202 protein-coding genes and 3 pseudogenes (2 of these 205 only partly in view) are annotated in these 228,226 nt (G+C 60.9%); 108 read left to right on the forward strand and 97 right to left on the reverse strand.

What is annotated here, in order from left to right; all coding sequences use genetic code 11:
- Positions 1-382, forward strand: the 3' portion of a protein-coding gene (locus AC07R0_RS06735) for a winged helix DNA-binding protein (RefSeq protein WP_495098743.1). It extends 146 nt beyond the left edge of the window; 382 of the gene's 528 nt are visible here — the last part of the coding sequence; the start codon falls outside the window, past its left edge; its stop codon occupies positions 380-382.
- 168 nt (positions 383-550) lie between these two features.
- On the opposite strand, the gene AC07R0_RS06740 is transcribed toward AC07R0_RS06735, so the two are convergent.
- The 6 genes from AC07R0_RS06740 to AC07R0_RS06765 all read right to left on the reverse strand — a co-directional run bounded on the left by AC07R0_RS06740 (position 551) and on the right by AC07R0_RS06765 (position 6,201).
- On the reverse strand, positions 551-1,387 hold the full coding sequence (locus AC07R0_RS06740) for an IS3 family transposase (protein ID WP_495098744.1): 837 nt from the start codon (positions 1,385-1,387) through the stop codon (positions 551-553).
- Between the two features lie 78 nt (positions 1,388-1,465).
- Positions 1,466-1,831, reverse strand: a complete 366-nt coding sequence (locus AC07R0_RS06745) for an H-NS histone family protein (protein ID WP_495098745.1) — start codon at positions 1,829-1,831, stop codon at positions 1,466-1,468.
- A 388-nt stretch (positions 1,832-2,219) separates the two neighbouring features.
- Positions 2,220-3,734 (reverse strand): SAVED domain-containing protein, encoded by a 1,515-nt coding sequence (locus AC07R0_RS06750; protein ID WP_495098746.1) that lies wholly within the window; start codon positions 3,732-3,734, stop codon positions 2,220-2,222.
- Positions 3,735-3,783: 49 nt separating this feature from the next.
- Positions 3,784-4,716, reverse strand: a complete 933-nt coding sequence (locus AC07R0_RS06755; protein WP_495098747.1) for an AAA family ATPase — start codon at positions 4,714-4,716, stop codon at positions 3,784-3,786.
- 1 nt (position 4,717) lies between these two features.
- Positions 4,718-5,230 carry an HORMA-1 domain-containing protein gene (locus AC07R0_RS06760; RefSeq protein ID WP_495098748.1) on the reverse strand — a complete coding sequence of 171 codons (513 nt, stop codon included), beginning with the start codon at positions 5,228-5,230 and terminating at the stop codon, positions 4,718-4,720.
- Positions 5,231-5,235: 5 nt separating this feature from the next.
- On the reverse strand, positions 5,236-6,201 hold the full coding sequence (locus AC07R0_RS06765) for a CBASS oligonucleotide cyclase (RefSeq protein WP_495098749.1): 966 nt from the start codon (positions 6,199-6,201) through the stop codon (positions 5,236-5,238).
- Between the two features lie 110 nt (positions 6,202-6,311).
- Between AC07R0_RS06765 and AC07R0_RS06770 the strand changes: the two genes are divergently transcribed.
- On the forward strand, positions 6,312-7,226 hold the full coding sequence (locus AC07R0_RS06770; RefSeq protein ID WP_495098750.1) for a helix-turn-helix transcriptional regulator: 915 nt from the start codon (positions 6,312-6,314) through the stop codon (positions 7,224-7,226).
- A 41-nt stretch (positions 7,227-7,267) separates the two neighbouring features.
- On the opposite strand, the gene AC07R0_RS06775 is transcribed toward AC07R0_RS06770, so the two are convergent.
- The 10 genes from AC07R0_RS06775 to AC07R0_RS06820 form a co-directional block, all read right to left on the reverse strand.
- Positions 7,268-8,281: a hypothetical protein gene (locus AC07R0_RS06775; protein WP_495104290.1), complete on the reverse strand. Its 1,014-nt coding sequence runs from the start codon at positions 8,279-8,281 to the stop codon at positions 7,268-7,270.
- 80 nt (positions 8,282-8,361) lie between these two features.
- Positions 8,362-13,830, reverse strand: coding sequence for a hypothetical protein (locus tag AC07R0_RS06780; RefSeq protein WP_495098752.1), 5,469 nt, complete (start codon positions 13,828-13,830; stop codon positions 8,362-8,364).
- Between the two features lie 1,262 nt (positions 13,831-15,092).
- The gene (locus AC07R0_RS06785) at positions 15,093-15,941 is read right to left on the reverse strand and encodes a hypothetical protein (RefSeq protein ID WP_495098753.1); all 849 of its coding nucleotides are present in this window, start codon (positions 15,939-15,941) and stop codon (positions 15,093-15,095) included.
- 56 nt (positions 15,942-15,997) lie between these two features.
- Positions 15,998-16,723: a putative type VI secretion system effector gene (locus AC07R0_RS06790; protein WP_495098754.1), complete on the reverse strand. Its 726-nt coding sequence runs from the start codon at positions 16,721-16,723 to the stop codon at positions 15,998-16,000.
- Entirely contained in the window at positions 16,720-19,542 is a 2,823-nt protein-coding gene (locus AC07R0_RS06795; protein WP_495098755.1) for a T6SS effector BTH_I2691 family protein, read from the reverse strand. Before AC07R0_RS06795 ends, AC07R0_RS06790 begins: the two co-directional genes overlap by 4 nt.
- Positions 19,543-19,598: 56 nt before the next feature.
- Positions 19,599-20,603, reverse strand: a complete 1,005-nt coding sequence (locus tag AC07R0_RS06800; protein WP_495098756.1) for a hypothetical protein — start codon at positions 20,601-20,603, stop codon at positions 19,599-19,601.
- Between the two features lie 14 nt (positions 20,604-20,617).
- Positions 20,618-21,229 carry a DUF2345 domain-containing protein gene (locus AC07R0_RS06805; protein WP_495098757.1) on the reverse strand — a complete coding sequence of 204 codons (612 nt, stop codon included), beginning with the start codon at positions 21,227-21,229 and terminating at the stop codon, positions 20,618-20,620.
- A 164-nt stretch (positions 21,230-21,393) separates the two neighbouring features.
- Positions 21,394-21,696 carry a hypothetical protein gene (locus AC07R0_RS06810; RefSeq protein WP_495104291.1) on the reverse strand — a complete coding sequence of 101 codons (303 nt, stop codon included), beginning with the start codon at positions 21,694-21,696 and terminating at the stop codon, positions 21,394-21,396.
- A gap of 144 nt (positions 21,697-21,840) precedes the next feature.
- A complete protein-coding gene (locus AC07R0_RS06815) occupies positions 21,841-23,139 on the reverse strand; it encodes a hypothetical protein (RefSeq protein WP_495098758.1) in 1,299 nt (432 codons plus the stop codon).
- Between the two features lie 203 nt (positions 23,140-23,342).
- The gene (locus AC07R0_RS06820; protein ID WP_495098759.1) at positions 23,343-23,879 is read right to left on the reverse strand and encodes a HEPN domain-containing protein; all 537 of its coding nucleotides are present in this window, start codon (positions 23,877-23,879) and stop codon (positions 23,343-23,345) included.
- A gap of 88 nt (positions 23,880-23,967) precedes the next feature.
- On the opposite strand from AC07R0_RS06820, the gene AC07R0_RS06825 reads away from it, so the two are divergent.
- From AC07R0_RS06825 to AC07R0_RS06845, 5 genes and pseudogenes are all read left to right on the forward strand, one after another.
- Complete coding sequence (locus AC07R0_RS06825; protein WP_495098760.1) at positions 23,968-25,500, forward strand: TIGR02677 family protein; 1,533 nt, start codon at positions 23,968-23,970, stop codon at positions 25,498-25,500.
- A complete protein-coding gene (locus AC07R0_RS06830; RefSeq protein WP_495098761.1) occupies positions 25,497-26,777 on the forward strand; it encodes a TIGR02678 family protein in 1,281 nt (426 codons plus the stop codon). Before AC07R0_RS06825 ends, AC07R0_RS06830 begins: the two co-directional genes overlap by 4 nt.
- The gene (locus tag AC07R0_RS06835) at positions 26,774-30,964 is read left to right on the forward strand and encodes a TIGR02680 family protein (protein ID WP_495098762.1); all 4,191 of its coding nucleotides are present in this window, start codon (positions 26,774-26,776) and stop codon (positions 30,962-30,964) included. Before AC07R0_RS06830 ends, AC07R0_RS06835 begins: the two co-directional genes overlap by 4 nt.
- The gene (locus AC07R0_RS06840) at positions 30,961-32,328 is read left to right on the forward strand and encodes a TIGR02679 family protein (protein ID WP_495098763.1); all 1,368 of its coding nucleotides are present in this window, start codon (positions 30,961-30,963) and stop codon (positions 32,326-32,328) included. Before AC07R0_RS06835 ends, AC07R0_RS06840 begins: the two co-directional genes overlap by 4 nt.
- A gap of 194 nt (positions 32,329-32,522) precedes the next feature.
- Positions 32,523-33,706 (forward strand): annotated as a pseudogene (locus AC07R0_RS06845) (IS3 family transposase).
- Positions 33,707-34,027: 321 nt separating this feature from the next.
- Here AC07R0_RS06845 and AC07R0_RS06850 read toward each other — a convergent pair.
- Together AC07R0_RS06850 and AC07R0_RS06855 are read right to left on the reverse strand one after the other, a co-directional pair.
- Complete coding sequence (locus tag AC07R0_RS06850; protein WP_495098764.1) at positions 34,028-34,612, reverse strand: scabin-related ADP-ribosyltransferase; 585 nt, start codon at positions 34,610-34,612, stop codon at positions 34,028-34,030.
- A gap of 242 nt (positions 34,613-34,854) precedes the next feature.
- Complete coding sequence (locus AC07R0_RS06855; protein WP_495098765.1) at positions 34,855-35,145, reverse strand: helix-turn-helix domain-containing protein; 291 nt, start codon at positions 35,143-35,145, stop codon at positions 34,855-34,857.
- An 87-nt stretch (positions 35,146-35,232) separates the two neighbouring features.
- Here AC07R0_RS06855 and AC07R0_RS06860 point away from each other — a divergent pair, with 87 nt between their 5' ends.
- The 4 genes from AC07R0_RS06860 to AC07R0_RS06875 all read left to right on the forward strand — a co-directional run bounded on the left by AC07R0_RS06860 (position 35,233) and on the right by AC07R0_RS06875 (position 37,594).
- A complete protein-coding gene (locus AC07R0_RS06860; RefSeq protein WP_495098766.1) occupies positions 35,233-35,535 on the forward strand; it encodes a hypothetical protein in 303 nt (100 codons plus the stop codon).
- A 54-nt stretch (positions 35,536-35,589) separates the two neighbouring features.
- A complete protein-coding gene (locus AC07R0_RS06865; RefSeq protein ID WP_495098767.1) occupies positions 35,590-35,949 on the forward strand; it encodes a hypothetical protein in 360 nt (119 codons plus the stop codon).
- 8 nt (positions 35,950-35,957) lie between these two features.
- Positions 35,958-36,518 (forward strand): hypothetical protein, encoded by a 561-nt coding sequence (locus AC07R0_RS06870; RefSeq protein WP_495098768.1) that lies wholly within the window; start codon positions 35,958-35,960, stop codon positions 36,516-36,518.
- A gap of 197 nt (positions 36,519-36,715) precedes the next feature.
- Complete coding sequence (locus AC07R0_RS06875) at positions 36,716-37,594, forward strand: hypothetical protein (RefSeq protein WP_495098769.1); 879 nt, start codon at positions 36,716-36,718, stop codon at positions 37,592-37,594.
- A gap of 70 nt (positions 37,595-37,664) precedes the next feature.
- Here the strand turns inward: AC07R0_RS06875 and AC07R0_RS06880 are convergent, their stop codons facing one another.
- From AC07R0_RS06880 to AC07R0_RS06925, 10 genes are all read right to left on the reverse strand, one after another.
- The gene (locus tag AC07R0_RS06880; RefSeq protein ID WP_495098770.1) at positions 37,665-38,228 is read right to left on the reverse strand and encodes an antitoxin Xre/MbcA/ParS toxin-binding domain-containing protein; all 564 of its coding nucleotides are present in this window, start codon (positions 38,226-38,228) and stop codon (positions 37,665-37,667) included.
- 226 nt (positions 38,229-38,454) lie between these two features.
- Complete coding sequence (locus AC07R0_RS06885; protein WP_495098771.1) at positions 38,455-38,703, reverse strand: hypothetical protein; 249 nt, start codon at positions 38,701-38,703, stop codon at positions 38,455-38,457.
- Positions 38,704-39,239: 536 nt separating this feature from the next.
- Positions 39,240-40,079, reverse strand: a complete 840-nt coding sequence (locus AC07R0_RS06890; RefSeq protein WP_495098772.1) for an SDR family NAD(P)-dependent oxidoreductase — start codon at positions 40,077-40,079, stop codon at positions 39,240-39,242.
- Between the two features lie 88 nt (positions 40,080-40,167).
- On the reverse strand, positions 40,168-40,791 hold the full coding sequence (locus AC07R0_RS06895) for a hypothetical protein (RefSeq protein WP_495098773.1): 624 nt from the start codon (positions 40,789-40,791) through the stop codon (positions 40,168-40,170).
- Positions 40,792-40,872: 81 nt separating this feature from the next.
- Complete coding sequence (locus tag AC07R0_RS06900) at positions 40,873-42,354, reverse strand: TolC family protein (RefSeq protein ID WP_495098774.1); 1,482 nt, start codon at positions 42,352-42,354, stop codon at positions 40,873-40,875.
- 109 nt (positions 42,355-42,463) lie between these two features.
- A complete protein-coding gene (locus AC07R0_RS06905) occupies positions 42,464-43,831 on the reverse strand; it encodes an HlyD family type I secretion periplasmic adaptor subunit (protein ID WP_495098775.1) in 1,368 nt (455 codons plus the stop codon).
- The gene (locus AC07R0_RS06910; protein WP_495098777.1) at positions 43,828-46,086 is read right to left on the reverse strand and encodes a type I secretion system permease/ATPase; all 2,259 of its coding nucleotides are present in this window, start codon (positions 46,084-46,086) and stop codon (positions 43,828-43,830) included. Before AC07R0_RS06910 ends, AC07R0_RS06905 begins: the two co-directional genes overlap by 4 nt.
- 135 nt (positions 46,087-46,221) lie before the next feature.
- On the reverse strand, positions 46,222-52,782 hold the full coding sequence (locus tag AC07R0_RS06915) for a calcium-binding protein (protein WP_495104292.1): 6,561 nt from the start codon (positions 52,780-52,782) through the stop codon (positions 46,222-46,224).
- Positions 52,783-52,791: 9 nt separating this feature from the next.
- Positions 52,792-53,034, reverse strand: coding sequence for a hypothetical protein (locus AC07R0_RS06920; RefSeq protein WP_495097718.1), 243 nt, complete (start codon positions 53,032-53,034; stop codon positions 52,792-52,794).
- Between the two features lie 1,105 nt (positions 53,035-54,139).
- Complete coding sequence (locus AC07R0_RS06925) at positions 54,140-54,388, reverse strand: hypothetical protein (protein WP_495097717.1); 249 nt, start codon at positions 54,386-54,388, stop codon at positions 54,140-54,142.
- 85 nt (positions 54,389-54,473) lie between these two features.
- Here AC07R0_RS06925 and AC07R0_RS06930 point away from each other — a divergent pair, with 85 nt between their 5' ends.
- A complete protein-coding gene (locus AC07R0_RS06930) occupies positions 54,474-55,070 on the forward strand; it encodes a metallophosphoesterase (protein ID WP_495097716.1) in 597 nt (198 codons plus the stop codon).
- A 258-nt stretch (positions 55,071-55,328) separates the two neighbouring features.
- Here AC07R0_RS06930 and AC07R0_RS06935 read toward each other — a convergent pair.
- The 7 genes and pseudogenes from AC07R0_RS06935 to AC07R0_RS06965 form a co-directional block, all read right to left on the reverse strand.
- Positions 55,329-55,454 (reverse strand): annotated as a pseudogene (locus AC07R0_RS06935) (integrase); the annotation flags it as partial.
- A gap of 208 nt (positions 55,455-55,662) precedes the next feature.
- Positions 55,663-57,672 (reverse strand): RICIN domain-containing protein, encoded by a 2,010-nt coding sequence (locus tag AC07R0_RS06940; RefSeq protein WP_495097715.1) that lies wholly within the window; start codon positions 57,670-57,672, stop codon positions 55,663-55,665.
- 106 nt (positions 57,673-57,778) lie between these two features.
- On the reverse strand, positions 57,779-59,773 hold the full coding sequence (locus AC07R0_RS06945; protein WP_495097714.1) for a beta-galactosidase: 1,995 nt from the start codon (positions 59,771-59,773) through the stop codon (positions 57,779-57,781).
- Positions 59,774-59,844: 71 nt separating this feature from the next.
- Positions 59,845-60,696, reverse strand: coding sequence for a carbohydrate ABC transporter permease (locus tag AC07R0_RS06950; protein ID WP_495097713.1), 852 nt, complete (start codon positions 60,694-60,696; stop codon positions 59,845-59,847).
- Between the two features lie 12 nt (positions 60,697-60,708).
- The gene (locus tag AC07R0_RS06955; RefSeq protein WP_495097712.1) at positions 60,709-61,584 is read right to left on the reverse strand and encodes a carbohydrate ABC transporter permease; all 876 of its coding nucleotides are present in this window, start codon (positions 61,582-61,584) and stop codon (positions 60,709-60,711) included.
- A 61-nt stretch (positions 61,585-61,645) separates the two neighbouring features.
- Positions 61,646-62,881 (reverse strand): ABC transporter substrate-binding protein, encoded by a 1,236-nt coding sequence (locus AC07R0_RS06960; protein WP_495097711.1) that lies wholly within the window; start codon positions 62,879-62,881, stop codon positions 61,646-61,648.
- 19 nt (positions 62,882-62,900) lie between these two features.
- Complete coding sequence (locus AC07R0_RS06965) at positions 62,901-64,037, reverse strand: ABC transporter ATP-binding protein (RefSeq protein ID WP_495097710.1); 1,137 nt, start codon at positions 64,035-64,037, stop codon at positions 62,901-62,903.
- 253 nt (positions 64,038-64,290) lie between these two features.
- On the opposite strand from AC07R0_RS06965, the gene AC07R0_RS06970 reads away from it, so the two are divergent.
- Positions 64,291-65,310, forward strand: coding sequence for a LacI family DNA-binding transcriptional regulator (locus tag AC07R0_RS06970; protein WP_495097709.1), 1,020 nt, complete (start codon positions 64,291-64,293; stop codon positions 65,308-65,310).
- 219 nt (positions 65,311-65,529) lie between these two features.
- Here AC07R0_RS06970 and AC07R0_RS06975 read toward each other — a convergent pair whose 3' ends face one another.
- The 11 genes from AC07R0_RS06975 to AC07R0_RS07025 all read right to left on the reverse strand — a co-directional run bounded on the left by AC07R0_RS06975 (position 65,530) and on the right by AC07R0_RS07025 (position 77,625).
- Positions 65,530-67,095: a Na+/H+ antiporter gene (locus AC07R0_RS06975; RefSeq protein ID WP_495097708.1), complete on the reverse strand. Its 1,566-nt coding sequence runs from the start codon at positions 67,093-67,095 to the stop codon at positions 65,530-65,532.
- 279 nt (positions 67,096-67,374) lie between these two features.
- Positions 67,375-68,367 (reverse strand): aldo/keto reductase, encoded by a 993-nt coding sequence (locus AC07R0_RS06980; RefSeq protein WP_495097707.1) that lies wholly within the window; start codon positions 68,365-68,367, stop codon positions 67,375-67,377.
- A gap of 106 nt (positions 68,368-68,473) precedes the next feature.
- Positions 68,474-69,922, reverse strand: a complete 1,449-nt coding sequence (locus tag AC07R0_RS06985; RefSeq protein WP_495097706.1) for an MFS transporter — start codon at positions 69,920-69,922, stop codon at positions 68,474-68,476.
- On the reverse strand, positions 69,912-70,520 hold the full coding sequence (locus tag AC07R0_RS06990; protein WP_495097705.1) for an NAD(P)H-binding protein: 609 nt from the start codon (positions 70,518-70,520) through the stop codon (positions 69,912-69,914). Before AC07R0_RS06990 ends, AC07R0_RS06985 begins: the two co-directional genes overlap by 11 nt.
- 239 nt (positions 70,521-70,759) lie before the next feature.
- Entirely contained in the window at positions 70,760-71,737 is a 978-nt protein-coding gene (locus AC07R0_RS06995) for an AraC family transcriptional regulator (protein ID WP_495097704.1), read from the reverse strand.
- A 96-nt stretch (positions 71,738-71,833) separates the two neighbouring features.
- A complete protein-coding gene (locus AC07R0_RS07000; RefSeq protein WP_495097703.1) occupies positions 71,834-73,222 on the reverse strand; it encodes an SUMF1/EgtB/PvdO family nonheme iron enzyme in 1,389 nt (462 codons plus the stop codon).
- A 32-nt stretch (positions 73,223-73,254) separates the two neighbouring features.
- Complete coding sequence (locus AC07R0_RS07005; protein WP_495097702.1) at positions 73,255-73,851, reverse strand: flavodoxin; 597 nt, start codon at positions 73,849-73,851, stop codon at positions 73,255-73,257.
- A 6-nt stretch (positions 73,852-73,857) separates the two neighbouring features.
- Complete coding sequence (locus AC07R0_RS07010; RefSeq protein ID WP_495097701.1) at positions 73,858-74,694, reverse strand: SDR family oxidoreductase; 837 nt, start codon at positions 74,692-74,694, stop codon at positions 73,858-73,860.
- A gap of 57 nt (positions 74,695-74,751) precedes the next feature.
- A complete protein-coding gene (locus tag AC07R0_RS07015) occupies positions 74,752-75,537 on the reverse strand; it encodes an SDR family oxidoreductase (protein WP_495097700.1) in 786 nt (261 codons plus the stop codon).
- Complete coding sequence (locus AC07R0_RS07020; protein ID WP_495097699.1) at positions 75,534-76,601, reverse strand: NAD(P)-dependent alcohol dehydrogenase; 1,068 nt, start codon at positions 76,599-76,601, stop codon at positions 75,534-75,536. Before AC07R0_RS07020 ends, AC07R0_RS07015 begins: the two co-directional genes overlap by 4 nt.
- Before the next feature lie 43 nt (positions 76,602-76,644).
- Positions 76,645-77,625 (reverse strand): aldo/keto reductase, encoded by a 981-nt coding sequence (locus AC07R0_RS07025; RefSeq protein ID WP_495097698.1) that lies wholly within the window; start codon positions 77,623-77,625, stop codon positions 76,645-76,647.
- A gap of 213 nt (positions 77,626-77,838) precedes the next feature.
- Between AC07R0_RS07025 and AC07R0_RS07030 the strand changes: the two genes are divergently transcribed.
- The 4 genes from AC07R0_RS07030 to AC07R0_RS07045 all read left to right on the forward strand — a co-directional run bounded on the left by AC07R0_RS07030 (position 77,839) and on the right by AC07R0_RS07045 (position 80,602).
- The gene (locus AC07R0_RS07030; protein WP_495097697.1) at positions 77,839-78,804 is read left to right on the forward strand and encodes a LysR family transcriptional regulator; all 966 of its coding nucleotides are present in this window, start codon (positions 77,839-77,841) and stop codon (positions 78,802-78,804) included.
- 412 nt (positions 78,805-79,216) lie between these two features.
- A complete protein-coding gene (locus AC07R0_RS07035; RefSeq protein WP_495097696.1) occupies positions 79,217-79,681 on the forward strand; it encodes a nuclear transport factor 2 family protein in 465 nt (154 codons plus the stop codon).
- Between the two features lie 261 nt (positions 79,682-79,942).
- A complete protein-coding gene (locus tag AC07R0_RS07040; RefSeq protein ID WP_495097695.1) occupies positions 79,943-80,440 on the forward strand; it encodes a (R)-mandelonitrile lyase in 498 nt (165 codons plus the stop codon).
- A gap of 18 nt (positions 80,441-80,458) precedes the next feature.
- A complete protein-coding gene (locus tag AC07R0_RS07045) occupies positions 80,459-80,602 on the forward strand; it encodes a hypothetical protein (RefSeq protein ID WP_495097694.1) in 144 nt (47 codons plus the stop codon).
- A 68-nt stretch (positions 80,603-80,670) separates the two neighbouring features.
- On the opposite strand, the gene AC07R0_RS07050 is transcribed toward AC07R0_RS07045, so the two are convergent.
- Positions 80,671-81,663 (reverse strand): LysR family transcriptional regulator, encoded by a 993-nt coding sequence (locus AC07R0_RS07050; protein WP_495097693.1) that lies wholly within the window; start codon positions 81,661-81,663, stop codon positions 80,671-80,673.
- A 123-nt stretch (positions 81,664-81,786) separates the two neighbouring features.
- On the opposite strand from AC07R0_RS07050, the gene AC07R0_RS07055 reads away from it, so the two are divergent.
- The 7 genes from AC07R0_RS07055 (at position 81,787) to AC07R0_RS07085 (ending at position 89,306) form a co-directional block, all read left to right on the forward strand.
- A complete protein-coding gene (locus AC07R0_RS07055; protein ID WP_495097692.1) occupies positions 81,787-82,638 on the forward strand; it encodes an aldo/keto reductase in 852 nt (283 codons plus the stop codon).
- Positions 82,639-82,647: 9 nt separating this feature from the next.
- On the forward strand, positions 82,648-84,057 hold the full coding sequence (locus AC07R0_RS07060) for an MFS transporter (protein ID WP_495097691.1): 1,410 nt from the start codon (positions 82,648-82,650) through the stop codon (positions 84,055-84,057).
- On the forward strand, positions 84,054-85,238 hold the full coding sequence (locus tag AC07R0_RS07065) for a (R)-mandelonitrile lyase (protein ID WP_495097690.1): 1,185 nt from the start codon (positions 84,054-84,056) through the stop codon (positions 85,236-85,238). The genes AC07R0_RS07060 and AC07R0_RS07065 overlap by 4 nt, the downstream gene beginning before the upstream one ends.
- Before the next feature lie 2 nt (positions 85,239-85,240).
- Positions 85,241-86,326, forward strand: coding sequence for an alpha/beta hydrolase (locus AC07R0_RS07070; RefSeq protein WP_495097689.1), 1,086 nt, complete (start codon positions 85,241-85,243; stop codon positions 86,324-86,326).
- A gap of 119 nt (positions 86,327-86,445) precedes the next feature.
- Positions 86,446-87,456 carry an alpha/beta hydrolase gene (locus tag AC07R0_RS07075; RefSeq protein ID WP_495097688.1) on the forward strand — a complete coding sequence of 337 codons (1,011 nt, stop codon included), beginning with the start codon at positions 86,446-86,448 and terminating at the stop codon, positions 87,454-87,456.
- A gap of 579 nt (positions 87,457-88,035) precedes the next feature.
- Positions 88,036-88,635, forward strand: a complete 600-nt coding sequence (locus AC07R0_RS07080) for a phosphoheptose isomerase (RefSeq protein WP_495097687.1) — start codon at positions 88,036-88,038, stop codon at positions 88,633-88,635.
- Between the two features lie 32 nt (positions 88,636-88,667).
- Positions 88,668-89,306, forward strand: coding sequence for a BON domain-containing protein (locus AC07R0_RS07085; RefSeq protein WP_495104293.1), 639 nt, complete (start codon positions 88,668-88,670; stop codon positions 89,304-89,306).
- 74 nt (positions 89,307-89,380) lie between these two features.
- Here AC07R0_RS07085 and AC07R0_RS07090 read toward each other — a convergent pair whose 3' ends face one another.
- The 4 genes from AC07R0_RS07090 to AC07R0_RS07105 all read right to left on the reverse strand — a co-directional run bounded on the left by AC07R0_RS07090 (position 89,381) and on the right by AC07R0_RS07105 (position 93,306).
- Positions 89,381-90,295 carry an NAD(P)-dependent oxidoreductase gene (locus AC07R0_RS07090; protein ID WP_495097685.1) on the reverse strand — a complete coding sequence of 305 codons (915 nt, stop codon included), beginning with the start codon at positions 90,293-90,295 and terminating at the stop codon, positions 89,381-89,383.
- Positions 90,296-90,458: 163 nt separating this feature from the next.
- Entirely contained in the window at positions 90,459-91,595 is a 1,137-nt protein-coding gene (locus AC07R0_RS07095) for a PilT/PilU family type 4a pilus ATPase (protein WP_495104294.1), read from the reverse strand.
- A 12-nt stretch (positions 91,596-91,607) separates the two neighbouring features.
- Positions 91,608-92,240: a cyclic nucleotide-binding domain-containing protein gene (locus AC07R0_RS07100; protein ID WP_495097683.1), complete on the reverse strand. Its 633-nt coding sequence runs from the start codon at positions 92,238-92,240 to the stop codon at positions 91,608-91,610.
- Between the two features lie 22 nt (positions 92,241-92,262).
- Entirely contained in the window at positions 92,263-93,306 is a 1,044-nt protein-coding gene (locus AC07R0_RS07105) for a type IV pilus twitching motility protein PilT (protein WP_495097682.1), read from the reverse strand.
- Between the two features lie 38 nt (positions 93,307-93,344).
- Here AC07R0_RS07105 and AC07R0_RS07110 point away from each other — a divergent pair, with 38 nt between their 5' ends.
- On the forward strand, positions 93,345-94,040 hold the full coding sequence (locus tag AC07R0_RS07110) for a YggS family pyridoxal phosphate-dependent enzyme (protein ID WP_495104295.1): 696 nt from the start codon (positions 93,345-93,347) through the stop codon (positions 94,038-94,040).
- A gap of 185 nt (positions 94,041-94,225) precedes the next feature.
- Here the strand turns inward: AC07R0_RS07110 and AC07R0_RS07115 are convergent, their stop codons facing one another.
- Complete coding sequence (locus AC07R0_RS07115; RefSeq protein WP_495097680.1) at positions 94,226-94,702, reverse strand: Lrp/AsnC ligand binding domain-containing protein; 477 nt, start codon at positions 94,700-94,702, stop codon at positions 94,226-94,228.
- Positions 94,699-95,124, reverse strand: a complete 426-nt coding sequence (locus tag AC07R0_RS07120; protein ID WP_495104296.1) for an Lrp/AsnC family transcriptional regulator — start codon at positions 95,122-95,124, stop codon at positions 94,699-94,701. The genes AC07R0_RS07115 and AC07R0_RS07120 overlap by 4 nt, the downstream gene beginning before the upstream one ends.
- Before the next feature lie 260 nt (positions 95,125-95,384).
- Between AC07R0_RS07120 and AC07R0_RS07125 the strand changes: the two genes are divergently transcribed.
- The 6 genes from AC07R0_RS07125 to AC07R0_RS07150 all read left to right on the forward strand — a co-directional run bounded on the left by AC07R0_RS07125 (position 95,385) and on the right by AC07R0_RS07150 (position 103,706).
- The gene (locus AC07R0_RS07125) at positions 95,385-96,395 is read left to right on the forward strand and encodes a porin (RefSeq protein ID WP_495104297.1); all 1,011 of its coding nucleotides are present in this window, start codon (positions 95,385-95,387) and stop codon (positions 96,393-96,395) included.
- Between the two features lie 333 nt (positions 96,396-96,728).
- Positions 96,729-97,757 (forward strand): porin, encoded by a 1,029-nt coding sequence (locus AC07R0_RS07130; RefSeq protein ID WP_495104298.1) that lies wholly within the window; start codon positions 96,729-96,731, stop codon positions 97,755-97,757.
- 205 nt (positions 97,758-97,962) lie between these two features.
- On the forward strand, positions 97,963-99,057 hold the full coding sequence (ocd, locus tag AC07R0_RS07135) for an ornithine cyclodeaminase (protein WP_495104299.1): 1,095 nt from the start codon (positions 97,963-97,965) through the stop codon (positions 99,055-99,057).
- Complete coding sequence (rocF, locus tag AC07R0_RS07140; RefSeq protein ID WP_495097675.1) at positions 99,054-99,995, forward strand: arginase; 942 nt, start codon at positions 99,054-99,056, stop codon at positions 99,993-99,995. The genes ocd and rocF overlap by 4 nt, the downstream gene beginning before the upstream one ends.
- Before the next feature lie 5 nt (positions 99,996-100,000).
- The gene (locus AC07R0_RS07145; protein ID WP_495097674.1) at positions 100,001-100,606 is read left to right on the forward strand and encodes a MarC family protein; all 606 of its coding nucleotides are present in this window, start codon (positions 100,001-100,003) and stop codon (positions 100,604-100,606) included.
- Between the two features lie 118 nt (positions 100,607-100,724).
- Positions 100,725-103,706 carry an L-glutamate gamma-semialdehyde dehydrogenase gene (locus AC07R0_RS07150; protein ID WP_495104300.1) on the forward strand — a complete coding sequence of 994 codons (2,982 nt, stop codon included), beginning with the start codon at positions 100,725-100,727 and terminating at the stop codon, positions 103,704-103,706.
- 69 nt (positions 103,707-103,775) lie between these two features.
- Here AC07R0_RS07150 and AC07R0_RS07155 read toward each other — a convergent pair whose 3' ends face one another.
- The 3 genes from AC07R0_RS07155 to AC07R0_RS07165 are packed head-to-tail and all read right to left on the reverse strand — an operon-like array spanning position 103,776 to position 106,023.
- The gene (locus tag AC07R0_RS07155) at positions 103,776-104,675 is read right to left on the reverse strand and encodes a J domain-containing protein (protein ID WP_495104301.1); all 900 of its coding nucleotides are present in this window, start codon (positions 104,673-104,675) and stop codon (positions 103,776-103,778) included.
- Between the two features lie 24 nt (positions 104,676-104,699).
- On the reverse strand, positions 104,700-105,077 hold the full coding sequence (locus tag AC07R0_RS07160) for a hypothetical protein (RefSeq protein WP_495104302.1): 378 nt from the start codon (positions 105,075-105,077) through the stop codon (positions 104,700-104,702).
- The gene (locus AC07R0_RS07165) at positions 105,061-106,023 is read right to left on the reverse strand and encodes a DnaJ domain-containing protein (protein WP_495104303.1); all 963 of its coding nucleotides are present in this window, start codon (positions 106,021-106,023) and stop codon (positions 105,061-105,063) included. The genes AC07R0_RS07160 and AC07R0_RS07165 overlap by 17 nt, the downstream gene beginning before the upstream one ends.
- Before the next feature lie 196 nt (positions 106,024-106,219).
- Here AC07R0_RS07165 and AC07R0_RS07170 point away from each other — a divergent pair, with 196 nt between their 5' ends.
- Positions 106,220-106,549: a hypothetical protein gene (locus AC07R0_RS07170; protein WP_495104304.1), complete on the forward strand. Its 330-nt coding sequence runs from the start codon at positions 106,220-106,222 to the stop codon at positions 106,547-106,549.
- 69 nt (positions 106,550-106,618) lie between these two features.
- Here AC07R0_RS07170 and AC07R0_RS07175 read toward each other — a convergent pair whose 3' ends face one another.
- Entirely contained in the window at positions 106,619-107,410 is a 792-nt protein-coding gene (locus AC07R0_RS07175) for a GntR family transcriptional regulator (RefSeq protein WP_495104305.1), read from the reverse strand.
- 280 nt (positions 107,411-107,690) lie between these two features.
- Between AC07R0_RS07175 and AC07R0_RS07180 the strand changes: the two genes are divergently transcribed.
- From AC07R0_RS07180 to AC07R0_RS07230, 11 genes are all read left to right on the forward strand, one after another.
- The gene (locus tag AC07R0_RS07180) at positions 107,691-108,935 is read left to right on the forward strand and encodes an ABC transporter substrate-binding protein (RefSeq protein WP_310376609.1); all 1,245 of its coding nucleotides are present in this window, start codon (positions 107,691-107,693) and stop codon (positions 108,933-108,935) included.
- 24 nt (positions 108,936-108,959) lie between these two features.
- The gene (locus AC07R0_RS07185) at positions 108,960-109,886 is read left to right on the forward strand and encodes a carbohydrate ABC transporter permease (RefSeq protein WP_310376607.1); all 927 of its coding nucleotides are present in this window, start codon (positions 108,960-108,962) and stop codon (positions 109,884-109,886) included.
- An 8-nt stretch (positions 109,887-109,894) separates the two neighbouring features.
- The gene (locus tag AC07R0_RS07190; protein WP_495104306.1) at positions 109,895-110,716 is read left to right on the forward strand and encodes a carbohydrate ABC transporter permease; all 822 of its coding nucleotides are present in this window, start codon (positions 109,895-109,897) and stop codon (positions 110,714-110,716) included.
- Between the two features lie 19 nt (positions 110,717-110,735).
- Positions 110,736-111,908, forward strand: a complete 1,173-nt coding sequence (locus AC07R0_RS07195) for an ABC transporter ATP-binding protein (protein ID WP_495104307.1) — start codon at positions 110,736-110,738, stop codon at positions 111,906-111,908.
- 31 nt (positions 111,909-111,939) lie between these two features.
- Complete coding sequence (locus AC07R0_RS07200) at positions 111,940-112,923, forward strand: 2-hydroxyacid dehydrogenase (RefSeq protein ID WP_495104308.1); 984 nt, start codon at positions 111,940-111,942, stop codon at positions 112,921-112,923.
- On the forward strand, positions 112,920-113,747 hold the full coding sequence (locus AC07R0_RS07205; RefSeq protein WP_495104309.1) for a 2-keto-4-pentenoate hydratase: 828 nt from the start codon (positions 112,920-112,922) through the stop codon (positions 113,745-113,747). Before AC07R0_RS07200 ends, AC07R0_RS07205 begins: the two co-directional genes overlap by 4 nt.
- A gap of 21 nt (positions 113,748-113,768) precedes the next feature.
- The gene (locus AC07R0_RS07210) at positions 113,769-114,536 is read left to right on the forward strand and encodes an SDR family oxidoreductase (protein ID WP_495104310.1); all 768 of its coding nucleotides are present in this window, start codon (positions 113,769-113,771) and stop codon (positions 114,534-114,536) included.
- 117 nt (positions 114,537-114,653) lie between these two features.
- Entirely contained in the window at positions 114,654-115,688 is a 1,035-nt protein-coding gene (locus AC07R0_RS07215; RefSeq protein WP_495104311.1) for an L-idonate 5-dehydrogenase, read from the forward strand.
- A 12-nt stretch (positions 115,689-115,700) separates the two neighbouring features.
- Positions 115,701-116,948: an enolase C-terminal domain-like protein gene (locus tag AC07R0_RS07220; RefSeq protein WP_495104312.1), complete on the forward strand. Its 1,248-nt coding sequence runs from the start codon at positions 115,701-115,703 to the stop codon at positions 116,946-116,948.
- A 97-nt stretch (positions 116,949-117,045) separates the two neighbouring features.
- Positions 117,046-117,585, forward strand: a complete 540-nt coding sequence (locus AC07R0_RS07225; RefSeq protein ID WP_495104313.1) for a pseudouridine synthase — start codon at positions 117,046-117,048, stop codon at positions 117,583-117,585.
- A gap of 131 nt (positions 117,586-117,716) precedes the next feature.
- Positions 117,717-118,871, forward strand: coding sequence for a patatin-like phospholipase family protein (locus AC07R0_RS07230; RefSeq protein WP_495097658.1), 1,155 nt, complete (start codon positions 117,717-117,719; stop codon positions 118,869-118,871).
- Here the strand turns inward: AC07R0_RS07230 and AC07R0_RS07235 are convergent.
- The gene (locus AC07R0_RS07235; protein ID WP_495097657.1) at positions 118,868-119,911 is read right to left on the reverse strand and encodes an NAD(P)H-dependent flavin oxidoreductase; all 1,044 of its coding nucleotides are present in this window, start codon (positions 119,909-119,911) and stop codon (positions 118,868-118,870) included. The genes AC07R0_RS07230 and AC07R0_RS07235 overlap by 4 nt on opposite strands.
- A gap of 149 nt (positions 119,912-120,060) precedes the next feature.
- Between AC07R0_RS07235 and AC07R0_RS07240 the strand changes: the two genes are divergently transcribed.
- The 5 genes from AC07R0_RS07240 (at position 120,061) to AC07R0_RS07260 (ending at position 124,845) form a co-directional block, all read left to right on the forward strand.
- Entirely contained in the window at positions 120,061-120,366 is a 306-nt protein-coding gene (locus AC07R0_RS07240) for a BufA1 family periplasmic bufferin-type metallophore (protein WP_495074206.1), read from the forward strand.
- A gap of 29 nt (positions 120,367-120,395) precedes the next feature.
- Entirely contained in the window at positions 120,396-121,283 is an 888-nt protein-coding gene (gene bufB, locus AC07R0_RS07245; protein ID WP_495104314.1) for an MNIO family bufferin maturase, read from the forward strand.
- Positions 121,280-122,032 carry an HvfC/BufC N-terminal domain-containing protein gene (locus tag AC07R0_RS07250; protein WP_495104315.1) on the forward strand — a complete coding sequence of 251 codons (753 nt, stop codon included), beginning with the start codon at positions 121,280-121,282 and terminating at the stop codon, positions 122,030-122,032. The genes bufB and AC07R0_RS07250 overlap by 4 nt, the downstream gene beginning before the upstream one ends.
- Before the next feature lie 3 nt (positions 122,033-122,035).
- Complete coding sequence (locus AC07R0_RS07255) at positions 122,036-122,545, forward strand: DoxX family protein (RefSeq protein WP_495104316.1); 510 nt, start codon at positions 122,036-122,038, stop codon at positions 122,543-122,545.
- A gap of 248 nt (positions 122,546-122,793) precedes the next feature.
- Positions 122,794-124,845: a methyl-accepting chemotaxis protein gene (locus AC07R0_RS07260; RefSeq protein WP_495104317.1), complete on the forward strand. Its 2,052-nt coding sequence runs from the start codon at positions 122,794-122,796 to the stop codon at positions 124,843-124,845.
- Between the two features lie 187 nt (positions 124,846-125,032).
- Here AC07R0_RS07260 and trpD read toward each other — a convergent pair whose 3' ends face one another.
- The 5 genes from trpD to trpE all read right to left on the reverse strand — a co-directional run bounded on the left by trpD (position 125,033) and on the right by trpE (position 129,277).
- A complete protein-coding gene (gene trpD / locus AC07R0_RS07265) occupies positions 125,033-126,052 on the reverse strand; it encodes an anthranilate phosphoribosyltransferase (protein ID WP_495104318.1) in 1,020 nt (339 codons plus the stop codon).
- A gap of 13 nt (positions 126,053-126,065) precedes the next feature.
- The gene (locus tag AC07R0_RS07270; protein ID WP_495104319.1) at positions 126,066-126,743 is read right to left on the reverse strand and encodes a LysE family translocator; all 678 of its coding nucleotides are present in this window, start codon (positions 126,741-126,743) and stop codon (positions 126,066-126,068) included.
- Positions 126,740-127,315 (reverse strand): anthranilate synthase component II, encoded by a 576-nt coding sequence (locus AC07R0_RS07275; protein WP_495104320.1) that lies wholly within the window; start codon positions 127,313-127,315, stop codon positions 126,740-126,742. Before AC07R0_RS07275 ends, AC07R0_RS07270 begins: the two co-directional genes overlap by 4 nt.
- The gene (locus AC07R0_RS07280; protein WP_495104321.1) at positions 127,312-127,635 is read right to left on the reverse strand and encodes a chorismate mutase; all 324 of its coding nucleotides are present in this window, start codon (positions 127,633-127,635) and stop codon (positions 127,312-127,314) included. Before AC07R0_RS07280 ends, AC07R0_RS07275 begins: the two co-directional genes overlap by 4 nt.
- A 139-nt stretch (positions 127,636-127,774) precedes the next feature.
- Positions 127,775-129,277, reverse strand: a complete 1,503-nt coding sequence (trpE, locus tag AC07R0_RS07285; RefSeq protein ID WP_495104322.1) for an anthranilate synthase component I — start codon at positions 129,275-129,277, stop codon at positions 127,775-127,777.
- A 347-nt stretch (positions 129,278-129,624) separates the two neighbouring features.
- Here trpE and AC07R0_RS07290 point away from each other — a divergent pair, with 347 nt between their 5' ends.
- Positions 129,625-130,206 carry a chalcone isomerase family protein gene (locus AC07R0_RS07290; protein WP_495097646.1) on the forward strand — a complete coding sequence of 194 codons (582 nt, stop codon included), beginning with the start codon at positions 129,625-129,627 and terminating at the stop codon, positions 130,204-130,206.
- A gap of 175 nt (positions 130,207-130,381) precedes the next feature.
- Complete coding sequence (locus tag AC07R0_RS07295; RefSeq protein ID WP_495074195.1) at positions 130,382-131,344, forward strand: chemotaxis protein; 963 nt, start codon at positions 130,382-130,384, stop codon at positions 131,342-131,344.
- A 31-nt stretch (positions 131,345-131,375) separates the two neighbouring features.
- Here the strand turns inward: AC07R0_RS07295 and AC07R0_RS07300 are convergent, their stop codons facing one another.
- Together AC07R0_RS07300 and AC07R0_RS07305 are read right to left on the reverse strand one after the other, a co-directional pair.
- Positions 131,376-131,795: a hypothetical protein gene (locus AC07R0_RS07300; protein WP_495074194.1), complete on the reverse strand. Its 420-nt coding sequence runs from the start codon at positions 131,793-131,795 to the stop codon at positions 131,376-131,378.
- A gap of 23 nt (positions 131,796-131,818) precedes the next feature.
- On the reverse strand, positions 131,819-132,229 hold the full coding sequence (locus AC07R0_RS07305) for an acyl-CoA thioesterase (protein ID WP_495097645.1): 411 nt from the start codon (positions 132,227-132,229) through the stop codon (positions 131,819-131,821).
- A gap of 41 nt (positions 132,230-132,270) precedes the next feature.
- On the opposite strand from AC07R0_RS07305, the gene AC07R0_RS07310 reads away from it, so the two are divergent.
- The 11 genes from AC07R0_RS07310 (at position 132,271) to pyrC (ending at position 144,792) form a co-directional block, all read left to right on the forward strand.
- Positions 132,271-134,130 carry an ABCB family ABC transporter ATP-binding protein/permease gene (locus AC07R0_RS07310; protein ID WP_495104323.1) on the forward strand — a complete coding sequence of 620 codons (1,860 nt, stop codon included), beginning with the start codon at positions 132,271-132,273 and terminating at the stop codon, positions 134,128-134,130.
- Between the two features lie 103 nt (positions 134,131-134,233).
- Positions 134,234-135,175 (forward strand): 2-hydroxyacid dehydrogenase, encoded by a 942-nt coding sequence (locus tag AC07R0_RS07315; protein WP_495104324.1) that lies wholly within the window; start codon positions 134,234-134,236, stop codon positions 135,173-135,175.
- 41 nt (positions 135,176-135,216) lie between these two features.
- Positions 135,217-136,149, forward strand: coding sequence for a LysR substrate-binding domain-containing protein (locus AC07R0_RS07320; protein WP_495074191.1), 933 nt, complete (start codon positions 135,217-135,219; stop codon positions 136,147-136,149).
- A 344-nt stretch (positions 136,150-136,493) separates the two neighbouring features.
- Positions 136,494-137,789, forward strand: coding sequence for a dicarboxylate/amino acid:cation symporter (locus tag AC07R0_RS07325; RefSeq protein WP_495104325.1), 1,296 nt, complete (start codon positions 136,494-136,496; stop codon positions 137,787-137,789).
- A gap of 11 nt (positions 137,790-137,800) precedes the next feature.
- Positions 137,801-138,694, forward strand: coding sequence for an amino acid ABC transporter substrate-binding protein (locus AC07R0_RS07330; protein WP_495097643.1), 894 nt, complete (start codon positions 137,801-137,803; stop codon positions 138,692-138,694).
- A gap of 163 nt (positions 138,695-138,857) precedes the next feature.
- Positions 138,858-139,757: an amino acid ABC transporter substrate-binding protein gene (locus AC07R0_RS07335; protein WP_495074188.1), complete on the forward strand. Its 900-nt coding sequence runs from the start codon at positions 138,858-138,860 to the stop codon at positions 139,755-139,757.
- 117 nt (positions 139,758-139,874) lie between these two features.
- Positions 139,875-140,597: an amino acid ABC transporter permease gene (locus AC07R0_RS07340; protein WP_495074187.1), complete on the forward strand. Its 723-nt coding sequence runs from the start codon at positions 139,875-139,877 to the stop codon at positions 140,595-140,597.
- A 1-nt stretch (position 140,598) separates the two neighbouring features.
- Entirely contained in the window at positions 140,599-141,285 is a 687-nt protein-coding gene (locus AC07R0_RS07345) for an amino acid ABC transporter permease (RefSeq protein ID WP_495074186.1), read from the forward strand.
- A gap of 21 nt (positions 141,286-141,306) precedes the next feature.
- Positions 141,307-142,044, forward strand: a complete 738-nt coding sequence (locus AC07R0_RS07350; protein ID WP_495074185.1) for an amino acid ABC transporter ATP-binding protein — start codon at positions 141,307-141,309, stop codon at positions 142,042-142,044.
- Between the two features lie 29 nt (positions 142,045-142,073).
- On the forward strand, positions 142,074-143,720 hold the full coding sequence (locus AC07R0_RS07355; protein ID WP_495104326.1) for a methyl-accepting chemotaxis protein: 1,647 nt from the start codon (positions 142,074-142,076) through the stop codon (positions 143,718-143,720).
- 34 nt (positions 143,721-143,754) lie between these two features.
- Positions 143,755-144,792, forward strand: a complete 1,038-nt coding sequence (pyrC, locus tag AC07R0_RS07360) for a dihydroorotase (protein ID WP_495104327.1) — start codon at positions 143,755-143,757, stop codon at positions 144,790-144,792.
- Between the two features lie 7 nt (positions 144,793-144,799).
- Here the strand turns inward: pyrC and AC07R0_RS07365 are convergent, their stop codons facing one another.
- Positions 144,800-146,206, reverse strand: coding sequence for an FAD-binding oxidoreductase (locus tag AC07R0_RS07365; RefSeq protein WP_495104328.1), 1,407 nt, complete (start codon positions 146,204-146,206; stop codon positions 144,800-144,802).
- Positions 146,207-146,338: 132 nt separating this feature from the next.
- Here AC07R0_RS07365 and AC07R0_RS07370 point away from each other — a divergent pair, with 132 nt between their 5' ends.
- Positions 146,339-147,493 carry an ABC transporter substrate-binding protein gene (locus tag AC07R0_RS07370; RefSeq protein WP_495097640.1) on the forward strand — a complete coding sequence of 385 codons (1,155 nt, stop codon included), beginning with the start codon at positions 146,339-146,341 and terminating at the stop codon, positions 147,491-147,493.
- Between the two features lie 21 nt (positions 147,494-147,514).
- Here the strand turns inward: AC07R0_RS07370 and AC07R0_RS07375 are convergent, their stop codons facing one another.
- The 3 genes from AC07R0_RS07375 to AC07R0_RS07385 are packed head-to-tail and all read right to left on the reverse strand — an operon-like array spanning position 147,515 to position 149,548.
- Positions 147,515-147,943: an HIT family protein gene (locus AC07R0_RS07375; protein ID WP_495097639.1), complete on the reverse strand. Its 429-nt coding sequence runs from the start codon at positions 147,941-147,943 to the stop codon at positions 147,515-147,517.
- Between the two features lies 1 nt (position 147,944).
- Positions 147,945-148,808, reverse strand: a complete 864-nt coding sequence (locus tag AC07R0_RS07380; protein ID WP_495104329.1) for an isocitrate lyase/PEP mutase family protein — start codon at positions 148,806-148,808, stop codon at positions 147,945-147,947.
- A gap of 26 nt (positions 148,809-148,834) precedes the next feature.
- The gene (locus tag AC07R0_RS07385) at positions 148,835-149,548 is read right to left on the reverse strand and encodes a GntR family transcriptional regulator (protein ID WP_495074178.1); all 714 of its coding nucleotides are present in this window, start codon (positions 149,546-149,548) and stop codon (positions 148,835-148,837) included.
- Positions 149,549-149,620: 72 nt separating this feature from the next.
- On the opposite strand from AC07R0_RS07385, the gene AC07R0_RS07390 reads away from it, so the two are divergent.
- Genes AC07R0_RS07390 through AC07R0_RS07400 form a run of 3 tightly spaced genes read left to right on the forward strand, consistent with a single transcriptional unit; the run spans position 149,621 to position 151,764 of the window.
- Positions 149,621-150,376: a DUF3025 domain-containing protein gene (locus AC07R0_RS07390; protein WP_495104330.1), complete on the forward strand. Its 756-nt coding sequence runs from the start codon at positions 149,621-149,623 to the stop codon at positions 150,374-150,376.
- Between the two features lie 51 nt (positions 150,377-150,427).
- Positions 150,428-151,303: a protease HtpX gene (gene htpX, locus AC07R0_RS07395; protein ID WP_495074176.1), complete on the forward strand. Its 876-nt coding sequence runs from the start codon at positions 150,428-150,430 to the stop codon at positions 151,301-151,303.
- Positions 151,300-151,764 (forward strand): GNAT family N-acetyltransferase, encoded by a 465-nt coding sequence (locus AC07R0_RS07400; RefSeq protein WP_495104331.1) that lies wholly within the window; start codon positions 151,300-151,302, stop codon positions 151,762-151,764. The genes htpX and AC07R0_RS07400 overlap by 4 nt, the downstream gene beginning before the upstream one ends.
- 42 nt (positions 151,765-151,806) lie before the next feature.
- On the opposite strand, the gene dbpA is transcribed toward AC07R0_RS07400, so the two are convergent.
- Positions 151,807-153,237 (reverse strand): ATP-dependent RNA helicase DbpA, encoded by a 1,431-nt coding sequence (dbpA, locus tag AC07R0_RS07405; RefSeq protein WP_495104332.1) that lies wholly within the window; start codon positions 153,235-153,237, stop codon positions 151,807-151,809.
- A gap of 127 nt (positions 153,238-153,364) precedes the next feature.
- Here dbpA and AC07R0_RS07410 point away from each other — a divergent pair, with 127 nt between their 5' ends.
- A complete protein-coding gene (locus tag AC07R0_RS07410) occupies positions 153,365-153,763 on the forward strand; it encodes a hypothetical protein (RefSeq protein ID WP_495104333.1) in 399 nt (132 codons plus the stop codon).
- 102 nt (positions 153,764-153,865) lie between these two features.
- On the opposite strand, the gene AC07R0_RS07415 is transcribed toward AC07R0_RS07410, so the two are convergent.
- Genes AC07R0_RS07415 through AC07R0_RS07425 form a run of 3 tightly spaced genes read right to left on the reverse strand, consistent with a single transcriptional unit; the run spans position 153,866 to position 157,610 of the window.
- Positions 153,866-155,077, reverse strand: coding sequence for a phospholipase A (locus tag AC07R0_RS07415; protein WP_495104334.1), 1,212 nt, complete (start codon positions 155,075-155,077; stop codon positions 153,866-153,868).
- Positions 155,074-155,520 (reverse strand): hypothetical protein, encoded by a 447-nt coding sequence (locus AC07R0_RS07420; RefSeq protein WP_495104335.1) that lies wholly within the window; start codon positions 155,518-155,520, stop codon positions 155,074-155,076. The genes AC07R0_RS07415 and AC07R0_RS07420 overlap by 4 nt, the downstream gene beginning before the upstream one ends.
- Positions 155,517-157,610 carry an ATP-dependent helicase gene (locus tag AC07R0_RS07425; protein ID WP_495104336.1) on the reverse strand — a complete coding sequence of 698 codons (2,094 nt, stop codon included), beginning with the start codon at positions 157,608-157,610 and terminating at the stop codon, positions 155,517-155,519. Before AC07R0_RS07425 ends, AC07R0_RS07420 begins: the two co-directional genes overlap by 4 nt.
- A gap of 230 nt (positions 157,611-157,840) precedes the next feature.
- Between AC07R0_RS07425 and AC07R0_RS07430 the strand changes: the two genes are divergently transcribed.
- The 8 genes from AC07R0_RS07430 (at position 157,841) to AC07R0_RS07465 (ending at position 166,621) form a co-directional block, all read left to right on the forward strand.
- Positions 157,841-158,293 carry a type IV pilin protein gene (locus tag AC07R0_RS07430; protein WP_495104337.1) on the forward strand — a complete coding sequence of 151 codons (453 nt, stop codon included), beginning with the start codon at positions 157,841-157,843 and terminating at the stop codon, positions 158,291-158,293.
- The gene (locus tag AC07R0_RS07435; RefSeq protein WP_495097629.1) at positions 158,287-158,895 is read left to right on the forward strand and encodes a pilus assembly FimT family protein; all 609 of its coding nucleotides are present in this window, start codon (positions 158,287-158,289) and stop codon (positions 158,893-158,895) included. Before AC07R0_RS07430 ends, AC07R0_RS07435 begins: the two co-directional genes overlap by 7 nt.
- The gene (gene pilV / locus AC07R0_RS07440) at positions 158,892-159,326 is read left to right on the forward strand and encodes a type IV pilus modification protein PilV (RefSeq protein WP_495074167.1); all 435 of its coding nucleotides are present in this window, start codon (positions 158,892-158,894) and stop codon (positions 159,324-159,326) included. The genes AC07R0_RS07435 and pilV overlap by 4 nt, the downstream gene beginning before the upstream one ends.
- Positions 159,326-160,642, forward strand: a complete 1,317-nt coding sequence (locus tag AC07R0_RS07445) for a PilW family protein (protein WP_495104338.1) — start codon at positions 159,326-159,328, stop codon at positions 160,640-160,642. The genes pilV and AC07R0_RS07445 overlap by 1 nt, the downstream gene beginning before the upstream one ends.
- 8 nt (positions 160,643-160,650) lie before the next feature.
- Positions 160,651-161,259 (forward strand): pilus assembly PilX family protein, encoded by a 609-nt coding sequence (locus AC07R0_RS07450; RefSeq protein WP_495104339.1) that lies wholly within the window; start codon positions 160,651-160,653, stop codon positions 161,257-161,259.
- A 41-nt stretch (positions 161,260-161,300) separates the two neighbouring features.
- Positions 161,301-165,470, forward strand: a complete 4,170-nt coding sequence (locus AC07R0_RS07455) for a pilus assembly protein (protein ID WP_495104340.1) — start codon at positions 161,301-161,303, stop codon at positions 165,468-165,470.
- A gap of 10 nt (positions 165,471-165,480) precedes the next feature.
- Positions 165,481-166,059, forward strand: coding sequence for an energy transducer TonB (locus tag AC07R0_RS07460; RefSeq protein ID WP_495104341.1), 579 nt, complete (start codon positions 165,481-165,483; stop codon positions 166,057-166,059).
- 226 nt (positions 166,060-166,285) lie between these two features.
- A complete protein-coding gene (locus tag AC07R0_RS07465; protein WP_495104342.1) occupies positions 166,286-166,621 on the forward strand; it encodes a four-helix bundle copper-binding protein in 336 nt (111 codons plus the stop codon).
- Positions 166,622-166,770: 149 nt separating this feature from the next.
- On the opposite strand, the gene AC07R0_RS07470 is transcribed toward AC07R0_RS07465, so the two are convergent.
- The 3 genes from AC07R0_RS07470 to AC07R0_RS07480 are packed head-to-tail and all read right to left on the reverse strand — an operon-like array spanning position 166,771 to position 170,733.
- Positions 166,771-167,259 (reverse strand): hypothetical protein, encoded by a 489-nt coding sequence (locus AC07R0_RS07470; RefSeq protein ID WP_495104343.1) that lies wholly within the window; start codon positions 167,257-167,259, stop codon positions 166,771-166,773.
- Positions 167,260-167,267: 8 nt separating this feature from the next.
- Complete coding sequence (locus AC07R0_RS07475) at positions 167,268-168,470, reverse strand: MFS transporter (protein WP_495104344.1); 1,203 nt, start codon at positions 168,468-168,470, stop codon at positions 167,268-167,270.
- Positions 168,471-168,474: 4 nt separating this feature from the next.
- Positions 168,475-170,733 (reverse strand): FUSC family protein, encoded by a 2,259-nt coding sequence (locus AC07R0_RS07480; protein WP_495104345.1) that lies wholly within the window; start codon positions 170,731-170,733, stop codon positions 168,475-168,477.
- A 186-nt stretch (positions 170,734-170,919) separates the two neighbouring features.
- Here AC07R0_RS07480 and AC07R0_RS07485 point away from each other — a divergent pair, with 186 nt between their 5' ends.
- The 4 genes from AC07R0_RS07485 (at position 170,920) to AC07R0_RS07500 (ending at position 175,195) form a co-directional block, all read left to right on the forward strand.
- Positions 170,920-171,342 (forward strand): nuclease-related domain-containing protein, encoded by a 423-nt coding sequence (locus AC07R0_RS07485; protein ID WP_495104346.1) that lies wholly within the window; start codon positions 170,920-170,922, stop codon positions 171,340-171,342.
- 169 nt (positions 171,343-171,511) lie between these two features.
- The gene (drt3a, locus tag AC07R0_RS07490) at positions 171,512-172,741 is read left to right on the forward strand and encodes an antiviral reverse transcriptase Drt3a (protein ID WP_495104347.1); all 1,230 of its coding nucleotides are present in this window, start codon (positions 171,512-171,514) and stop codon (positions 172,739-172,741) included.
- A complete protein-coding gene (gene drt3b, locus AC07R0_RS07495; RefSeq protein ID WP_495104348.1) occupies positions 172,734-174,719 on the forward strand; it encodes an antiviral reverse transcriptase Drt3b in 1,986 nt (661 codons plus the stop codon). The genes drt3a and drt3b overlap by 8 nt, the downstream gene beginning before the upstream one ends.
- A gap of 251 nt (positions 174,720-174,970) precedes the next feature.
- Positions 174,971-175,195, forward strand: a complete 225-nt coding sequence (locus AC07R0_RS07500) for a hypothetical protein (protein WP_495104349.1) — start codon at positions 174,971-174,973, stop codon at positions 175,193-175,195.
- Between the two features lie 198 nt (positions 175,196-175,393).
- Here AC07R0_RS07500 and AC07R0_RS07505 read toward each other — a convergent pair whose 3' ends face one another.
- From AC07R0_RS07505 to ypfH, 5 genes are all read right to left on the reverse strand, one after another.
- The gene (locus AC07R0_RS07505) at positions 175,394-175,870 is read right to left on the reverse strand and encodes a YdeI/OmpD-associated family protein (protein ID WP_495104443.1); all 477 of its coding nucleotides are present in this window, start codon (positions 175,868-175,870) and stop codon (positions 175,394-175,396) included.
- Positions 175,871-175,926: 56 nt separating this feature from the next.
- The gene (locus AC07R0_RS07510) at positions 175,927-176,868 is read right to left on the reverse strand and encodes a GSU2403 family nucleotidyltransferase fold protein (protein ID WP_495104350.1); all 942 of its coding nucleotides are present in this window, start codon (positions 176,866-176,868) and stop codon (positions 175,927-175,929) included.
- Between the two features lie 510 nt (positions 176,869-177,378).
- Entirely contained in the window at positions 177,379-177,684 is a 306-nt protein-coding gene (locus AC07R0_RS07515; protein WP_495104351.1) for a type II toxin-antitoxin system RelE/ParE family toxin, read from the reverse strand.
- Positions 177,685-177,692: 8 nt separating this feature from the next.
- Positions 177,693-177,977, reverse strand: coding sequence for a type II toxin -antitoxin system TacA 1-like antitoxin (locus AC07R0_RS07520; RefSeq protein WP_315427213.1), 285 nt, complete (start codon positions 177,975-177,977; stop codon positions 177,693-177,695).
- A gap of 149 nt (positions 177,978-178,126) precedes the next feature.
- Complete coding sequence (gene ypfH / locus AC07R0_RS07525; protein ID WP_495104352.1) at positions 178,127-178,831, reverse strand: esterase; 705 nt, start codon at positions 178,829-178,831, stop codon at positions 178,127-178,129.
- 241 nt (positions 178,832-179,072) lie between these two features.
- On the opposite strand from ypfH, the gene AC07R0_RS07530 reads away from it, so the two are divergent.
- Both AC07R0_RS07530 and AC07R0_RS07535 read left to right on the forward strand, forming a co-directional pair.
- Positions 179,073-179,687, forward strand: a complete 615-nt coding sequence (locus tag AC07R0_RS07530) for a type IV toxin-antitoxin system AbiEi family antitoxin domain-containing protein (RefSeq protein WP_495104353.1) — start codon at positions 179,073-179,075, stop codon at positions 179,685-179,687.
- Positions 179,688-180,542: pseudogene (locus AC07R0_RS07535) on the forward strand (nucleotidyl transferase AbiEii/AbiGii toxin family protein).
- A gap of 87 nt (positions 180,543-180,629) precedes the next feature.
- On the opposite strand, the gene AC07R0_RS07540 reads toward AC07R0_RS07535, so the two are convergent.
- Complete coding sequence (locus tag AC07R0_RS07540; RefSeq protein ID WP_495104354.1) at positions 180,630-181,316, reverse strand: dienelactone hydrolase family protein; 687 nt, start codon at positions 181,314-181,316, stop codon at positions 180,630-180,632.
- A gap of 327 nt (positions 181,317-181,643) precedes the next feature.
- Between AC07R0_RS07540 and AC07R0_RS07545 the strand changes: the two genes are divergently transcribed.
- Entirely contained in the window at positions 181,644-183,776 is a 2,133-nt protein-coding gene (locus AC07R0_RS07545) for a TPR end-of-group domain-containing protein (protein ID WP_495104355.1), read from the forward strand.
- A gap of 174 nt (positions 183,777-183,950) precedes the next feature.
- Positions 183,951-184,331 (forward strand): VOC family protein, encoded by a 381-nt coding sequence (locus AC07R0_RS07550; protein WP_495104356.1) that lies wholly within the window; start codon positions 183,951-183,953, stop codon positions 184,329-184,331.
- A 56-nt stretch (positions 184,332-184,387) separates the two neighbouring features.
- On the opposite strand, the gene yjjJ is transcribed toward AC07R0_RS07550, so the two are convergent.
- Together yjjJ and AC07R0_RS07560 are read right to left on the reverse strand one after the other, a co-directional pair.
- The gene (yjjJ, locus tag AC07R0_RS07555) at positions 184,388-185,740 is read right to left on the reverse strand and encodes a type II toxin-antitoxin system HipA family toxin YjjJ (RefSeq protein ID WP_495104357.1); all 1,353 of its coding nucleotides are present in this window, start codon (positions 185,738-185,740) and stop codon (positions 184,388-184,390) included.
- A gap of 196 nt (positions 185,741-185,936) precedes the next feature.
- On the reverse strand, positions 185,937-188,516 hold the full coding sequence (locus AC07R0_RS07560; RefSeq protein ID WP_495104358.1) for a chemotaxis protein CheW: 2,580 nt from the start codon (positions 188,514-188,516) through the stop codon (positions 185,937-185,939).
- Positions 188,517-188,728: 212 nt separating this feature from the next.
- On the opposite strand from AC07R0_RS07560, the gene AC07R0_RS07565 reads away from it, so the two are divergent.
- The 5 genes from AC07R0_RS07565 (at position 188,729) to AC07R0_RS07585 (ending at position 192,735) form a co-directional block, all read left to right on the forward strand.
- Entirely contained in the window at positions 188,729-189,490 is a 762-nt protein-coding gene (locus AC07R0_RS07565; protein WP_495104359.1) for a tRNA-uridine aminocarboxypropyltransferase, read from the forward strand.
- Positions 189,491-189,661: 171 nt separating this feature from the next.
- Complete coding sequence (locus AC07R0_RS07570; RefSeq protein ID WP_495104360.1) at positions 189,662-190,273, forward strand: hypothetical protein; 612 nt, start codon at positions 189,662-189,664, stop codon at positions 190,271-190,273.
- A gap of 79 nt (positions 190,274-190,352) precedes the next feature.
- Positions 190,353-191,057, forward strand: a complete 705-nt coding sequence (locus AC07R0_RS07575) for a glutathione S-transferase N-terminal domain-containing protein (RefSeq protein WP_495097609.1) — start codon at positions 190,353-190,355, stop codon at positions 191,055-191,057.
- Positions 191,058-191,267: 210 nt separating this feature from the next.
- The gene (locus AC07R0_RS07580; RefSeq protein ID WP_495104361.1) at positions 191,268-192,113 is read left to right on the forward strand and encodes a transglutaminase-like domain-containing protein; all 846 of its coding nucleotides are present in this window, start codon (positions 191,268-191,270) and stop codon (positions 192,111-192,113) included.
- 121 nt (positions 192,114-192,234) lie between these two features.
- Complete coding sequence (locus AC07R0_RS07585) at positions 192,235-192,735, forward strand: DUF1439 domain-containing protein (protein ID WP_495074139.1); 501 nt, start codon at positions 192,235-192,237, stop codon at positions 192,733-192,735.
- Positions 192,736-192,738: 3 nt separating this feature from the next.
- Here AC07R0_RS07585 and AC07R0_RS07590 read toward each other — a convergent pair whose 3' ends face one another.
- Positions 192,739-193,407, reverse strand: a complete 669-nt coding sequence (locus tag AC07R0_RS07590; RefSeq protein ID WP_495104362.1) for a glutathione S-transferase family protein — start codon at positions 193,405-193,407, stop codon at positions 192,739-192,741.
- A gap of 77 nt (positions 193,408-193,484) precedes the next feature.
- Here AC07R0_RS07590 and AC07R0_RS07595 point away from each other — a divergent pair, with 77 nt between their 5' ends.
- Positions 193,485-194,369 carry a LysR family transcriptional regulator gene (locus tag AC07R0_RS07595; protein ID WP_495104363.1) on the forward strand — a complete coding sequence of 295 codons (885 nt, stop codon included), beginning with the start codon at positions 193,485-193,487 and terminating at the stop codon, positions 194,367-194,369.
- A 24-nt stretch (positions 194,370-194,393) separates the two neighbouring features.
- On the opposite strand, the gene AC07R0_RS07600 is transcribed toward AC07R0_RS07595, so the two are convergent.
- Entirely contained in the window at positions 194,394-194,660 is a 267-nt protein-coding gene (locus AC07R0_RS07600) for a hypothetical protein (protein WP_495104364.1), read from the reverse strand.
- Between the two features lie 215 nt (positions 194,661-194,875).
- On the opposite strand from AC07R0_RS07600, the gene msrA reads away from it, so the two are divergent.
- Positions 194,876-195,613 (forward strand): peptide-methionine (S)-S-oxide reductase MsrA, encoded by a 738-nt coding sequence (gene msrA, locus AC07R0_RS07605; protein ID WP_495104365.1) that lies wholly within the window; start codon positions 194,876-194,878, stop codon positions 195,611-195,613.
- Positions 195,614-195,628: 15 nt separating this feature from the next.
- On the opposite strand, the gene AC07R0_RS07610 is transcribed toward msrA, so the two are convergent.
- A complete protein-coding gene (locus AC07R0_RS07610; RefSeq protein ID WP_495104366.1) occupies positions 195,629-196,588 on the reverse strand; it encodes a LysR family transcriptional regulator in 960 nt (319 codons plus the stop codon).
- Between the two features lie 114 nt (positions 196,589-196,702).
- Between AC07R0_RS07610 and AC07R0_RS07615 the strand changes: the two genes are divergently transcribed.
- On the forward strand, positions 196,703-197,575 hold the full coding sequence (locus AC07R0_RS07615) for an oxidoreductase (RefSeq protein WP_495104367.1): 873 nt from the start codon (positions 196,703-196,705) through the stop codon (positions 197,573-197,575).
- Between the two features lie 43 nt (positions 197,576-197,618).
- Here the strand turns inward: AC07R0_RS07615 and AC07R0_RS07620 are convergent, their stop codons facing one another.
- Entirely contained in the window at positions 197,619-198,140 is a 522-nt protein-coding gene (locus AC07R0_RS07620; protein WP_495104368.1) for a GFA family protein, read from the reverse strand.
- Positions 198,141-198,420: 280 nt separating this feature from the next.
- Between AC07R0_RS07620 and AC07R0_RS07625 the strand changes: the two genes are divergently transcribed.
- The 3 genes from AC07R0_RS07625 (at position 198,421) to AC07R0_RS07635 (ending at position 201,418) form a co-directional block, all read left to right on the forward strand.
- A complete protein-coding gene (locus AC07R0_RS07625) occupies positions 198,421-199,452 on the forward strand; it encodes a pirin family protein (RefSeq protein ID WP_495104369.1) in 1,032 nt (343 codons plus the stop codon).
- Between the two features lie 66 nt (positions 199,453-199,518).
- Positions 199,519-200,814, forward strand: a complete 1,296-nt coding sequence (locus AC07R0_RS07630; RefSeq protein ID WP_495104370.1) for an MFS transporter — start codon at positions 199,519-199,521, stop codon at positions 200,812-200,814.
- Positions 200,815-200,941: 127 nt separating this feature from the next.
- Positions 200,942-201,418 carry an FKBP-type peptidyl-prolyl cis-trans isomerase gene (locus AC07R0_RS07635; protein ID WP_495104371.1) on the forward strand — a complete coding sequence of 159 codons (477 nt, stop codon included), beginning with the start codon at positions 200,942-200,944 and terminating at the stop codon, positions 201,416-201,418.
- Positions 201,419-201,554: 136 nt separating this feature from the next.
- On the opposite strand, the gene ctlX is transcribed toward AC07R0_RS07635, so the two are convergent.
- Complete coding sequence (ctlX, locus tag AC07R0_RS07640) at positions 201,555-202,511, reverse strand: citrulline utilization hydrolase CtlX (RefSeq protein ID WP_495104372.1); 957 nt, start codon at positions 202,509-202,511, stop codon at positions 201,555-201,557.
- Positions 202,512-202,619: 108 nt separating this feature from the next.
- Here ctlX and AC07R0_RS07645 point away from each other — a divergent pair, with 108 nt between their 5' ends.
- From AC07R0_RS07645 to slmA, 3 genes are read left to right on the forward strand one after another with little or no spacing between them, the layout of a single operon-like run.
- Positions 202,620-203,042 carry an Lrp/AsnC family transcriptional regulator gene (locus tag AC07R0_RS07645; protein WP_495074127.1) on the forward strand — a complete coding sequence of 141 codons (423 nt, stop codon included), beginning with the start codon at positions 202,620-202,622 and terminating at the stop codon, positions 203,040-203,042.
- 58 nt (positions 203,043-203,100) lie between these two features.
- On the forward strand, positions 203,101-203,985 hold the full coding sequence (gene argB, locus AC07R0_RS07650; RefSeq protein WP_495074126.1) for an acetylglutamate kinase: 885 nt from the start codon (positions 203,101-203,103) through the stop codon (positions 203,983-203,985).
- Positions 203,986-203,994: 9 nt separating this feature from the next.
- Complete coding sequence (gene slmA / locus AC07R0_RS07655; RefSeq protein WP_495104373.1) at positions 203,995-204,621, forward strand: nucleoid occlusion factor SlmA; 627 nt, start codon at positions 203,995-203,997, stop codon at positions 204,619-204,621.
- A 14-nt stretch (positions 204,622-204,635) separates the two neighbouring features.
- On the opposite strand, the gene AC07R0_RS07660 is transcribed toward slmA, so the two are convergent.
- Positions 204,636-205,307: a substrate-binding periplasmic protein gene (locus AC07R0_RS07660; protein WP_495104374.1), complete on the reverse strand. Its 672-nt coding sequence runs from the start codon at positions 205,305-205,307 to the stop codon at positions 204,636-204,638.
- 22 nt (positions 205,308-205,329) lie between these two features.
- Entirely contained in the window at positions 205,330-205,497 is a 168-nt protein-coding gene (locus AC07R0_RS07665; protein WP_495097587.1) for a hypothetical protein, read from the reverse strand.
- A gap of 445 nt (positions 205,498-205,942) precedes the next feature.
- Between AC07R0_RS07665 and AC07R0_RS07670 the strand changes: the two genes are divergently transcribed.
- The 3 genes from AC07R0_RS07670 (at position 205,943) to AC07R0_RS07680 (ending at position 209,889) form a co-directional block, all read left to right on the forward strand.
- Positions 205,943-208,354, forward strand: a complete 2,412-nt coding sequence (locus AC07R0_RS07670; RefSeq protein ID WP_495097586.1) for a bifunctional diguanylate cyclase/phosphodiesterase — start codon at positions 205,943-205,945, stop codon at positions 208,352-208,354.
- Positions 208,355-208,541: 187 nt separating this feature from the next.
- The gene (locus tag AC07R0_RS07675; protein WP_495104375.1) at positions 208,542-209,261 is read left to right on the forward strand and encodes a hypothetical protein; all 720 of its coding nucleotides are present in this window, start codon (positions 208,542-208,544) and stop codon (positions 209,259-209,261) included.
- A 202-nt stretch (positions 209,262-209,463) separates the two neighbouring features.
- Complete coding sequence (locus AC07R0_RS07680; protein WP_495104376.1) at positions 209,464-209,889, forward strand: SRPBCC family protein; 426 nt, start codon at positions 209,464-209,466, stop codon at positions 209,887-209,889.
- A gap of 84 nt (positions 209,890-209,973) precedes the next feature.
- Here AC07R0_RS07680 and AC07R0_RS07685 read toward each other — a convergent pair whose 3' ends face one another.
- Positions 209,974-211,512 (reverse strand): UxaA family hydrolase, encoded by a 1,539-nt coding sequence (locus AC07R0_RS07685; RefSeq protein ID WP_495104377.1) that lies wholly within the window; start codon positions 211,510-211,512, stop codon positions 209,974-209,976.
- Between the two features lie 14 nt (positions 211,513-211,526).
- A complete protein-coding gene (locus tag AC07R0_RS07690; RefSeq protein ID WP_495097582.1) occupies positions 211,527-212,237 on the reverse strand; it encodes a FadR/GntR family transcriptional regulator in 711 nt (236 codons plus the stop codon).
- Between the two features lie 200 nt (positions 212,238-212,437).
- On the opposite strand from AC07R0_RS07690, the gene AC07R0_RS07695 reads away from it, so the two are divergent.
- Positions 212,438-213,286, forward strand: coding sequence for a fumarylacetoacetate hydrolase family protein (locus AC07R0_RS07695; protein ID WP_310376454.1), 849 nt, complete (start codon positions 212,438-212,440; stop codon positions 213,284-213,286).
- A 114-nt stretch (positions 213,287-213,400) separates the two neighbouring features.
- Here AC07R0_RS07695 and AC07R0_RS07700 read toward each other — a convergent pair whose 3' ends face one another.
- From AC07R0_RS07700 to AC07R0_RS07715, 4 genes are read right to left on the reverse strand one after another with little or no spacing between them, the layout of a single operon-like run.
- Positions 213,401-214,222, reverse strand: a complete 822-nt coding sequence (locus AC07R0_RS07700) for an ABC transporter permease (protein ID WP_495104378.1) — start codon at positions 214,220-214,222, stop codon at positions 213,401-213,403.
- Position 214,223: 1 nt separating this feature from the next.
- Positions 214,224-215,489: an ABC transporter permease gene (locus AC07R0_RS07705; RefSeq protein WP_495104379.1), complete on the reverse strand. Its 1,266-nt coding sequence runs from the start codon at positions 215,487-215,489 to the stop codon at positions 214,224-214,226.
- 22 nt (positions 215,490-215,511) lie between these two features.
- Entirely contained in the window at positions 215,512-216,540 is a 1,029-nt protein-coding gene (locus AC07R0_RS07710; protein ID WP_495104444.1) for an ABC transporter substrate-binding protein, read from the reverse strand.
- 49 nt (positions 216,541-216,589) lie between these two features.
- On the reverse strand, positions 216,590-217,696 hold the full coding sequence (locus AC07R0_RS07715; protein ID WP_495097580.1) for an ABC transporter ATP-binding protein: 1,107 nt from the start codon (positions 217,694-217,696) through the stop codon (positions 216,590-216,592).
- A 164-nt stretch (positions 217,697-217,860) separates the two neighbouring features.
- Here AC07R0_RS07715 and AC07R0_RS07720 point away from each other — a divergent pair, with 164 nt between their 5' ends.
- The 8 genes from AC07R0_RS07720 to AC07R0_RS07755 form a co-directional block, all read left to right on the forward strand.
- Entirely contained in the window at positions 217,861-219,276 is a 1,416-nt protein-coding gene (locus AC07R0_RS07720) for an aminotransferase-like domain-containing protein (RefSeq protein ID WP_495104380.1), read from the forward strand.
- A 229-nt stretch (positions 219,277-219,505) separates the two neighbouring features.
- The gene (locus AC07R0_RS07725; protein ID WP_495104381.1) at positions 219,506-220,210 is read left to right on the forward strand and encodes a TetR/AcrR family transcriptional regulator; all 705 of its coding nucleotides are present in this window, start codon (positions 219,506-219,508) and stop codon (positions 220,208-220,210) included.
- Between the two features lie 2 nt (positions 220,211-220,212).
- A complete protein-coding gene (locus AC07R0_RS07730) occupies positions 220,213-222,021 on the forward strand; it encodes an acyl-CoA dehydrogenase C-terminal domain-containing protein (RefSeq protein ID WP_495074113.1) in 1,809 nt (602 codons plus the stop codon).
- Positions 222,022-222,041: 20 nt separating this feature from the next.
- A complete protein-coding gene (locus tag AC07R0_RS07735; protein ID WP_495104382.1) occupies positions 222,042-222,470 on the forward strand; it encodes a DUF2147 domain-containing protein in 429 nt (142 codons plus the stop codon).
- 14 nt (positions 222,471-222,484) lie between these two features.
- Positions 222,485-224,899, forward strand: coding sequence for a 3-hydroxyacyl-CoA dehydrogenase/enoyl-CoA hydratase family protein (locus AC07R0_RS07740; protein WP_495104383.1), 2,415 nt, complete (start codon positions 222,485-222,487; stop codon positions 224,897-224,899).
- A gap of 9 nt (positions 224,900-224,908) precedes the next feature.
- The gene (locus tag AC07R0_RS07745) at positions 224,909-226,117 is read left to right on the forward strand and encodes an acetyl-CoA C-acyltransferase (RefSeq protein WP_315236621.1); all 1,209 of its coding nucleotides are present in this window, start codon (positions 224,909-224,911) and stop codon (positions 226,115-226,117) included.
- 256 nt (positions 226,118-226,373) lie between these two features.
- On the forward strand, positions 226,374-227,138 hold the full coding sequence (locus AC07R0_RS07750; RefSeq protein WP_495104384.1) for an enoyl-CoA hydratase: 765 nt from the start codon (positions 226,374-226,376) through the stop codon (positions 227,136-227,138).
- A gap of 172 nt (positions 227,139-227,310) precedes the next feature.
- Positions 227,311-228,226, forward strand: the 5' portion of a protein-coding gene (locus tag AC07R0_RS07755) for a Bug family tripartite tricarboxylate transporter substrate binding protein (protein ID WP_495104385.1). Its footprint extends 92 nt past the window's final position; 916 of the gene's 1,008 nt are visible here — the first part of the coding sequence; it begins with the start codon at positions 227,311-227,313; its stop codon lies beyond the right edge, outside the window.

The following is a 228,226-nucleotide window of genomic DNA, read 5'->3' on the forward strand; positions in this document are numbered from 1 at the left end:
CGCGCGCGTATCTCCAGCGCTTATCGGAGACAGTCTTGGTATTCGTAAAACTGTTCTCGCCAATCACTTAAAGGGGCTTTGTTCCAAGAGGCTGATTTCACTTACGGAATGTAAGCCGGAGGAGGACAAGCGTCGACGCTTCTATGCGCTGACGGCGGCTGGTAAAAAATCGATTGAATGCTTTACAGAGCAGGCGCAGGCGGCCGATGAAGTTGTTTGCCACATGTACTCAAGAAAGGATGAGATACATCTGCTTGGTTTATCCCGCCGGTTTAAGCTTGCTGCAGCGAGCGGAAATTTATATAGCTTGGAGCATTTACGAGATGCGTTTAATCGAGGAGATGTTCCGATTACACGAAACGCAAGCGGGTGGAGAGCATAACTTGGACCGGGGGATGGAGTTCTTGGACTACCAGGAGATCTAATAGTCACCTTCCTGCCTACGGGCAGTACAAACGCCGCAAGATTACAGAGATGAACAGCGTGACCGTTGTAGGAGTGTGGCTTGTCCACTAGACAAGCGGGGGTGCGGCGTAAAACTTGGACTGGTTTATGCCGTTATTCCGAGGCTCGCCCGGTATTCGATGGGACTGAGTGAGCCGAGGGAGATCTTGATGCGCTTTTCGTTATACCAGCGGATGTAAGAGTCAACGATCTGGATGAATTGGTCAATCGTGATGTCCTGCAAGTTTCGAGGATAGAACATCTCTGTTTTCAACCGCCCGAAGAAGTCCTCACAGGCTGCGTTATCCGGTGAACATCCTTTACGCGACATCGAACGAATCAGCTTTGCGTTGCGCACCCGTGAGAGCCACCCAGGCCAACGATAGTGAGCTTCACGATCAGAGTGAATGACAGGTCTGCTTTTGCTGCTGGCTACCGTCTCAATGGCAGCATCCAACATCGTATGCCCTCGGACATAACCTGATCCCTTGTAATCACTGAGTTCAGCGTGTTCGGCCTGGGGCAGGCGCGCATCCGCAAAGAATCGGTTGGTACGCTCTTGCTCGCGGGCCTGCAGCGGAAGTTGACGGTTCAAGCGCTCTGCAACAAAGGCGGGCGTTCGCGCGCTGCCGTTGTGCAGCACCGTGAACCCCTCGTAGCACAGCTCGCGCTGCTGGGGAATGCCTGGGGCCATGGGCGCGATCCCATTTGCGAAGAACTGCGGGCAGGCGGTAAACCGAGAAGATGTTGTTGCGCCACGGCTCTGCTCGGTACGTGGTCCGGACGCTGTCGGCTGCAAACCGCAGCTGGTGGTCTGAAACGCAACGATCGCTGCAGTGACCAGCGCGACACCAAAGCGACGTACCGTCGCAGAGGGGAGATTCTGGTTGTGGCGAGAACTGGAATGGGCGCTACGACGCTTACGAGACTTCTTCTGGATCATGCGGCGCCGAGTTTACCGGGCAGTGGCCACATCTAGGTGTGGCCAGTTCAGTCTCACAGCGTGGGTAATTCAGAACGGTTATGGTTTGACCGACAGGTCTTCCGCCGTCTTGCCAGCTTCCAGGGCGGCCTTGAACCAGCCAGGTCGCTTGCCGTGGCCGGTCCAGCTGTTGCCTGCTTCATCTTTGTATTTGATGACGGACTCGGTCTTCTGCTTGGTCTTGTTGGCGGCCACCTTTGCGACCGAACCCGCAGCACCCGCGCGCTTGCCTTTTGCTTGCGCCCGTGTTTTGGTTTCAAACAGATCGGCCGGTGTCAGTCCATAGAAGTCAATCGCACCGCGGATACGTTCGATAACACCACCGACTTCTTTCACCTTGATGGCTGCTGCTTCTTTTTGTAGTTTGTCAATTTGACGCTGGATGCTGCTGAAGGTTTTGGCCATGGAGGTTTCTGAAGTAGTGAGAGAAGGAATGCAGAATTGGTTTTTGCCCAATTTGGAGGATATCCGCATTTGATTTTAGTGACATACGATCCGTGATGGTTTAAGCACTGCGGCAGTCGAGCACGAGAGAGGATCGCATTGCGACGCCAATATTGACAGCGTGCCTAATCAGGCAGACATTGTTCATCCCGAATTCAGACAACGGATGCGCCACGCCCAATATTGTGGCCAAGATCGTTGCTTCCGGCCTTCAAACTGGCCCTGTCTCTAAACCCTAAAGTCGGGGTCCAGAAACGGGCTACGGCACTTTGTAAGAAACTTGGGACTGGTTGACCAGCTTATTGTGCAATAAGGTGACCGAAACAGATGCATTCGGCCGCTCATACCATCAGACAGGCAGCGTCAAAGATGGCCGATAGCCGCCACCATTTGCGCCTTCGAAGTCGTACTCGTACAGCGTGGTCTTGCCGAGGCCGGGCTGCCGTTGCCCCAGGAAGAACGTGAAGGCATTGGGTGCCGCAACGAAGAGATGCAGCGGTGGCCTGTTGACCTGCCGCTGTTGGTTGATCTGCAGTGCCAATGCCTCTGCCAGATCGAATGCGTGTTGACCGCAAACGACGGACTTGGCGCCAGCGCCGCACGTTGGGCGGGCTATCAATAACGAACTCACCTGGGACATTGAAGCAGCGATGTGCGCCTTCACAGCAGGGACCACGTCGTGGGTCAGGCACACGGCGACAGCCATGTCTCCGTCGAGTTTGGTCAGCGGTTCCAGATCGAACCGCCACCCCGGCCAGGATGGATCGCGCGGCATGTCGCTTGAGTGCCAGACATTTCGATGAATGGTTCTTTGCTCTATCTCGACGTTGCGTCCGGACTTGATGTTCAGCACAGATCCGGCGGCGAATGCCAACGTGATATGTGTATCAAGAATCAGTCGCAGATGTTGATTTCCGGTGGCGGCGGTTTGCAGAAAGCTCTTGAGCTTGGGGTAAAGCGTGGTTGCCCAGTCAGCCTGATCGCGGATGGCGCGTTCGTCGAAGTGCGGGATCAGATCAAGCACCACGGTGCAACGGTCTTCAAGTCGATCAAACGGATGCTCGAACGATTTCACGCCGAACACCACATGTGCTCGACCATCGCCGTCCAGCAGGCCCTCACGTTTGCAGGCCTCCCGAAACGTTTGCCGGTTGAAGTCCAGCCGGCCCTGAGCAAGCCACTGAAACGCAACGTCGTCGTATACGAAGCTGCTCTCACTGACGGGCACGCGGCGTAGGCCGCGGTTCTCGAACAACAGGTCCAGGTTGTCCCGATGGTCCTCCAGTGAGGTGGAGTCCGTGTCCAGCGACAACGTCCGCGCCAGCAGCATGAGTTCCTGATCGTCGATGTCCAGATGCTCGCGCCAGAGCTTTCTGACCTTGCCGGCTGCGGACCTGTCGGTCGATCCGTCAAACAAGTCCTTCAAGCGCAGCGTCTTCGACTTCTGGTTGATGTAGCCGCGCAGGGGGTCGGCCTGCGCGATTCGCCAGTTGGTTAGCAGCTTGAACCGAGCACCGATCCCGTCGCGCGCATGCGCCACTTGTGCAGCACGGGCGCGCTGCAGCAGCGAGAACTTGTTGGCGTTGATCCACTCCGGCTCGACCAAGTCAGCGTGACCGAAGTCGTTCACCGAGACGTGCCACTTGCACTGAATGTGCTCCCGCATGATCGGCCGGCCCTCATGATCGTGAGGTGCGCGGTCGGAAGCGTAGGCCACCCAGACATCGTCAAAGCCTTTCGGCCCTGACTCGAATCCCACCTGCATCACTGGACTCTTTGGGTCCAGCAGGCATGCGGCTTTGCGCCAGAAGATTCTGGCCTGGAACGAATCCCCGTCTCTGCGGACGGCAACGGCTTGGGTCATGGTAATCCTTCGTCAGTTCAGCTGGTCAGCCCGTGCCTTAGCCATGAGTTCACGTGTCGCGAAACGGCGGCGTTGGCAGAATCGATCGTGCCAATTCAATGGCGCGTGATGGCTTGATCGGGCCATCCGGGTAGGCGTCCAGCACGATGGCCGGTAGCAGCCGTTGAGTGATGTCCGAATACGTGAACCCGTAAGGGCGCTTGGGTTGCTCACCCGTTGCCGTCACGAGCGCCTGCAGATCGGCCTTGCCGAATCCGGCACTTCCCAGTCGGTGCAAGAGCACTTCGTGTCGTTGCTCGGAGCTGGGGCGCTCGAACACCAAAATGTCCGCGGCCCGGCGACGTACCGCTGGATCCAGGGCGTTCAATCGATTGGTGCACATCAGCACCACTGCAGGAAGGCCTCCATTCGCAAATCGATCGATGCCTCGGATGAAGGCGTTGACGCCCGCTCTGTCCTCATGGTGCATCTGGTCCGACTCGCGGGACTGCGCCAGCGCATCGGCTTCGTCGACCAGCAGGATTACACCGCCGCGCGCGACGCCCTTGGCCGACTTGAACTTGCTGGCTTCATTGAACGCATGTTCGAACGCGGCAGAGACTAGCTGTGTCATCTCGCCCACGCGACCCTGCCCGCGCGAAGACAGGCTCAACGGCAACAGCGTGATGTCGATGTTCTCCTGCCGCGCGACCTTGTCGCCGATTGTCTCCGCCAGTTCCGTTTTGCCCGAGCCCACATCGCCGGAGAGAACCACCAGCGGCGGGCGTCGAATCACGGCATCGAGCAATCCTCCGGCATCCGCATGGTGTCTGTCTTTCCATTTCCGAAGCCCAGCCGGGTTGATCAGGACACCCAGAACGTTCGCCAGCCGCTTGATCTTGTCGTCCATACCCACCAGCCGCGCGAGGCGGCCTTGGGCATCGGGGTCAGGCAACGTCGTCGGGCGCTCGAACAGGCCTTGGAGATTGGATTGTTGACTCATATCAATAGCTCCTCACGCTGGAGCGGCCCAGCGAGCGGCCGCCAGAAGAATAGGTTTTGTCGTCGGCAAAGTAGCCGTTAACTTGCGGTTCCGCCTGGCCCGTTCGCTGCAAAGGCAGTTGTCCTTCAACGGCGGCGCGCTGATTGGACGTCAACGCCCACCAGGCACTGCTGTAGGTCAAGTAGCTGTGAAAAGTCGCACCGCTGATATCGATGCCTGGGCGGACGCGCCCCGGGTCGTCGTCCGTGTCGCCATTCGCCAGTTCGTTCGCCGTGTAACGCAGCGTGGGTTCGATCCAACTGCCATCACGTTTGAAGCCATACGTGACGGTCCCGAGATAGCCCTGACGGAGTAGTTCGGTGGCCTCGCCCTCAAACTGAACGATGCGTTCGTCGGAGACATTCCCGTACAAGCGCTGCAAACGCTTGAGGTCTGCGGCCACTTTGGCTGCGAGGTGCCGTGCGTGCGTCAACGTGAAGGTCTTGGTTTCGGTCGCGGTGAAGCTGTAGCTCATGATGTTCAACCTTGGAAAGAGGGGCCGAAGACTTTTTTCCAGTAGTACACCGTCAACTCCTTGTTCGGTGCTGCCAAGGCGGAATCGATGGCATCGCCTGCATCTAAGGCCGCTTCCACGATGTCATCGGCGTTTTCGGCTGTGTACAGTCGCGCCACGTTGTTGCTCGCATTGATCGGGTCTATGATCTGGACAGGGTCGTCGAGCTTGGCAACGCTCGATGCCTTGTAGTGGTCCTCGAAAACGATGCGCTCGCGGAGGTTGGATTTCGCCACGTAGGTGAAGAACGATTGCAGTGCTTCGGGGTAGTCCGAGAAGTCCACGCCGTCGTCGCACAACTTGGCCAGGATCATCTCGATCATGAAGGACTTGAAACGGAAGCCGTCGCGCTCTTGCTTCATGCGCCGAGCCCAGAACTTCACAAGGCGTATGACTTGTGCGAAGTGATTCGGCTGGACCTGTTTGCGCTTCTTGGCGAATTCAAGATGCAGCGGGATGCTCGTCTCCAGGAAGGAGCCGTCATCCTGGCTGATCAGGTCGCCGCGCCAGTCAGGCAAGCCGGCGTACAGGATGGGCACCACGTCGACATCAAGTCCCGAGCCACGAAAGGAGACCGTCACCGAGTAGGTCTGGGGTTTCACTTGGTCAGGCGAGAAGTTTGGGAAGGCCTTGCGCAGTCGCTCCGTCAGGTACTGCAATAGCGCCTGGAGGTCTTGAGGCGCATCGGAGCCGCTGATGTATACGGCCATATCGATGTCGTTGAGGCTGCGCAGGGCGGTACCCTTTGCCAGGCTGCCGGAGAGCTGTATCCGTTTGAGAGAGAAGTCGGGGCTCTCCTTCAGGTAGACCTCGAGCTTCTCCCGAAGGCGTCTGGCTTGCGCCCGGTATTCGTCGGCGTCGGTTTTGGGAAGATTAACCTTTTCGTCGGCGAAGAGCGCGAGCTCGCGGTGGCCAACATGCATACGGGACATTGGTACTCCTTTACTTTGGGGCTCAGCACTGAACTGGTGATATTTAATTCAGATGAGTAAACAAAGTATACGCATATAAACTATACGCGTCAAGTTACTATACTGATGCCATGAAAATTTCACTTCCCAGTCAGATGCCCACGTTATTGCCCGAGTTGGCAGAGTCTGAAAAGACGCCGCGATGGAGCCAGGAACGGCGGCTTCGGTTTATTGACTTCAGACTGCAGTGGCAGGGGCGGATAAACCGTACAGACATCAAGACGTTTTTTGGCATATCGGTTCCGCAAGCGTCTGCTGACATCGCGCTGTATAGCGAACAGGCGCCTGACAACCTTGAATATGACCGCAGCTCAAAGACGTACCTAGCTAGCAAGTCGTTTCAGGCTGTGTTCAAAAGCTCAGGGGCCGAGCAGTACCTCGCACAGCTCCTAGCGGTGAACAGGGGCATCCTGGATTCGGACCAGGCATTGATGGGAACGCGTCCTCCCATAGAGTCCGTGCAAGTACCCGGCCGCACTATTGACCGCAAGATCTTGGCGGGACTGTTGCATGCAATCGAACAATCCCAGATGGTTCGGGTGCGCTTTCAGTCAATCTCTCGCGATGAACCTCAGTGGCGCGATATCAGTCCGCACGCGCTGGGGACTGATGGACTGCGATGGCATGTCAGAGCCTATTGCCACCTACGAAACGGCTTTCGTGACCTGGTCTTGGGGCGGATTCTGGAGCTTGGCGACCCCAGGCCGTCGAAGGTGCAAGTGGATGAGGACAAGGAATGGCACCACATGGTCGACATCGTGCTGGTGCCCAACCAAGACCTGACGCCAGAACAACGTCGGGGTGTCGAGGCAGATTATGGAATGACAGGGGGGAGGGTTATCTTAACGTGCCGTAGAGCGATGTTGTTCTACACTCTTCGGACGCTCAACTTTGATTACGACGGGAGCCCGCGAAAAGGGGCACGCCAGCTGGTCATCGAGAACCTTGAGCAGCTCAAGCCGCTGCCTAAGCCAGGACAGGTCTGAACAGGCCGCAAGCTGATGGCGGCGACTAATGTGACGAGCAACTAGCTGTTCGATCCGAACAAGTCGGTGTCGAGTAGCCAAGCCGGGTCTACTACCTCGACATGAGCAAGCTTGTTCCTCACCCGTCTCAGGTGGTTCACCCTACGCATCAGATCACCGTCTCTGCATCTGGCTTGAAGCAGTTGATGCGTGAGCTGACCGATTTCAAGGCCCTCGACTTTATCGACCCGCTCACCATCAACTGTAATGGGGAAGTGCAAATGCCTTGCCGCTCGAGCTGCCAACTCGCGGCGGCGTTGCTCGACCAGCGGCAGGCCAACGGATGCCTGTGCGTTCCAAATCCTGAGGTCGACCTCACGGCTGCCCTCGTTCATCGAAAGCCAGAGCGAGTGGGGCATCCGTTGCCCCTCAAAGGTGTCTTCTGTACCGTGACACCAGGAACACTCGCCACCCTTGGCCCAATTGCGCCCACTGGCAATGTCCATCAGAAGGTCATAGGGCCTGCAGAGCGTTTTGATGGGTAGGGAGATGAGCATTACAGCGAGCTCAACATCCCAAAGGCTCAGCCTTGCGACTATGCGCCTTGAAATGTCGCGTTCGGCGTCAGGGCGATCAATATTTGCCAGTTGAGCGCGAATGAATATCTGCGTGTCAAGCTCGCTCACTATTCCAGACCAAGCGTACAGAGTTATAGCCGGTGCGTGCAACCTGGCCTTTTCTTTGTCTACACCCATAAGTACGCAAAGTAGCAGGGGGGGCTGCTCGTTCGTTCCGGCGCGTAGTTCTCGTTCGTATTCTTGCAAGAAGCGCTGCCACTGCGGCCAGTCAGAGGCGCAGATGTTCTCGACCACTACCACGGTCGATTTCAACTGCTTTACGAAGTTGGCGGCTGACTGCCGCTCACTTACCTCTAGCTTGATGCCTAGCTCTCGGAACAAAAAGTCAAGTGGGTGCTCGCCCTCGTTCCAAGCCAGAGGAACTCGGTACCAAGCTTGACTGGCTAATCGAGCGCAAATCGTTTCGCCAAAGCCCTTTGGATGGTGAGATGGAAACATCACCACCCCAGCTCGGTATGCGCGTAGTCCCTCCTCTATCTCCGAGAGGAAGCTCGAAGGTCCATAAAGGTCCCAAAAGTTCATTTGGGCGCAGCGATTTGACGTTCGACTTGCTTGGCTACGAATGCATCGAGTTTGCAGAGCCCTTCAGCATCGCACGTCACGAGACCAAGCAACTTGGCCCACGCTAAGGATTGACGCACAAGTTCGGGGTCAAGAGAGGTGAGGATGCTCAGATCTTCTGCGCTCTCAGGAGCCTCCAGAGCGACCATCTCTCTGAGCAGCGCCATCGGCTCTTCGATGTCAAGACCAAAGTCTCGAGCAATAGCCTGAATTTTCCCCGACGACTGACGGTCTTTGAGCGCGTCTAGCCGAGTTTTTAGGGTTGCGCCCCTTACCGCTCCTAGCTCCTGCAGCAACATGGGCCAGTAGCCGATTTGCTGTTCGATCAATTTTCGGTCTTCGGGCTTGGAGGAGAGTTCTAGATCGGTTAGCCACTGTCGAACAAAACCGTCACGCCATTGACGCAGTTCAGTGCGGTCGAGTTGTTCAAACAACTCGCCTGACTTCACCAGTTGCCAACTCTTGCTAGGGTCGGCAATGAACAATACGTGCAGGGTTCTGTCCTTAGACACCAGCCTGGCCGTTGACTTCTGGGCGAGGAGAACCATCTCGGTGTCCCATTGGCTGTCATGTGGAACAATCAACAACGTTCTGCCCGATTGCCGATTCCCACTGACTTCCTCGAACTTAAGCTGAAACTCCTTGCGAGAGTCGAAATGGGTGGCTATGTAGACTTGCTCACAGTCCTTGTCATCTTTGAGAAATGTAACGATGTGGTCGATCCCCAGCGCGCGACTACCAAAGATGACACTCACGCCGCTGTGTTGCTGTGCATACGAGCGCCGTTGTCGGAACGTCAGCGGATGGCGTGAGGGGCCAGCGTCATCGGCCAAACGAGCCCTGAATGTGTCATGCTCGAACTCAACGGGCATTTCCCGTTCTCGAATCAGAACGTCAGACACGTCCTCAGAGTTTCCTAGAAGAAGCAGGATGTTGGGGTTGCGAAGTGAGTAGTTTCCAGCGTCACTTCTCCGAAGCACACCTAGTCCGACCATCTCTTCAAGAAGGACGCGGAACGCCACATCGCTGGTGTCGTTGAATCCCACATGCCACCATTCGCGGGCCTTGTGAGAAATGCTCCAAACTGGCAGGCCTTCCGCAACAGAAGTCTGACCGGCCAAGGCTTCATACGCTAACGTGTAGGTGATGACCTCATAACGTGTGTCCAGTTGAAGCGTCAGCTGAAACTTCGCCCGAATCTCTTCACGAAGGCTCGGTTTGCGATAGACCGTATCCACGTCGCTTGCTCGGATCTCGTAGCGTGGCCCCAGCATCTGGAACTCTACCCGTACGGCTTCGAGCATGTGCCTGAGCAGATGGTGGCAGTAGAGCTGAATTAGGCTGGGGTAGTAGTTCGTCTGAGCAAGGATTCTTGTGATTAGGCTGCGATTGGTAAAGTGGAAGCCAGCTGCCTCAAACGGTCCGCGAATCAAGTCTTCAGCATCACGCCACTCCTGCGCGGCGAGCAGCGGTCCAACTTTGATTGGCTGACCAAGGTGGGCCAGTGGGTGGTTTGCTTGCTCGGTTGTACGCAGCACGTTATGCAACCCGGCGAAGACGACCTTGAATCTCCACTGCGATGCAGTCATCAACTCCTTGAGTCGACGCGTCTCCATGAAGTCGTGCTTTCCGTCATCTTCAAAGAAGCTGTCGGCTTCGTCCAGTAGCAAAAGGATTCGCGTATCCGGATTCGTTTCGAGCATGCCTTTCATGGTCTCCTGGAAGCGCTCAACTCGCCCTTTTAGGCCGTTTGGCTCTGGGACGTCTGAAGGCAAGAGCTTCAGCTTGATAAAGGTGCGCCAAAGCACTGGCCAGATTTCTGCACTCTTTCGGTTGCTGCCGATGCCCTCAGCACGCAAGTCGATCCACTTGGCATGGCGTCCTCGCGCTGGAGCGTGAAAGTCCCTCTCCGCTTTTCTGAGTAGCGCAGTCTTGCCAAGCTGTCGGCCGCCGTAAATGAAGCACCTGCCATTCTGATCTTGAACCGCTTGCAACTCCTCCAATCGGCCGAAGAACATTTCAGTCGGGACAACACCCGAAGTCGGTTCGTAAGGTTGTGAAAACGCGAACGGGAGTGATGCGGAGAAAAGCGTAGCGGCAGGGGGCGTGGTCATGCTCAGAAGGAACAGGAACATCGTTTCATCGACAATGATGAAGGAGCGTTGCTGTGCTTTGGCCTGCCGGCTGGCTTCCTGCCGCTTCTTGTTCGTCAGTCGACCGAAGTAGAGCATGATGGTCGCTTCCGAGAGGCTGGTATCACCTACGAGCTTCACGACATCCTCTTCAACAGCTCGCTGCCACACGCACAGAATTCGATAAGTACCTTTGGCCTTCGACCCGAAATGAGGGATGGGGCAGATGGAACGGTCTTCTACTGCGACGGTCTTGACTTTGTGCTCATGACGACCGTTGACTATCCTATTCTCAATCTCCGTCACAGAGAAGCCGAGTGCGGCAATAACCATTCGCAGTCGATCACGATCAACCTTTTGATGTCTGCGGGTCAAATACCAAGCACCAAGCGCCGCAGATACCTCCTTCAGTCGCTCAGGATGAAGGCGCGAGAAGTCCAAGGACGCGATAGCCCCTCCTTTCTCGACTGCATTGAGAACATTTGGGGCTTCCACTCCTTCAAGTGCCAGGTCGACTTGAGCAGCCACACTCGGGAAGAATTGAGTGAAGATGTCCTGAGTGGATTGCGGTGAGGCGTAGATGGTCTCGCCGGCTTCAAGTCGTTGCAGATACTCGTTTGCGGTCAGCATGTCTCCAGACGCGATGGCCGCTCGAATCTCCGCGACGACTTGCTCACTCATTCCAACTTCACGCAACTTCTCAAACCGTAGCGTCGCCTCTTGGACCTTGCCTGCTCTTCTGACCCGCATGTCATCAAAGATGCAGTGCAGTCGGCCAAACGCCGGTCGAAAGTCTCGGATGGCGTCAGCTTCCAGTTGGGCCTGAACCTCCACAATAACACCCTCATGGACCGCTCGATCGGCTTCCGAGATCAGGCCCAAAGCCAAACCGGTGTCGATTTGTTCGCCCGCCGATTCCAGGTTTCGTTGAAGCTGCTCTCGATGAGTTCGAATCTCCTCGTTGAGCATCTGCCGAAGATCATCTCCTCCGATGAAACTCTCACCAGAATCCTCCATGGTGTCCAGGATTCTCTGAGCGCTCAAGAGGTCATTCATCTCCACGCGCCGGTGGAATGCTGTGCTCGCATCTACGGATTCAGTAATCGCATCGCTAAGCGATTGTTCAAGGTGCGCAAGGTCTGTAGCAAGATTCCATTGATCATCGATGTCAACCTGCGGTGTCATTGCCAACGGTTGACCTAGCACTTTGGAGGGATTGGGCTCCTCGTTTGGAAGTGGGACTTCCGCATCAAGCAATTCGTTGACAGACTTGAGAGTTCTGATGATCTGTTGGCGGGCCGCTGCCACCAATCCAAAGCTGTCTTCAATTGCCTCAATCGTAAGGGAGTCGAGCGATGCGGCAATCAAGGGAGCCGTCTTCGAACGAAGGTCGTCTATCAGCTGATGCAGAACACCTGACTTGCGGGGACGCTGCTCTTCGAGTGTTACCCAGCGGCGTGCAAGTTGAAGCGCTTCACCGACTCTACCTGCGATTTTCGAGAGCGCTCGCGAGTGGATCTCCTCACCGCGCCTACCGATAGTTCTTCGGTCCGTTTCATGAATTAGGCGCTCCAGCTCGTTGGTCGTGGAGACTGATGCAATCACATGAGAGACGTCAGTCAGTCGGTCAGATAGACCTTGCGAAACAGGCGTCAAGAGGTTGGAGATGAGCCCTCCCGACTTCATCCAATGCAGCCAAACGTTCGAAGCGGCTTGAAACGCCATCTTCATGGAGGGCGCGCGCTCCAGCCAAACACGGGTCTCCTCGCGTACGGCATCCATCTGACGCTGCCATTCAGCGTCCTCACGCGGTGTCTTGAAGGTGGCCGCGTCAACATGGAAACCCTGTGCGCGTTGAGCGAACTCGTCGCACTCCTGACGTATGCAGTGTAGGTTGGGGTCGTTCTGGTGCAAAAGACCCGCGACACCGGAGGCACCTGTATTGGGGCATAACAAAATTGGGCGGAGCACGCTTGCAAACAGCAGCAAGTTCATCGCTTTTGTCCAAGCAACTGGCGTGTCAGGCCTCTCGTTAAACCAAGATTCTTCGAATCCCTGGAACAGGGTCTCAAGCCGCTGCGCAATGTCTCCGTCGGGCAACATGACGTGCTCGGAGAGCGCCAGAGCCGCCAAGAGAGCAGGTGGGACCACCGGGACGGCATTTTCTGACTTTTCGATGGCGTAAGCCATCCAGTAGGCCAGCCCTGGCTGCTCGCGGCGCAGCGCAATCCATACGGGTCGGCACCGCTCTCCCGCGTGGACCGAATAGTCGGGCTCGCTCGGGGTCACAAAGTCAGATGGCTGACCAGGTGTGGGCCTGTCTTTGGGAGGAGCCTCCACAGAAATCGAGAGTGAAATCTCCTTGCTGTTGACTTCAGCGGTCTGTCGAGGTGATTCGTGGCCCGGTACCTGAGTGAGTTCGGTAGAAACTACAGCCGCCTTTTCAGTCTTGGTCGGTATAGCTATAGCAGTTGCTACGTGAGGGGATTCCTGGCCTTGTTGCGTTGCCGAGGGGGAGGGCTGTGTCTGCACCATCTTGGCCACGACATCATCGGTCTCTGGGTCTCGGGTTGGCGACTCGGTGGCACATGCGGTTGTACCTTCTTGCGTACTGTCCTCCAGAGTGTCGGCATCACGGCGTGGGCAGAGTGACTGGATCAGTTCATTCTCTGCGGAGAATGAAGCGCTTCGCGCCTCAGTAAGCGCGCCCGCACACTGACTCCTCTTCGCACCCAGAGAGAGTCTTGCGGTGGTTCCTGTCGCCTTTCGAAGTTCCTCTGTGGCGTGCTCAAGGGAATGTTCCAGTCGAGCCACCTCGGAGAAGCTTCGTCCGCACTGCGTAAGTGCCACCTGGCTTTGCACCGAAGCTCTCTCTATGTCTGATTGAACCGCGTCTCTATCAGACTTAGTCGAACAAGCTTCAAGTGTTGTTCGCCACGCTCTTTGCACGGCGTCAAAGACGCCATGGTTGAGTATTTCAAACTTCGACTTCCCGTCCGACTCGGGTCCTTGCTCCACCGCCTTTCGAGCAATTTCCAAGAGATCTTTCAACAAAGACTCAAGGTGCGAGCTTGACGCAATCTGCGGGGCCAACTCATTTAGCTGAGCCGCAATCTTGACGAGTTGTGCAGAGCCCTCCGTGTTCGGCTCTGCTTCCAAGGCCCGAACCACCGCCGATGCCTCCAGAAGCAACTGCTCCCATTGCTGCGACTCACTCACATCATCCTCAAGTTGCCGACCAACATTGCTTACCACCACTGCCGGATCCGCTTCTATCGTTTGGACTTCTTTCATCTTTCTAGAAGACGCGAGGCCAGGTGAGTGGGGGACTGATTTTTCGGATTTGGTTTCAGGCATGACTTCTGTGAGACTAAGTGGTACCAAATATTGACCAAGGGCAGGACAAAGCTCAAGCGCGTGCCTCATCAGGTGGTCCCCACCGCAAGCAGAACTGATCGCGAAAACCACCTCGGACAAATGTTCTTGGTCTGAGGGGGAAAGGCTGTCCCAGTTACTAAGTTGCTCTTTTATCTTGAACCAGAGTCCAAGTATCGATGTGTTTGGATTGGGAATGGAAGCCTTGAGCTTGGTCCGTATACCGCTCTCTAGTTGGTCCCAATTCGGAATGGCTGCAAGTTGTTCAGCACTGAACCCCTGAGTGAACGATGATTTTCCGTACAACATTAATACGGCAAGATCTGGAGCCATTAGCAGATAGTTGTAGCCTGGCTTGCGAGTAGCCTCGCTGAGACATCTCAGTGCCCGCCAAAATCCCCAGAACCGCTGATTGGGATCTGCCCACACTGCAAATACCCCTGCGTCACTCTCTGAGAATGAGCCCTCTGTTGGAAGCGATTTGGGTTTGTGTGTGGAAACGATTCGCTTCTTTTCCACTCTATTCAGACCTATTGGCTTCATTAAGGAAAAGATTCGGTGAGCACCTTTTTCCTTTTTCAGGAGCGAGGCAGGAAGTCCCCACACTGGCCTATTTACAAACTGCTTCGGTGCACCGTCCTGTGCTCTCGTCATCGGCCGCCTCTACATTTATTGCTGTTAGTCCGTCGCACATTGTGACATGTGGACTATGGCCTTTGGCTCACATGGAGGCCCACCGAAAGTACTAGCCGGCCCATCTGCGATGGTTGCGCACTTGGCCAAGAGTTTGTTGGGCGGCAGAGTGCTGGGGACGTGCCTTGCGAGGAGGAAACATAAACTCTCATTTGCCTTATCTTCGTCCAAAAAATGTTCTGAGATCTCAAGGCGCCTCCTCAATATGGGGGATAACGATAGAGGTCGATGCAGAGAGCTCTGGGCCGTTTTACTTTGAGTGGGGGAAATATGCGATTAATCGGTTCTCTATCATGACGGCACTCGGGGTGCCGTCTGGTTGTACTAGCCGGTTGTCTTTAAAGTATTGATGGGACGCGGCGCGCAAATTCCCCAAGGGTACCTGCCTACTCAAGTTGATGGCTTCAATCCGCATGGTTCCTCCCGTCTATTGTTCTTACCCCGCGTGGTGGCTATCCACGCCCCCGCTTTGCAATATTTTTAAGTCGCTACTGTTGTCGATACCGGCAGGCGTGGATAACGAGCTGCACCGCTGTTTGCAAACGCATGACCCCTTGCGCATGTACCCAGCATTCGCCTGTTTGCGAAAGCTGCGCGGTAACTCTCTCCGCCTCCAGCCAGGCGGTTGATAAGCGACGATCCTGCAGTCTCTGCCCGAGGTCGGGGCGTACATCTTGCAGGCTGCAGCCTAGGCCTGCCAGGCTGCCCAAGGCGTAGGCAAACCTCACTACCGTCTCCTCCATGGCGACAGGGAAATCCAGCTGTGGAAAGTTTTCCAGCAGTCGCTCCAGGCCTCTCCAATCGTCGTAGAGATTTGCGCCATCAAAGTAGCTGTAGCGGTTGGCGAAATATTCGGTCCACAGCGAGAAGCACGACTTATAAATATGATTTGGGACGCCATCCATACGGCAGTGCTGTCTGACCCATGATCGCTGCAAGCCGACGTCATGCAAATGGCAGAGCTCGTGCATGAAGATGCGAAAACCTTGGTTTTTTGCCTCTGGCGCCTGGCTCAACATCTGTTGCAAAACCCAGGGGTGGATGATCAAGGCAACCCCGACCTGTGTGGGCACGACGACCCCCACCGTCGTTTCGGCAAGCTCCATGTAGCGATCATCGTAGACGCACCCATCGTCTTCATAAAGGCCCATGGCTTGCCTATAGTCATGGGCGATGACCAAGCAGTCCAAGGCGTCGAAAGACAGGAAGGGGTGGCGATCCAGCAGCATCGCCGCACACTGCTGCACCACCGCAGCCTTGAGGTCCGCCTCTTCTTTCGAAGCAGCAAAAATCTTGATTGCGCTCAGTGGCGAGTCTAATGCGTCAGGCAAGGCCAAACCTTCTCTCCCTGCGTCGGGTTCCAGTGCCAAAGGCTTGCGCGGAAACCTGCTTTTTAGTAATAGAAGTAGAACCGCCCATATTCCACTGCATCCTCCGTAGAGCGCCGGGTTTTGGTCCGCATTTTCAGGTCGATGCTGGATGGGTTTGGCCAATCCAAGGTGCGGAAGACTTTCTCTGCGACCCGCACGAATGGAAGCCATTTACGGGAAAGGCTGAAGACCATTGCGCCGAAAAATGCATAAAAGCCAAAAGCACCCCATTGCAAAATACCTTCGGCGATGACCTTTTGAATTACGTCACGCATCATGAACGCTACAAAGACCGTACCGGAACTTCCCAGAATCAACCACCACTTAATGGCTTTGAGGTAATGCTTTAGCCGACCTCTTGCGCAATGGGGATACAGCGCAACCGTTCTGTCCTCTGGACGAGCAATGCCGAAGGCTTCGTAATGGTTGCCGACCCATTCAGCCGCTACTTCAACCTCATCCCCCTCCTTAAATGGGCTGCGCCACACCCAACCCTCAACCTGCCGGCCGTTCAGCGTGAACTCTACAAAATCAGCTTCCTCCTCCAAGTTGCTGGCGTTCCCAGCCGTCGCTATGGCCTGGCCACCCAGACCCGCCATACCGGCGGCAATGGCCGCCACGCCCATCTTGGTTCTGTCCGTTTCTGTGAACACAAAGCTGGCCCTGGCGCGCGTGCACTTGTAATTTTCAATTCGTCCGCTGAGCTTTATCAGCCCGTGTGCGTTTGGTTGTTCGACAAAGTTAGTCATGCTGCAAGTCCCACATCAATCAACGCTTCTTGTAGCTTTTCTTGCTGCTGTTTAACCGTCTTAAACGCAGCTGGTGCCTTGTGATTGCTGCCCAAAGCGCTCAGCGAGCACCATTCCTGCAGCTTGTCGTCAGAGATGATCCAGATAAAGACCTGGATACCAAATACGCCCACAGTGATCCAGGTACCAGCTGCCATGAACAAAATGCGGGTTGCAATGACTTCGGCAGCAGCGCCGCTGATGGCACGGACGGCGACACCAGCGGCAACACGGCCTGTAAGGCGTTCTATGAGCGGTGCGGCATACGTGAATGTGGTTGCAACGGTTAAAGCAACACCGGCCCCGCCAATAAAAGCCTTCCCATAGAACATAAAGGCCAATCCATATTGCCCCTTATCTACAGACTTTCCTCCATCCACCACGTCCAATCCCACGCCAATCGCGGAAGCACCGGCCGATAACACCCCACCCCATAGCTTCAGCCGCTGGTAGCTCCAACTTTCCGCGCCCAACAGGTTCTTGGCGGGTACGCTGGCCACGTCAAACAGGGCCGCGCTGATGGTAATACTGGATGCCGCCAGGCTCCACCAGGTCTTGAGGTCGTTCTTGGTGCGGCATTCAATCAGCAGTTTTTGAAAGTTAAGACCTTCAATCAACATGACCACCACGGCCAGCCGTGCGTCTCGGATGGCGTTGCCCCCATCCTTGTGGGTGGTTTTGAAGTTCTCCCATGCATGGCCCAGCTCTGCCGTTTGCGCTGTCTTCATGGCAGGACTGTCGCTGGCAAGAAATGTGCGGGCAGTGCGCAAACGCTCCAGCAACGTACGCCGCTCAATGGCCTGCGTTTTGGCCTGCTGCACGATGAGGTTGATGGAGTCCGCCGGGGCCACGAAAGCGCGAAGGGCAAACATGTGCTGGATGATCTTTTCGCTCAAGAAGTCGCCCAGGCCATCGACCCGGAAACGCCGAAACACCCGGTCGCCCACCGTAACGGCAATTTTGTCGGCGCCGCGCATGTTTACCGGGGCAATCGTCACTCCAAACGCTTTGCTGCCTTTCTCACTGCTGGCGTTGACGTTGGCGTTGTAGGCGCTTACAGCCTTCTTGTAGGTATCGGCAAAGGCTTTGAGGGTTTTGGCCAGGTAGCCTTCTATCGTCAAGGCACTGGCTACCGTACGCTTGGCCTGGTGTTGTTCGGCCTCCTGCAGTGCCGCATCCACCTCCGCGATACCCTCCTGCTGGTTCAGCGCAATCGCCCGCCACAGCAAATTTCCTTTCACGCTGGCTTTGGCTTCCTTCACCCAGGCGTCGATCTTGGCGGCTCCGGCCTTGCTGGAGCCCATACCGAATACCGCATCGCCAATGGCGTCTTCAAACAGCACACCGTCACCCACGCTGGTACCGTGGAAATCCTCCAGCGTGTCGATCAACAGCGATGCTTCCAGCCAGTGGATAAGTGTTTCTGTGCGTTTGTCGACGATGGCGTCGGCTTGGGTCAACAGTTTGTCCCACTGCCCTTTGAATTTGTCGAATGCGGCCTTGTCCAGCTTGCCTTCGTACTTGCTCCAACTGCGGGCGATGTCGTCTTTCTTGTTGTTGGCCAGGTTGGTGGAGCGGGTTTTGGCTTTGTTCTCACGGTAGGCGTCGATCTTGGCGTACTCGGCCTCCATGGCTGCTGGGTTGTTGCTGTTTTGGGCGATAGTCTGGCTACGTTGGGCCTTGTAGGTGGCCGCATCTATCTGGCCTGCTTTGTACTTTTCGTCCAACTGGTACAAGGGGCGGCCGAGTTGGGCCGGGTCGTCCTTGGCGTAGCGCTGCACGGCTTGCATGCGCATGCCGCTTTCTTGCGGGTCTGGCATGTGCGAGGTATTTGTGGCAATACTGTCCCAGCCGTCGTTGATCCTGTGCTCCAGGGCCTTTTTGACACCATCGAGCGCGTTCAGCGCGGTGATCTGCAGCTCGCGTTCGTCGCCGTACAGTTTGAGCCAACCCGCCGCGTCGTTCCGGTAGCCGTTGAGTTCGTGGGTGATGCCGATGGCATCCCACAGGGCCAGCACATGTGGGGTGTTGTAGGTGCCGTCGGTCTTTTTGCCGCGCTCTTTCATGTAGCGCACCGTTTCGTCGGCGCCATGTTGCCGCAGACACCAAGGGGTGCGTGTACTCACCTTCGCCAAGCGGTCGGCTTTGAAGCTGCCGTCCTCGGTGCTGAAGGCCCCTGCGTCGATGTTGTAAGGCAACTGTGTGGTTTGGAATCCCGGAGCGTACTCCAGTACTTGCTCCAAGGTCTCCTTGGTCGCCACCGCGCCATGGCTGTGTTTGGCACCCTCGGCCATTTGTGCCGGGTGGATGGTTTGCATGCGGGCGTTGCGCAGCTTGGTATTGCTGGTGTATTCCTTGACGGTCTGTTCGCTCCAGCAGTGCTCGCTGAAGGCGATCCAGGTGGGGCCACACTTTTCTGGTTTATCGATGATTAGGTGGTGCAGCCGGGCATTGCTGTGCCCTTGGGTTGCGCAGGCCAGCGTAGCAACCGGTTTGGCCATGGCGGGGTTGGGCTGCTTCACCAGGACGCCATCCTGGGTGACGGCATAGCACTCCCACAGATTCGCCCCCCGCGCATGGCTGGCATAGAACAAGTAGACAAAGCCGGCGCGCAGGGTGCGCAAAGCGTAAGCAAAGTCTGCGGCGAGCGGCACCGTTTTGACCCGGTCACCACTGGTCCAGCCGGGCAGCGTGGGCTGGACGGCGGCTGGCACCACGGCATAGCGGACCGGCATGATGGGCAGACCACTGGCCTTGCAGTCACCACAAAGATTCGGCATGGGCATCTACATTATTCTTTCGTCAATCTAAGGGCGGACTGCCATTTTCTTGGGGGTCAACGGCCCACCGAGGCCAGCGGAGCGCTACGGACACGTTGCCAATCCTCCTCGGTCAACGTCGATACCAATCCGCTGAAGTAGTCATCACTATGGCGTTCAGCCAGCACGGCATGTACCAAGGGGTGCGCATCAAAGTGCGGGTGGACGCACAAAGCATATTCTGCAAAGCTCGCCAAATCCCCCGCGTCCTCGAAACCCCAGACCTTGGCACGCCGCAAGGCGGCCATACCGACCTTGCGCAGTACCTCCAAGTCCTGTGGTGGATGCCCATGGTCGGAGAGGCGCTTGCGCAAACCATGGTTAAAAGCGGCAATGTGGTCGATGTCGCTCCATTGTTGCGCGCTGAAGAACGGCGGCCGTGGCGCCAACCCGCAGTGCGCCGTCGCTGGCGTAGCTTGCGGTTGCTCCTCAACGGCCTGCAACACAACCAGCTTGCCTAGCGGGTCGAGCAGCCACCAACGCTGTATGGAGCCCAACCACGCGCGCTGCTGTTCGGCAGTCAATAAAGGCCACAGCGCCCACAGGACAGCCGGGTCATGCCACCTTAACAGGCTCATATGACCACGTGCGTGGGGCAACACCATCGCCTGGCCCAGGGAGGCAGCGGCTAGACGGGCATGCCCATCCACCGTCGGGTCGATCTCCAGCCAACCGGCAATGCGCCGTCCTCCGCCGGAATTGAGTGCGTCCGTTTGCAGCTCCGCTAGGGCCAACATGACGCTGTCCCGCAAAAATCCACTATCTCCAGCGTGTTCGAGATTCAACGCACACCAACGTGGTTGCCATTGCGGCGCAATATTCGGATGGCGTAGAGGGACGGGTAGCGCCTCGTCATCCAATTTGATTTGTAGCGGCGCAAATGCCTCTGGCAGGTCTTGTTCTGCGCCGTCTACCGCCAGCCATAAAGCGGCCCCAGATTGCTTGGCCATCTGAGCATGCAAGGCTTCGCAAATAGCGTCGACTTCTTGTGCATTGGCTATGTCGTTTGGCGACTCCGCCATCAGGGTTCCACCCATCACAGCGCGACTGTCCCAGCTTGTTCCGCTGCAGCTGCCGACATAGCCTTGGCGCAGCCTTTGACGTCCAGGGCTTTGGGCATATCTGGCGCAGTCGCTGACGCACTCCCGGGGCCGGTCAGCTCCACCGCACTGGCTTTGAACGCCATGGTGCCGGAGCCCTGGATGGTGATGTTGCCGCCTTCCAAGCGCAGGCCGGCTCCACCCGCCGTGAGCAAGATGTGCTTGGATGCGGTCACCGAGACATCTGCGGCCACGCTGGCGACCGTGACATCCTGGTCGGCAGTCAGGCGGGTCTGGCCGCTCTGGCTTTGGCTGCTGACTTTGCCGCTGGCGGCATGGAGGGAGATACCGGTTTCCTGGTTGGGTTGGCTGGTGTTGCTGACCTTGCCGTAGGTGAACAGGCTGACGCCGGCCTTGACGATGTTGTAGAAGCCACCCTGGACGGCGAAGTTGATGGCGTTTCCAGCAGTGATGTTGCTGGTATAGCCTGCGCTGAAGATGGCGCTTTCAGCCGTCACCGCGTAAATGCCCCCACGGCCACTGAGCTGAAGCAGGGGTTCGCTATAGGCAGTAACGCCTTCGCCTTCGGCGGGATTATCTTGGCTCATAAGGGGTTTGCACTCGAATGAATGTTGACCGTAGGGAAAGTTTTAAGGTGCGGTGGACCTCATCACTGGGAACTTACCAATCCTAGTCGCGGTATTTGCACGATCCATCCACAAAATGGATGAGGCTTTGGCTCAGACAAAGATCGAGCTGGACAGCGGAGCCATCACCGATGGCTGGAGAAATGACCTCTAAACTTGTCGATGGACAGAAACTGCCTCGGCAGAATCGTCGTCGGGATATGTAGTAAAACATCGGTGTGCTGAGGTGCTATAGACAAGGGATATGGTGCATGCTGTATGAGCAACACGATCGGCCCATCGAATTCGAGGACCAATGGCTCCTGCAACCAGCGTCGGTCCAGTAGGTGCTCTTGTAGCAGATCCAGAGGCGTCACCAGACGCGAGCCCTTGGCATCCTGGACCGAGATGCAGAAATGGACGGCAATGCTCTTGGTACAGTCCATCATGCCCTGCCCCCAGGGGCCACCACAAGAGTCCTAATGACTGCCATGCGACGAGCATCGGATGAAGCATCGCTAGCAGCTGAACTGAGCGAGCCAATACCCGGAGCGCCGCGCCGCATGACGCGGTTTGGTTCGCTGGTCACTGGACTATTGCTGCTTAGATATGGCCTTTTTTCGTTGCTCAAGGCAGGCCGCCTTGGTTTCTTGGTAGCGGACAAGTAACACGCCAACGTGTTGGGTGAAGTCGCGGTACGCGTGGGTGCTCAACGTTGTCAAACGTTTGAGCGAGGCCATTGTTTTTCTGCTGGCATACTTAATGGCGTTGAGTATCCAAGAGGGTGGACGGACCACGTCGTCTTTGACCATCGCCCTTGAAGCGTTGGCCAATTTCCCTCCAGCCAGAATCGCTACGAGGAGGAAACCGAAATAACGTAAATTGTGTCCCCGTTCAATATCGTGGATACGTCGGTCGGATTTTCCCATGGAGGCGTGGAACTGTTGAATTGCCCTCGCATAGTCGGGTGGTGGAAAAGCCAGCGGCGTGTCAGCGTCCTGGATTGACAAGGCCGCGTCCATGGGAACTTTTTGGCATTGTTCCGGCTGTTGGCCTTGAGCGCAGGCCCAGTTGTTCAGCGCCCCAATCTGCAGCTCCAACACGGGATCGCTTGCGAGCGTAGTAGTCCAGCCGGGCGGCTCGATCTTGGCGCGCACATTGCTTTTCATGTCGAGGTAGCTGAGCACGCCCCACTTCAACTCCGGGGCCAGTGCGCACAAGGCAGGAGAAAGCTCCGCGGTCTCTGGCAGAGCGCACAAGACCTCGAGACGTTTTTCCGCCGTGCGAAACAGTTGCAGTGTATGGACCATGCGGTCGTCGGCGTTCGCCAAGTCAGTCTTATAGGAAGAAAGGCCAGAGTCCACCACGAAGTACAGGGCGGTGATCAGTCCAAGGGTGTACCAGATGTGGTCATAGGCGTTCTTAAAGGTTGTTTTTCCCCAGAGCGAACTAAGCAGCAGGATGGCGGACCAGCCGCCGACCAGGCATATGAGCAGATTGGCCGCCGCCGATTCCATGCTGCCGGGGAAACCTTCGTCGAAACGAAATACGTCCGGCCCCATTCCGAGAATATCCGGCATACAGCCGAGCATGCTCAGCAGGCCGGGGAGCGACCACAAGATCAAACCAGCATAGCCGACCCATTTGTTCAGGTAGAAGCAGGCGCGTATGTTCAGCAGGAACACGACGACGAGGACACCGGTGAGGATGAGGGCCAAGTTGGCAACACCCATCCGCGGATTAAGGTTCATAGGATAGAAGATGGTGTCACCGACCTGCATCGGCGGAGTGTTCAGGTATTTGAACAGGCTCAGGCCCTCGAGGTTTTGCGCCACCCCCCATGAGGCCAGATGACAAAGCGTTAGATATGGTTGGAAGAACTGGAGAAGCATCAGCGGTCGGTGGTGTTCATCAAGCGAAATACTCTTACGAGCAACTAGCCGTGCCTAAAATGTAAGTAAGAAAAATGGTGGTTGCTGCCATTAGGTGTTAGGCGAATAGGTACTCTCGCCGCCAAGAGCAGACATTCCCGCGCCTTGTCCACACGTTTCCTTCATCGCTGTGACTGCAAGCCAGGACCCCTGCATCCAACCGGTCAAGCCTTCGTTGCCTTCTCCGTAGCTTCCACCAAGCTTTTCAAGAACCTGATGGCCTTCTCCAGTTCGTCCTTGCGTATGAGGTGGGCCGCAGGTACACCGGCGTTCGGAGCTTTTGAGCGATGCACCGCCTCGCCACGCTTCTTGATCAGCGCATCGAGCTCCAGGCGGGCGCGGGTGCTGTCGTAGTTGTTCCACTGCCAGCCGGCCACAACATCGATGCCCAGAAAGTCGTAGAACAACCTGCAGGTCTTCTCGGCGTTAGGATTGTTGAACTGCTTGAGCGTCATCTGTAGATGCCGCAGCACGAATTTATTTTGGAAGCTGTCGTTACCCTCGCCAAGCCGTTGCTGCACGGCTTCCTGCACACGGTCTTCAACATAGGTCTCCCATGCAGTGCAAGCCATGATGAGCCCTGCCCGCTTCAACACTTCTGCATTCGCAGGAGGGGGAAGAACGTTGATGGCGTTGAAGTGATCAAGCAGTTCCACCGCATCCTTGATGGAACTGTCAAATGTCTCTCTGGCTGTTGGCATGTGGAACTCTCTTAGATGGCCCGCTTTAAATCGCGGTTACTATTTATAACAATAGTCCCAAGACGTATTTATAGGGAGGAGCAGTTCCATGCAGAAGACGACTACGGCAGCGGAGCTTTTCCAGCACCTAAATGTAGAAAAGGCTGCGTTCTACCGCTCCATCATGGACGTCTTCGCGGCAGCTAAACGGCAGTACCGGCTCCAATTGCGTCCTGATGAGGTGCTGGCGGAGGCTGATTGGCCCACCCCTTCTCCTCGCATCGAGGAAGTCAACGGTGCGTTGGCTCAGTTGGCCGCCTGGGGCAATCTGGAATCGCAACCCGACACCGCGCGCGTGTCGTCGCTAAGTGACTTCTATCGTGCGCGGTTTCTCTATCGCCTGTCCCATGGCGGTGAAGCCGCGGAAGCCGGTTTGTCCGTCTTTTTTCAAACCTTGCGGCGCCGAGCCCAACTGCAAACCGTCGCATTGGAGGATATCGCTAGCGGTCTTCTGTCACTGCGGCACCTCGTCGACGAATCGGCCTCGGCTGACGGAGCGGATGTCGCCAAGATGCACGAGATCTTGCGAGACCTGGTTCGCGTGTTTGAGGACTTGGCCGAAAACGCCCAAGCATTTATGGCAGGTGTGGCGCGCAGCCTAGAGCTCCAGCAGGCCGAGGCCAATATGGTCATCGCCTACAAACGGCGACTGATCGACTACCTGGAGCGCTTCATGAGCGACCTGGTGCGCCGCTCGGACGGCATCGCCCAACTCATTGAATACCTTTCGCCGCGTATGGACGCCGTCTTTCTTCAGATCGCCGCGCGCGAGGCGCGAGACACGGCGCCTGGCGATGCGCAAAACCGAACAGACGAAGAGATGCGTCGCTGGCGCGCATGGCGAGAACGGTGGAAAGGACTTCGAGGTTGGTTCCTGGCGACAGGCGCCGAACCGCCCCAGGCTGAACTGCTGCGTGCGCGAGCCCGTGCTGCCATTCCACAGTTGCTGGGCGCGATCGCCGCCATGAATGAACGGCGCAGCGGGCGCAGCGATCGCTCGGCGGATTTCCGAACATTGGCCCAATGGTTTGCCGCCTGCGAGACCGAAGGACAGGCGCACCGTCTGGCGCGTGCTGCCTTTGCGCTCCAGCCAGCACGGCATTTCTCGCTCAACCCGCAAGCGGAAGAGGATCTACCACCCAGCACCTCCTGGGCGGAGGCGCCACCGTTGCAGATCAGCCCGCGCCTGCGCGAGTATGGCGAAGCGGCACCGCGCGGTGCGCTGTCACGCGTGCGTGATCGTAGCGTCGAACGTGCACTGATGGCGCAGCAGCTAGCCGAGGAATCACGCCAGGTCGATGCGGCGCGCCAACGGCTGGCCATCGGTCGCGCCACTCGGCTGTCTGAACTGGGCGATTTGGATACGCACGCATTCGGACTGTTCCTGAGCTTGCTCGGCGAGGCTTTGGCGGAACAGTCAAGTCCTGAGCAGAGTGTCGAGCGTCAAACCGGGGATGGACTGCTGCAGATCCGCATGGAACCGTTGGAGGGCGATAGCCAAGCCCAGATTCGCACGCCAGCGGGCATCTTCTCGGGCAGAGACCACCTACTCACGATCGCCTTTACGCAGGCGCCGATATGAGTACGCGCCCCCTACCCCGCCAAGACAACCAGCGCCTGGGAGAACTCCAAAAGGCGCAGCAGCAAGACGAGTTCAGTCGCAGCGTTCGAGCGCTTCTGATGCGCCCATTGATGGCGCCTGGTAACGAGGACTTCCCAGCCGTCCGGCGCCAAGCTGAACGACTACGCGACTGGTTTGCGCGGGAAGCCGGCTGGCCCCTGCATGTCGAGCGCGAGGGTGCCCGACTGTTCAAACGTCCGGCGAACCTGGCCGACGACACCCGAGGTCTGCCGGCCTACGACAAGCGCCGTTATGTCCTGCTCTGCCTGGCCTGCGCTGTGCTCGAACGGGCCGATCCGCAGATCACGTTGCAGTTGCTGGGCGAGCGCGTGGTGCAGTGGGCAGCGGAGGCCACCTTAACTTCACGCGGGTTCGAGTTCGCATTGCGCAGTTCTGCGGATCGCCGGGATCTCGTCGCCGTCTGCAGGACTCTGCTGGAACACGGTGTGCTGCAACGCGTGGCGGGGGATGAGGAAAGCTTCATTCACGACCACCGCGCGGCCCAGCACGATGCGCTCTACGACGTGCAACGCCGCATGTTGGCCGGCATGCTCGCGGCCGTGCGTGGACCGTCCACGTGGCGGCAGGAAGACATGCCCGTCGATTTCGAAGACAGGCTGCGGTCATTGGCGGTTGAGCATGCGGTCGATGGCGAACAAGGACGCCGAGATACCCTGCGCCACCACCTCGCACGCCGGCTGTTGGATGACCCGGTGATCTACACGGCCTCCCTGGGCGCTGACACACAGGCCTATTTCGTCAACCAGCGTGGTGCCATGGCGGGACGGCTTTGCGACGCTACTGGCTTGGTCGCCGAGCAACGCGCCGAAGGGCTGGCACTGACCGACGAATCCGGGCAACTGACCGACATCTCGATGCCTGCGGAAGGTACCGAGGCCCATGCCACGTTGCTGGTCGCGGAACACCTCGCTCAGCGTTTACGCGATGCGCAAGCTTCTCCAGTCACCACGGACGATGCGATCGCCGCGTTCTTGCGGGGCGCGATGGACCGGTATGGCCGCTATTGGCGCAAATCGGCGCGCGAGCCCGGCGCCGAGAAGGAACTGGCCAGCATCGCGCTGGGCAGGCTGAACAAACTTCAACTCATCGCACATCAGAACGGCCAGATCCGCCCACTGGCGGCGATAGCTCGATTCGCCATCGGTGAAACTCAGATCCACCCGCCTGCCACACAGTCCGTGCGCAAGGGCTCAGCAGATACGCTCTTCGACGCATGACAGACGCACTCTTTGATTCGCCCTCATCGTTGCGCCCAGCGCTGCCAGAACCGTTGCGTGAGCGCTGGCAACCTCTTAGGCTCGGCCTGGTTGAGCTATTCCACTACGACAGCGAAGAGTTCTGGTTCAGAGATGGCCATTTGCTTCTGCGTGGCAACAACGGCACAGGCAAATCAAAGGTGCTCTCGCTGACCTTGCCGTTTCTTTTCGATGCGAATCTGAGGCCCTCGCGGATCGAACCAGATGGCGATAACGGCAAGAAGATGGCTTGGAACCTGCTGATGAGCGGCTATCAACGCCGCATCGGCTATACCTGGATCGAGTTCGGTCGCCGAATGGCGGACGGCACGCACCGCTACCTCACGCTGGGGGCAGGTCTGTCCGCAGCCACGGGCAAGACGCAGGTGGAGAGCTGGTTCTTCATCCTCGAAGGGGCTGCGGCAGGCGAAGACCCCCGCATCGGCCAAGACATCTGGTTGACCAGCGAACAGCGCGTGGTTCTCACCCGAGAACGTCTGCGCGATACGGTTGAAGCACAGGGGCGGGGCAAGATCTTCGAAAACGCCCACAGCTATCGGCGAGGGGTCGACGAACGCTTGTTCCAACTGGGTACAAAGCGCTATGAAGCGCTAATGGATACCTTGATTCAGTTGCGCCAGCCCCAGTTGTCGAAGAAGCCCGACGAAGCGGGCTTGTCCCATGCGCTCACCGAGGCGCTCCCGCCGTTGCCGACGGAGTTGCTCGGCGACGTCGCCGAAGCACTGAACCAGTTGGAAGAAGATCGCATCCAGCTGGACGAAACACGCCAACTGGAACGCGCCGTTCAGCATTTCGAGCAGCGGTACCGGACATACGCGGGCACGCTGACGCGCCGACAAGCGAGAGAGCTGCGACAGGCTCAGACCGGTTTTGACAACGCCAGTGAGGACCGCAGCAAGGCGAGTGCGGCACTGATGACCGCTCAAGCCGACGAGGCCCAAGCCATCACCGATCACGAGGATGCGAAGCGGCGTCTGATTGCTGCCCGGGAACGACTGGAAACGCTCCAAAGCGATCCTGCCAATCAGGACGCCAACCGCCTGAGCCAGGCCGAGAAGGATGCGTCGGAGCGGCAAGAGGAAGCGAAGACAACCCTCCGGCAACGTGACAGTGCGCGGCAAGCCCTGAGTCGTGAAGAAGAACGCAGTCGTCGCTCGAACCAGCGCTTTGAGGCGGCAAAGCAGGAACTACTGGCCGCCCGGGCACGGTGCGCTTCGGAAGCTGCGCTGGCCGGCACGGACGCTGCGCTCGTGGACAACCCGCTCGCTGCGCTGGCGCTGGAGGATCTGGCACAGTTTCCGATCGCGCAGATCGCAGTTGCGGCAGCTCTGCTGCGGGACGCTGCGAGCAAACGGCGCGAGAGCATCCGCCATCTCGAACAACGTCACGTCGCCGCAGCGAACAAGCAAACGGCGCTACAGACAGCGCAATCCACGCAACGCGATCTGCAGGCAGAACTGGAAGAACTGGCTGAATCTCGTGCCATTGCCGATCAGGAAGCAGAGAGTGCAGGCAACGAATTGGCAAACGCATGGTCCGCCCATTGCGCCCGCCTCGTGCAGCTTCGCTTCGACGTCGTGGAGCCACTGGAACAGCTCGCCACATGGGTTGCCTTGCCCGAAGGTCCCAACCCGATCTATGCGGTTTTGACGGAGGCCTATCGGCAGGCCGCCCTGCGGCACGCGGGTAAGCAGCTCACATTGGAAAACCGAGGGGGCGATCTGAAGCAGGAACGCGCGGAGCTCGCCGAGGAGAGAGATCGGCTGGCGGCCGGCCACGATGCGGCACCGCCGCCGCCGGCCACGCGCATGCCGGGTGTCCGGGATGAGCGAGCTGGCGCACCACTCTGGCAACTGGTCGACTTTCTGCCCCATGTGGAGACGGAAGAACGCGCCGGGCTGGAAGCGGCGCTCGAAGCCTCGGGCCTGCTCGATGCATGGCTCTCGCCCGATGGAGTCTTGACGCACGCTGACGGCACGCCGCTGCTGGACAACGTATGGGTGCAACGGTCTTTTGTGACTACCGACAGCCTGGCCAAAGTGCTTCAGGCGGTCGTGCCCGACGACAGCAGTGTTACATCGGATCTCGTGGCTGATATCCTCGTGACGGTCGCATGCGGCTCGAACGATTCCGGCGAGGCCGAATCGTGGATTGGAACCGACGGTCGATACCGCCTCGGCGCATTGGCGGGAGCTTGGAGAAAACCCGAGGCCGTCTACATCGGCCACACCGCCCGGGCGCGCGCGCGGCAGCGCCGCCTTGAAGAGATCGCCACGCGGCTCCTGGCAATCGACGAGGAAGATGCACGGCTGGTGCAAGAGATCGAAGACTTGGCGGCAGCCCGCCGCAGCGCGGAACGTGAATGGAGCGAAGCGCCTTCGGATAGTCCGCTTCACAAGGCAATCCAGGCGGCTGCCAGCGCAGCACGCGACGTCCTGCAGGCCGGCAAGCGCCTTGATGTCGCCGATAGCCAATGCAGAACCGCAGAGTCAGAACTACAGGCAGCACGCGACGCCGTGGAACGCGACGCCGCTGACCTTCAATTGCCGAGCGCACTCGACGACTTGTCGCCCGTGTCGGATGCACTGGACCGGTTCGCCGATGCCCATCAGCAAGTAACGCAGGCCGCGCGTGAATGGTGCAGCGCCGGACCTGATCATCTCCAACAGCAAGAACGGGAGGAAGAAGCGCGCGGCGCTGTGATGGAACGGGAAGAAGAGTTGGCCAGTGCCGACGAGCGGGCAGAGAAGGCCAAGACGCGCTACGACGTCCTCCAAAGCTCCGTCGGCGCGAAAGTCGAATCCCTCCGCCTGCAGCTCACTGCCGCGGCGAACGAAGTGAGAGGCGCTGACAGCGCTGAAGACATCAGTCAGACCAAGCTCACGAAAGCCAGCGAAACACGCGCCGTCGCCGGCACACAGGCGGAGGGCGCAGAAAGGCTGTTGGACGATCGCGCCGTCGTTCGCGCCCAAGCCATTCAGCGGCTCCAGCACTTCGCTGACAGCAGTCTGCTGGCTTCCGCGCTACCGGATTTTCCGATCCCAGATCAAGCTGCTCCCTGGACCATCGACCCCGCGCTGAATCTGGCAAGACGGGCAGAGCAAGCACTTGCCCAGGTACCGGACGATGACACCGCCTGGGGACGCATCCAGCGTCAAGTGGCTGAAGACCTGACCGAGTTGCAGCGTGCGCTGAGCGCATTGGGCCACCAGGCCACCTCCGAGCCCAACGACTGGGGCTTCTCGGTACACGTCATGTATCAGAACCGGCCTGAGCGCCCCGACTCCCTGGCCGCCCGACTGGCCGATGACATCGCCCAGCGCACCGAGTTGCTTTCCGCCAAGGAGCGAGAAGTCCTGGAGAACCACTTGCAAGCCGAGATCGCTGCTGAAATCCAGCGCCTCATGCGAACTGCGGATAAGCAGGTAAACGCTATCAATGAGGAACTTCACAAGCGCCCGACTTCCACGGGTGTGCGCTATCGGCTTCAATGGCAACCGCTGACCGCCGAAGAAGGGGCGCCGGCTGGATTGAACATTGCGCGCGAGCGTTTGCTCAACAGCAGTTCCGATATGTGGTCGACGGAAGACCGGCGAGTCGTGGGCGTCATGCTCCAGGAACAGATCGCCATGGAGCGCGCACGGTCGGATGCCGATACTGCTGGCCCCGGCGGGAGCCTTATGGACCAATTGACCCGCGCACTGGACTACCGTCGTTGGCATCGCTTCCGTGTGGAGCGTCAGCACCAACAGGGTGATCCGTGGCGCAAACTGTCCGGACCTGCCTCCAGTGGCGAACGGGCACTTGGTCTGACGGTCCCTCTTTTCGCGGCGATTTCCAGCTTCTACGGACGGGGTGGCAGTCCGTATGCGCCCCGCTTGATGTTGCTCGACGAAGCCTTCGCGGGCATCGATGACGCAGCGCGTGCTCACTGCATGGGGCTGATCCACGAGTTCGATCTCGATTTCGTCATTACCAGCGAGCGAGAATGGGCATGCTACGCGGAGCTGCCCGGCGTTTCCATCTGTCAACTGCAGCGGCGCGAAGGGATGGATGCGGTGTTCGTGTCCCGCTGGCTCTGGGACGGTCGAGCGAAACGACGCGAAGAAGACCCGGACCGGCGCTTTCCCACGCCCTTGCAGCCATGACGATGACCTCTGACATCGATCCAAAGTTGAAACGCCGGCTCGGTGGATCCGAGCTCAGTGCCTTGCGCCGTCGCTTGAGGCGGCACTTCGAGCGCCATGGTGACAATCCTGACAAAAGGGTTCTTCAGCTCACGGGCCTCAGCCCCACCGAGCATGAAGCCCTGGCGTTGATCGTCGGTCTCCCGTCTCGCTTTACCCCATCCGTTCGCATCGATATCGCTCAGTTCGATGCCGCTTTGCGCAATGCGCAGATTTCAGGGTCGCTGCGCGAGGCACTGGAGCGCATCGACGGACCTCTGATCCATCGGACCGCAGCCAAAGAAGAACTGCGCGCACGCTGGGCCGTGGCCCTCAACACCTCGACGTCGCATTTGGCACTCAGCGCCTGGCTGCAGACAACCTCCGCGCCCAGCCTGATCAAGCGCATGGCCCGACAAGATCCCGACACAGCGATCAAACTGCTGAAGCAGGTCGATGCGGTTTTGCAGCATCTGCCGGCGGCGGGTTTGACACGCGCTCAGCTGGCGGCCGACGTGCTCGGCAACGCGCATGCTCTCGACGGCGGTCAGCCGACGGCCACCTTGGTATTGGCTGTCTTGCGGCACAGCGTCAACGATGCCGCGCGGGAGCATGACCCACCAGACGCCGCCACGGACGCGGAGAACATCAACCGTCCCGCAGAGCGTGCGCGGGAGACGTGGGCACAGGCGGGTATCCTGGTCAATGAACTAGCCCGCCCTGTCCTGTTTCTGAACTTACCGGTCGATCGCGGATCCTTTCCACCTGCGGCGCTGGGGGAGCCAGGATACCTGTCGCTGCGCCAGTTGCTGCGAACGCAAATCGCGTGGTCTGTGGCTGACCAGGCCGTCTATGTCTGCGAAAACCCCAACATCGTGTCCATCGCGGCAGACAACTTGGGCTGCGCCTGCGCGCCACTTGTCTGCACGGATGGAATGCCTGCAGCCGCCCAGAGGGTGTTGCTGACGCAACTCGCCAACGCCGGTGCAAAGCTGCTTTATCACGGTGATTTCGACTGGGCTGGCATTCATATCGCCAACTACGTCATGCGGTTGTGCACAGCTACACCGTGGCGGTTTCAGTCAGACGACTACCGTCAAGCCTTCGGGTCATGCCCACAGAAAGAGCGGGATATCTCGGACATCACCGTGACGGCTTCTTGGGATCCAAGCCTGGGTGCCATCATGCAGTTGCATGGACTGGCGATCCCGGAGGAAGCTGTTGCATCCCTTCTGATTGACGATCTAAAGTCTTCGGGGAAGCCATTGCCTGAGGGCCATGCAACTAGCGAGAACGGCAGCTGTGTTGACGTCAACTGCAGAATGACCAAACCGCCAGTAATTTAATGACAACCCCGAGCACACGTAGAACGAAGCTGGGTGTGCCTTTCCCGATAGATAAGATCTATCAGTTCGGCATTGGCACAAGCGCGCTGAACTGGTCAATCCAAGGTCGGCTGTAACAGGCCAGTGTCTGGAAGGGTGTGCTGGTCTAATTCCCCCGGACACCTCGATAGGTGGAATCCACCTGGACGAGGAATATGACCAAGAAACAAAGACGGACATTCAATGCGGAGTTCAAGCTGCAAGTCGTGCAGATGATTCGCGAACAAGGCTTGAGCGTGATTGAGGTCTGCCGCGACCTGAAGCTGGGAGAGACAGCCGTAAGGCGCTGGCTGACGCAAGCCGATGAAGAGGCTGCAGGCCGCCCCGGCATCGGCAAACCGCTCACCGCCGAGCAGCAACGCATCCGCCAGTTGGAGGCCGAGAACAAGCAGCTGCGCGGCGACGTAGATATCCTAAAAAAAGCGTCGGCCTTCTTTGCCCGCGAGCTTCGATGAGCTACCAGCTCGTCGACCAGTTGCACAAGAAGGCCATCACCGTTGAGCGGCTATGCCATGTGCTGGGCGTCAGCCGTTCAGGCTACTACGGTGCCCGTCAGCGCGCCAAGCTCGCGCCCAAGGCCTGCCTGGTCAGCACGCAGCTGAAGGCCGAGTTCGCCGCCAGCGGCAAGGTCTATGGCAGCCGTCGCCTGGGTGCGGTGCTGCGTGCCCAGGGGCTGCATATCGGGCGTTACCGAGTGCGGCGTTTGATGCGTGAGCACAGACTGCGGGCCGTGTGGCGGCGCAAGTTCGTCCACACCACCGACAGCGGTCATGCGCTGCCAGTCTCAGGCAACGTGCTGGCGCGGCGCTTCAACCCGAGCGGCCCCAACCAGGCCTGGGTGAGCGACATCACCTACATCCGCACGCGCAGCGGCTGGCTGTATCTGGCGGTGGTGCTGGACCTGTATGCGCGCAAAGTCGTGGGCTGGGCGATGGCGCCGACCATGCATGCGGAGTTGGTGTGCTCGGCACTGCAGTTGGCCATCGCGCAGCGCCAACCTGCACCTGGGTTGATTGTTCATTCCGACCGGGGCAGCCAGTACGCCAGTGCGCTGCATCAGGCACTACTGGCGCGTCACGGCCTCGTCGGCAGCATGAGCCGCAAGGGCAACTGCTGGGACAACGCGGTGATGGAACGTTTCTTCCTCAGCCTCAAGACGGAGCGGGTCTAGCAGCGCGACTACGCCAACCACACCGAGGCAATGACAGACATCGCTGACTACATCGTGGGCTTCTACAACAGCGTACGGCTGCATTCCAAACTGGGTAACTTGCCACCCAATGCCTTCGAGCAGCAATCGGCAATCAAACTACCTATCGTTGTGTCCGAAAAAACTTGACCAGCACAGGGTTCCACCCTTGTCGTTAGGGCCTCAATATGGTTAAGGGCGTCGGTAAGCTCGCTGCGCGCATGCTCCCCCATCCTGACAACCCAGTCTTTGCGCTCCTTGTCGGTCAGTAGAGAGACAGGGATGTTCTTGAAGAAAGGGCCCCGCGCGCTGCCGGAGCTGGCTCGCTGGCTTGGCTTGCATCGTCTCATCTCTGTGTAAGCCACCACTGACCTAAAGCTTTTCGGAGCCATTCGCCAGTGCCAACCAGATACTCTCCCGCATCCTCATGGTGAATACAAAATTCTTGAAATGCATTCAAGATTTTAAGCTCTACAACGGCATGAAATTGGTAGGAGCCGTATCAATGGCATACGCTACTACAGCACTGCTTGGAATGTGCCTATGAAAGACCACCTCAGCCTCAGCCTCGTGAAACTCACGAAGTGGGAAGAACCATTTCACACAGTCAATTCCGCCTCGAGGCTCAATTTTGTAAACAAAGCCCTGCGGAACGTTCCTCTTTAATTTCTGACTCTGCGCAAATTCAACAGCGATGTCCAGCAGTTTGCTGCAGCTCACGTAACAGCTTGCACCTGTGGTGCGCTTGTGCTCCAAGATGGCGGTTGAACTCATCGATGCAGTAAAACCCTCAGCTTTAACGACGTTCGGGGGAAGCACACATCCTCGATACACGTACTGGACGTCTGCTGGGTAGCTATTTGGCGCAGGCACATTCTGATTTAGCGCAAGTACTGCCCCGATAATGGCGGTCTTTTCTGGAGGATTGGCCGCCACTACCGCATTGATAAGAGTACGAGCTTCGGCATCGGTGCATGGTGGAACCGTTGGAAAGACCGTCTTAAATTGGGCAAAGTCTCCAGCCTGCGCAAGTTGCGTTAGCAATTGAATGCTCATGCGATTTCACTCCCTTGTCATTGTTTGGTACGGATAGGCTCTCGTAGAGTCAGCGCAGAACTTGAATGTTCGAAGCCTTTTCAGGCGGCGCAGGACTTTATTATCGGGCACCACCTTGTCCGTCGCGGAAGGTCATAGCCTGGGTCGCCCAAATATGGTGGAGATGTTCCATCCGATGTATGCGCGTCAACGCCGCTTGAGTCTTGAAAAATCGCACCATCATGTATGGTTTCAGCGCGACTCTAGGACTTACGCACGACCTTCCCATGGAGATACGGCCGCGTTGTATGGGCATCCCAGCGCTTCAGAAGCGTGGCCATGAACTCCGTCAAATCCACATTCAATGCACGTAGCCAAGCGTGGAGCTCGACGATATCCACACGCCGGATTCCAGTTTCTGATTTGCTAACGGTGGTCTGCGGCATCCCCAGCGCAAGAGCCAATTCCTCCTGGCTTACACCGAGCTCTTTTCTGGTCTCCCGCAGCAATGCGATGAAGATCTTGTACTGCTCTGAGTGAAACGAATCGGGCATTCTGCGGGTCTCTGAAACCAGCAGAATCAATGCGAAAATCGAATATGCGAAAATCGGTTAAAACCAATTCATTCTCAGTACACGACTATGAAATCACAACTTCGTGGACGCACATTGCGCGTAGGACTTGCTAATGGATGCGAGCAAGCAGCCAAGAAACTCAAAGACCTCGGCTTTACCTCCGAGCGGGCTACGGATGTAGCCGAGGCCGCTATCAAATATGCCGGCGAGGAAACTGCTCAGCTCGTTCGTCAACTGACTCCTAAAAGTGCCTGGCCGGGAGCGGTGGTTATCCGCCGGCACTTGGACGTCCAGCGGGAAGAAACCTGGTTGATGCTGAAGCACGAAGGCGATATGGGTTGGACGCTGGACTCGGCACCGTTTGCTTAGGTAGCAAGCTTCCTCCCCGATTTTCTATTTCTCATCTCGTCTGCAAGGCTATCCATGGGCAATCCAAACGCGGTCATAGGCTCACGTCAGTTCTGGGGTGGCTACCTGGTATTGCTAGTGCCCCTGCTCAACTGGCTGGTGGGCTGTGTCTTCTTCCTTCTGGCTTGCTACCACTGCCTGTCGGGTAAACCGAGACTGGGACGTCTACTGGCATTTGCCATCGGATCCGCGGTGTGGGCGTTTTTCAGCCTGTACATAGGGCTGCTGGAGAAGGGGCAGATGGCTTTGGGCCTGGCCGGTCTTGCGGCCTTTCTGGTTTGGACCTGGATCATGCTGGCCTGGACGTACCGCTGGCCCGAGGATGCGGAAACACGCACCGCTACGGTGGAAGTCAACGGACGGATTGAGAGCTAGGAGCAGCGATGGCGCAAGGGTTTGAAACCAAGATCAAAATCTTGAAGTGGGGCATCTGGAATAACCAGGGCGGCAGGAACGTTGAATCCGTGTGGGGCGACACCGCCCTCAACAATGCAGCGATGTTCCAGCGCATGGCGGAAGCCGTGACGGAAATCAATGCCGAAGGCTGGCAGGTGGTGTCCACCATCCCCTTGGACCAAGGCGCCTACTTCGGTACCGGACTCATGAACCAGCAAGGTGCTGGTGCCGGCACCTGGGGCGGTGGCTATGGCTACGGCAGCAGTGCCACCGCCGGCACGGCCATGGTGCTGCAGCGGCAGATTGAGGATGCTGGGACGCCGGCAGCCGCGGAACGGGCCAAGGAGTACGCGGCCGAGCTGGAGAACAGTGCCAAGGCCTGGAGCATCCGCTACCAGCCTATCGAGAAGAAGATTGCCAAGAGCACTTTCTCCAGTAAGGAGGAGTTCTTCTTTGATGGGAAGGGGTACAGCAGCATGGTGCAGGCAGAGAAAGCACGCTCGGATGCGGCCACAGCGGCAGAGCTTGGAAGTCGGGCACCCGGGTAGCGTGTGTGTTGCCCTCAAACAATATTCACCATGGATTGAATCATGGCTGTTTTGCTTTGAACTATCTAAGTCGTTGATTGTTATGACATTTCAATGTGAATTGGAGAAATCACAATTTACTTTGAAAAGTAGCCAACTGTCTTGAAAACGGTGACAGTCAGAACCGGGAGGTCTTCAATCAAAAATGGAGGTCTGATATGGATACACCAACCCCGCCGACACCGCCGACCAATTTCCTGTCTTGGCTTGACTACGCCGTCGCCACCATGGACGTGCGCGGAGCACGCCTGGAGCGCATCTTTGATGAGGACGAGTCGCCATCACCGTCCCCGGACGATATCCGGGCTGCAGCCCAGGAGGAACTGGACCACCTCAGAAGCAAAGCAGCCATGCCGTGGATCGGTATGCTGGAGAACTGGCAGATGGCACTTTCCAAGCGACTGGGCCGCTCCGTCGAAGACATTCTTGAATACAACCTGCTGGCGGCAGATTTCTCAGATGACGGTGTTCACGTCCAATTCAAGGATGGCACCGATCTGACGTTCCGGCGGGCGTTTTACGTGGGTACAACACCCGCTGAGGGGGCCATTTATCGCGTCGCTGTGTTTACCGAGCATTGCGGGTCCCACGAGTTCTGGATCGGCCCAGGGGACCGGATTTCGGCAACGTCCACATCTGGCGCGCACTACACGCCCTCGGACGAAGATGTGGCATGGGACTCCATGGTGCCAGTCGGTCGTGAATTGGGAAGCCCTGATTTCGACAGACTGATGGACGAAGACGCGAAGAAGTTTGCGTCAGATTTAGCTCGCTGGATCCAGCGTAGCAGCGCCTCCCATGGGGCGCTACAACTGGATGAGGACCAGACATCAGACGCGCGCAATGTTCAGCAGGCCTTGCATGCGCTCGGACAAGACGTCACGGTCGACATCGCCGCTGCGGTGTGGAAGCAATATTCACAATCATTGGCAGCCAGCTGGATGTCAGGTGCGGATACGGTTCAGTCTGCTGCCAGAACCCTGTTTCTACATTGCCCCAGAGATCCGTCGGACCATGAACCCTTGAGTGACGGCTAACCGACCGCCAGAATCGTGAAGCACGTCGAGGGTGTTTATCTTGCGCAGATTCTTGAGAAGGAAGGTAGCGTCACACGAACACGCCCGCCTGCTTACGTTGGATGCCCTGCTCAAGGACGCGCAGTCCTTCGGGATTGCGCAGCATCTGGGCCGGCGTTCTGCCGCCCAGTTGCGGCTGGGTTTGCTGCATCCAATTCCCGAGCCACCCTCCCAGGTCGAAGCTCGGTAGAGCTTCCGGATCGCCGCTTTCGTCGAGCACACCCTGGACGGTTGCTGCTAAGCGCAAAAAACCCATCACCCTATGGCCCGCCACATCGGGCAGTGGCTCGTTCGCCTGTTCCCTGCGCCGGAACGTCCTGGGTGAGATGCCGATCATGTCCATGACAAACGATGCGGGCAGCTGGGTTGCTGCGGCAATCAGGTCAACCACATAGGTTGGAACACCCTCCTCAAGCGCTTCGAACAGGTCAGAGGCTGGCGCGTTCAGCACCTGACCGACGAGGTCGGCAAATATACGGCGCGACGCTGTGATGCTGGGGCGGCCACTGCGTCCACGGGCAATCCTCCAGAAGTTGGAAGGGCGCGCCGTAGCGCCAGTTGTGGTGCCGGCGGCAGAACGAGGGAGGCTGGGCATGGAAATCCAAATGGATGGTGGAGCCAAGTGGCAAGAATAAGCAGGTTGAAATCTCAACGCAACAACATGTATTTTTGGGAGTCCGTTGATCGGCTACAAACTGACGGATACCGAGCGGCCGGGTTCATGAAGACTGCAGGCATGTAGCCTCCGTCTATTCTCGGGCCAGCGCTGCGAACATAGGGTGTCGGCCAACCGGTGTGTCGACCATGCCAGATGATGGGGTTTATGTTTGCTGGCCCTCCAAGCCTGTTGGCACGTTGTGCCCACCGTGCCAATTGCCACTTACCCAGCTCTGCCAATCCGACGCATAGGCCGCCCTCTCGACGCCCTGTACGACCGGGCACTGGGCGCCGTACAAAGTGTCAGAAAACTGGTCCCGCCAGGGCTGCGGGATCTCGTTCAAGTCCACATAGAAGGGGCGTCCTTCTTGGTCGTGCACCGGCACGACTGCAATCAATTCATCGCGGGTCATAGAACATTTCCAGCTCCAGTGGTATCCACTGCCGAATCAGCAATTACCGTGTACGCGTCCATTCTCACTGCAGAGTCCAGCCACCATGCGCCTCCACATATTGTCAGACCTGCATCTGGATCACGCCACGTTTTCCATGCCAGAGGTTGAGAGCGATGTCCTGGTGCTTGCTGGAGACATTCTGTCCCCGGGCCACAGGGCGTCCATCTGGGTGGCCCAGCCTAGCGTATCCACATCGTTCCACAGCAGATCATCAAGGTGGCTAAACCAACAAGGGTTCTGCCGATACGTTCAAGAAGATCCGGCTTAATATCCAAATCCAGTTTCAACCTCACTCTCATTTTCATCCGAGCTCCCATTGTTAATCGAAGCCCCAGCCTAAGGGAAGCTCAGCTGAGGTTTACGTTCCAATACCTCAGAAAAGGATGTTTACATTGGTTTTGGATACGTAAAGGGGGCATATAAAAACTTGGACTACCAAGAGGCAGTTCAAGTATTTGTATGAAGCCCTCCCTCTAAACCATTCGCAGTTCTGTTCAAGACGCGGTAAAACCACCATCCGCAGCCAAGACATGGCCCACGACATACGAAGCCTCATCCGAAGCCAGCCAGACTACCGCTTCGGCGACTTCCTCTGGCTGACCCATGCGACGCAGAGGTAGAGAAGCAGCCACAACCGACATGTCCGCGATACCTGACGCTAACATCATGTCGGTCACTACGCGCCCAGGTGCCACCGCGTTGATGCGGATGCCGCGCGGAGCACACTCCATGGCAGCCGATCGCATCAAGGAAATCACGGCAGCCTTGGAGGCGGAGTACAGCGATAGACCCGGATTGGGATTGCGCAGACCACTGACAGAGGCGTTGATGACGATGCTGCCGGTTCCTTGTGCCGCCATGACTGGTACTTGGTATTTCAAGCATAAGAATACCGAACGTACATTGGCATCGAATACGTTGTCGTAGACGCTACTGTCTTGCGCCTCTATCGGAGCACGTCGCTCCTGAAAACCAGCGTTGTTAAACGCCACATCCAGCGATCCGAACTGATCCACCGTCGTTTGAACAAGCCGCGCCACCTCGTCCTCGCGTGTGACATCCGTTTGCACAAACAGCGATTGCACGCCTAGAGCTTGGCATTCGGCAACCACGGCCTGTCCCTCCTGTTCGCGTCGATTGGCGATCACGACCGCCACCGCTCCCTCGTGCGCCATCCGGATCGCTGTCGCACGTCCAATACCGCTGCCGCCCCCGGTGACCAATCCAACGCGCCCTGCCATGCGGCCACGCCATGCAGGCAAGTCGTATTGCTGCTTGAATGTTGCCATATTAAGGTACTCCATTTTCAATGGCTGCCGACCAATCGGTTGCATGATACAACCATATGGCGACACCAAATAAAATGAAGGATGCGGACGAAAACTTCAACTATGAGGAAGTACGTTCCCCGCCAATCTATAGCTACTCCACAATTTCATCGTTGACTGCATACACGTGGCAATTCGTAAATCCGCGCTTGCGACATTCCTCAACCGCTTCCGCCGCTACCGCCTCATTGGTCCGAGACTTGCGACCTGAAACACTCCCCCAATGTCCCCCGTCGGCAATCGCGAAAGCTTTGGGCGAGGGCTTCTGCTGGTATTCGGCAAATCCTGCAATGGAATTGCCGTGTAGGGGAAGCGATGTGTTGCCGGTTGCTCGCTGTAACTTGCGTGCGATCTGCTGCAAGATGTCTTGTGTCCAGTCGGTGGCCGTAACGTTCAAAAGCATAGCGCGTTTAGACACCACCTCAACCTTGGTTTGATTCTCCCCCTCGGCGGTGATGCGCAGCGCCACTTTCTCTCCCCAGCTGAATGCGGACACACCTTTGGATCCGGCAATGGTGTTCGTTGCTTTGTCTGCACTGCTGACCACGATGTTGAGTGCCGGTAGTGCTTTGAGCGCAGCATCCCATACAGCGTCATACGTGTTGGGATACGTCCGGGCAAGCCCAGAGCCCAGATCAGCCTTGGCCGTTTCCACGGACGCACAGCCTGAGACAAGTACCGCAACTACACATACTGCCCAACTCAAAAAAGACTTCATGCTGATTTACTCCACAACTGCGTAATATTTCGAACGCCCAAACATTTCATTTTTGTTGTCTGCAGCTTCGCTGCTATAGCCTCACTCCGCCACCCCCAGCCGCCCCAATCCCCCCGCACTGGCCACCAAACGCAGCCGCGCCCCGCGCCAATCCGCCAGACACCGTATCCGCTCCTGCTGCGCATCCGACAACGCCGCCTGCGTGCTCAGAATCTCCAGAATATCCGCAGCCCCCTTGTCAAACTTGCGCTGCACTGAAGCCAATGCTGCCTGCGCCGCCTCCAGCAATTGGCGCGAAGCCTCCAGCTCGTCCAGTGCCGACATCGCATCCGCATGAGCTTTGACCAGTTCCATCAGGACCTGGTGCTCCGTATCCAACAGATCGGCCTGCTTCTGCTCCGCCTGCGCCAGGGCACCGCGCACCTTGTAGGTCCGTGCAAACCCTTCGAACAAGGGAATGGTCAAGGTCACTCCCAGCATGCTTTCGCGGGTCCTGGTACTGGGCAGACCTTGGTTGGGCCGGCCGTTCTGGTAGAAGTTGCTGCTCACGTCCAGGGTGGGCCGCCCTTCGGCCCGGGTTGCCAGAACGCGTGCATCTGCCGCCGCCAACTGGGCACGGGCCGCCACAATCGACGGGTGCTGGGCCTGGGCTTGTTCCAGCCAACTGTCCAGGTCCTGGCGCAGACTGTTGTGCATGCCAGGTCCTGACTCCAGCTTTGACTCCAGTTCCTCCGCCAACTCCAGGCGGGTATTGGCTGGCATGGCCTCCACCCCCAGCACATACACCAGCACCGACTGGGCCTTGGCATAGGCGCCCTGGGCCCGGCTTCTGTCCAGAGAGGCCTTGGCCAGTGCCGTACTGGCCTGCAAAGTATCGGACTGGGCCCCGGCCCCCTTGCTCTCGCGGCGCTGGGCGGCTTCCAGTGTCTGGCGGGCCAGGGCTTCATTGGTTTGCCGGGCTATCCAAGTGGCCTGGGCGGTCTGCACATCGAAGTAAGCCTGGATGACACCCGCCAGTGTCTTCTGCAGTACGGCGTCATGGCTGGCTAGCGCCGCATCCAGCAGTGCCCGCGCTGCCAGGGTATTGGCTTGGCGGGTTCCAAAGTCGAACAAGCGCCAGCTAAGGCTGGCATACACCGAATCACCCAGGAGTTTGGCGCCCGGCAGATCCGAATGGGGAATCCAGGTCTTGTCTCGGGTGCGGCTGACACTCATGCTGGCGGTCGGCAAGTAGGCGGCCCGGGCCTCCCCGAGTGCCGCCGACTGCTGTTTGATCGCCGCCCAGGCACTCTGTACCTGCGGGTTGTGGCACAGGGCGGTATCCACCGCCTGGGCCAGACTCAGTGTGGTGGTGGTTGCGATGGTTTTGGTGCTGCTGGTGTTGGTTGCCGCGCTGTTGGCAATGTCCAGCTCTGCACAGGGTATGGGACGGCTGTCTCCGGGCAAGACCGCGCCCGCATCCAGCACGGGTGGGCGCGTGAGCAGCGGGTCGTCCCAGCGTTTACCCAACCGGTCCCATAGCTCTCCAGCCTGCAGCGGTGCGGCCAGCAAACAAAGGAGCACGCCCAGCACCATGGGAGCAGTGGTCCATGTGTCTGTTTGGCCTGTTTTTCCCCTTGTGCCAAGGAATTCATGTGGATTACCGGTTCTATGCCCCATTGGAATACCGTACTTAACGCTCATGCAAGGCCTCACGCTGGTGCTGCACCAGGGGCGACAGGATGTACTCGATCACCCGGCGCGTGCCAGTCTTGATCTCCACGTTCACCGACATACCAGCACCCAAGGCCAGGGCCTTGCCATCCACGTCCATGGACGACTGGTCCAATGCGACCTTGACGGAATAGATCAGGCCTTTTTTCTCATCCTGGATGGCGTCGCGTGAGACGTGGGTCACCCGGCCCGGGATGGTGCCGTACTTGGTGTAGTCGAAGGCATCGATCTTGACCTCGGCGGTTTGGCCTTCCTGTACGAAGCCTACATCCTTGTTTTCCATAAAGGCTTCGACCTCGACCTGGGTGGCACGCGGCACGATCAGCATCAAGGGCTGGGCCGCGGGTACCACACCACCGACGGTGTGCACATTCAGCTGTTGTACCGTGCCGTCTACAGGGGCGGTCAGTCGCAGCAGTTTGCTGTGTTCGCCGGCGCGGCGGGCATCCTGCTTGCTGGAGGCCGCCGTGCGGCTGCCTTCGGTGAGTGCGTCGTGGGCTTCCTTGCGGGTCTGGGCGATCAAGGCGGCACGCTGGTGCTGGGCATCTTGCAGCTGACCTTCCAGGTCGATGCGGGCTTGCTCTTTCTCCAGCCAGGCGTGCTCGGAAACATCGTGGTTCTGGGCCAGGGCCTTGTAGTCATTCGCACGCTGGGTCGCCAAGGGCAGGCCTTGAGCAAAGTGGCTGATATCACCGTCCAGCCGGTTGAGCTTGGCCAGGAAGTCCTGGTACTGGCCGTCGAGTTGGCGCTGGGCGGCTTGCACCTGGTCGGCGGGGAGGTTGGCTAGTGACGGTAGCTGTGGCAGCTGGGGCAGCTGTGGAGCTTGGCGCAGATGGGCGTCCACGGCCTGGACCATGGCTTGTGACCGTGCCACTTGCAGGGTAGACGCCACCGCATCGCCCGAAGCCTTGTCGTGCTCGGCATCGGTAGCAGAGGTATCCAGCTCCACCAGGACGTCACCGGCCTTCACCAACTGGCCTTCCTTGACGTGCACAGCGCGTACGGAGGCCACGTCCACGGAAGCAATGGTCTTGGTATATCCAGAAGGAATGACCTTGCCCGTGGCATTCACGACGATGTCGATGTGGCCCAGGATGGACCACAGCAAGGCCACCACCACGATGGCCATCAGGATGCGTCCTGTCAGGCGTGCCGTAGACGACACCGGCTTCTCTTGCAGGGACAGGGCTGCGGGCAGGAATTCCGCCTCCTGCTCGTTGAGCAAACCGCCGCCCAAGGACTCCCGGATCTTCCAGAAGTGCCGGAAGGTCAGGACGTAGCGTTGGATGAGCTCTTGGTAGGCTCCTATGCGGTGGCCTAGGCTCATACCGTCACCTCGGGAGGGGTGTGGGTGGTCTGGCTGGTAACAGCGTTAGCCACCGCACCCTGCATCGCTGTTGCTGGTGTGGATACTGGCGCTGGGGCAGGATGGGATTCTGGGCTCTGGTTCCCCTGCTGCAAGCGGTACAGGTGGCTGTAGATGCCTTGCGGGTTCTGCAGCAGCTGGGCATGGCTGCCCATCTCGGCGATCTGGCCGCGCTCCATCACGATGATGCGGTTCGCCTCGCGCACGGCCGACAGGCGGTGGGCGATGATGAGCACGGTGCGACCAGCGCAGATGCGGCGCATATTGTCTTGGATGATCTTCTCGGACTCGTAGTCCAGTGCGCTGGTGGCTTCGTCGAAGATCAGGATGCGCGGGTTGCTCAGCAAGGCCCGGGCGATGGCGATACGCTGCCGTTGGCCGCCCGAGAGCCCGGTGCCGTGTTCACCGACCAGGGTGTCGTAACCCTCGGGCAGTTCACAGATGAATTCGTGGGCACCGGCCAGTTTGGCGACCTCGATGATGGCCTCGATCGGCAGGGCCGGGTTGACCAGGGCGATGTTGTCGCGCACCGAGCGGGTGAACAAGGTGTTTTCTTGGAGCACTACGCCGATTTGCTGGCGCAGCGAGGTGGTATCGATGATGGCGATGTCCTGGCCATCCACCAGTACCCGGCCGCGGTCCGGGATATATAGGCGCTGCGCCAGCTTGGTCAAGGTGCTCTTGCCGGAGCCGGAGCGGCCGACAATGCCGATGACCTCACCGGGATGGATTTTGAGCTGTACGCTGCGCAGTACGTCGGGAGCATCGGGGCGGTAACGGAACGATACCTGGTCGAACTCGATGGCCCCAGCAATACGCGGGATGCGGGTCTTTTGCCCTACGACCTCGGTGCGGGCATTGAGGATGTCGCCCAGGCGGCCCATGGAGATGCCAACCTGCTGAAAGTCGTTCCACAGCTGGGCCAGGCGCAGGATGGGGGATGCCACCTGGCCGGACAACATGTTGAAGGCGATCAGCTGGCCCACCGTGAGCTGGTTGTCGATGACCAGGCTGGCACCTAGCCACATGATGGCCGCGGTAACCAGTTTGCTGACCAGGGTGACACCACCACTGGCAACGGTAGCGATGTTGGTGGTGGACAGGCCTGCAGCGACGTAAGAGGCAAGTTGTTTTTCCCACTTCTGTTGCCAGCGGGGTTCGACAGCCATGGCCTTGACGGTGTCGATGCCACTGAGGGTTTCGACCAGGAAGGACTGGTTTTCTGCACTCTTGTTGAACTTGTCGTTCAAGCGCGCCCGCAGGACCGGGGTGAAGACCATGGACAGGCCGACATACAGCGGGATGGAGGCAACGACTACCAGGGTGAGCCAGACGCTGTACCAGAGCATGACGGCCAGGAAGATGAAGGAGAACAGCAGGTCCAGCACCAGGGTGATGGCGTTGCCGGTCAGGAACGAGCGGATGTTCTCCAGCTCACGGATACGGGCTACCGAGTCGCCGACCCGGCGCGCCTGGAAGTAGCTGATGGGCAGGTTCAGCAGGTGTTTGAACAGCCGGGCACCCAGCTCCACGTCCATCTTGCTGCTGGTGTGGGAGAACACGTAGGTGCGGATACCGGTGAGCAGGGCTTCGAAGATGGTGGCGCAGACCAGGCCGATGGCGATGACGTTCAAGGTCTTCATGGCGTGGTTGACCAGGACTTTGTCCATCACCACCTGGAAGAACATGGGGGTGGCCAGGCCGATGAGCTGCAGTACCAGGGAGATCAGCAAGACCTCGCCCAGCAGACGGCGGTATTTGACGACGGCGGGGATGAACCAGGTGAAGTCGAACTTGGCGACTTCTCCGGCGTAACTGGCCTTGGAGGTGAGAAACACCATGTCGCCCGACCACAGGGCCAGGAAGTCGGCCAAGGCCAGGACTTCAGGTGGCTTGCCGGGACGCTGCAGCAGCAGCTTGGGGTTGGCTTTGTCGCTGGTATCGAGTTTGGCGGCGATAAAGTACTGGCCATCGCGGTCGATGGCAATCGCTGGGAGTGCGGCCCGGTCCAGGCGTTCGGCTGGCTGGCGCACCAACTTGGCGGCCAGGCCCAGGGACTTGGCGGCGAGCAACAGGGTTTGCGTGGTGAAGGGTTCCTGACCGAACGCATGCTTGAGCTGGTCCGCATCGGCGGCCACGCCGTGGTAGCTGGCCATCATTAGCAGCGAGAGCAGCGCCGTGTCGGGAGCCACAGGCGCAGAGGCTGCGGCGGACATGGACGCCGCCGAGGCAGGGGAAATCAGGGGATCGGACATTGGAGCTTGGGAGGGCGGGAGAACGCACAGCGCAAATCCGCTTCAGGCCACCCGTAGGTGGCCCGAAGCGGACAAGGCTGAATAAGCGCTTTTGCTTTAGTGCCAGTTCGCCGCGATCACCGGTTGCAGAGCGTTGTTCTCTGCAGTGGTGTAGGCGGTTTGGCTGGAGGGCGGGACACCGAAGCTGGCCATGGCCTGAACCAGGTTTTGCACCTGGCTGTCGAGCAACACCTTGCCATCGCTGGTCTTGATCTGCTCTACGTGGTATTGGCTGCCGCTGTACCAATTCTGGATGCTGAACTTGTCGGTGGTGCCCAGGATGCTCACGTCCAGGTTGTTACCGGACTGGGAGAACCACAGCTGGTCCACAGCAATGCCTGCGCTTAACACCACCACATCGGTATTGCCTTCGGTGGAGTCGGTATCGACGATAGTGTCTATGCCATCACCACGACCCAACACATAGGTGTCGTTGCCGCCGTCGCCATACATTATGTCGTTGCCTGCACCGCCATTGAAGGTGTCGTCGCCAGCACCGCCGGACAGGGCATCATTTCCCGCACCGCCCATCATGGTGTCGTTGCCGTTTTCTCCTCGGATGTTGTCGTCACCTAGACCGCCGTCGATCACGTCATCGCCATCCCGGCCAAAGATGTCGTCGTTGCCGTCCAATCCGTTGATCACATCTGCGCCGGAAAACCCTGTCAGATAGTCGTTGGCTGCGGTGCCAGTTAACACTTGGGATTTCACGTCCGCCACCGACCACACCGTATTAGGGGAATCGGCAAAGCGGATCTCTTCAATCTGCGAGCCGTTGGTACCGTCTCCGCTGAAATAGCCGGATACCTGGATCTGGTCACTGGTACCGTTGATCTTCAGCACCAGTGTGTCGCCGCTTCGAACGGCTTGCACGTCGGATGCCGCTACGCCGGCCTTGAAGATGATTTGGTCGACGTGACCAGCGGTGCTGTCATAGTCGAATATCGTATCCTGTCCGTCGCCCTTGCCAAACAGATAGGTGTCGTTACCAACATCTCCGTAGATGGTGTCGTTACCTGCACCACCGTCAAAAGTGTTGTTGCCGGCGCCACCGGATAGCGAATCGTCGCCTGCACCGCCGATCAGCGTGTCGTTACCGTTCTCGCCCCGGATATTGTCATTGCCAGCACCGCCGTCGATCACGTCATCGCCGTCCCGGCCGAAGATGTCGTCATTGCCATCGCCACCGTTGATCACATCCGCGCTGGCGTAACCCACCAGATAGTCATTGCCGCTTCCGCCGGTTAGCACCTTGGCTTTGACATCGTCCACAGTCCATACCGTATTGGGCGCATCGGTGAAACGAATCTCCTCGATCTGCGAGCCGTTGGCGGCGTCGCCGCTGAAGTAACCCGACACTTGGATTTGGTCGCTGGTGCCGTTGATCTTCAGCACCAGCGTGTCACCGCTACGGACTGCTTGCACATCGGATGCGGCTACGCCAGCCTTGAAGATGATCTGGTCGGTGTTGCCAGCGGTCGTGTCGTAGTCAAACACGGTATCTTGGCCATCGCCCTTGCCAAACAGGAAGGTATCGTTGCCGCTGTCACCGTACATCGTATCGTTACCCGCGCCGCCGTCGAAAGTGTCGTTGCCGGCGCCACCGGACAGGGAATCGTTACCTGCGCCACCGATCAGCGTATCGTTACCGTTTTCGCCACGGATGTTGTCGTCGCCCAGGCCGCCGTCGATCACGTCATCGCCGTCCCGGCCAAAGATGTCGTCGTTGCCATCACCACCGTTGATCACATCCGCGCTGGCGTAGCCCAACAGATAGTCATTGCCGCTTCCACCGGTTAGCACCTTGGTTTTGACATCGTCCACAGTCCATACCGTATTGGGCGCATCGGTGAAACGGATCTCCTCGATCTGCGAGCCGTTGGCGGCGTCGCCGCTGAAGTAACCCGACACTTGGATTTGGTCGCTGGTGCCGTTGATTTTCAGCACCAGCGTGTCACCGCTACGAACTGCTTGCACATCGGATGCTGCCACGCCAGCCTTGAAGATGATCTGGTCGATATGACCTGCGGTCGTGTCATAGTCGAATATCGTGTCCTGACCATCTCCCTTGCCGAACAGATAGGTGTCGTTACCAACATCGCCATAGATGGTGTCATTGCCTGTACCACCGTCAAAAGTGTTGTTGCCGGCACCACCGGATAAGGAATCGTTGCCTGCGCCACCGATCAGCGTATCGTTACCGTTTTCACCTCGGATGTTGTCGTCACCGGCACCGCCGTCGATCACGTCGTCACCGTCTCGGCCAAAGATGTCGTCATTGCCGTCGAAGCCATTGATTACGTCAGCACTAGCTGTACCCACCAAGTAGTCATTTCCAGCGGTACCAGACAGTACCAAGGACTTCACGTCTGCAACAGTCCAGACCGTATTGGGGGCATCCACAAACCGGATCTCTTCTATTTGAGAGCCATCTCCGCTGAAGTAGCCGGATACTTGGATCTGGTCGCTTGTGCCGTTGATCTTTAGCACCAGTGTGTCGCCACTACGGCTAGCCTGTACATCCGATACGGCTACGCCAGCCTTAAATATGATTTGATCGACATTACCATCGGTTGTGTCGTAGTCGACTACGGTATCTTGACCATCGCCCTTACCAAAAAGGTATGTATCGTTCCCGGTCCCGCCAGTCAGGGTGTCATTTCCAGCACCACCGTTTAACGTGTCGTTGCCATTTTCGCCCCGGATGTTGTCATCACCTGCACCACCGTCGATCACGTCGTCGCCGTCTCGGCCAAAGATGTCGTCGTTGCCGTCTAAGCCGTTGATTACATCCGCGCTGGCGTAACCGGCCAAATAGTCATTACCTGCCGAGCCCGTCAGCGCCATCGCTTTGACATCGGATATGGACCACACCGTGCTGGGTGCATCGGTGAAACGAATTTCTTCGACTTGCGAACCGTTGGTCGCATCTCCGTTGAAGTAGCTTTGCACACGCAATTGGTCGCCGGTACTGTTGATCGTCAAGATCAACGTATCACCATCTCGACCCACCCGCACATCCGATGCTGTTACACCCGACTTGAAGATGATTTGGTCGGTATTGCCTACCGTAGCGTCGTAGTCGATCACCATGTCTTGGCCGTCACCCTTGCCAAACAAATAGGTGTCATTGCCACCGTCGCCATAGGCAATGTCGTTGCCTGCACCACCGTCAAAGGTGTCGTTACCAGCACCACCGGACAGCGCATCATTGCCTGCGCCGCCGATTAGCGTGTCGTTGCCGCTTTCGCCGCGAATGTTGTCGTCACCCGCACCGCCATTGATTTGGTCGTCACCGTCTCGGCCAAAGATATCGTCGTTGCCATCCAGGCCATTGATTACGTCCGCACTGGAATAACCTACCAGGTAATCGTTACCTGCCGTGGCGGCCAGAGCTAAGGCCTTGACATCGGCCAACGTCCAGACTGTGCTAGGAGCGTCCGTGAAACGAATTTCCTCCACTTGCGAGCCATTGGTTCCATCTCCACTGAAGTAAGCCTGCACACGCATCTGGTCGCCAGTGCCATTGATTGTCAAGACCAGCGCATCGCCATCTCGGTTCACCTGCACATCCGATACCGCCACCCCCGCCTTGAAGATGATCTGGTCAAAGTTTCCGGTAGCCGTGTCAAAGTCGATCAACGTGTCCTGGCCATCCCCTTTGCCGAACAGATAGGTGTCATTGCCAATATCCCCGTATATGGTGTCGTTACCAGCACCTCCGTCGAAGATGTTATTACCGGCTCCGCCGGAGAGGGTATCGTTGCCCGCGCCACCGATCAGGATGTCGTTGCCGTTTTCGCCGCGGATGTTGTCATCACCCGCTCCGCCATCGATCACGTCATCGCCGTCCCGGCCAAAGATGTCGTCATTACCATCTAAGCCATTGATGGTGTCCGCGCTGGCATAACCTACTAGGTAATCATTGCCCGCCGTGCCGGCCAAGACTTGGGCTTTGATATCGGCTACGGTCCAGACTGTGCTGGGCGAATCAGTAAAGCGAATCTCCTCCACTTGCGAACCGTTGGTGGCATCTGCGTTGAAGTAGCTTTGCACGCGCAATTGATCGCCGGTGCTGTTGATCGTCAAGATCAACGTATCGCCATCTCGGCCTACCCGGATATCCGATACGCTTACGCCCGCCTTGAAGATGATTTGGTCGGTGTTTCCGGCAGTCGTATCAAATTCGACCACCATGTCTTGGCCATCTCCCTTGCCAAACAAATAGGTGTCGTTGCCACCATCGCCATAGGCAATGTCGTTGCCTGCACCACCGTCAAAGGTGTCGTTACCAGCACCACCGGACAGCGCATCGTTGCCTGCGCCGCCGATCAGCGTGTCGTTGCCGTTTCCGCCTCGGATGTTGTCGTCACCGGCACCGCCGTCCAACTTGTCATCTCCGTCCTGGCCGTACAGATCATCATTGCCATCGCCGCCAAAGAGCAAGTCGTTGCCCATTCCCCCGGACAAATTGTCATTGCCGCCTTGGCCATCCAGAATGTCATCCCCCGCTCCCGCGTCGAATGTATTGGCGTTTGCGTCCCCACCAAATGCGTCGTTAGAGTCCGAGCCGGAGGTGGCTGCGGCCGTCATGAGGTCATAGCCTGTAAGGCTAAACCCCTGGCGGATATCGGCATCGGTTGCAGCTTGTTGCATCAAGCTGCTCAGTTGCTGAGCGCTATCCCAGCCCATGCTATCGAGCATGGCGCCTTCGCTGCGGTACAAATCCAGTATGGTTGCCGTTCCCTCCGTTTTATCCGCAGCAGTAGCTGCCGCCAGACCTGCGTTCAGGCGACTGAAATCGAAGCTGATACCGGCATCACTGATGGTTAAGTCCACCATGTCCAAATATTTGGAAAGGCGCAACAAGGGAGACAGGTTGACAGTCGCATCCTCCACCAACCGGTTCCACAAAGTATCGATGTGTGCATTTCCGTTGACAGGCGCCGGTATAGTCACCCGGATATATCCTGGCTCACCCGCCGGAACAGCATTTCTGGTTTGTGCAATGATTTGCGTTAATGGGACCCAAACTTCGACTGGTACTGCACCGCTCGCAGCGAGGAACCTTGGCTCGTAAAAGAAGGCATCGCCTTGGATTTGATTCCAATTTAGAAACGTATATCCTGTGAAAGCCTCATAGGCGTAAATCTTCTCCAGTCCACCGACCATGCGCTCGCGCATGGCGTCAAACTTAACCAGATCCTCTGCAGATAGAGTGGCCCGATAAGCATTCCGGTCGGCATCGCTGGCCTTGATGGCGGTGTCCATCCATCCACGCTCTTGCTCATCCTGTGGGTCGCTGAGGATCAAGCCGTAACCTGCAGCCAAAGCCTGCTTGCCAGCACTGTTGTAGCCTGAATCATTGCCCCATTCGCGCAACAGATTGGCGACTGCTGCTTTGTAGTCTGCACGCGAACCGGCGTCTTTTGCTTGGTTGAAAAGATCAATCAATTCAGGGCTTTGGGTTGCCGCTTCTTGTAGATCCCGTACCCAGCCACTACCACCAATGTTGCTGACAGTCTTGGCCGCATCGCTCACCGTGATGGGCGTGAACTCACGGACAAAATTGTTCTGCGCCAGGATGAAGCTGCCGGCTTGGCCGGTGCTGCCATCAGCACGCGTGTAGCTTCCACTTTGTACCAACTCGGCATCGCCATAGTTGACGCTAATAGTGGCGCTCGCCAATTTGATGCTTTGTACACCGGACTCGGCCAAGGTCTGCATTTCCCCAGCCTGGCTGATGCCGTCCTGGTTCAAGTCACGCCAGACACGCAGGTTGGCGTACTGTGCGTCGTTGGCATCAAACACACCGTCACCAGCGCCCACTGTCACACCGTTTACCACACTTCCCGTATCTAGTTCGCGCAGTGCAGCAAAGCCGTTGGCCGCCTTTTGACCGTTGGCGAGTAAAGTTTCATCGCCGAACAGTTCTTTGCCCGAGTCGATGCTGCCATTACCATCGCGGTCCCACACCAGCATACCGTCATCGGCTCCGACCCAGGCAGTACCGGTTTTAATGGTGTCTCCGTTGGAGTCGAACAGGACTCCTTTAGATAAGGGGGAGATTTCTAGGCCATCACCATCTAAATCCAAAACTAGCGGGTCGGTATAGCGGATGGTTTTAACTAGGGGGTCTGGGGTCGTACCAATATTGCGGGAAATGATGGGAAGCAAAGTGTTTTTATCAATGCCCGTGGGGTCAATGACTTCACGTCCCGTTGTATTGAATGTCAACAATGTACCGCTATCTGCAATACTCAAATTTTCCAAGTCATTTAGGATGTCGGAAATGCGGTCGCGATTTTTATAAATTGCTAACGCAATCCCCGTTAACGTCCACAAAGCAGTAACAGGAAAGGATATTGTGGCGCCACCAGTTATCGCCATTGCCATACCAATGTTTGTGACATTTTGCAGTAATGTTGCGTAATCGGAGCCTTCAAGAGTTCCACGTTCCTTTTTTTCCCCCATCGATGCAATTTGGGTTAAAACTGCAGGATTGCCTAATGCAATTTCTGCAAAGGCTTTTGCGCCAGGTCCATAAAGGACGCCCAATGCATTGGTGGCAGCAAATTTAGTGGCAGCTACTGCAGAGTTAAAACCTATGGCATCCATCTGAAAATCCTAAAGAACGATTAAAGAAATAAGCAAGCCCAAAATCCCTAGTCCGGCCAGAACCCAACGCCCATCAATATAGGCGTAAAAAATCTTTGCCAGGAATCGTTCTGATGCATTTTTTGAATTAAGTAGCAAATCTCTATTTTTCAACCACTCATCAAAGTTTGAGTAGCTCATTATTGCAATCAGCTTGATTCCAAATGAAATGACAATTAAAAACAGAGATAGACTAGCAACAAACGTTTTCAAGATATTTCCTTGTGTTGACAGGGGGAAGCTAATTCTTAGATATGTCAGATGGGTGTTCCGCCTTGAACCACAACCATTGCATTTTTGAACGTAAAGTCCAGACGAGCGGATAGCCGTCGGCATTGAAGCAGCCATCTGGTGGCTGCAGACGGGGATGCCCAATGCTGAGAAAAATGAATCTATAGCGTGGGCAGGCGGGCACTGAAACAAGTGTGGAACGTAATACGCGCCACGGCTTATGCCGCCTCATTGGCAACAACAATCAAAAACAACTCCCTGGCACTGTATTTTTTAAACACAAATGAATTTATGTTTCATTTTGTAAATTTTATTGTAGATGGTTCTTTGTTACATCCACAAAATGAGGGATGTATGCCAGTGTTGTGGAGCTCGGTGCACGTTGGTACTGCATGGCCTGCCGGTATCGGCATAGGGCAGACTGGGATTCCCAGGCACAGGGACTGACCGCGCGTAAGGAAACTGGGCAAGGCTGTCGCCCTTCTGTCATCAACGATCATGCTGCCTGGCCGATGGTCCTGGCGAAGACCGACTGCACAGTAAGTCGGGCTCGACGCCAAGCAAATTTAAGCGATGGCTCCGGGCAAGATCGTTGCATGGTTACATGCAACGATCCGGGGGGCCTCCGGCGGCCTGGCAGGGGCCTGATTAAACATTCCCAGAAGTCAAATTTTCCCCATACGACCTTAATGACTGGAAATCTTCCAGCGGAAGCAATAAGTAGCACCTAAAAAACAATGGCTTTTTTGAATCGGAAAGGCTTGCAAGGTTTGAATCGGATTCACTGGCGAGGTGCGGATCGGAACAAGTGGCTTTTTTGCGTCGGAATGGCTGACCGGTTCGAATCGGAACTACTGGCTTTTTGGATCGGAATACGCAGGAGCCAAGTAGTGAGAATAAGCAGGTTGAAATCTCAGCGCAACAACATGTATTTTTGGGAGCCCGTTGATTGGCTACAAACTGACGGGTACCAAGCGGCCGGGTTCATGAAGGCTGCAGGCATGTAGTCTCCATCCATTCTCGGGCCAGTACTGCAAGCACAAGGAAGTCGGCCAACCGGTATGTAGACCATGCCAGATGATGCAGTTTATGCCTGCTGGCCCTCCAGGCCTGTCGGTACGTTGCGCCCACCATGCCAACTGCCGCTGACCCAGCTTTGCCAGTCCCACGCATAGGCCGCCTTGTCAACTCCCTGTACGACGGGGCACTGGGCGCCGTACAAAGCGTCCGAGAACTGATCCCGCCATGGCTGCGGGATGTCGTTCAAGTCCACGTAGAAGGGACGTCCTTCGTGGTCGTGCACCGGCACGGCTGCAATCAGTTCATCGCGGGTCATAGAACATCTCCAGCTCCAGTGGCGTGCACTGCCGACTCGGCCATTCAGGTGTACGCTGCCATTCTCACTGCATAGTCCAACTGCCATGCGCCTCCATATATTGTCCGACCTGCACCTGGATCACGCCACGTTTTCCATGCCCGAAGTCGAGAGCGATGTCCTGGTGCTCGCTGGCGACATCTTGTCCCCAGGCCATAGGGCGTCGATCTGGGCGGCACGTCCTTCCGTCAACTTGGGGCGCCCGGTACTGCAACTTGGCGGCAACCACGAGTTTTATGACCAAACGCTGCAGCCGGAGCGTGCGCGGATGGCGGAGACGGCTGTGCGGACTGGAGTCCACTTGCTGGACTGCAGCTCGGTGGTGATCCATGGCGTTCGTTTCCTGGGCTGCATGCTGTGGACAGACTACCGGGTGCCGATCCGGGACTACGACGGGCAACTGCGCACTGATGCCCAGCAGGGAATGATGGCCTGTGCCGGGGCCATTGCGGACCATTTCTGCGTCTCGGTGGAGGATGCCAAGGGTACGCACCTGGTGACGCCTCTGGATTTGCTGCAAGAACACCTGCTGGACCGTCGCTGGTTGCAGGAGCAATTGGCGATTGAATTTAACGGGCCGACCGTGGTCGTTACACACCATGCACCGCATTCCCTGTCCGACTGCCCATTGCTTGGCATTTAGACGGCATGGAGTGTTGGCGCCGTTTGAATCTTGACAGTGAGGGGGAGCGGCGGAACTCTTGGACTCGGTTACGCCTTAAATCCGAGGCTTGCTCGGTACTCGATGGGTCTAAATGCGCCGACGGAGGTTCCAGCCTGAAGCGGCCGTCGGCAGGGACGGCTTTGCAGCGAAAGCAGCCGGTTGAGTTATCGCTGTGAACGACGCGTTTGCGGGGATAAGCCGACAGCCGAGTGCCTGGGCCCGCTGCCGGCCATCCCGTCAAAGCTCAGTCTGCTCTGACATTTCCAAGGCGTCCTCGACCTCTATACCGAGATAGCGAACCGTACTTTCCAACTTGGTATGCCCAAGCAGAAGTTGGACAGCACGCAGGTTCTTGGTTCTGCGTTTGTTGTCGATAGGGCGATCTTCCCAAGCCACCGCCAACCCCGTATTGCGAAACCGCACAAGTAGATTTCAACTGCGACATCAGGTGAAACCCTAGGCCGCCATTCACTATGAACTTGATAGCTTCCAGCGCAGGTATTGCCTACGCCAGAGTCACTTTTACAAAAGAAACCGCAACCCCGGGCATCCGGATCAACGCGACAGGTTCTTAGTTGATGCGCTTCACCGTCCAGACCTGGTCGGAAGTTCCGTTTGCAGGCCAGGACACCGCCCGCGCCAAGTTCGTGGAGACGCCACCAGCAATCGTGACTACGCGCCCTGTGCTGACGTTTGTAAGGTAATACTGATCGGGACCGTGGAGTGTCAAAGACCATACTTGCTTGGCATCCGACGTGTTGACCGGACGCTGCAGAATCGCCACGCTCGAACCATTGCCGAAATCGTCCGTCAATGCCATTCCAGAATTGCCGTTGGTAATGCGATAGCCACCGATTGCTGCGATGAAAGTCCACAGGTGCCAGTTTTGGTTCGCATACCACCATTGATCCGCCTGGGTGCCACTGGCCGTCGAACCGCCTGGGATTTCAAGGTATTTACCTAGGCCATTCTGGATAGTGAACTGCCCGGTCGTGAGGCTTGGAAGTGCAACCTGGGTGAATGTCCAGCGCTGATTTGCAGAACCAGTGTCGGTCCATTGGACCATCGGTGCTCCATTCGCCTTTGCCCATTGGTAGTCGTCCAGTAATGCATTGCTTTTCCGATTCGTTACGGTGAACGCGCCATCCACTCCCTGCACAACCGCCCACTCCTGTGACGCGGCGCCGGCAGTTGCGGTTTGCTGCTGTACGGCCGCACCATCGGTAGTGGATGCGCCCGACACTCCAAGCACCAGAGCGCTGTTAACGTTGTTAATGGTGAAATAGCCATTTGCCTGGCGTTTGAGCACCCATTGCTGCTCTCTACCCGTCGAAGCCAGCGCTTGCACGACCTGCGCGCCATTCAACGTCGACGCACTGGCCACACTGAGCTTAAGGCCTGAATACACATTGGTAAGTTGGTAAGTCGCCTCCATCGAGATACCCGGTGCTACATTGTCCAACGCGACTTGCACCTTGTTCAGAAAATTGCTGTCGTGGTAACCCCCTGTGACGGTCATCACACCACTTCCATCCGGCAGCACCATGAGCGAGCGGCTGTAACCTCCCGGCGCATTGGACATTTGCGAGCGCCATGCTGACGGGTCTCCGCCCGCCGTATTGATCGCGAGAGGTAGCTGCTGACCATTGCTCAAAACAATGGTGCCGTTCGCGCCACCACTAGGCGTCCAAACAACATGGGGTTGGCAGCAAGGGTGCGACCCATCGTCCAACACGAGTGGCTTCCCCACCACCGAATTGAAGTCGAGCGGGTTGGTAGCAATCTTGTAATACACCGGGCAGCTACCCTCTGGAGCACCGCAATACTCGTAGGAGAGTATCCAGTTGCCATTGTTCATAGCGGCAACCGATGTCATCCCAGGACGTGCGGTTTGGGCCGGGTACACGACATCGTTGACGGGGGCCGACCACGTGAGACCGTCGGTCGATGTCTGGTGATCCAGTAGCTGTGAATGCACCGAGTTTTGTCGCTGGTCGGAGTAATAGACCACGATCTGCCCCTGGTAGTACATGATGAACGGCTCCCACACGGGCGTGTTGGGGTCGCTCACATAGCCCGCACCACCCTTGGCCACCGAACTCAAGAACGACCAAGTCGCCCCCTTGTCACGGCTTGCGAATAACAAAATCTCGGTCGACCTCAGATCAGAGGGCACAGAAAGCCCCGCCATCAGGATGGTTCCTGCAGGCAATTGCCCCACGGGAGCCGGAAGCTCATAGATCTGCGGGTTCCATCGCATTCCGTAACCGTTAACCGTGTCGGCAACCTGCGAGAGTGCCGTCCAACTCGTACCGCCATTGGTGCTCTTGTAAACAGGGAACACGGGGGTCGAAGTCGTGTAAGTCTCAAATGTCGTCAGCATGGTTCCGTTCGCATCGCCGTTGTGGCGCAGCGTGATGGTCCGTGCATACATAGCCCCGGGATTTACGGAACCAGCACCGGGCGTGTAGACCGTGTTGACTCCGCTTGTTTGGGCACCTACAGGGAAGCCTATGGCACCCAATGCAATAGCTGCAACGGCAGCCCCTACGAATCTCATCCAGCTTTGTCTCAGTGGCATATTTGTCTCCTCGTTGTTGTTGCATACCCTTGGGTACGTTGCGCTCCGCCTCTTGGACATCGTGGACACGATGTCTGTCTTTACACCTCCCTCGTTGCACTAGGCATCAGACTTCTGCGGCGATCTCCCGAAGTACCAGGACAGCACCGCCTTCGAGAGTCATGCAGTCATGGAACTGCTCACCGGAAAGTTCGCAGGCATAACGCCTCTGGCCCAACCGAACCACCTTCTCCTCTTTGGACAGATTCAGTACAAACAAAAAATCTTTGCCTAAGCCCGTCCGGCGAGAAACTTCTACCCCCTCTGGAAGACCGTCGAAGTGCTCCAGGCTCGCGTCACGAACCACATCGGAAAAAAGATGCTTGTACGCGGAGTCGCTCAGGACCGTGCCGATGTAGTAGACACATCCTCGACCGAACGTGTTTTTGGTAATCGCGCTGCGTCCCTCGAAATATTCAGAGGCATAGTGCGCAATGGTCCGGGCTGTCGTGGGGGTTAATACGTCGCACCACTGTTTGCAAGTGTGCTCTTCGGAGCTTGCAAAACGCAGCGTTTGCAGGTCGCGGCCCACCGGGTCGTACTCGTCCACCTCGACACCTGCCATCGCCGCCAATCCACCCGGCAGCCGCTGCGGCCCACACACATTGTTCATGTTCTTCACGCTCGTACGGGTGGTCAGGACCACGGTGCCACCGCCCTGTGCAAAGCTCTGCAGCTTAGCGTTGACTTCTGCATTTTCCAAAAACAGATAGGGTGCCACCACCACTTTGTAGCGATCAATATCAGCCGTCCAGTTGATGACATCGGTGCCCACACCCAGGCGCAGGAATGCGCTGTGCAGTTGCTTGAAGTTGTCCAGGTAGTCGAAGCCATCCGACTGCGGCTGGATCTTCAGTGCGTTGTGCTGTTCGTGGGAGAACAACATGGCTACGTCATTCACCACGGCCGTGCCGTCCAGCGCGGCACTGAGGCGATTCACCTCGTGCGCAAACTGCTTGAACTCCTGGAAGCGCCGGCCTGGAATGCCGTGGTGGTCATGCAGGCCGTGCCAGAACTGCTCGGCCCCCACCCTTGCGGTACGCCAGCGGAAGTGCACCACCACGTCGGCACCGCGCGAGATGCTTTGCCATGCATGGGCGCGGATCATGCCGGGGAACGGAGTGCGCGACATGGGGTACCAGCAGCCAGGGGTGCCGCTGAGTTGCTCCATGACCCAGTAATTTTTTTGCTTCACACCACGCGTGAGATCGTGCGTCAACGCACCATGGTAGAACTTGGATTTGGCGTCATTTTTAAGGTCTGTGCTGGGGTAGTAGTCCAGCGACACGAAGTCCATGTCCTTGAACAGGTCGTAGTAGTCCGTCACCACCGGGTAGCCCCAGAGGTTATGGGTAACGAACCGGTCTTTGCAGCGCTCGCGTAGCAGCGCGGCCTGGAAGCCGTTGAAGGCCGCCACCGAGTCCGAAGAGAAGCGTTGAAAGTCCAGCAGCAGCGAGGGGTTCTGGTGCGGCGAGCCGCCCAGCGGGGTGGTCACCTGGGTCCAGGCGCTGTACTCGCCGCTCCACACCACGGTGCCCCATTCGCGGTTCAGGTTTTCCAGCGTTCCATATTTGTCTTGCAGCCAGACCCTGAACTGCGCCGTGCAGTTCACACAATGGCAATCGTTGGCGGCCAGCTCGTTGTCGGTCTGCCAGCCGATGACGGCTTTGTTGTTTGCATACCGGCCCGTCATCTCGTTCACGATGAGTGCAGTGAAGTGCTTGAGCGATGGGCTGTTGTAGCAGCGGTGGCAGCGCACGCCCGGGTACATAGGTTGCTTCTTGCTGTCCACCGGCAGCACATCGGGGTAGGCCTCGACCAGCCAGTTGGGTGGCGTTGCGGTGGGCGTACCCAAAACGATCTCGATGCCTTGTGCAGCCAACACAGCGATGGCCTTGTCCAGCCAGTCAAAGTTAAAAACGCCTTGTGTGGGCTCCATTCTTGACCAGGCAAACTCCGCCAGCCTGACGATAGAGACACCCGCCTCTTTCATGGCGATGGCGTCTTGCTCCCACATGCTGGCATCCCAATGTTCCGGGTAGTAATCGACTCCGACTTTCATGTCATTTCCTATCTAATGATGGTTATGTGCAGCCCCGGCAACAGGTCGAAGCTGCGGTGTGGGGGAAGACCTCAGCCCTTGGTTGCGCCAAAGGTGAGGCCGGAAACAAAGTGCTTTTGCATGGCAAAGAACATCAGCACAGACGGCATGGCGGCTAGCAGAGACCCGGCGGACACCAGGTTCCACGCGGTAGTCCACTGCCCTTTCAAGGCGGCCACCCCGACGGTGATGGGCGCGGCCTCGTCCCCCTGCGTCAAGCACAGAGCCCAGAAGTAGTCGTTCCACACAAAGGTGAAGACCAGGATGGACAGTGCCGCCAGTGCCGGTGTTATGAGTGGCAACACGATCTTGTAGAACAGCTGCCATTCGGACGCACCTTCAATGCGCGCGGCTTCAAACAGTTCAAACGGCAGCTCCTTGATGAAGTTGCGCAAGAACAGCGTGCAAAAGCCGGTCTGGAATGCCACGTGAAAGAACACCAGACCCTGCACCGTGTTGAACATGCCCATCTGCAGGGTCAGGTCCCGCACTGGGATCATCAAGATTTGCACCGGCACAAAGTTGCCCGCCACAAAGGTGGCGAGGATGGAGGTGTTGCCTTTGAAGGGATAGGTGGCCAAAGCAAAGCCGGCCATGGCCGAGAACGCCATGGCGCCCAGCACCGAAGGCAGGGTGATCAGGCAGCTGTTCCAGAAGTACTGCAACATGGGCGAGCTGACCAACACGGTGCGGTAGTTCTCCACCACCGTGATGCTCTGCGGCCAACCCCAATAGTTGCCTTGCAACAGATCCTCATTGGACCGCACCGAAGTCACCATCACGGCCAGCAGCGGCATCAGCCAAAGCAGCAGCGCGATGGGCAGCACGCACTTGTAGCCCAGCCGGTTGATGGGCTTCCATTTCTCAATAGGTAGGGGAAACATGGTGACCCTCGCTCAACTTTCTGCTTTCAGCAGGCGACGCAGCTGATACGCAATGAATACCGACATGATGAGAAACAGCACCACCGCAATGGCGGCGGAGTAGCCAAACCGGAAGTACTTGATGGATTGGTCGTACATGAAGTACGCCAGCACGGTCGAGCTGTCGTAAGGGCCGCCGCCGCTCATCACCGCGATCAGGTCAAAGCTGCGCAGCGCGCCAATCACCGTCAGGGTGATGGCCATGAAGGTGGCAGGCCGCAGCTGCGGCAGCACCACATGCCAGAGCAAGGTCCAGCCGCTGGCGCCTTCCATGCGACCGGCTTCTATGACCTCGTGGTTGATGCCGGTCAGCCCCGTCAGGTACAGGACCATGCAAAACGGTATCTGCGGCCACAGCGCGGAAAAGATGATGCCGTAGGTGGCATAGCGCTCGTCGCCCAGCACCGGCACGCCGTGGCCCACGATGAGCCTGAAGAGGCCAAAGCTCGGGTCGAAGAACCAGCCAAACACCAGGCCCACCACCACGCCCGGCAGCACAAAGGGCGCGAAGAACAGCGACTTGGCCAGCTTGATGCCACGCACCTGCTGGTTCAGGAACAGGGCGAAGGCCAGGCCAATCGGCGGCGCCAGCATGAACAGCAGCAGCCACAGCAGATTGTTCTTCAGCGCGATATAGAAGGTCTGCGACTCAAAGAGTTCGCGGTAGTTGGCCAAGCCTATGTAGACTTTGTCGGCCACACCGTCCCAGTCATAGAAGCTGAGCACGATGCTGTTGAAGATGGGGTAGATCACGTACACCGCAAATACGGTCAATGCGGGTGCAAGAAACAGGGCCGCAGACAGGCGGCGCTGCCTGGCCAATGGCGATGCATGGGCTTGTGTGGACATGGCTTGAATGGCTTTCTGGAGAAGTGGCGCGGGGGCGGATGTCTCAGCCCCTGGCTTGGATTTACTTCTTCGCGTAGATGCGCAGCCGCTGCTGCTCCACCTGCGCCAGGATGTCGTCCAGCTTGCTGGGGTCCGTCATGAAGCGCTGCATGCCCTTCATGCCCTCGTCGGCCATTTCCTTGGTCATGTCGCGGTCGTAGAACTGCGCGATACCGCCCTTGGTGGACGACAGGATGTCAAACGCACGGCGGGCAATCGGGTCGTCCGATACCGTCGACCGGTTGTTGGCAGGCAAGGTGCCAAAGGGTTTGGCCAGCCGGCCACTTATCTCCGGCGTGCCCATAAATGCCAGGAACTTGCGGGCGTCCGGCTTGTTCTTAGCCTTGGCTGGAATGTTCAGGCATTCGGCCGAGCCGTCTTCGGCCATCGGCACACCGCTCTTAACCACAGGGAACTGGAAGAAGCCGGTCTTTTGCTTCACGTCCGGCGGAATGCCGCCCGACAAAAAGGTGCCCATCAGGGTCATCGCCGCCTGTCCTTGGTTGAACAGCGGCTGCGCGGAATCGAGCGTGTAGGACAGCGCGTTTTCGATGAAGTAGCCCTCGTCAAGCAGCGTCTTCCAGGCCGCGTAAACGGCCTTTACACGCGGGTCGGTGTAGGCGATCTCGCCGTCCATCAACTTCATGTGGAACTCGTAGCCGTTGATGCGGAAGTCCAGGTAGTCAAACCATGCGGCCAGTGTCCACGAATCACGCCCGCCTACTACGATGGGCGCAATGCCTGCAGCCTTAAGCTTCTTGCAGGCGTCCAGGAATTCCTCCCAGGTCTTGGGCTCGGCCTTGATGCCCACCTTGTCAAACAAGTCCTTGCGGTAGTACACACCCCAGCCGAAGTAGTCGGTAGGCAGGGCGTACTGCTTGCCCTTATAGGATGAGGCACCCTTCAAGGAGGCAAAGTCTTTGTCCCAGCCGTTCTTGGCCCAGTCCTCGGAGATGTCTTCAAACAGCCCTCGCTTAGCGTAATAGGCCATGCGCTCGCCTTCATGCCATTTCACGATGTCGGGTGCAGCCGTGGTGAGCCAGGCGGGCAACTGCACTTTGTAGGTTTCTTCTTCGATGAAGGCAGCCTTGACCTTGATGTCCGGGTTGGCCTTCTCAAAGTCGGCAATGATGCCCTCCCAAACCGCCCGCGAGCCGCTGCCCTTGAAGGCGATGTTGGCCGTCATGGTGCCCGCGTGGGCCCCGGATGCCAGTGCCAGGGTGGCGGCACATGCGGTGAGTAATTGCTTAAATTTCATCTTTGTCTCCTGTTTTGGTTTAGTTCTGCTGAACCGCGCGTCCGTCCGCGGTGAATAGATGGCAGTGTTCAGCGGGCACTGCCAACGTGATCGCATCGCCCATCCGGTGCGCGGTATTGCCCGGCACGCTGGCGATCAGGCTCTGGCTGTCGCCACAGCTGAAGTGCAAATAGGTTTGTTCGCCCAGCCGTTCGATGGCGGCAATGAGGCCGGTGATCGCTGACGCATCCACGCTGTCCACGGCCTGCGGTGCGCATGGCCGCAGATGCTCGGGACGTATGCCCAGCGTCAACTCCTGGCCCTCTTGCAACTGGCTTGACTTGTGGTGGGTGCGCACGGTTTGCCCGGTGGCGTGGACTGCCACCGCAACGCCGTGGGCATTGCAGTCCAGCACGCGGGCGGCCAAGAAATTCATCTGGGGCGAGCCAATGAAGCCGGCCACAAACTGGCTGTTGGGGCTGTGGTACAGCTCCAGCGGCGCGCCGACCTGGGCGATGCTGCCGTAACGGTCGGTATTAGCGCCGGCATTCAGCAACACGATCTTGTCGGCCAGAGTCATGGCTTCGACCTGGTCGTGGGTCACATACACCGTGGACGATTGTTTGAAGCTGGCATGCAGCTTGGCGATCTCCAGCCGGGTCTGGCCCCGCAAGGTGGTGTCCAGGTTGGACAGCGGCTCGTCGAACAGAAACACGCCCGGCTCCCGCACAATCGCCCGGCCAATCGCCACGCGCTGCCGCTGACCGCCAGAGAGGGCTTTGGGCTTGCGGTCCAACAGCGTCTCCAGCTGCAGAATGCGCGCGGCTTCCAAGACCTTTTGCTGCACTTCGGTCGACGTCTTCTTGGCCAGCTTCAGGCCAAAGCCCATGTTCTCGGCCACCGTCATGTGGGGAAACAGCGCATAGCTTTGGAACACCATGGCCACGCCGCGCTTGGCCGCGGGTACGGCATTGACGCGCTGCCCAGCAATTTCGATGTCGCCACCCGTTGGGTCTTCCAGACCCGCCACGATCCGCAGCAGCGTGGACTTGCCGCAGCCCGACGGCCCGAGGAAGACGCAAAACTCGCTCTCGCCAATGTCCAGGTTCACGTCTTTCAGAACCGGTGGGAAGTCGCCAAACGACTTGAATACGCCCTGCAAACGGATGGCCGCCATGTTTTGTCTCCTGCTTGATTTAACGTTAAATCAACTGCACCAAAAAAAACAGCAAACGCTGCATTTGGCCGTCGCCCCTGTGGCGACACTTTGATTTTTCTGAATTTTGCGGGAGTCTAGCGCAATTTGATTTAACGTTAAACTAGTTTTGCAAAAAAAGTTCTGCTTGAGACGACAATCAGGCCCTGATACAGGCTATCCACCCTGCTGCTCCACGCCCCTCCAACACCTTCGAAATCCGCATCCGACCGATATGGCAACCATCAAAGAAGTGGCACTGCGCGCAGGCGTCACCCCCACCACGGTGACGAATGTGATTCGCGGCAAGGGCCGCGTAGGCGATGAAACCCGTGAGCGAGTGCTGGCCGCAATTGCCGCCGAGAAGTACCGCCCCAATTTGAACGCCCGCGCGCTGGTGGAGCGCAAAGCCCCCACCCTGGCGCTGATGGTGAGCTGCATCACCAACCCCTTCTACCCCGAGTTCACACTGCAGGCCCATCTGGCGGCCCGCAAGAACGGCCGCTTTCTGCTGATCTGCAACACCGAACACGAGGAAGACGGCGGCCAGCAGTTTTTGCACGATGTGGCCGGCTCGCTGTCTGACGGCGTGCTGGTCGCTAACCGGGGTGACCTGTACCTGCCACAGCTGCAGGCCCTGGCAGACAGCGGCATGCCGGTGGTCGTCAGTGTGTGGGAATTCCCGGAGCGCCACCCCGGCATCCCCTGCGTGGGCTTTGATTCACGCAAGGCGGGGCAGCTGGCGACCGAACACCTGCTGGCCCTGGGCCACCGGAAAATTGGCGCCATCATCGCCAGTGCGCTCGACGGCATCCACGGCGGCCGCTACGAGGGCTGCTGCCAGGCCATAGCCGCCGCGGGTGCCGAGCTGCCTGCCGCCAACGTGATGGTCTGTGAAGATTCGTTTGAGCAAGGCTACGCCACCGCGCACCGCTATCTGGCCAGCAAGCCAGACATCACGGCCCTGTTTGTCTCGAACGATCTGCCGGCACTGGCCGTGCTGGACGCCGCCTCCGACCTGGGCATACGCGTGCCGCAAGACCTGTCGGTGGTCAGCATCACCAACATCCAGCAGTCGGCCCAGTCCAGGCCCGGGCTTACCACAGTAGCCATTCCCACTACCGCCATGGCTGCGCGTGGTATTGAAATGTTACTGAGCCTGCTAGACAACGCTCCCGACACCCCGCCAATGGAATGCGTCGACACGCTGGAACTGGTCGTGCGGCAATCAACCGCGCCACCGACCCGGGGCTAAACGACCCTGTCCAAATGCCAAAGGCCTACAACGCGTACATTGACTGTTGCCGCCGATGACAGGTTGACCAGGAGGGGCGGCGGAATTTTTGGACTACTTGGAGGTAGTTCACTCTCTCGGCGCTCTCAGCTCCGTCGAATACCGGGTGAGCCTAGGGCTCGCGGCATAAAACCAGTCCAAGTTTTTATCCGCACCTCCATTAACATCCATTCACAGTATTCAGCCGCCAGCAGTTCCCCCGGCAGCCAGTTCAGCCCAATCCAGCTCTTGCACTAGCGCTCGGTATGCCTGCTCGCCGATGGCTTCCTGATTGCGAAGTTCGATTGCCTTGCGGCGTGCAGCCTTGATGGCCTGTCGCCGCAATGGCCCTCCAGGGACTTCGTTCAGCGGCTGCGCATTGTCCTGGCTTGCGTTCAGTTCGACGACACCCTGGTATTCCTTCTTGAGCAGTCTCGCGTGCACGGAGTCGTCCGTCTGGATCGCGTCGAGCAGTGCCTGATAGATCAGCGTCCGCCCCGCTCGCACTTCTGCGGCTACCGGATCGTCGTCAGACAGCTTCAGCCAGCCGATGAGCGTCTTCATCGTCAGCCCCTGGACCACCAGCGTGCCGAACACCACCACGAACGCGCTCAGGAGGATGAGGTCGCGGAAAGGGAATGGCGAACCATCCGGCAGTGTCTCGGGAATAGCGAAGGCGGCGGCAAGGGTCACGATGCCGCGCATCCCGGCCCAGGAGAGCACGAGGCCGCCGCCCCACGATCGTTTCGGACGCTTCCCGGACTCAATCTTCTTGTTGTTGTGCATTACGAGCGCGCTGTAGCCCATCACCCACAGAAACCGTGTCGCGATGGCTACGCCGAGTACGACCACAGCCACCACGACGGCATCGACGCGGGCGGTGCCGCTCCCCAGGCGCTCCCAGATTGGTCGCAACTGCATGCCGATCAGCACGAAGGCGAGCGCGTTCAAGACGAAGACCACCGTTTCCCAGACGGCGAAAATCGGCACGCGCATGCGCGCCGGAAGTCTTGGGCCACCGCCGCGCGCCATGGTCATCGCAAAAGCCACCATCGTCAGGATGCCGGAGAGGCCGATTTTCTCGGCGAGTATCCAGACCCCGAAAGTGACGGCGAACTGCAGGATCAACGACGTGGGGACGTGCTCAGGCGCACTCGTCACCGGGCGCAAGACGAAGCCCAAGCCGACGCCCGCAGCAATGCTGCCGAACACCGTAAGCAGGAACACCGGCAGGTAGTCGCCGAAGCCCAAAGGTCCCGCGATCGCCGCCATTAGGGCTAAGCGGTACACGAACAACGCGCTGGCGTCGTTAAGCAGGCTCTCGCCTTCCAGGATGTTGAGTACGCGGTGCGGCAATCCCACCTGACGCATTACGGCCGTTGCCGCGGCTGCGTCCGGCGGAGCCACAATGGCGCCCAACGCCACCGCAATCGGCCAAGGCATCTCCGGCACGAGCCAGCGGCAGGCCAGCGCCACGCCGACCACAGTCGTTCCAACTGCGGCCACCACGAGGCCGGTTACGGGACGCCAGTTCGCGCGAAGGTCGCGAACCGATGTATCGTAGGCTGCATCGAGCAGCACCGGCGCCACGAACAAGGCCAAGGCCAACTCAGGATCGAGTGTCCATTGTGGGATCGCAGGTAAGAAAGCCAGACCCGCGCCCCCCAGCGCCAGCAGTGTGGGATACGGCGTCCCGATCCGACGAGCTAGCTCGGCCAGAGACGCTGCTGCGATCAGCAATACGATGATCCACTCAAAGGTTTCCATAACATGATCGCGCCGCTCTCACTGGAGCCGCCTCTGGTTTGACGAGCCGCGCAAAGATCGTGCGGTCGCTGACCCGTTGAGCTGGCGCATCAACGAGCGTATCGAGTCGGTTGTTGAGCGCGTGCGCCTCCTCTTCTTTGAATGTGATGACTCCCGGGGTAGCGGAGCACACCGCTGGTTAACTTCAAAACTTGGTTGCTACTTCTAGCCATCCGCTGGTTATTCGGGCGGCTTGCTTTCCACACAGTTATTGGGTAACGACTATTTGGAATGAGTCCCTCACATCATTCCCAGCACGGGATGCGGAACATAAGGCTTTTCGAGCGCCTGGATTTCTTCGTCGGAGAGTTGAATCTCCAGCGCCGCGACAGCTTCTTCTACGTGCTTTGTCGCTGTCGTCCCGACAATGGGTGCGGCGATGTAGGACTTGCTGAGCATCCACGCCAAGGACATCTGGCCCATCGAGATGCCTCGCGCCTGTGCCAAAGATTGCAGATTGTCGATGACGACCTTATCCAGGTCGTTGGTACCGTCCCAGACCCACTTTGAGACTTCATCGATCTTCACGCGCTGCGTGACCGTTCCCCATGGATGCGCCAGTCGACCGCCGGCCAGTGGGCTCCATGGCGTGAGCGCGATATTGCGATCCCTGCACAGCGGGATCATCTCGCGCTCTTCTTCCCGGTAGATGAGGTTGTAGTGGTTCTGCATCGCGACGAATTTTGTCCATCCGTTCGTCTCCGCGATGTTCTGCATCCTTTCAAATTCCCAGGCGTACATGGTCGAGGCACCGATGTATCTGACCTTGCCGCTTTTCACGACATCGTGGAGCGCCTCCATGGTTTCTTCCATGGGGGTCAGCGGGTCGAGCCGATGGATGGTGTAGAGATCAACGTAGTCCAGGTCCAGCCGCTTCAGGCTCTTGTCGATTTCGCCGAGGATGGCTTTTCGCGAAAGGCCGCTGCCGTTTGGCTTACCGGGCCGCATCTCCATTCGGACCTTGGTAGCGACGACGATGTCATCCCGGTCGAGATTGAATTCCCTGATGAGCTTGCCGGTCACCTCCTCGCTGGAGCCCAACTGGTACACGTTGGCCGTGTCGAAGTAGTTGATGCCGAGCTCGATCGCCTTCTTAAAGATGGGCTTGGCGTCTTCGAAGTCCACCGCCCAGGGGAACAGTCCATGTTCACTGCCTGGTTTGCCAAAACTCATCATCCCGAGACAGATTTTCGAGACGTCGACGCCAGTGTTTCCGAGTTTGATGTACTTCATGATGTTTCCTTTGCTGTTGATTGAGAGCATTCGGCGAGCCGAGTTGGAGACCGCCGAGCCTTATGGACACGACAGCGCAGGATGGCGCAGTCCAGGGTCAGCGCCGTCATTGGGAATCCCTTCGTACGGCAGAACCTTCCACACCGGTCCTGGCCGATGGCGACCTGCGAACCACATACCAAAAAACGAGAAGCAGTGCGAAGGCCAGCAAGACGGCGGCCCCGGACAGCGCTGCGCCAACCCTGTGCGCAAGCTCGATGTTTGGCGCGGTCCCATTCGGCACTACGGGCGCCGCGAATACCACCACGAGAATCGCCAGACCCAGGGCGCCTCCTAGTTGATGCGCCACACCTACGAGTCCTGACGCCGAGCCGGCATCCTGCGGTGCGACGCCGGCCACACCGTTGATCGTGAGCAGCGCCAAGGTAGCCCCCATGCCTGCGCCTACCAGCGCCATCGGCAGCGCAACGCCGAGCAGAAAGGGGCTACCGGCATCGAGCTGTCCTAACCCCGCCATGCCCACGAGCGACGTTGTGAGTGCGGCCGCCAGCACAGCGTTGTGGCCGAACCGGTTCACGAGTCTTGGAGCAGTCAAAGCACCGAGGAAGTTGACCAGCATCGACGGAAAAAAGGCGATGCCGGCCCACATAGGACGCATGCCGAGCACGCCCTGCAGGTACTGAGTGACGTAGAAAAAGAATCCCATCGCGGCGCCGATGAACAGCACGCGTGCTGCATTCGCACCCGAGCGTTCGCGACTAGCGAACAGCCGTAGTGGAAGGATGGGCTGGTCGGCATGACGCTCAACCTGCAGGAACAGCGCGCCAAACACGACACCAGCCAACAGCGGTGCGGCCGTTCTCCAATGCAACCAGCTTTCCTCGGCCGCGTGAACCAGGCCATAGACCAGCGCGACAACGCTCAGAGTGGAGAGGACCGCGCCCGCGATGTCGAACCGACCGGACTGCCGTGGCGTCTCGTCGATGTAGCGACGGGCACCCCACATCAGAAGTGCACCGATCGGGACATTGATGAAGAAGCCGGCCCGCCAAGAGATCAGGTCCGCCACGATGCCACCTACCACCAGACCGAGGCTGGCAGTGATGCCGCCGACCGCCCCATACCAGCCGAGAACACGATTGCGCTCGGGTCCTTCGGCAAAGCTGGTGGACAACAGGGCGAGCGTGGAGGGGGCGAGGACGGCGGCGCCGATGCCTTGAACCGCCCGCGCGCCGACCAACCAAGCTGGCGTGCTGGCCAAGCCGATGAACAGCGAGGCCACACTGAATATGCCCAAACCGACGATGAAAACACGTCGCCGGCCCAGCAGATCGCCGGCACGTGCACCCAGCAGCATGAGGCCTCCAAACGCCAGGGCGTAAGCGTTTTGCACCCACGACAGACCACCCGCCGAGAACCCCAGGCCGTCGCGGATGGAGGGCAGCCCGGTGATCACGATCGAGTTGTCGATCACGATCATCGCGTAGCTGGCGAGCATGATCACCACCAGGTACCCGCGATGCGCCGGATTGGCTGAAATGGTCTCAGCTCGCACGAACCGTCTCCTTGTGAACACCCAGGCTGTGCCGGATGTCCATCTCCGGGGTGACTGCAAGCCGGACTACGAGATCAGCCACGCTCTTGCGTGACACCGACTCGCCGGCCGCTTGAAAGGGTTCGCCCTTTTGCGTAGTTCCGTAGGCGATCTCGTCTCGGTTGTTCAGCCAGGCCGGGCGCAGCAAGATGTAGTCCAGCGACGAGGCTTCGATGACGGCAGCAGCCTTGCGATAGGGATCGAGGATGCTGCCGTGCCGCTCGCCCGGCACTTCGTCGTAGATCCCCATCGAGCTGATGAAGATCAGGCGGCGAACGCCGGCATTGAGCATGGCTTTCACTATCCCCCGGGCCTGCTGCTCCAACGGCCCGGCCAGGTTGGCATACACCACATCGTGGCCCGGCATCACCGCGTCAAGGGCCTGAGCGTCGAGCACGTCACCCTCGACGACTTCTACGCGTGGGTTGCCGTCAAATTTCAGTCGTCGTCGGCCTTGGCGGGCAAACAGGGTAAGCCGGATCTCGGGACGGGTCAGGAACAGATCTGTGGCCACACGGGCGATCTGCCCGTGGGCGCCGAGAATCAACACACGCTTCATGAAATTCCTCTGCGTCGTATGCGTGGGAGAGTCAGGGGTCAGCGCTCGATAAAGTCCATGCGCGTCTCTCTCAGTTGATGCTTCTTCATGAAAACTCCTGTCGTTGGTGGTCCATTCGCCTGTGCGCATCCCAGCGAAGGCACGAGTTCGTCCTGGGCCGCCGTCGAAGGCACCCTGGCGTCGGCTGTGGGTGGTACACGCAGGGGGCCGTTACACGGGACGCCCCTCGCTTCAATCGTTTAGCCGCTCATGCCGCCGGTCGCCTGCTGTTCGCGCAATCGCTTTATGTCGCGCGCAGGCGGCGCCCCGAAAAACCGGCTGTACTCGCGGTTGAACTGGAATTGACTCTCGTAGCCCACGCGGTGCCCTGCGGCGGCCGCGTCGATGTTTTCGCCGAGCATCACGCGCCGCGCTTCCTGCAGGCGAAGTTGCTTCTGGTATTGCAGCGGGCTCATGGCCGTAATGGCCTTGAAGTGGTGGTGCAGCGCAGAGACGCTCCAATGCACCTGCTTGGCGAGGTCTTCCATGCGCAACGTTTCCGCATAGCGCTTCCGCAACACCTCGATGATTTGCGCGACACGCTGGCTGTGGCTCTCGACCATGGCCAATTGCGCGAGCCGCCAGCCATCCGAGGACTTCAATAGCCGGTACACGATCTCCCGGATGACCAGAGGCGCCAAGGTAGGAATGTCTTCAGGAGTCTCCAGCAACGCCAGCAGGCGCAGCAGCGGCTCCAGCAGGACCACCGTGTTGTCGCTGGTGTAGATACCGCGCCCGACCTCATGACCCGAAGAAGGCTTGCCCTTCAAGCCCAGTTCCAATGCCAGGGCCATGATCTCCTTGACGTCCAAGTTGAGCCGCATCGCCAGGTGGGGACATTCGGGCGATGCATCAATCACTTGCCCGACGACAGGAAGGTTCTGCGCAAAGACGAGGTACTGACTTGGGTCGTAGACGTAGACGTCATCGCCGAGCAGTACCCGCTTGCTGCCCTGGGCGATCACGCACAGTGCGGGTTCATAGACCGTGTGCACGGGATGCAGGGTGCGTGAAACCTTGCCGAGGATCAGCCGAGGAATCGCTGTCGTGAAGGCACCTTCTCCCCGGGTTAGACGGGCAATGCTCGCGGCCAACTCCGCTTTCAACACCGTCACCCGCACCGGATCTTCCGACATGCGGAGGCTTGGGTTCGACAGGTGGCCGGTGAACTTGAACATGCGTATCAGCTTAGTTCTTCTGGCGGAGCTTGTCTCACTTTGGTGTCGACCCATGCAGGATCGTGCAAAGAATGAAATGAATCCCGCAATGCCAGCTCAGTAGGTAGTGGCTTGCGCTGCGGACATCAGCCATCGTCCGTCGCGCAAGGAAAGGTCAATGTCGAGCTGCAGAGGCCAAATTCCCCGTGCACCCCAGATGTTGGCGTTGACCCGGTTACGGCCTCTCAACGTTGCCTGGCTGCCATCGACTTTGATGACAACCTCCTCTTCCGCAGAGTCGTGGTAACGCATTTGTCCCGACTCGATGTGTGCCAGCCACTCGGCGCGAGGCTGGTCGTACCCGGTCATGTGGACGAGATGAAAATCGTCGGTCAGCATGGAGGCCAAAGTTCGCGTATCGGAGGTCACCATAGCCCGGTGCATGCGGCTGTACAGTGCATGGATGGCTTGTTGTTCGGCGGGTGGTTGAGACATGGGGTTCTGACTCCTTCGAGATGCGTCAATATTCCGAGCAATGGCAGCACTGCCCCTTGGTTCGCTGGCATTGCTACGGAGCGTCGGCCGCTGGCCTGGTACATCTACCCTCGTCGCCGACTGGCGGGGTGGAATGGCTTCCTCTTCCAACAGCAGCCGAAAGCCGATGCTGATGCCGCGGTAGTCCGGGTCATAGGGCTTGCGAAATGCCGAGCGCCAGCTTCCGGAGGTGACATGCCAGCTCCCGCCGCGCACGGTGCGGCTCGTACCGGAGGCTGGTCCTGGCGGATCGCTGGCCGGACTGTTCGCGTAGTAGGCGTCGCTGTACCTGTCCTGCACCCATTCCCAGACGTTGCCGTGCACGTCGTACAAACCCCAGGCGTTCGGAAGCTTCTGCCCCACGGGATGCGTTGCACCGGACGCGAAGTCCTCGCCGTACCAGGCGTATCGACCGAGTTGCTGCACGTCGTCGCCAAACGAGTAGGTCGTCGTCGTGCCGGCCCGTGCTGCGTATTCCCACTCCGCTTCGGTCGGCAATCGGTAGCGCCGGTGGCCTTCGCGCTCGTTCAAGCGCTGGATGAAAGCCTGAGCGTCGTTCCACGACACGGTGGCAGGATTCGACGGCTTGCGCAGGCGCTCGGCCATGCCCGGCAGGTCGTAGTAGGGATTCGAGCGCCGCGAATTAAAGGGGCTATTGCCCATCACCGCTTCCCACTGCGTCAGCGTGACCTCGTGCCGGGCCAAGTAAAACGGGCGCGTGATCGTCACCCGGTGGCGAGGCTTCTCCGCAGCGCCGGCGTCGCGGTCGTCGTCGCCCGATCCCATCATGAAGCTGCCGGCAGGTATTCGTACGAAACTGATGCCGATGCTGTTGGTGTGCTGGGCCGCCGGAGAATGGACAGAGTTCGCAGCCTCGGCTTGCCCGACTTGCGCGCTCGCGAAGGTGGCGAACAGCATCGAGATCGAAGCCAGCACGACAGTGTGTGACTTCAAGTGCTTCTGTGTCTGCATCAGGTGGCTCCCAGTGGTCGGTGTGATCGGATCTATCGGCCGCCGGGTCTTTGCTGCAGCCAGTTCGTCACCCGCTCCAGCGTGTCACGCTCCTGGTCCGCCTGCATGACGAAGGCGTCAGCAATGCGTGCACGCAGCGCGAGTTGAGCGAGGACGGCGAGGCTACGCCCCGTCCCGTAGCCACCGTGCGTGATGAAGGGAACGATGATCTTGCCCGTCAGGTTGTGGCGAGTCAGGAACGACCGGATCGGCGGCGGCGCCGTCATGCCCCAGATCGGGAAGCCCAGGAACACTATTCGATAGCGCTCCATGCCGAGTACCGTTGCTTTCAACTGCGGCTCGAAGCCGGTTTCGGCTTCGCGTGCCGCTTGCTCCACCGTCTGCCGGTAGTCCTCCGGATAAGGCTGTAACGCCTGGATCTCGAAGACGTCCGCAGTCTGAGCACGCGCGATCTGGCCGGCGACCACGCGCGTATTCCCCGAGCGCGACAGATAGGCGACAAGAACCTGGTTCGGGCTAGGGACCATGGCGGTCGTCGGATTCCCGCGCGCAGCGGTAGCGGCACTGCTGACGGTGGTGAGCAAGAGTGCACGCTGAAAGAAGTCGCGACGGCCGGACAGCGTTTCCATGCGTTCTCAACGAGTAACGGCGGGCGCGGCTTCGCCGAACCAGTAAGCAGCGGTTACGCCGCCATCCATAAGGAAATCGCTGCCGGTGATGAAGCCACCATCCGACCCCATCAGGAGTGCGGCCACGTTGCCCACTTCATCCGGAGTCCCCGCTCGCCCAACTGCACAGGTGTCGATCATTCTGCGGTAGCCCTCGCCTCGCGGGCCGGTCAGCTCATCACGTGCCAGCGGGGTGATGATGATGCCGGGGCTGATAGTATTGATCCGCGCGCCGCGGCGCCCCCACCGCACGGCTTCGGCCATCACACGCAGCGAGTTGCCGCGTTTAGACAGTTGGTAGGCATGCAGCGTATCGGTCACTTTGCTCGGCTGGAGCATTTCCAGTTTCAGCAACTCCTCCGTTGGAGTGCTTGCCAGAGCCTTGTCCTGTTCCGCCGTCAGCGCAGGCAGCCGATGACCGGATTGGGAAGAGATGACCACGCCCGAGCCGCCGCGTGCGATCACTTCGCCGACCAGCTCCAGCAGCAGGGCCGTGCCATACAGATCAACCTTCAGGATGGTCTCGATAGGCGCCTGCGACGGCGACACACCGGCAGCATGGATGAGGCCGGTAATGCTGCCCAGACTATGCGCCTTCTCGATCAGAGCCTGGACCGAGGCACGCGACGAGATGTCGACCGCTGCTGCACTAACGTCGAACCCGGCATTGGCGAGCGCGTTGGCAGCTTCGATCGAACTTTGATCTGTGAGGTTGGCGAGCAGCAGGTGCTTGCCTGCGCCGACCCGCCTGGCGATGGCCTGGCCGATAAATCCGGCACCGACGACAACGACGACATCTTTCATCTTGTTCTCCTGTGAATGGTGTGGCGGATAAGGGAGCCGATCGGATTGCGCTGCTCGCTATCCGGCCACTCGTTGGAGGTCCTCGCGTACCCGCGCGGGCTCATTGCTCAAGGGCATATTCGGCGTGTCGCGCACAGCGTCCAGCGCACCCACGGTGTCAAGGTCCAGCTTCGCGAACAAGGCGTCGAAGTCCGTGGTGGCCGGACCGCGTTCAGAGACCAGCTCGAAGGTCTTTCCGCGGGCGGCCTCGGAACTCAAGCTGCGTACCAGGACCTCGGCGATCTGCTGGCGCGAGACCACGCCGTCGCTCGGATTGCCGGCATGACGGGTATCGCCTTGCAGTAGCACGAGTCGATGCTGATCGGGAGCGTTGTAGTCGAACCAGCCCGGCCGCACAATGGTGTAGGCGAGGCCGCTGGCTCGCACCAGCCGCTCATCACGGCGCTTCCAGTCGTGGATTTCGGTCGTGTTGTTGAAAGCGCCTTGCCGGTTGGTCACGCCGATAGCGGTCATTAAGGCGATGCGCACCTTACGACCGCCGAGTGCTGCAAGCACATTGCGTACGCCGCCATAGTCGACATTCTCGGCGGCGGCTTTTCCATTCCCTTCTGAGCCGTGAGTGAACACGATGGCGTCCACGCCCTTGACGGCCTGCACCAACGTTGAAGGATGAGTGAGATCGCCGATCACTCGGTGCGCCTGCGCTGGCAGACTGCCTGCACGAGCCAGATCTCGCACCAACGCCTGTACCGTGTGCCCTTGATGCAATGCCTCTGAGACAGCGAGCTGACCGATGCTGCCAGTCGCTCCGACAACCAGCAAATTGAGCGGTGCGGGGCTCATGCCGAAGCCTCCTGTTTCAACGAGGTCATGTCGATCACGAAACGATACTTCACATCGGCCTTGAGCATGCGCTCGTAGGCTTCGTTGATGTCTTGGATGCGGATGACTTCCACATCCGAATGGATGCCGTGCTGGCCGCAAAAGTCCAACATTTCCTGTGTTTCGGCGATGCCGCCGATCAGCGAGCCCGCCAGGGCCTTGCGGTTGAAAACAAGCGGGCCGGTGTTGAAAGGAGGTTCCAGTGGGCCAAGGTAGCCAACCATGACGATCGCTCCGTTGGTCGCTAGCGTCGGCACGTAGGGGTTCAGGTCGTGCTGGTACGGCACCGTATCGATGATCAGGTCGAAATGGCCGGTCACCGCTGCCATCTGCGCAGGGTCGGTGGAGATGACGATGCGATCGGCTCCGAGACGGCGCGCGTCTGCTTCCTTGCCCGGCGAACGGCTGAAAAGCGTCACCTCGGCACCCATGGCTTTGGCAAGCTTCAGCCCCATGTGACCCAGGCCACCGAGGCCGACGATGGCTACCTTGCTGCGGGGGCCGACCTGCCAGTGGCGCAGCGGAGAGTAGGTGGTGATGCCGGCGCATAGCAACGGCGCAGCACCAGCCGCGTCCAGTGCATCAGGCAGCTTCAGCACGAAGTGCTCGGCCACGACGATCTTCTCGCTGTAGCCGCCGTAGGTGCGCGTGCCATCGATCGGGTCGTTGTGGTTGTAGGTATAGGTTGCGCCGTTCTCGCAATACTGCTCCCAGCCCTTGCCGCAGGCATTGCAGTGGTGGCATGACTCGACCAGACAGCCGACGCCGACGCGATCACCTGCCTTGAAGCGAGTGACTTCAGGGCCGACTTCGAGCACCCGCCCGACGATCTCGTGGCCGGGAACCATCGGGTATTGCGCATTGCCCCAGTCGTTTCGCGCGTTGTGCACGTCGGAATGGCAGACGCCGCAGTAGAGGATTTCAATGACAACGTCGTCGAGGCGCGGCCTACGGCGGTCGAACTCGAACAGGCCCAGCCGGCTTGCGGGCGAGTGGGCGGCGTAGCCTTTTACGTGGTAGGTCATGGCAATGGCTCTTTCGAATGCGATAAAGGACGGTAGACAGTCATTAACGCCCCACTCGGCTGGCCAACTGAGCGGGATAGCGTGCGCCTTCGATCGTGATGTGCGAGAGAACGTCGGCGATGTTCTGCAGTTCTTCGCCGGTCAATTCGACAGCCGAGGCACCGAGGTTTTCTTCCAGGCGATAGAGCTTGGTGGTTCCCGGAATAGGAACGACCCAGGGCTTCTGTGCCAGCAGCCAGGCCAGGGCCACCTGGGCCGGCGTGACTCCCTTGACTTGGGCGATCAGGGTCACTGCATCGACGAGCGCTTGGTTGGCCTGTCGCGCCTCGGCGGAAAAGCGTGGTACTACGTTGCGGAAATCGTCTTTCGTGAACTGCGTGTCGGCCTTGATCGCGCCGGTCAGGAAGCCCTTGCCCAGCGGGCTGAAAGGCACGAAACCGATTCCGAGCTCCTCCAGCGTAGGCAGGATCGCCTGCTCGGGTTCCCGCCACCATAACGAGTATTCGCTCTGCAAAGCCGCAACCGGCTGAACGGCGTGAGCGCGTCGGATTGATTCGACGCCGGCTTCGGATAGACCGAAGTGGCATACCTTGCCCTCAGCCATTAGTTCCTTGACCGTGCCCGCCACGTCTTCCATCGGCACCTGTGGATCGACGCGGTGTTGGTATAGCAGATCGATGCGATCCGTGCGCAAATGCCGTAGCGAGGCATCGACGACAGCGCGGATGCGTTCTGGCCGGCTGTCAGTACCCAGCGATGGCTTGCCTTCCTTGAAGCCGAACTTTGTTGCGATGACTACTTGGTCACGCACCGGCGCCAAGGCCTCTCCGACCATCTCCTCGTTAAGCGCGCCGTAGGCCTCGGCGGTGTCGAAGAGAGTCACGCCCCGGTCAAACGCCTGGCGGATAAGTTTCACGCCCGACGAGCGATCCAAGGCGTGGCCATAGCCGAAGCTCAGGCCCATGCACCCGAAACCGAGTGCCGACACTTCCAGGCCGCTGCTGCCGAGTTGACGATGTTTCATGTTTATCTCCTTCAATACGAAGCGCTCTATCAAGGACTGCCGACGGGGAGGCGCAGGCAGGTTGACTCAGGAAGAGGCAGCGGAAATGCCACGCCCCCTTTGATAAAGATGTCACTGTAGGCGTTTGTCTGTCAATCAACTAGGTTGCAAAAACTTGTTCCACAATCAAGTTTTTATTGATACTGTGCGGATATTGAGAAAGTGAATACATTCATGCCGATCAACGAGTTACGTGCCATCGCCACTTTCGCCAAGGCTGTCGAACTTGGTAGCATCCGACGGGCGGCCCTTGCCCAGGACGTATCTCCTCAGGCAGCAAGTCAAGCGCTTGCACAACTGGAGAACCATCTGGGTGTTCGGCTCTTGCATCGGACGACTCGGAGTCTGTCGCTGACGGATGAAGGTCAGCGGTTCCTGGAGACCACGCAGCCCGCATTGGCTGCGCTTGACCGTGCCTTGAACCAGGCTCGCGCTTCGAAGGACGAAATCGCCGGACCGCTTCGGATAGTGGGCCCCAAATCCTCGTTCTCGCCGATCCTGATGCCGCTCATCGACGAGTTCTGCGGCTTATATCCGGACGTGCAGCCCGATGTGCAGTTGGACGATGGGAAGAGCAATTGGGTTACGGAGCGGGTGGATGTCGGATTCAGGATAGGTCAATCACCGGAGGAAGGCGTAATCGCGCGGCGACTCTTTCCTGTTCAACTCATGATCTGTGCTGCGCCGTCCTACTTGGAGCGCCATGGGGCGCCGAAATCGCTGGACGACTTGGCGACGCATCGCTGCAGCGCTTTTCGTCATCCCGCCACGGGGCAAGCGCTTCCGTGGTATCTCGTCATCGATGGCGAAATCGTGCACCGGCACGTTTCGCCCACATTCGCCACCAACGACACCGAACTTGAAGTGCAGGCCGTCCTTGCAGGGCAGGTGATCGGCCAGCTTGCGAATCTATCGGTAGCCGAACACATTCGGGCGGGCCGCCTCGTACCGCTGCTTCTCAAACACATGAGCAATCATATCCACGTTCATTTGTACTACGGCAGTCGCACGGCGCAGCCGAGGCGAGTGCGCTCATTTATCGATCTAGCGATTGAGCGACTGCATGAAACGTCGACTTACGTGCTGAGCACGAAAGAGCTGTCGGCGGCCTCCGCGCGAGCTAAGCATCGCCAGTCCTAGTTCCACAAGGAAACCCTGCCATGATCCAACTACCGAAGTCGATTGCCGGGAGACACAAAAGTACGGCCTCTGGCAGATCAGTCAGCCTTGCTGACGCCCCATCTGCTACCGCTAAGGAGCGAAATCATGGAGCCACTCCGTCAGCTCATAAACCGTGCAGAGCATGTAGGACGTCTGCATAGCGGCAATTAACACCAAGTGTGAAGCGACTGCTACCCATTCCAATCGCTTTGTCGTGCGATTTTGATTGCTCCCCCGGTGTCACCACTCTTCCTAAAGTCGCAGATTCAGGCTACGGATGCAGGATCGTGCAAACCTTGACGAGAATCTTGCAACCTTATGCAGCCGTCGCTCTCAACCTTGCTGATATTGTTAGTGCTCTTATTCGGCTCGAACAACATAGGGGATATTCATGCCAACCGAAACTCTGGAGCAACGAATCAAGGCACTTGAAGACAAGGCCGCACTCAAAGCCATCGTTGATTCATTTTCGAACCTCGCAGACCAAAAGGACAACGCCACGCAAGCGCTGCTCTTCACTGAGGACGCTGTCGTGGACACTTACTTCGAAGGTCAACTCTTTGCGTCACTCAGAGGGCGCAAGCAGATTGAGGAAACCTTTTCAAGCTTTATGGCCAACTTCGAGACCTCGTACCACATCAATGGCCAACATACCGCGGAGCTTGATGGAGATCGCGCAACGGCAGTTCACTACTGTCTCGTTATCCTAATCAGTGCAGCGGACGGCAAGAAGATCAGGAGCACCAACGGTGTGAGTTATAAGGATGAGTACGTTCGCGAGGGTAATCGGTGGCTGATCTCAAACCGAACTTCTTATTTCACGTGGCGTGACCATCAGGAAATCGGTCAGTCATAAGGGAAGATCGGCCAAGAGTGGCGTTAGCGCTTGGGCTGTAAGGAATTCGAGGTTCGGGTTGCTTCACGAAAGGCAGGGCAACTCGCGACGGGTCAATCCGGGGACTTCTAGTCCAGAAGTCTTTGTGTGCCGAGCCCCATCAAGGCAAACACTGCTCAATTTGCTCGTACTCGCTTTTACCAGCGCCTTGCCTACCAACGGGTAAGACACCGTGGCGCGGCGACTGCCGCTGGCGCGCAATCTCTAGGTGCCCCTGTGGTTATGCCGGCAGTTGAGGTGCATTTGGCGCCTGCCCAGCCGGTCGCCACGGGATCGGCCGATACCTTCACCGGCATTGTCCGCTTCAGCTCGCCCTTCCAGGCCCTGCCACCAGGCAAGGCGGGCGGTGCCACTGTGACATTCGAAGCAAGTGCCCGGACTGCTTGGCACAGCCATCCCTTGGGGCAAACGCTGATCGTCACAGCCGGGTTGGGTCTAGTCCAGCAGCAAGGACAGCCGGCTTACGCTATCCGCCCCGGCGATGTCGTCGCCATACCCCCGAACGTGCGCCACTGGCATGGTGCAGGCCCCAACGGCTCAATGACTCATGTCGCCATCGCGGAGCGGGAAGACTGCATCTCGGTAATCTGGCAAAACAAGGTCACCGATCAAGACTACCAAGCAGCCTTGGCGTGCACCGGACTCGGCATCCACCCCAGCGAAAAGTCGCTGGCTGCGGTACGTGCGCAACCTAAGTCCGAAACCCTGTCCGCAAAATAGCCACAGATGGCCGCATGCATGGCGACCAGCGACATGTCGCAGTTAAACGTCGACTTCAGCCAAAGGCTGGATGTATGGATGACGATCAGTGAGGCCAAGGTCGTTCTGGTGCTGCTCTATACCTACGCCGGCTTTCCAAGTGGCAAAAATTTCGCTATATGAAAAAGTAGGGCGTTGGTCGCTCGTGGCTGGCTGAAAACGTCCGTTCGATCCGTTGCGATCAAAATCGCTCAGCCATTGAGGGGCGCAGAATGTCTTCTTCGGGCACGGCCAGGAATTCCGCGATGCCCGCCCCGCAACTCCTTTTCACCGAGCACATACTCTGCGTTGTCGCTCAGCCGCTTGACCGCAAGGTCGATGAAGGCCCGTGCTCGTGCCGGTTGCGACGTCCGGCTGCCGAAGTACACGAAGTAGCTGGCGAAGTCCTGCATGTGGTCGCTGAGAATGGGGACGAGTTGACCCGAGCGGATGTAGGGCGCTGCCGTCACTCCCGCCAACTGACCCAAGACTTTGCCCGCCAGCACGGCCTGCAGCTCAAAGACTTCATCATTGCTGCAGATGGCGGGCACGACCGGTTGCTCGATGGCCTGATCGCCCACCCGTACATGCCACGGCGCCACTCTGCCGGTCCCTGGATGCCGGAAAGCACTGCATCGGTGTGACGCAAGCGCGGCCAGCGAGTCCGGCACACCATGACGTTCAAAGTAAGCCGGAGCGCCGCAAATGACCATTTGCAGCGGAAACAGCCTTCGCGCGATGACACCCTCATGCGGCGAGGGGCCGAGCCGAAAGCCCACGTCCACCCGATCCTCGACCCAGTTGCCCACCCGGTCATCGAGAAGCACGTCGGGCTGGATGCCGGGATACAGCTCACAGAACTCCTCGACCAATCGCCAGAGGATGGGTTGGAAAGTCGTGCGTGGCCCCGCGATGCGCAAGGGCCCGGCGAACTCGTCTCTTGCCGTTTGAGCGTTCTGTAGCGCACGCTGCATGCCCAGCAACGCCGGCTGGACATCCTCCAGCAAGCGCTGGCCCGCATCAGTCAAGGACATCACCCGCGTCGTGCGATGAAACAGCCGCGCGTTCAGGTGCGCCTCCAGTTGCGCGAGCGCCTTGCTTGCCGCCTGCGGACTGATGCTGAGCGTCTGCGCCGCCTTGCGCAGGCTGCCCAGTTCGGCGGCCTTGATGAAGGTCGAGACGGATCGAAGTTCGTTGATCGCCATTTGAGTGTGCCTCCTGCCGCTCATTGTCGCCAATTGGATGCCAATAAAACAACCTGTTTGTCACTATTCGGATGCGAGTCTGATGCCTATAGTTCGCCCCATCGAACACAAAAGGACTCCGCCATGCAGCACGTCACCCTGAACAACGGCGTCGAAATGCCCATCCTGGGTTTCGGTGTCTTTCAAATCCCCGACGCCAAGGATTGCGCACGCAGCGTCGTTGACGCCATCGACGTCGGCTACCGCCTGATCGACACCGCCGCCTCCTACATGAACGAGGCGGCCGTAGGTCAAGGCCTCAAGGACAGCGGCATCGCCCGTGACCAGCTCTTTGTGACAAGCAAGCTGTGGGTCCAGGAAACCGGATACGAGCGCACGCAGCTGGCCATTGACAAAACGCTGCGCCGCTTGCAACTGGACTACCTGGACCTCTATCTGATTCATCAGCCTTTCGGCGACGTGCATGGCTCCTGGCGGGCCATGGAGGACGCCCACAAGGCCGGCAGGCTGCGCGCCATCGGCGTGAGCAACTTCCAGCCGGATCGGCTCATGGACATCAAGGTGTTCAACGAGATTGCACCCGCCGTGAACCAGGTGGAGGTGAACCCCTTCCAGCAGCAGTTGGAGAGTGCTTCCTTCATGAAGGAAATCGGCGTGCAGGCCGAAGCCTGGGCGCCGTTCGCGGAAGGCCGCAACAACCTGTTCCAGAATGAAGTGCTCACGGACATCGGCAAGCGCTACGGCAAATCCGTCGGCCAGGTCGTGCTGCGCTGGCTGACACAGCGAGGCATCGTCGCACTGGCCAAGTCGGTGCGCAAGGAACGCATGGCCGAGAACATTGCCGTCTTCGACTTCGAGCTCGACGACGCCGACATGGCCCGCATCGCCACGCTCGACACCAACACGAGCAGCTTCTTCTCCCACCGCGACCCGGCCATCGTCAAGTGGATGTCCGAGCGCAAGCTGGACATCTGAGCAAGCGTCATGTCCCAACGCAGCGCCAATACCGTGCTGGCCATCATCGTGGCCAGCTACCTGATGATCGTGGTGGACATCTCCATCGTCATCACAGGACTACCGCGCATCCAAGCCAGTCTGGGCTTCAGCGCGGCCCAGCTATCCTGGGTGACCAATGCCTACACGTTGGCCTTCGGCGGTCTCTTGCTACTGGGGGCGCGCGCCGGAGACATCCTCGGCCGGCGGCGCATGTTCATCGCGGGGCTGTCGCTGTTCACCTTGGCCTCGATGGCGATTGGCGTCGCGCAATCAGTGAGCTGGCTGCTAACGGCCCGTGCCATCCAGGGCGTCGGTGCCGCGGTGCTGGCGCCATCTACGCTAGCCTTGTTATCCACGCACTTCGCCGAAGGCCCAGCGCGCACCCGCGCATTGTCCTTGTACGCAGCAGCGGCCGGCGTCGGGGCCACGCTGGGCTTGGTCCTGGGCGGCTTGTTCGCCGACCTGCTGTCCTGGCGAGCGGGCTTCTTCATCAACCTGCCCATCGGCCTGGTTCTAATCGCCGCGGCGAGGCGCCATATCACGGAGACACCGAAGCAGCCCGGCCATTTCGATGTGGGCGGTGCGTTCAGTTCCACCCTTGGCATGACGGTACTGGTCTACGGTCTGGTGCGCGCGGCCGAAGCAGGCTGGCATGACCCACTCGCGCTGGCCGCCCTGGTCGTCGCAGTACTGATGATTGCCGTATTCGTGTGGGTCGAGCGCCGGGTCCGCCAGCCCATCCTGCCACTGCGACTGCTCGCCAGCCGCGAGCGGGGCGGTGCCTATCTGGCTCGCATGCTCTTCATGGGCGGTGCCGTGGGCTTCTGGTTCTTCTCTACGCAGTTCCTCCAGGGCGTGCTGCATTTGCGGCCCATGCAGGCGGGCATCGCCTTCCTACCGGTCACGCTGCCCAACTTCGCCTCGGCGCTGGCCGTGCCCAGGCTGGCGCGACGCTTCGGCAACGAGAAGGTTCTGCTCGCCGGCTTGTTGCTAGGTGTGATGGGCCTGCTTTGGCTGGGCCAGGCCGATGCCGACGTGAGCTACTGGACGAGCATTGCACCGCCCATGGTCCTGATCGGACTGGGCCAGGGCCTGCTGCTCGGCCCGTTGACGGCAGCAGGCGTGGCGGGTGTCGCTCGCGAGGACGCCGGTGCGGCATCCGGCCTGGTTAATGTGGCGCATCAACTCGGCGGGGCACTCGGCCTTGGCTTGCTGGTGTTCGTCTTTGCTAGCGCTGCACCTGCAGGTGCGCTGGACAGCGCGATCCTGGCTCAGCGGATTTCAGCTGTCATGGATGTTGCGGCCTTGCTGCTGGGCCTCGCCCTGCTGGTGTCCTGGCTTCTCATCGTCCTGCCACGCCGTGGCACTACACCGCAGCAACTGGAGACTCTATCGTGAAATCATTGCTTTGTATCGCCCTGACCGGTGTGGCGGCAACCGCCGGCGCGCAGTCCCCAGGCGCCACTGCGGTTGCGCCGATCGTCGAGGTTCGCTCGGCGTCCGCCCAGAACGTCGCCACGGGATCGGCCGATACCTTCGCCGGCAGCGTTCGCATCAGCTCGCCCTTCCAGGCCATGGCGCCGGGCAAGGCCGGCGGCGCCACGGTGACCTTCGAGGCACGCGCCAGGACTGCCTGGCACAGCCATCCCTTGGGGCAGACGCTGATCGTCACGGCCGGGCTCGGACTGGTCCAGCAGCAAGGCCAGCCCGCTCGGGCGATCCGCCCCGGTGATGTCGTCACCATTCCCGCGAACGTGCGCCACTGGCATGGCGCCGGCCCCAACGGGCCGATGACCCACGTCGCCATCGCGGAGAAGGAAGGCGGCATCTCGGTGACCTGGCAGGACAAGGTCACCGACCAGGACTATCAGACCGCCTTGGAGAACACCGGGCTCGGCGCCCACCCCGAGCTCGCCGCTCGCGCATGGCCCCTGTCTGAAACCCTGTCAGCCAAGCAGCGGTCGATTCCGCTGATGGCCGCGTTCATGGCGGCCAGCGACATGCCCCGGCTCAACGCCGCCTTGAACCAGGGCCTGGATGCGGGGATGACGATCAGCGAGGCCAAGGAAGTGCTGGTGCAGCTCTATGCCTATGCCGGTTTTCCGCGATGCCTCAACGCGCTCGGCGAGCTGATGAAGGTCGTGGAGGCGCGCAAGCGGCGCGGCCTCCAGGACGCGCCAGGCCGCGAGCCCACCCCGACGGTTGCCACTGGCGACGAGTTGGTCAATGTGGGAAGGGCGAACCAGGCCGAGATTTCTGGCGGGCCGGTGCAAGGTGCCGTGTTCGACTTCGCGCCCACCATCAACCAGTTCCTGCAGGCGCATCTGTTCGGGGCGATCTTTGAACGCGACAACCTCGACTGGCAGAGCCGCGAGCTGGCGACCGTCGGCGCGCTCGCCGCCACCCCGGGCGCGGAGGCGCAGCTGCGCTCCCATATGCGGGCCAGTCTGCGCGTGGGCCTAAGCGCCGCGCAGTTGCGCCAGCTCACGCAAACCCTGGCCGACGAGGTCAACGCCCAAGTCGCTGCCCGCGCGAACGAAGCCCTCACGCAGGCCCTGGCCTCCGCATCGAAAGGTTAAACATGGATACCCACCGAACTCTATTGACCATCGCCGTTGCCATGACAACCGTCATCACAGGCTGCGCAATTCAGCCCCACAGCGCCGGCAACGCCTCTGACCCCTTGGTGATCCAATCCCAAGGGAGCTTCGCTGTCGGCGGCACCGTGCTGAAGACCCCTGGCAGCTATGACAACAACAAGCCGACGGCTGCGGGCCAAAGCTTTCACGGCGACCACCTGTATGCCTTCTATCAGGTGCCACAGAACCCCAAGGCTTTGCCCATCGTCATGCTGCATGGCGCCTTCCAGTCGGCGCGCAGTTGGGAGACCACCTCGGACGGCCGCGAAGGCTTCCAGACTCTGTTCCTGCGCCGCGGCTTCCCGGTCTACCTGGTCGACCAGCCGCGTCGGGGACGAGCTGGCAACAGCACCGTCCCGGCAACACTCGAGCCGGCGCCCAACGACCAGCTGTTCTTCGACCAGTTTCGCATCGGAAAATGGCCCGGCTACTTCGACAACGTGCAGTTTGACCGCAAGCCTGAGACGCTGAACCAGTTCTTACGCTCGGTCACGCCCAACACCGGGCCCTATGACGCCGGCGTGATTTCGGATGCCATGTCAGCGCTGTTCGACAAGGTCGGCCCGGCGATCCTGTTTACCCATTCGCAGGCGGGTGGTCCGGGTTGGTTGACTGCGATCAAGAACCCGAAGGTCAAGGCCATCGTCGCGCTTGAGCCGGGCAGCGGCTTCATCTTCCCGCAAGGCGAATTGCCGCCGGCAATGCCGAGTGCGGCCGGCACGCTGTCACCTGAGACGGTGACGCTGTCGGATTTCCAGAAGCTCACCCGCATTCCCATCGTCATTTACTACGGCGACAACTTCCCCGTCGAGCCGACCATAGAGCGCGGCCAGGACAACTGGCGTGTGCGGCTGGCCATGGCTCGGCTCTGGGTGGACGCCATTAACAAGCATGGCGGCGATGCCCGCCTGGTGCATCTCCCGGAGACGGGCATTCGTGGCAACACGCACTTCCTGATGTCCGACCTGAACAACGTGCAGATCGCCGACCTGGTGTCGAAATTCCTAACTGAAAAGAAGCTGGACTGATCCAGCCGCCTAGCAAAACCGGAGCCTGAATGAAACCCAAAATTGTCAACGACAAGAGGCGAGAGTTCCTCGGAACCTCCGCTCGTATCCTCTCTATCGCAGCCCTTGGAGTTCCTGTAATGACCGTCAATACCCCCGCCGTCGCCGCCGACTACACGAAGAATCCCTTCACTCTCGTCTATGGCGGAGCAATCACCAGGAACGAAGTTGGCGAGGTCAACATCCACCCCGTGAAGTACAAGCTGGGCGGTCTGGACATCGTCGCAAACGTCTACACGCCCGCGAACTACGATCCCAAGAAGCAATACCCGGCGGTCGTCGTGGCCCACCCCAATGGTGGCGTGAAAGAGCAGACAGCCGGCCTGTATGCCCAGCACCTGGCCGAACAGGGCTACATCACGATTGCGATGGATGCCGCGTATCAGGGCGGCAGTGGCGGTCAGCCACGCAGCACGGACAAGCCGCAGTTCCGCATCGAGGACATCCACGGCGCAGCGGACTTCATCACCCGCTATCCCGGCGTCGATGCCGCGCGCCTGGGGCTTTTAGGCATTTGCGGCGGCGGGGGGTATTCGCTGTCGGCCGCAAAGTCTGACAAGCGCTTCAAGTCAGTGGCTACCCTCAGTATGTTCAACTCCGGACGTGTCCGTCGCAATGGCTTCGCCGATTCGCAACTGGGCACGATCCAGCAGCGATTGCAGCAGGCGTCCGCAGCACGAGCCCAGGAAGCCGCCGGTGGCAGCCTTCTATACTCCGGCGATGCCGACATGACGGACGAGCAAATCACCGCGCTACCCTTCGAGATGTACCGGCAAGGCTACGAATACTACTGGCGCACGCATGCGCATCCCGGCTCGACCTTCAAGTACACGACGAGCAGCCTGCTCGACCTGATGCGCTGGGACGCCACCGACCAGATCGAGTTGATCGAGCAGCCGCTGCTGATGATTGCCGGCAGCAAGGCCGACAGCCTGTACATGACCGAGGAGGCCTTCGCCAAGGCGACCGGTACTAAGAACAAGGAACTGTTCAAGATCGACGGCGCCACGCACATCGAAACCTACTGGGTCCCCAAGTACGTAGAAGCTGTACTGGGCAAGCTGACACCGTTTTACGCGAAGACTTTGTGATTCGAGGCCACGGGGCACGGCGCCTTCCATCTCGATGTACTCACGATCTGGACGGGCTCTCAACAACGAGTGCGCGGGTATCATGCCGCTGCAGTGACAGCGAGGCATGGCATTCGGTGAAGCCACGCCGCAATCGTTCTCACACGGCCAATGGTGTTTCGACACAGCCGCGCAGCGAACCATCAGAATCGTGTGCTGTTCGCTTTGGGCGCTGAGCAGTCGCTCGGGCCATCGGACTTGACCGGCAGCTACCAGCCTTTTGCTGACTTATGTTTTAAGCAGAGTGAAATTGTTTGGCTCAGCTATGGCCCGTCAGCCATAGAGTTTAGAGAGAGCTCCTGAGCAGGTGTGCATGTCTGCATCCCTTCATGACTTCATGAACTCGGTCGCTTGGTACCAGTCAGCTTGGAGCAGATAAGCAATTAATGTCAACAAGACCTAGATCAAGATCAAGATCAGCGTCAGATGGCTCGAAATCTCTTTTAAGTACTTGATTTAAAAGGATCGCTATGTCAACTTCAATTGTTAAAAGTCAAGTGTAAATCTCAGGGACATATGGCGGGGGTATCATCGCGGACCATGATTGAACAACGTATTCAGCAGCATTTCATCGACAGCGCCGACCTGAAGTACCAGTCTGCGCAACCCCTGAGCAAGCCGATTGCGGCTGGCATCCAGGCCATGCTGGCCAGCGTGACCAGCGGCGGCAAGGTGCTGGCTTGCGGCAACGGCGGCTCGGCAGCGGATGCGCAGCATTTCGCGGCGGAGTTTGTGGGCCGTTTTGAGCGTGAGCGGCCCGAGCTGGGGGCGATTGCGTTGACCACCGATAGCTCCATCCTCACTGCCATCGGCAACGACTACAACTTCGACGTCATCTTCGCCAAGCAGGTGCGGGCTCTGGGGCAGCCGGGTGATGTGCTGCTGGCAATCACCACCAGCGGTAATTCGGCCAATGTGCTGGCAGCCATTGAGGCCGCCCATGAGCGAGAGATGACCGTGGTGGCCTTGACCGGCAAGGGCGGCGGTAAGATGGGCGCCGCACTGCGGGAGACCGACGTGCACATCTGCGTGCCGCATGACCGTACGGCCCGCATCCAGGAAGTCCATTTGCTGGTCTTGCACTGCTTGTGCGACGGCGTGGATTCGCAGCTGCTGGGCGACCTTGAGGCGCCTCTTTAGGCTTTTTAACCCCTTTGAATGTGAAAGACACTATGCGTCCGTTTTATTTGACTTGTGTGGCTTCGGTGGTATTGGGTGCGAGCCTTTCGGCGTGCGTGCCGCTGGTGATGGGCGGTGCATTTGTCGGCTCGGCCATGGTGGCGACGGACCGCCGTACTTCCGGCGCCCAGCTGGAAGACGAGGGCATCGAACTGCGCGCCAACAACCGCATTGGCCAGGCGCTGAGTGAGCAGGCACACATCAATGTGACCAGCTACAACCGCCAGGTCTTGCTGACCGGTGAAGTCCCCACCGCAGCCGACAAGCAGAAGCTGGATGACCTGGTGTTGAAGGTGGACAACGTGCGTTCGGTGGTGAACGAGGTAGCGGTGCTGGGTACGACCTCGCTGTCGCAGCGCTCGTCGGACACCCTGGTGACGGGCAAGGTCAAGGCCGCGCTGGTGGACGCGCGTGATCTGCAGTCGAATGTGTTCAAGGTGGTGACCGAGCGTGGCGTGGTCTATTTGATGGGCCGAGTTTCACAACGCGAAGCCGACCGAGCCACCGAGCTGGCCCGCAACGTCAGCGGTGTGCAAAAGGTGGTTCGTGTGTTTGAGGTGCTGAGTGAGGACGAGTTGAAAAACGCTGTTCCCCAGCCTGCTCCCGTGAGCACGGCAACGCCGGCGTCCTGAGTTCTGACGCCATAAGAAAAAGCCCCTGGCATCTGGATGCCAGGGGCTTTTTCATGGGCGGGTGCAAAGCGGAATTACTTGAGGCGCTTGATCAGGCTGGACGTGTCCCAGCGCTGGCCGCCCATCAGCTGCACATCGGCATAGAACTGGTCCACTAGGGCCGTCACAGGCAGGCGTGCGCCGTTGCGCTTGGCCTCGTCCAGCACCAGGCCCAGGTCCTTGCGCATCCAATCCACCGCGAAGCCGAAATCGAATTTGTCGGCCACCATGGTCTTGCCACGGTTGTCCATCTGCCAGCTTTGGGCTGCGCCCTTGCCAATGACGTCCAGCACCTGCAGCATGTCCAGGCCAGCGCGCTGGCCAAAGGCCACGGCCTCGCTCAGACCTTGCACCAGGCCGGCAATGCATATCTGGTTGACCATCTTGGCCAGTTGGCCAGCGCCGCTTTCGCCGACCCGGGTGATGGCACGGGAGAAGGCCATGGCCGTGGGGGCGATGGCGTCAAAGGCCTGTGCGTCGCCGCCGCACATGACTGTCAGCAGGCCATTCTGTGCACCCGCCTGACCACCGGATACGGGTGCGTCGATGAAGCGCAGGCCCAGGGGGCGTGCGGCAACATCCAACTCGCGGGCCACTTCGGCCGACGCCGTGGTGTGGTCCACAAAAATTGCGCCCGGCTCCATGCCGGCAAATGCTCCGTCAGCGCCCAGCGTGACGGAGCGCAGGTCGTCGTCATTGCCCACGCAGCAAAAAACGATGTCGGCACCCTGCGCAGCCAAACGTGGGGTTTCAGCATGTTTCGGGGCCGTAGTGCTGGAATACTCTGCGCACCATGCTATGGATTTTGTAGTGGTGCGGTTGTACACCGTGACCGCGTGCCCAGCCAACGCCAGATGCCCTGCCATGGGGTAGCCCATCACACCCAGGCCAATGAAGGCAACTTTTTTGGACGGGACGGAATCGTAGGTTTTCGGGTTGGTGCTGGACATGGAAAGGTTCACGCAAAGAAGTTAGGGAATTTTTGATATCGAGGCTAGAGGACGTGCCGAATTCCTTGTCCAGAGAACCCACGGAACCGGCTGCGCCGGGCCGTAGGGTTCGCCCCCTGCAAGGGGGTTGGCGGAAACACGCAGTGTGTAGCCTGGGGGTGAGTCAAACGATAGCGAAATGCTCCGTGCCCGCCGCCAGGTCCTGGGTCTTGGCGCGCTGGCTGTTGAGCTTGATCTGCAGACGCAGGTCGTTGAGCGAGTCGGCGTTGCGCAAGGCATCTTCGTAGCTGATGAGTTGGCCTTCGTAAGCATCGAACAAGGACTGGTCAAAGGTCTGCATGCCGAGGTTGCGACTTTTCTTCATCACTTCCTTGATTTCCGAGACTTCGCCCTTGAACACCAGGTCCGAGATCAGCGGCGTATTCAGCAAGATTTCGACCGCGGCGGTACGGCCCTTGTTGTCTTGGCGTGGTATGAGGCGTTGCGAAACGATGGCGCGCAGGTTCAGCGACAAGTCCATCAGCAACTGGGGGCGGCGGTCCTCGGGGAAGAAGTTGAGTATCCGCTCCAGTGCCTGGTTGGAGTTGTTGGCGTGCAGCGTGGCCAGGCACAGGTGGCCGGTTTCCGAGAATGCGATGGCGTGTTCCATGGTGGTGCGGTCGCGTATTTCGCCCATCATGATCACATCGGGCGCCTGGCGCAGCGTGTTTTTCAGTGCGATGTCCCAGTTGTCGGTGTCCAGTCCGATCTCGCGGTGGGTCACTACACAGTTCTTGTGGGCGTGCACAAATTCCACCGGGTCTTCGATGGTGATGATGTGGCCGAAGGACTGGTCGTTGCGCCAGTCCACCATGGCAGCCAGGGTGGTGGTCTTGCCGCAGCCGGTGGCGCCGACCAGGATGCACAGGCCACGCTTGGTCATGACCACATCTTTCAGCACGGGCGGCAGGCCCATGCCATCGATGGTGGGCACGGAGTTGGGAATGACCCGTATCACCAGACCGACCTTGCCTTGCTGCATGAAGGCATTTACCCGGAAGCGGCCAATACCGGCCGGGGAAATGGCAAAGTTGCACTCCTTGGTGCGTTCAAACTCTGCCGCTTGCTTGTCGCTCATGATGGCGCGGGCCAGCGCCAAGGTGTGGGCTGAGGTCAGTGGCTGGGGCGAAACCTTGGTGACGCTGCCATCGACCTTGATGCCGGGCGGGAATTCAGCGGTCAAGAACAAATCGCTGCCGTTGCGACTGACCATCAATTTCAGAAGGTCGTTGATGAACTTGCTGGCCTGGTCACGTTCCATTGTGTTGCCCTGTTAGTTGGGTCGGTCGCTGAATCGGGCGCTGATGGCGCGCAGACGCAGCGAGAGTTTGCGCGCCAGCAAGGCAATCAGGCTGGCCGCAAGGCGCGGATCGGTGTTCATCATGTCGTCCATGGACTCGGCGCTGAGCACGGCGATCTCGCAATCGTCCAGGGTGGTGCAGGCAGAAAACCGCATGCCACTGTCCAACAGCGACATTTCACCCAGGATGTCACCCGGCTTGGCTTCTGCCAGGCGCAGATGCTCACCCCAGGGTTGCAGCCGGTCGATAGCGATGGTGCCTTTGAGCAAGACGACCATGAAGTTGCCGTATTCGCCCTGGCGGATGACGTCGCGTCCACCCGGTACCAGGGCAAACTGGCAAAAGCGCTCCATGCGCTCGATGGAGGCGGCTTCCAGGTGCTCCATATTTTTGTCTTTGGCCCACAAGCTTTGCAGCAGCTTGACGCTGCTGGACGAGGCTAGGCGCTTGGCGCCAACTTCCACCGCCCGTGCATCCCAGGGCACCAGCATGGACGGGTCCACATCCTGGCCGTTGAATGCCGTGGTGAACAGCACCGAGTCGGGAGTGGTGGCACCTGGCTCCGGTTCTTTTTTATTGAGTAGAAACTCGAGAATACCCTTCATGGGGCGCTCCAATGGTCAGTGTTCAGCCGGGGAAGTTTTCCGGTATTTTCGCTTTGCCGCGGGCCTCGGCCGGGCTGATGATATTGCGGCGTACCAGGTCGGTCAGATTCTGGTCCAGTGTCTGCATGCCGACTCCGTTGCCGGTCTGGATGGTGGAGTACATCTGTGCCACCTTGGCTTCACGGATCAGATTGCGGATGGCACTGGTGCCCAGCATGATTTCATGTGCTGCCACGCGGCCCTGGCCATCCTTGGTTTTGCACAACGTCTGGGAAATGACCGCCTGCAACGATTCCGACAACATGGCTCGGATCATTTCCTTCTCTTCGGCCGGAAACACGTCAATGATCCGGTCTATGGTCTTGGCCGCGCTGGAGGTATGCAGCGTGCCAAAGACCAGGTGGCCTGTTTCGGCCGCCGTCATTGCCAGGCGGATGGTTTCCAGGTCGCGCATTTCCCCCACCAGGATGGCGTCCGGATCTTCACGCAGCGCGGACCGAAGGGCGTTGGCAAAGCTCAGGGTGTGCGGGCCTACTTCACGCTGGTTGACCAGGCATTTTTTGGATTCGTGGACGAATTCGATCGGGTCTTCCACGGTAAGCACATGGCCGTACTCGGTTTCGTTCAGGTGGTTGACCATGGCCGCCAGAGTGGTGGATTTACCCGAACCTGTGGGGCCTGTGACCAGCACCATGCCCCGGGGCTTGAGCGCCAGGTCGGCAAAGATCTTTGGGGCGTTCAATTGCTCCAGGGTCAAAATCTTGGACGGGATGGTCCGCAGCACGGCGCCGGCGCCTCGGGCGTGGTTAAAGGCATTCACGCGGAAGCGCGCCAAGCCTTCAATTTCGAATGAGAAGTCCACCTCCAGAAACTCTTCGTAGTGCTTGCGCTGGCTGTCGCTCATGATGTCATACACCATGGCGTGGACGGTCTTGTGGTCCAGTGGTTCCACATTGATGCGCCGAACATCGCCGTGCACCCGGATCATGGGCGGCAAACCCGCGGACAGGTGCAAGTCGGAGGCCTTGTTTTTTACGCTGAACGCAAGCAGTTGGGTGATGTCCACGGATCCCTCGATGTTTTGGTACGCTGTGGGCTTTGATTATGACGACCATTAGCCACAATCTCCAGCAGGTCCTAGAAAGGATTTCTGTCGCCTGTGCGCAGGCGCAACGCTCGACCGATGCGGTGACTTTGCTGGCCGTATCCAAGACATGGGCTGCGTCCGCAGTGCGTGAGGCCTACGCTGCAGGCCAGACTTGCTTTGGCGAGAATTACATCCAGGAGGCGGTGGACAAGATGGACGCCCTGCGCGACCTGCCGCTGGAGTGGCATTGCATAGGCCCGATCCAGAGCAATAAGAGCCGGCTGGTTGCGGAGAACTTCGACTGGGTGCATACCGTGGACCGTTTGAAGATCGCGCAGCGGCTCAGCGACCAACGTCCGGCCCATTTACCGCCCTTGAATATCTGCTTGCAGGTGAATGTTGATGGTGGGCCTACCAAGTCGGGCGTGGAGCCCGGACAAGTCTTGGCGTTGGCCGCCCAGGTTGCCGCTTTACCCCGCCTGTGTCTGCGCGGCATCATGTCGATTCCGGAGCCCTTGCCTGAGTTTGCGCAGCAACTGGTGGTGCACCAGCAGACCCGGGTTCTGTTCGATTCCATCATGGCGGCCGCATTGCCTGGTGCGGACCGCTTTGATACTTTGTCCATGGGCATGAGTGCGGATCTGGAGGCCGCCGTGCTGGCGGGCAGCAGCATGGTGCGTATAGGGACAGCGATTTTTGGTGGGCGTAGCTAGGAGCCTGTCGGGCTTGGAACGTCGAAAGCGAAAATCGGCCCCAGCGAGGATAGTTTTTGCCGGATTTGCAGGCCCATAGCTCCGCTATGGGGCAAAAAGACGGTGAAAAATGGACCGCTGCGGTCGGTTTGCAGCCGACGCTTTCCAAGTCCGGCAGGCTCCTCGGCCGCTTGAAGGATGCTGGCTCAGCTCAGGCGCAGGCGGGTTGAGTTCTTTACTTCTTCCATGACGGCGTAGGTGCGGGTCTCGCGAATCCCGGGCAGCTGCCACAACACGGTGCCTGCGAACTCGCGGTAGGCCAGCATATCTGCCATGCGGGTTTTGAGAAGGTAGTCAAAGCCGCCCGCGACCATATGGCACTCCATGATTTCGGGACGCACTTGCACCGCGGCTTTGAAGGCCTCGAAGACGTTCGGTGTGGTGCGGTCCAGTAGCACCTCGACGAAGACCATCATGGACGCCCCCAACTGCAGGGGGTTGAGCCGTGCCTCGTAGCCCAGGATATAGCCCTCCTTTGTCAGGCGTTGCACGCGCGCCAGTACTGCGGTGGGCGACAAGCTGACTTTTTCGGCCAGCTTGAGATTGGATATGCGCCCGTCTTCCTGCAGAAAGTCCAGGATTTTCAGGTCGATGCGGTCAAGGTCAAGAAGAGTGCTGGTCACGACAAACGGTAGGTTTCAAGGTGGATGCTGGTCTCTGTGGCGCTGATGCCGCGTACCAAGCGGATGCGTTCCAGTACTTGCGACAGCTCGGCGAGGTGGGCGGCACGTAGCTCTGCCAGCAAATCCCAGCGGCCGTTGGTGTCGTGCAGTGCCGCCACGCCGGGTTCACCCAGCAGGCTGTCAATGACTGCTCGTGTTGCGTTGCCGGCGACGGCAATACCCATCCAGGCGCGGATTTCGTTGGGTTGTGCGTCCGGCCGCAGCCGTATGGTGTAGCCGACGATGACTCCGGCATCTTCCAGTTTGGTAATGCGGTTCGTGACCGTGCCGCGCGACACGCCAAGCTTGTGCGCAAGGGTTGCCACTGTGGTGCGAGCGTCCTTGCGTAGTAGAGATATGAGCTGTTGGTCGGTTGCATCCATGGTGTCATTTTGCTGCTAATGGACATGAAATAGCCAAAAATCGCCAATCTTGTGTGCATTTGCAGTTGATGCGCTGGCAATTTTTGGCATGGGACTTGCGTTAATGCTGCGTTAATTGTGTAACGGCTGGAAAGCAGTATGCAAATAACAGCAAACCATGGACGTGATTTCGACCGTGGCTCTATCGGTTCGCGTTGTGGCCCATTGGGGCCGCCATTTCTACCAATTTCTACCAATTTTTCATCTATTAGGAATTTCCCATGAAGAAGAGTCTGATTGCCCTGGCCGTTCTGGCTTCCACTGGCGCTGCAATGGCCCAGTCTTCGGTTACTTTGTACGGCATCATTGATGTGAACTTGCAATCGACAAAGGGCTCTGATGGCGTACGTCAAAATTTGCTGCAGAGCGGCGGCATAAATGGCAGCCGTTTTGGTTTGAAGGGCTCTGAAGATCTGGGCGGTGGTTTGAAGGCTGTTTTCAATCTCGAAAGCGGCTTTAACGTGGATGACGGTACTGGTAAGACTGGCTACACGTTCAACCGTCAGTCGTATGTCGGTCTAGCGGGTTCTTTTGGAGAGTTCGATTTCGGCAATACCGGTACGGCGTACGATGACACCGCCATCAACAGCGATCCGCTGTGGGACGGTCTGTTGGCTCCTGCTTACGCCGTGTGGCAGAACGGCGCAGCCTACAACGGCAAGCCAGGCAACATGATCAAGTACAGCTCCCCCAGCTTTGGTGGCGTGACTGTTGCTGCGAGCTATGCGTTGGGTGAAAACAAGGCAACTTCCACTACCGGAAAAGCAGAAGGCGTTGCTGCTGTGAATGTGCAGTACACCGGCGGTCCTTTGTACCTGAGCTTGGCTTACCAAGAGGACAGCAAGGCGCACACTACTGCTGGCCGTACTGGCGCAGCTTCTTACAAAGACGTGCTGTTTAACGCTTCTTATGATCTCGGCGTCGTGAAGCTCGAAGGTAGCTACAACCAAAACACGACCGATCTGGATCTGAAGTCCAACCAATTCCAATTCGGTGTGGACGTTCCTGTTGGCCCAGCTTTGGTTCTGTCGACCGGCTATGCTTATTCGAAGGACAAGGACACGAATGGCGTGAGTGGCACGAAGCGTGACGGTCTGGGTCTGGGCGCGAAGTACAGCCTGTCCAAACGTACCTTTGTGTACACCGGAGCAATGTGGGCACAAAGCAAGCCAGCTGTTGGGGATAAGGTCAAGACCGACATCTACACGGTTGGCCTGAATCACTCGTTTTAAGTAGATGCCGGCTTGTCCGGCTTGCTTTGAAAGCCTCTCCTAGCCAGGGGGGCTTTTCTAATAGGCGAAGCGATCATGGTGGGCATTTCGGCGTATCGACGATGATGGAATCTTGAGGAATTGTTGTTAAAACACCGCCTCTTTTCATAACTACACATGGGATTAACAATTGGATCCAAAAAAAATAATTGCTCACGTTTGGTGTGTGAAAGGCCGGTGAAGTTGTATCTCAATAACAACAGGTCCTGAAGAAATTGCAGGGTTATTGCGGGTTGCTATGCGTTTTGGGGGCAAACTTCGAACACCAATTTTTCAACCCGTTAGGAAAATCCCATGAAAAAGAGTTTGATTGCTTTGGCCGTTTTGGCTTCTACTGGCGCTGCAATGGCCCAGTCCTCGGTTACCTTGTACGGTATCGTTGACGTGAACCTGCAATCTGCCAAAGATGAAATCGGTGCAAATTCGAGCGACGCTGTGCGTCAAAGCAAGCTGCAGAGCGGTGGCGTTTCCACCAGCCGTTGGGGCCTGAAGGGCTCTGAAGATCTGGGCGGTGGCTTGAAGGCCAACTTCGTTCTGGAAAACGGTTTTGACGCTAGCACTGGTGCCGCTGCAGGCGCACAGTTCAATCGTCAATCGTGGGTTGGCTTCTCTGGTGGTTTCGGTGAAATCCGCCTGGGTAACGACTACACCGCACGTGATGACATCAACGGCGCTGCTCACGCAGTGTTCGACTCCGCTTTCTCGCCTTCCGTGTTCATCGAGTCTGGCTACAACTCCAACCCGAACAACCAAATCAAGTACCTGACGCCTAGCTTCTCCGGTTTCTCCGGTGCAGTTAGTTACGCTCTGGGCGAAAACAAGACGACTACCCAAAGCGCTCAAGGTGTTGCGGCTGTGAACGTCCAGTACGCGGCTGGTCCTCTGTATATTGGTCTCGCTCACCAACAAGACAAGAAGTCGCTGATTTCTACCGGTAAGACCAACAAGGATACCTTCCTGAACGCTACGTACGATCTGGGCGTTGCCAAGATTTTGGCTAGCGCTCGTGATGTGAAAAACACGACATTTGATTCGACTGCTACTGGCTTCAACGGTACTAGCTTCGACAAACAACGTGTTTACCAAATCGGTGCAGACATTCCGGTTGGCGCAGCTCTGGTTGTGTCCGCAGGCTACGCTCACTCCAAGAGTGAATTGGCTGGTACCGATGACATTACCGGCAACGGTTTTGCTATCGGCGCTTCCTACAGCCTGTCCAAGCGTACTTCCGTGTACACGGCTTTGAATTACTCCAAGGCTAAGCAAGACGATGTGTCTTTGAAGTCCAACGTGTTTGCTGTGGGCGTTCGCCACGCTTTCTAATTCCCTGCCGGCGTAAGCCGGTTTGGATTTAGCAATGCAAAAAAGCCACCCGGTTCGCCGGGTGGCTTTTTTTTATTCTGAATTGTCATTTCGATAGAAATTTATATCAAAACGATAGTTTTTTATCTAAAAGATGGCAATGTTGGCGATGTACATTGACGGCCTCTGTTGCGACACTGCGTGCATTCCTAGAAAGACCTGCACCATGCACAACATCGCACTTGTACCCACCCAATTCCTCAGCGCCCAAGACGTGGCCAGCATCGTCCAACGCAAGGGGCTGTCTGCCTGCTTGCGCGGCATGGCCGACACCATCCAGGCCGACTTTCTGCGCTGGCAAGCTTTTGACAAGTGCGCCCGCGTGGCCAGCCATTCCGCCGATGGCGTGATTGAGCTGATGCCGATTGCCGACGACCAAAGCTACGCCTTTAAATACGTCAACGGACACCCCAAGAACAATGCACTGCATGGTCTGCCCACGGTGATGGCGTTTGGCGTGTTGGCCAGCGTAGCCACTGGCGTGCCCGAGCTGCTGAGTGAGCTGACCTTGACCACGGCTATCCGCACTGCTGCTACCTCCGTGGTCGCCGCCCGAGCCCTGGCCCGCCCGAACAGCCGCAGCATGGCGCTGATTGGCAATGGCGCGCAAAGCGAATTCCAGGCCCTGGCTTTCCACTACCTGATGGGTATCGAAGAAGTACGCCTGTTCGATACCGATCCGCTGGCGACAGCCAAGCTGGTGGACAACCTGCGCTCTACCGCCTTGAAGGTCGTGGTCTGCGCCAGCACCTTAGAGGCCGTGCGCGGTGCCGACATCGTGACCACCGTGACTGCCGACAAAACCAATGCCACCATCCTCACCCCCGAGATGCTGGAGCCCGGCATGCACATCAACGGCGTAGGTGGCGACTGCCCTGGCAAGACCGAGCTGCACCCCGACGTGCTGCGTGCCGCCAGTGTCTTTGTGGAATACGAACCGCAAACCCGCATCGAAGGCGATTTGCAGCAGCTGCCGGCCGACTTTGCCGTGACCGAAATGTGGCAGGTGCTTAGCGGCAAGGCCGTGGGCCGTAGCAGCGATGCGCAGATCACGGTGTTCGATTCGGTGGGTTTTGCTCTGGAGGATTACTCCGCGCTGCGCTTTATGCGCGACACTGCACTGGAGTTGGGTTTGGGCCAGCGCTTGGCCCTGATTCCTGGCCTGGATGACCCGAAAGATTTGTATAGTTTGGTACGTCCCTCGGCCGCCCAGGTTGGGGCATCCGTACCAGCACTCTCACCGGAAGCAGTAGCAGCATGACATCTTCGAGCAAGGGCGTGAGCCTGATTGGCGTTCCCACCGATATCGGTGCTGGCGTGCGGGGCGCCCGCATGGGCCCGGAGGCCTTGCGCGTCGCGGGCCTGGCTCAGGCGTTGGAGCAGGCCGGTCTGGACGTGCGCGACTGCGGCAATATCCGCGGCCCCGCCAACCCCTGGCAAGCCCCGGTGGACGGCTATCGCCACCTGCCGGAGGTGGTGCAGTGGAACGAGCTCGTGCACAAGGTTGTGCATTTCGAGCTGCAATCGGGTCGCCTGCCCATCATGCTCGGTGGCGACCATTGTTTAGGCATAGGCTCCATCAGCGCGGTGGCGCGCCACTGCCGTGAAACCGGCAAGAAGTTGCGCGTGCTGTGGCTGGATGCACATGCGGATTTCAACACTGCTGCCCTCACGCCCAGCGGCAACATCCACGGCATGCCGGTCGCTTGCCTGTGTGGCCATGGCCCAAAGGCACTGATTGAAATCGGTGGCCATGTGCCCGCCATCAGCCCGGCAGAGATTGTGGAGATCGGCATCCGCAGCGTGGACCTGGGCGAAAAACGCTTTGTGCATGACGTGGGCATCGAAGTCTTCGACATGCGCTTCATCGACGAGATGGGCATACGCCACACCATGGAAATGGCGCTGGACGGTCTGGACGAAAACACCCATCTGCACATCAGCCTGGACGTGGACTTTCTCGACCCCGACATCGCCCCCGGTGTAGGCACCACCGTGCGCGGTGGTCCCAACTACCGCGAAGCCCAGCTGTGCATGGAGATGATTGCCGATACGGGTCTGCTGGCCTCGCTGGATATCGTCGAGCTCAACCCGGCGCTGGATGTGCGCAACCAGACGGCTGAATTGGCCGTGGATCTGGTGGAAAGCCTGTTCGGCAAGAGCACGTTGATGCGCCAGGTGTCGCCCAGCAACGGCTAGCCGCCATGCAGCACGATTTCTACTCGGCCTTGATGGTCTTGCTGATCGTGCTCGACCCATTGGGCAATGTGCCCATTGTGCTTAGTCTGTTGCGCAATACGCCGCGCGAACGGCGCTTTGCCATCGTCAGTCGCGAATGCTTTTTCGCGCTGGTGATTCTGCTGGTCTTCATGTGGGGTGGCGACCGGCTGCTGCATGTCATGCACCTCACCGACGCCTCGCTGGAAATTGCCGGCGGCGTGATCCTGTTCTTGATCGCCATGGGCATGGCCTTCCCCAGCATGGGCGTGAGTTTTTCCGGCCCTGAGGATGAGGGCGAGCCGGTGCTGGTGCCTCTGGCCATTCCGATGATTGCCGGCCCGTCCTCGCTGGCCACCGTGTTGCTGCTGGCCTCGCGTCAGCCTGAGCGTGCCTGGACCTGGGCCGCCGCCATTGCGCTCAGCATGGTGGTTGTCTGGCTGGTGTTGCTCTCGGCCAGCGCACTGGCGCGGCGCCTGGGCAAATCTGGCCTGATCGCGCTGGAGCGGCTGATGGGCCTGCTGCTGGCGGCGATGGCGGTGGAGATGCTCATCTCGGGTCTGCGCAATGCCTTTCCCGGAATCGCTCAATAGGATTGGCATAGTTTTTTAAACTAGTTTGTCTTAAAAATTTGGTGAAATTATCTGGTGAGTGCGCGGCAAACTAGCGGATGTTGCAATTTGTTGTTCCTCAATTCCACCGGAGTTCACCATGCGTTTGCCCACCCCCTACCGGCCCGAGGCCGAAGTCGTCGCCCACCGCCTTGCCGCCCTGTCGGGTGCGCTGGACTGGGCCATAGCCTCCGCCCCCGCGCGCCCCTGGGTGCAGGCGGTGCGCGACAACCCGCCGCCGTTCTGGGCCATGGAAAGCCTGCTGCGCGAATACCCGATCTCCAGCGCCGAGGGCCTGGCCCTGATGCGCCTGGCCGAAGCCCTGCTGCGCGTGCCCGATGCCGAAACCGCCATCGCCCTGACCGCCGACCAGTTGGGCCGTGCCGACTTTGACGGCATGGACGAAACCGGCGCCGCCCAGGTACTGGGCCGCTCCACCTTGGCCAAGCTGTCCAGCAGCGCCATCGCCTTGTCGAAGAAATTCCTGCCCGATGCCGAGGCCCCGCAAGGCCTGCTCACCAAGCTCGGCGCCAAAACGGTCGTCGCCGCCACCGTGCGCGCTGTGCAATTGCTGGGCCGCCAGTTCGTACTGGGTCAAACCATTGGCGACGCCATGGACGAAGCCGATGCCGCGCGCAAAAAGCAGGCCCAGCTGACCTATAGCTACGACATGCTGGGCGAGGGCGCACGCACCGATGCCGACGCGCTGAACTACCTGCAAAGCTACAAGAATGCTATCGAAGCCATAGCTGCCCGCGCAGACAAGGCGGGCGCTACTGAGAAAAATGACGGTATATCCATCAAGCTCAGCGCCTTGCACCCGCGCTACGAATGGACCCAGCGCGAGCGCGTGCTGGCCGAGCTGGTGCCGCGCGTCTGGAGCCTGTGCGAGCAGGCCGCCCGTGCCAACATCAACCTGACCATCGATGCCGAAGAAGTCGACCGCCTGGAGCTGTCGCTCGACGTGTTCGAAGCACTGGCTGCCCTGGTGGCCCAGCACCAGCCGCAGTGGCGCGGCTTCGGCCTGGCCATGCAGGCCTACCAGACCCGGGCGCTGGAGCTGATCGAACATATCGCCAGCATTGGCCGCAAATACAAGCTGCGCCTGATGTGCCGCTTGGTCAAAGGCGCGTACTGGGATTCGGAAATCAAGCGCGCCCAAGAGCTGGGCCTGCCGCACTACCCGGTGTTCACCCACAAGCATCACACCGATGTGTCCTACCTGGCCTGCGCCAAGGCGCTGCTGGACGCGCCGGATGCCATCTACCCGCAATTCGCCACCCACAACGCCGCCACCATCGCCGCCATCCTGAGCCTGGCGGCCAAGAGCGGCAATCCGTTCGAGCTGCAGCGCCTGCACGGCATGGGCGAGGGCGTGTACCGCGAGGTGTTGAAGAACCCGCTGATCGGCTGCCGCGTCTACGCCCCGGTGGGCAAGCACCGCGACCTGCTGGCCTACCTGGTGCGCCGCCTGCTGGAGAACGGCGCGAATTCCTCCTTTGTGCACCAGCTGGCCGACGAGTCGGTGGGCATGGAAGAAATCCTGGTGTCGCCCCTGCGCTTAGAGCCGGAGTCGGCCTTCGTGCTGCCGCCCAAGCTATTCGGTGCCGGCCGCAAGAACAGCGCCGGCCTGGACCTGGAAGTCGCCACCCAGCGCGCCGCGCTGCAAACTGCTTTCGACAACCTGAGCGTTCCCTCGGTGCCAGAGTTCGATGCCAAACAGGCCGCTAGCGCATATTCCACCAGCGCAGCCAGCTACAAAATATGGAGCAAAGCGCCGGTCGCCGAGCGCGCCGCGCTGCTGCGCCAAAGCGCCGATGCGCTGGAACACCAGATGCCACGCTTTTGCGCCATCCTGGTGAAAGAAGCCTTCAAGACCTGGGGCGACGCGGTGTCCGAAGTCCGTGAAGCCGTGGACTTCTTGCGCTTCTACGCCGACGAGGCCGAGCGCATCATGGCGCCCGTCGCCTTGCCCGGCCCCACGGGTGAAACCAACGAGCTGCGCCTGAGCGCGCGCGGCGTCTGGGTCTGCATCAGCCCCTGGAATTTCCCGCTGGCGATCTTCATGGGCCAGGTCGCGGCAGCCTTGGCCACCGGCAACACCGTGCTGGCCAAGCCGGCCGAGCAAACCCCGTTCGTCGCGCTGGAAGCCGTGCGCCTGCTGCACTCGGTCGGCGTGCCCGAAGCTGCGGTGCAGCTGCTGCACGGCCCGGGCGAAACCGTCGGCGCGTCCCTGGTGGCGCTGCCCGGCATTGCCGGTGTGGTGTTCACCGGCTCGACGCCCGTGGCGCGCATCATCAACCGCGCGCTGGCCGCCAAAGACGGCCCCATCGTGCCGCTGATCGCCGAGACCGGCGGCATCAACGCCATGCTGGTCGACAGTACGGCCCTGCCTGAGCAGGTGGTCGACGCCGTGGTGCAAAGCGCCTTCCGCAGCGCCGGCCAGCGCTGCTCGGCGCTGCGCCTGCTGTGCGTGCACGATGCCATTGCCGACCACGTGATCGAAATGGTCCAGGGCGCGGCCAAGGAGCTGGTGCTGGGCAACACGGCGGAGTGGGCGACTGACGTCGGCCCGGTGATCGACAAGGAAGCCTTCGACGGCATCCAGAAACACATCCAGCGCCTGCACTCCACGGCAAAACCCTTGCTGGCGCAATCAGCACCTGTGCGGGTAGCTGCTAATTTGATAGCGCCACAGGCTTTTGAACTGAAGCAGGTGAGCGACGTGGCGCAGGAAATCTTTGGCCCGGTGCTGCACATCGTGCGCTGGTCCGGCGATCCGCAGGCGGTGATCGAGCAGATCAACGCACTCGGCTACGGCCTGACCCTGGGCATCCAGACCCGCATCGACAGCCGGGCCCACGCGCTGGCCGCAGCAGCCCACATCGGCAATGTCTACATCAACCGCAACATCATCGGCGCGGTGGTGGGTGTGCAGCCCTTCGGCGGCGAAGGCCTGAGCGGCACCGGCCCCAAAGCCGGCGGCCCGCATTACCTGTACCGCTTCTGCGCCGAGCAGACGCTGACGGTCAATACCACGGCAGCCGGCGGAAACGCGGCGCTGCTGGCTTCGCTGCCCTGAGTGTTTGCTATGGAATAAAGAGCTTCTGGCGCAGGTGCTATCTGCGCTAGCGGGCTAATCTCCCTGAAGCTAACGCAGTCCGAAAGACGCCGGCAGCGTGACGGCGACGATGCCGTAGCGCGGTGCGTCGGTGTTGGCGGCGCTGGGCGTGGTCTTGTCGTCCAGCCCCTGGCTGCCAGTGATCTCGCGCAGCGCCTCAAGGATGAAGCGGACCAGGTATTTGTCGCCGTCAATTTTCAGCTCGGGGTAGCTGGCGTAGGCCAGCCTGTCGGCCAGCTTGGCCAGCACGGTTTCCTTGTGCTGGGTGAGGGCGCTGGCAAACTTGTCGGCATCTGCCGGGCCTATGTCTACCGTGAGTGCCGGGATGGTCAGGATATGCCGGCTGGCTTCCACGTTCTCGGGCAGTGGCTCGGTGTTTGCAAGGACTACCCGTAAGTCCGAGCCCAGCAGGGCGATTTGCAGGGGGCTGGGGACTTTGCTGTCGCTGGCCTTGCTGTTGTCGACCTGGGGCTGGCTGGCTGCATCCGGCTTTTGTGCCAGCGGTTGGCTGGCTGCCGGCTGGGCGGTGCCGGCATCCGGCCTGGCGGGCGGCTTTTTGCCGGACAGCGCCCACATCGCAACACCACACGCGACGATCACCGTGGCCAACAGCCACAGATACCAGTTCGACTTTGACGCGGGCGCGGCGACGCGGCGGGTGTAGCTGGGCGCATAGGCGGCCGGCAGCGGCGGTCTGGGCGCCTGTTGCCGGGCCAACTGTGCGTCGTATGCGGCCCGCTGGGCACTGTCCGACAGCACGCCATAGGCCTGGGCGATCAGGCTGGCGCGCTGGGCCATGCGGCTGTCGGTCCCGTGCTTGTCCGGGTGGTGGCGCTGCATCAGGCTTTTGTAGGCGGCGCGCAGCACTTCCGCGCTGGCGCGGGGGCTGACTTCCAGGATGTCGTAGTAGTTCGCGGGTTGCTCGGCCATAGGGCGTGTATGCGGGTGAATGGGCTAGTGTGTCACCGGGCCGAGCTTGGTGAAGATGGTGGTGCTGTTGTCGCTTTCCTGCAGGCGGATTTCCTGCGGGCTGGCGGCCAGCACGATAGTCGCGTCATGGCCAAACTGCTTGCCCAGCTTGTAGCTCCACAACAGGCGCTGATCCTTGTATTCCCACACGCCGTATTGCAGTACCGCGCCGTCGTCCTGCCGGATTTCCCATTCGCCGTTGCCATACAGATACAAGGGCGTGGTCAGGCGGGAGGAATGCCATTTGCCGACGAAGACCTTGGCGTCGATCTGGGCGTGCCGGCTGCAGCCGGGCAGGGCCAGCAGCGTGGCCGCGCAGGCTGCCAGCAGCAGCGCGCGCCGGGGTTTAGCGGCGCAGCACACTATTCCACTCGGCCTTTTGCCGCTCTATGCGGTTGCGCTCAATCTGGTCCTTGATGCGCTGGTCTTCCTTCTTTTGCCAGGCCAGGCGTTCGTCTTCACGGCGCGCCTGCTCCTTGGCTTGCAGCTCGGCCATGCGCAGCTCGGCCGAGACCTGGGCGCCACGCAGGCGCGATTCTTCTTCAAAGCGTTTGGCGTCCTGCTCTGCCCGGCTTTTGTCGCGTTCGGTTTGGCGCTTGTCGGTTTCCTTGCGGCGGTCCTCGGCCTGCAGCAATTCCAGCTCGGCCCGGTTCGCGGGGCGTACGCCGTGCGTCTGGTAGTACTCCTGCAGCAGCACTTTGTCATTGGCCTGGGCATTGGCGGCGGCGGCTGCAGCGGCGGCTTCGGCCATTTCGGCCCGGCGGCTGTTGACTACCATGGTGAAGACCTGGGCGATGGCCAGCAGCGCCACCAGGGTGCCCACCACCATCGCCAGTTTGCGCGGCGTGGAGCTGGACCGGTGGGTCGTTGATGCTGCCAGGTGGGCCGAGAAGCTGCTGCTTTCCCGGAAGGCCGGGTAGGACGCGGTGGTCCCGGAGCGCATGGCCATGGCATCGGCCCGCATGGTCATCGCATCGGCCCGTAGCGCCATGGCTTCGGCGCGCAAGGCCATGGCTTCGGCATCGGCGGGCAGCGGCGCCAGAGCCAGCGGGGCCGCGGCCGGCAGGGCGGGCTCGGGTAGGGGGGGCGCTATTCTGGCGTCGTAAGCCGCGCGCTCGCTGGGGGAGGACAGGGTTTTGAAGGCGACGTTCAGCACCTTGAGCTTGAAGTCAAAGTCATCCGGACTGATGCGGTCCTTGTGCGCTTGCAGCTGGGCGCTGGTGCGCTCGTAGGCCGCCTGGATGTCGGCATCCGAGGCCGTGGCGGGTATTTTCAGGAACTCGTAAAGGGTTTTCTTGCGAGGGGTCACATTGAACTCTGCACAGCGGGGCGGGGTGGCATGCCTGTGGCTACGGGCATGTGTTACGAAATATTTCGCTGGCTATGGTACCGTCTTTGTCTCTGGTGTGAATAAGTTTGAAGTTGTATGAAGTGATGCGGGTCTGCTGCCGACGTTTACCGCCACACTGCCGCTTTGTCCGTTCTGCCCTGCCTGGGCATCCCGTATGCAAGATCGCTCCCCTTTTTCGATTGCTGAGCTGCTCGGTAGCGCCTTGTTGCTGGCCTGCGGGCTGGTGGCAATCGTCTATACGCTCAAGCTGGCGCACGACCTGGATGGATGGGGTGCTTTACAGAGCGCTGGTTTGGCCGTGGTGCTGTTGGTGGCGGCTCTCGACCCTGCCTACTATTTTGTGGATGGCTGGGCGCGGCTGGTTTCGCGCCGCTTCCGGCCTTCGCGCCAAAACCGTTGGACGCTGGCGGCCTCTATGCTGGGAGTGGGCCTGTCGGTGGTGGGTTGGCTGATGGAAATGTATCTCGCCTACTTCGGCAACTAGCCATACCCCAGGCCGGCCTATTCGACAAACCTTCAAGGTGTTGGCCCAGTTCAGTGGCTATCGCGGGTTTTATACGCTGGCAATCGGCGCAAAGGTGTCGTCCATGGCGTCCAGGCTGCAGTCCAGCAGGGACGGAGCCACTTCGCGCTCCAGCACGGTGAACATGCTTTCCACGAAGTCCATCAGCCCGTCCGAGGCGGCAATCGCCGCATCCACATGACCGTTGGCCACCGCGTCGATCACGGCGATATGGCCGTCCACCGTGCTCTGCAGGTTGGTGTGCTGGGGCGTCTGCATGTGGTAGATCCAGCCGATGCGCCGGAAGATGGTGTGCAGCGGGCGCAGCGTGCTTTCCACAAACGGCTCGTTGGCGGCGGCCAGGAACAGCTGGTCGATGCGCCGGTCCACCAGGTTGAATTGCGCGATCGTCATGTCGGCGCCATGCTCCATCAGCTGGCGGCGCAGGTGCAGCATCTGGTTGCGCTGCGAGGCGCCGGATCGTTCTGTGGCCAGGCGGATCACAAAGCGCTCCATGTCGCGGCGCAGCTGCAGCAGCACGCGCTCGCGGGTCAGGTCGACCGGGGCGATCTGGATGCCGTGGCGCGGCGAGACGATGACCAGGGTGTCGGCCGCCAGCCGGCTGACGGCCTGGTGCACCGGCGTACGGCCCAGGCCCACCATGGCCTGCAGCTCGTGGGTGGCCAGAAAGCGGCCGGGCTTGAGTTCGCAGCTGACCAGCAGGCTTTCGATCTGTTCATAGGCCTGGTCGGACAGGTTGACCTGGCTGCGGCGGCGCGGGGCTTCCGACGACGGCGCAGAAACTGCCGTCAACGCAGAGCGGAAGCCGGGGGACGAAGCCATAGTGTTCTTTCTGAGATTCAATGGCATGCGAGGCATGCATGTATTCAACTATCAAGCATACCCTGATATGTAAGAGGCGGCGCAGAGGGACGTGACCTCTTCCCAGCAGAAGGTGCGCTATTTTTCTCGTTATTGGATTCCATCTTGCTTCTGGTAAACACTAAGAACTTTTGTGAAATATCACGTTATTCTTCATTTCGGGTTGATTGCCGGACGCAGCCTGCAGAGCACCCATTCGAATAACTTCGCGGCCCATGGGCCCGCATTGATGGAGACAAGCATGAAGAAACTGTCCAAGTTGTCGGTCTGTATGGCGGCGCTGGTAGGTGCCGTGGTGGTTGGCGGCCTGCCGCTGGCGGCCCATGCGCAGACCAAGGAGGCGCTGACTTTTGCGGCTGTCACGTTCAGCGAGGCGGGCCGGGGCGAGCGCCTCAAGGCCTGGGTCGAGAAGTTCAACAAGAGCCAGGCTGTCGCCGAAATCACGCCTATCGCCATTCCCTTCGGCAGCTTTGCCAAGACGGTCTTCACGCAGATGGGCGGCGGCGCGGGGCCCGACCTGGTGCGCATGGACGCGATCGACTACTACGCAGCCGTGAACAGCAAGAGCATCCTGCCGCTGGACGATTTGCTCAAGGGCGGCAACTACAAGTTCACGGAGCCCGACAAATACATGATTGTGGGCGGCAAGCGCTTTGGCGTGCCGTTTGAGCTCAGCAACTACGTGCTGCTGTACAACCCGGCCTTGCTCAAGGGCGGCAAGCCACCAGCCAACTTCGACGAATTCCTGGCCAGCGCCAAGGCCGCCACCGGCAACGGTGTCTATGGCTACGCCTACCGCGCCACCATGGCCGAGGGCAATGGCTTCTGGCAGGACCTGTGCAACTTCGTCTACGGCTTCGGTGGCCGTTGGAGTGACGCGCAGGGCAATCTGACCCTGAACGATGCCAAGGTGGTCGAGGGCGTTACCGCCTACAAGCAGATCTATGACGCGAGCGTGATTCCCAAGGGCGCAGACGCCGCCACCTACCGCCGCATGTTCTGGGAACGCAAGGTAGCGATGGAGGTCGACAACGGCGGTGTGGCGGGTATCTTTAGCCTGCAGGCACCCGAACTGGCGTTTGCGGCCGCGCCGTCGCCGTTCCCGACGCGGGCCCAGGGCATGGTGCTGACCGCGCTGACCATCAATGCCAACACCAAGCACAAGGCCGCCGCCGAAGCCTTCATCAAGTGGACCTTGCAGCCCGAGAACCAGAAGGACCTGCAGGAATTGCTGGGCGCCAGCAACGTGGCCACGGTGGTCGAACGCAGCCCGGAGATGATGGCCAAGCGACCCTGGCTGAAGGTCTATGACGACCAGGCCGTGAACAGCGTGCCGCAGCTGGTCCAGGGCCTGGAGGTCAAGACACCGGAGATCCAGCAGATCGTGCTGGAGCAGGTACTCAAGGTCTTGCAGGGCGGCGTGGACCCCAAGAAGGCCATGGACGACGCCCAGCGCACGGCCCTGTCGCGCGTGCTGCGCAAGTAAGCCAGCCCACTGCAGACCTTCCCCATGCATGCTGCTGCATCTTCCGTAGGCGTCACGTCGCCGAAGGCCAAGCGCGACTGGACGCCTTATTGGTTCGCCGCGCCGGTGGCCCTGTATCTGCTGCTGTTCCAGGGCTATCCGCTGGTGCAGGAGTTCTACCTGAGCTTTACCTCGACCGCCTTGCTGTCGCCCGGCCAGCACACCTATGTCGGGCTGCAGAACTACGTCGATCTGGTGACGCAGGAGGAATTCCGCCAGGTCTTTCTGATCACCGCCGTCTACACCGTGGTCTGCGTGGTGGCGGCAATCGGCCTGGGCCTGGGGGCGGCGCTGCTGCTCAACGCGCCGTTCCGCGGGCGCGGCTTAGCGCGGGCGCTGGTGACGATTCCGTGGGCCGCGCCGCCGGTGGCCGTGGCGCTGATCTTCATCTGGATCTACAACGGCCAGTACGGCATCTTCAACCATCTGCGGGGTGCGCTCGGCGGTGCCGTCAGCCTGGAAAGCTGGCTCGATAGCCCGGCGCTGGCCTTGCCGGCCGTGTTGCTGACGACCATCTGGCAGATCTTTCCGTTTGCCTCGGTCGTCATCCTCGCCGCCTTGCAGGGCGTGTCCTCGGAACTGCGCGAGGCCGCGGTGATCGACGGCGCGGACCGGCTGAGCGTATTCCGCGCCGTGGTCTGGCCGACCATCCAGCCCTCGGTGGCGCTGCTCGCGCTGTTCCTGACGATCTGGTCCCTGCGCCGCTTCGACCTGATCTGGCTCATGACCCAGGGCGGCCCGATCGGTTCGACCAACACCATGGTGATTGAGCTGTACCGTCGCGCCTTTGTGTACCGCGATCTGGGGCAGGGCGCCGCCGTCGGCATGGTGGGCCTGTCGATTGCGCTGCTCATCACCATCGTCTATTTCCGCTATACCCAGCGCGTCGAGCGCGCCAAGGGGCAGCGATGAGCCGCACTATGTCTTGGAGCCACGCGCTCCGCATGATCCTGGTGCTGGCGCTGTTGGGCGTGGCCGCGTTCCCAATTTACTGGATGCTGGTCACCTCGCTGACCTCGTCGTCGGACCTGTTCGCGCCCAAGCCGAACCTGCTGCCCGACTGGTCGCAAGCGGCGGTTTACGGCCACGCCTTCAGCGCCACCGCCGTCGCGACCTGGCTGAAGAACAGCGCCATCGTCGCCTTCGGCACGGCCGCGCTCAGCATCGTGCTGGCCATTTTCCCGGCCTATGTGCTGTCGCGCTACCGCATGCGGGCGGTCGCCATCCTGGGGGTGGCGTTGTTCGTCACGCAGATGCTGCCCGAAGCCATGCTGGTCGTGCCCTTGTACGCGATCTTCGGCCAGCTGGGCCTGCTGAACAGCCTGACCGGCCTGATCCTGGCCAACACGGCGTTCACGGTGCCGGTGATCACCCTGATCCTCAAGGGTGCGGTTGACGGCGTGCCTATCGACATCGAGGAGGCCGCCGGCATCGATGGTTGCTCGCGCCTGGGCATCGTGCTGACCATGGTGCTGCCGCTGGTGGCGCCCAGCCTGGCTGCGGCTGCGGTGATCGCCTTCTTCCATGGCTGGAACGAATACGTGTTCGCCCAGACCCTGATCAGCGACCAGGGGCTGCAAACCGCTTCGGTCGGCCTGGCCGGCTTTGTGGGCGAGCTCAGCACGCCCATGCATACCGTCATGGCCATCGGGCTGATGTACACCCTGCCCGCCGTCATCTTTTATCTCTTCGTGCAGCGCTACGTCGTCTCCGGCATGACCGCCGGCAGCGTCAAAGGCTAACCCTTTCCGGACACCCACCATGGCATCCATTTCCCTCCAGGGCGTCACCAAGATCTTCGGCGGCAAGAAGGCCGCCAACCAGATCACGTTCGACGTCGCCGACCGCGAATTCCTCGTACTGCTCGGGCCCTCGGGCTGCGGCAAATCCACGCTGCTGCGTATGCTGGCCGGCCTGGAGCAGGTCACCAGCGGCGAGGTCCACGTCGGCGCGCGCCGCGTTGACACCTTGCCGCCCAGCGCCCGTGACATGGCTTTCGTGTTCCAGTCGTATGCGCTGTATCCGCACATGACGGTGCGGCGCAACATCAGCTTCCCGCTGATCATGCGCGAGCATCGCTGGTGGTTCCATCTGCCGCTCATCGGCGGCTTGGCCAAGCGGCGCATCGAGCAGTCGCCGGCGGTGCGCGACCTGGTCGACCGTACGGCCAAGACGCTGGCGCTCACCGAGATGCTCGACCGCTACCCGCGCACCCTGTCGGGCGGCCAGCGCCAGCGCGTGGCGCTGGGCCGGGCCATGGTGCGCCAGCCCGATGTTTTCTTGATGGACGAGCCGCTGTCCAACCTCGACGCCAAGCTGCGTACCTCGATGCGCGCCGAAATCATCAAGCTGCACCGTGAAGTGGGGGGCACCTTCGTCTACGTGACGCACGACCAGATCGAGGCGATGACCATGGGCACCCGCATCGCGCTGATGCGTGACGGCGAGGTGCAGCAGTTCGGCACGCCGCGCGAGATCTACACCGATCCGGCGAACACCTTTGTGGCCCGGTTCATCGGCACGCCACCCATGAACCTGATCGAGGCGCGCATCGAGCCGCGCGGTCTGGTGATTGGCAAGGCGGTACTGCCCTTGCCCGAACATCTGGCTGCGCTGGGACAGCAGGCGCCGCGCGATGTGTTGCTCGGTATTCGTCCGCAGGCGCTGGGCCTGGCCCACGGCGTGCTGGCCGGCCAGGTGGTACTGGTCGAGCACGTGGGGGCCGAGTCCATCGTCAGCATCAAACTCGACCACGCGAATACCGCCCACAGCGAGGACGGCGAGAGCGGCGACGACGTGATGGTCGTGGTCCAGGGCTATAGCGATCTGCGCAGCGGCCAGCCCGTGCAGCTGTCGCTCGACCTTGGCGAAGCCGTGCTGTTCGAGCGCGGCGGCCAGCGCATCCGCGTGCCGGCCTTGTCGCGCGCGGCCTGAGCGTTGCCATAAACCCCAACCAGGACAGCCCATGAAAACTCTCAAGATTGCTTTCCACGGCGAGAACGCCGCCAACTTTCGCCAGGGCTTCGAGACCCTGGTCGACCCACGGCACCAGATCATCGATTTGAGCGACACGCTGGACAGCCCCGGCGAGCGCGAACACTACGAAAGTGCCGACGTCATCGTCGGCATCAAGCTGAACCGCGAGATGCCGACACCCAAGAAAGCGGGCCTGTTCCATGCGCCTTCTGCAGGCACGGATGCGATCGACACGGCGCTGCTGCCGCCCGGCACCGTGCTGTGCAACTGCTTTGGCCACGAGCACGCCATTGCCGAATACGTGGTGGCCGCTTTGCTGCAGCGCCATGTGCCGCTGGCGCAGGCCGACGCCGATCTGCGCCAGCAGCGCTGGACCTACTGGGCCGGCCGGCCGACCGCACTGCGCAGCGAACTCGGGGCCCAGACTCTGGGCCTGCTGGGCTTTGGTCATATCTCCCAGGCCATCCTGGCACGGGCCAAGGCCTTTGGCATGCGGGTCACGGTGGCCAACCGCAGCCCCATCCAGGATGAACGGGTAGACCAGGTATTCACCCTGGACCAGCTGCCGGCCTTCATGGCATCGGCCGACGCCATCGTGGTTTCGCTGCCCTTGACGGCGCAGACCACGGGTATCGTCGGTGCCGATGCCTTCGCCGCCATGCGGCCTGATGCGCTGATCTTGAACGTTGGGCGCGGCCCGGTGATCGATGAGCAGGCGCTGTATGACGCCCTGGCCAGCCGCCGCATCGGCGGCGCCATCATCGACACCTGGTACCGCTATCCGACGCCCGACCAGGCCGAGTGCACGCCATCGCGCCTGGATTTCGCGTCGCTGCCGAATCTGCTCATGACCCCGCACATGTCGGGCTGGACCTCCGGCACGGTGCGCCGGCGCCAGCAAACCATGGCCGACAACATCCAGCGTTGGCTGGACGGCCAGCCGCTGAACAACGTGCTCTGGCCTAAGCCATGAACACGCATTCCTCTCCCACCCTGCCCGCGGCCGCGCAAGAGGTCGTAGCCGCCCTGGTCGCCGCGCGCCGTTCCGGCCAGTCGGCTCTAGTCGCGCCCTTGCGGGCCGCGCTGAGCACCGATGACGAGGCCTATGCGGTCCAGAACGCGGTGGCCCAGGCGCTGGGCTGGTTTGCCGAGGGTGGGCCACGCTACTGGAAGTCGGGCGGGGCGTCCCGGGATTCCGTGCTCAGCCATGCGGCCCTGCCCTCTGCGGGCGTGCGGGTGGCCGGCGACACGCTGGCGGATGTGTCCTTCCACACGCCGGCCGTGGAAGCCGAGATCGTGCTGCGCCTCGCAGAAGATGTGACGCCCGAGCGCGCGCAGCGCCTGGGCCACGCCGATGGTCCGGCCCTGGTGGACGCCATGGCCGTTGCTATCGAGATTGCCGATTCACGCTGGGATGAAGGCCTGCAAGCGCCGCCCACCTTGCGGCTGGCCGACCAGGGCTCGCACGGCGCGTTGGTCCTGGGCGAATGGCTGCCCTGGCGCGCGCACGATTGGGCGGGCCAGCGCTGCGAAGTCCGCTTCGGTGGCACGCCGGTGATCGCCAATACGGGCGCCTATTCCCTGGGCGATCCGCTGTGGCTGCTGCCGATCTGGCTGCGCCACGCCACGCGCCATGGCCGTACTGTGGCGGCGCACAGCGTGGTCACCACGGGCTCCTGGGTGGGCGCGATCCCCAGCCCGAAGGATGCCGATGTCGTGGTCCGCTTTCCCGGTCTGGGCGAGGTCGGCCTGCGCGGCGGAACCGTCCACGCCGCACACCGTATCGATTTCACCTGATTCACCTGATAGAGGAACCCCATGTCCCCATTGTTTGACTTGACCGGGCGCACGGCGCTCATCACCGGGTCCGCGCGCGGCCTGGGCTTCGGATTCGCCCAGGGCCTGGCCGAGGCGGGTGCCAAAGTCGTGATCAATGCGCGTAACGCCGAGCAGGTTGCACAGGCCGTGGCCCAGCTGCGCGCCCAGGGCCACGACGCGCTGGGCCTGCCGTTCGACGTGACCGACGAAGCCGCCGTGGGCGCCGCATTCGCGTCGCTGGACCAGCAAGGCATAGAGATCGACATCCTGATCAACAACGCCGGCATACAGCACCGCATGCCCCTGGTCGATCTGGAGCTCAAGGACTGGCAGCGCGTGATCGACACCAACCTCACCAGCGCATTCATTGTCGGTAAGCAGGCCGCGAAACGCATGATCGCGCGCGGGCGCGGCGGCAAGGTCATCAACATCGGTTCGTTGACCAGCGAGGCCGCGCGCGCTACGGTCGGCCCGTACACGGCGGCCAAGGGCGGCATCAAGATGCTGACCCGCGCCATGGCCGCCGAATGGACCGAGCACGGCATCCAGGCCAATGCCATCGGCCCCGGCTACATGGCGACCGAGATGAACACCGCCTTGCTGGAGAACCCGGCTTTCGACGCCTGGGTCAAGGGCCGCACGCCGGCACGCCGCTGGGGCCGTGCCGATGAGCTGGCTGGCACCGCGGTCTACCTGGCCTCCGCCGCCTCTGATTACGTCAGCGGGCAAATCATCTACGTTGACGGCGGCATGCTCGCCGTGCTGTGAGGGCATGGCTGTTCTGCCGTTCTCCAGGTCCTTATGAATCAGGCAGTTGACCGGCTCCAGCACCCGGTCTGCGCCACCCACCTGCAGAAGTGAATCTGCGTACCAAGGAATAGCTCTATGGAAGCACTTGTCATCCATGCCGCCGGCGACTTGCGGGTTGAAACCTTTCCCACTGCGGAACTCGGCCCCGGCCAGTTGCGGGTACGGGTGCGCTGTGGCGGCATTTGCGGCTCGGACCTGCACTACTACAACCACGGCGGCTTCGGCACCATCCGCCTGCAGGAGCCCATGGTGTTGGGCCATGAAATCGCCGGCACCATCGACGCAGTGGGTAGCGCGGTGGCCGGCTTCGCCGTGGGCGAGCGCATCGCCGTCTGCCCCAGTAACCCCTGCGGTCTGTGCCGCTACTGCCAGCAGGGTTTGCAGAACCACTGCCTGGACATGCGCTACTACGGCAGCGCCATGCGCAACCCGCATGTGCAGGGTGCGTTCCGCCAGGAGATCGTGGTCGAGCCGCACCAGGCGCACCGGCTGGCGGCCAGCGTCAGCGATGGCGAGGGCTCGATGGCCGAGCCGCTGGCGGTGGCGCTGCATGCGGTACGACGCGCCGGATCGCTGCTGGGCAAGTCGGTGCTGGTCACAGGCTGCGGGCCGATTGGCGCGCTGGTGATCCTGGCGGCCCGGCGTGCTGGCGCCGCGCACATCGTGGCCACCGATGTCAGCGACCACACCCTGGGCAAGGCGCTCAAGGTCGGCGCCGACGAGGCCATCAACGTTGCCGAGGAACCGGACGGTTTGAAGCGCTTCATGGCCGACAAGGGCAGCTTCGATGTGCTGTTCGAAGCCAGCGGCAACGAACGCGCGCTGCGTGGTGCGCTCGACACCCTGCGGCCGCGCGGCATCCTGGTGCAGCTGGGCCTGGGCGGCGAAATGACGCTGCCGATCAACACCTTGGTGGCCAAGGAGTTCGATCTGCGCGGCGCCTTCCGCTTCCACGAGGAATTCGCCATGGCGGTGGAGCTGCTGAACAAGGGCCTGGTGGATGTGAAGCCGCTGATCTCGGCCACGCTGTCCTACCGCGACTCGGCACGCGCGTTCGCCCTGGCGGCAGACCGCTCGCAGGCCATGAAGGTATTACTGAATTTCGATTGAGAAAGAAAAGCAATGGCGACCCTGATCACCGACGTCAAAGTCATACTCACCGCGCCCGAAGGCATCAATCTGCTGGTGGTGAAGATCGAGACCAACCAGCCCGGCCTGTACGGCCTGGGCTGTGCGACCTTTGCCTACCGCCAGCTGGCGGTGCAATGCCTGCTGGAGCAATATCTGAAACCGCTGCTGCTGGGCCGCGACGCCAGTGCCATTGAAGAGCTGTGGCAGCTGATGCACCAGAACGCTTACTGGCGCAACGGGCCGATTGAGAACAACGCCATCTCGGGCGTGGACATGGCGCTGTGGGATATCAAGGGCAAGATGGCCCAGATGCCGCTGTACCAGCTGTTTGGCGGCAAGTGCCGCGAGGGCGTGCCGATCTACCGCCATGCCGACGGCCGCGACCTGGCCGAGCTGTGCGACAACATCCAGAAGTACCGCGAGCAGGGCATCACCCACATCCGCTGCCAGAACGGTGGCTACGGCGGCGGCGGCTTCGGCGCGGCCCCGGTGACTGCGCCGCAGGGCGCGTTGGACGGCATCTACCTGGACAGCAAACAGTACATGCGCGACACGCTGAAGCTGTTCGAGGGCATACGCAGCCAGGTCGGCTTTGACGTGGCGCTGTGCCACGACGTGCACGAACGCCTCAAGCCTAGCGAGGCCATCCAGTTTGCCTGCGCGCTGGAGCCCTTCGACCTGTTCTTTCTGGAAGATGCGATTGCGCTGGAGGAGGGCGAGTGGCTGCGCCAGCTGCGTGCCAAGACCACCACGCCGCTGGCCCAGGGCGAGCTGTTCAACCACCCGATGGAATGGAAATACCTGATCGTAGAGCGCTTGATCGACTACATCCGCGTACACCTGAGCCAGATCGGCGGCATCACCGCCGGCCGCAAGCTGCAGATCTTTGCCGAGCAGTTTGGCGTGCGCACCGCCTGGCACGGCCCGGGCGACATGTCGCCGCTAGGCCATGCGGCGAATATCCATGTCGATCTGGCGGCGCGCAATTTCGGCGTGCAGGAATGGTCGGGCACCGAGCCGCCGAACTTCGTGATCCAGGAGCTCAAGGGCCCGCGCGATGCGCTGCTGGACGTGTTCCCCGGCCTGCCCGAATACCGCAACGGCTACGTCTACGCAAACGACAAGCCGGGCCTGGGCGTGGATATCGACGAAGCAGAAGCCCTCAAGTACCCGTGTGACAACGCCACCACGCTGTGGACCCAGACCCGGCTGCGCGACGGCACGCTGCAAACGCCATAAGCATTTTGCTATTGAAAGCGTAGCTGCCTGCGCAGATATTACCTGCGCTGTAGCCCCAAAAGGCTTGTATTTCCAGGGGCTAAAATCGGGCCTGTCCATGGCCAAAATCGTCCTCTTCAACAAGCCCTTCAACGTGCTCACCCAGTTCCGCCCCGACGGTGACCGACCAACGCTGGCGCAGTACATCCAGGACCCCAGCCTGCGCGTGGCCGGCCGGCTGGACCGGGATTCGGAAGGCCTGCTGCTGCTGACCGACGACGGAGCGCTCAACGCGCGCATCACCCAGCCCCGGCGCAAGCAGTTCAAAACCTACTGGGTGCAGGTGGACGGCCTGCCTACCGAGGCCGCGCTGCAGGCACTGCGCCAGGGCGTGCTGCTGAACGACGGTATGACCTTGCCGGCCGAGGCGCGGCAGATCGACGTGCCCGAAGTGTGGCCGCGCACGCCGCCGGTGCGCTTTCGGGCGCTGTTGCCGACTTCCTGGCTGGAGATCCGCATCTGCGAAGGGCGCAACCGCCAGGTACGGCGCATGACGGCGGCGGTGGGCCTGCCCACCTTGCGTTTGATACGCGTGCAAATAGGCGACTACCAACTAGGGGATCTGCCGCAGGGAGCTTGGCGGCTTGCAGCTCCATAGGGCCGTAGCGCAGGTAATATCTGCGCAGGCAGCTATATTTTTGAGAGCGAAAGCGGTTCTTCTGTAAACCTGGCTTTACCCTGCCACCCTATACTGCAGCGCAGCATTTTCTGCGTCTGAAAGGTGTTTGCATGAGCGCTTCTCCCATACCTTATCCCGAACAATGCACGCTGGTGCTGCAAGGCGGCGGCGCCCTGGGCGCCTACCAGGCGGGGGTGTACGAGGCCCTGCATACGCATGGTATTGCCCCGCATTGGGTCGCTGGTGTGTCTATCGGCGCCATTAACGCAGCCATCATTGCCGGCAACCCCCCGGAGCTGCGCGTGGCGCGCCTGCGCGAGTTCTGGGAGGGAGTGTCTGCCAACCTGCTGGCTCCCCCGCTGCCCAGCAATTTTGGTGTTGAGGCGCGCGAGTTTTTCAACGAGTCCAGCGCGGCCTGGGTGTCGCTGTTTGGTGTGCCAGGTTTCTTCAGCCCGCGTATGCCGCCCGCGCCCTTCCAGCCGCATGGCACGGCGGCGGCGCTGAGCTACTACGACACGTCTCCGTTGTACAAGACTCTGCAGCGCTTGGTGGACTTTGACCTTATCAATGCCAAGCAGGCCCGGGACAAGGTACGCCTCTCGGTGGGGGCGGTGCATGTCACCACCGGCAACTCCACGTATTTCGATTCTGTGGACAGCAAGTGCCACCGGATCATCGGACCCGAGCACATCATGGCCAGCGGCGCTTTACCACCAGGTTTTGAACCGGTGGAGATCGGCGGCCATTTCTACTGGGACGGTGGGTTGGTGTCCAACACCCCTCTGCAGTATGTGATCGACCAGCCGGCGGACCATGACATGCTGGTGTTCCAGGTCGACCTGTTCAGCGCACGGGGCCGGCTGCCGCGCAACCTGAGTGAGGTGGCCGAGCGCGGCAAGGACATCCAGTTTGCCAGCCGCACCCGCTTCAATACCGACCTGGTCGCAATGCAGCAAAAGATATCCAGTACGGCCGCAAACCTGGCTACCAAACTTCCACCAGAATTTGCCAACGACCCGGACTTACAGCAATTGCTGAATGCCGGTACTGCCGCCGCTTTGACCATCGTGCACCTGATCCACCGCAGCAAGCACTACGAAACCCAATCCAAGGACTACGAGTTCTCGCGTGCCACGGTGCGTGAACACTGGGATGCCGGTCGCAAGGATGTGGAGCGCAGCCTGGCCGATCCGCGTTGGGCCGAGCGTTGCCGCTCGCAGGTCGGCATCACGGTGCTGGACTTGACGCGGCCCGACGAAGCTTAGGCGCCAAAGCCCTGTGCCAGCCGCCGGGTGATCTCCGCCGCCGGCAAGGCCAGGCACCCACTGGCGTTCTGCCCCGACCACAGTGGCGAAAAGTCGCCGCTGTCTAGGCGTTCAGCATGGGCGCGCAGCGGTGCCATGGCGGCCGTGGCCATGGGGAATGCGGGGGCTGCATCGTTCAGCGCGCCCAGCTCGCGTATCACCCGGTTGACGATGCCGCGCGCGGGCCGCCCGGTGAACAAATGGGTCAGCACCGTATGCCGTGCCGCAGGCGATTGCAGCACCGCGCGGTGCGCCTTGCTGGTGGTGGCTTCATCGCTCAGCAGGTAGGCTGTACCCACCAGCACCCCGGCCGCGCCCAGCGCCATGGCGGCGGCCACGCCCTGTGCATCGGCAATGCCGCCGGCAGCAATCACCGGCACCGAGACTGCGCGCACGATCTGCGGCAGCAGGGTGAAGCTGCCCATTTGCAATGACAGGTCGTGCGACAAGAAGTGGCCCCGGTGGCCGCCGGCCTCCAGCCCCTGGGCGATGATGGCGTCCACACCACGTGCCTGCAGCCACAGCGCCTCCTCCACCGTGGTGGCCGAGGCCAGTATCTTGCTGCCCCAGCTGCGCACCCGCTGCAGCAGCGCAGGCGTGGGCAGGCCGAAGTGGAAGCTCACCACCGGCGGGCGAAAGGCCTGCAGCACATCGGCCGCCGCATCGCTGAACGGCGCGCGTCCCGGGCCCGAGGCAATCTGCGCCATGTCCAGCCCCATCTCTGCGTAATAGGGTGCCAGCGCCGCATGCCAGCGTGCCGGCTGCCCGTCTTGCGGCGCGGGCAGTGTGTGGCAAAAGAAGTTGACGCAATAGGGCTTGCGGGTCTGCGCGTGGATGCGTTCCAGCTCGTCGCGCAAGGCATCCAGTCCCAGCAGCGCAGCAGGTAGTGAACCCAGGCCACCGGCCTCGCTCACCGCGACCGCCATGGCACTGCCTTGTACGCCGGCCATGGGGGCCTGGACCAGGGGCAGGGCGGTACCTAAGAGTTTGGTGAGTGACATGGCGTGTCCTGTCTGAAAAAAAATATGAAAAAACTATACAGAGCTTGTAAGAACCCTGGCGCTGCTGCGACTACTTCACAGCAAGCTTGCATACCGCACAGCGTGCTGAAGACACAACCCTTATTCACTTTTATTGACTGGAGATCACCATGACCGCTACCAACACCCGCTTCGCTTCCACCGCTGTTCTGGCCCTGGCTTTGGGTTCTGCCCTGGCCATGGCATCGGCCCCCGCATCGGCAGCCGACGACGCCAAGGAAAAGTGCTTCGGCGTGGCCATGGCCGGCAAGAACGACTGCGCTGCAGGCGCCGGCACCACCTGCGCAGGCACCTCCAAGATGGACTACCAGGCCAACTCCTGGAAGTTCGTGCCCGCCGGCACCTGCGAGACCATGAAGTCCACCACATCGCCCACGGGCATGGGCCAAAAAATGGCTTTCACTGCAAAGATGTAAGCACACCTTCAACCTGCGCAGCGACTGCCATGTCCTATCCCGTTGATACACAGTTGCTGCCACGCGGTGCAAGCCCTGCAGGCTTGCCCGCCCGCTCCGGCATAGGGCTCAAATCCACACATGTGGGCGAGATTTTGCAGACCTTGCCCGCGCTCGGTTTCTTCGAGGTGCATGCCGAAAACTATATGGTGGACGGCGGCCCCTTCCACCAGCACCTGGCCCGCGTTTGCGAGCACTACCCGCTGTCCATGCACGGCGTTGGCTTGTCCATAGGTGCCGAAGGCCCGCTGGACGCCTGCCATCTTGACGCTTTGGCGGCCCTGCTGGACTGCTACCAACCCGCATCCTTTTCTGAACACCTGGCCTGGTCCAGCCAGGGCGGCGTGTTCCTGAACGACCTGCTGCCTTTGCCCTATACGGGCCGCACCCTGCAGCGCGTGTGCGAGCATATCGACCAGGTGCAGACCCGTCTGCGCCGGCGCATGCTGCTGGAGAACCCTGCCACCTATTTGCAGTTTGCCGAGTCCACCTGGGACGAGCCGGCCTTCATCGCCGAGGTGCTGCAACGCACCGGCTGCGGCCTGCTGCTGGACGTGAACAATGTGTTTGTTAGCAGCGTCAACCACCACTTCGACGCCCAGGCCTATGTGCGCGCACTACCGCTGGACCAGGTGGGCGAGATCCATCTGGCCGGCTTTGCCGAACAATGTGACACCGCCGGCGACCCGCTGCTGATCGACCACCACGGCGCGCCGGTGGACGCGGCGGTCTGGCGGCTGTATGACTACACCCTGGGCTTGACCGGCCCGGTCGCCACGCTGATAGAGCGCGACAACGATTTACCCGCCTTGCCTGTGCTGCTGGCCGAGGCCGGTATGGCCGAGCACCGGCTGCACACCATCCAGGTGACCGCATGAGCGCGCAAGCCCTATTCGCCCAGGCTCTGCTGCAGCCCGCAACGCTTTGCCCTGACGGCCTGCGCGTTTGGAACGGCTCCGACCCGGCGCTGCGTTTCGCGGTGTACCGCAACAACGTGCTGGTGTCGCTGGTCGACGCGCTGGCCACCACTTTTCCCGTGGTGCAAGCCCTGGTGGGCGAGGAATTTTTCCGCGCCATGGCAGCGCTATTCGTGCGCGCCCATCCGCCGCAGTCGCGCATCCTGGCCTGGTATGGCGCGGACCTGGCCGATTTCATTGAGCACTTCGAGCCTGCTGGCAGTCTGCCCTATCTTGCCGATGTCGCGCGCTTGGAAATGGCCCGCGTGCGGGCCTACCACGCAGCCGATGTGGCCGCTGTGCCGTCCGAGGCCCTGCAGGCTGCCCTGGCGCAGCCCGAGCGGTTGGCCAGCTTGCGGCTGGGTCTGCACCCGTCCCTGCAGGTACTGGCCTCGCGCTACGCGGTGTTCTCGCTGTGGGCCGCGCACCAGGGCCCGCTGGACTTGGCCAGCGTGGACCCGTGCCAGGCCGAGACCGTGTTGGTCTACCGCAATGGCATGCAGGTGGAGACCACGGCGGTCAGCCTGGCCAGCGGCCACTTCATCCGCGCTGTATTGCAAGGCGAAAGCCTGCTGGCCGCCGCCAGCGCCGATACCGATCTCAATCTACCGGCCACGCTGGCCCACCTGGTGCGCCAGCAGCTGATCACCCACCTCGATTTTGGAGACTGAACCATGGACACCGTACACACCCCATCGACCGCATCGCCCCCAGTTGCCGCACTGCGCAAGCTCATCGCCCTGTGCGCGCAGATACCGCACACGCTGATCGCCTTTCTGGCGCGCTTTTCCATCGCCGCGGTGTTCTGGAAGTCGGGCCAGACCAAGGTGCAGGGCCTGGCCGTCGACCTGGTGGGCGGGGAGTTCCACCTGGGCTGGCCGCATCTGTCGGACTCGGCGGTGGCCCTGTTCCGCGAGGAATACAAGCTGCCCCTTGTGCCGCCGGAGCTGGCCGCGCCCATGGCCGCCTGTGCTGAGCATTTCTTTCCACTGCTGATATTGCTGGGCCTGGGCACGCGCCTGTCGGCACTGGCTTTGCTGGGCATGACGCTGACCATCCAGCTTTTCGTCTACCCCGAGGCCTACCCCACCCACGGCTCCTGGGCCGCCCTGCTGCTGTACCTGGTGGCGCAAGGGCCAGGCAAGTTGTCGCTGGACCACGCCATCGCCCGCCGCTACGGTTAGTTAGGTTTGCTATGGTTTAAATAGCTGTTGACGCATGTAAATTCTGCGCTAGCGAGCCATTTGTTTAAATTTATGCGGCGTGCTTGGTCTATGCCAACATGTAATAAATGCGGTTGCGCGATGGCCAACCTCTACGCAGCAGTGGTGTTCTCGGCAAGAATGGATGTGCTTTACTTTTCGTAACATGGACCGTGCTACACGGTCTCTGCCCGAACACCTCACTAGCGCCTGGAGCACCTATGCTTGCAATGTTTACCTCTCTTCGCGGCAAGATCGTCGCCATCACCGCCGCTGTACTGCTGGTGGGGCTGGTTGGCCTGTCGATCAACAACGTCTGGACCGCGCGCCAGTACGCGCTGGAGGCCTTGGACAGCCAGACCCGATCCTTGGCCAACTCGCACGCCGAAGGCGTGGCCGAATGGATCGCGCAGAACCACCGGGTGGTGGCGTCCATCGCGGCCGCGGTGCCCGAGGAAGACCCGCTCAAAGCCCTGGTACAGGCCAAGGTGGCGGGTGGTGTGGACTCGGCCTACATCGGCTATGCCGACAAGAAGGCCATCTTCTCCGAGGTGCGTACGCGGGCTCCGGACTACGACCCCACCGTGCGCCCCTGGTACCAAAAGGCTTCGGCGGCAGACGGTCCGGTGGTCACCGACCCTTACATTGGCGCTGCCTCCAAGAAGTTGCTCATTACTTTTGCCGCCGCCGTGAAGGAGGGAGGCCAGATCAAGGCCGTGACCGCCGCTGATGTGCTGATGGACACCGTGTCGCGCAACGTGGCTTCCATCCGCCCCACGCCCGGCAGCTACGGCTTTATCGTGTCCAAGGCCGGCAAAATCGTGGTGCACGAAGATGCCAACTTGCTGCTCAAGCCGGTGGCCGATATTGCACCTGATCTGGGCCAAGGCGGCTTTGCCGACCTGAAAGGTCTGACCGACATCAAGATCAATGGCGAGTCCCGCCTGGTCTATGCCGCACCCATCACCGGCACCGACTGGTCGCTGGTGGTGGCCCTGCAACGCGACGAGGCCACGGCCGGCATCCGCGCCATGGTCTGGTCATCGGTCGTCGGCGCCCTGGTGGTGGCGGTGGCCGTGCTGTTCATCATCGCAACGGTACTCAGCAAAACCCTGCGTCGCCTCACCGTGCTGCGCGATGCCATGCAAGAGGTGGGCTCGGGCGACGGCGATCTGACCCTGCGCGTGGCCACCAGTGGCAACGACGAGCTGGCCACCATTGCCTCCAGCTTCAATCAGTTCGTGGAGAAGATCCACGCCGTGATGCAGCAGGTACGCACCAGCGCCGATGGCGTGGCCATGGCCAGTGTGGAAATCTCGCAGGGCAATAACGACCTGAGCGCGCGCACCGAGAACCAGGCCAGCGCGCTGGAGCAGACCTCTGCCTCCATGGAAGAGCTGGGCGCCACCGTCAAACAAAACGCCGACAGCGCGCGCCAGGCCAACCAGCTGGCGATGACCGCGTCCTCGGTGGCCATCCAGGGCGGTGAGGTGGTGGGCCAGGTGGTCGAAACCATGAAGGGCATCAACGAGTCCTCGCGCAAGATCAGCGACATCATTGGTGTGATCGACGGCATAGCCTTCCAGACCAATATCCTGGCGCTGAACGCTGCCGTGGAAGCGGCCCGTGCGGGCGAGCAGGGCCGGGGCTTTGCCGTGGTGGCCAGCGAGGTGCGCAGCCTGGCCGGGCGTAGCGCCGATGCGGCCAAGGAAATCAAGCAACTCATTTCCACCAGTGTGCAGCGGGTGGAGCAGGGCACGGCCCTGGTGGACCAGGCCGGCGCCACCATGACCGAGGTGGTGGGCTCCATCCAACGCGTGACGCAGATCATGGGCGAGATCAGCGTCGCCAGTGCCGAGCAAAGCTCGGGCGTGTCGCAGATCGGAGAGGCCGTCACCCAGATGGACCAGGTGACCCAGCAGAACGCCGCGCTGGTGGAGCAGATGGCCGCAGCGGCCAGCAGCCTCAAGTCCCAGGCTGGTGATCTGGTGGACGTGGTGGGTGTGTTCAAGCTGGCATCGCATACAACCCAAACGTCCCACAAACCGCAGCGCAGTGTCTTGGCTCCGGTGGCCGCGCCGCACCGGACCAGCCTGGCGCCAGCGCCACGACCCGCAGCCAAGGCACCAGCCGCCAAACCTCTGGCCTCGGCGGCTAAGACCGCTGCGCCTGCACCTGCGCGGCCCGCGGCGGCCAAGCTGCCGGCGCCTTCGGCACGCAAGCCCGTGCCTTCCAAGCCTGCCAAGCCCGCGGGTGGTGAAGACGACTGGGAAACCTTTTAAGTACGCAGCCAGGCGCGCGCGTAGCAAGGGTGAAAGGGCCCGGCGCCGGTTAGCGTGCCGATTGGAATCGGCGCCTTTAGCGTATTTAATGCGGGTGTTTTATGCCTGCGGCACAGATATTCTCTGCGCAGGCAGCTATCAAAATAGAAGCAAGCGCGGCAATGTGCGTGCTTGCCTCGTGTAGCCGCTAGGCGGTGGTGGCCTGCACCAGCTGGGCCAGCTTGGCCTTGGCCGCGCCGGATTCAATCGCGGTCCGTGCCAGCTGCAAGCCTGCTGCCAGCGAGTCGGCCACATTGGCGGCGTAGAGCGCGGCGCCGGCGTTGAGGATCACGATGTCGCGCGGGGCACCATGGTCGTTGTTCAGCACACCCATCAGCATGGCCTTGGATTGTTCGGGCGTGTCCACGCGCAGATTGCGGTGGCTGGTCATGGTCATGCCGAAGTCCTCGGGGTGGATTTCGTACTCGGTGATCTCGCCGTGTTGAAGCTCGCCCACCAGGGTGGCCGCGCCCAGGCTGACTTCGTCCATGCCGTCCTTGCCGTAGACCACCAGCGCGTGCTCGGCGCCCAGGCGCTGTAGCGCCCGCACCTGGATGCCCACCAGGTCTTGGTGGAACACGCCCATCAGGATGTTGGGGGCTCCGGCGGGGTTGGTCAGCGGGCCCAGGATGTTGAAGATGGTGCGCACGCCCAGCTCCTTGCGCACCGGTGCCACGTTCTTCATGGCAGGGTGGTGGTTGGGGGCGAACATAAAGCCTATGCCCACGTCGGCAATGCACTGCGCAATGGCCGGGGAGGCGAGGTTGATGTTCACGCCCAGGCTCTCCAGCACATCAGCGCTGCCGCTGCTGCTGCTGACGCTGCGCCCGCCATGTTTGCTGACCTTGGCGCCGGCCGCCGCTGCCACGAACATGCTGCAGGTGGAGATATTGAAGGTGTGGGCGCCATCGCCGCCGGTGCCCACGATGTCTACCATATGGGTGGTGTCGGCCACATGCACCTTGTTGGAGAACTCGCGCATCACCTGGGCGGCGGCGGTGATCTCGCCTATGGTTTCCTTCTTCACGCGCAGGCCGGTGATCAGCGCGGCCATCATCACGGGCGACATCTCGCCGTTCATGATCAGGCGCATCAGGTGCAGCATCTCGTCGTGGAAGATTTCGCGGTGCTCGATGGTGCGCTGCAGGGCTTCTTGGGGGGTGATCATGGGAGGCTCCGGTTCAATTGCTAGGGGTGCTGGACAAGGCCAGCTTCAGGCCAAAGCCGACAAACAGCGCGCCGGCGCCGCGTTCCAGCCAGTGCATGCCGCGCCGCACCGCGCCCATGCGGCGGGCGGCCCAGGCGGCCAGCAAGGCATAGCCGAGGTTGATCGGCACCGCGTTCAGGTTGAACAGCAGGCCGAGCAGCAGGAAGGACAGCGTGGGATGCGCGCTGCCCGGGGTGATGAACTGCGGCAGAAAGGCCAGAAAGAACAGCGCCACCTTGGGGTTCAGCGCATTGGTCCAGAAGCCTTGCAGAAATACCTTCTTCAAGCTTTTTGTGCCGCTGGCGCTGGTGGAATCTGCGGGGGCAGCTATCGAATCCGTAGCATCCAGGGGTTTGGGCGCACGCAGCATCTGCACGCCCACCCACACCAGGTAGGCCGCACCCACCCACTTCAGCACCGTGAAGGCGGTGGCCGAGGCGGTGATCAGCGCGCTGATGCCGACGGCGGCCGCGAAGATGTGGACGAAGCAGCCGGCGGTGATGCCAAAGGCCGCCACCACGCCGGCCCGCCAGCCGCCGCGCAGGCCGTTGCTGAGGATGTAGAACACGTCCGGGCCGGGTGTCAGGTTCAGCAGCCAGCCGGCGGCGATGAACAGCGGCAGGTGGACGATGCCCAGCGCGTCCAGGCTCATCGCGCCCCCTGGTCCAGGAAGTTCTTCAGCATCGCGTGGCCATGCTCGGTGAGGATGGACTCGGGGTGGAACTGCACGCCCTCGATGGCCAGCGTTTTGTGGCGCACGCCCATGATTTCGCCGTCATCGGTCCAGGCGGTGATCTCCAGCTCCGTCGGGCAAGTGCCGCGCTCGATGGACAGCGAGTGGTAGCGGTTCACGGTGAACTGCTCCGGCAGGCCGGCGAACACACCTTGCTGGGTCGTGGTGATCACACTGGTCTTGCCGTGCATCAGCTGCTGCGCCCGGATGATGGTTCCGCCAAAGGCTGCGCCAATCGCCTGGTGGCCCAGGCAGACGCCGAGGATGGGTAGCTTGCCGGCGAAGTGCTGGATCGCGGCGACGGAGATACCGGCTTCCTTGGGCGAGCAGGGGCCGGGGGAGATCACCAGCCGGTCCGGCTTGCGCGCGCTGATTTCCTCGAGGGTGATTTCGTCGTTGCGCACCACCTCTACATCGGCGCCCAGTTCACCGAAGTACTGGACGATGTTGTAGGTGAAGCTGTCGTAGTTGTCGATCATCAGCAGTTTCATGCGGACTCTCCTGCGTGGATTTTGTCAAACGTGCGCTGCTCGTAGGCGATGGACGCGTCGATCATGGCGCGGTAGGTGGCTTCCAGAATCTCCGGCGGCGCACCCAGTTGCACGGCCTGGGCCTTCACCCGGGCCACGATGTATTCGACCCGCTCCAGGTCGACGATCTGGTCGGCACGCTGCTTGATGCGCGCGGCCTGGGTCATGTAGTCGCTGCGCTCGGCCACCAGAGCGACGATGCGCTCGTCCAGCGCGTCGATGTGCTGGCGCACTTCAGCCATGTTGTTGCAATGTTTTGCACGGGGAATGGATTCGCTCATGTTCAAAGCTCCACGGTGTGAATTGACTGGTTCACGGCATACCGCAGAACCGGCTTTGCCGGGCTGCTGGTATGGCCCCCTGCAAGGGGGTAGGAGGCCACGCGAAGCGGGCAAGCCTGGGGGTGAGCGTGGATCTTTTTCATTCCAGTCCTTCCTCTACCAATTCGCTGGCGCGCAGCAAGGCGCGGGCCTTGGCCTCGGTTTCCTTCCATTCCAGCTCGGGCACCGAGTCGGCCACGACGCCGGCTGCGGCCTGCACGAACAGGGTCTGGTTCTTGATGATGCCGGTGCGGATGGTGATGGCCACGTCCATGTCACCCGCGTAGCTGATGTAGCCGCAGGCGCCGCCGTACAGGCCGCGCTTGGTGGGCTCCAACTGGTCGATCAGCTCCATGGCATGCACCTTGGGCGCGCCGGTCAGGGTGCCTGCGGGGAAGGTGGCCTTGAGCACATCGATGGCGCTCATGCCGTCGAGCAGCGTGCCTTCGACATTGCTGACGATGTGCATCACATGGCTGTAGCGCTCCACTGCAAAGGCCTCGGTGACCTTCACGCTGCCGATCTTGGCGATGCGGCCGATGTCGTTGCGTGCCAGGTCGATCAGCATCACGTGTTCGGCGCGTTCCTTGGGGTCGGCGATGAGTTCGGCTTCTGCCGTTTTGTCGGCCTCGGGCGAGGATCCGCGCGGGCGGGTGCCGGCCAGCGGGCGGATGGTGACTTTTTGTTCGCCACCGGGCATGGATTCCTGGCGCACCAGGATTTCCGGCGAGGCCGCGACCACGTGGAAGTCACCCATGTGGTAGAAAAACATATAGGGCGAGGGGTTCAGCGCCCGCAGCGCGCGGTACAGCGACAGCGGGGATTCGGTATAGCGCTTCTTGATGCGTTGGCCAACTTGCACCTGCATGAAGTCGCCGCCAGCGATCAACTCCTTTGCACGTTCGACGGCCGCGATGTAGTCGGCCTTGGCGAATTCGCGCTCGGTGGGGTGGCCTTGCGTGGGCTTGACGATGGGCGCGCTGACCGAATATTTGAGCTGTTCCTTGAGTTCGCGCAGGCGCTTCTTGGCCGTGGCATAGGCCTCGGGCTGGCTGGGGTCGGCGTAGACGATCAGGTACAGCTTGCCCGACAGGTTGTCGATCACCGCCAGCTCTTCGCACTGCAGCAGCATGATGTCGGGGCAGCCCAGGGTGTCGGGTGGGCAAGTGGCTTCGAGTTTTTTCTCGATGTAGCGCACTGCGTCGTAGCCGAAGTAGCCGGCCAGGCCGCCGCAGAAGCGTGGCAGGCCCGGGCGCAGCGCGACCTTGAAGCGCTTCTGGTAGGCGGCGATGAAGTCCAGCGGATTGCCCTTGTGGGTCTCTACCACCACGCCGTCACGCACGACTTCGGTTTGGGCTTCAGCACCAAAGCCGCTGGCACGCAGGAAGCTGCGTGCCGGCAGGCCAATGAAGCTGTAGCGGCCAAAACGCTCGCCACCAACTACGGATTCCAGTAAAAAGCTGTAGGCGCCACCGTTACGCGTGTAGGCCAGTTTGAGGTAGAGAGAGAGTGGGGTTTCCAGGTCGGCGAAGGCTTCCAGCATCAAGGGGATGCGGTTGTACCCGTCCTGGGCTAGGCTTTTGAATTCAAGTTCGGTAATCACGAAATTCACCTTATGTGAAATGCCAAGCCGCTGGGGGCTGGGCGTCAGCACGGTGTGCTGGGTCTATCAGGCATTGCCTCTGGGCGAGGCGCGGGGCGCACGGCAGGGCCGTGCAGATCAGGTGCGCGCAGAAGTTGGCTTACGCCAAGACCAGGCTCCCTGGCCGAGGCAACCTGCAGTGATCGTGCATGGGATAGACATGGCTAAAGTGTAGCAAACCGTTGGCCACCGGTCGCCTAGGTGACCCGAGTTCAGGGTTTGTCAGGAGCCGCGCGGGCTGGGCTGGCCGTTGCAGGGGTGAGAATGCAGGTGTCGCGGCCCAGGCTGCTTACACAGGGTGATTGCATATGCATGCGAGGCGTTTCTTGGTCACGATTTTGCTGGGCTTGTGGGCGGCAGGGGCGGCCTATGGTGTGACAGTGGCCGGCGTGGCTTACCCGGATAGCGTGGAGCAGCGCGGTGTGGCGCTGCAACTGAATGGGGCGGGTGTGCGCTACAAGGCTGTTTTCAAGGTCTATAGCGCAGGCCTGTACCTGGGCAAGAAGGCCGGTACGCCCGAGGACGTGCTTGCCATGCCGGGCCCCAAACGCGTCAGTATCACCATGCTGCGCGAGATCGATGCCAACGAGCTGGGCAAGCTGTTCACCCGTGGCGTGGAGGACAACACCAGCCGCAGCGAATTGTCTAAGCTGGTGCCCAGCTTGTTCCGCATGGGTCAGGTGTTTGCAGAGCAAAAGAAGCTGCTGCCGGGCGACAATTTTGTGCTGGAGTGGACGCCGGGCGAGGGTACGCTGTTGTTCGTCAAAGGTAAGCAACAGGGTGAGGTCTTTCCTGAGCCCGAGTTTTTCAATGCTTTGCTGCGTATCTGGCTGGGGAACAGCCCGGCGGACTGGAAGCTCAAGGACGCCCTGCTCGGCAAGCCAGGCTGATGTTTTTCAGGCTCTAATGGCTATCGGCAAGCTTCCGAGCATGTTGTTACAGTCTTCTGCTTCGAAAAAATATTGAACAGGTATGTAGGGGTTCGCGCTGTATTTTGGGCGATCATGTTAAAACTTGTAAAAAATCCAAATCCAGTTCTAATGGCACGCATTAAAGGGGAAAACTATGGCGACCGTACAGCAAGAGATTGACGAACGTACCAACCTGACCAGCAGCAACAAATTTGAGCTTTTGCTGTTCCGCCTCGGTGAAGCACCGCATTCGACCAATCGCGAGCTGTTTGGCATCAACGTGTTCAAGGTGCGTGAAATCATGGTGATGCCGACGATTACCGCCGTGGCGGGCTCGTCCAAGCACCTGCTGGGCATGACCAATATCCGGGGCCAGGTGATCCCGGTGATCGACTTGGCCGGTGCTGTGGGCTGCCTGCCCAAGAATGGCCTGAACATCCTGATGGTGACCGAATACGCCCGCTCGACCCAGGCGTTTGCAGTGGAAGAGGTGGACCAGATTGTTCGTCTGGACTGGGGCCAGGTGCTGTCGGCCGAGTCCAATACCGCGGGGGGCATGATCACCAGCATTGCCCGTCTCGACGGTGATATTGACAACACCCGTCTGGCCCAGGTGCTGGACGTGGAGCAGATTCTGCGCAACGTGATGCCTCCCAAAGAGCCGGATGTGGACCCCGCCAGCGTGGGGCCCAAGATCAATCTGCGCCCTGGCTCGGTGGTTATCGCCGCCGACGATTCTCCGCTGGCGCGCACCTTGGTCGAGCAAGGTCTGACCGCTGTGGGCGTGCCCTACATCATGTGCAAGACCGGCAAGGAGGCCTGGGAGAAGGTCCAGGCTTTGTCCGAGGCGGCGCAGGCAGAAGGCAAGTCCATCCAGGACAAGATTGCCCTGGTGCTGACCGACCTGGAAATGCCCGAGATGGACGGTTTTACCTTGACCCGCAACATCAAAAAGGATTCGCGGCTCAAATCGATTCCGGTCATCATCCATTCGTCCCTGTCAGGCTCGGCCAACGAGGTGCATGTGAAGAGCGTGGGTGCAGACGCCTACGTCGGCAAGTTTGTGGCCGAGGAGCTGGCCGCGACCATCCGCAAAATTCTGGCCGCCGCGGGCTAAAGGCCCATGGGTTGGTGGCTGTCGCCAGCCATCACCCCAGGTAGCCCACCAGCTCCAAAATCAGCAAAACCGCATACGGAAAAGCCACTGTAGGCCGCAGCGCATGGCTGGCATATTCGGCCAGTAGCCCTGTGGTGCCGGGGCGGCTTGCCTGCCATTCGGTATGCAGCTGGCAGGCGTTGCTGGCCGGAGCCTCGCTCTGCACCAATTGCTCCACCCGCACCAGGCGGGCACCCAGGCGCGCCTGGGATGTGCGGTAGATGCTTTCCTGTATCCAGACCAGCAAGGCCAGCCCGGCCGTCAGTTCATACGGCAGCGCCAGCACATAGCCCGTGGCAAACGCCACCAGGGCCGCCAGCTTCAGCAGCATGGCGCCTCGCTCGTATTGCTCATGGTTGTTCTGCAGCGTGCGCCATTCTTCGACCAGGGCGGAGTGGGGGGCAATAGGCATGGGTGGAGGTACCGGAGAGTTGCTTAGTCTTGCGGGGGCAGGGGGCGTGGTTCGCCATTTTCGGTAATGGCGACGTAGGTGAGCGAGGCTTCGGTGACCTTGGTGTAGCGGCCCTGGCGGTGCAGGCGCTCCGAATACACCTCGACCCGCACGGTGACCGAGGTGCGCCCGATGTGGGTGGCGGCCGCATACAGCGACAGGATGTCGCCCAGATGCACCGGCTGCTTGAATACGAATTCCTTCACGGCCACGGTTGCGACCCGTCCCTGCGCGACGCGCGCGGGGATGACCGATCCCGCCAGGTCTACTTGCGACATGACCCAGCCGCCAAAAATGTCGCCGCTGGCATTGCAGTTGTTCGGCATGGGAACTACTTTCAGTACCAGTTCCATATCGGAGGGCAAAGCCACATGCGTGTCGGAATGTGCGGACATCAGGGACAATCGGTTGGTAATAACACGTGAGATTCTCCCCGATGCGCCGCTCTGGCGAAATTGCCCCTCTTCCCGTCATGTCTGGCCATTCCGCAGCTGCGCCCACGCAGTCCGATTGGCATACCCTGCGTCGCCTGTTTCCCTATCTGTGGCAATACAAATGGCGCGTGGTGGCCGCGCTGAGCTTCATGGTGGCCGCCAAGGCCGCCAGCGTCAGCGTGCCCTTGCTGCTGAAAAAGCTTGTCGATGCCATGAGCCCCGCCGGGGGGCATGTGGCGGGGATGCCGGCCCAGGCGCTGGTTCCCACCTTGGTACTGGCGGTGCCGGCTGCACTGCTGGTGGGCTATGGCTTGCTGCGCCTGTCTACCTCCTTGTTTACCGAGCTGCGCGAACTGGTGTTTGCCAAGGCCACGGCAGGCGCGGCGCGGCGCATTTCGCTGGAGGTGTTCCAGCACCTGCACGCTCTGAGCTTGCGCTTCCATCTGGAGCGCCAGACCGGCGGCATGACGCGGGACATCGAACGCGGCACGCGGGCGGTGAACTCGCTGATCTCGTACTCGCTCTACAGCATCATTCCCACGCTGATCGAAGTCGGCTTTGTGCTGACCCTGCTGGCCGTGAAGTTCGATGTGTGGTTCGCCTGGATCACCTTGATTGCCCTGGTGGTGTACATCGCGTTTACTGTGACGGTGACCGAGTGGCGCACCCAGTTTCGCAAGACCATGAACGAGCTGGATTCGCATGCGCAAAGCCGCGCTATTGATTCGCTGCTGAACTTCGAGACCGTCAAGTACTTCAACAACGAAGCCTTTGAGGCCAAGCGCTACGACGAAAACCTGGAGCGCTACCGCCGCGCCTCGGTGAAGAGCCAGACCACGCTGAGCCTGCTCAATACCGGGCAGCAGCTCATCATCGCGGCCAGCCTGGTGGCCATGCTCTGGCGCGCAACCCAGGGCGTGGTGGATGGCCGCATGACGCTGGGCGACCTGGTGATGGTCAACGCCTTCATGATCCAGCTCTACATCCCGCTGGGCTTTCTGGGCGTGATCTACCGTGAGATCAAGCAAAGCCTGACCGACCTCGAAAAGATGTTCGCCCTGCTGGAAAAAGAGCGTGAAATTGCCGATCGCCCGGACGCCCAGCCGCTACATCTGGACGCGAATGACGGCCATCCTGATGTGCGGTTTGAGCATGTGTTCTTTGCCTACGAGCCGGCGCGACCGATTCTGCAGGACATCAGCCTGCATATCCCAGCAGGCAAGACGGTGGCGGTGGTCGGTCCCTCGGGCTCGGGCAAGTCCACCCTGGCGCGCCTGCTGTTCCGCTTCTACGACGTGCAGCAGGGCGAGATCCTGATTGCCGGGCAGAACATCCAGAACGTGACCCAGGCCAGCGTGCGCCAGGCCATAGGCATCGTGCCGCAAGACACGGTGCTGTTCAACGACACGGTGGAATACAACATCGCCTACGGCCGCCCCGGCGCCAGCCGTGCCGAGGTGGAAGCGGCCGCCCAGGCCGCGCGCATCCATGGCTTCATCAGCGCGACGCCCAAGGGTTACGACACCATGGTGGGTGAACGTGGGCTGAAACTGTCGGGAGGCGAGAAGCAGCGCGTGGCCATTGCCCGCACCCTGCTGAAGAACCCGCCCATCCTGATCTTCGACGAAGCCACCTCGGCCTTGGATTCGGCCAACGAGCGTGCCATCCAGGCCGAGCTGCAAACCGCCGCACGCAACAAGACCACACTGGTGATCGCCCACCGCTTGTCCACCGTGGTGGACGCGCACGAGATCCTGGTGATGGACGCGGGCCGCATCATCGAGCGTGGAACGCACAGCCAGCTGTTGCTGGCCAATGGCCGCTATGCAGCCATGTGGGCGCTGCAGCAAAGTGCTGAGTAGAATTTAAAAGAAATGTGCCGCTGGCGCAGATATTACCTGCGCTGGTAGCTATGAATTTAATAGTAAATGGGGGAGCCCACCAATTGGATAGACCGTTCTGACCATGCCATCACTACGTCCCAAACTGCTTGTCTTGAACTACATGGCCGATGTTCACCAGGCCATGGTCACGCCATTCTTTGACCTGATTTACGCGCCCACGGCGGATTTGCGGGCCGCCCATATAGCGGCCGATGGCTCGGCCATCCAGGTGGTGCTGACCATTGGCAGCGTAGGGCTGACGGCAGCCGAAATGGACGCCATGCCCGCGCTGCAACTGGTCTGCGCCCTGGGTGTGGGGTTTGAAAATATCGACCTGGCCCACGCCAGGGCGCGCGGCTTGGTGCTCGCCAACGGTGCCGGCACCAATGACGACTGCGTGGCCGACCACGCCATGGCCCTGCTGCTGGCCGTGGTGCGCAATGTACCCAAGCTGGACAAGCAATGCCGTCAGGGCCTGTGGCGCGATGTCTTGCCGCTGCCGGCCAGCGTTTCATACCGCCGCCTGGGTATCGTCGGCCTGGGCGGCATTGGCCGCAAGGTGGCCCAACGGGCGCTGGGCTTCGGCATGCAGATTGGCTACCACGGCCGCAAGCTGCAAGAGCAGGTACCGCACCGCTACTTTGCTGATCTGCTGTCTTTGGCTGCATGGGCCGACTTTCTGGTGGTGGCCACGCCCGGTGGGCCGGCGACGCGCCATCTGGTGAATGCCGAGGTGCTGGCTGCACTGGGGGCTGAAGGCTATCTGGTGAACGTGGCACGCGGTAGCGTGGTGGATACCGCTGCGCTGGCCGAAGCCTTGCGCAGCGGCCAGATCGCCGGTGCCGGCCTGGATGTGTACGAGAGCGAGCCCCTGCCGCCCGCAGAGCTGCTGGGCTTCGACAATCTGGTGCTGACGCCGCACCTGGGGGGCTGGTCCCCCCAGGCCATTGAGGCATCGGTGCAGCGCTTCATTGAGAACGCGACCCGGCACTTCGCGGGGCAAGCCGTGGTTTCCCCGATTTAGGATCGGCGTGTGGGTTTCGGGGCTGCGGCCATAATCTGGCCATGGAAACCAAATGGCTAGAAGATTTCATCAGCTTGGCTGAAACCCGCAGCTTCAGCCGCTCCGCCCAGTTGCGGCACGTGACCCAGCCGGCGTTCTCGCGCCGCATCCAGGCGCTGGAGGGCTGGGCCGGTACCGACCTGGTGGACCGCAGCTCGTACCCGACGCGGCTCACGCCCGCCGGCGAAACCCTTTACGCGCAATCGCTGGAGATGTTGCAGGCGCTGCAAAGTACACGCGCCATGCTGCGGGGCCACCATTCGGCCGGGCAGGACGTTATTGAGTTTGCCGTGCCGCATACCCTGGCGTTCACCTTCTTCCCGGCCTGGGTGTCTTTGCTGCGCGAAAAGTTTGGCCCGATCAAAAGCCGTCTGATTGCCCTAAATGTGCACGACGCGGTGATGCGTCTGGTGGAAGGCAGCTGCGACCTGTTGATTGCCTACCACCACAGTTCCCAGCCCTTTCAGCTGGCCGCCGATCGCTATGAGATGGTGAGCCTGGGGCAGGAGGTGATTGCGCCCTACGTCAAGGCGGATTCCGAGGGCGCGCCGTTGTTCCAGCTGCCAGGTCGCCCAGGGCAACTGCTGCCCTACCTGGGCTACGCGCCGGGCGCCTATCTGGGCCAGACGGTGGATATGATTTTGAAGCAGTCGGCCACGCCCATCCACTTGGACCGGGTGTATGAGACCGACATGGCAGAGGGCCTGAAGGCCATGGCCCTGGAGGGCCACGGCATTGCGTTTTTGCCCTACAGTGCTGTCAAGAAAGAGTTGCGAACACGCAAACTGGTGAGTGCTGCGCCACCCGGCCTCACTGGGCTGGAGATGACCATGGATGTGCGGGCCTACCGCGAAAAGCCCAGTGGCCCCACGGCGGCCAAGGGTACCGCCCAGGCCTTGTGGACTTACTTGGCATCCCAAAAAACTGCAAAGTAAGCCGGCCGTTGGCGTTCATGCGTCGGTGGTCCAAATGCTGGAATCAGCGCATTCGGCAGGCTATGAAAAATTTGCATATGGCGGCGCGCAATCAGCATTGGTGTTTGGCGAAACAGACATTTACAGTTCGCCACCTTCATGAAGCCTGGAGGCTTGCACACTGCGGATAGCCGCATTGCATGGAGGTTTTTGGGCGGTATGGCGCTTGGACAGGCGGTGTGCTTGTGCCGAGGGGCGGCGGATGTTAGCCCTGGGCTTGCTGGCCATCCGCGCCATGGATCACCACGGCCCGTGCGGGGCATGAGCTTCCGCCGCGGGTCCGATGTACAGAAATAGGAAGACATATGAAACGCAAAATGCCTCCGGCAGTCACCATACTTTTAGCCATGCTGCTGGGCATCCTGATCGGCTACGTGGTGTTTCTCAACTTCCCCGACAAGAAGGCCGCCAGCGAGATTGCCGGCTACATCTCCATCATGTCGGACATCTTTCTGCGTCTGATCAAGATGCTGATTGCGCCGCTGGTGTTTTCTACGCTGGTGGTGGGCATCGCACACATGGGCGATGCGTCGGCGGTAGGCCGGGTGTTCGGCAAGGCCCTGGGCTGGTTTGTGACCGCGTCGCTGATTTCGCTGGTGCTGGGATTGGTGATGGCCAATCTGCTGGAGCCCGGCAAAAACCTGGGTCTGCCCTTGCCCGACATTGGTGCGTCTGCCGGCTTGGCTACCTCCAAATTTACCCTCAAGGACTTTGTCAGCCATCTGGTGCCCAAGTCTTTTGCCGAAGCCATGGCGAATAACGAAATTCTGCAGATCGTGGTGTTCTCGATGTTCTTCGGCGTGGCCATGGCCGCATTGGGCGACAAGGCCAAGGTGCTGGTGACGGCCATCGACGAGCTTTCGCACGTCATGCTGAAGATTACCGGTTATGTGATGAAACTGGCGCCACTGGCCGTGCTGGCTGCGATGGCTGCTACAGTTTCTGTGAACGGGCTGGAGATTTTGCTGAAGTTCGCGGTCTTCATGGGCGACTTCTATCTGGGCCTGTTCCTGCTGTGGGGCGTGTTGATACTGGCAGGCTTTGCCTTTCTGGGGCCGCGCGTGTTCAAGCTGCTGGTGCTGATCAAGGAGGCGTTTTTGCTGTCGTTTGCTACCGCCAGTTCGGAAGCCGCCTACCCCAAGATTCTGGATGCGCTGGACCGTTTCGGTGTGAAGCGCAAGATTTCCAGCTTTGTGATGCCCATGGGCTATTCGTTCAACCTGGACGGCTCCATGATGTACTGCACCTTTGCCACGCTGTTCATTGCCCAGGCCTATGACATCCATCTGCCGCTGTCCACGCAGATCACCATGCTGCTGATTTTGATGATGACCTCCAAGGGCATGGCTGGCGTGCCACGTGCCTCCCTGGTGGTGATTGCGGCTACGCTGAACCAGTTCCATATTCCTGAGGCAGGTCTATTGCTGATTCTGGGCGTGGACACCTTCCTGGACATGGGCCGTTCGGCTACCAATGCGGTGGGCAATTCCATCGCCACTGCCGTCGTTGCAAAGTGGGAAAAAGAGTTGCTGCCAGAGGAGGCGGCTGAAATGAATGCCCGCGCCATGGACGCAGCGGCCGTCCGGGTCGTCAGCCAATAAAGGTGCACAGCATGCCGTTTAAGTGGACTCAATGCCTGCTGACCGGCGCAGTGGCAGTCCTGATGGCCAGCGCCGGCCATGCCCAGGCGCTGACCGGGACCTTGAAAAAGGCCTGGGATACCGGGGCTGTGACCATAGGCTACCGGGCTTCGTCGGTGCCTTTTTCCTATCTGTCAGTCCGGGGGGAGCCCATAGGCTACGCCATCGATATCTGCCGTGCCCTGGTGGCCTCCATGGAGGATGAGCTGGGCCGCGAGCTGGTACTGCGCTGGCAGCCGGTGACGGCCGAGTCGCGCATGCAGGCGGTGAGCTCGGGGCAGGTGGATTTGGAGTGCGGCTCCACCACCCATAACGTGGAGCGCGAAAAGCAGGTGGCGTTCTCTCCCGTCACCTTTGTGTCCGGCACCAAGTTGATGGTCCGCAAAGGGTCTGCGTTGCGCTCGTTCCGCGATTTAACTGGCAAGCGTGTCGTGGTAACCGAGGGCACCACGAATGAGAAAACCATGCGCGCCTTGTCGGACAAGTTCAAGCTTGGGCTGCAACTGGTGGTGGCGCGTGACCACGCGGAGTCGTTTGCCGAGCTCAAGGCAGGCAAGGTGGATGCGTTCGCTACCGATGATGTCCTGCTTTACGGCCTGCTGGCGCAGAACAAGGCCCAGGCCGAGTTTGCGGTGGTGGGCGAGTTTTTATCCTATGACCCCTACGGCATCATGTTCCGCAAGGACGACGCTGCGTTGGCGCAACTGGTGGAGCAAAGTTTTCGCCGCCAGGCGGAAGAGGGAGACCTGGAGCGGCTGTATACCCGCTGGTTTCTGCGTCCTTTGCCATCTGGGCCCGGCATCAATCTACCCATGAGTCCCCAGTTGGCCACCATTTTCCAGTCCTTGGTGTCCAAACCGGAGTAAGTTATGCGGTAGTTGCATGATGGCAGGCACAGAGTCTGCATAGTGTGAAATGTGTATTTGTGCGCACATGATGTGCACCAAATGCGGGCGCAAGGGTTATCCCGCGGAGCGTAGTCCCTAAAATTTGCGTTGTGTAGTTCTTACTTTTATCCAGGAGTTTTTCATGAAGAAGCATTTGTTGGCTTTGGCTGTATCCGCTTTGGCAGTAGGAGGCGCTTTTGCGCAAGCCTCGGACACCATTGGCAAGGTCAAGGCATCGGGCGTGGTGACGATGGGTGTGCGTGATTCGTCTGGCGCGCTGTCCTACACCCTGGGTGATGGTAAGTTTGCCGGCTTCCACGTCGAAGTGTGCCAGCACATCATCGCCAATCTGGAAAAGGCAGCAGGCAAGAAGCTGGAAACCAAGTACCAGCTGGTGACCTCGCAAAACCGTATTCCACTGGTGCAAAACGGCACGGTGGATATTGAGTGCGGCTCCACCACCAACAACGCCACACGCCAAAAAGACGTGTCGTTTGCTAATACCGTGTATGTGGAAGAAGTGCGTATTGCCACCAAGGCCAATTCCGGCATTACCTCGATCGCCCAGTTGAATGGCAAGAGCGTAGCGACCACCACCGGAACAACTTCGGTTCAGCTGCTGCGCAAGCATGAGCGCGCCAATGGCGTGGACTTCAAGGAAGTTTTTGGCAAGGACCACGCCGACAGCTTCTTGCTGCTGGAGTCCGGCCGTGCCGACGCATTCGTGATGGACGGCCAGATTCTGGCCGGTAACATCGCCACATCCAAGTCGCCTGCGGATTACAAGATTGTTGGGGAAGTACTGAGCGTAGAGCCTATCGGCATCATGCTGCGCAAGGACGACCCTGCGTTCAAGAAGCTGGCAGACGACACGATTGCTGGCATGGTCAAGTCGGGCGAAATGGCAAAACTGTATGACAAGTGGTTCATGCAGCCCATTCCTCCGAAGAACACCAAGGTGGGGCTGCCTGCCAGCGATGCGACCAAGGCTGCCTGGGCAAATCTGAACGATAAGCCTGCCGAAGACTACGCAAAAAAATAAGTAAGTAGGTAAACCAAACCCCGCCCCCCTTTTTTACAGGGGCGGGGTTTTTGTTTGCCAAAGGGCTGCGCCATGGCCGCAACCCATCTGAGCGGCATATTTTTGGAGGAGAGCGTTATGGGTTTGGATTGGCAGATATTTCTCAACGATGACGGCAGTGGGCGTACCTATCTGCAGTGGATGATGGAGGCTTGGCGCTGGACCTTGGCCGTGGCCGGTTGTTCCTGGGTAGTGTCCATGGTGGTCGGGGCCTTGATGGGAACTTTGCGGACCTTGCCCAACAGTCCTTGGCTCGTGCGTTTCGCCAATCTGTGGGTGGAGCTGTTTCGCAATATTCCGCTGCTGGTGCAAATTTTTATTTGGTACTTTGTGGTACCCAAGATTTTTCCTGCGATGCAAAAGGTACCGGGCTTTGCGCTGGTCGTTGTGTCGCTGGGTTTCTTTACCTCGGCGCGTATTGCTGAGCAGGTCCGTGCGGGCATCCAGGCTCTGCCCAAGGGGCAGCGCTATGCGGGCATGGCCATGGGTTTTTCTACTTTCCAGACCTATCGCTATGTGATTTTGCCGATGGCGTTTCGCATCATCTTCCCGCCGCTGACCAGCGAGTCCATGAACCTGTTGAAAAACTCGTCCGTGGCGTTTGCGGTGTCGATTTCTGAGCTCACCATGTTTGCCATGCAAGCCCAGGAAGAAACCTCTCGCGGTATTGAGGTGTATCTGGGCGTGACCTTGTTGTATGCGGTTTCGGCCTTTGCCGTGAATCGCGTGATGGGTTTTGTTGAGAAAAAAATGGCGATCCCCGGCTTCATCGTAGCCGGTGGTACCGGAGGGGGACATTGATATGGGCGGACTAGACCTTTCGTTTTTCAGCTGGGAGATCATCAGCAAGTTCGTCCAGAAGGGGTTTCTCTTCAGTATTGAATTGACGGTGATTGCCACGATCGGCGGCATTTTGCTGGGCACGGTGCTGGCTTTGATGCGCCTGTCGGGCGCCAAGTTGCTGATGTGGCCAGCCACTGTCTACGTCAACGTGATGCGCTCCATCCCGCTGGTGATGGTGATTCTGTGGTTCTTCCTGCTGGTGCCTAGCAGCTTTTATTCGTATCTGCCCGACGGGGCCAACTACCGGTCGGAATATTCTGCCGCCATCACGTTCATCGCGTTTGAAGCGGCCTACTTCAGCGAGATCATGCGTGCCGGTATCCAGTCCATCCCGCGTGGTCAGGTGCATGCCGGTCAGGCCTTGGGCATGACCTACGGGCAGAACATGAAGCTGGTGATACTGCCCCAGGCGTTTCGCAACATGCTGCCGGTGCTGCTGACGCAGACCATCATCCTGTTCCAGGACACATCCTTGGTCTATGCCATTGGTGCCTACGATTTGCTCAAGGGCTTCACGACCGCCGGCAAGCTCTATGGACGCCCGGAAGAAGCCTACCTGCTGGCTGCGGTGGTGTATTTCCTGCTTTGCTTTGGCCTGTCCTATATCGTTAAAAAGCTGCAGCTCAAGATTGCGATCATTCGCTGATACAGATTCGTGGAGTAAAACATGATTGAAATTAAAAACGTTTCCAAATGGTATGGCCCGGTTCAGGTGCTGAACAACTGCAATGTCAGTATCAAAAAGGGCGATGTGGTGGTGGTGTGCGGTCCGTCAGGCTCGGGCAAATCGACGCTGATCAAAACCGTCAACGCGCTGGAGCCCTTCCAGAAGGGCGAGATTTTTGTGGACGGCATTGCGTTGCACGACCCCAAGACAGATTTGCCCAAGCTGCGCAGCCGCGTTGGCATGGTGTTCCAGCATTTCGAACTGTTCCCGCATCTGTCGGTAACCGAAAACCTGACCCTCGCGCAAATCAAGGTGCTGGGCCGCTCTGCCGACGACGCCAAGGTCCGTGGCCTGAAGATGCTGGACCGCGTGGGCCTGATGGCGCATAAGGACAAGTTCCCTGGTCAGCTCTCTGGCGGCCAGCAGCAGCGCGTGGCGATTGCCCGTGCGCTGAGCATGGACCCGATGGTCATGTTGTTTGATGAACCCACTTCTGCGCTTGACCCCGAAATGGTCGGCGAGGTGCTGGACGTGATGGTGACCTTGGCCAAGGAAGGCATGACCATGATGTGCGTGACCCATGAAATGGGCTTTGCACGCAAGGTGGCCAGCCGCGTGATCTTTATCGACGTGGGTGGCAAGATCCTGGAAGACTGCTCTAAAGATGAGTTCTTCAGCCATCCGGAAAACCGCCAGCCGCGCACCAAGGACTTTTTGAACAAGATCCTGGCGCACTAAGTCAGACCACCACACCTCCAGGGTACACAATGGCATTCCACCTCTCTCGCTCCATCTCGATTGCCCGTCGTCTTACCCTGGGGTTTGTGAACATACTGGCTTTGCTGGTGGCCGTGGCCGCCACCAGCATGTATGCCATGCACCTCTTGGGTGCCCATGTGGACCGTATCGTCCACACCAATAACCGCAAGAGCGAGTTGGCCAACCAGCTGATGGGTTCCATCAGCAGTATGGCTATACAGAGCCGCTCGGTGGCCTTGTTCACCGAGCTGGACCCCAAGCAATTGGATGTCGAGTTCAAGGCGGCCCAGACTGCCGAAGCCACCTATCAGAAGACCGAGCAAGAGCTGAATGCGTTGCTGTCACAGCCAGGTGCGTCCGAGCAGGAGCGGGCTTTGATCGCCGATATTTCCCAGATCAGCAAAAAAGCTTTTCCAGAAGTCAGGGATGCGTTGAAGCAGGCCATGGATGGCGACAACGTGGCCGCCGTGATGACCTTGATGAAGCGGGTGCGCCCGGCCGAAGCCGATCTGCGGGCTAAGGTGTCCGAGCTGATCGAGCTGCAGCGTAAGCAGACCGAGGTTGCCGCCGCCGAGGTGCAGGATTTGGAGAAGCAGGCCTTCCTCGTGGAGGGCGTGCTGGTGGCGATTGCGCTGGTGGCCGGAGGTGTCATTACCTGGCACATCACAACGACTTTGACCGCTCCCATGAACCGCGCAGTGGTGCTGGCTGAACGCATTGCCACTGGTGACTTGTCGTCCCAGGTCGAGGTACGTATTTTTGACGAGACTGGCCGGGTGTTGCAGGCCATTTCCGCCATGCAGGAAAAACTCAAATCCCTGGTCGGCGGCATCCGCCTGGCGGCGGACTCCATTCAGGTTGCCAGCAGTGAGGTGGCTGCCGGCAACCAGGACCTGAGCCAGCGTACCGAGCAAACCGCATCCAATCTGCAGCAGACCGCGCATGCCATGGACAACCTGACCGGTATCGTTTCGCACAGCGCAGACGCTGCCCAGCAGGCTAATCAGTTGGCTATGTCGGCCGCGCAGGTGGCTGCGCGCGGCGGCGCGGTAGTGTCGGAAGTGGTGACCACCATGGACGACATCAATGGCAGCTCCAAGAAGATTGCCGACATCATCACCGTCATCGACGGCATTGCTTTCCAGACCAATATCCTGGCCTTGAACGCTGCAGTGGAAGCTGCGCGTGCCGGCGAGCAGGGCCGTGGCTTTGCCGTGGTGGCCAGCGAGGTGCGTAGCCTGGCCGGCCGGTCGGCCCAGGCCGCCAAGGAGATCAAGATCTTGATCGGCGCCAGCGTCGAGCGGGTCGAAAAAGGCACGCGTCTGGTCGCCGATGCGGGCGCCACCATGGGTGAAATCGTTAGCTCGGTGCAGCGTGTGACTGATACCCTCAGCGAAATCACGGCTGCGGCCACCGAGCAAAGCCGGGGCATTGGCCAGATCAACTCCGCCATTGCCGCGCTGGACCAGATGACGCAGCAGAACTCGGCCTTGGTGGAGCAAAGCGCTGCTGCCGCAGACACCATGAATGGCCATGCGGTGCAGCTGGCCGCAGCCGTCAGCACCTTCAAGCTGGAGCGCAATGGCAAGGTACCGGTCGCTGGTGGCTATGGCGGCAGCACCGGCCTCAGCCTGTCGGGGCCCAGCCAGGGCTGATACCTGCGGGGCGGCTTCAGCGACAATCTGGGGCATGACCACCGCCTCCACCATTACCCTGACCCGGCCAGACGACTGGCATTTGCATGTGCGCGACGGCGCGGCCCTGCACACCGTTGTGCCACACACAGCCGCCCAGTTCGGCCGCGCCCTGATCATGCCCAACCTGCGCCCGCCGGTCACCAGCACCGCCCAGGCGCTGGCGTATAAAGAGCGCATCCTGGCCGCCGTACCGGCTGGTCTTACTTTCGAGCCGCTGATGTCGCTGTACCTGACGGACAGTCTGCCACCCGACGAGATTGCCTGCGCCAAAGACGCTGGTGTGGTCGCAGCCAAGCTGTATCCCGCTGGCGCCACCACCAACAGCGATGCCGGTGTGACCGACCTGCGCAAGATCTACAAGACGCTGGAAGCCATGCAGCGCGCCGGCATGCTACTACTGGTGCACGGTGAAGTCACCAATTCGGACATCGACCTGTTCGACCGCGAGGCCGTGTTCATCGACCGCCAAATGATCCCGCTGCGCCGCGACTTCCCCGAGCTGAAGATCGTCTTCGAGCACATCACGACCAAAGAGGCTGCGCAGTACGTGCAAGCTGCCGACAAGTTCACGGCTGCCACCATCACGGCCCACCACCTGCTGTACAACCGCAATGCCATCTTCACCGGTGGCATCCGCCCTCACTACTACTGCCTGCCGGTGCTGAAGCGCGAAACCCACCGTGTGGCATTGGTAGAAGCGGCTACCTGCGGCAGCCACAAGTTCTTCCTGGGAACGGACAGCGCACCACACGCCGCGCACCTCAAAGAGCACGCCAGCGGCTGCGCCGGCTGCTATACCTCCCATGCGGCGATGGAGCTGTATGCCGAAGCCTTCGACAACGCCGGTGCGCTGGACAAGTTGGAAGCTTTTGCCAGCTTCAACGGACCGGACTTCTACAGCCTGCCGCGCAACCAGAGCACCATTACCTTGGTCAAGGAAAGCTGGACTCCGCCCGAAAGCTTCCCTTTCGGCGAAGCCCAGCTTAAGCCGCTGCGTTCGGGTGAAGCGCTGCCTTGGCGCTTGCTCTAAGTCGGGCTTAAATTACCTTGCCTGGATTCAGAATGTTCTTCGGGTCCAGTGCGGCTTTGAGCATGCGCATCAGGGCAATCTGCTCGGGCGAGCGCGCATGGGCTAGCCAGCGGCGCTTCATGGTGCCAATGCCGTGCTCGGCCGACACCGTGCCGCCGTATTCGCGCACCAGGCCGTAGATGATTTCATCTGCTGCGTCCTTGGGCTGGGCGGCCACGCCGCTTTGGTAGGCCACGATGTGCACATTGCCGTCGCCGATGTGGCCGTAGAACACGGCCTCGCAGCCCGGTAGCTGGGCGCTGAGGGCGGCCTTGCAACGCACGGCGTATTCGTCCATGTTCACCACCGGCAGGCCGATGTCGTAAGCCAAGTGGCCGGGCCAGAGCTGGTGGAATTCGGCACAGGCGTCGCGCACGCCCCAGAAGGCTTTTTCATCGGCCAGCGACTGCGACACCACGGCGTTGGGCACGGTACCGTCTTCCAGCAACTGGGCCAGCCAGGCTTCGAAGTTGGGGCCGTCGCGCGCCGGATCGGTGCCCAGGGCCTCCACCAGCACATAAGCGCCGTAGCGGCGGCCATCGGCGGCGAAGGGGTTGCGCACGCCGCGCACTTTTTGCGTGGCCATGTCCCAGTAGTCGGGCCACATCACCTCGAAGGCCGACAGCATAGGGCCCAGGCCATTGCGTGCCGCCGTCAGCAGCTTCAGCACCGAACCGTAGTCATCGGCCGCGCACAGCGCCACCATGGTGGAGGAGGGCTTGGGAAACAGGCGCAGTACCACGCGCGTGATGATGCCCAGCGTGCCTTCGCTGCCGATGAAGATGTGCTTCAGGTCAAAACCCGCGTTGTTCTTGATCATCTTGTTCAGGCTGCTGACCACTGTGCCGTCGGCCAGCACTGCCTCCAGCCCCAGCACCATGTCGCGCGCCATGCCGTAGCGGATGACACGGTTGCCGCCGGCGTTGGTGGACAGGTTGCCGCCAATCGCACACGAGCCGCGCGCGCCCAAGTCCAGCGGGCAGAAGAAGCCGGCTGCTGCAGCGGCCTGCTGCACTACTTCCAGAGGTGTGCCTGCCAGCACCGTCATGGTGGCCGAGGCGGGGTCAATTTCTTCAATCCCTACCAGGCGCTCCAGCGACAAGGCGACCTCGTCGTCCCGCGCGCGTGCACCGCCGCACAGACCAGTCAGGCCGCCCTGGGGCACCACGGCGATGCTGTGCGCGTGACAGATGCGCAGGGCAGTGGCTACGCCCTCGGTATCGGCCGGGCGTACCATGGCCAACGGCGTGGTGGGCGGCAGGCCGCTGTAGTCGTTGCGGTTACGGGCGGGCACCTCGTCGGCCAGAAAAACGGCGGAACCCAGCTGTTGGCGCAGGTCCTGAAGGGCAAGTCCGGCGGCGGTAGAGGAGGTCATAGGAGTGCAAAAAACTGATGTATGTAAGGTTCTGGATACTGTACATTAATATTCAGGCGCAGAAAATAGCCGGTTACCACGGCAGCTGCATATAGTCCTCAGCAGGACATTGACCGATCCAGGAGACAAAAAATGAGCATCCAGCGCAGAACCCTCATCACCGCCGTTGGCGCCACCGCCTTGTGCAGCAGCGCGCCGCTGTGGGCGCAAGGCGAGATCGTGAAAATCTTCAATGTGGTGGAGCTTTCCGGGGCTGGGGCCACGGCGGGCACCATGTTCAAGTCGGGCATAGAGCTGGCTGTGAAGGACATCAATACCGCAGGCGGCATCCTGGGCCGCAAGATCGAGGTCACGAATATGGACACCCAGACCAACCCTGGCGTGGCCAAGGGCCTGGTGGTGCGGGCGATTGATGACGGCGCGTTTGCCATCTTCGGCCCGGTGTTCACCGGCTCCATCCTGGTCAGCCAGACCGAGACGCGGCGCGCCGAGGTACCCAATTTCACTGCGGCCGCCGGAGCCCTGGTAACCCAGCAAGGCAGCCCCTACATCTTCCGAACCGGTCTCACACAGACCAACTCCATGCCCAAGGCGGCGCGCTACATTGCGCAGAACCTGAAGGTGAAGAAGGTGGCGGTGATTTTTGTGAACAGCGACTTCGGCAAACCCGGCCGCGACGCCATCACCAGCGCGCTCAAAACCTACGGCGTGGACGTGGTGGCCGATGTTTCCACTGAAGCCGGCCAGGTGGACTTCTCTGCCGCCGTGGTGCGCACCAAGCAGGCCAATGCCGACGCGGTGTTCGTCTACCTGAACGAAGAAGAGTCGGCCCGCGCGGTGCGCGAGTTGCGCAAGCAGGGCTGGGACAAGCCCATCGTCGGTGATGTCACTCTGCTGGGCCAGAAGGTGATCGACTTGGCCGGTGACGCCGCCAATGGGGTGGTGGGACACACCGAGATGTCGGCCGATGCGCCGATTGCCGGGATCAAGATGGTGCGCGATAAGTTCGTCAAGGCCTATAACTTCGTGCCCGACCACAACGGCATCAAAGGCTACCAGGGTGTCTACATGCTCAAGGCTGCGATCCAGAAGGTCGGCAAGTTCGACCGCGTGGCCGTGGCCAAGCAGCTGCACGGCATGACCATCAAGGTGGCGGACGAGCCCGGCGTGCTGATGGACGTGACCTTTGACGACAAGGGCGACATCGACCGCGAAAGCTTCATCATCGAAATCAAGGGTGGTAAGCCCGTGGTGAAGGACGTCTTGCCGCCGCTGGGCAAGGGTTAAATCGGCCGCTAACGCAGGTATTTACTGCAGTAGCAGCTGCAGTTTTTGTAGCGTTGCCTGGAAGTCGGCGTCGGGCAGCGCTACCGGTCTGTCTTGCGTCAACACAAAGGCCTGACCCCAGTTGGGCCCGTTGCGGGTCTTGGGCACCAGGTGCATGTGGATATGCTCGTTCAGGTCGCCGTAGATGGCGTAGTTCACCTTGTCGCAGTGGCCTAGCTGGGTGATGGCGGCGGCCACCTGCGCCACCTCCTGCATGAAGCCGCCCAGCACCTCAGGCGCCAGCTCAAACAATTCCCGCGCATGCTGTTTCAGCAGCACGATGCAGCGACCCCGGTGCGTCTGGTCGCGCAGCAGGAACACGCGTGAATGCTCCAGGTCGCGGATGTGGACCATCAGGCTGTCCAGTTCCGCCAGGGTGGCGGTGCAATAGCGGCAAGCGGGTGTGGTCATGTCAGGCTCCGAATCTGTCGTCCAGGTCTTTGTGGAAATCCAGGTCCACCAGGGCGCTGAATTCTGCGTAGCTGACCATGCCGCCTGCGCTGCCGCGTGGTGTGCCGGCACGCTGCAGCTCGGCCAGCGCATCGGACACGGCTTTCACTGCGGTGAATAGAGCCGTCACTGCGTAGAACACCACGGAGAAACCCATGTCCTGCAGGTCCCGCGCGGTTAGCGCAGTAGTCTCATTGCCATCGACGATGGACACCACCTTGGGCCCCGGCACGGCCTTGGCGATGGCCTCCACTTCGGTGATCTTTTTGATGCCATCGACGAACACCAGGTCCACGCCTGCGGCCTGGTACAGATGGGCGCGGCGTATGGCTTCCTCCAGGCCCATGGCGGGCAGGGCGTCGGTGCGGCCGATCACCAGCAGCGGGTCGCTGCCGCGGGCTTCGATGGCGCACTGCAAGCGCAGCGCGTTCTCCTGTGCGTCCATCAGGCGGATGCCGGCCATCTGGCCGCAGCGCTTGGGTGCCACCTGGTCTTCCAGGTGGATGGCGGCCACGCCGGCCTGGATGTATTCGCGCACCGTACGCTGGATGTTGGACGGACCGCCGTAGCCAGTGTCAGCGTCGGCAATGATGGGGATGTCCACCACGCGCGCCATATCGCGCGCGTGGCTGGTCATCTCGGTCTGGCTCAGCAGGCCGATGTCCGGCGTGCCGAGGCGGCTGGCGGTGGCGCCAAAGCCGGTCATGTAGACGGCGGGGAAGCCGGCCTTTTGCACCAGCCGGGCAGTGATGGCGTCGGGCGCGCCGGGCGCCATGACGATCTTGCCGCTCTGTAGCAACTGCTGAAGTCGGAGGGTGGGATGCATGGGGGGGCTCCTGGTGACGCGGCGGTTCAGGCGCTGGGGCGCAGCTTGGGCAATAGCGCACTGGCTTCCAACAGCGCGCTGGCACTGGCTAGGCGGAAGGCGTCCACTGTGCGGCCCACGTGCAGATTCAGCAACTGCTTCAACTGCTCGAAGTCGCCCGCGTCCACGCAGCGGATGATCTGCGCGTGCTCGTCCATGGACACGCTGCGGGCGTCTGAATACTGCTTGGACATATGCGTGCGCAGCGCCGCGATCTTGCCCGACACCAGGGCGTAGGAGTTCACCACATAGGGGTTGCCGCAGTGGGCAAACAGCGCTTCGTGGAAGGCCGAGTCGCAATGCCCATAAGTCACATCGTCGTCCGCGGCAATCGCGTCCTGCATCTGCTGATAAATGCCTTGCAGCGTGGTCAACGTGGCCTCGCGACGCAGCGCGCGCGACAGCATGGCGCCGTGCAGCTCCAGCATGGCGCGGAAGTCGCAGATCGCCTGCACATCGGCCTCGTCTGGCTGGAATACAAAGCTGCCGCGCTTGGAGCGGATCACCACCAGGCCGGTGCTTTGCAGCAGCGTCAGAGCATCGCGCACCGGTGTACGGCTCACGCCAAATGACTCGGCCAGTGTTTCCTCCGAGATCATCTGGCCCAGTGCAAATTCACCGTCAATAATCGCCTGCCGTACACGCTGGGCCACGATTTCCGTGAGCGACTTGGGCATCTCGATGTCAAATTTTTGGGCCATGGTTCGGGTTCCTTCTGGCGTGCGGATGGCACAAGAATGCATTGTAGTTTTTATGAGGGACTAAGGTTCTGTATGCAAGATACAAACAACGAAACGGAGGGGGTGGATTGGGCTCAGCCCTGGCTGCAGCCTCTGCGTGCGCTGGGCGAACCTGCTGGCCAAGCCTGGCAGCAGGGGGCGAGCGTGGCCGCTGCCTTGCACGCGGCCGGCCCGGTGCCGGTGGGCTTTGTGCCGCAAAGCAGCTTGCCGCCTGGTGAGGCCTATGAGGCCTTTATCTTCCGCACCCGCACCGTGCCCACGCGCGACAACCTGCATGACTTCTTCAACGGCCTATGCTGGCTGCATTTCCCGCAGATCAAGACCCGGCTGAACCAGCTGCAGGCGGCCGAGATTGCGGCGGCAGGCGTCAAGCCCTTGCGCGGCCCGGTGCGCGACGCGCTGACGGTGCTGGACGAGAACGGCGCCTTTCTCATCGCGCCGCCCGCGCTATGGGATGCGCTGCAGACCCGCGATTGGCAGCGCTTGTTCGTCACCCTGCGTCCGCTGTGGGGTCAGGCCCAACTGCTGATGTTCGGCCATGCCCTCATGGAGAAGCTGGTTAAGCCTAGAAAACCCATGGTGACGCACATATACTGCGCGCCGGTAGCTATACATTCAATAGCGGATGTGGACGCGCAGGTGGCGGCCCAACTGAGTGCCTCGGGGCTGGCCAGCAAGCCGTTCCTGCCCATGCCAGTGCTGGGCGTGCCCGGCTGGTGGCCCGAGAACACCCAGCCGGAGTTTTATGACGATGCCCAGGTGTTCCGTGCTCCACGCTGTGTGGCTTGAACTTCTTTCACGAAACCCCATCTAAACCCCAGTCATTCCACGGGAAAAACTATGAAACGCATTCTTCTGTTCATTCTTACCAATGTCTTGGTGGTCACGGTGCTGGGCATCGTGGCTAGCCTGCTGGGGGTGAACCGGTACCTGACGGCCAACGGCCTGAACCTGGGCTCCTTGCTCGGCTTCGCGCTGGTAATGGGCTTTGGCGGCGCCATCATTTCGCTGCTGATGAGCAAGCCCATGGCTAAGTGGAGCTCGGGCGTGCATGTGATCGAGCAGCCACAGAACGCTGACGAGGCCTGGATTGTGGACACCGTGCGCCGCCTGGCCGACAAGGCCCAGATCGGCATGCCCGAGGTTGGTATTTTTGAAGGCGCGCCGAATGCCTTCGCCACCGGCGCGTTCAAGAACTCGGCCCTGGTGGCCGTCTCCACCGGCCTGCTGCAAAGCATGACGCACGAAGAAATCGAAGCCGTGCTGGGCCACGAGATCGCCCACGTGGCGAATGGCGACATGGTCACCATGACGCTGATCCAGGGCGTGATGAACACCTTTGTGGTGTTCCTCAGCCGCGTCATCGGCTACGCCGTGGACAGCTTCCTGCGCAAGGGCGACGACCGCAACAGCGGCCCCGGCATTGGCTACTACATCAGCACCATCGTGCTGGACATCGTGCTCGGCTTTGCCGCCTCCATGGTGGTGGCCTGGTTCTCGCGCCACCGCGAATTCCGCGCCGACGCCGGTGCCGCCCAGCTGATGGGCCGCCGCCAGCCCATGATCAACGCCCTGGCGCGCCTGGGCGGCCTGCACACCGCCGAGCTGCCCAAGAGCGTGGCCGCCTTCGGTATTGCCGGCAGCATAGGCCAGCTGTTCTCCACCCACCCGCCGATTGAGGCGCGTATCGCCGCTCTGCAAAACGCACAAGCATGATGCCTCTGCGCTTCCAGTGGGCGCGCATGGACGAGTTGCGCGCCCGCGACTTCCACGCCGCTAAGCTGCTGCGTGATGCGGTGTTTGTGGTGGAGCAGAACTGCGTCTACCAGGACACCGATGCCTACGACCTGCAATGCTGGCACCTGCTGGCCTGGGCGGGCGACGATCTGGCGGCCTATCTGCGTGTGACCGACCCCGGCAGCAAATACCCCGAACCCTCGCTGGGCCGGGTGCTCACCGCGCCGGCCTACCGCGGCCAGGGCCTGGGCCAACAGTTGCTGGCGGAGGCCTTGCGGCGCTGCGACCAGACCTGGCCTGGCCAAGCCAATCGCATCAGCGCCCAGCAGTACCTGCTGAAGTTCTACCAAAGCTTTGGATTTGAGGCTGTGGGCGAGATGTACCTGGAAGACGACATTCCGCACGTGGAAATGCTGCGCCCCGGTGCGCTGCAAAAATAATAGCTGCCAGCGCAGGTTTTACCTGCGCCAGCGCCTTATTTTTTATAAATCGGTCCGCTCTGTCAGCAACCGCACCCGCACACTCTTGCCCTTGATCTTGCCGGCGTTCAGCTTGCGCTCGGCTTCATGGGCGATGCGGCGGTCTACCGCCACGTAGGTGGAGTATTCGTTCACATTGATCTTGCCGATCTGTTCACGGGTGTAGCCGGCGTCACCGGTCAGCGCGCCCAGCACGTCGCCAGCGCGGATCTTCTCCTTGCGGCCGCCGGTGATCTGCAGCGTCATCATCGGTGGGCGCAGCGGTTCCTTGCTGGTGGGCGTCAACTCGTCTAGCTTGTGCCACTCGGATTCGCGGCCCTGCAGCACTTCGATCTTGCCGACAAAGCCCATCTCGTTCATCGACGCCAGGTTTAGCGCCAGGCCCTCCGCACCCGCGCGGCCGGTGCGGCCGATGCGGTGGATGTGCACTTCGGAATCGGGCGTCACGTCGACATTGATCACGGCCGCCAGGTCGGCAATGTCCAGGCCGCGCGCCGCCACGTCGGTGGCCACCAGCACGCTGCAGCTGCGGTTCGCAAACTGCACCAGCACCTGGTCGCGCTCACGCTGCTCCAGCTCGCCGTACAGCGCCAGTGCACTGAAGCCTTCGGCCTGCAGCGCGTCCACCAGTTCGCGGCACCGGGCTTTGGTGTTGCAGAAGGCCAGCGCGCTTTCGGGGCGGAAGTGGTTTAGCAACTTGCCCACCGTAGTTAGGCGCTCGGACTTTTCCACCTGGTACCAGCGCTGCGAAATTTTGGTGGTGGCGTGCTGGGCTTGCACGGTGATGCTCTTGGGCGTGCGCATGAACTGCTGGCTCAGCTTTTCGATGCCTTCCGGGTAGGTGGCCGAGAACAGCAGGGTCTGGCGCTCTTTCGGGCACTGCTTGATGACGGTCACCATGTCCTCGAAGAAGCCCATGTCCAGCATGCGGTCGGCCTCGTCCAGCACCAGGGTGTTCAGGGCCGACAGGTCCAGGTTGCCGCGCTCCAGGTGGTCCATGATGCGGCCCGGTGTGCCGACCACGATGTGGGCGCCGTGCTCCAGGCTGGCGTTCTGGCCGCGCAGGGCTACGCCGCCACACAGGGTGACGACCTTGATGTTCTCCTCGGCGCGCGCCAAGCGGCGGATTTCGGTGGTCACCTGGTCGGCCAGTTCGCGTGTGGGGCACAGCACCATGCTTTGGATGGCGAAGCGGCGTGGGTTCAGATTCGCCAGCAGGGCCAGGGCAAAGGCGGCGGTCTTGCCGCTGCCAGTCATGGCCTGGGCGATCAAATCTTGCCCGAGCAAGGCCAGCGGCAGGCTGGCCGCCTGGATGGGCGTCATTTGCAAATAACCCAGTTGCTCCAGGTTGGCCAGCATGGCCGGTGCCAGGGGCAGGCTGCTGAAATCGGACGAGGAGGTGCCAGAAGTGGCGGGCGTGTGCTGTGTAGTCATGCCCCGATTATCGTTGGGGGGCGGCCGGGGCTATTGGCGGCGCTTGGGCTTCGGGTATGCTCGTAATACTTATTTGGGCGTCGCCAAAATTCGTCCACAATGAGGCCCTCCCTCCGCCGTAAACCCTATGGATTTGCAATACCAACTCAAAGGTGGCAGCTACTACCTGTACGACATGTCCACGCCTCCCAGCGCGGTCACGGGTGAGCGTCGCTTTCGGTTGAAGACGGACACGGTGGCCATTGCCTTTGACGCCAGCACCGGCGAGCTGCACCAGCATGGCGACCCTACGCGCATCCAGTCCTGGGCCATGGGCGCACGGCGCCGTCTGCGGGCGGCGGGTGCGCAAGACAGCGCCAACGACATCGTGGTGGTGTCCGGCCCGCTGCCGGTGGACGAGCTGAACAAATGCCTGGGCATACAGGGCTACTGCCGCTGGATGCTGAAACGCCTGGCTACCTTGCCGCACGGCAAGTTCAATACCAAACCCTTTAAACCCACCAGCAAGGCCAGCTCTACGGTTTAGCCACCCGGGTGTGGCTCTCGTTCGCCCTGAGGTGTCGAAGGGCCTGCTAATGGAGCCCTTCGACCTCAGCCCGAACGGGAGGTGGGTGAATCCTCGTCAGTTCTAAAAGTCCACCAGGCTCAGGCCCACGCTCAGCACGGTGCGGCGGCGGTTGTAGTCGATCAGGCTGTCGCCGTAGCCGCTGAACAGCTGGGTGTGGAAGCGCAGGTCGCTTTTGTGGCTGTCGCTGCCGCCCAGGGCTTGCAGCCATTCCAGCCGCACCGAGCCACGCGCGTCCTGCCGCATGGAGTGGCGCAGCGTTACGCCAAATGTGCTGTCTTTGCTGGCGTGCCACATGGCACTCAACTCGCCCCGGCCGATGTAGTCGCTGATGCCGGGGTTGTCGTCGTTGCCATTGCTTTCGTTGATGCGTTGCCAGATGCGGCCCTGCACATTCCACTGGCCGGCTTTTTCCAGTCCGGCCATCAGGTAGACGCGGTTCCAGCTGCGCGACAGCGGCAGGCTTTGGCCGTTGGACTGGTGCACTAGGCCCAGGCCGCTGTAGCGCAGTTTCCAGCCTTCCAGCAGGGAGCCGGGCAGCGCCAGCGTGGTGGGGTAGACGTAGACCAGCTCGGGCTCGTGGTCGGTGCTGCGGAAGGGGCGCGACAGGTCGGCGCTGAACAGCTGCCAGTACGACTGCTGGGTGTAGCCAAACCATAGCGAGTCGCGCAGGCTGGGCTCGCCCTGGGTCAGCAGGCCCTGGGCCACCTTGGTCCGCACCGACAGCTGGATGCGCGTCTCGGTGCGCTTGTAGTCGATGGCGGTGGTGGCGGTGTGGCCGGCGGCGGGTGAGCTGGGCTGGTCGTTTACGCTGTCGCTACCGATCACCGACAGGCTGATCGGCCGGTAACCGCGGATGCCGAAGGTGCCGCAGTCGCTGCCGGCCTCCAGCTCCCAGAAGCGCGAGGCTTCCGAATAGCGATTGTCTTCGCAGCCCTTGTCGGCGGCGATGGCCAGGGCCACGGCGACGGGTTGTGGTGGTACCTCCGGCAGTGCGGCGGTGGACGTGGCCAGGGCAGGAGCGGGAGGTGCCACGGCCGCAGTCTGTTGCTCTGCCAGCTCGTCATAGCAAGCCAGCCGTGCCTCTTTGTCATTTACCAGGCGCGCGCAAGACAACCAGGGTGCCGACGGCACCGGGCCAGACGCTGTTGCGCTGGCAGGAGCCACATTGGTGGTTGAGGCAATGGTGGGCACGGTGTTGGACGTCTGGGCCTGCGCGGCGGCGGTCCCCGCGGCCAGCGCCAGCCCGGCGCAGAGGCCTGCCAGCGGGTTCATTCCCAGCCGCTTGATTTGCGCAGCACGAAGGCGAGCGGGGTGGCGTTGTCCTGCAGTGTGTTGGTCCATAGTCCCTTGATTTCTTTACCGCACGAGCCCTCGCTCACCTGGCCTGCCCAGGTGGCGCTGATGCGCGTGCCGTCGTCTGACTCTTCGAGGTTGAAGTTGCCCTGCTCGATTTCGCCCGCCACCTGGGCCAGCTTGCCCGCGCGGTGGATGCTGCCGACCAGGCTGTCGGGTTGCTCGGGGTCTTTTTCCAGGCGCAGGCTGGCTGGGCCGGGCTGGCCGTCTATCTGCACCTGCCATCGGCCGTAGAGCTGCAGCGGGCCCAGGTCCTGGGCCGCCGGGCAGGCCGTGGCTGCTGGTTTTATAAGATTTTGGCCGCTAGCGCAGGTAATACCTGCGCAGGCAGCTATCAAAAGCAGAGCATTGCGAAACTTCATGGTTCTTGTGCTGCGCGGGCAGCGGCGCTGTCCAGCGACTTCTTGGCGAATTCGGCGCGCAGTGCACGCAGCTTTTCGCGCGGGTCTTCCTTGGCGGTATTGGCGTCCAGTGCCATTTCCTTGATGAATCGGCTGGGCTGGGCGGCCACCATCTCGCGGCCCTTTTTCTTCCTGCGCGTCCAGCTCACTGCCAGGCTGCGCTGGGCGCGGGTAATGCCCACGTACATCAGGCGGCGCTCTTCCTGCAGCTTCTGCGTGATGTCGTCGCTGACCACCTGCTGGCGGCCTTCGTCGTCGTCCAGCTTGAAGGGCAGCATGCCCTCGGTCACGCCGGCCATGATCACGTGCGGCCACTCCAGCCCCTTGGACGCGTGCAGGGTGGACAGGGTGACCACATCGGCTTCTTTCTCGCGCTGGCTGATGGTGGACAGCAGGGCGATGGTCTGCGCCACTTCCAGCAGGCTCTTGGTCTCACGCTGGGTGGTGGTGCCCGCGTCTTCGTCGGTCTGGCCGCCGGCGCGTGCGGCCATCCAGTCGCAAAACTCCAGCACATTGGTCCAGCGTGCGGCGGCGGCCTTTTCGCTGTCCTCGTTGTCGTACAGATGCTGCTCGTACTCGATGTCCTTCAGCCACTGCAGCATAAAGGCCAGCGAGTCTTCGGCGCCAATGGTGCGCCGCGCCTGGTATTCCAGGTCGTTCACGTAGCGGCCGAATTCGTGCAGGCCCTCCAGCCCACGTGCCGGCACCACGGCGCCCAGCGAGGCGGCGAACAGCGACTCGAACAAGCTCAGCTTGTACTGCGTGGCGAACTCGCCCAGCTTGGCCAGCGTGGTGTGGCCGATGCCGCGCTTGGGCGTGGTGATGCAGCGCAGAAAGGCCGGGTCGTCGTCGTTGTTGATCCACAGGCGGAACCAGGCGCACAGGTCCTTGATTTCAGCCCGGTCAAAAAATCCGGTGCCGCCCGACACCTTGTACGGAATACCCGCCTTGCGCAGCGCCTTTTCAAACGGCTTGGCCTGGTGGTTGGCGCGGTACAGGATGGCGAAGTGCTTGAAGTCCTGCAGTTGCGGCCCCTGCGTTACCACCGTGCCCGCGCGCAGGCTCTGGATGCGGGCCACGGCGCGCTCGGCTTCGTGCTCTTCGTTGTCGGCGTCGATCACCCGTACCGGCTCGCCCTCGCCCAGTTCGCTGAACAGGGTCTTGGGGAACAGCTTGGGGTTGGGGCCGATCACGTTATTGGCCGCACGCAGGATGGCGCTGGTAGAGCGGTAGTTCTGCTCCAGCTTGATCACCTTGAGCTGCGGAAAGTCCAGTGGCAGCTTGCGCAGATTGTCTAGCGTGGCGCCGCGCCAGCCGTAGATGGACTGGTCGTCGTCGCCCACGGCGGTGAAGCGCGCCGCCTCGCCCACCAGGTACTTCAGCACCTCGTACTGGGTGGCGTTGGTGTCCTGGTATTCATCCACCAGCACATGGCCCAGCACGGTCTGCCATTTGGCGCGCACTTCTTCAAAGTCGCGCAGCAGGCGCAGCGGCAGGCTGATCAGGTCGTCAAAGTCCACGCTCTGGTACGCCGTCAGCCGCTCTTCGTACAGCGCCATCACGCGGGCGGTGATGGCCTCGTTGTCGTCTACCGCCTGGGCCGCTGCCTGCTCGGCATTCAAGCCCATGTTCTTCCACTTGCTGATGGTCCACTGCCAGGTGCGTGCCGTGGCCACGTCGGTACTGCCACCGGCGTCCTTCAGGATGCTGGTCACGTCGTCGGCGTCCAGGATGCTGAATTGCGGCTTCAAGCCTACGCGGAAGCCGTCCTCGCGCACCATGCGCACGCCCAGGGCGTGGAAGGTGCAGATCACCACATCCTTGGCTTCGCGGCCAATCAGCGCCTTGGCCCGCTCGCGCATTTCCATCGCCGCCTTGTTGGTAAAGGTGATGGCGGCAATCTTCTTGGGCGCCATGCCGGACTGGATAAGCCGGCCAATCTTGTGCGTGATGACCCGCGTTTTGCCCGAGCCCGCACCCGCCAGCACCAGGCAGGGTCCGTGCATGTAGTTCACTGCCTCCTGCTGGGCAGGGTTCATTCCGGCGGACATGGTGTGGGGGGATGCTTTAGACAAAGCTTTGAATCATAGCTGCTGAGGGGGATGGCGCCCCCGGGCCTGTACAAAGCCCGTATTTAACGACCGTTCGTCGTCCGCACGGCGCCGATGGTCGGATTTTACAAAACATTAATAAATGGGAAATAATCCCACTTACAATGTGAAACATGTCAAACCTACCTCGTCCCACTCCAGTTTTGCATTCGGCGCTGCGGTTCCCGGGTATGCCGGGCCGTCCCACAGCCCGTGGCTTTACGCTGATCGAGCTGATGATCACGGTGGCGGTGGTGGCGATCCTGGCGGCGGTGGCCTTGCCTGCGTACCGGGACTACATCCTGCGCGGGCACCTGGTGGCCATGACCAACGACGTGCTGGCCACCCGCGCCAAGATGGAACAGTACTACCAGGACAACCGCACGTATGTGACGTCCACCGCCGCGCCCGCGCCGTGCACGACCACGGCGGTCTCCTACACCAAGCCGACGCCGTATTCGCTGGTGTGCAGCGGCATCAGCTCCACGGCCTATACCGTGACTGCGACGGGTACCTCGGGCACGGCGACGGACGGCTTCAGCTACACCATCACCCAGGCCGGTGTGCAGGGCAGCACCATGTCCACCGCCTGGGGTGGTGCCACCTATGCCTGCTGGATCCTGCGCAAGGGGGATACATGCTGACCCAGCGTCGATCCAGTGGCTTCACGCTGATCGAGCTGATGGTGACGCTGACCGTGGCCGCGTTGTTGCTGCTGGCGGTGGTGCCCTCGTTCAGCCAGTGGATCGCCAATGCCAAGGTGCGCAGCGTGGCGGAAGAAATCCAGAACGGCCTGCGCCAGGCCCAGGCCGAGGCCATCCGCCGCAACCGCCAGACCGTGTTCGCATTGACCAACGCCACGCCGGCATTGGCGGCCACCCCTGTGGCCAATGGCAAGAACTGGTACGTCCAGACCGTGGTGCTGACCGGCAGTGCAGAAACCAGCGCCGAGTTCGTACAAGGCAGCAATTACGGAACGCAGGCCGGTGTGGCCGTGACCGGCCCGGCAGCCGTCTGCTTCGGCTCCCTGGGCGGGCTGGTGACGCTGGCCTCCACCGCCACCGGGCTGAGCACCGCCTGCAGCTCCACGGCCACCAGCTACACCCTGGTCAGCTCCAGTGCGGTCGCCGGCAACAACGCCTACCGGACCCTGAAAGTACTGCTCACTGCGGGTGGGCAGGTGCGCATGTGCGACCCCACACGCACCTTGTCTTCCACCGTGCCTGATGGCTGCCCCGCATCATGAAGCCGCCCCGCAAATTGCTGTCGCATCCCGCGCGCCCCGTACATACAGCGGGCCCGGCGCAGGTTGGCTTCGCCCTCATCGAGGTGCTGGTGTCCTTGCTGGTGTTTTCCTTGGGCGTGCTGGGCTTGGTGGCCATGCAGACCAAGGCGACTGGCTACGCCGTGGCCGCCGAGGACCGCACCCGTGCGGCCATGCTGGCCAATGAAATCATTGCCTGCATGTGGGCCGAGCAAAGCACCTCGCCGTCCACCCTCACGGCCTGGGCCGCGCGGGTAGCCGACCCTACGGTCTCGGGCCTGCCAAATGCAACGTCCAGCGTCAGCACGGACAGCAGCACGGGCATCACCACCGTCGCCATCAGTTGGAAGTCGCCATCCAAGCTCAGTACCGAGACGAACAGCAAGTACTTCACCTACGTGGTCATACCGTGATGCGGGCCGGGCGACTTGCACGCCAGCGCGGCGTCACGCTGCTGGAGCTGATGGTGGCGCTGCTGATCGGCATGATCCTCTCGTTGGCCATGATGGTGGTGCTGACCACGGCCGAGGGGCGTAAGCGCACGCTCACCTCCACCAACGACATCAACCAGGCCGGCAACTACGCCGTCTATCTGCTTGACCAATGGGTGCGTAGCGCAGGCAGCGGCTTCACACAGGCAGCGGCCTACAACTACGGCTGCAAGCTGTATGCGAACCAGGCATCGCAAACCAACACCCAGATCCTGCCCAGCTACAGCGGTGTGGCCTTGCCGGCGCCCTTTGCTAGCGTCACCGAGGCCACCGACAGCACCTTGGGCGTCTTCCGTCTGGCGCCGGTGGTGATACTGCCTGGCGCCACGACCCCAAGTGTCAGCGGTAAGACCTCGGATGTGCTGGTCGTCATGGGCGGCGCAGCCGGGCAGGGCGAAATCCCTACCGAGTTCTCTGGCTTCGCCTCGGCCGCGCAGCTGAACCTGACCAACACCGCCGCATTCTCCAACAGCGACCTGGTGCTGGTGGCCTCGGTGGAGCCCGATGCCAGCACATCAGGCATTACCAACTGTCTGCTGGACCAGGTGAGCGCCAGCGCGTTTTCCTCCACCGATGGGCGCGGTGGCGCGGCCTCGGCCATGCCGCTGGCGGGGGACTACCACGTGGCCGGCACCCGCTTGGCGGCACTGTCCGACAACAGCACCGCTATGCCGATGGGCAATGTGACGCTGGGCCGGCCGCCGCAGTTCCAGGTCCTAGGCGTAGGCGACAACAACACCTTGTATTCCTACGATTTGCTCAACACGGCGGCCGCCAGTACGCGCACCGTGCAAGCCCGGGCAGATGGCGTGTTTGAAATGCATGCCCTGTACGGCATAGACGCGGATTGCGACGGCAAGATCAGCAGCAGCGAGTGGTTCAAGCCCGTGACGACGGCAACCACCAGCAACCCCTATACGGTTGCCGCGTTGATGGCAGGCACCGTACAGGAAGTGCAGAACCGTCCGGCCAGCGCAAGCGTACGCCTATCCAACTGCTCCAGCCTCACCACCGCCAACGACTATCTGCAGAAGATTCTGGCGATCCGCGTCGGCCTGATCCTGCGCACCAGCCTGCCAGAAAAAGACACTGTCACCACCGCCAGCAGCCTGACCCTGTTCTCCGACCTGGGCAGCGGCGTGACGTATACCCGCACGCTGACGGACGCAGAAAAGCTGTACCGCTACCGCACCGTTGAGGCGACGATCCCGGTGCGCAACCCCATGATGTTGCCATGAGGCCCAGCATGCACAAATGCCGGCATACGCGCCCGCCGCACCAAGCCCAGCGCGGCATGGTGATGGTCATGACGCTGATCTGCCTGGTGCTGATGCTGGTGGCCTCGGTGGCCCTGATGCGTTCGTCCACCAACAGCCTGCTGCTGGCCGGCAACTTTGCCTTCAAGCGTGATTTGCTGAACCAGGGCGAGCGCGGTATGGCGGCGGCCGTGGCCTTGTTGAACACCGGCGCCTTGGTGACCGAGACCGCGCGTACCACCGACCAATTGACGTTGAACTACTCGGCCTCCACCCTGGCGTCGAACGCGCAGGGCATACCGCTGGTGTTGGTGAATGACAGCACCTTCACCTCGGCCGGCATGACCGACACCACGGCGATCAGCGACAGCACCGCTGGCATCACCATCCGCACCGTGATCGACCGGCAATGCGTGGCCGCCGGCGCCTACAGCTCCACCAGCTGCGTATCCAGCGCGACCAAGACCAATGCAGCCCAGGCGGGCACGATATGGATCAAGCGTGCCAAGGCTCCCGGCAATGCCAGCTACCGCATCAGCGTGCGCGTCACCGGCCCGCGCAACACCCAAACCTACCACCAAATGATCGTGTCGCAGTGAGCGACATCGCCATACCCCGCCCTCGGCCGCAGGAGTTCGCCATGTTGATTTCTATCCTTCGCTCATATCTGGCCCGGGGGCTGACGGCCGCCTTGCTGGCCGTGGCCTGTGCCGCGCTGAGCTTGCCGGCATGCGCTATTGACCTGGCCGACTACCCCTTGTTCTCTACCGTCAAGGTGCCAGGTAATCTGGCCCTGGCCTTGTCGGTGGAGTGGCCCACGGCCACCACCTCGGCTTATATGAGCACCACGGCCTATGCCACAGGCAGTACCTTCATCGGCTACTTCGACTCCGAGAAGTGCTACCAATACGTCTATAACTCCACCACGCCGTCCAGCAGCTACTTCTTGCCCATCAGTGCTGCCAGCAGCCATTCCTGCGCCAGTGCCACCCAGCCCGCATGGAGCGGCAACTACCTGAACTGGGCGTCCATGCAAACCTTGGACGAATTCCGCTGGATCATGACCGGTGGCTACCGCAGTACCGACACCAATACCGGCTCGACTACCGACACCATCCTGACCAAAACCTATGCGGTCAATGACAGCACCACCTCGGCCCCTGACAAGGCCACCACCACCGCCACACTGACCGCATCCGGTACACCCTTCACCGGCTGGACCACGGCCTCGTCCCGCATCCGCGCCCTGGGCAATCGCATGTGGATCACCAGCGGTGGTGATCTGACCAATGCATCGACCTCGGGCACTGGTACCAAAGCCCTGGTGGACTATTCCAGCCAGGGCAGCAGTGCCAGCAGCACCAGCGTTTATCAGCTGTACATCAATGTGGCGGTCTGCATATCGGCCACGTTGAAAGAGGACAACTGTGTGCTGTACGGCAGCACCTACAAACCCGAAGGCCTGATGCAGACCTACGCCATGCAGCTGCGCTTCTCGGCCTTTAGCTACCTCAACCATAGCGGCGACAGTAGTGTGACCGGGCAGCAGCGAAACGGCGGGGTCCTGCGCGCACGTATGAACTACATTGGCCCTTACCAGCCGGTGCCCGGCTCTGCAGATATCACCAACGCCGGTACCGTCACGATCGATGGCACTGCGCTCAACGGTGGCTATCCCGAGTGGAGCGCCACGACCGGCATCATGGCAACCAACCCGGACTACAACGACGCCTCAGATACGGTCAGCACCTTTGGTCTATCGTCTACCGCCGTAGTCCAAAGCGGAGTGATGAATTACCTGAACAAGTTTGGCAATTACTCGCATACCTATAAATCCAAAGACCCGGTTTCCGAGTTGTACAACACGGTGCTGCGCTACTACAAAGGTCTGGCGAACTGGGCGCCATACACATCCGCCACCTCTCAATCTAGTACCACCGCGACTACCACAGCGACTGCTTCGACCTATGCCACCTACGCAGATGGCTTTCCCGTCATCACCAAGTGGCGGGTGAGCGATAGCAGCAGCATGGGGGCCGACCCTATCCTCTATTCCTGCCAGAAAAACTTTATTTTGGGGATGGGCGACGTGAACACCCATCGCGATGCCAATCTGTATGGCAGTACTCTGCGCTCGGGCAGCACCCTCGATGCCACCCCCACCTATCCCACAGACGACACTTCCGTGAACGTGGCTACAGCCACCAATATGGTCGGCACGCTGGAGGGTAACTCCTCCCTGGGCAGTCTCTACGGCGATACCGGCAGCAGCACCTGCAGCACCAGCACCTACCAGCAGTGCGAGACCTACTACATCGCCGGCCTGGCCTACGACGCCCACACCGTGGACTTGCGTTCGGACTGGACCGGCACCCAAACCATCAACACCTACTGGTTGGACGTGATGGAGAACCAGACCTACCGCCACAAGAACCAGTACTGGCTGGCCGCCAAGTACGGCGGCTTTACCGTGCCCAGCGGTTTCTCGCCCTATTCCAGCAGCAACAGCACTAGTACTTTGTCCGACAGCACCTGGTACACCAATTCAGACACCAATTCTGGTTTGACTACCATTACGCAGGCCACTCAATCGGGCAGTACCAGCGTCACGTTCTCCACTGACACCACCTACGACAAGCGTCCCGACAACTATTACTTCGGCAGCTCCCCGGCCACCATGAAGTCCAGCCTGACGGCAGCCTTCAACAAGATTTCCAGCGAGCTGAGCTCGGCCAATAGCACCACCTACGCCATGGCCTCGCCCAACGTGGTGACCGGTAGCGCCAGCTATTCCGCCAGTTACGATCCTTCCAACTGGACGGGCAGCGTGATCGGCGCCACCGTGGCCTACGATACCAGCGGCAACGCCACCATGACCGCGCAGTGGAATGCCCGCGACCTGCTGGAGGCCACGACCAGCCCCGCCAGCACACGCAAGATCATCACCTACTGCGACAGCGCCACCACGCCCGCAGGAATTGCTTTCACCGCCACGGCTATGGCCGCCTGCCCCACCACCGGGCGGCTGTACTACCCCTCGTTCGCCAGCATCACCGGCACCACGTCCACCTCCAGCACGGCGGCGGCGGACTACCTGGCCTATCTGCGCGGCGACCGTACCAACGAACTCAGCGCCACCGTCACCGCCACCAACCGCATCTACCGCAAGCGCAGCTATCTGCTGGGCGACTTTGTGGGCTCCAAAACCACCGCCGTGGGCGCGCCCAGCATGCCCTATTACGAGATGTACAACCTGGGCTACACCGCCTTCAAGCAAAGCTACGCCAGCCGTAAAACCGTGGTGTTCGCAGGCTCGAACGACGGCATGCTGCACGCGTTCGACGGCACCATGCCCGGCACTACTAGCACATCCACCACGGCCAGCTGCTCCACCTGCGGGCAAGAGCTGTTTGGCTTCATACCCAGCTTCGTCTACGGCACATCGTCCACCGCTGCCACCTCGGGCCTGGCGTCTTTCGGCAGCCCTACGCGTTCCCACTATTACCTGGTGGACGCCACGCCGCTGGACTTCGATGTGGACGTCAGCAAGGTCTGCAGCAGCGACACCAGCACCACTACGGCGGTGTGCAGCAAGGTCAGCACCACGCCGGACTGGCGCACCCTGCTGATCGGCGGCCTGGGCAAGGGCGGCAAGGGCTACTACGCGATGGATGTCACCAACCCCGGCACGCCCGAGACCACCAGCAGCGGTGTCACAACCAGCGCCACCTACGGCGACTGGACCAGCGAGACCAACCTGGCCGCCAAGCTGCTGTGGGAGTTCCCCAAGACCAGCGACACCACCACCATCGCCCGCATGGGCTACAGCTTCGGCGCGCCCTCGGTCATGAAAACGGCCAAGTACGGCTGGGTGGTTGTCTTCACCTCTGGCTATAACAACAGCGACGGCAAAGGCTACTTCTTCTTCGTCAACCCACGCACCGGCGCCTTGCTGGAAACCGTGGTCACGACGGAGGGCAGCACCACCACACCGCTGAACATGGCCCATGCGTCGGCCTACACCTATAACCAGACCGACTACACCGCCGACGCCATCTACGCCGGCGACCTGCAGGGCAATCTGTGGCGCGTGGACCTGACCGGCACCACCGCCGCCTATTCCATCGTCAAGATGGCCACCTTGTACAAGACCTCCGGCACGCCCCAGCCCGTGACCACCCGCCCCCTGATCGAGGTAGACCCCTCCACCAACAAGCGCTATGTGCTGGTAGGTACCGGCCGCCTGCTGGCCGATAGCGATATCAGCAGCACGGCCATCCAAAGCATCTATTCCATCTACGACGGTACCGTGGGCAACGGCGCCTTCCAGGCCGCCAGCGTCTACGCCACGCCGCTGACCCGCAGCAGCCTGGAGGCCAATACCAGCCTGCTCACCGGCATTGGCAGCGCGCCCACCTCTACCAGCGGCTGGTACTTCGACCTGTCGGCATCCACCACCAGCCCCTATGTGGCCGAGCGCGTCAACGTGACCCCCACGGCCTACAGCGGCTCGGCATTCTTTGGCGTGAACTTGCCCAATGGCAGCGTGTGCAGCCCTTCGGGCACGGGCTATGTATTGGGCTTCAGTATCTCCACCGGCAAGAGTGTGTTGACCGACAGCTCGAGTACCTTGATCGCCAAATCCAGCACCATGTCCGGCGTCATCACCGATCTGGTGGTGCAAAACGTGAACGGCAAGCTGCGTGTATTGGCCGGCGACAGCACCGGCACCACCGCCACCACGCCCGCCACCTTGACCACTGCCACTGGCGTGCGGCGCCTGAACTGGCGCGAAGTCTCCGCGCAGTAGGCCGATGGGCATGGCTGGCATGGCGTGGGTGAAGAAGCGGGGTGTGCTGGTCGGCGCCATCTTGCTGTCCTTGCTGGGGCATGTGGCGGTATGGTGGGGCTTGCAGTCGGCCATGCCCCATACACCGCCTGTGTCTGCGGTGCAGGCCGCCCCTGTGCTGCAGGTACAGCTGCTGTCGTCTCCATCCGCCGTGGCGTCGATTACGCAAGTTGCCCGCGTGCCGGTTCCGTCGGCTGTGGCTGCGTACCCACCTCTGTCCCCGCCTCCAGCGACCGCTGCGCAGGCCGAGCCAGACCCGTTCATTCCCGCCGAGCTGCTCGACCATCCTCTGGTCCCCCGGTCCGCACCCGACATGGCGCTGCTGGACGGCCTGAGCTTCACCGGCCTGCCTGTGCGTCTGCGTCTGTACGTGGACGCCCTGGGCCACGTGGTCGATGTGGTGGTGCTGCAGGCCGACGCGGGCGACGAAGAGGCTGTGACCCACATGAAGGCCATGTTCCTGGCCACGGCCTACATCCCCGGCCAGCTGCAGGGGGCGGCCGTGCCGGTTCGGCAGGATATTGAGCTGAGCTTGGGCGATGCGTCTTAACGCCTCGTACTCCATCTCTCTGGTAGCCGGTGGGTTCAAGTAACCCGTGGGGCCAAACCACCCGCTCAAGGCCTGCAGCGCCACCGACTCCTTCCGCGTTATATGGGACTACGGCGGTGCGAGCACTTGACCTACAGCCCTTCTGGTGCGGTCTCCATACACTGAATTCCTGACCTCGGTGTCGGCGCAACGAAGAGCCCCGGCACACCAGTTGAAGGAGTATGCGATGTCTCACGAAACGTCTAGCGCGTGCATGCAAGCCTGCACTAGCTGCGCGACAGTTTGTAACCATTGCGCTGCGGCATGCCTGAAGGAATTCGACGTCCAGGCCATGACCAAGTGCATTGCGCTGGATACGGACTGCGCTCAGATCTGCACCGTAGCGGCCGCAATGATGGCGCGAGGCAGTGGCCATCTGCAGGAAATCTGCAAAGCGTGCGCCGTTATCTGCCAGTCGTGCGGTGACGAATGTGCGAAGCACGACATGGAGCACTGCCAGGCATGCGCGAAGGCCTGCCATCGCTGCGCTGAAGAGTGCCGCAAGATAGCCGCAACGGCCTGAACCAGAACCCATGGAACCGAAATAGCCGTGAAATTCCGGCTCGATGCGGCGGCAAGCGCCGTCCTGGCTTATTGACTGCAGCGGATTATAGAGAAAACATGCCCCTGGCGTAGGAAATTCCTGCGCCAGCAGCTATCAATTAAATAGCACTATCGTGGTTTGGCAAAGCTGCCATCGGCCCAGGCTACGGCGCTGCTGCGGTCCAGCTTGAAGCTGGGCGCCACGCGCACCTCGGCCAGGGTGTCGCCGTTATCGTCTTCGGCGCGCAGGGTGGCGCTGGGGTTGTCTTCGTCGGGCGTGATGTCCAGGTAGACGGTGACGCGGCCTGCGTTGGCCGTGACGGTGATGCTCTGGTGCAGGCTGGCGTGCAACTGCTGCTCGTGGCGGCGCACGAACTCATTGGCCGTCTTCACCAGGGTGCTGAAGGCGCTGCTGTCCAGCGGCTTGGGGTTCTTTTTGTCGCGGCCCATGGTCCAGGGGCCTACCAGCGCGGGCTCGGGCTCGCCGTCTTTCAGCATGGCCACGGCCCAGCCGTCGTCGTCTTCGTTCTTGATGACCTGGGCGGTCCAGCCGTCGCCGGTCCAGAGGCGGGGTTCTTGTATCTTCGGGGAAGCTTCGTTCAGTGGGTCGTTAGGCATGTGAAATTTTAAACGCCCGGTTTTTGCACCTTGGGCTGCCAGGCCAGCCCCAGCAGCGCCACGCCGCAAAAGCCCGCCCCCGCATAAAACGTGGCCGCCGCGCCCAGCCCGTCCCACAGCAGGCCGGCTAGCACACTGGCCACCAGCATGGCCAGGCCGCTGACCAGGTTGAACAGGCCGTAGGCCGTGCCGCGCAGCGTGGCCGGCGCGGTGTCGGCCACCATGGTGGCCAGCAGGCCCTGGGTCATGCCCATGTGCACACCCCACAGCGCCACGCCGGCCAGCACCACGCCCCAGTGGCTGCTGTGTGCCAGCACCAGGTCGGCGGCCACCAGTACCAGCAGGCCTATGGCCAGCAACTGCTTGTGGCCCATGCGGTCCGACAGCTTGCCAAACGGGTAGGCCGACGCGGCGTACACCAGATTCATCGCCACCATGACCAGCGGCACCAGGGCCACAGGCATGCCGCCCTGCTGCGCGCGCAGCACCAGAAATGCCTCGCTGAAGCGCGCCAGCGTGAACACCGCGCCTATGGTCACCACCCACCAGTAGGCCGGGCTGAGCTGGCGCAGGTTGTCGCGGCTGATGGGGTTGCTGCGTTTGGCGCCGGGCTGGGGCGCGGGCTCCTGCAGGCCAAAGAACAGCAGGGCCACGGCCAGCGCACCCGGCACTACCGCCACCCAGAACACCGCGCGGAAGTCGTTGGCCCACAGCAGCATTAGCCCCACGGCCAGCAGCGGCCCGGTGAATGCGCCCACCGTGTCCAGCGATTGGCGCAGGCCAAACGCTGCGCCGCGCAGATGGGGCGGCGTGATGTCTGCCACCAGCGCGTCGCGTGGCGCACCGCGTATGCCCTTGCCCACCCGGTCCAGCAGGCGCGCCGTCAGCACCAGGCCCATGCCGGGGGCGATGGCAAACAGTGGCTTGGTCAGCGCGCCCAGGCCGTAGCCTAGCAGGGCCAAGCCCTTGCGCTTGCCCAGGTAGTCGCTCAGCGTGCCCGAGAACACCTTCACGATCAACGCGGTGGACTCGGCCAGCCCCTCGATGATGCCCACCGTCAACGCGCTGGTGCCCAGCACCGTCACCATGAACAGCGGCAGCAGGCTGTGCACCATCTCCGAAGAAATATCCATCAGCATGCTGACGAAGCCCAGCACCCAGATGCCGCGCGGTATCTGGCCCAGCGTGCTGGGGGCGTGTGGTGCGGCCATGGGCTCAGCCCGTGCGCTGGGCTTGTGTGGCGGCGCGGCGCAGGTCGCGCGCCATGCCGGTGGCCAGGGCCAGGCGGCGCAGCAGCCAGGGCGTCAGGTCGTCCTGCGTCAGCGGGTCGGGCCGGGGCTGGAAGGGCTTGTCTATCAGCGCCTCGGGGCTTTCTTCGCCACTATCTATCTCGCCATCCAGGCCGGGTATGGCGGTGTCGGGCGTGTCCTTGGGCGGGGCGGTCAGCGCGTCGCTGATCTGCTGCGCGGCCTTCTTAAGAGCCGGTCCGGCCAGGGCCATGTCCAGCTGCGGGCGGCGCAGTAGCAGCAGGGATTTGATGGCCGTCAGCTGCGCCAGCAGCCGATAGCTGCGGCCTTGCACGGCCTCCAGCGGCTCCAGTGCCGGGCGCACCTGGCTGGGCTCGGCCAGGCTGCGCTGGGTGGCTTGTGTCAGGGCCGACAGGCTGTCATACGCCTCGCGCCGCGCCAGCCGCCAGGGCAGGTCCGACGCCTGCGCCGGCTCGCTCAGCGCCAGGGCCAGCTTGGCGTGCTGGCTCTGCGCCTGCAGGCTGCGCCGCACCAGGCCGGGCAGTTGGTTGCGCTCCCAGGCCGGCAGCACGTAGCTGAAGATCCAGGCCAGCGCCGCGCCCAGCAGCGTGTCGCCCACGCGCTCGGCCACCGCAAAGCTGGGCGCCACACCCACCAGCAGCATGTGCGCCTGCAGCAGGCCGGCCAGCGTGGCGAAGATGGTGGTGTACAGGTAGCGCCGCAGCGCAAACGCATGCGCCAGCCCCATGGACAGCGCGGTAATGGCCAGCAGCGTGCGCGCGCCCGGGTGCGTGGCCAGCACGCCCATCACCATCAGGCAGCCCAGCACCGTGCCTGCCACCCGTGCGTCGCGCCGCTGCAGCGTCTGCGCCAGGTTGCCGCGCATCACCACCACGATGGTGGTCAATATCCAGTACTTGTGCGCCGCCCAGGGCAGGTGCTGCGACACCAGGTAGCCCACGCCCACAGCCAGCGTGGCGCGCAGGGCATAGCGCAGCGTGGGCGCGCGCCAGGTCAGCTGACCCAGCAGCGGTGCCCAGGCCCAGCGCGTGGGGCTTACAAACAGCTGCCACTGCGTGCGCACCGCCGCCAGCTCGGGCGGCAGGTCGCCGCGCGCCAGGGCGGCTATGCGTACCGCCTCGTCGTTGATGTGGCTGATGCGGTCTGCCATGCTGTGCAGCAGGGCCACGGCCCGCCGCTCGGCGGGTAGCACCGCCTCGTCCATGAAGCTGTGGCGCGGCGGCAGCGACTTGACCAGGTCGCCGCGCAGCGGTGCTATGGGCGCCAGCGCCTGCAGTCGCTTGCCCAGCAGCAGCGACAGGCTCAGCTGCTCCAGCTGCAGTGCGGTGGTGTTCAGCACCTGCTGCAGCGCGGGCAGGCGCACGGCGCTGCTTTCCACCAGCAACAGCATGTCCAGGTCTAGGTCGCAGGCCAGTTGGTGGTCGCGCGCCTCCAGCAGGCCCAGTAGCACCGCCGCCATGCGCATGCGCGCCGGGTTGGTGGGCGACTCCAGCACCACGTCGCGCGTGTTCTGCAGGTGGTCGGCAAAGGTGGCCTGCTGCTCCAGCATTTTGGCCAGCAGCGCTTGCGGGTCGGCACTGGGTGTAAAGCGCTGCGCCTGGGTGCGCAGAATCTGCGCAAAGCTGTGCATGCACTCGGCCAGCAGCTGCACGCGGTAGCGCCGGTTCAGCCAGTGCGTGGTGCACACGCCCCACACCAGGTACAGCCCCGCGCCCAGCGCAAACCAGCCGCCGTGCACCGCAATCTGGTCCAGCTCGCCCACCGGCGGCGCAGCCATCGAAAACAGCATCGAGAACAGCAGCGAAAACGTCAGCGGCCCGCCGCGCTTGCCCCAGGCCATCACCATCACCGCCAGGAAGGTGCCCGCCACCAGCACCACGCCCAGCAGCAACACGTCCTCGCGCACCAGTTGCACCAGCATGAACAGCGGCGTACCCAGCAGCGGCGCCGGCAGCATCTGCATGATCTTGCGCCGCCGCGGCGCCGGCACGTCCGGCAGGCTGGTGATCAGCACCCCCACCGCCGCGCTGGACGCCCCCGCCAGCCCCGCCGCCTCAAAGATCAGCAACATGATGGCGATCAGCCCCAGCGTCACGCTCAGCCCGTTGGCCACGTAGTGGCTCAGCGCCACGCGCAAGAAGTTTTCGCCGCGGGAGAGGAGGCGTGTGGAGAAGCGGGTGCGTGGGGAGCTAGACGGTGCGGCCATGGGCGGGGAGGGCAGTCATGGCGGGCAATTTAGCAGAGATGCGGGCGGGCGAGGGGCGCGGCGCATGGACTCGCAAATGTCCTCAATTTTGGGGATGCTGCTTTCCTGCGGGGAAGGGCTTGTGGGGCAACATGTAACAACGTTGCAACAAGAGACATGGGGAGGGCGCAAATTGCGCGAATAGGTATGGCCGTTCTGATCCCCTCACTCAGCTCTTGCGTGTCGCGCATGACTTCTGGCGAAAAGCGTTTGGCCGAGCGGCTGGAGCAAAAGCTCGAAGACGAGCACCTGCTGTGGTACGACGTGCCCATGGGGCCGCGCAACACCCACCCCGAATTTTGCGTGATGCACCCGCGCCGCGGCATTCTGGTGCTGGAGGTGAAAGACTGGAAGCCCAGCACCATCTTGCAGGTCGACAAGCAAAACTGGGAAATCCTGGGCGACGGCGGCCCCAAGACAGTGATCAACCCGCTGGAGCAAGCCCGCCAGTACGCGCACCAAGTAGTCAAGTCGCGGGAGCGCGACGCGCAGCTGGTGCATGCCTGCCAATTCGCTTCTGTTTCTCACACCCCAAGCTTCTTACGTGTACTAAAAATCAGTCAAGGATAAAAGAAGCGCGGGTTCATGCAACTGCATGAGTCGGATATTCAGCAACTGGCAGCTGGTTATCGCCTCGTATGTGCATGTCTTTATGTCCGGTAACGGCTGGCGCGTACAGCACGAGCTGGAATTAAGACTGAAAACTATTCGAAATATTATCGAAAAGGCCTGATGGTTCATGTTAAATCAAAATTTCTCAGCAAAGAATTTTCTACGACTTCTTGATAAGCGCGACATTTTTAAGTATGGATTGGGAGATAGTGTCGAGGACTACATGTTGAAGCTCGAAGGCGCTTCAGCCTCAATTGGAAAAGAACATTTCCAGTTTTCTCCGTTCAAGAAATACTCCCTTTCACATGGGGACGTCATTTCACCATCTCGCCTAGAAGACGATTTTGGACTTCGCAAACTCAATGACAATATTAAAAGGGTTTTTAATATCGGTACGATTGATAGAAATCGGATTATTCCCCAAGTCAAAGTTCTACTCGCAGAGGATGGCGAGTACTGGATGCAAAAGTTAGATATCCGAAAGTTTTTTGAATCGATTGATAGGCAAGCTATTCAAAAAATAGTTTGCGATGATCCACGTCTTTCGTACGAGTCAAAGGCATTACTTGAGAAATTATTTTCTTCTCCAGATGTTATTTCGACCCCAGGACTCAAGCGAGGTATAGCGCTGAGCTCCACGCTTTCTGAGCTGTACATGCGAAAGTTCGATACTGCTTGTCGGATGCTAGATCAAGCTTACTTTTACACACGTTATGTAGATGACATTATTATTCTTTTTCACGAAAGACCAGTCGACATACTTGACAGGCTAGCTGAGCAGCTTCCGCCTGGTCTTTCATTCAATACCGAAAAATGCACATTTCTTCATCGACCAAAAGAAGGCTCCGTAGTCGTTTCTGATGGAAGGCAATGCATTACATATTTGGGATATGAATTTAATTACGTCACAATTGGTGCAAAAAAGGCGTCTAAATTGGAGGTTGGAATTGCATCTAAAAAAATCCAAAAAATCAAGACGCGCATAGCATTGTCATTATTTGATTTTTGCAAACATAAAAACTATGATTTACTAAAGAATAGATTGAGATTTATTTCTAGTAATTATCAAATAGGCGATGACTCAGGCAGTGGAAAATTGTATGCGGGCATTCACTACAACCACAGTCTGATTGATGCGTCTCGACTCTCTGATCTCCGATCAATTGACGAGTTTGTCCGTCGGGCCGTATTTTCCAAAAAAGGAGCTTTGGGTAAACGACTAAACCCATTATTAACAGTGGCTCAGCGCAGAGAACTCTGCCAGCTCTCACTTTTCAACGGGCATCAGAAGAAAATTGTTCGCCCATTTGAACGATCTGAGTTTCGTGAAATTAAAAGTATTTGGAATCATGTCTAAATCTATTCCTATTAAAGTGAGAGTGCGAAAGACGGACAATTTTCGAGCCATACTAACGGAAACTCTTCCATACGAAGTACCCATGCTTTTTTCCAATGAAGGGCTGTATTTCGCGGCCAAGGCGGGCATTGTTGAGCAGTTCGATACAAAGCATGGGTTGGAAGTCTTCAAGCAACGTCCAAACATTCCTTACAAGTACAAAATAAAGAAAAATGCCTATGAATCACGGGGATTAGCTGTGATGCACCCTGCGCAGCAGATTTATTTTGGTGATTTCTATTCTAAGTATGACCATCTAATTGTTGCTCTCTGCCAGAGGAGTCCATTTTCTTTGAGGGCACCTGGAGCAATTGCAAGCTACTTCGTAGAACGCCGACGAGTAGCGCAAGCGGTTGGAGGTGCAGCTAAAAGTGTTGAGCAAATTGAGAACGGCTTCAGTACAGTGTCAGGTGTTGCGACATCATATTTTTCTTATAAAAAATATTCATTGATGTTTCGCTTCTATGATTCAACTGAGTTTTTAACATTGGAAAAGAAATTCAAATTTTTGACTAAATTGGATATCTCCGACTGCTTCAACAGAATATATACCCACACAATTGCTTGGGCAACCAAGAGCAAGGCGTATGCAAAAAAGAACATAAAGCGCGATTCTTTCGAGAACGAGTTTGATAAACTCATGCAAAACACCAATCACGGAGAAACCGCAGGGATAATTGTTGGACCCGAATCATCGCGTATTTTTGCGGAAGTCATTCTTCAACGTATTGATTTAGATATTTTGAAAAGCGCTGCAAAAAATGACTTAATGGATGGCGTCCACTATACCATTCGTCGGTATGTGGATGATTATTTCATTTATTCAAATTCCGAGCAGGCGCGGGAGATTTTAAAGGTAATTGTTTCTGAGTGTTTGTTGGAATACCGACTGGCAGTAAATTCATCTAAAACGATAGACCACACTCGTCCTTTTGTGACTGGGCCCTCAATATCTCGACATAAGATTTCTGTAGATATCACCGTTTTTTTTGATAAATGTCGCGTATTGGAAGAGCATGCCGATCCGCATGGTGAGGTCTCCAGGCGGTTCAAAATTCGTGCAATAGGCAACGTGAGTGCGCTAACAAATCAGACAATTGCATCAATTAAGCGCTCCATCGGCGAACTTGGTTCATATGACGCATGTGCTAATTATTTCTTTGGGACAGTGAAGAAGCTTCTTGGACGCCTCAGAAACCGACCACTAGTTGCTGAAAAAGGAAATTTAGGCGATAGCCTTTACTTCTTTTTTTGTGCCTTAGTCGATATTGTTTTTTTCTATTACTCGATGACGCCGAGGATGCGACAGACCTACGTTACCTCTGAAATCATTCTGATGATTTTGGAAATAATGGATGTGGCGCCAATGGCCTTTCGTGATTCATTGATTCGAAAGATTGTTCACGAATCTAGATTAATTATCGTGCAAGACCTCGTGGGGCGAACAGCTTCCAAAATTGAAGTAATGAATTTACTAATAGTTTTGAAGGAGTTGGGGGGGAGGTATCTTCTTGATCAAGAGGCAATATTTCACGTATTTGGTATTGCTCTAAGTAATGGAGAGCTTCGGTTTGATAAAAAATTCGATTATTTCCAAACTGTTTTGCTGCTTTCTTATGTGGGCGACATGCCCCAATACAATCAACTAGTCAGGTCTGTTGTTTCGCATAGTTTGGGGAAATTTAATGATCCAGATTGGACTCACTATGCTGAGTTTGTATTTTTGTTTTTTGATCTTATTACGTGTCCAAATGTGTCACTTGATGAGCGTACTGCACTCGCGAAGAGTGTGCTACGACATAAATCAGATATCAATCTCAATGCTAGGGCCGCTGCCCTGATTGCCGATATAGGCACAAGACCATGGTTTTTCGCATGGAATGAGCAGGCCAATATTTCATTGGTTTTGAAAAAGAAAGAGTTGCGGACCCCTTACTAATTGACGTAGACTTTAGCCGGGGAATGCAGGTCAGTTTGACCCAGGCCAGAGTTGAGTATTTACTTGACGAATACAAGTTGCAGATAAGGACTTGCACCTAGACCGTACGGCTGTTTGAGTGGGGCCTGGCGCCACGAGAATGGTTGGTCAAAGGACACACGATGGGCCGTGCATTCCCCCCTTCGGGTTTGGCAATGATCGAATGATTGCCTTACTCATCTAGATTGGGCCGTATTTTTTAAATACGCATCATGGCCCATCCTGAACCCCACCAGCATCTCCACGATTCCAACAAAGAGAAAGCTATGTTCAGCTACGTGATGCTCGATGTCAACGACCTTGATGTCTCCAAGAAGTTCTACGACACGTTGCTCGATACGCTAGGCATGGCCCGGGCATATCCAACCACAACGGCATCTGCGCCCGCTATTTCTGACGCAGCCCCGCGGGTAATTTCGGCATCACCGAGTCGCTGAATGTTGAGCCGGCCACGCATGGCAATGGCAGCACCATTGGCTTCAAAATGGAATCGCCCCAAAATCGATGGTGCTGCACGTCAGTGTGCGAGCTGGTTGCTATGTATTTCATAGCTCCTATCGCATATTAAACGGGCGCTACGGGCCAATTTTTCTCGCAAAAAAGCGTGTGCACGCCTCTCGTACTAGCGGAAAATTTCAAGGGCTTTCGCCACGCCCCAACTTCGCCAATAACTCCGCCATGCGCCTCTCCCGGGTTTCCGGGCGCTTGGCGCTGTGCAGCCGGTGGTAGATGGTGAACAGGCTCTGGCGTTTGAGCGTGGCGTAGAAAGCGTGGGCCGCGGGGTCTTGTTGCAGCGCCGCCAAAAAGTCTTCGGGCATCACCATGGTGGCGCTGCCGGCGTAGGCGGTGGCCCAGCGCCCGTCGCTGCGCGCGGCCTCTACGTGCGCCAGGCCGGCGGCTTGCATGCGCCCTTGCTCTATCAGCCGCTCGGCATGCGGCACGTTTTTCTGCGACCAGTTGGAGCGTGCGCGGCGCGGCGTCAGGCGTTGCAGAAACGAGGTGTCGTCCAAGGCCTTGCGCAGGCCGTCGATCCAGCCCCAGTGAATAGCGGCCACCACACAGTCGTCCCAGGTGACGGTGGGCTTGCCGATAGAGCCCTTCGACAGGCTCAGGGCGAACGGTTGTGGTGATACGTCTGAGGTATGTAACTAATCAGGCACGTTTGACATCAAGACTGCGGCAAATATTTGTCCAACAAGGTTTGCACGGTATCCGCCTGAAGCACATCCCTGCGTCGTTTGAGTGCTTCTCGATCGGCCTGGTTGGCCAACCAGCGTTTGAACGCGACAAACGTGGCGGGGTGCACGGTGTTCATGCGCGCCATGGTGCCGTTGGTGGCCACGATGACGGCAGAAAAGGCGGGGGAGTCCAGCAGTACATTGGCACGGCGCGCCTGCACTACCCAGAAGTCTTCGTCTTCATCGCTCAGTTTGATGGGGTGCGGGTCGTCGCCTGCACGCTCGCGGCGGATGATGTCGACTTCAAAGCCGTCTTTGTTGACGGCGGTGTATTTTTGGCCCTTGCGGATGCGAAAGCTGCTGTCCACCTTTTTCAGCACGCCCAGCATGGAGCTATCTACCTTGGCAAGTTGTGTTGAAAAGAGGATGCGCTTGCGGGTGTCCCACAGCAGGTCCATGTCGCGGGTGGTCAGCGTGTCCGAGTCCAGCCGCACCCCGGCAGTGGCCTCATAAGCGTAGAGCGCGTGGGTGCCCACCACGCGGAAGTGCGGGCTCAGTTGGGTGCTGGCTAAACGACCCAGCAGCGCCACCACCAAAGGGTCCACCCGGCCCACGCGCAGAGCGCGGTTTAGGCGCTGGTGTTGTTCCAGGGCGGCTTTGAGGCCAGACACGCGCTCTGCGCTTTCGCGCTTGCGCTTGGTAAAGCGCTCATAAATGGCTTCAGTCTCGGTTGTGCGGGCTCCGAGGCTGGTCTCGGCTCCGGCAGGTGTGGTGCGCACCAGATATTTGGCTTCGGGGGTGGCAGGTGGCCCGGCATGCCAGTACATGCCGCCGCGCACGTGGGCTGCTTCCTCTTGGGCTTCTTCCAAAGCCTCGAAGGTGGAGACGGCATCAATGTATTGGCGTGCAATGGTGGCGCTGGTTTCTAGCATTTCGGTATGTTAGCGTGTTTCTATATTTCATACCGTAAACTATTTAAATTCATGCACTTATGAGTTTTTATTTGGTTTTAATAGGCTCTACTGGAGTATTTGCTAGCGACATGTTTCAAGGACTTTCGCCGCGCGCCAACGAGGACGCTCTGCAAAACTCCCAGCGGTCTGCGGCGTTGCTTTTCTTGCCAATAGCTGCGGCTATGGGCTGCTCAATGCGCCTTGCATCCCATCCCGATCCGCACCACCACATCCTCGCTTAAGTTTTGCAGAGCATCCTTAACTATCAAGAAGCTGACGCGGGGCAACCCGACGATGGAGCCCAAGTTCGCGGAACTCAAGAATTCTGGCCCTTCCGATGCTGAATGCTTCGAGCCTGAGGTGCATTAGCTTTCCTCGGTTGCCAATAGGTCAGACAGCGCCTGGCCTATTGGTAGCTGTGCCTGAATCCCTGATTGTCCAGACCATGTCTGGACAATCAGAAATGGCTGCGCGCCTATGCCAACTTAGCTAAACCCCGTTTTCTCGCTTAAACCCATCCTCCCGCTGCGCCCGCACGGCCAGCACAAACACGGTATCTATCGCCGCCACATAGCGGTACAGCGCCACATAGCCTCGCGTGGCGCGGCCAATGATGAGTTCGCGTTTGCCGTCTTTCACGGGCCGCCCAATCTGCGGGCTGTGGGTCAGGATTTGGATGGCTTCCAAGATGTCGCCAATGCGCTGGGGCGCTGCGGCTGGGTCGAACTGGGCGATGTGTTCAAAGAAACGGTCGAAATCGTCAAAGACTTCCGGGGCCAGCTCGATGTAGGTCATGCGCTGGGTTACTTGGCCATTTTGCGTGCAGCGGGTTTGCGCGCGGGCTCGCCGTTCGCCCGCGCGGCGAGGTAGGCTTTTGCTGCGTCCCATGGCACGGTTTTGCCGCTGGCTTGAATGTTGGCCCAACGCTGATCAGCCAGCGTGTTGAAGGCATTGTCCAGTTCCACCTGCTCCACGGTTTGGGAAATCGCATCCAGAATGAAAGCATGGGCGGTTTTGCCAGCGTGCTGCGCGGCAGCGGCGATGCGGGCTTTGAGGTCGTCTTCAATACGGATGGTGGTGGTGGACATGCTGCAGTCTCCTTGTAGACGTGAAATGGTAGCACATTCGTGCTACATGAAACACGGCGTAAATTGCTTCTCTTTTTATAGCTGTCAGCGCTGAAATTACCAGCGCTAGCAGCCTATTGGGTATCTAGGCAACGGCGCGCGGCAACAGGCTAGCTGCCCTGCTGCTGTGCCGCCGCTTTTTGCACTTCTTCCCATTGGTGTTTGGGAATATGGCCCGTCAGGCGCTCGAGCACCAGGTCCATGACTTCGTCGGTCACTGCATGTGCCAGGAAGGGGATGACGTCTGCCGTCAGGTCGCCGCCCAGCGCCACCAGGCGCTCTGCGGCGGATACGCAGTGGCCGTAGTGGATGACGGGGTCCACCTTGCCGTGGATGAAATGCAGCGTGGTCTTCTCGGGCGCGCTGCTGGGCAGCTGCGCATAGCGGCTTGATAGCACGATGATGCGGGCAGCTAACGCGGGTTCGACCTGCGCGGCTTCCAGCGCCATGGTGGCACCCTGTGCAAAGCCAAAGATGGCCGTGGCACCGTGGCCCACGCCACTCTGGGTTTGCCAGTAGCGCAGGTTGTGCACAAAGGCGGGCACGGCCTGTGTCACGCGCGCGGCGCGCTGCTCGTCATCGATGTCTTGCGTCGGGAACCACTGGCCGCCCACTTCTGCGTCGGCAGGTTGGGACTCTGCCCCGTCGTAGGGGTACGGCGCCTGCACGCTGACGATGAAGGCATGGGGGAAATGCGCGGCCAGGCGCCGCCCCAGGGGCTCCATGTGCCGCGCACTGCCGCCCTCGCCGTGGTGTAGCACCATGAGTTGCTGGGCCGGCAGGGTGGGTTGCTGGATGACGATGGAATCTGACACGAAGAGTCCTTATGGGATATGCCGTGTATTTTCTGCGGGAATGGCTTTGCAGAAGGTAACGGGGGCCTTTTCCAACTCTATGCAAACGCGTGGTAGGCCAGGTAGCGGTGGAACTCGACGCTGACGTCTGCGGCTTTCAGTTTTTCATCCAGCGCGGTAAGCAGACCCGCGCCCGTCAATTTGTTCCATAACATCGTTAACTTATTGAAGTTAACGAATAAATGGAACATACTTGCACGCGATGAACACCGCCTCCCACACCCAGCAGGTACTAGATCTTGCCAGCCAGCAGGGCCTGCTGCGGGCGAGCCAGTTGCAGGCCCTGGGCATAGGGCGTGTGGTGCTGACGCGGCTTATCGCCAGCGGGCAGTTGGAGCGTGTGGGGCGTGGGGTGTACCGCGTGCCGGGCACGCAGGCGTCAGAGCACGAGAGTTTGGCTACCCTGGCCGTCAAGGTGCCGCAGGCGGTGTTTTGCCTGCTGACGGCGCTGCAGTTGCACGGCTTGACCACGCAGTTGCCGCGGCAGGTATGGATCGCCATGCCGCAAGGCAGCCACGCGCCCAGGCTGGACTACCCGCCGGTGAAGATGGTGCAGTTTTCGGGCGAGGCTTACGCTGCGGGGGTAGAAACAATGCAGGTGGAGCAGGTGACTTTGCGGGTGTACAGCGCGGCCAAGACGGTGGCCGATTGCTTCAAGCACCGCAACAAGATTGGGCTGGACGTGGCGATAGAGGCACTCAAAGACGCCTTGGCCCAGAACAAAACCACAGCAGATGAACTGTGGCGCTTCGCCAAGATTTGCCGGGTTGGCAATGTGATGCGACCCTATCTTGAAGCCCTGGGGCAAGGGGGCTGAATGGTACAAGACCTGGCTGCCTCGGTGCGCGCGCGTTTGCTGCAGATTGCCAAGGCAGAGCAAACCGATTTCAACGTCGTGTTGGTGCGTTACGCACTTGAGCGCTTTTTGTATCGGCTGGGCCAGTCTGTACACGCCGAGCGCTTTGTGCTCAAAGGCGCCATGCTGTTCAACCTGTGGTACGCCATGCCCCACCGGCCCACGCGCGATGTGGATTTGTTGGGCTTTGGTGCGAGCGACCTGGGGGCCATAGCGCAGGACTTTCGGACGATTGTGTCGGTCCCGGCTGAAGACGGCCTGGTGTTTGGCGCGGCCAGTGTGGTGGTGGACGAGATCCGCAAAAATGCAGGCTATGCCGGTGCCCGCGTGCTGGTGTCGGCAGAGTTGGCGCGTGCCCGGTGCAAGGTGTAGGTGGACGTGGGGTTTGGCGACGCGGTAACCCCTGGCCCGGTAGACGCCAGCTACCCCGTGTTGCTGCCCGACTTTCCAGCACCGCAGCTACGCACCTACCCGGTCTACACGGTGGTGGCGGAGAAGCTCCACGCCATGGTGCTGCTGGGCATGGCCAACACCAGGGTGAAGGACTATCTGGATTTGTCGGTGTTGCTGGAGCGGGAGACATTGGACCCGGCAACGCTGGCGGCGGCAATTGTTGCCACTTTTGCCCGCCGGGGTACTGCGCTGCCAACAGATACGCCCATGGGGCTGAGTGACGAGTTTGCGCACGATGCCTCGCGCCAGGCATTGTGGGCTGCGTTCCTCAAAAAGAATGCGCTGCAAGCGGCACCGCTGCCCGTCGTGGTCACCGTGCTGCGCACGGCGCTGGTGCCTGCGCTGAATCCGCCATTGCGGTAAATTGCTTCTTTTTTTGTAGCTGCTGGCGCAGATGCCACCTGTGCTAGCAGCCTATTTGGCTTGTAGACGGCCTACATGCCAATCGCATCACCCCAAATGCTTGCCAAAGAACCGCAGCGCCCGGTCCCAGGCCTGCTGGGCCCACACGGGGTCGTACTGCGTGGCCGGGATGCGGCCGGGGCCGACGGCTTCTTCATTGGCAAACGCGTGGTGGGCCAGGTAGCGGTGGAACTCGAAGTCCACGCCGGCTGCACCTAGCTTGTCTTCCAGCGCGGCCACGGTGTCGATCTTGAAGAACTCGTCTTGCGTGGCCCAGTGGCCTTGCAGGGGGATCTTGATCTTGCTGGCGTCTATGTATTCCAGCGGCGGGCAGCCGTACCAGACAACGGCGGCGTCCAGCTCGGGTGCCTGGGCGGCCAGCAGGGTGAGGGCGCCGCCCATGCAGAAGCCGGTCAGGCCCAGCTTGGGTGCGCGGGCCTTCATGAACTGCAGCGCCCCGCGGATGTTCTGGCTGGCGGCGTCGCCGAAGTCCAGGCCGGTCATGAGGTGGTGGGCTTCTTCCTGCTCCACGGTGGCTTTGCCACGGTACAGGTCGGGCACCAGAGCCTGGAAGCCGGCGGTGGCCAGGCGGTCGGCCACGCCCTTGATCTGGTCGTTCAGGCCCCACCATTCCTGGATGACCACAATGGCCGGGGCATCGCTGGCGGCCGGCTCGGCCAGGTAGCCCTGCACGGTTTTGCCATCAGGTCGTGCGTAGTTGACGAGGGTTCCCATTTTTGCTCCTTGTTGTTGAGAGGGTCAGCGCGGTATTGTGGTCAGAACCTGTTGCCGAGGGTGGTGTGGGGGGATTGGGTGTGGGCTGGATGGCGGTCGTGCCGGCGCACCGCACGGGCTTGCAAAGTGGCGCGCTAGTTTTTTGATAGCTGCTTGCGCAAGTGCTATCTGCGCTGGAGGTCGATCTTCTTCGAATATTTTGAGCGGGCTGCTGTGCCGTATGGTTGGGGGGCGTGCCCGTGCGATTGGCCCCATCGAGCCAGCTTTGCACCCGGCCGGTACACGGCGCCGCAGCCCCGACAATGCAAGCCCCACCGCGCTCCCACCATGCCCATGCCACTCTCCTTGCCCCGCTCCTTCGCCACCCTGTGCTCCTGGGCAGCACTGTCCACCGCCCTGGCGGCCAAGCCTGTCGATTCGTACCCCCGGCTGTCCGACAACACCGCTGCCTCGCAGAGCCTGGAGGTGCGCAAGGTCTTGCATGGCGATGTGGATGGGGTGTTTGCCGTGCCGCGCACGCGGCAGGTGGTGGCTGCGGCGGGCGGGTATTTGTGGAAGTTCAGCGCGCAGGGCGAGCTGCTGGATTCGCTGCGCGAGCCTTCCAACCTGTACACCTCGGGCGTGGCGTTCACGCCGCTGTACTACATCGACTGGGTGTTCACCGGCGAGCGGCAGCGCAAGGCCTATGGCCCGCCGTTGAATGGCAATGCGCTGAGCCCCGCCGAGCTGTGGGCCACGCTGGACAAGGCCGACCTGGTGGAGTTTGGCGAAACCGACACCACGGCCTGGGCCTATATCTGGAAGGCGGGCAAGGCGCAGATCATGGACATCACCGCCCACCACAACCAGGTGGATGACTACTGCCACCCGCGTACCCACTCGGCCGAGGCGCTGCGCTGGAACGCCACCTGCCTGGACGGCTACCGCACCCGCCCCCAGGCCTGGAAAGAGGTGGAGCCCGAGCAGTTTGACGGCTACAGCGACAGCCCGCCCCCGCGCGCGACGGTGGTGGACTTTGACCGCCGCAAATACCACATGGAAGAGGGCCTGGGTGGCCAACTGTTTGGCGCCACCATTGGCCGGGCGCTGAAGGCCTGGGGCGTGCCCGGCGGGCTGCCCGAGCGCTATTGGTTTGGCGATGCGCACACGCAGCTGCACGTGGGCAGCGAGGTGATCCAGTTCAAAACCTTTGTGGCCCATGCGCGGGGCGATTACCGCTTCTCCGACATGCGCTGGTGGGACCCGGCGCCGGTGGTGCCCGGTGCCAGCCCCTGGTTCACCCAGCATATGCGGACCTATATGGAACGCTCGGGCGAAGAGGCGCTGCTGCCCTATTACGAAAAAGACATTGGCCTGTATGTGGTGCGCCCCAAGGGCACGGGCCAGCCCGCCGCAGCGCAAGGCCCGCTGCCCGAATGGCGGCCTGTGTTTGAAGGCCCAGATACGCGCAACGCGGCGGTGACCGGCATGGTGGAGTTTGCAGCCCAGCCGTCCGCACACTATTGGCTGCGCAGCCCGCCCCCGGCCAAGCGCTTGGGGGGCATGGGCCCCAAGGTGGACGTACGTGCGCTGTGGCCCACGTTGCGCCAGCTGCCCGCCGCGCTGCAAGTGCAGTGGAACACCGCGTACGACCAGGACGCCACCGTGCTGCGCGTGACGCTGGATGCCGAGGAAACTGCCTCCGCCTTCAAGCAACTGCGCAGCAACAAGGCCCAAGCCGCACCGCTGGAGCTGGTGGTGCGGGTGCCCGACTTGCGCGGCAGCATGGACGGCATGCAGGTGCAACTGCGCAGTGGCAGCACGCTGCTGCCCTTGACGCAGGCGCGCTTCAGCTATGTGCTGAAGCCGCCGGTGGAAAAGGTGTCTGACCACGCCTTGCGCGGCGTGCTACAGACTGCCACGGCCGCCGCCAAGCTGCCGGGCGCCGCGGGCCTGCCCGCCTTCCTGAAGCAGGCGCAGACCTTGGCGCAAGACAAGGAGCGTGCCGAAGCCCTGGCGCCCAACGTCACAGCCGCCTACGCCGAGCTGATCAATGCCTACAACGGGCAGAAGGATTTCAAGGCCGCGGCCACGCTGGTGCGGCACTACCTGCAAGAGGTGCACCCCTTGATCGGCCACTACTGCAAGGATCCTGGCCAGCCCTACAACATCACGGTGATCGCCAGCCAGACGCTGGCCATCTACAGCCAGCTGGCTCCGCAGGACAAGGACCTGGTGCCTGCGGTGATGGCCACGCTGATCGGCCCCAACTTCAACCCGCAAAAGCAAACCAACGGCACGCTGATGTACAACCTGGCCTGCCACTACGCCGTGACCGGCGATAAAGCCCGCATGCTGGAAGCCCTGGCCGTAGCCCGCCGCCTGGGCAAGCGGCCAGAACAGTTCATGGCCGACTCAGACTTTGCGCCGTACCAGAAGGACGCGGAGTTTTTGCAGGCACTGGCGGCCGCACAGCCGTGATGCCAGAGTGGGGCAGGGAGGACATCCGGTCGCCTTTGAACCCCGCGTATTTGCTGCAGTTTTTGTAGCTGCTGGCGCAGGTATTGTCTGCGCTAAGAGCATTTTTTTGGTTTGACCCGTTGATTGTGCCGCTGGCGGGCACTTGCACTGAAATTCTGTTGGAAGGAACCAGCGATGTTTAGCCATGTGATGGTGGGTGTGCGGGACCTGGAGGTCGCCAAGAAGTTTTACGACGCGGTGTTGGGCGCGCTGGGCATAGGCCCTGCCTATCTGCACAAGGGCCGCTACTTTTACCGTAGCCTCACCGGCCTGTTTGGCATTACCTTGCCCATCAACGGCGAGCCCGCCACGCATGGCAATGGCAGCACCATTGGCTTCAGCATGGCCTCGCCCGAGCAGGCCGATGTCTTTCATGCGGCAGGCGTGGCCCATGGCGGCAGCAGCTGCGAAGACCCGCCCGGCTGGCGCCAGGGCGCCGCGGGCCCGCTGTACCTAGCCTACCTGCGCGACCCGGACGGCAACAAGATCTGCGCGATGCACCGGCCGGCTGTTTAGTTTGCTATTGATTTGGCAGCTGCCTTCACTAGAGGCCGATTCCGTTTAAGCGCGTTCTAGACGCTGCCGTTCACATGCACTGCATTGGCGGCGGCGATGGCCCTGAAGTCTGCGGACACCCGTGTGTCGCTGGCGGCGGTGTGCCAGAACGTGGTGGCCAGGGCGCGGGCCTGTTCCCATTCGGGCAGGGTGGCGGCGGTGGGCTGCAGCGGGCGGGCTGCAAAGTCGCGGGGCACCAGCTCGCCGCCCACGGGGGCGTACAGCATGGGCAGCATGTCGTAGGTGGGGGACAGCACCCAGTCGTCGTCTTGCAGCAGTAGCGAGATGTTGCCGTAGTGGCGGTCGGTGTTGGCGATGAGGGTGCCAAACGCCTCCAGCAGGCGTAGCGTGTGGGCGTCGGTGGCGGTAAGCAGATGGCGGGCGGCCATGCGGTTGGCGGTGGCGGCCCAGTTGTCCATGTCGCCGACGTACTGCGCGTCGTATACCTGCAGCGACACCATGCCGATGCGGCCTACTTGCCCCTGTGGCGTGCCAGGTGCCACGCGGTCAAACCGCTCTGACTCCAGAAACACGCGCCCCGCCTCCAGGAACACCTGGGAGCGCGCCGCAGGCAGGCCGGCAGCTTGCAGGGTTTGCAGCGCCAGGTGTTCGCACACCAGCAGGTCGCGTAGGCGTTGGTCCACCGGTGCGTCGCCAGCGGGCGAGAACTTCACCAGCACCGGGCGTCCGGCGGTGATGGTGCAAAACTTGGGCTGCTCGCCCCCGGCGGACGAGCCGCCGTGCGTGCCTTGCATGGCCTGGTCGGCCAGGCGGGGGTAGTCGGCGGCGGAGTCCACCCGCGAGGCGCGCTGGGGCAGGGTGTGAAAGCGCTGGAATGCCGTTTCGCCCAGCACCAGGTTGCCGGGCAGGTCGTCGCCGAACAGGGTGAGGGCGCGCAGCACGTCGTCATCGCTCCACTGGCGCGGGTCGCTGCTGAGTTGCAGCTCGGGGTGGGCGTGGGCCACAAAGCTCGCCAGATTGCGGCCCATGAAGCCCTGGGGCCGCATATCGTCCAGAAACCAGGGCAGGCCGCCGTGCAGGGCGCTGACGCCATCGGCTTCGTCCACCCAAAAGGCTCCGCCCACCAGCGGCACCAGGCGCGCAAATGGCGAGGCCTGGCCCTGGGTGTCGATGCGCATGATGGGCACTTCGTGGCCCACACCAGGCACGGTGCGTGGCAGCACGTAACGCTGCGAGCGCGCGGCCCCCACTTTTTGCACCTGCCCCGACTGGATGAGCGGCGCCAGCGCGCGCGACACCGTGGGCTGGCTCACGCCCAGCAGGGCTTGCAGCTCGGCGCTGGTCAGCACACCGCCTTGGCGGCGCAGGGCTTGCAGGGCGGTTTGGGTCAGGTTGGGGGATGCCGGCATGGATGGATTTATGAATAGATAATTTTTACATAAAACCCATTTAAATCAAATAATTAGAGTCTGCTGTGAATAGATAAATTAAATTCAATGCGGGTTGCGCAGGCAGTGTGGCCGCACGCTGCGAATTTGCTGCGGTTTTGATAGCTGGTAGCGTAGGTATTTACTGCGCTACCAGCTATTTTTGTGTGGGTTTTCTTTACGCAAACAAACGCTGTACGGCCGGGTCCAGGCTCAGGTCTTGGGGCGCCAGCTCGCCGGTGCTGCACTGCTGCAACCAGGCCAGCGCAATGCGGCACAGCAGGGTTTGCTTGTCTGCTTGCAGCGGGGTGCTGGTGGTGACGGAGACCACGGCGTCTATCAGCGATACGGCGTTGGGGTCGGTGGTGGTGCGCAGGGCTTGCAGGGTGCGGGTGTCGATATCGATCATGCCGCCCAGGGCGTCGACGCGCAGCGCGAATTCACGCTGTCTGCCGTCTTCCATCGGTATCTGCAGCACCAGCATCTGGCGCGTGGGGTCGGGCTCGCGCGAGGGGGGCGTGCCGTGGGCGCCGATGACGCCGTGCAGGTCCAGCACCTGGTAGACCTTGCCTTCAATTTGCGCGAAGCCCAGCATCGGTGGGCGGGCACTGCCGGCGCTCATGACGGAGGTGTCAGCCGCCGCGTTCAGGATGTAGCGCACGTCCAGGCCCAGCCAGTGGCCGGCGATGCCAAAGGTGCCCAGCTGCAGGTGGTGCTCGGCGGGAATGCGTGGCGTCTGGCGCACCACGGGCAGGTCGGCGTTGTCCTTGCCGCTGCGCGGGCACAGGTGCCGCAGCGCCTGGCAGCGCAGGCCGTGCGTGTAGTGGTCGACGGTGCCGAACTCGCGGTAGCCGCGCCCGGGGGCGTCGCCCACGCCGTACAGCTGGCCTTGCATGTCTATCACCGGCTGGCCAGACATGGCCTCTTGCAGCGGTGCGTTGCTGGGTCGCTGCATGCTGTTCGGGCTGGTGTGCAGCAGTTGGCCGCTGGGGTCTACAAAGGCCAGCAGGTCTTGCGTGCCCATGCCTTCGGAGCAGTCTTGCAGTATGGATTGCATTTGCGCATGCGCATCCCAGACGATGGCGATGCCACCCAGCGCTGCCGCCTGGCGGGCCTGCGGGTTGTGAATGGCCGCGGCATAGACATAGGTGGGGCCATCGGCATAGAAGCGGCTGGGTGCAAAGGGGCTGACGGTGTAGTCCTGCTCGCCGCCCAGGCGCAACGTGGCGGCTACCCAGGTCTCATCCAGCACCGTGCCTACGTGGTGGGACTGGCTGGGTTGGGACACGGCCAGCACCTGGCCTTGGCGGTCAAACAGCACCAGGCAGGCATAGACGGTGTACAGCCCGTTGATCTGCTGCAGCACGGCTGTGGATTGGTCGCAGCCGATGGTGCTGGCCTGCAGCGTGGCCGCGAACTGCGGCGTCAGCGCCCACCAGCGGCAGTCGTTGGCGCGCTCGTACAGGTTGCGGTCCAAGATCTGCATGGCCAGGTCGGCGCGGTGCTGTACATCGCGCAGCATGGCGCGCATGACCACCTCGTGCAGATCGCGCAGGGCGCTGGCAAAAGCCTGGGCGGTCTTGTGGGCCGTGGCGCCGATTTCAGACAGCAGGGTTTTGGCAAACAAGGTGTCGCGGGCCTGCGACTCGGAGCCGTTGGCTGCGAGGTGGTTCAGCTCCAGCAGCCCGTTCCAGACCGAGCGCTCCAGGGCCGACTGGATGGCGGCCGAGCGCTTGGGGATGTGGCTGAGCTCGCCGGCCAGAAAGTCCGGGTTGGCACAGACTTCGTCCATCAACGCGAAGGTGGTGTCGTTGTCGTCCGCGTCAAAGGCGCCGTCCAGCGGGCGTATGGCCAGGCCGCGCCAGCCCGGGCCGGTATAGCCCTGGAAGCCCACGCTGTCGCGCACCACGGCCAGGTATTTGCGGCCCAGATGGCGCAGCATGAACGTGCCTGGGCTGGCGGCCTGGGGCAGTTGCCAGCCCGGTGGGAGTTGCAGGGCGTCGCTGGAATGCAGCACCTGGCCCTGGGGGCTGACCAGGGCCAGCACGGCGTCGTGGCCCTGCGGGTTGTCGCCCTGTACCTGGGCAAAGATGGCGGCAGCCTCGTCGGCCAGCTTGAACTGCAGGCACAGCACGCCCGACGGCCGGCCGGCCACGGCGACTGGTTGGGCGTAGAGCAGCGTCGGGGCCGCGTCTGTGGCGTCCGCGCAAAAGCCGTGCACGGCATAGTGCTCGGTATAGGCGGCCTGGCTGGTGCGCACCTCTTGCAGAAATGCCGCGTCTTGCGCGCTGACCGGGTGGCTGTGCGTGGCGGCGGAGGAAAGGGAGGCCTGCAACTCCGACTGCGCGTCGAACAGAAAAATATTGCCGTACACCGTGTACTTGCTGGCATAGCTGCGCAGGCGGGCTTCCATGGCCGGGCGCTGGCTGGCATCGGCCTGCGCCAGGTAGTCGGCAATGGCCACGTCGGTGGCAAAGAAGCCGATGTCGGCCGTGCGCTCGAACAGGTTGCGCACCAGGATGTCGATGCTGACCTGGGCCTGCGCGCCCAGGTCGTCCAGTGCGGTCTTCAGCGCTTCGCTGGACAGGCCAAGCATCATCTCTTCGGACAGCGCGGCAAAGTCCTGCCGGGCACGGGCCAGATCGCCGCCGGAAGAGGCTTTGGCCGATAGTGGCGAGAGCGAGGACAGCAGCGACAGGCTGTCCCACGCAGCCTCTATGAGTCGTAATTCTTGGCGTTGTTGCTGAACGCTGGGCATGTGGCTCAGCAGTTGTCCGGGGTGTAGGAGTGGATGGGGCTGCTGCATGGTCACTGTTGGAGATAACGGAGCAAGCACAATTTTGTGTGTTTGTGTACTTGCGTATCGAATGTAAGCAACCGTTATACCCGGGGTCAATGGTGGATCACCCGGAGGGCACCCGACCACACCCGACAATAGGGCCTCTGCCCACGCCATTCCCAAGACTTCCCATGCCCCACGCCACGCCCTTCGCGCACCATGCACCCCACGCGGTGTCCCGCCTGCGCTCTGCCCGTTTGGCGCGCAGCGCCAAGCCTTTTCTGGCGCGGGGCGGCTCCAAGGTGGAGCGCTGCACAGGTTGCCGGCTGGCGCCCAGCCACTGCATGTGCGCGCTGCGCCCGGCGGTACCCACGCGGGCCGGGGTGTGCCTGTTGATGGCCGATATCGAGCCGCTCAAGCCCAGCAACACCGGCTGGCTGATCGCCGATGTGGTGGCCGACACCTGGGCCTTTGGCTGGGCCCGCACCGAGGTGGACCCGGCCCTGCTGACCCTGCTGGCCGACCCGCAGTGGCAGCCCTATTTGGTGTTCCCCGGCGAGTTCGTGGCGCCCGAGCGGGTGGTGACGGACCTGCTGCCTGTGGCTGACACTGCCCCTGCCAAACGCCCGCTGTTCGTGCTGCTGGACGCCACCTGGCCCGAGGCGCGCAAGATGTTCCGCAAAAGCCCGTATCTGGACCGGTTGCCGGTGCTGAGCCTGCAGGCCGAACGCATCTCGCGCTACAAGCTGCGCCGGTCCCGCCGCGACGACCACTTCTGCACCTCCGAGGTAGCCGGCCTGTGCCTGGAACTGGCCGGCGAGCTGCACGCCGCACAGACCCTGGAGGCCTATCTGGACGTCTTCACCCACCGCTACCTGCAAGCCAAACAGCAGCAGCCCGTTGACGCGGACAACGCGGCGCACCAGCAGCTGCGGGGGCTGCGGTTGGTGTGAGCTTGCTATTTTTGTGATATCTGATGGCGTAGTATTTGTATGCGCTGGAGGCTTGCAGGGTATGGATTTTGGATGCCCCTAAAGTTCCGTCTGCGCTCTGAATAGCCCTGCACGCCGCAGGTTCACATAGCGTCTATAAACTTTGCGGCTTTCCTCTTTTGGAGCCGTTCCATGCTGTTGATGACACGCCGCACTGCGGCCTTTGCTCTGTGTATGGCTGCCAACCTGGCATTTGCCCAAGCCGCCTCTGCCCCTACCGTGCGTGTGCGCGGCACGGTGCAGAGCGTGGCGCCAGGCTTGCTGACGGTGAAGGACCGCAGCGGCGAGGTGGTGGACCTGGTGCTGCCCGAGAAGACGCCGGTGTCCGAGGTGTTCCCCATGGCCATGTCGGATATCAAGCCCGGCAGCTTCATCGGCACGGCGGCCATGCCGCAGGCCGACGGCACCGAGCGCGCCATTGCGGTGATGGTGTTCCCCGAATCGGCGCGCGGCGTGGGTGAAGGCCACCGGCCTTTCGACATGCTGCCGCAAAGCACCATGACCAATGCCACCGTGGCCGACGTGGTGGCCGCGCCCAAGGGCCGCACCATGCAGCTGAAATACAAGGACGGCGCCCGCGACATCGTGGTGCCCGAAGACGCACCGGTGGTCAGCTTCAAGCCCGGCGACAGCAGCCTGCTGGTGCCCGGTGCCAGCGTGTCCCTGTCGGCCCAGGTGCTGAACGACAAACCCACCGTCACGCGCATCAGCGCCGGGCGCAACGGCTTCCAACTGCCGTATTGATTTGCTCTTGATTCCGTAGCTGCTGGCGCAGGTACTGCCTGCGTCAGAGGCATTTTTTATCTATACCCCGGATTTGCCCATGACCGATCTTTCCGCCTTTCCCATCACCCGCAAATGGCCCGCCCAGCACCCGGAGCGGCTGCAGTTGTATTCGCTGCCCACGCCCAACGGCGTGAAGGTGTCCATTGCGCTGGAGGAAATCGGCCTGCCGTACGAGGTGCACCTGGTGAGCTTCGAGAAGAACGACCAGATGTCGCCCGAATTTTTGTCGCTGAACCCGAACAACAAGATCCCCGCCATCCTGGACCCGAACGGGCCCGGCGGGCAGCCGCTGGCGCTGTTTGAGTCGGGCGCCATCCTGATCTACCTGGCCGACAAGACCGGCCAGCTGGTCCCGCAAGACGCGGCACGGCGCTACGAATGCATACAGTGGCTGATGTTCCAGATGGGCGGCATCGGCCCCATGTTTGGCCAGGTTGGCTTCTTCCACAAGTTCGCCGGCAAGGACTATGAAGACAAGCGCCCGCGCGACCGCTACCTGGCCGAGAGCAAGCGCCTGCTGGCCGTGCTGGACCAGCGGCTGCAGGGCCGCAGCTGGATCATGGGCGACGACTACAGCATTGCCGACATCGCCATCCTGCCCTGGGTGCGTAACCTGGTGGGCTTTTATGGCGCGGGCGACCTGGTGGGTTTCTCCGACTTTGCCAATGTGCAGCGCGTGCTGGCCGCCTTTGTGGACCGCCCCGCCGTGGCCAAGGGCTTGAACATTCCCCCGCGCGGTTAAGGCCGCCGTTTCTTTTGCTCCTGTTTGTATAGCTGCTGGCACAGGTAACGCCTGGTCTGGGGGCTGATGGGGTGTGGAGGTGTAGGACATGTCCCACGTGGCTGCGGGCGTCTGGCTGCTGGGGGCCGGCGGCATGTGGGCGCACACTGGTCGCTGGCGAGTTCGAACGGGTCGAGGTCGTGCACACGCTCTTTATGACCAGGCAGTCCCATGCATATCCAGATCGGGTTCGACATCGAACTCTCCATCACCTCGCCCATGGCGTTCATTTACCTGCTGCACGTGCACCCCTCGCGCAGCGGTGATTTGTGGGCTCCGGAGCAGATCCAGGTGGGGCCTGGCCTGGTGCCGGAGGAGTATTTCGACGCCTTTGGCAATTTGTGCGGCCGGGTGAATGCGCCGGCTGGCATGGGCCAGGTGCGCTTCAGCAGCCGGGCCGTGGTGCGCGACCATGGCCTGCGCGACGAGATCAACCTGGGCGCCTGGCAGCACGACCCTACCGAGCTGCCCACCGCCACCCTGCAGTTCCTGCTGCCCAGCCGCTACTGCGAGGTGGACAGCGAGCTGCTGCAGTTCGCCTGGAACCAGTTTGGCCAGACGCCGCTGGGCTGGGCCCGGGTGCAGGCGATTTGCGACTTTGTGCACAACCACATCCGCTTTGATTACATGGCTGCCCGCGCCACCCGTACCGCGGTGGAGGGCTTCCGCGAAGGTACCGGCGTGTGCCGCGACTACACGCATCTGGCCATCACCCTGTGCCGCTGCATGAACATTCCGGCGCGCTACTGCACTGGCTACCTGGGCGATATCGGCATACCACCGGTGCCGTACCCGATGGACTTCAGCGCCTGGTTCGAGGTCTACCTGGGCGACCGCTGGTACACCTTCGACGCACGCCACAACACGCCGCGCATCGGCCGCGTGGTCATGGCGCGTGGCCGCGACGCAGGCGACGTGCCCATCACCATGGCTTTCGGCGAGAACACCCTGAGCCGTTTCGACGTGACCACCTATGAGGTGGATGAGTGGGGCAACCCGGTGGAGAACATGCTGTAACCTGGCCTTTGGAACTTTGGTCTGCCGTGCGGACCAGAGTGAGACTAGGAGGCATATGCAACGTAGACATTGCTTGATAGCCAGCGCTAGATGGGCGCTTCTGGGGATGGGCGTGTTGGCCATGGACACAGCACGGGCGCAGCCTAGCTACACCGTGTCTGCCCAGGTGCTGCAGCAAACGCTGGCCCAGCGCTTTCCGCTGCGCTACCCGGTGCAGGGTCTGCTGAACCTGGACGTGCAAACCCCGCGTCTGCGTCTGCTGCCCGCGCAGAACCGGCTGAGCGCCGCCATGCAGCTGGAGGCCGCCGGCCCGGTGTTGGGCCGCAGCTACAGCGGCAGCTTCGATGTGGACTTTGCGCTGCGCTACGAGGCCAGCGACCAGACCATACGCGCCTACCAGCTGCACTTTCAGAACCTGCAGTTTCCCGAGCTGCCGCCGGAGTTGCAGGTGATGCTCAGCAGCATGGGCCCTGCGCTGGCCAAGCAGTCCCTGCAGGAGGTGGTGCTGCACACCCTGCGCCCGCAAGACCTGGCCTTGGCCGACACCATGGGCCTGCAGCCGGGCAGCATTACCGTGACGGACAAGGGGCTGGTGATCGGCTTTGTGAACAAGCCGGCCTGATCTTTAAACCAGAGCCGGCGCGGCCAGGCGCTGCGCCAGCGCGGAGGGGCGCTGGCTTAAAAACCGGCGCAGCAGCTCGGGGTAGTCACCGCCCACGGCACCTTTGACAGATGGCCGGGCGGCCAGGGCCTGGCGCCAGGCGCGCAGCTTGGGTGTAGCGGCAAAAAAGCCGAAGTCGCCCAGGCCGTCGAACACATCGAAGTAGCGGAATACCGGGCCGAAGACCGCATCCACCATCGAAAAGCGCGGGCCCGCAAAGTAGGGGCCGTCCTGTAAGGCAGCTTCCAGCTGTGCCGACTGGGTGCGCAGCTCGGCGGCCTTGCTCCCCAGTGCGGCGTCGTCGGGCGCGTTGTAGAAGCCGGCGATGGTGTTCAGCATGGCCGAGCCAAACTCCATCCAGGCGCGGTGGCGTGCGCGCTGCAGCGCGTCTTCGGGGTGCAGCCGGGGCGTGAGCGTGTCCTCCAGGTATTCGCAGATCACGGCCGACTCGAAGATGGCTTGGCCGTCCACCTGCAGCACCGGCGTCTTGCCCAGCGGCGAGATCTGCAAAAACCAGTCGGGCTTGTGGGCCAGGTCGATGTGGATGCGTTCAAAGGGCAGATTCTTCTCTGCCAGCACGATGGCGGCGCGTTGCACATAGGGGCAGAGTGGGTGGCTGATAAGTGTGGGCATGGTGTGGGTCTGTTGCGTGGAGATGCCCAGACTGTAGGATTGTGCAGACGCAATAAAAATAGGTGGATCTGCAAACCATGCATGCAAAAACGCAATACAAGCTGAGTGCTGCCGATGTGGAAACCGTGCTGGCCCTGGTGCGTGCCGGCACCCTGGCGGGGGCCGGTGAACGGCTGGCGCTGGATGCGTCCACCGTGTTCCGCAGCATCCAGCGCCTGGAGAAGGGCCTGGGCCAGCGCCTGTTTGCGCGCTCGCGCACCGGCTATTTGCCGTTGGAACTGGCGCAGGAGCTGGCCAGCCGTGGCGAGCAGATGGAGTCCCTGTTGGAGGCCGCGCGGTCCGCCGCACAGTCACTGCCCGAGCAGGTCTCGGGCACGGTGCGCATCACCAGCACCGACACCATCTTGCATGCGCTGGTGGCGCCGGCCTTGCAGGCTTTGCACACCCAGCACCCGTTGCTGGCCTATGAGCTGCATGCGGGCAATGAACTGGCCAGCCTGACGCGGCGTGACGCCGACATCGCGGTGCGCGCCACCCAGCGGCCGCCGCCGCACCTGGTGGGCAAGCACATAGGCCCCATCCGCGTGGCGCTGTTCGCAGGTTTGCACAGCGGTATTGAACGGTTCGATGCCGAGATGGCCGTCCAGGCCCGTTGGGTGGCGCCCGATGAAGGGCTGCCTGATCACCCGTCTGTGGTCTGGCGCAAAAAGCATTTTTCCAAGGTGGCGCCCGCGTACCGAGTCAACAGCATCCTGACCGTGGCCGAGCTGGTCGCCCAAGGTCTGGGCATAGGTGTGCTGCCGCTGTTTCTGGCGCAGCGCCGCAAGGACCTGCACCAGCTAAGCGATCCGCTGGACGAAGCCCAGACCGAACTCTGGCTGCTGACGCACACCGAGTCCCGCCACCTGCGGCGGGTGCATGCGGTGTACAGCCATTTGGCGCAGCACCTGGCGCTGGTGTAGTGCTGCGCCGGTAACGGCTCGGATTTACTTCTTCATGGCATCGGTTGCCATGCCGTCCTTCATCATGGTGTTGTCTTTCTTCATCATGTCGTCCTTCTTCATGTCGTCTTTTTTCGCCATGGCGTGCTTCTTGGCCATGGGCTTTTTCATCTCATCTTTCTTCATCATGCTGTCCTGGGCCATGCCGTCCTTTTTCATCATGTCGTCTTTTTTCATGGTGTCTTCGGCCATGGCGCCGGCGGTGGCCATCAGCAGGCAGGCGGAGATCAGGGTGGCGGAGACTTTGTTCATGGTGGTTCCTGTGGGGTACGTGCAGGCGCTGCGGCGGGGTGCCGCAGCTGTCTGTAAGCTTTGGTCGGGCGGGCGGCGCAAACCTTACACACCGGCAAGATTTATGTGTGCGCCAGGGCTGGGTGTAAGGATCTGGCACCCGGGCCGACCAAGAGGCAATGAACCTTGTGAACCATGCACTCCGCAGCGACACAGACCTATACAAAGGACTTGCCATGCCACGTACCGCCCCCGCTCCATCCCGCCCCGCCATCCCCAAGATGCTGCTGCTGTTGATCGCCGGCGCGCTGCTGCTGGCCATCGTCTACCTGAGCCCGAACGCTGCGGCCGAAAAGGCGGTCAGCATTCCGCCGCCATCGGCCCAGGCGCTGGCGGGTGTGGCACCGGCCAGCCAGGCGAGTGAGACCGTGGTGTTCGCCGGTGGCTGTTTCTGGGGAATCCAGGCGGTGTTCCAGCACACCAACGGCGTGCTGGAGGCGGTGTCCGGCTATGCCGGCGGCAAGCAGTCGGATGCGCACTACGAGACTGTCAGCGGTGGTGGCACCGGCCATGCGGAAGCGGTGCAAGTGCGCTTCGACCCCCAGCAGGTCAGCTACGCGCAGCTGCTGCAAATCTATTTCTCGGTAGCCCATGACCCCACGCAAATGAACCGGCAGTACCCCGACGTCGGCACGCAGTACCGGTCTGCGCTGTTCTACACCAGCCTCGGGCAGAAGACCGTGGCTGAGCGCTACATCGCCGAGCTGGATGCCGCCAAGGTCTTCCCCAGCAAGATCGTGACCCAGCTCAGCCCGCTGCAGGGTTTTTACCCGGCAGAGAAGTACCACCAGAATTACGCCACCCTGCACCCCACGGCGTCCTATATCGCGCAGTTCGATCTGCCCAAGATTGCCAACCTGAAGAGCCTGTTGCCAGCGGTGTACCGCGAGCAGCCCGTGCTGGTGGCGAATTGACGCCTGCGCAGGCGCTCAGCCGGCCCGCCGCCGTGGCTTTTTGGCCGGGGTCAGCTCGTGTGGCTGCAGCACGAACTGCGGGTTGCCCACCAGCCGCTCCACCGCCAGGTCGATGAAGGCGCGCACCCGTGCCGGTTGGGCCGTGCGGCTGCCGTAGTACACGTACAGGCCCAGATGGTCGGTCACGTGTTCGGTGAGTAAGGGCGCTAGTTGCCCGGCGCGTACCAGTGGCGCGGCCGTTGTGCCCACCAGCTGGCCAATTGCCTGGCCGGCCAGCACGGCGCGGGCTTCCAGCTCCACATCGTTGCAGATCAGGGTCGAGGCGATGTTGCGGGCCACGATTTCCTCGCCTATCTTGAATTCCCAGGGCATCGGCTTGCCTGTGCTGGCATGGCGAAAGCCGCTGCAACGGTGCTGTGCCAGCGCGTCGATGCTGGTGGGCGCGCCATGCTTGGCGATGTAGGCGGGGGCTGCGCAGACCACCAACTGCAAGGACAGCAGCCGCCGAGAGATGCTGCCCTCCGGCGGCTGGCCGGCCCTGAAGCCGACATCGACCCGGTCTTCCACCCAGTTGCTGAGGCGGTCGTCCATCTGCACATCGGGTTCGATCTGCGGATGGCGGCGGCAATATTCTTCCAGCACCGGCCACAGCACCTCCAGCATGATGGAGCGCGGCGCCACGATGCGCAGCGGCCCGGCGATCTCTTCGCGGCCCCGGCGCGCCCCGTGCAGCGCGCGCTGCAGGGTCGACAGGCCTGGCTGCGCGGCGTGGAGGAATTGTTCGCCCTCTTCCGTCAGGCTCAGGCTGCGGGTGGTGCGGTGGAACAGGCGCACGCCCAGGTGCTGCTCCAGCTGCACCAGCGCCTGGCTGGCGGCCTGCGGGCTGATGCCTTGCGCTGCGGCCGCCTGGCGCAGGCTGCCGAGTTCGGCGGCTTTGACGAAGGTGGCAACTGCGCGCAGTTCGTTGATGGCCATGGGGTTCTACATTGTCATGAATTTCTTGATTATGAAGCCAGCGATTGCCAGCTATTCAGATGCGGGTGCAAAAACTACATTGCCCTACCGCAACATTGATTCAAGGACTTCACCATGACAAGCAACACTTCTTTTTCCCGCACCTGGATGGTCACCGGCGCATCGCGCGGCATAGGCGCGCGCATCACCGAGGCCGCGCTGGCCCAGGGTGACGCCGTGGTCGCCACCGCCCGCGACGCGGCGGCGCTGCAGCAGCGCTTCGGCCACAGCGAGGCCTTGCTGGCCCTGCCGCTGGACGTGGCCGACGAAGCCCAGGCCGCGCGCGCCGTGGCAGCCGCGCTGGACCGCTTTGGCCGCATCGACGTGCTGGTCAACAACGCCGGCTACGGCCTGCTGGGCGCGGTGGAAGAAGCCAGCGCCGACGAAGTGCGCCGCTTGTACGAGACCAATGTGTTCGGCCTGCTGAACGTCACCCGCGCCGTGCTGCCCGCCATGCGGGCGCGCCGCCAGGGTCACGTCATCAACATCTCGTCGCTGGGCGGCTACCAGTCGGCGGCGGGCTTTGGCCTGTACTGCTCGACCAAGTTCGCGGTCGAAGGCCTGACCGAAGCCCTGCATGCCGAGCTGGCGCCGCTGGGCATCCACGTGACGGCGGTGCAGCCGGGCTACTTCCGCACCGACTTTCTGGATGCCGCATCGCTGGCCGTGTCGCCGCGCATCCTGGGCGACTACGCCGCCAGCGCCGGCCAGGTGCGCGTGGCCGCGACGCAGATCAACCACCAGCAGCCCGGCGACCCGCTGCGGCTGGCCCAGGCGCTGCTGGCCCTGGTGGCATCGCCGACCCCACCGCTGCGCCTGCCCTTGGGCACCGACACGCTGCAAACCATTGCCGACAAGCATGCGTTCGTAGAGCGCGAAACCGCGCAGTGGCGTGGATTGGCTGCGTCGACGGATTTCCCTAAACAGGTTGCAGCGGTGGTTGTCTGATTTGCTATAAAAATAGCAGCTGCTTGCGCTTGTTCTTCCTACGCTAGCGCTTGGTTTTGCGTGAAGTTTTGGCGGCCTGCGCATCTGATACCAACCCCCGCTGCGCATGCCATTCGGCCAGCGAAAAATCGGGGTAGCCGCCAAAGCGTGGGTCGCCCTTGTGGCCTTCTACCCGTACCCACGGGGCCTTGGAGTCCAACAGGCAGTGCACGTTCTCAGGCGGCGTCGGCAGCGGCGTGTCGATGGCGCCGGCATGCGGGTGCATCAGGTCCGGCCATTGCGGGTCCCACAACCACAGGGCGGTGCCGCAGCGGCTGCAAAAGTGGCGTTGCCCGCTGCTGTGGTGCACGTCGTCGCCTTCGCGGATGTCGGCCTGGTACACCCGCAAATGCCGTTTGCCAGTGACTTTCAAGGTGCGGTGGTCGGCGCCCAGGTTGATGGCATAGCCGCCGCTGCCGGCCGTCTTGCGGCAGATGCTGCAGTAGCAGCGCATGAAGGGCACGGGCTCGTGGGATTCGACCGAAAACTTGACCTTGCCGCAGTGGCAGGAGCCTTCCAGATGCATGCTGTGTCCTAGGGTTTCAATTCACCCAGCAAGGCGGGGATCAGCTTCGCCACCGTGGGGTGGTTGTGCATGGTGTGCATGGCCTGCCGCAGTACCGGTAGTGCGCTTCGGTGACCATCATGTTCATCGCTAGCCGCCGCCCAGGCTAGGGTCTGAAAGTCAGTGTATCGTTGGATATGTCTCCCTGCCGTCGGCCGGGTCTTGGCCTGCATGCCGGAGCTGGCGGTTGAAGTGGCGGCCTGCGCCTCCATGTATAGCTTTTGAAGAAGGAACGTCTGCCATGTCCGCCCCCTCCGCTGTCTTGAACGTTCAGCCCCTCGGTTTTCCGTGGCCGACGATGGACCCGTTTCTGTTCTGCGTCTACCACGATGACGCTTATCCGCAGGCGAATGGCGAACTAGGCCCGGCTGCATCGCTGGCGGGTCGCGCTATCGGGCAGGACTTTAGCCGCAAGGACGGCTGGAGCATGTACCACGGCGAGTCCGTACCTGGCTTTCCGCCACACCCGCACCGCGGTTTCGAGACGGTGACCATTGTGCGCAAAGGTCTGGTGGACCACGCGGATTCGTTGGGTGCCAGTGCCCGTTATGGCGCGGGTGATGTCCAATGGCTGACCACCGGTCGCGGCATCGTGCATGCCGAGATGTTTCCGCTGCTCGACCAGAGCCAGCCGAATCCGCTGGAGCTGTTTCAGATCTGGCTGAACCTGCCCGCGCGCAACAAAATGGTGGAGCCGCACTTCACCATGTTCTGGCAGCATGAAGTGCCGCGGCAGACCTTTACCGATGCGCAAGGGTTGGCCACCGATGTGCGTGTCACCGCCGGCCAGTTGGGTGATGTGACGCCCCTGGCGCCGCCCCCAGGGTCCTTTGCTGCGCAGGCGGATGCGGATGTAGCCATCTGGACCATCACCATGGCGCCCGGCGCGCGCTGGACGCTGCCCGCCGCCAGCGGCGTGCAGACCCAGCGCAGACTGTATTTCTTCAAGGGTGCATCGGTGCAACTGGCTGGCCAGGCCGTATCCGGCCAAACCGCCGTCACGCTGGATGCCTCGCAGCCAGTGGAGCTGGTCAACGGCCCCGAGCTGGCTGAATTTCTGCTGCTGCAAGGCCGTCCGCTGGGCGAGCCGGTGGCGCAGTACGGCCCCTTCGTGATGAACACCCATGCCGAGATCGAGCAGGCCATGGCCGACTACCGCCGCACCCAGTTTGGCGGCTGGCCCTGGGGCGATGCGGAGCCGGTACACGGGCAGGACCCGGCGCGTTTCACCCAGATGCTGGGTGGCGAGAAGCAGTTGCCACCCACTGCCTAGCGACCGCCCCCGGGGGATGTGGCATGGAAATCGCTCTGCGTCCAGGCCACTAACCCAAGGAGCCCTATGCAGGCTAACGTCCCCCAGAAGACCATCTACAAAGTTATTGCTGCCGCATCTATCGGCAATTTTGTAGAGTGGTTTGATTTCGCGGTCTATGGTTTTTTGGCCACCGCCATTTCCCAGCAGTTTTTCCCGGGGGACGATCCGCAGGCCGGCTTGCTCAAGACCTTCGTGGTGTTCGCCGTGGCGTTTGCCTTCCGCCCCCTGGGCGGCGTGGTGTTCGGCATGCTGGGCGACCGCATAGGCCGCAAGCGCACGCTGGCCTTGACAATTCTGCTCATGGCCGCCGCCACCACGGCGATTGGCTTTCTGCCCAACTATGCGGCCATTGGCGTGGCCGCGCCTCTGGCCCTGACGCTGGCGCGTTGCGTGCAGGGCTTCTCGGCTGGCGGCGAATACGCCGGTGCCTGTGCCTATGTGATGGAGCACGCACCGCGCGGCCAGCGCGCCCGTTATGCCAGCTTCTTGCCTGTGTCCACCTTCTCGGCCTTCGCCAGCGCGGCGGTGGTGGCCTATGCCCTGGGTGTGTGGCTGGGGCCACAGGCCATGGCCGACTGGGGCTGGCGGCTGCCGTTCATCCTGTCCGCGCCGCTGGGGCTGATTGGCCTGTACCTGCGCACCAAGCTGGCGGAGACGCCGGCCTTTCAGGCGGTGGCGGAAGAGGACCATGGCGCGCAGCATGCCTCGCTGCGCGAAACCTTTGGCAGCCACGGCCTGCGCATTCTGTGGTTGAGCTTGTTTATCGCCGTGACGGCGCTGTCCTTCTACACCTTCACGACCTATTTCTCGACCTATGTGCAGGTGGTGGGCCAACTGAGCCGCAACCAGGCGCTGCTGGTGGGCGTGTGTGGCTTGCTGGTGGCGATTGCGCTGTGCCCGCTGGCGGGGCGTTACAGCGACCATGTGGGGCGCAAGCGCACGATGTACACCGTGTGTGTGTTGGCGATTGTGTGTGCCTACCCTTCGTTCCAACTGGCCAAGTCGGGCAGTGTGCCGCTGGCTCTGTTGGGCGCGGCTTTGCAGGCCTTGGCGGCCGTGCTGTCGGGCGTGGTGACGGCGGTGCTGCTGTCCGAGCTGTTCCCCACGCGCATCCGCTACACCGCCTCGGCCATCAGCTACAACCTGGCCTACACCGTGTTTGGCGGGACTGCGCCGCTGATGGCCACCTACCTGATCGAGCGCACCGGCAACCACCTGGCACCAGCCTTCTATCTGATGCTGATCGCCGTACTGGCGCTGCTGGGCGCCTCGCGCCTGCCCGAGACGGCGCAGGTAGACCTGGCTGACGTGCGCTCCTGAATCGATAGCTGCCGGCGCAGGTATTGATTGCGCTGGCGGCTGTTTTTATAGAGGCGGAAATGGCCGACCCCAGCCTGCGCGAAAATAGGCTGCACCTGTCCTATTTCCGCCCCTGGCGGCTTCCAGCATGAAAATCGAAAAAAACACCGCCGTCACTCTGCGCTACAAGGTAGCCGACGCCAAGGGCAAGCTCATCGAAGCACCCAAGGACCCCATGGTCTACCTGCACGGCGGCTACAACAACACCCTGCCCAAGATCGAAGAAGCCCTGGAAGGCCGCGTGGCCGGCTACCAGGTTACCTTGAACCTGCAGCCTGAAGACGCCTTTGGTCTGCGCGACGAGTCGCTGGTGCGCAGCATCCCCAAGAGTGAATTCCCACCCGGCGTAAAGGTCGGCGGCCAGCTCAAGGGCCGTACCGACGACGGCCGCGAGCACATCTACAACGTGGTCAAGATCAAGGGCCCCGAGGTGCTGCTGGACGGCAACCACGCCCTGGCCGGCCAAGCCCTGCAGTTCACCGTGACGGTGGTCAGCGTGCGTGCCGCGTCGGACGAAGAGGTGGCGCACCAGCACGTACACGGCGAGCACGGCCACCACCACTGATTTCGCTCCCAGTTCAACCCGATATGTCGTTACTTCGCCCTCGTCCAGCCCCAGAGGGGATGGGCGACATGCCGTGGCAAGCCACTGTCTGCGGCTTCGCGCCTAATCTCGGATTGAACTGGAAACGAAATAGCACCTATCCCTGCCGCGGGGATAGGTGGATGCCTGCAATCATGCAGCGCACCGATCCCCCTGCCATCTCAATCGTCGGCACGGCCAGCGGCAGCAGGCGGGCTGATTTTTCGATAACCGCTTTCTGCGCGGTTGTCAGGCTGTTGCAGGCACGCTGCGATAGCGCCAACACCCGGCCGCCACGACCAGATAGTTCGATGGCATTGCCGGCAAATTCGGCAATCTGCGCTGCGCTCAGGGCAATCACCTCGCGCCCCGACTCTTCCAGCCGCGCCCGCACCTGGGCTGCCCGCTGCATGTCAGGGATCATGTCCATGCCCACCAACGCGAAATCCGTGGCCACGCACATCAGCACGTTGGTGTGGTAAATCGGTTTGCCCGCCGCATCGGCTGTGTCGAACAGCATGGGCTCGAAGTTGAAATGGGTGCTGAAGCGCTCCAGCAGCACCGGGTCGGCCCGGTGCGAACGGGCGGTATAGGCCACGCGTGCCAGGTGGTCGAACACCATGGCGCCCGTGCCTTCCAGGAATAGGTTGTCCTGCTCCAGGCCGGAGTAGTCGATCACGTCCTGCACCCGGTACTGCGTTTTCAGCATCTCGATCACGTCGTTGCGTCGTTCGCGGCGGCGGCTGGGCGAGTACATGGCATAGATGGCGATGTGCCCGCCGGGGTGGGTGGAGAACCAGTTGTTGGGGAACACCGCGTCCGGCGTGTCGCGTTCGCCCGTGTCTTCGAACAGGTGCACGCGCACACCCGCTGCCTCCAGCTGGGCCACCGCTTCACTGGCTTCGCGGTAGGCGGCCGCGGCAATGCTGTGCGCGGCCTCCTGGGCGGCCGGGCTCTGGAAGACGTTGTCGGCGGCGGTTTCGGGGTTGGGGGTGAAGCGGTGCGGCCGGACCATGACGACGGCGCTGGGCGCCTGGATGGAGGCCGCGCGGGAAGGGGTGGTAGGTGTGTGCATGGCGGTATTTTTCCGCCCGGGGGCGCCAAAATGAAGCGTACAACTTGGCAGGTCTTACAGTAAACCTTACATTTAGCCCATCAATATGGGCACTGTGGCTAATTTCTAATGGACGATACCGACCGTCAATTGATCGCGCTGCTGCGCGACGACGCCCGCATGCCGGTGGTGGCCATCGCCAAAAAGCTGCGCCTGGCGCGTGCCACGGTGCAAAACCGCATCGCCAAGCTGGAGGCCGATGGCACCATCGTCGGCTATTCGGTGCGGCTGCGGCCCGAGGTGGAGGCGCACCGCATTCGCGCCAGCATGGGCATTGCGGTGGACGGCCCGCATGGCGAGGAGGTGCGCCGCACGCTGCGCGGCCACCCCAACGTGGTGACCCTGCACACCACCAACGGCCGCTGGGACCTGATCGCCGAGCTGCGCGCCGACACGCTGGAGGCGTTTGACAAGGTGCTCAACACCATACGCACCATTCCCGGCATTTCCAATACCGAGACCAGCATCCTGCTGTCGACCCACAAGCTGTAAAACTGCCACGGCAGCCTTATATGATTCAGCCTTAGCCTTTATTTGGGAACCCTGCTCCATGTCTACCCCGATTGCCCCCCGCGACAAAGCCGAAATCCTGGCCCAGGCCCTGCCGTACATACGCAAGTACCACGGCAAGACCATGGTCATCAAATATGGCGGCAACGCCATGACCGAGCCAGCGTTGCAAAAAGCCTTTGCCGAAGACGTGGTGCTGCTCAAGCTGGTCGGCATCAATCCGGTGGTGGTGCACGGCGGTGGCCCGCAGATCGAGTCGGCGCTGGGCCGCTTGGGCAAGAAGGGCCAGTTCATCCAGGGCATGCGCGTCACCGACGAAGAAACCATGGAAGTGGTCGAATGGGTGCTGGCCGGCCAGGTGCAGCAGGACATCGTGGGCCTGATCAACCAGGCCGGCGGCAAGGCCGTGGGCCTGACCGGGCGCGACGGCGCCATGATCCGTGCCAAGAAGCTGCGCATGGCCGACAACGCCGACCCCAGCATCGAGCATGACATCGGCCAGGTGGGCGATATCGAGAGCATCGACGCCAGCGTGGTCAAGTCGCTGCAAGACGACGCCTTCATCCCCGTGGTCAGCCCCATCGGTTTTGGTGTGGACAACGAAAGCTACAACATTAACGCCGACGTGGTGGCCGGCAAGCTGGCCATCCAGCTGCAGGCTGAAAAGCTGCTGATGCTGAGCAACATCCCTGGCGTGCTGAACAAGGCCGGCGCGCTGCTGACCGATCTGACCGCTACCGACATCGACGGCCTGTTCGCTGACGGCACCCTGTCGGGCGGCATGTTGCCCAAGATTGCCGGCGCGCTGGACGCGGCCAAGAGCGGCGTGAAGGCCGTGCACATCATCGACGGCCGTGTGCCGCATGCGCTATTGCTGGAGATCCTGGGCGACCAGGCCTTTGGCACCATGATTCGTTCCAACTAAAGCGCCCGCATGGCCGAAGACACCGAGCTGGTAGAGACCAGCGCACCGCGCAAGCGTCCCAAGCCGGGCGAGCGCCGGGTGCAGATTCTGCAGACCCTGGCTGCGATGCTGCAGCAGCCGGGTGCCGAACGCATCACCACCGCCGCGCTGGCAGCCCGGCTGGAGGTGAGCGAAGCGGCGCTGTACCGGCACTTCGCCAGCAAGGCGCAGATGTTCGAGGGCCTGATCGAGTTCATCGAGCAGTCGGTGTTCTCGCTGGTGAACCAGATCATGGCCCATGACGACGGCAACGGCCTGCGCCAGGCCAGCCGCATTGTCTCGGTGCTGCTGCAGTTTGGCGAGAAGAATCCCGGCATGACCCGGGTGATGGTGGGCGACGCCCTGGTGTTCGAGAACGAACGCCTGCAGCAGCGCATGAACCTGTTCTTCGACAAGATAGAAGCCACCTTGCGCCAGTGCCTGCGTACGGCCAGCGCCGGCAGCGACACTCCCACGGTGGACGCCCAGGTGCGGGCATCGGTGCTGACCTCTTTCGCCGCCGGGCGGCTGCAGCGCTTTGCGCGGTCTGGGTTTACCAGGCTGCCGACCGAGCACCTGGAAGGCAGTTTGCGGAGTTTGCTGGCGGCTGCGGGCTAGACCGCGATGGGCGCCTAGTTCAAGTATTTGGCGTAAATGGCATCGAAGGACTTGTCCTTCTTCATGGATGCCAGTGCCTTATCAAATTCGGCGCTGATTTTCGCGTAGTCGCGCTTCTTGTTGAAAGCCAGGTAACTGGGAATGGACTCAACGGCGGGGCTTAACTCCTTGATCTTGCCGATGGAGCCCGCCTGTTTTGCGGCATCCAGAAATACCGCCCGGTAACTGGGTGCAAAATCAATTCTCTTGGCGGCAAGCATGGCAACGAGGCTGTCAACGCTGCTGGTATAGGTGATGTTCTGCCAAGTCCCATTCTTGACCAGCTTATCGATATCCGGACCGTAGCTTGTGTCGCGAATGATGCCCGCTCTGAGGTGCGATAACTCGGCTAAATTGTCAGTAAATTGAATATCCGAATCTGTATGGATAAAAAGGACTTCGATTTGCGTGATGACCGGGTTCTCGGTGTAGGCAAGAAACGCCTCTCGCTCAGGCAGTCTGAAAACCGAGAATATGCCATCCACATTGCCCTCGCGTACTTCGGCCAAGCAACGTGCCCATGGCATTAACTGGATTTTTACGGAGTGGCCAGAGCGTCGGAAGGCTTCGGTCACCACATCCACCAGAATACCCGTCGGCTTGCCGTCCACGATGTAGGCTGTAGGACGGCTGTCGGCTGCAACCAATACCAAGTCTTCAGCATAAACACTATTTGAAGCCTTGGTTATGACGAGTATGACCAATAGCCAAATTCTCAATGAGTGAAAGAGCGAAACTCGCTTGTTGTTTATCACTCTTGAGTTTCTCTGGAATATGGGTTGGGGTTATTGCCGCAACGGCGAATACTAAAGCGCCGATGGTTTTCGATGTCGCCATCTAAAACTCTTGGAAATCCTCCATGAGGGGACCTGGCGGTCTCGTCACTTTCAGCGTAGCACATTTGGATTTACTTCGTCATCCTTAGACGGGTTTCAACTTCCTGCTTGAAGTTGTTCGAGCGTCTGCGGAAGCATCTGACCCGATAGTGACAATTTTTCAGGGGCCGTGGACTCCGTCCTGTCGATGTCCAAACCCAGACTTCTTACCAGAAGACGGCTCAAATTTCAGTAACTACGTGTGTCTGCAGTAATGCTGCTGGACGTACACTCTGGCTGAACAACTGCCGGTACTTGCGAAGGGAGTCATGAGTTTGGCAAGACGAACGCGGCCCTGGTTTTAAGGTCGCTCAGGCGCTCGGATCGTGGGCACGTTCTGAGGGGCCTTCCCGCGGACGTGAGCGACGAGAGCATCTTTGATGCAATGCCCAACAGCTGGAGTGCTGATGACACTTGCCGACGTTTTTAAATTGAATTTTTTCAATAAGGCGCTGATTCGTAACAACGGCATCGCGCGCAGGATCATGTTGGCCGTGGTCTTGTTCAGCTCCGCCGTCACCGCAGTCATCACCGCGGTGGAGCTCTACCTGGACTATCGAGGGGACATACGCGGCATCAATGAGCGGGTGGAGTCGATTCGCAAGGTGTATCTGCCCACTTTGGTGGAAAGCGTCTGGGTGCTGGAGCCCACCCAGATTCAGAACCACCTCAACGGCCTGCTGAACCTAGGCGACATTGAGTATCTGAGTATCGTCTCCAACGGCAAGACCCAGTGGTACGCTGGCGCCCGTACCTCCAAGCGCCAGATGGAAACGGTCTTTCCCTTGAATCGCCTCAACTTTGGGGAGAGCGTGCTCATTGGCGAGCTGCATGTGGTTGCCAGTGTGGACAACGTGGTGGCGCGGTTGTGGTCCAAATTTATCGTCATGCTGGTGAGCAACGCCATCAAGACCTTTTTGGTCACCGCCTTTGTTTTGTTGATCTTTCAGGCTTTGGTGGGGCAGCATCTGGAACATATTGCCGGCTATCTTCTGCAGTTTTCCAGGAATGTATCCAGTGAGCAGCCATTGCTGCTCAACCGCCGGGATGGTGGCCGTTGGCGCCCCGACGCTCTCGACCACGTGGCGAACGCCGTCAATCGGATGCGTAATGAGATCAAGCGCTCTGGCGCCGCGCTCAAAGCCAGTAATGAACGGCTGGAGTCGATGGTGAAAAACTCGCCGCTGGCCATCTACACCTGTGACTGCAACAACCTTGTGATCAGCTGGAACCCGGCCGCACAGAGAATGTTTGGCTGGACTGCCGAAGAGGCCATTGGCCATAAGGTACTCTTCATCCCAAAGGACAAGCTGCAGGAGTACGACAGCATTGTTTCCAGGTTACGCAATGGGGAGTCGCTTAACCAGGTCGAATTGGTTCGGCAGCGCCGCGACGGCTCTGTCATTCACATCAGCTTGTCCACCGCGCCCTTGTTCACTGAGAGCGGGCAACCCGATGCCAATATATTCCTTGTGGCCGACATCACCCAGCGCAAATTGGCAGAGCAGCAGATTCAGTTCCAGGCTTTCCACGATGTACTGACCGGTCTGCCCAATCGTCTGCTGCTACAAGATCGTTTCGAGCAGGCAAAGGCCCGAGCGAGCCGGACAAACTGGCGCGTGATGCTGCTGTTTCTGGATCTGGACAACTTCAAGAGCATCAACGACACGCTGGGCCACGATAGCGGCGACGCGTTTCTTAAACAGATTGCCACTCGCCTGAGCGCCGGCATGCGCGAAACCGACACCATCAGCCGGCTGGGCGGTGATGAGTTCCTCATTCTTTTGCCGGACCTGACCCAGGCGGAAGATGCAGCGCCAATTCTCGCGAAGCTCATGGAGCAGATGCAACTACCCTTCTTTGCTGAAGGCCAGGAAATATCGACTTCGGTGTCCATGGGGGTGGCCATTTTTCCCGAAGATGGCACGAGCTTTGAAAGCCTGCTCAAGAAGGCCGACATGGCCATGTACAAAGCCAAGAGTGATGGGCGCAATACCTACCGTTACTTTGACGACGCGATGGACGTGGAGGCGATCGAGCACCAGTTCATCCGCAACGGTCTACGGCGCGCGCTGGAGCGCAACGAATTCGTTTTGCATTACCAGCCCCAGATCGATCTGGCCAGCGGCGCCATCATCGGGGTCGAGGCCCTGATCCGGTGGAACCACCCCCAGCTCGGCATGGTGTCGCCTGCGCGTTTCATACCAGTGTCCGAAGAAAGCGGTCTGATCGTTCCGATTGGTGACTGGGTCTTGCGAGAAGCCTGCCGCCAGGCCATGGCTTGGCAGCGGGACGGACTGCCTGAACTGTGCATGGCGGTGAACCTCTCGGCAGTGCAGTTCAAACGCGGTAGCGTGGAGCAGTCGGTGATCCATGCGCTGGAAGACAGCCGGCTGAACCCCGCTCTGCTGGAGCTGGAGCTGACCGAGTCGATCCTGATACAGAATGTGGAGAGCGTGCTGGACTGCGTCAAGCGCCTGAAGCTGCTGGGTGTGAAGCTGTCGATCGACGATTTCGGTACCGGCTATTCCAGCCTGTCGTACTTGAAGCGTTTTGACATCGACAAGCTCAAGATCGACCAGTCCTTCGTGCGCGATTTAGGTACTGACCCCGATGACGCCGCTATCGTGCGTGCCATCATCCAGATGGCCCGCAGCCTGAATTTGCGCACCATCGCCGAAGGCGTTGAAACCGCCGACATGCTGCACCAGCTACGCGTCTTCGGTTGCGACGAGGCACAGGGTTATTACTTTGCGCGACCAATGTCGGCGGATGAAGTCACCAGCTATCTGCACAAGGCGAAGACGGCTGAAGTTTGACCTGAGATCAGAATGGATGAGCTGTCGTTGATGTTCGTGCAAGGCGATGCCTTTCATGGCACAGCCAATTCATTTGGTATGCGGAATCTGTTGAGGTGAGAAAAAATCGCACCAACACCAAGGAAGATCCGAATTGATAAATTTTATTTGGATCACTAGAATTTTCTGGCCTAAAGAAGGAGCATTTATGCCGCATATCACACGTGTTTTGTGGATTCTGCTGAGCATTTTTAGTGCTGTAGCCTACGCCCAGCCTTACGACCGGGTCGCATCATTGGCAGGGAATGGTTCGAGCCAAAAGGATGGAGTAGATGTGCAAGGCGAGCTACCGGATCTCATTCGCGCACTCGACCGCGTGACGCATACAAAAACAAAAATCATTCTTCGTCCATTTGCCAGGTCATTGTTGGAAACGGCCGAGGGCAATGCTGACTTTCATATGCCATTCATCCAAGTTGACGATTTGCCTGCGCCCAAAGGATTGGCCTATGTCACTGAGGTCGCTATTGGGAAAAGGCCGTTTGTTATTTACTCACGAAAGGCAGATCCGTTAGATGTCCATACAGTTGGAAAGAACAAGGTTGTGTTGATAGAAGCGGGACATTCTTCATTCTTTCCTTTTCCAGTGACTGAGTCCAGTTGCATGAGCTGTAGCTTGGACATGGTTTTGTTGAAGCGAGCAGATGCACTAGTTGTTGCGAATGATATTGTTGACCCACTTCTGGTAGATCCGAAGTACAAGAGCATTCACCGCGCGCTTTATAAATCCTATCCAGTTCGCGCGTTGGTCAATGCAAATGCCGATTCGACAGCAACCCGCCGCTATTTGATAGAGGGCGTAACGCGGTTGATGCAATCGGGTGAAATGGCTAAAAGCCTAAACGAATACTCTGATTGGCAACCTTGAGAGTTTGTTCATCGAGCCGTCGGTTTTCTCGCCGGTCAACCTGATGATGGCAAATGATAGAAACAAGGTTTTAATATTTTTTGCCTTCCTCTTTGGCATGTGGTTTTTATCGCAGCGCGGCCTCGAGGCTGAACGTGCACTTAAATGCTTGCTTGGAATTTGAAGGTGACCGATTCCCTTACTTAGGACAGGAGAACCCACCATGACTACCTTCCAAACGTTCAGAATCTTCACGGCATCCCCGGAGGCTGTATTCGCGGCATTTGCTGCGCCCGAGCGTTTGGCCAGGTGGTGGGGGCCGGACGGTTTTCACAACAGCTTCGACGTCTTCGAGTTCAAGCCCGGCGGTCAGTGGCGCTTCACCATGCACGGGCCGGACGGCTCTAGCTACCCAAACGAATCCACCTTCGGGCAGATTGAGCCGGCGCGCAAGATTGTCGTGCAGCATCTGTCGCAGCCGCACTTCGTGCTCACCATCGGCCTGGAGCCCACGGCGGCGGGTACGCGGGTGACATGGGAACAGGCTTTCGAGAGCGCGGAAGTCGCGGCCGCGGTGCGTCACATCGTGGAGCCGGCTAACGAGCAGAACCTGGACCGCTGGCAGGCCGAGCTGGCGACGGGCGGTTGATTTTTATTTGCTATTAAAAAGGTAGCTTCTTGCGCAGGTTTTATCTGCGTCAGAGCCCGTTTTTATGCATACTGTGGCTGGGGCCTACATCACCGCGCCAACCTGCCAGGGCACGAACTCGTTCTGCCCGTAGCCGTGGCGCTCGCTCTTGCTTTGCTCGCCCGAGGCGGTGGCCAGAACCAGCTCGAAGATGCGCTGGCCCATCTCCTGTACCGAGCTGCTGCCGTCGATGATCTCGCCGCAGTTGATGTCCATGTCCTCCTCTTGCCGCTGCCATAGCGCTGAGTTGGTGGCCAGTTTCAGCGATGGCGAGGGTGCGCAGCCGTAGGCGCTGCCGCGGCCGGTGGTGAAGCAGATCACGTTGGCGCCGCCCGCGACCTGGCCAGTAGCGCTGACCGGGTCGTAGCCCGGCGTGTCCATGAAGACGAAGCCGTGGGCCGTCACCGGCTCGGCGTATTCATACACGCCCTCCAGGTTTGTTGTGCCCCCTTTGGCAACTGCGCCAAGTGACTTCTCCAGGATGGTCGTCAGGCCGCCGGCCTTGTTGCCGGGCGAGGGGTTGTTGTTCATCTCGCCGCCGTTGATCTCGGTGTAGTTCTCCCACCATTTGATGCGGCCGATCAGCTTCTCGGCGATCTCCGGTTTGACCGCACGGCGCGTCAGCAAATGCTCGGCGCCATAGACTTCCGGGGTTTCACTGAGGATGGCGGTGCCGCCGTGGGCCACCAGCAGATCCACCGCTGCGCCTAGCGCCGGGTTGGCGCTGACACCCGAGTAGCCGTCCGATCCACCGCATTGCAGGCCGATGGTGATGTGGGAGGCGCTGCAGGGCTCGCGCTGCACATTGTTGGCGCTGGCGAGCATATTGCTCACCAAGGCAATGCCTTTTTCGACGGCATGGCGGGTGCCACCTGCGTCCTGGATGTTGTAGGTCTGCAGGGTGTCGCCTTCGCGCAGGCTGCTGTGGGCCAGCCAGGCGCTGGTCTGGTTGACTTCGCAGCCCAGGCCGATGACCACCACGGCGCCGAAGTTGGGGTGGGTGGCGTAGCCGGCCAGCGTGCGTTCCAGCAGTTGCAGGCCCAGGCCCTCGCCATCCATGCCACAGCCGGTGCCGTGGGTCAGCGCGACCACACCGTCGATGTTCGGGTAGCCGGCCAGCGCGGCGGGATTGGTCTGGCGCGAAAAATGGGCTGCGATGGCGCGGGCCACGGTGGCCGAGCAGTTCACGCTGCTGAGGATGCCGATGTAGTTGCGCGTGGCGACCCGGCCGTCGGCGCGTTTGATGCCCATGAAGGTGGCCTCACGGCGTGGCGCGGCGGGTTTCACATCGGCGCCAAACGCGTAGTCGCGGGCAAAGTCGCCCTTGTCCGGCCCCATATTCAGGTTGTGGGTGTGCACATGTTCGCCCGGACCAATGGAGCGGGATGCAAAGCCGATGATCTGGTTGTAGCGCCGTACGGGCTCGCCAGCAGCAATCGCGTGGGTGGCGATCTTGTGGCCGGGGGGAATCATGCCTTTGATGGCAATGCCCTCGACGCTGGCGCCGCTGAGCAGCTGGGCGCGGGCGATGAGTACGTCATCGGCAGGGTGGAGGCGGATGAAAGGGGCGGAAGTGGTGGTCATGGTGGCGGTGCGGTTCAGGCGGGGTTGGCTTTTTGCCAGCTGGCGTTCAGCCGGTGGTGGGATTTGTCCATGTGGGCATGCATGGCGGCACGGGCGGCATCAGCGTCCTGGACCTGGATGGCGGCCAGGATGGCCTGGTGCTCCTTCAGCGCCATGCGCCAGGAACGTGGGCTTTCAAAGTAGCCGCCCAGCCGGGTGAACAGGTGGCCGCGCCGCGCGTCCCAGAAGCCGTGGATGGTTTCCACCAGCACGGCGTTGCCACTGGCCTGCACGATGGCGGAATGGAAGTCTCGATCGCCGTCCAGCGGCGCCTTGCCTTGTGCGGCTTCGTCCTGCATGGTCTGCAGGGCCTGCTGCATGGCGGCGATGTGTTCGGGTAGGGCCAGGGTGGCGGCCAGAGCCGCGGTTTCACCCTCGATGACGCGGCGGGCGCGGATCAGCTCCAGCGGGCCCCATTCGGCGGCGGCCACGGCGGCGTCCGGGCTGCGTGGGCCGCGCTCCAGCACGTACACGCCTGAGCCAGTGCGCACCTCTACCCAGCCCTCTACCTCCAGCGCAATCAGCGCCTCGCGCACCGAGGGCCGGCTCACACCGAGCTGCAGGGCCAGCTCGCGCTCCGCTGGCAGCCGAGTGCCCACCGGGAACTCGCCGGACAGCATGCCCTTGCGCATCTGCTCGGCGATCTGGCGGTACAGGCGTTGGGGTTCCAGGGGGTGCAGCGGCATGGATCAGAAAGGTTCGGGCAGGGTAGAGAATGGGGTTAAGGGTTAGCCTTAATTGGCCAAGTGGTAAGGCCAATTAATAATCGCATACATCATGCTAGGTAGCATCCGGCAAAACCCAGGGGCCTGTGCCGCTGCAGATCCCTGCGGCCCATAGGCCTGGTTGGGGCTTTGAATCGCTTTTTTACACACAAAGGAAATCCATGAAACTCGTTCGCTATGGCAACCCCGGCAAGGAAAAGCCCGGCTTGGTCGATGCCGAAGGCAAGCTGCGCGACCTCAGTGCGGTAGTCAAGGACATCGGCCCGGCACAGCTCGGCGATGCGGCGCTGGCCAAGATCGCCAAGCTGAATCCGGCCAAGCTGCCGTTGGTCAAAGGCAAGCCGCGCATGGGCAGCCCGGTGGCGAACGTGGGCAAGTTCATTGCCATCGGCCTGAACTACGCCGACCACGCGGCCGAGTCCGGTCTGCCGATTCCGGCCGAACCCGTGGTGTTCATGAAGGCCACTTCCTGCATCCAGGGCCCGAACGACCCGGTGATGCTGCCCAAGGGCTCGAAGAAGACCGACTGGGAAGTCGAGCTGGGCGTGGTGATCGGCACGCAAGCCCGCTACGTGTCGCAGAAAGACGCACTGAACTTTGTGGCCGGCTACTGCACCATCAACGATGTGAGCGAGCGCGAATTCCAGATCGAGCGCGGCGGTACCTGGGACAAGGGCAAAGGTTGCGACACCTTCGGCCCGCTCGGCCCCTGGCTGGTGACGCGCGACGAAGTGCCGAACCCGCAAAAGCTCAGCATGTGGCTGGATGTGAACGGCAAGCGCGTGCAGACCGGCAACACCAAGACCATGATCTTCAGCGTGGCCAAGATCGTCAGCTACGTCAGCCAGTTCATGACCCTGATGCCGGGTGACGTGATCACCACCGGCACCCCGCCCGGCGTGGGCCTGGGCATGAAGCCGCCGGTGTTCCTGAAGAAGGGAGACACCATGGCCCTGGGCATTGAAGGCCTGGGCGAGCAGCACCAAGTAGTGGTGCCGTTCAAGCTCTAAGCTGAGTGCATCTCCAGGCCGTCAGGCTTGGGGATGCTTTTGTTGGTCTATAAGTTTTGGGGCTGTGGCGCTTATGGAATAAGCGCAAGTAGCTACTAAATTTGTAGCGCCTGCTTATTGACGCCGACCGCGCAGCCACTCCAGTGCCAGCAGCAGGCTGGTGGTGAAGATGATCAGCAGGGTGGCCACGGCGGCAATGGTGGGGCTGATGTTTTCACGGATGCCGTTGAACATCTGGCGCGGCAGAGTGGACTGCGAAGGGCCGGCCAGGAACAGGGTCACCACCACTTCGTCGAACGAAGTCGCAAAGGCAAACAGCGCGCCCGAGAAGACGCCGGGGGCGATGATCGGTAAGGTCACGCGCCAGAAGGTCAGCCAGGGCGAGGCGCCCAGCGACTGGCTGGCGCGCACCAGGTTCTGGTTGAAGCCCTGTAGCGTGGCCAGCACGGTGGTCAGCACAAACGGTGCGCCGAGCGCGGCGTGCACCATGATCAAACCGGCATACGAATCGGTCAGGCCGACCTTGGCAAAGCTCAGGTACGAGGCTACACCCACCACCACGATGGGCACCACCATGGGTGAAATCAACACGCCCATCAGCAGACCTTTGCCGGGAAAGTTCTCGCGTGCCAGGCCGACCGCCGCCAGCGTACCGAGGATGGTTGCCAGCACGGTGGCAGCGGGGGCAACGATGAAGCTGTTCTGCGCGGCCCGCTTCCATTCGTCCGAGCCAAACAGGTTCTGGTACCACTGCATGGACCAGCCGGGAATCGGGTACGACAGGAAGGAACTGGACGAGAACGACAGCGGAATGATCACCACGATGGGTAGCAGCAGGAACACCAGGATGCCGATGGCGAAGGCGCGCAGCGCCCACCAGCCGAGCTTGTCGAGCCAAGTGGCATAGGCGGGGAATACGGGGAGGAACTTGCTCATATCAGGTCATGCTCAGTTCGGTTTTCAACAGGCGGCGGTAGAGCGCATACAGCACCAAGGTCGTCGCCAGCAGCACGGTGGAGAGTGCTGCGGCCACGCCCCAGTTCACATCCACGTTGATGTACTGGGCCACGTAGTAGGACAGCATCTGGTCGTCGGCGCCGCCCAGCAGCGCTGGCGTGACGTAATAGCCGATGGACAGAATGAAGACCATCAGCGCACCGGCGCCGATGCCGGCATAAGTCTGTGGCACATACACGCGCCAGAAGGCGGCAATGGGTGTGCTACCCAGCGACACAGCGGCGCGCTGGAAGGTGGAGGGCACAGACTTCATCACGCTGTACAGCGGCAGGATCATGAAGGGCAGCAGCACATGCACCATGGCGATCACCACGCCGGTGCGGTTGAACAGCAGGGCCAGCGGGTCGTTGATGAGGCCCAGGTCCTGCAGGCCGTGGTTGATCAGGCCTTCGCGCTGCAGCAGCACGATCCAGGCGGCGATGCGCACCAGGATCGAGGTCCAGAAAGGCACCAGCACCAGAATCATCAGCAGATTGGCTTTGCGGGCCGGCAGGCTGCTCAGCCAGTAGGCTAGTGGGTAGGCCAGCAGCAGGCACCAGAGGGTGACGATGAAGCTGGTGGAGCAAGTGCGCCAAAGTATCTTGGTGAACACCGCACGCGATGGGTCTACAGCAACTATGTGGCCGGCTTCGCGTTGCAGGTCTAGCGCCGTCAGCAGGTAGTCGGGTGTCCAGCGCGAGCCGTTCTTGGCGATGGCGATCCAGTATTTGCCTTCGTTCCAGCGCGGGTCGATTTCTAGAATACGGCTGCGGTATTCCTCGTCGGACAGGCCGGGCGGCAGCGGCATGGCGCGGAAGGTGTTCATCACCAGCGAGCGCGCGCCAGGGGTTTCGGTATTCAGCCGTCGGGCCAGGCCGCCGGCCTGGCCGCCACCGCCGGGCAGCTGGGACAGGTCCAGCGCTAGGGCGGTGAAGGCGCGGGGCGGGGCCGTCATGGCCTCGTCCCAGCCATCCAGCGCACGCGCGGTGCGCGGCAGGGCAGACACGACCTCGGGGTTTTCTACCCCGCGCACCAGCAGCACCGCAATCGGCGCCAGCAGGATGACCAGCAGGTAGGCCAGCAAAGGCGTGGCCAAAGCAAAGGCCCAGAGCCGGGCGCGGCGCTTGGCCTTTGCCAGTTGGCGCATCAGCAGGTCGCGGTCCTCTATGCCGAGTGCATCTGCAGAGGTCAAGGTAGCGTCTCCCATGGTCATGACAGCCTGGCGGTGTTTACTGGGTGGCCCAGGCGGCGAAGCGCTTTTCCAGCTCTTCGCCCTGGTCGGCCCAGAACTTCACGTTGAACTGCAGCGAGTCCTTGGCATTGGCGGGAGAGGTGGGCAGATTCGCCAGCACTTCCTTGCTCAGCTGGGGCAGGGCCTTGTTGTTCACCGGTCCGTAGGCGATGTTGCGGGCGTACTCGGCCTGGGCGGCGGGGGCCGTGGCGTAGGCGATGAACTTCATGGCCGCGTCCTTGTTCGGCGTGCCCTTGGGGATGACCCAGTAGTCCAGGTCGTAGATGCCGCCGGTCCAGCCTATGCCCAGGTTCTTGCCTTCGCGGTTGGCGGCGTCGATGCGGCCGTTGTAGACCGTGCTCATGACCACATCGCCGGCGACCAGGAATTGGGGTGGTTGCGCACCGGCTTCCCACCATTGGATGTTGGGCTTGAGCTGGGTCAGCTTGGCAAATGCACGGTCGGCGCCGGCCTTGGTGGCCAGTACCTTGTAGACGTCGGCCGTGGGCACGCCGTCGGCCATCAGCGCGAATTCCAGGTTGTAGCGCGCGCCCTTGCGCATGCCGCGCTTGCCGGCGACCTTCTTGACGTCCCAGAAATCGGCCCAGGTCTTGGGCGGGGTCTTGAGCTTGTCAGCGTTATAGGCCATGACGGTGGACCAGACGAACACGCCCACACCACATTCATGCACTGCTGCGGACACATAGTCGGCCTTGTTGCCCACCTTGGCCCAGTCCATTTTCTCGAACAGGCCTTCGTCGCAGCCGCGGCTTACGTCGGGTGACTCGACCTCGACCACGTCCCAGGTGACCTTGCCGGCTTCGACCATGGCCTTGATCTTGGCTTGTTCGCCGTTGTATTCAACGGCCACGATCTTGGCGGCACCAGTCTTCTCGTAGGGCTCGTAGAACGCCTTCTTTTGTGCGTTGGCGTTGGCACCGCCAAAGTTGATCACATTGAGTTGCGTCTGGGCCAGGGCGGGCAGGGTGGCGACAGCCGCCAGCAGGGACAGGTATTTCAGCTTCATCACGGAAAACTCCATTTAAAAAAGAGGCAAACAAGGAAAGTGAACAGACTTACAGGTACACACGCAGGTGTTCGGGGGGGACATGCAGCCACAGGGTGTCGCCGCGCTCAGGTGGGCGGGCGACGGACAGGGGCAGCTTCACGGTGGCCAGGCCCTGGCCTTCGATGGCGCAGCGCAGGCGCAGGTGGTCACCGAAATACATGGTGTCGGCCAGTTGGGCCTTGAACACATTCAACTCGGGCAGCGCACTTTCCGTATGCACGGCGATGCGCTCTGGGCGCACGCTGGCGACGATGTTGGCGCCGACGTGGGCGGTGTTGACGTTCACCCCCAGGCAGCGGGTGACGGCGCCGGGAATGTTCAGTTCGCACAGGCCGCCTTCGCTGCTGCCGCAGGTGCCTTTGAGTGGAGTGTTGTCTCCCACAAAGCCGGCTACAAAGCGGTTGGCCGGGGTCTCGTAGAGCGACAACACTGGGGCCAGTTGCTGCACCACGCCGTCGTTGAACACGGCGACTCGGTCGCTCATGGTCAGGGCTTCGCTTTGGTCATGGGTTACGTAGACAAAGGTCACGCCGAGCTTCTTGTGCAGGTCTTTCAGCTCGATCTGCATGTGTTCGCGCAGCTGTTTGTCCAGCGCGCCCAGCGGCTCGTCCATCAGCACCAGCTGGGGTTCGAAGACCATGGCCCGGGCCAGTGCCACGCGTTGCTGCTGGCCACCGGACAGCTGGGTGGGGTAGCGGTCCTGCTTGCCGCGCAATTGCACCATGTCCAGCGCACGTGCCACGCGCTCGGCGCGCTGGTCCTTGGGTACGTTACGCACGCTCAAGGGGTAGGCCACGTTGTCGCCCACGGTCATGTGGGGGAACAGTGCGTAGTTCTGGAACACCATGCCGAAGTTGCGCTTGTGTGGTGGGGTGCGGGTGATGGATTTTTCGTTCAGGAAGATTTCGCCCGAGGTGGGCGATTCGAATCCGGCCAGCATCATCAGCGTGGTGGTCTTGCCAGAGCCGGACGGTCCGAGCAGCGTGAGAAACTCACCGCTCTGGATTTGCAGGTCCAGGTTCTGCACAACCAACTGGCTGCCGTCATAGGTTTTCTGAACGGCCGAAAAGCGAACCAAGGGCTGGCTGCTGGTGGTTTGCGCGTGGGTTGCCATGGGTGTTGTTCGCCGCTTGTCGTTGCAATGCCGGTATTTTTGGGCGAAGCTTGATCTAGCACCATGTACACGCATGCTGTGTGTGGCACGGTACGTGTAGGTCCACAGACCGGTACACACAAACCCTACGCAAAATACACGTCGCTAGCGCTTCCAATACCGCCATGTTTAAGTTTGAATTTCGCCAAGGCACACCGTTGGTGGCGCAGATCGTTGCGCGTATAGGGGAGATGGTCGATACGGGGCGGCTGCGGGCAGGGGCCAAGCTGCCATCCATACGCCAGTTCGCCCATCAAAACGGGGTCAGCATCTTTACCGTGGTCGAGTCGTATGACCGTTTGGTGGCTTCGGGCTATGTAGTGTCCCGGCTGAACGCGGGGTTTTTCGTTTGTGCTCGCACTGCTTCGGTGCACTCACAGGTCTCAGAGGCTCCGTCGGCCCTGTCCGCCGGCAGTTTTGACAACATCTGGTATCTGCAGCGCATTTTTGAAAACCACCACCTGCCGTACAAGCCCGGTTGTGGCTGGTTGCCACCCAGCTGGTTGTTCGAGGATGGCGTGCGCCGCGCCATGCGTTCGCTCACGGCTGCAGATCCCATGCCGCTGGGCGACTACGGCGACCCACTGGGCTATCCACCTTTACGGGCCTGGATTTGCGAGAGCATGCGCCAACAGGCTATCCACATCCAGCCGCACCAGGTCCTGCTGACCCAGGGCGCGAGCCAGGCGCTGGACCTGGCGGTACGCTGGCTGGTAGGGCCTGGTGACGTGGTGCTGGTGGATGAGCCGGGCTATCCCAACCTCATCAACGCGCTGCGCTTTGTGGGCGTGCGCCCACACGGTGCACCCAGAACGTCCGATGGCTGGGACCTGGCCGCGCTGGAGGACCTGATTGTGCGGCTGCGGCCCAAGGTCTTCTTTACCCAGCCGCGCTTCCATAGCCCTACCGGTTCGGTGGCCACGCTGCAGCAGTTGCACAAGGTGTTGCGACTGGCCGAGAAGTACGACGTGCTGCTGGTGGAGAACGATATTTACTGCGACCTGGATACCGAGGCCCGCCCTTCGCTGGCCAGTCTGGATAACCTTTCACGTGTGGTGTATGTGGGGAGTTTTTCGAAGTCGATTGCCCCCAGTCTGCGTTGCGGCTACCTGCTGGCCCATGCAGACATCATGGGGGATTTTTCTCGTCTCAAGATGTTCTCCGGGCTGACCAGCTCGGAGCTGATCGAGCGCATCGTGCATGTGGCTTTGAGCGACTCGCACCGCCCACGCTATCTGCGCAGTCTGCGCACCCGTATGACCCAGGCCCACGAGCGCTGCGCCCAAAGGCTGCGGCAAATGGGTTTTGAGTTGTTCTGCGAACCCCGGGGCGGCCTGTTTTTATGGGCCTGGCATCCGCGCATCCAGAACGTGGTGGACTTGGCCGCGCGGGCCAGTGTGCACGGCATCATGCTGGCACCAGGACATTTGTTCAGCACGGTGGCTGCGACGCAGAACTGGATGCGCTTCAACGTGGCCCAGTGCGAGAGCGATGCCGATGCCTTTGTGTACCAGTGGCTGGAGAAAGAGTTGGCTGCCTGATTTCCGGCCATTGCCGGTACGGCAAGGCTTGCGCTGGGCTGTAGTGCTGCAGCTGAACTGAGGCAATGCATTGCCTTGCAGTTAAAGATGGGCGTGTTTTATAGCCAACCTAGGGTTAGTACTTGGGCTTATTGCATGGGCCTTCCCAAAAAATGCATTGCTAAAAGCATTGGCTTCGAATATCCTTAAATAGCACGATCGTTCGTTTTATTTTTGCGTAAAGGATGCCATGTCTGCCAAAGGAGACCCTGTGGATGCCACCCGCGCCCCTGCGGTAGAGGGCGTGCGGGATGGTCGCGCCTTGATCAAGGGCCGGCAGACCAAGGCATCCATCATCGAGGCGGCGCTGCGTCTGGCCAGCCATATCGGGCTGGAGGGCTTGAGCATCGGTGCTCTGGCCGAAGTCACACACATGAGCAAGTCCGGCGTGTTCGCGCATTTCGGTTCACGCGAAGAGTTGCAGATATCGGTGATCCGCGAGTACCACCGCCAGTTCGAGGCCGAGGTGTTCTACCCCGCCATGCAGGCTCCGCGTGGCATGCCACGGGTGAAGGCGCTGTTTGCCAACTGGATGCAGCGCGTGTCCATCGAGCTGCAGTCGGGTTGCATCTTCATTAGCGGCGCGGTTGAGTTTGACGACCGGCCCGGCCCGGTGCGTGACGCTCTGGCCAGCTCGGTCCAGGCCTGGTTGTCGGCATTTTGTCGGGCGCTGGAGCAGGCCAAGGAAGAGGGCGATCTGCGCCCCGATGCGGACGAGCGCCAGGCCGCGTTCGAGATCCATGGCCTGATTCTGTCGCTGCACTACGAAGCCCGATTTTTGAAAACCCCCGGTGCCGTGGCCCGCGCCAACACCGGGTTTGACAACATCCTGGCGCGCTACGGTGTTACCGCGCCAGTCTCTACTTCCAACCCTTCCCGTATTTCCAAGGACTAACCATGCCCACTTACACGCCCCCCCTGCGCGACATGCAATTTGTGATGCACGAAGTGCTCAAGGTCACCGACGACCTGAAGCTGTGCCCACAGCATGTGGACACCGATGCCGACACCATCAACGCCGTGCTGGAAGAAGGCGGCAAGTTCGCCGCCGAGGTCGCCTTCCCGCTGAACATTAGCGGCGATGCCGAAGGCTGCACACTGGACAAAACCACGCACGAAGTCACTGCCCCCAAGGGCTTCAAGCAAGCTTATGCGCAGTACGTCGAAGGCGGCTGGGCCGCGCTCAGTTGCGACCCGGCCTACGGCGGCCAGGGCCTGCCGTTTGTGGTGAACCAGTGCTTCTATGAAATGCTGAACTCGGCCAACCAGGCCTGGACCATGTACCCCGGCCTGTCACATGGCGCTTACGAAGCCCTGCTGGCCCACGGTACCGATGCGCAAAAGGCGCTGTATCTGCCCAAGCTGGTCAGCGGCCAATGGACCGGCTCCATGTGCCTGACCGAGCCGCATTGCGGTACCGACCTGGGCTTGCTGCGTACCAAGGCTGAACCGTTGGCCGACGGCAGCTACGCCATCACCGGCAACAAGATTTTCATCAGCGCGGGTGAGCACGACCTGGCCGAGAACATCGTCCACCTGGTGCTGGCCCGCCTGCCGGATGCGCCCCAAGGCAGCAAGGGCATCAGCCTGTTTGCCGTGCCCAAGTTCCATGCCAACGCCGACGGCAATGGCAATGTGACTATGGGTGAGCGCAACGGCATCTACTGCGGCGGCCTGGAACACAAGATGGGCATCCACGGCAACTCCACTTGCCAGATGGTGCTGGACGGCGCCATCGGCACTATCGTGGGCCAGCCCAACAAGGGCTTGGCGGCGATGTTCGTGATGATGAACGCAGCCCGCCTGGGTGTGGGTAACCAGTCCCTGGGCTTGACCGAGGTGGCCTACCAGAACGCCCTGGCCTACGCCAAGGACCGTATCCAGATGCGCTCGCTGACCGGTAACAAGGCCAAGGACAAACCGGCCGACCCCATCATCGTGCACCCCGATGTGCGCAAGATGCTGCTCACCGCCAAGGCCTATGCCGAAGGTGGCCGCGCGCTGGGCATATTCTGTGGCGTGCTGCTGGACAAGGAACACAGCCACCCCGACGAGAAGGTACGTGCCGACTCCGGCGACATGCTGGCTCTGCTGACGCCTATCGTCAAAGCCTTCCTGACCGACAACGGCCACATCTCCACCAATGCCTGCATGCAGGTGTTTGGCGGCCACGGCTTCATCAAGGAATGGGGCATGGAGCAGTATGTGCGCGACAACCGCATCAACATGATCTACGAAGGCACCAACACCATCCAGTCTCTGGACCTGCTGGGCCGCAAGATCCTGGGCAACAACGGCGCCACCCTGAAGAAGTTCGGCAAGCTGGTCGCCGCGCTGGTAGAAGAAGAGGGCGTGAACGAGAAGATGGGCGAGTTCATCACCCCCATCGCCATCCTGGGTGACCAGGTCACCAAGTTGACCACCGAGCTGGGCTTCAAGGGCTTCCAGAACGCCGATGAGGTGGGCGCGGCCGCCGTGGACTATCTGCGCGTGGTGGGCCATCTGGTATTTGGCTATTTCTGGGCCCGCATGGCGCAGGTGGCGCTGCGCGAGATCGCAGCTGGCAACACAGACCCGTTCTACCAGGCCAAGCTGCAAACCGCACGCTTCTATTTCGCCAAGCTGTTCCCTGAAACCGCGACGCTGATGCGCACCATCCGTAGCGGCAGCAAGGCTTTGATGGACACCGACGCAGCTCTTGCTTAAAACTGCACCGGAGACATGCCATGAAGAAATTGATAGCACTCTGCGCAGGTTTTATCTGCGCTAGCGGCGTATTTGCCCAAATGACGCCCGAAGGGCTGTGGCGCAATATCGACGACAAGACCGGTGAGCCCAAGGCAGAGATCCGCATCACCGCCAACAACGGCGTGCTCTCCGGTGTGGTGGAAAAAGCCTTGGTCACCAGCGGTGAGCCCAACTGCACACAGTGCACGGACGACCGCAAAGACAAGCCCAAGGTCGGCATGGAAATCATCCGCGGTGCGAAGAAGGCCGAGGGCAAGGACTTGTGGGAAGACGGCAAGATCCTCGACCCCGACAACGGCAAGAACTACACCCTGCGCATGGTGCCGCTGGAAGACGGCAAGAAGCTGCAGGTGCGTGGCTACATCGGCCCCTTCTATCGCACCCAGATCTGGCTGCGCGTGCAATAAATCGAAAGAATGTGATGTCTAAATTTCCCATCAAAAAAGTCGCCGTGCTAGGCGCAGGCGTGATGGGTGCGCAGATTGCTGCGCACCTGGTCAACGTCAAAGTGCAGGTCGTGCTGTTTGACCTGAAGGCCAAAGAAGGCCCGGCCAACGGCATCACCGCCAAGGCCATCGCCAACCTGAAAAAACTCAAGCCTGCACCTCTCGGCGTGGCCGAAGATGCGGAGCTGATCCAGCAGGCCAATTACGACGACCACCTGGAGCAGTTGAAAGACTGCGACCTGGTCATCGAAGCCATTGCCGAGCGCATGGACTGGAAGCTCGATCTGTACAAGAAGATCGCGCCCTTCGTCGCCCCGCACGCGCTGGTGGCGTCCAACACCTCCGGCCTGTCGATCACCAAACTCAGCGAGGCCTTGCCCGAGGAAATCAAGCCGCGCTTCTGCGGCATCCATTTCTTCAACCCGCCGCGCTACATGTACCTGGTGGAGCTGATCAACACGCCCACCACCCGGCCCGAAGCGCTGGACCAGCTTGAAGCCTTTGTCACCACCAGCCTGGGCAAGGGCGTGGTGCGCGCCAAGGACACGCCGAACTTCATCGCCAACCGTGTCGGCATTGCCGGCATGCTGGGCATCATCGGCGAGACCGCCAAGTTCGGCCTGACCTATGACGTGGTCGACGACCTGACCGGCAAGCGGCTGGGCCGTGCCAGCTCGGGCACCTTCCGCACCGCCGACGTGGTGGGCCTCGACACTATGGCCCATGTGGTCAAGACGCTGCAAGACAATTTGAGTTTAGAGACCGACCCGTTCTACGGCAGCTACGGTACGCCGCCGGTGCTGGCCAAGCTGCTGGAGATGGGCAACCTGGGCCAGAAGGCCAAGGCGGGTTTCTTCAAGAAAGTGGGCCGCGACATCCTGCGCTTCGACATGGCTTCGGGCAACTACGTGGCCGGTGGCGAGAAGGCTGACGAGGTCTACGGCCGCATGCTGAAAAAGCCCGCCGCCGAACGTCTGGCCCTGCTGCGCAACAGCGAGGGACCGCAAGGCCAGTTTCTGTGGGCCGTTCTGCGCAACAGCTTCCACTACGCCGCCGTGCACCTGCAAACCATTGCTGAAACCGCGCGCGACGTGGACCTGGCGATGCGCTGGGGCTTCGGCATGCAGCAAGGCCCGTTCGAGCTCTGGCAGGAAGCCGGTTGGCTGACCGTGGCGAATTGGATCAAGGAAGACATCGCCGCCGGCAAAGCGCTGAGCAATGCGCCGCTGCCCGACTGGGTGTTCAACGGCCCGGTGGCAGAGGCCGGTGGCGTCCACACGGCCGAAGGCTCGTGGAACCCATCTACTTCCAAATTTGTAGCGCGCCACGCACTGCCTGTCTACGCCAGGCAGCTGTTTCCCGAAAAAATATCCGGCCACACCCAGGGCCTGGGCCTGGGCGGCGGCTTTGAAACCGCTGGCAAGACCTTGCATGAAGACAAGGCGATCCGCCTCTGGACACTCGATGACCAGATCATCATCGCCAGCATCAAGACCAAGATGCACGCCATCAGCCCCGAAGTCTCTGAAGGCCTGGCCCGCGCGGTCGATCTGGCCGAGAAGGACTACGCCGGCGTGGTGATCTGGTCGGGCGACGAGCCCTTCAGCGCCGGTGCCGATCTGCAGGCCATGCTGCCCGGCTTCATGATGGGCGGTGCGGGTGCCATCAACAAGATGGAAAAGGCACTGCAAAACGTGATGCTGAAAATCCGCTACGCCAATGTGCCTGTGGTGTCTGCCGTGCGCGGCCTGGCGCTGGGCGGCGGCTGCGAGCTGGCCGTGCACTCGGCCCGACGCGTGGTGGCGATGGAGAGCTATATCGGCCTGGTCGAAGTCGGCGTCGGCTTGGTGCCTGGCGCGGGTGGCCTGACCTATATCGCCCGCCGGGCTGCCGAGAACGCTGCCCTGTCCACCCACAAGGACTTGCTGCCCTTCCTGACCGAAGGCTTCACGGCTGCCGCGATGGCCAAGGTCGGCACCAGCGCGCTGGAAAGCCGCAAGCTCGGCTACCTGTTGGACAGCGACGTCATCGTGCCGAACAAGGACGAGCTGCTGTTTGTGGCGCTGAACGAAGCGAAAGCCATGGCCGCTGGCGGCTACCGCGCGCCGCACAAGCGCCAATTCCTGGTGGCAGGCCGCAATGGCAAGGCCACCATCCAGGGCCAGTTGGTGAACATGCGCGACGGCGGCTTCATCAGCCAGCACGACTTCCACATCGCCAGCCTGATCGCCGGCGTGGTGACTGGCGGCGACGTGGACAGCGGCACGCTGGTGACCGAGGAATACCTGATGAGCCTGGAACGCAAAGCCTTCTGCAGCCTGCTGGACAACGCAAAAACGCAGGAACGCATCATGGGTATGCTGAACACCGGCAAGCCCGTGCGCAACTAAGGAACGAATATGAGCAAGCAAATCCAAGACGCCTACATCGTCGCCGCCACCCGCACGCCGATCGGCCGTTCGCACAAAGGCTATCTGCGCAATACCCGACCCGATGAGCTGCTGGCCACCACGCTGCGCGCGGCCCTGGCCCAGGTGCCGGGCCTCGACCCGGCGACCATTGAAGACGTGATCTGCGGCTGCGCCATCCCCGAAGCCCAGCAGGGTCTGAACGTGGCGCGCATTGGCGCGGTGCTGGCCGGCCTGCCGAATTCGGTGGGCGGCATCACCGTGAACCGATTCTGCGCCTCGGGCATCAGCGCGGTGCAGATGGCGGCCGACCGCATCCGCGTCGGCGAGGCCGATGTGATGTTTGCCGCCGGCGTCGAGAGCATGAGCATGGTGCCGATGATGGGCAACGGGCCCAGCCTGTCGCCGAACATCTTCACGAACACCGATGACGTGGACAACTACGGCATCGCCTACGGCATGGGGCTGACGGCCGAGAAGGTGGCGCAGCAGTGGAAGATCAGCCGCAGCGCGCAAGACGAGTTCGCCTATGCATCGCACATGAAAGCCCTGGCGGCGATGAAGGCCGGCGCCTTTACCGACGAGATCACCCCGATCACGGTGGACGACCGCAGCGTCGATCTGGACAGCGCCAAGGTCACGGTGACCCAGCGTACCGTCAATCTGGACGAAGGCGTGCGCCCCGAAACCACGGTGGAAGGACTGGGCAAGCTGAAGACGGTGTTCTCGGCGCGCGGCTCGGTCACGGCCGGCAACAGCTCGCAGACCTCCGACGGCGCCGGCGCTCTGATCCTGGCCAGCGAGTCGGCCATCAAGCGCTTCGGCCTGACGCCGCTGGCGCGCTTCGTCAGCTTTGCCAGCAAAGGCGTGCCGCCGCACATCATGGGCATAGGCCCGATAGAGGCGATTCCCGCCGCGCTGCGCTACGCCGGCCTGCAGCACCAGGACATCGACTGGTTTGAGCTGAACGAAGCCTTCGCGGCGCAATCACTGGCCGTCATCAACACCCTGGGCCTGGACCCGTCCAAGGTGAACCCGATGGGCGGCGCGATTGCGCTCGGCCACCCGCTGGGCGCCACCGGTGCCATCCGCGCGGCGACCGTGATCCACGCACTGCGCCGCAACAACCTGAAGTACGGCATGGTGACCATGTGCGTCGGCATGGGCCAGGGCGCAGCTGGTATCTTCGAGAGAGTTTAATAGGCTCACCCCAGGCTACAGTGCTGCGCACTTTCCGCCAACCCCTCTCGCATCGGTTTGAAAAACCGATGCGACACGCAGGGGGCGAACCCTGTGGCCTGGCGGAGCCAGTTCCACGGGTTCTCTGGAAGGGGCGGCTACTGTGCGGGTTTAAGTCTTTTAGGCCGCTGGCGCTTATTCCAATTGTGCAAGCAGCTATTTAAATGATAGTGACATTGCGGTTGTTAACATCCGCATTTTTCTACCGAGTGACCCCATGACTGACATCCTCACCCACACCGAAGACGGCATCCTGACCATCACGCTGAATCGCGTGGCCAAGAAGAATTCGCTGACTTCGGTGATGTACGCCGCCATCGCCGATGCGCTGGAAGGCGCTGCAGCCGACGCCAGTGTGCGCGTGGCCGTCATCCAGGGCCACGAAACCATCTTCTCGGCTGGTAACGACATTGGTGATTTTTTGAATGCACCAGCGCCTACAGCAGAGTCACCGGTGATCCGCTTTCTGCGCGTTATCAGCACATTTCCCAAGCCGCTGGTGGCCGCTGTGTGCGGCGCAGCGGTGGGCGTGGGCACCACCATGCTGTTGCATTGCGATCTGGTCTATGCAGGGGATAACGCTGCGTTTTCGCTCCCGTTCGTCAACCTGGGTTTGTGCCCTGAGGCCGGCTCCAGCTACCTGCTGCCGCGTCTCATGGGTCACCAGCGTGCCGCAGAGGCATTGCTGCTGGGCGACCCGTTCACCGCAGAGACGGCGCTGGAGGTGGGCTTGATCAACCGCATCGTGCCGCCCGCCGAGGTACATGCGCTGGCACATCGGCAGGCCTTGCGCCTGGCAGCCAAGCCGCTGGCGTCCTTGGTCACCAGCAAGCGCTTGATGAAGCAGGAATTGGCCGCACCGGTAGCCGAGCGCATGGCCGAGGAAATCAGCATCTTCGGCAAGATGCTGCGTGAGCCGGCGGCCAAGGAGGCGTTGACGGCTTTCATGGAGAACCGCAAGCCCGATTTCAGCAACTGCTGAGCTGCGAATGTATAAGAAATACGACCCTGGCGCAGGCAATGCCTTTGCTGATAGCTATAAATAAAATAGCATTTGGGGTTTGTTAAGCTTCCGTTGCCCGGTTGACGCGGGCTTTGATGTCGCCTGCGGTCCACCAAGGCCGTGCCGTATTGACTAGCAACGAGAGCCAACTATGCTGAACCAGGGTATGGGTCGTAGAGGTGTTTTGTCCAAGCTGTCGGGCGCAGCCCTGGCGGCCATCGCTCCAGCGCTGTACGCGCAAACCAAAGTAGTCGCCAAAGATGCCAGCAAGCCGCTGGCTCAGCGTCTGCGTATCGTTATTCCTGCCAACGAGGGTGGCGGTTGGGACCAGACCGGCCGGGCCATAGGCGCAGCGATGGTGGCGGCTGGCGTCTGCGAGCAGGTGGACTACGAGAACTTGGGTGGCAAGGGCGGCACCATCGGCTTGGCCGCGTATGCCCAGCGCTACAGCCAGGACCCGAATGCATTGATGGTGGGCGGTGCCGTGATGGTGGGCGCCGTAGCCCTGCAGCGGCCTGCGGTAACGTTGGCCCAGGTCCAGCCGCTGGCCCGCTTGACTGGCGACTACTTGGTGCTGGTGGTCAAGGCAGACTCTCCGATACGCTCGGTGACCGACCTGGTTGCCATGGTGAAGGCCGACCCCAAGCAGGTACCGTTTACCGGCGGGTCCGCTGGCGGCATCGACCATATTTTTGCCGGTTTGTTTGTGCGGGCCGCTGGGGCGCCGGTGGTCGATATGGTGTACCTGCCGTTCACCAGTGGAGTGCAGTCGGCCGAGGCTGTGTTGTCGGGTAAGGCGGTGGCTGGCGTGTCGGGGTATAGCGAGTTCGCCGACCTGCTGGCCAGCGGCAAGCTGCGGGCGATCGGTGTGTCGGCGCGCAAGCCGATGTTTGGCATTCCCGCTATCCGCGACCAAAAGGTGGATGCCGTCATGTCCAATTGGCGTGGCCTGTTTGTGGGCAGCGGCGTGCTGCCAGCACGGGTGGCGGAGTTGCTGGCGGGGGTTAAAAATGCGACTGCACATGCAAGCTGGCAGAAAGCACTGAAGCAGAACCGCTGGGAGTCCA

This window comes from Rhodoferax sp. GW821-FHT07F03, assembly GCF_059418745.1.

What these genes read in the sequence shown, in the direction of transcription:
- pyrC (WP_495104327.1), top strand. Translation starts at nt 143,755, where the DNA reads ATGACCACCGCCTCCACCATTACCCTGACCCGGCCAGACGACTGGCAT.
- AC07R0_RS07085 (WP_495104293.1), top strand. Translation starts at nt 88,668, where the DNA reads ATGCGTCCGTTTTATTTGACTTGTGTGGCTTCGGTGGTATTGGGTGCG.
- AC07R0_RS07635 (WP_495104371.1), top strand. Translation starts at nt 200,942, where the DNA reads ATGAAAATCGAAAAAAACACCGCCGTCACTCTGCGCTACAAGGTAGCC.
- AC07R0_RS07710 (WP_495104444.1), bottom strand. Translation starts at nt 216,540, where the DNA reads ATGAAGCTGAAATACCTGTCCCTGCTGGCGGCTGTCGCCACCCTGCCC.
- AC07R0_RS07500 (WP_495104349.1), top strand. Translation starts at nt 174,971, where the DNA reads ATGGCCCATCCTGAACCCCACCAGCATCTCCACGATTCCAACAAAGAG.
- AC07R0_RS07015 (WP_495097700.1), bottom strand. Translation starts at nt 75,537, where the DNA reads ATGAGCCCCGCACCGCTCAATTTGCTGGTTGTCGGAGCGACTGGCAGC.
- AC07R0_RS06790 (WP_495098754.1), bottom strand. Translation starts at nt 16,723, where the DNA reads ATGACTAACTTTGTCGAACAACCAAACGCACACGGGCTGATAAAGCTC.
- AC07R0_RS07565 (WP_495104359.1), top strand. Translation starts at nt 188,729, where the DNA reads ATGCCCCACGCCACGCCCTTCGCGCACCATGCACCCCACGCGGTGTCC.
- AC07R0_RS06970 (WP_495097709.1), top strand. Translation starts at nt 64,291, where the DNA reads ATGGCAACCATCAAAGAAGTGGCACTGCGCGCAGGCGTCACCCCCACC.
- AC07R0_RS07320 (WP_495074191.1), top strand. Translation starts at nt 135,217, where the DNA reads ATGGAAACCAAATGGCTAGAAGATTTCATCAGCTTGGCTGAAACCCGC.
- trpD (WP_495104318.1), bottom strand. Translation starts at nt 126,052, where the DNA reads ATGATCACCCCCCAAGAAGCCCTGCAGCGCACCATCGAGCACCGCGAA.
- AC07R0_RS07720 (WP_495104380.1), top strand. Translation starts at nt 217,861, where the DNA reads ATGTTTAAGTTTGAATTTCGCCAAGGCACACCGTTGGTGGCGCAGATC.
- AC07R0_RS07155 (WP_495104301.1), bottom strand. Translation starts at nt 104,675, where the DNA reads ATGGCCGAGCAACCCGCGAACTACTACGACATCCTGGAAGTCAGCCCC.
- AC07R0_RS07515 (WP_495104351.1), bottom strand. Translation starts at nt 177,684, where the DNA reads ATGACCTACATCGAGCTGGCCCCGGAAGTCTTTGACGATTTCGACCGT.
- AC07R0_RS07705 (WP_495104379.1), bottom strand. Translation starts at nt 215,489, where the DNA reads ATGGGAGACGCTACCTTGACCTCTGCAGATGCACTCGGCATAGAGGAC.
- AC07R0_RS07305 (WP_495097645.1), bottom strand. Translation starts at nt 132,229, where the DNA reads ATGTCCGCACATTCCGACACGCATGTGGCTTTGCCCTCCGATATGGAA.
- AC07R0_RS07460 (WP_495104341.1), top strand. Translation starts at nt 165,481, where the DNA reads ATGGCTGGCATGGCGTGGGTGAAGAAGCGGGGTGTGCTGGTCGGCGCC.
- AC07R0_RS07030 (WP_495097697.1), top strand. Translation starts at nt 77,839, where the DNA reads ATGCCGATCAACGAGTTACGTGCCATCGCCACTTTCGCCAAGGCTGTC.
- AC07R0_RS07235 (WP_495097657.1), bottom strand. Translation starts at nt 119,911, where the DNA reads ATGTCACTCACCAAACTCTTAGGTACCGCCCTGCCCCTGGTCCAGGCC.
- AC07R0_RS06990 (WP_495097705.1), bottom strand. Translation starts at nt 70,520, where the DNA reads ATGAAGCGTGTGTTGATTCTCGGCGCCCACGGGCAGATCGCCCGTGTG.
- AC07R0_RS07610 (WP_495104366.1), bottom strand. Translation starts at nt 196,588, where the DNA reads ATGGCCATCAACGAACTGCGCGCAGTTGCCACCTTCGTCAAAGCCGCC.
- AC07R0_RS06930 (WP_495097716.1), top strand. Translation starts at nt 54,474, where the DNA reads ATGCGCCTCCATATATTGTCCGACCTGCACCTGGATCACGCCACGTTT.
- AC07R0_RS06775 (WP_495104290.1), bottom strand. Translation starts at nt 8,281, where the DNA reads ATGTTTCCATCTCACCATCCAAAGGGCTTTGGCGAAACGATTTGCGCT.
- AC07R0_RS07255 (WP_495104316.1), top strand. Translation starts at nt 122,036, where the DNA reads ATGGACACCGTACACACCCCATCGACCGCATCGCCCCCAGTTGCCGCA.
- AC07R0_RS07435 (WP_495097629.1), top strand. Translation starts at nt 158,287, where the DNA reads ATGCTGACCCAGCGTCGATCCAGTGGCTTCACGCTGATCGAGCTGATG.
- AC07R0_RS07225 (WP_495104313.1), top strand. Translation starts at nt 117,046, where the DNA reads ATGGCCAAAATCGTCCTCTTCAACAAGCCCTTCAACGTGCTCACCCAG.
- rocF (WP_495097675.1), top strand. Translation starts at nt 99,054, where the DNA reads ATGACATCTTCGAGCAAGGGCGTGAGCCTGATTGGCGTTCCCACCGAT.
- AC07R0_RS07615 (WP_495104367.1), top strand. Translation starts at nt 196,703, where the DNA reads ATGACAAGCAACACTTCTTTTTCCCGCACCTGGATGGTCACCGGCGCA.
- AC07R0_RS07690 (WP_495097582.1), bottom strand. Translation starts at nt 212,237, where the DNA reads ATGCCGCTGCACCCCCTGGAACCCCAACGCCTGTACCGCCAGATCGCC.
- AC07R0_RS07450 (WP_495104339.1), top strand. Translation starts at nt 160,651, where the DNA reads ATGCACAAATGCCGGCATACGCGCCCGCCGCACCAAGCCCAGCGCGGC.
- AC07R0_RS07370 (WP_495097640.1), top strand. Translation starts at nt 146,339, where the DNA reads ATGAGCATCCAGCGCAGAACCCTCATCACCGCCGTTGGCGCCACCGCC.
- AC07R0_RS07540 (WP_495104354.1), bottom strand. Translation starts at nt 181,316, where the DNA reads ATGGGAACCCTCGTCAACTACGCACGACCTGATGGCAAAACCGTGCAG.
- AC07R0_RS07470 (WP_495104343.1), bottom strand. Translation starts at nt 167,259, where the DNA reads ATGCCTAACGACCCACTGAACGAAGCTTCCCCGAAGATACAAGAACCC.
- AC07R0_RS07290 (WP_495097646.1), top strand. Translation starts at nt 129,625, where the DNA reads ATGCATGCGAGGCGTTTCTTGGTCACGATTTTGCTGGGCTTGTGGGCG.
- AC07R0_RS06840 (WP_495098763.1), top strand. Translation starts at nt 30,961, where the DNA reads ATGACGATGACCTCTGACATCGATCCAAAGTTGAAACGCCGGCTCGGT.
- AC07R0_RS06850 (WP_495098764.1), bottom strand. Translation starts at nt 34,612, where the DNA reads ATGAGCATTCAATTGCTAACGCAACTTGCGCAGGCTGGAGACTTTGCC.
- AC07R0_RS06890 (WP_495098772.1), bottom strand. Translation starts at nt 40,079, where the DNA reads ATGCAACCGATTGGTCGGCAGCCATTGAAAATGGAGTACCTTAATATG.
- htpX (WP_495074176.1), top strand. Translation starts at nt 150,428, where the DNA reads ATGAAACGCATTCTTCTGTTCATTCTTACCAATGTCTTGGTGGTCACG.
- AC07R0_RS07240 (WP_495074206.1), top strand. Translation starts at nt 120,061, where the DNA reads ATGACCGCTACCAACACCCGCTTCGCTTCCACCGCTGTTCTGGCCCTG.
- AC07R0_RS07020 (WP_495097699.1), bottom strand. Translation starts at nt 76,601, where the DNA reads ATGACCTACCACGTAAAAGGCTACGCCGCCCACTCGCCCGCAAGCCGG.
- AC07R0_RS07545 (WP_495104355.1), top strand. Translation starts at nt 181,644, where the DNA reads ATGCCCATGCCACTCTCCTTGCCCCGCTCCTTCGCCACCCTGTGCTCC.
- AC07R0_RS07630 (WP_495104370.1), top strand. Translation starts at nt 199,519, where the DNA reads ATGCAGGCTAACGTCCCCCAGAAGACCATCTACAAAGTTATTGCTGCC.
- AC07R0_RS07560 (WP_495104358.1), bottom strand. Translation starts at nt 188,516, where the DNA reads ATGCCCAGCGTTCAGCAACAACGCCAAGAATTACGACTCATAGAGGCT.
- AC07R0_RS07295 (WP_495074195.1), top strand. Translation starts at nt 130,382, where the DNA reads ATGGCGACCGTACAGCAAGAGATTGACGAACGTACCAACCTGACCAGC.
- AC07R0_RS06915 (WP_495104292.1), bottom strand. Translation starts at nt 52,782, where the DNA reads ATGGATGCCATAGGTTTTAACTCTGCAGTAGCTGCCACTAAATTTGCT.
- pilV (WP_495074167.1), top strand. Translation starts at nt 158,892, where the DNA reads ATGAAGCCGCCCCGCAAATTGCTGTCGCATCCCGCGCGCCCCGTACAT.
- AC07R0_RS07080 (WP_495097687.1), top strand. Translation starts at nt 88,036, where the DNA reads ATGATTGAACAACGTATTCAGCAGCATTTCATCGACAGCGCCGACCTG.
- AC07R0_RS07000 (WP_495097703.1), bottom strand. Translation starts at nt 73,222, where the DNA reads ATGCAGACACAGAAGCACTTGAAGTCACACACTGTCGTGCTGGCTTCG.
- AC07R0_RS07025 (WP_495097698.1), bottom strand. Translation starts at nt 77,625, where the DNA reads ATGAAACATCGTCAACTCGGCAGCAGCGGCCTGGAAGTGTCGGCACTC.
- AC07R0_RS07670 (WP_495097586.1), top strand. Translation starts at nt 205,943, where the DNA reads ATGACACTTGCCGACGTTTTTAAATTGAATTTTTTCAATAAGGCGCTG.
- AC07R0_RS07480 (WP_495104345.1), bottom strand. Translation starts at nt 170,733, where the DNA reads ATGGCCGCACCGTCTAGCTCCCCACGCACCCGCTTCTCCACACGCCTC.
- AC07R0_RS07570 (WP_495104360.1), top strand. Translation starts at nt 189,662, where the DNA reads ATGCTGTTGATGACACGCCGCACTGCGGCCTTTGCTCTGTGTATGGCT.
- AC07R0_RS07520 (WP_315427213.1), bottom strand. Translation starts at nt 177,977, where the DNA reads ATGTCCACCACCACCATCCGTATTGAAGACGACCTCAAAGCCCGCATC.
- AC07R0_RS06810 (WP_495104291.1), bottom strand. Translation starts at nt 21,696, where the DNA reads ATGATGGACTGTACCAAGAGCATTGCCGTCCATTTCTGCATCTCGGTC.
- AC07R0_RS07380 (WP_495104329.1), bottom strand. Translation starts at nt 148,808, where the DNA reads ATGCATCCCACCCTCCGACTTCAGCAGTTGCTACAGAGCGGCAAGATC.
- AC07R0_RS07345 (WP_495074186.1), top strand. Translation starts at nt 140,599, where the DNA reads ATGGGCGGACTAGACCTTTCGTTTTTCAGCTGGGAGATCATCAGCAAG.
- AC07R0_RS07200 (WP_495104308.1), top strand. Translation starts at nt 111,940, where the DNA reads ATGAAAACTCTCAAGATTGCTTTCCACGGCGAGAACGCCGCCAACTTT.
- AC07R0_RS07075 (WP_495097688.1), top strand. Translation starts at nt 86,446, where the DNA reads ATGACCGTCAATACCCCCGCCGTCGCCGCCGACTACACGAAGAATCCC.
- AC07R0_RS07365 (WP_495104328.1), bottom strand. Translation starts at nt 146,206, where the DNA reads ATGACCTCCTCTACCGCCGCCGGACTTGCCCTTCAGGACCTGCGCCAA.
- AC07R0_RS07215 (WP_495104311.1), top strand. Translation starts at nt 114,654, where the DNA reads ATGGAAGCACTTGTCATCCATGCCGCCGGCGACTTGCGGGTTGAAACC.
- AC07R0_RS07420 (WP_495104335.1), bottom strand. Translation starts at nt 155,520, where the DNA reads ATGAAGTTTCGCAATGCTCTGCTTTTGATAGCTGCCTGCGCAGGTATT.
- AC07R0_RS07180 (WP_310376609.1), top strand. Translation starts at nt 107,691, where the DNA reads ATGAAGAAACTGTCCAAGTTGTCGGTCTGTATGGCGGCGCTGGTAGGT.
- AC07R0_RS06960 (WP_495097711.1), bottom strand. Translation starts at nt 62,881, where the DNA reads ATGAAATTTAAGCAATTACTCACCGCATGTGCCGCCACCCTGGCACTG.
- AC07R0_RS07680 (WP_495104376.1), top strand. Translation starts at nt 209,464, where the DNA reads ATGACTACCTTCCAAACGTTCAGAATCTTCACGGCATCCCCGGAGGCT.
- AC07R0_RS07415 (WP_495104334.1), bottom strand. Translation starts at nt 155,077, where the DNA reads ATGAACCCGCTGGCAGGCCTCTGCGCCGGGCTGGCGCTGGCCGCGGGG.
- ocd (WP_495104299.1), top strand. Translation starts at nt 97,963, where the DNA reads ATGCACAACATCGCACTTGTACCCACCCAATTCCTCAGCGCCCAAGAC.
- msrA (WP_495104365.1), top strand. Translation starts at nt 194,876, where the DNA reads ATGCCACGTACCGCCCCCGCTCCATCCCGCCCCGCCATCCCCAAGATG.
- AC07R0_RS06755 (WP_495098747.1), bottom strand. Translation starts at nt 4,716, where the DNA reads ATGAGTCAACAATCCAATCTCCAAGGCCTGTTCGAGCGCCCGACGACG.
- AC07R0_RS07730 (WP_495074113.1), top strand. Translation starts at nt 220,213, where the DNA reads ATGCCCACTTACACGCCCCCCCTGCGCGACATGCAATTTGTGATGCAC.
- AC07R0_RS07750 (WP_495104384.1), top strand. Translation starts at nt 226,374, where the DNA reads ATGACTGACATCCTCACCCACACCGAAGACGGCATCCTGACCATCACG.
- AC07R0_RS07390 (WP_495104330.1), top strand. Translation starts at nt 149,621, where the DNA reads ATGCAAGATACAAACAACGAAACGGAGGGGGTGGATTGGGCTCAGCCC.
- AC07R0_RS07735 (WP_495104382.1), top strand. Translation starts at nt 222,042, where the DNA reads ATGAAGAAATTGATAGCACTCTGCGCAGGTTTTATCTGCGCTAGCGGC.
- slmA (WP_495104373.1), top strand. Translation starts at nt 203,995, where the DNA reads ATGGCCGAAGACACCGAGCTGGTAGAGACCAGCGCACCGCGCAAGCGT.
- AC07R0_RS07485 (WP_495104346.1), top strand. Translation starts at nt 170,920, where the DNA reads ATGGCCGTTCTGATCCCCTCACTCAGCTCTTGCGTGTCGCGCATGACT.
- AC07R0_RS07175 (WP_495104305.1), bottom strand. Translation starts at nt 107,410, where the DNA reads ATGGCTTCGTCCCCCGGCTTCCGCTCTGCGTTGACGGCAGTTTCTGCG.
- AC07R0_RS07595 (WP_495104363.1), top strand. Translation starts at nt 193,485, where the DNA reads ATGCATGCAAAAACGCAATACAAGCTGAGTGCTGCCGATGTGGAAACC.
- AC07R0_RS07090 (WP_495097685.1), bottom strand. Translation starts at nt 90,295, where the DNA reads ATGTCCAGCACCAACCCGAAAACCTACGATTCCGTCCCGTCCAAAAAA.
- AC07R0_RS06945 (WP_495097714.1), bottom strand. Translation starts at nt 59,773, where the DNA reads ATGAAAGTCGGAGTCGATTACTACCCGGAACATTGGGATGCCAGCATG.
- AC07R0_RS06895 (WP_495098773.1), bottom strand. Translation starts at nt 40,791, where the DNA reads ATGAAGTCTTTTTTGAGTTGGGCAGTATGTGTAGTTGCGGTACTTGTC.
- AC07R0_RS07575 (WP_495097609.1), top strand. Translation starts at nt 190,353, where the DNA reads ATGACCGATCTTTCCGCCTTTCCCATCACCCGCAAATGGCCCGCCCAG.
- AC07R0_RS06860 (WP_495098766.1), top strand. Translation starts at nt 35,233, where the DNA reads ATGAAATCACAACTTCGTGGACGCACATTGCGCGTAGGACTTGCTAAT.
- AC07R0_RS07340 (WP_495074187.1), top strand. Translation starts at nt 139,875, where the DNA reads ATGGGTTTGGATTGGCAGATATTTCTCAACGATGACGGCAGTGGGCGT.
- ctlX (WP_495104372.1), bottom strand. Translation starts at nt 202,511, where the DNA reads ATGCACACACCTACCACCCCTTCCCGCGCGGCCTCCATCCAGGCGCCC.
- AC07R0_RS07645 (WP_495074127.1), top strand. Translation starts at nt 202,620, where the DNA reads ATGGACGATACCGACCGTCAATTGATCGCGCTGCTGCGCGACGACGCC.
- AC07R0_RS07220 (WP_495104312.1), top strand. Translation starts at nt 115,701, where the DNA reads ATGGCGACCCTGATCACCGACGTCAAAGTCATACTCACCGCGCCCGAA.
- AC07R0_RS07300 (WP_495074194.1), bottom strand. Translation starts at nt 131,795, where the DNA reads ATGCCTATTGCCCCCCACTCCGCCCTGGTCGAAGAATGGCGCACGCTG.
- AC07R0_RS06875 (WP_495098769.1), top strand. Translation starts at nt 36,716, where the DNA reads ATGGATACACCAACCCCGCCGACACCGCCGACCAATTTCCTGTCTTGG.
- AC07R0_RS07315 (WP_495104324.1), top strand. Translation starts at nt 134,234, where the DNA reads ATGCCATCACTACGTCCCAAACTGCTTGTCTTGAACTACATGGCCGAT.
- AC07R0_RS06815 (WP_495098758.1), bottom strand. Translation starts at nt 23,139, where the DNA reads ATGCTTCTCCAGTTCTTCCAACCATATCTAACGCTTTGTCATCTGGCC.
- AC07R0_RS06770 (WP_495098750.1), top strand. Translation starts at nt 6,312, where the DNA reads ATGAAAATTTCACTTCCCAGTCAGATGCCCACGTTATTGCCCGAGTTG.
- AC07R0_RS07210 (WP_495104310.1), top strand. Translation starts at nt 113,769, where the DNA reads ATGTCCCCATTGTTTGACTTGACCGGGCGCACGGCGCTCATCACCGGG.
- AC07R0_RS07230 (WP_495097658.1), top strand. Translation starts at nt 117,717, where the DNA reads ATGAGCGCTTCTCCCATACCTTATCCCGAACAATGCACGCTGGTGCTG.
- AC07R0_RS07715 (WP_495097580.1), bottom strand. Translation starts at nt 217,696, where the DNA reads ATGGCAACCCACGCGCAAACCACCAGCAGCCAGCCCTTGGTTCGCTTT.
- AC07R0_RS07445 (WP_495104338.1), top strand. Translation starts at nt 159,326, where the DNA reads ATGCGGGCCGGGCGACTTGCACGCCAGCGCGGCGTCACGCTGCTGGAG.
- AC07R0_RS07260 (WP_495104317.1), top strand. Translation starts at nt 122,794, where the DNA reads ATGTTTACCTCTCTTCGCGGCAAGATCGTCGCCATCACCGCCGCTGTA.
- AC07R0_RS07400 (WP_495104331.1), top strand. Translation starts at nt 151,300, where the DNA reads ATGATGCCTCTGCGCTTCCAGTGGGCGCGCATGGACGAGTTGCGCGCC.
- AC07R0_RS07625 (WP_495104369.1), top strand. Translation starts at nt 198,421, where the DNA reads ATGTCCGCCCCCTCCGCTGTCTTGAACGTTCAGCCCCTCGGTTTTCCG.
- AC07R0_RS07590 (WP_495104362.1), bottom strand. Translation starts at nt 193,407, where the DNA reads ATGCCCACACTTATCAGCCACCCACTCTGCCCCTATGTGCAACGCGCC.
- AC07R0_RS07275 (WP_495104320.1), bottom strand. Translation starts at nt 127,315, where the DNA reads ATGAAACTGCTGATGATCGACAACTACGACAGCTTCACCTACAACATC.
- AC07R0_RS07530 (WP_495104353.1), top strand. Translation starts at nt 179,073, where the DNA reads ATGAACACCGCCTCCCACACCCAGCAGGTACTAGATCTTGCCAGCCAG.
- AC07R0_RS07740 (WP_495104383.1), top strand. Translation starts at nt 222,485, where the DNA reads ATGTCTAAATTTCCCATCAAAAAAGTCGCCGTGCTAGGCGCAGGCGTG.
- AC07R0_RS07035 (WP_495097696.1), top strand. Translation starts at nt 79,217, where the DNA reads ATGCCAACCGAAACTCTGGAGCAACGAATCAAGGCACTTGAAGACAAG.
- AC07R0_RS06780 (WP_495098752.1), bottom strand. Translation starts at nt 13,830, where the DNA reads ATGAAAGAAGTCCAAACGATAGAAGCGGATCCGGCAGTGGTGGTAAGC.
- AC07R0_RS06765 (WP_495098749.1), bottom strand. Translation starts at nt 6,201, where the DNA reads ATGTCCCGTATGCATGTTGGCCACCGCGAGCTCGCGCTCTTCGCCGAC.
- AC07R0_RS07195 (WP_495104307.1), top strand. Translation starts at nt 110,736, where the DNA reads ATGGCATCCATTTCCCTCCAGGGCGTCACCAAGATCTTCGGCGGCAAG.
- AC07R0_RS07425 (WP_495104336.1), bottom strand. Translation starts at nt 157,610, where the DNA reads ATGTCCGCCGGAATGAACCCTGCCCAGCAGGAGGCAGTGAACTACATG.
- AC07R0_RS07725 (WP_495104381.1), top strand. Translation starts at nt 219,506, where the DNA reads ATGTCTGCCAAAGGAGACCCTGTGGATGCCACCCGCGCCCCTGCGGTA.
- AC07R0_RS07700 (WP_495104378.1), bottom strand. Translation starts at nt 214,222, where the DNA reads ATGAGCAAGTTCCTCCCCGTATTCCCCGCCTATGCCACTTGGCTCGAC.
- AC07R0_RS06750 (WP_495098746.1), bottom strand. Translation starts at nt 3,734, where the DNA reads ATGACCCAAGCCGTTGCCGTCCGCAGAGACGGGGATTCGTTCCAGGCC.
- AC07R0_RS07050 (WP_495097693.1), bottom strand. Translation starts at nt 81,663, where the DNA reads ATGGCGATCAACGAACTTCGATCCGTCTCGACCTTCATCAAGGCCGCC.
- AC07R0_RS06835 (WP_495098762.1), top strand. Translation starts at nt 26,774, where the DNA reads ATGACAGACGCACTCTTTGATTCGCCCTCATCGTTGCGCCCAGCGCTG.
- AC07R0_RS06885 (WP_495098771.1), bottom strand. Translation starts at nt 38,703, where the DNA reads ATGACCCGCGATGAATTGATTGCAGTCGTGCCGGTGCACGACCAAGAA.
- AC07R0_RS07185 (WP_310376607.1), top strand. Translation starts at nt 108,960, where the DNA reads ATGCATGCTGCTGCATCTTCCGTAGGCGTCACGTCGCCGAAGGCCAAG.
- AC07R0_RS06940 (WP_495097715.1), bottom strand. Translation starts at nt 57,672, where the DNA reads ATGCCACTGAGACAAAGCTGGATGAGATTCGTAGGGGCTGCCGTTGCA.
- AC07R0_RS07040 (WP_495097695.1), top strand. Translation starts at nt 79,943, where the DNA reads ATGCCGGCAGTTGAGGTGCATTTGGCGCCTGCCCAGCCGGTCGCCACG.
- AC07R0_RS06760 (WP_495098748.1), bottom strand. Translation starts at nt 5,230, where the DNA reads ATGAGCTACAGCTTCACCGCGACCGAAACCAAGACCTTCACGTTGACG.
- bufB (WP_495104314.1), top strand. Translation starts at nt 120,396, where the DNA reads ATGTCCTATCCCGTTGATACACAGTTGCTGCCACGCGGTGCAAGCCCT.
- AC07R0_RS07675 (WP_495104375.1), top strand. Translation starts at nt 208,542, where the DNA reads ATGCCGCATATCACACGTGTTTTGTGGATTCTGCTGAGCATTTTTAGT.
- AC07R0_RS07250 (WP_495104315.1), top strand. Translation starts at nt 121,280, where the DNA reads ATGAGCGCGCAAGCCCTATTCGCCCAGGCTCTGCTGCAGCCCGCAACG.
- AC07R0_RS07120 (WP_495104296.1), bottom strand. Translation starts at nt 95,124, where the DNA reads ATGGATGCAACCGACCAACAGCTCATATCTCTACTACGCAAGGACGCT.
- AC07R0_RS07190 (WP_495104306.1), top strand. Translation starts at nt 109,895, where the DNA reads ATGTCTTGGAGCCACGCGCTCCGCATGATCCTGGTGCTGGCGCTGTTG.
- AC07R0_RS07130 (WP_495104298.1), top strand. Translation starts at nt 96,729, where the DNA reads ATGAAAAAGAGTTTGATTGCTTTGGCCGTTTTGGCTTCTACTGGCGCT.
- AC07R0_RS07330 (WP_495097643.1), top strand. Translation starts at nt 137,801, where the DNA reads ATGCCGTTTAAGTGGACTCAATGCCTGCTGACCGGCGCAGTGGCAGTC.
- AC07R0_RS07695 (WP_310376454.1), top strand. Translation starts at nt 212,438, where the DNA reads ATGAAACTCGTTCGCTATGGCAACCCCGGCAAGGAAAAGCCCGGCTTG.
- AC07R0_RS07620 (WP_495104368.1), bottom strand. Translation starts at nt 198,140, where the DNA reads ATGCATCTGGAAGGCTCCTGCCACTGCGGCAAGGTCAAGTTTTCGGTC.
- AC07R0_RS06855 (WP_495098765.1), bottom strand. Translation starts at nt 35,145, where the DNA reads ATGCCCGATTCGTTTCACTCAGAGCAGTACAAGATCTTCATCGCATTG.
- AC07R0_RS06925 (WP_495097717.1), bottom strand. Translation starts at nt 54,388, where the DNA reads ATGACCCGCGATGAACTGATTGCAGCCGTGCCGGTGCACGACCACGAA.
- AC07R0_RS07585 (WP_495074139.1), top strand. Translation starts at nt 192,235, where the DNA reads ATGGACACAGCACGGGCGCAGCCTAGCTACACCGTGTCTGCCCAGGTG.
- drt3b (WP_495104348.1), top strand. Translation starts at nt 172,734, where the DNA reads ATGTCTAAATCTATTCCTATTAAAGTGAGAGTGCGAAAGACGGACAAT.
- AC07R0_RS06745 (WP_495098745.1), bottom strand. Translation starts at nt 1,831, where the DNA reads ATGGCCAAAACCTTCAGCAGCATCCAGCGTCAAATTGACAAACTACAA.
- AC07R0_RS06800 (WP_495098756.1), bottom strand. Translation starts at nt 20,603, where the DNA reads ATGGCGGAGTCGCCAAACGACATAGCCAATGCACAAGAAGTCGACGCT.
- AC07R0_RS06995 (WP_495097704.1), bottom strand. Translation starts at nt 71,737, where the DNA reads ATGTTCAAGTTCACCGGCCACCTGTCGAACCCAAGCCTCCGCATGTCG.
- AC07R0_RS07665 (WP_495097587.1), bottom strand. Translation starts at nt 205,497, where the DNA reads ATGGCGACATCGAAAACCATCGGCGCTTTAGTATTCGCCGTTGCGGCA.
- dbpA (WP_495104332.1), bottom strand. Translation starts at nt 153,237, where the DNA reads ATGACTACACAGCACACGCCCGCCACTTCTGGCACCTCCTCGTCCGAT.
- drt3a (WP_495104347.1), top strand. Translation starts at nt 171,512, where the DNA reads ATGTTAAATCAAAATTTCTCAGCAAAGAATTTTCTACGACTTCTTGAT.
- AC07R0_RS07280 (WP_495104321.1), bottom strand. Translation starts at nt 127,635, where the DNA reads ATGAGCGAATCCATTCCCCGTGCAAAACATTGCAACAACATGGCTGAA.
- AC07R0_RS07350 (WP_495074185.1), top strand. Translation starts at nt 141,307, where the DNA reads ATGATTGAAATTAAAAACGTTTCCAAATGGTATGGCCCGGTTCAGGTG.
- AC07R0_RS07580 (WP_495104361.1), top strand. Translation starts at nt 191,268, where the DNA reads ATGCATATCCAGATCGGGTTCGACATCGAACTCTCCATCACCTCGCCC.
- AC07R0_RS07355 (WP_495104326.1), top strand. Translation starts at nt 142,074, where the DNA reads ATGGCATTCCACCTCTCTCGCTCCATCTCGATTGCCCGTCGTCTTACC.
- AC07R0_RS07125 (WP_495104297.1), top strand. Translation starts at nt 95,385, where the DNA reads ATGAAGAAGAGTCTGATTGCCCTGGCCGTTCTGGCTTCCACTGGCGCT.
- AC07R0_RS06865 (WP_495098767.1), top strand. Translation starts at nt 35,590, where the DNA reads ATGGGCAATCCAAACGCGGTCATAGGCTCACGTCAGTTCTGGGGTGGC.
- AC07R0_RS06965 (WP_495097710.1), bottom strand. Translation starts at nt 64,037, where the DNA reads ATGGCGGCCATCCGTTTGCAGGGCGTATTCAAGTCGTTTGGCGACTTC.
- AC07R0_RS07745 (WP_315236621.1), top strand. Translation starts at nt 224,909, where the DNA reads ATGAGCAAGCAAATCCAAGACGCCTACATCGTCGCCGCCACCCGCACG.
- AC07R0_RS06820 (WP_495098759.1), bottom strand. Translation starts at nt 23,879, where the DNA reads ATGCCAACAGCCAGAGAGACATTTGACAGTTCCATCAAGGATGCGGTG.
- AC07R0_RS07430 (WP_495104337.1), top strand. Translation starts at nt 157,841, where the DNA reads ATGCCGGGCCGTCCCACAGCCCGTGGCTTTACGCTGATCGAGCTGATG.
- AC07R0_RS07375 (WP_495097639.1), bottom strand. Translation starts at nt 147,943, where the DNA reads ATGACCACACCCGCTTGCCGCTATTGCACCGCCACCCTGGCGGAACTG.
- AC07R0_RS07270 (WP_495104319.1), bottom strand. Translation starts at nt 126,743, where the DNA reads ATGAGCCTGGACGCGCTGGGCATCGTCCACCTGCCGCTGTTCATCGCC.
- AC07R0_RS07325 (WP_495104325.1), top strand. Translation starts at nt 136,494, where the DNA reads ATGAAACGCAAAATGCCTCCGGCAGTCACCATACTTTTAGCCATGCTG.
- AC07R0_RS07045 (WP_495097694.1), top strand. Translation starts at nt 80,459, where the DNA reads ATGGCGACCAGCGACATGTCGCAGTTAAACGTCGACTTCAGCCAAAGG.
- AC07R0_RS06905 (WP_495098775.1), bottom strand. Translation starts at nt 43,831, where the DNA reads ATGAGCCTAGGCCACCGCATAGGAGCCTACCAAGAGCTCATCCAACGC.
- AC07R0_RS06975 (WP_495097708.1), bottom strand. Translation starts at nt 67,095, where the DNA reads ATGGAAACCTTTGAGTGGATCATCGTATTGCTGATCGCAGCAGCGTCT.
- AC07R0_RS07550 (WP_495104356.1), top strand. Translation starts at nt 183,951, where the DNA reads ATGTTTAGCCATGTGATGGTGGGTGTGCGGGACCTGGAGGTCGCCAAG.
- AC07R0_RS07070 (WP_495097689.1), top strand. Translation starts at nt 85,241, where the DNA reads ATGGATACCCACCGAACTCTATTGACCATCGCCGTTGCCATGACAACC.
- AC07R0_RS07310 (WP_495104323.1), top strand. Translation starts at nt 132,271, where the DNA reads ATGCGCCGCTCTGGCGAAATTGCCCCTCTTCCCGTCATGTCTGGCCAT.
- AC07R0_RS07055 (WP_495097692.1), top strand. Translation starts at nt 81,787, where the DNA reads ATGCAGCACGTCACCCTGAACAACGGCGTCGAAATGCCCATCCTGGGT.
- AC07R0_RS07110 (WP_495104295.1), top strand. Translation starts at nt 93,345, where the DNA reads ATGACGACCATTAGCCACAATCTCCAGCAGGTCCTAGAAAGGATTTCT.
- AC07R0_RS07600 (WP_495104364.1), bottom strand. Translation starts at nt 194,660, where the DNA reads ATGAACAAAGTCTCCGCCACCCTGATCTCCGCCTGCCTGCTGATGGCC.
- AC07R0_RS07005 (WP_495097702.1), bottom strand. Translation starts at nt 73,851, where the DNA reads ATGGAAACGCTGTCCGGCCGTCGCGACTTCTTTCAGCGTGCACTCTTG.
- AC07R0_RS06825 (WP_495098760.1), top strand. Translation starts at nt 23,968, where the DNA reads ATGCAGAAGACGACTACGGCAGCGGAGCTTTTCCAGCACCTAAATGTA.
- AC07R0_RS06910 (WP_495098777.1), bottom strand. Translation starts at nt 46,086, where the DNA reads ATGTCCGCCGCAGCCTCTGCGCCTGTGGCTCCCGACACGGCGCTGCTC.
- AC07R0_RS07010 (WP_495097701.1), bottom strand. Translation starts at nt 74,694, where the DNA reads ATGAAAGATGTCGTCGTTGTCGTCGGTGCCGGATTTATCGGCCAGGCC.
- AC07R0_RS06805 (WP_495098757.1), bottom strand. Translation starts at nt 21,229, where the DNA reads ATGAGCCAAGATAATCCCGCCGAAGGCGAAGGCGTTACTGCCTATAGC.
- AC07R0_RS07060 (WP_495097691.1), top strand. Translation starts at nt 82,648, where the DNA reads ATGTCCCAACGCAGCGCCAATACCGTGCTGGCCATCATCGTGGCCAGC.
- AC07R0_RS07385 (WP_495074178.1), bottom strand. Translation starts at nt 149,548, where the DNA reads ATGGCCCAAAAATTTGACATCGAGATGCCCAAGTCGCTCACGGAAATC.
- AC07R0_RS07205 (WP_495104309.1), top strand. Translation starts at nt 112,920, where the DNA reads ATGAACACGCATTCCTCTCCCACCCTGCCCGCGGCCGCGCAAGAGGTC.
- argB (WP_495074126.1), top strand. Translation starts at nt 203,101, where the DNA reads ATGTCTACCCCGATTGCCCCCCGCGACAAAGCCGAAATCCTGGCCCAG.
- AC07R0_RS07145 (WP_495097674.1), top strand. Translation starts at nt 100,001, where the DNA reads ATGCAGCACGATTTCTACTCGGCCTTGATGGTCTTGCTGATCGTGCTC.
- AC07R0_RS07510 (WP_495104350.1), bottom strand. Translation starts at nt 176,868, where the DNA reads ATGCTAGAAACCAGCGCCACCATTGCACGCCAATACATTGATGCCGTC.
- AC07R0_RS07170 (WP_495104304.1), top strand. Translation starts at nt 106,220, where the DNA reads ATGCAAGATCGCTCCCCTTTTTCGATTGCTGAGCTGCTCGGTAGCGCC.
- AC07R0_RS06870 (WP_495098768.1), top strand. Translation starts at nt 35,958, where the DNA reads ATGGCGCAAGGGTTTGAAACCAAGATCAAAATCTTGAAGTGGGGCATC.
- AC07R0_RS07335 (WP_495074188.1), top strand. Translation starts at nt 138,858, where the DNA reads ATGAAGAAGCATTTGTTGGCTTTGGCTGTATCCGCTTTGGCAGTAGGA.
- AC07R0_RS07150 (WP_495104300.1), top strand. Translation starts at nt 100,725, where the DNA reads ATGCGTTTGCCCACCCCCTACCGGCCCGAGGCCGAAGTCGTCGCCCAC.
- AC07R0_RS06740 (WP_495098744.1), bottom strand. Translation starts at nt 1,387, where the DNA reads ATGATCCAGAAGAAGTCTCGTAAGCGTCGTAGCGCCCATTCCAGTTCT.
- AC07R0_RS07465 (WP_495104342.1), top strand. Translation starts at nt 166,286, where the DNA reads ATGTCTCACGAAACGTCTAGCGCGTGCATGCAAGCCTGCACTAGCTGC.
- AC07R0_RS07100 (WP_495097683.1), bottom strand. Translation starts at nt 92,240, where the DNA reads ATGAAGGGTATTCTCGAGTTTCTACTCAATAAAAAAGAACCGGAGCCA.
- AC07R0_RS06950 (WP_495097713.1), bottom strand. Translation starts at nt 60,696, where the DNA reads ATGTTTCCCCTACCTATTGAGAAATGGAAGCCCATCAACCGGCTGGGC.
- AC07R0_RS06980 (WP_495097707.1), bottom strand. Translation starts at nt 68,367, where the DNA reads ATGAAGTACATCAAACTCGGAAACACTGGCGTCGACGTCTCGAAAATC.
- AC07R0_RS07685 (WP_495104377.1), bottom strand. Translation starts at nt 211,512, where the DNA reads ATGACCACCACTTCCGCCCCTTTCATCCGCCTCCACCCTGCCGATGAC.
- AC07R0_RS06795 (WP_495098755.1), bottom strand. Translation starts at nt 19,542, where the DNA reads ATGCCGAATCTTTGTGGTGACTGCAAGGCCAGTGGTCTGCCCATCATG.
- yjjJ (WP_495104357.1), bottom strand. Translation starts at nt 185,740, where the DNA reads ATGCCGGCATCCCCCAACCTGACCCAAACCGCCCTGCAAGCCCTGCGC.
- AC07R0_RS07410 (WP_495104333.1), top strand. Translation starts at nt 153,365, where the DNA reads ATGGATTTGCAATACCAACTCAAAGGTGGCAGCTACTACCTGTACGAC.
- AC07R0_RS06955 (WP_495097712.1), bottom strand. Translation starts at nt 61,584, where the DNA reads ATGTCCACACAAGCCCATGCATCGCCATTGGCCAGGCAGCGCCGCCTG.
- AC07R0_RS06880 (WP_495098770.1), bottom strand. Translation starts at nt 38,228, where the DNA reads ATGCCCAGCCTCCCTCGTTCTGCCGCCGGCACCACAACTGGCGCTACG.
- AC07R0_RS06830 (WP_495098761.1), top strand. Translation starts at nt 25,497, where the DNA reads ATGAGTACGCGCCCCCTACCCCGCCAAGACAACCAGCGCCTGGGAGAA.
- AC07R0_RS07095 (WP_495104294.1), bottom strand. Translation starts at nt 91,595, where the DNA reads ATGGAACGTGACCAGGCCAGCAAGTTCATCAACGACCTTCTGAAATTG.
- AC07R0_RS07455 (WP_495104340.1), top strand. Translation starts at nt 161,301, where the DNA reads ATGTTGATTTCTATCCTTCGCTCATATCTGGCCCGGGGGCTGACGGCC.
- AC07R0_RS07475 (WP_495104344.1), bottom strand. Translation starts at nt 168,470, where the DNA reads ATGGCCGCACCACACGCCCCCAGCACGCTGGGCCAGATACCGCGCGGC.